This is a genomic window from Agrobacterium sp. O3.4, from assembly GCF_041414895.1.
Lineage (GTDB): Bacteria > Pseudomonadota > Alphaproteobacteria > Rhizobiales > Rhizobiaceae > Agrobacterium > Agrobacterium cucumeris.
The window spans coordinates 115343-346028 of sequence record NZ_JALPZP010000003.1 but is presented as its reverse complement, the minus strand read 5'-3'; the positions used below and the strand labels follow the sequence as shown (position 1 = coordinate 346028).

Sequence of the window (230686 nt, the reverse complement as noted above, 5' to 3'; positions counted from 1 at the left end):
GCCGGAAAACCTTATCTATGTGCGCCTGCGGCCGGGCGATCGTTTTTTTCCCGACCAGGTCAATAACGAACATTCCAGTCGCAGCGGCAAAAGACCGCCAAAATCGGCCATTGAACTGGCGACGGAATCGATCGAGCAACTTGCCAAATTCGTGCGCTCACTGCGCGAAGGCGAGAACGGTTTCGCCTCGCGGCTGGTGCCGGAAGAGCAACAATCCTATGGGGGGGAATATGACCATCTCGCCCGGGTTTCGGAATGGTCCACGGCGGAACCGGGAGACGGCGATGACGATTGATCCTGTCGATCACGGCCCCGCCGCCGATACACCCGAAAGCTGGATCGACTGGACCAGCGCCCGGCAGCGGCTTGCCTCCGATCCGGCAAGTTCCGCATGGGTGTCGGCCAATGCCGGCTCCGGCAAGACACATGTGTTGACGCAGCGCGTCATCCGTCTGCTTCTGGCCGGATGCCGCCCGTCGGCGATCCTGTGCCTCACCTATACCAAGGCTGCCGCGTCTGAAATGTCGAGCCGTGTCTTCGACCGGCTGGCGGAATGGGCAACTTTGCCGGATTCCGATCTCAGGGATCGCATCACAGTCATTGAAGGCAAAGTGCCAGATCGCATAAAGCTTGCCGAAGCGCGGCGGCTGTTCGCCAAGGCACTGGAAACGCCGGGCGGGCTGAAAATTCAGACCATCCACGCATTCTGCGAGGCCCTGCTGCATCAGTTTCCGCTGGAAGCCAATGTCGCCGGCCATTTCTCGGTTCTCGATGACCGCGCAGCCACTACCCTGCTGGCCGAGGCCCGCCGCTCTCTTCTGACGGCGGTTTCGACAGGAGGCGACACGGAACTGGCGCAGTCGCTTGCCTATGTGCTTGATCTCGCCGACGAAAGCGGACTGGAATCGCTGCTTTCCGCCATTATCGCCAATCGCAGCGCCCTTCGCGCCTTTCTGCTCGAGGCAAAACAATCCGGCGGCATCGATACCCGTTTGCGGCAGGCTATGCAGATCGATCATGAGGAAACCGAGGAAACGGCGGCGGCGGCCTTCTGGCCCCTGCCCGGTCTTTCCGGCCTTGCGCTCGACACCTATCTGACGCTTGCCGATGAGGTGGGCGGATCGCGCGTCATCGATGTCGCTTATGCGCTAAGGGAAGCGAAACGGCAGACGGACCCGGTGCGGCGGATGGAGTTCATCGAAGCAGCACTGCTGACGGCCAAGGGCGAGAAGAAATCGGATGCCTATGTCATCAACAAGGGCATGCAGAAATCCGCCCCCGATCTTGTGGACGCGCTAACACTGGCGCGGGATCATGTCGTTGCCTGCCGCAACCGATATCGTCTGGTGCGGATGCTGGCGGCGACGAAATGCGCGCTTGTTCTGGCCGAGAGGCTGATCGGTGATTTCGAGGATCTGAAAAAGCAGCGTAGCCAGCTCGATTTCGAAGATCTGATCGAACGCGCCGCCAATCTCCTCAACCGCGATACCGCGGGTGCCTGGGTGCATTACAAGCTGGATCAGGGCATCGACCATATTCTCGTCGACGAGGCGCAGGACACAAGCCCCGTACAATGGTCGATCATCCAGTCGCTGGCGGCGGATTTCTTCACCGGCGAAAGCGCCCGCATGGGGCGGCGCACGCTGTTTGCCGTGGGTGATGAAAAACAGTCGATCTACTCCTTTCAGGGCGCGCGGCCGGAACGGTTCTCGCAGGAGCGCGATGAGACCAAAAGGCGCGTCGATCAGGTGGAGCAGGCTTTTCACCGCATCCGCCTGCCGCTCTCTTTCCGTTCGACGGAGGACGTGCTGGCCGCTGTCGATCAGGTCTTCTCGATCCCACAAAATGCCAGCGGCCTCAGTGCCGATAACGAGCCCGTCGAACACCGCTCCAACCGCGCAGGACACCCTGGCACCGTGGAAGTGTGGGACATGGTGGCGCCGGAAACTGCCGATGACCAAGAAGACTGGACGGCGCCTTTCGATGCCTTGAGGGAAAGCGCACCCGCTACCATCGTCGCCCGCCGTATCGCTGCGCGGATCGCCGACATGATCGGAAGCGAAACTATTATTGAGAAGGGCGTGGAACGCGCCGTCGAAGCAGGCGACATTCTGGTGCTGGTGAGAAAACGCCATGCCTTCGTTAATGCGCTGACGCGGGAGTTGAAACGACGTAAAAACATTCCTGTCGCTGGCGCCGACCGTCTTCGCCTGACCGACCACATTGCCGTGCAGGATCTTCTGGCGCTTGGCCGTTTCGTGGTGCTGCCGGAGGATGATCTTTCGCTTGCCGCACTGTTAAAGAGCCCGCTCTTTAACCTGACCGAAGATGATGTCTTCGAGATCACCGCGACGCGATCCGAGACGGAGAGCGTATGGCAGCGGCTGCAGGTGCTTTCGCGGGAAGAGAACAGCCACCTTTCCGTCGTTACCGGAAAACTGCAAAGCTTCATCACGCTTTCAAGAACGGCCACCGTACATGATTTCTTCGCGGCGGTTCTGACACTGCATGATGGGCGCAAAAAATTCCTCGGGCGGCTTGGCAACGAGGCAAGCGACGTACTGGACGAGTTCCTGTCGTTTGCGCTGGACCATGAAAGAACCGGCCTGCCCGGCCTGCAAGCTTTCCTGTCCGTTCTGGAGACCGATTCGCCTGAAGTGAAGCGTGAGCAGGACAAGGACCGTGGCGAAGTGCGGATCATGACCGTGCATGCCTCCAAGGGGCTGGAAGCACCAGTCGTTTTTGTCGTCGATGGCGGTTCGAAAGCCTTCAACCACAGCCATGTGCCGAAGCTGCGCTTCATCGAAGCGGAAGGGGACGCCGTCCCGGTCTGGCTGCCCGGCAGCGGCTTTTCCAATCATCTCATTCGCTTGGATGAGGAACGCCTGAAGACGGCCGCCGAAGACGAATATCGCCGGCTGCTGTATGTGGCGATGACCCGTGCCGCCGATCATCTGGTTATCTGTGGTTATCGCGGCCAAAAAGAAAATCCCGAATGCTGGCACGCCATCGTCAAGGCAGCGCTTGCGGATAATCAGGATCACTGCCAGCCGCAGCAGTTCGCAGCCGATGGCGAAGAATGGCAGGGGCTTGTCTGGCGCAAGTCCGAAGCTCGCTCGACACCTGCGCCGCAGAGGGTGCCAGAACCGCAGCAAGATGAAGACTACGCCCTTCCGGCGGGACTTCTTGCCCCCTTGCCGGCCCTGCCTTCGCTACCGAGACCGCTCAGCCCTTCCGGTGCGGGCACCATCATCGATGACGGCGCGGACGATCTGGCCGTGCGTTCACCGCTATTTGGCGAAAAAGCCGATGCCTCCTCTCTGGCGTTGCAACGCGGCCGACTGGTGCATCGCATGCTGCAGGCCCTGCCGGATTTCGCCGAGAGCGAACGGGAAGCGGCGGCCCGGCGTTATGCGGAACGGGCGGCGCGTTTCTGGCCTCCTGCCGAGCGCGAATATTTGATACAGGCGGTTTTGCGGGTTCTGTCCGAACCGGCGGTGCAACCGGCCTTTTCCGCCAACAGCCGCGCGGAAATATCCATCATGGGCACGATGACGATTGGCCGGCAGCAATATGCCGTGTCCGGCCGTATCGACCGGCTGGCGGTGGATGGCGACCGCGTCATTCTGGTGGATTACAAAACGAACCGTGTTCCTCCACGTGAAGCCCGTGAGATCCCCTACTCCCACGTGGCCCAGCTTGCCATCTATCGGGAAATTCTGGCGTCGCTTTATCCCGGCAAGGAATTTGTCTGCGCGCTGATCTATACGGAAAATGCCAGTTTTGTGACGGTTGGCGATGATGCGATGAGAGAGGCTCTTGCCGCAATAAAGACAAAGTGAGATACCGGGGCATTGAAATTCCGACGCGCCCGCATCACATCGATAGCGGAAAAGTTTAGCTGAAAGGAGAGCCAGATATGGCTACCGTAAAAGTCGACGCCGCCAACTTCCAGTCCGAAGTCCTCGAATCCTCCGAACCCGTTGTGGTGGACTTCTGGGCCGAATGGTGTGGCCCGTGCAAGATGATCGCGCCGAGCCTTGAAGAAATCGCGTCTGAGCTTGCCGGCAAGGTCAAGGTCGCGAAACTCAACATCGACGAAAACCCGGAACTGGCCGCCAAGTTCGGCGTTCGCTCGATCCCGACGCTCGCCATGTTCAAGGGCGGCGAAGTGGCCGATATCAAGGTAGGTGCTGCACCCAAGACAGCGCTTTCCGCCTGGATTTCCGGCGCCGCATAAGCCATTTTATGGAATGAAAAAAGCCCGGCATCACTGCCGGGCTTTTTTATTGGGGGACCGTGCCGTTCAATGCAAGGGCATTTCCGGCAAGATAAAGCGATCCGCCGATCAGGATGCGCGGCGGTGGTCCTTCCGGATCGAGGCGGCGGGACAGTTCGTCCAGCGCCTCGGTAAGCGATGAGGTCGGTGCCGCGACCAGACCGGCATCAAAGGCCGCATGGGCGAGCACGACAGGATCAATCGCCGCATCCGTGCCACCGATCGGTACGGTGAAGACATATTCGGCAATATCGGCGAAAGCCTTGAAATAGCCCACGGGATCCTTGGTATTGATCATGCCGGCGATGATGAACAGCGGCCGGGGCGTCTTTTCCTCAAACCCGGCCATCGCCTCGGCAATCACTTCGCCAGCGCCGGGGTTGTGACCACCATCGACCCAGATTTCCGCATCCTTCGGAGCCATCTCGGCAATCTTGCCGGTCTGAATGCGTTGCAGACGACCGGGCCATTCTACGGAGGTCATGGCCTTTTCGATCATCCGTTCCGTCACTTCGAAACCGGCGGCCTTAACGGCGCGGATCGCGGCGGCGGCATTAGCAAGCTGGTGGCGGCCGGGAAGCCGCGGCAGCGGCGCATCGGTCAGGCCATATTCATCCTGATAGACCATGCGGCCGAATTCTTCATGGGCGGAAAAATCCTGACCATAGACCGATGCCGGGCAACCCAGGCGTTCGGCCGTGGCAACAAGAGTTTCCAGAGCCGCATCATATTCCTGATGGCCGATGATAACGGGGGAACCGGGCTTCATGATGCCCGCCTTTTCGGCGGCGATCAGCTCCACACGGTCGCCGAGATAGGCCTGGTGGTCCAGCGAGATCGGCATGATGACCGACACGGCAGGATTGTTGATTACATTGGTCGCATCAAAGCGCCCGCCGAGACCAACCTCGACAACGGCGGCATCGGCAGGCTGTTCCGCAAAGAGCACGAACATCGCGGCGGTCAGGATTTCGAAAACCGTTATCATCTGGCCGCCATTGGCAGCTTCAATACGGCGAAGCGCATCCGCAAAGACCTCGTCCTCGACATACCGGCCCTTATCGCCGGGAACGCCGATGCGATAGCGTTCATGCCAGTTTACGAGATGCGGAGAGGTATGGACGTGGACGGAAAGGCCTGCGGCCTCCAGCAAAGCACGACAAAAGGCGGTGACCGAACCCTTGCCGTTGGTGCCCGCCACATGAATAACGGGCGGCATCCTCTTCTGGGGATTGCCGAGTTTTTCGAGAAGACGGGAAATTCTGTCGAGTGAAAGATCAAAACCCTTGGGGTGGAGCTGCATCAGCTCTTCAATGATCTTCTCTGCCTCACTAATCGCGGGCTTCGTCATGTCTTCTGTTCGCCTTTCAGGCGTTTTGCTTGCCATTTGTCCGCCGCACCAAAGATGAAATCATGCAACGTATAGCATCATCCCGAAGGCCGTTCAGGCCTTCGGGCGACATATTTTTTTGCTCAGGCCGAAGCGGCCAGCGGTACGACAGCGTTTGCGTTGTCAGCAGGCGCCTTGGTCATGATCTTAAGCAGATTGGCCAGCGTATCCGGGATTTCGCGACGGTCGATCACCATGTCCACCATGCCGTGTTCCAGAAGATACTCGGATGTCTGGAAACCTTCCGGCAACTTTTCACGAATGGTCTGCTCGATCACACGCTTGCCGGCAAAGCAGATTTCCGCACCCGGCTCGGCGATATGAACATCGCCCAGCATAGCGTAGGAAGCGGTCACGCCACCGGTCGTCGGGTTCGTCAGAACCACGATATAGGGCATGCCGGCTTCTTTCAGCATGTTCACTGCAACGGTCGTGCGCGGCAGCTGCATCAGCGAAAGAATGCCTTCCTGCATGCGGGCACCGCCGGAGGCCGGGAACATGACGAGCGGGCAACGCTCGGAAATGGCGCGCTCGAATGCCTTGACGATGGCTTCGCCGGCGGCAATGCCCAAGGAGCCGCCCATGAACTGGAATTCATGCACGACGGCAACGATCTTCAGGCCTCTCAGGAGGCCGACGCCAGCAAGGATCGTGTCTTCCTGCTCGGTCTTCGTGCGGCTGTCACGCAGGCGATCGGTGTATTTCTTGGAATCGCGGAACTTCAATGGGTCCTGCGCCACCTTTGGCTGCGGCAGAGCCTCATAGACACCGCCATCGAAAAGATCGACGAGACGCGCCTTTGCCGGCATCTTCATGTGATAGCCCGAGGCCGGGATAACCCACTTGTTATCCTCGAGATCCTTATGGAAGACCATCTCACCCGTTTCCGGGCATTTGATCCACAGGTTCTCCGGAACCTCCGGACGGCGGCCAAGCATGGAATTGATCCGGGGCCGAACGTAATTGGTGATCCAGTTCAATCAATTACTCCTTGACTGAGCCGCGCTTATTCCGCAACGGCAAGGCGCGACGCACGCACGCCCGTTGAAAGTCCCTTTACCAGCGTCGTAACGGCTGGCACGGTATCTGCGGTCGCCTTCCCGTCCTTGGTCAGGCTGCCGGCAATCTGGTTGACGATGGCCGAACCGACCACCACACCATCCGCCACGGCGCCGATTGCTTTCGCATGATCGGCCGTCTTGACACCAAAACCGACACAGACCGGCAGTTCCGTATGCGCCTTGATACGACCGACCGCGCCTGAGATCAACGAGGGATCGGGCAGCGCGGAACCGGTAATACCGTTCATCGAGACATAATAAACGAAACCTGAGGTATTTTTAAGAACGGCAGGCAGACGCTTGCCATCCGTCGTCGGGGTCGCGAGGCGGATGAAATTCACACCCCGCTCAAGAGCCGGAACGCAAAGCTCATCATCCATTTCCGGCGGCAGATCGACCACGATCAGACCGTCGACGCCAGCTGCCAGCGCATCTTCCAGAAACTTGTCGACACCGTAAATATAGATCGGGTTATAATATCCCATCATCACGATCGGCGTTGCATCGTCACCTTTGCGGAACTCACGTGCGAGATCGAGCGTGGTTTTCAGCGTCTGGCCACCCTTCAGCGCCCGCTGTCCGGCCAGCTGGATAGCCGGGCCGTCCGCCATCGGATCAGAAAACGGCATGCCGAGTTCGATGATATCGGCACCTGCTTCCGGCAGCGCCTTCATGATGCCGAGCGAGGTTTCGAAATCCGGGTCGCCACCCATGAAATAGGTGATCAGGGCCGGGCGATTTTCAACGCGCAGATCGGCGAAGCGCTTGTCCATACGTGCAGTCATGATCTTATACATCCATTCCAAGGAACTTGCTGACGGTGTGGACATCCTTGTCGCCGCGACCGGAAAGGTTCATCAGGATGATCTCATCCTTGTCCATCTTCGGTGCGCGCTTGATGACCTCGGCCAATGCGTGGCTCGGCTCCAGTGCCGGAATGATGCCTTCGAGGCGGGTCAGCATCTGGAAGGCGTCCAGCGCTTCATGGTCCATGATCGGCACATATTCGACGCGGCCGATATCGTTCAACCAGGAATGTTCAGGGCCGATGCCGGGATAATCCAGACCGGCGGAAATGGAGTGGCCTTCCTTGATCTGGCCGTCCTCATCCTGCAGCAGATAGGTGCGGTTGCCGTGCAGAACACCCGGCGAACCGGCGGTGATCGATGCACAGTGCTCGTCGCCTGAAAGACCCTTGCCACCGGCTTCAACGCCGACGATGCGGACGTTCTCGTCATCGAGGAACGGGTGGAAAATACCGATAGCATTCGAGCCGCCGCCGACAGCCGCCACGACAAGATCCGGCAGGCGGCCTTCCGCCTCCTGCATCTGCACCTTGGCTTCCTCGCCGATGACGGCCTGGAAATCACGGACCATTTCCGGATAGGGGTGCGGGCCGGCAGCAGTGCCGATCAGATAATAGGTATCATCGACATTGGTGACCCAGTCGCGCAGCGCCTCGTTCATGGCGTCCTTCAGGGTGCCGTGGCCAGCCGTTACCGGCTTCACTTCAGCACCGAGAAGCTTCATGCGGAAAACATTCGGGGCCTGACGGGCAACATCGGTCGCGCCCATATAAACCACGCAAGGCAGGCCGAAGCGGGCGGCGACGGTGGCCGAGGCAACCCCGTGCTGGCCGGCACCGGTTTCGGCGATGATGCGGGTCTTGCCCATGCGCTTGGCAAGCAGGATCTGGCCGAGGCAATTGTTGATCTTGTGCGAGCCGGTGTGGTTCAGCTCTTCGCGCTTGAAATAAATCTTCGCGCCGCCGAGTTCCGCCGTCAGGCGCTCCGCGAAATAAAGCGGGCTCGGACGACCGGTGTAATGAGCGCCGAGATATTTCAGCTGCGCCTGAAATTCGGGATCGTTCTTGGCCTTGTCCCACTCCGCCTGCAAATCCAGAATAAGCGGCATCAGCGTTTCGGCAACGAAGCGGCCTCCGTAAATGCCAAAACGGCCGTCCTCATCGGGACCAGCGCGGAAAGAATTGGGTGTTGGCGCGTCGTTCACTTCAAGCTCCCTTTGGGCCTTTCGACCAATCATTCACCACATCGAAAAATGCATCGATCATGGCCAGATCCTTGACGCCCGGTGCGCTTTCGACGCCGGACGATAAATCTAATCCGCTTGCCCTGGTTTCCGCCAGGGCTTCCGCGACATTGTCCTTGTTCAGCCCCCCGGAAAGCATGTAATCAATACTTCCGTCAAGAGAGCGCAGGATGGTCCAGTCGAAGGAAACACCATTACCGCCCGGCAGGTCGGAACCGGCGGGCGCCTTGGCATCCAGCAGGAAACGGTCGGCTATACCGATATAAGGGTCGATTTTGGCAAGATCAGCGGCATCACGAATGGAAATGGCCTTCATGACAGGCAGGCCATACAACGCCTTGATGTTCAGCAGTCGCTCCGGGCTTTCGCTACCGTGCAATTGCAGGATATCCGGTTTTACGAGATCGACGATCTCATCGAGATAATCATTATCAGCATTGACGGTGACGGCGACAACCTTGGCGGCGCCACGGACATCATCCGCGAGCCTGCCTGCGATATCGGGCTCGATGTTGCGCGGGCTTTTTTCAAAGAAGATAAAACCGACATGGGACGCGCCGCGCCTGACGGCGCGCTCCAGCGCTTCCGGTGTCTTCAATCCGCAAATCTTGATATCCGGTTTCATACCCGCGACCTGACATGAAATGCGACGAGAGTCGAGCCAAATCGCATTCGTCTATGGAATGTTTCACGTGAATCCAGATGGCGATCCGCACCTCAAGTTTCAATCGAAATCGATGGCGTGCAGTTTAGAGCCGTGGCGCTTCAGCCAGCCCTTGGCTTCTTCTGTGTGCGGGCAAAGCTTTTCACATAGAGCCCAGAATTTCGGGCCGTGGTTCATTTCCCTGAGATGAGCGACCTCGTGGGCGGCGAGATAATCGATGACCTTTTCCGGGGCCATGACGATGCGCCAGGAGAAACTCAGATTTCCATCATGAGAGCACGAGCCCCAGCGACTGCGGGTATCCTTCATGCTGATCGACCGCACCGGCCGGCCCGCCGCGGTCGCATGGACCGCAACCAGCCTTTCCAGATCAGCCTTCGCTTCTTTTTTCAGGAAAGTTGCGATCCGCCGTCTCAGATGTTCCGGCGCACCGCTGACTTTCAGAATGGCCGCGCCGTCTGCGTCTTCAGCAACATGGGTCAGGCCGCGCAGGCTACCGGTGTGCTCTATGCGATGGGGTATGCCGCGAATATCGATGGCCGCGCCGGGATGCAGACCGTCATCGGGGCTGAATTTCAGAAGCTTGCCTTCCAGCCAGCCTTGATGCCTTTCGAGAAAATCATCAACCTGGCCGTGGTGGAGTCCCATCGGGATCGTCAGCTTCAGCGCCCGGCCACCGGGTTCAATACGCAGGGTAATGCGGGTGGCACGTGGGTTTTCCCTTACCGTGATCGGCACCTGTCTGCCCGCCACGGCGACAGTGCGCTGGCTGGGTGCGGTCTTTTTGGCTGCCGGCGATTTCACGGATTTTCCGAAGAGCGAAAACATGCGCTGTTCATAGCCGATTCGCCGCCGGTTTGGCCATGCAAATGCGCGGCACCGCCTGCGGTCTCACCCCTATGCGGTCTGGTGTTTGCGGATGAAATCCATCATGCGCGGCACAATTTCCTTGCGGAACCGCGAACCGTTGAACACGCCGTAGTGGCCGACATCGGGTTGCATATAGTGCGCGCGTTTTTCATCGGGGATGTTCCGGCAAAGATCATGGGCGGCCTTTGTCTGGCCGACGCCGGAGATATCGTCATTCTCACCTTCCACGGTGAACAATGCGACATTGCGAATGGCGGCGGGATCAACCACCCTGCCCCGGTGCTGCATATTTCCCTTGGGAAGCGCATGGTCAATGAAGACGGTTTCCACCGTCTGCAGATAAAACTCCGCCGTCAAATCCATGACTGCCAGATATTCATCGTAAAATTCGCGATGTTTTTCGGCGGAATCGCCGTCATTCTTGACGAGGTTGAGGTAAAAATCCTTGTGCGCCGTCATGTGCTTGTCGAGGTTCATGGACATGAAACCGGACAGTTGCAGGAAGCCGGGATAGACATTTCTGCCAAAGGCAGGCTGCGGCCACGGCACCTGCATGACGACGTTGTCGCGGAACCATTCAATCGGCTTGGCTTTGGCGAGACCATTGACGGCGGTGGGATTGATGCGCGTATCGATTGGCCCGCCCATCAACGTCATGGATGCCGGCGCAAAACGATCTCCATCCGCTTCCATCAGGGAAACGGCGGCCAGCACCGGCACGGATGGCTGACAGACGGCGACTACATGCGCGCCCGGGCCGATCTGTTGCAACATCTCAATGACATAGCTGATGTAATCGTCGAGATCGAAAGTCCCCTCACTCACCGGCACGGTGCGGGCATCGGTCCAATCGGTGATGTAGATATCCGCTGAAGGTAACAGGGCCTCTACTGTTCCGCGCAGCAGGGTGGCGTAGTGACCGGACATCGGCGCCACCAGCAGAACCTTCGGATCGAACTGACGGGCCGCATCAAGTTCCCTACTGAAATGAACGAGATTACAGAACGGACGCGACCATACAATCTCTTCGGCGACGGTGACGCTATGGCCATCAACGATCGTGCTGCCAAGACCAAATTCGGGCTTGACGTAACGTCGGGTCAGTCGCTCGAACACCTCGAAACCGGCATCGAGGCTACGGCCGAAGGCAGTGCTGGAAAGCGGGTTCAGCGGATTGTTGCAAGCCTGGCGCATCATGTCGGCACCGGCGCGCAGCGGCATCATGGCCGCATGATTCATTTCATAAAGATGGTAGAACACTGATGACGCCTCCCTCGCGGATCAAGCTCTTTTTTTGACCATAGCAGCTTTTCGCATGTGCACAAAATCGAAGGCGCCGGCAGTTTCCCGCCGACGCCTCAATTTCAGTTGAATGTCCGGCGGCAATCAGATGTCGGCGACAAACGTCTGCTTCTGGGAACCGAGGGCCTCGATGCCGAGTTCCACGACATCGCCAGCCTTCAGATAACGCGGCGGCTTTTGACCCATGCCGACGCCCGGAGGCGTGCCGGTGGAAATGACATCGCCGGGATGCAGCGACATGAACTGGCTGAGATAGGAAACCACATGGGCCACACCATAAACCATGGTCTTGCTGGAGCCGTCCTGCATGGTCTGGCCATTCACCTTCAGCCACATGCCGAGGTTCTGCGGATCCGTAACTTCGTCCTTCGTCACCAGCCATGGGCCGATCGGGCCGAAGGTGTCGCAGGACTTGCCCTTGGTCCACTGCCCGGCACGCTCCGTCTGGAAGGCGCGCTCGGAAACATCGTGGGAAACGCAATAACCAGCGACATAATCGAGGGCATCAGCTTCAGAGACATATTTCGCGGTCTTGCCGATGACGACACCAAGCTCGACTTCCCAGTCGGTCTTTTCGGAGCCGCGCGGAATGGTAACGTCATCGTTCGGGCCGACGATGGCCGAGGTCGCCTTCATGAAAATGACAGGCTCCGGCGGTACGGTCGCACCTGTTTCGGCGGCATGGTCGGAGAAATTAAGGCCGATGCAGATGAACTTTCCGGTTCCCGCAACGCAGGCGCCGATACGCTCTTCGTTCAGAACCGGCAGCGTGGCATGATCAATGGCAGCAATCTTCTTGAGGCCTTCGGGAGAGATGGCGTCGCCGCCGATATCCTTCACGTGGGCGGACAGATCGCGGACTTTTCCTTCCGCGTCGAGAATGGCAGGCTTTTCCTGGCCGGGTTGGCCAACGCGCATCAATTTCATGGAACTCTCTCCCGGTTGTCAGACAAGATGATGCATATATGAACGATGCATTCATCCTTGTCACCCCTTGACTGCGGCAAGTTTCGAAAAATACCTTTTCCTTCCCGTCAACCAAAAGGACATGGCCCGTGACGAACAGCAATTCCCGGCAATCCGAATATCCCGTCGATCCCCTCTTCCTCGACCGCTGGTCTCCGCGCGCCTTTGATGGCAGCGCCATATCGCAGGAACATCTGCTGACCATTCTGGATGCGGCTCACTGGGCGCCCTCGGCATCCAACCTGCAGCCATGGCGATTTGTCTATGCCCACAAGGACAGCGAAGACTGGCCGCTCTTCGTGGAGCTGCTGATGGAAGGAAACCAGCGCTGGGCAAAAAATGCCTCACTGCTGCTGTTCGTGGTTTCCCGGGGCTACAATATCTCCCGCGAAGGCGACAAAAAACCTTCCGCGACCCATTCTTTCGACGCTGGCGCTGCCTGGTTTTCACTCGCGATGCAGGCGCATCTGCTCGGTTATCATGCCCATGGCATGGGCGGCATCCTGAAGGACAGGATCGTTGAAACGCTGGGTATTCCTGAAGGCTACAAGGTGGAAGCCGGGATCGCCATCGGTAAGCTGACCGACAGTTCCGTCCTTCCGGACGATCTGGCGGAAAGGGAAGTGCCGAGCAAGCGCCTGCTGCTTGCGGACGTGGCTTTCGAAGGGCGCTTCACCGGCAAGGCCGATTGATATCGGGCAATTCTGAGAAGAAAAGGCCCGGCGATTATTGATCGCCGGGCCTTTTGTTAAAGTTTCGTTTCACGTGAATCGCTACGCGAGACGCTGCACAGGATTAAATGTCGAGATTGGCGACGCTGAGCGCATTTTCCTGGATGAAGTCGCGGCGCGGTTCCACCTCGTCACCCATCAGGCGGGCAAACAGGCCGTCGGCGTCGGTCGCATCGTTGACCTTAACCTGCAGCAGCGAGCGGACATTGGCGTCGAGCGTCGTTTCCCACAGCTGCTCGGCGTTCATTTCGCCGAGACCCTTATAACGCTGCATGGAAAGACCCTTGCGACCGGCGGCGAAAATCGCATCCAGAAGGGCGCGAGGTCCTGCCAGTTCCAGTGTGCCGTCCTTGCGTTGCAGGACCGGCGGCGTGGCGTAGATTTCCCGGGTGCGGGCCGTGAGTTGATCGATATGGCGGGCATCGGCCGAACCGAGCAGACCCATATCCAGCGTCGAGACCTCCTTGACGCCGCGTACCATGCGCTCGAAGCGCAGACCGCCATCCTCCAGCACCGTGCCAGACCAGCCGCGCTCGGTTTCTTCCGCAATCATGTCCAGACGTCGGGCCACTTCGGCAACGGTTTCCTGAGCACGGGCCGCATCGGCCGAAAGCTCCGGGTTAAGCGCACCGGCAATGGCAGCCTGTTCAACGATTGAACGGCTGTAGCGGGAATGCAGACCATCGATCAGCGAACGCATGCGCAGCGCATCGAGAATGACTTCGCGAAGATCGGCGCCGACTCGAACCTCACCGGTGCCGAGGGTCAGCGATGCTTCCTCAAGACCCATGGAAATGAGATATTCTTCCAGCGCCTTCTCATCCTTGAGGTACTGCACCGATTTGCCGCGTGTCACCTTATAAAGCGGTGGCTGGGCAATATAGAGATGGCCGCGCTCGATCAGTTCCGGCATCTGGCGGAAGAAGAAGGTCAACAGCAGGGTACGGATATGGGCGCCGTCGACGTCAGCATCCGTCATGATGATGATCTTGTGGTAACGCAGCTTGTCGGCGTTAAATTCGTCCTTGCCGATCGACGTGCCGAGCGCGGTGATCAGCGTCCCGATTTCCTGGCTGGACAACATCTTGTCGAAACGGGCGCGCTCGACGTTGAGGATCTTACCGCGAAGCGGCAGGATGGCCTGCGTTTCACGCGAGCGGCCCTGCTTGGCGGAACCGCCGGCGGAGTCGCCCTCGACGAGGAAGAGTTCGGATTTGGCCGGATCGCGCTCGGAGCAGTCGGCAAGCTTGCCGGGCAGAGAAGCAATATCGAGCGCGCCCTTGCGACGCGTCAATTCGCGCGCCTTGCGGGCGGCTTCACGGGCGACGGCCGCTTCCACCACCTTGCCGACGAGGATCTTCGCTTCCGACGGGTGCTCTTCCAGCCAGGTGGAGAGCGCTTCGTTGACGAGGCTTTCCACGACCGGGCGCACTTCCGACGAAACGAGCTTGTCCTTCGTCTGCGAGGAGAACTTGGGGTCAGGAACCTTGACCGAGAGAATGGCCGTCAGGCCTTCGCGGCAGTCCTCGCCCTGCAGGCTCACCTTTTCTCTTTTCATGATGCCTGACGTATCGGCATAGGAGGTGACCTGACGGGTGAGCGCCGCGCGGAAACCGGCCATATGGGTGCCGCCATCGCGCTGGGGAATGTTGTTGGTGAAGCAGAGCACATTCTCGTGGTAGCTGTCGTTCCACCACAGCGCGACCTCGACGGTAATACCGTCCTTCTCGCCATGAATGGCAACAGGCTTGTCCACCAGCGGTTTTTTGGCGCGGTCCAGATAACGGACGAAGGCCTCAAGCCCGCCGTCATACAGCAATTCCTGCTGCTTGACGTCCGAATGGCGCTTGTCGGTAAGCAGGATGCGGACACCGGAGTTCAGGAACGCCAGTTCGCGCAAGCGGTGTTCCAGCGTGCCGTAATCATAATCCGTCATGGTGAAGGTTTCAGGGCTTGCCAGGAAGGTAACTTCCGTGCCGGAGCGGCCTTCATATTCGCCAATCACCGAAAGCGGTGCATCGGCAACACCGTGGGTGAAGCCGATTTCGTGCAGCTTGCCGTTACGGCGGATTCTGAGCTTCAGCCAGACGGACAGCGCATTGACCACCGAGACGCCCACGCCATGCAGACCACCCGACACCTTGTAGGAATTCTGGTCGAACTTTCCGCCCGCATGCAGCTGGGTCATGATGACTTCGGCAGCGGAAACACCTTCAGAAGGGTGGATATCGGTTGGAATGCCGCGGCCGTTATCCGTCACCGTCACCGATCCATCGGCGTTCAGCGTCACCGTCACCAGATCGGCATGACCGGCGAGCGCCTCGTCGATGGCGTTGTCGACCACTTCGTAGACCATGTGGTGCAGGCCCGAACCGTCGTCGGTATCGCCGATATACATGCCGGGCCGCTTGCGCACGGCATCAAGACCCTTGAGGACCTTGATCGAATCGGCTCCGTATTCCGTGTTCACGCCGACTTCGCTTGACGATGTTTCGGTCATAAGTACTCTTTCCAAAGTTTCCTGGCCAGGTTTTCCAGTGAGAAGGCCTGAAGCCAGCGAATCACTCAAATCCGACATGCGACTATAGAAATTCTACACCCAATCCCAAAGGCCGCATGCTTCAGGATGCTGCATAAAGCAGGGGATAGAGGGGGTTTCAATCGCAAGAACGGCTTTTTTGCAGCACCGCTGACAGTTCCTCTATCACACTCGGCGACAGCTTGCGAATATCCCGCGCCAGGCGATTGGCGAAAGCCGTATATTGCGGCGCGAGGCCTACCGTATCTATCACCACCTTGGGGTCGGACGAGCCGGCCAGAAAGAACAATTCCTCAGCCTCGTCCCAGATGATGTTGAAATATCCGGCGATACGCTGGAGCAGATCAAAGCTCGGCTTGCCGCGTTTGCCATGCTCAAGCGCCGAGAGATAGGCGGGCGACACACCGATTGCCGCCGCCATCTGCTTCTGCGTCACGCCCTTGCGTTCGCGAAGCTGCCGCACGGCCTCGGCAAACGGCGTCATGATTTTTCGCCCCGCCGGCGCGCCAGCCGCACATAGAGGGCGCCGTCGCCGCCATGATTGGCGGATGCGTCCTCGTAGGACGAAATCAGGTGGCGATACTCCGGTTTGGAAAACCACATGGGCACCGCTCTTTTCAGCGCGCCGTCGCTACCGATCGAGCGTCCCTTGCCCGTGATCACGAGCACGTGCCTCAGACCCCGTTCATGCGCACGCAATAAAAAATCCAAGAGCACCGCATGGGCTTCGCTCTGAAACATGCCGTGCAGATCAATACGCCCTTCCAGCGGCAACCGGCCACGGGTTAGTTTGCGTTTGACCGGTTTTTCCATCGGCTGATGAATTTTCGGCTTTTTGTCCAAGGTTGCCGGCGGTACGTCAACCGGTTCCGCAAGCATGCGCGGAAAAGGGCTGCTGCCGGTTTGCGGGATAATGGCCTCCGTCGGGGCCTCTTCTATGTCGTCGAAAGCCAGCAAATCCTCCAGCCTGCCGGAGATAGGCCGCGCGGTTCTTGCGACCTTGCCCCACAGAATGCGTTCTTCCTTGCCAAGCTTTCGACTGCCTTTCATCGCCGATACCTTTCCGCAGCAACGCGCGGCAGCAGTATATAAAAATCGGCCTCATTACGCACCGTGCCGGCAAGCTCTCCTGCCTCGAAACCGGAGCCGGTGAAAATATCGCCCCGCGCCGGGCCGACGATAGCCGAGCCCGTATCGAGCGCCAGCATCAGCCGGGCGAAGGGTTTTCCATTATCCAGATGGGTCAGGGTTGGCGCATGGATAAAAAAGGGAAAACCGAAAGTATGGATAAGCCTGTCCACGGCCAGCGCCCGCCCGGCAACCAGCGGCACCTTGGCGGCGGCAATCGGTCCCACGTCCTGATCCACGACATCTGCCTCGCGGAAAAAAATGAAGGAGCGGTTATGCCACAGCACCTCATCTACCTCATCCGGGTGGTCGGCAAGCCACTTGCGGATCGTCTGCATCGAGATCGTTTTCGGGTCCAGTTCGCCGCGATCCAGAAGCAGCCGTCCGATCGGTGAAAACGGATGCCCGGCCTTGGCCGCATAAGTGATGCGTTTTACCGTACCATCCGGAAACACCAGACGGGCCGCACCCTGAACGTGGACGAAAAACAGGTCGACTTTCGATTTCGCCCAGGCGATCTCAAGACCCCTACCCTCCAGATATCCCTCATCGATCACCCGGCGATCGGGAAAATAGGAAATGCCGTCCTCTTCCGCTTTTGCAAAAGCATAGGACGGATCGAAACCGGCGGGACGATTGTCGTCGTTTATATCCACCAGCTCAGGCGGTCTTCGATAGATTGGGTGGCACCATACATCATCACGAACGGATGATACTTCCAGCTCGGGTTCATAGAAGGCGGTTACAAAACCGCTTTTTCCTCCAGATGGAGAAATTTTAAAGGGTACACAATTCGTCTCGAAGAAGTGGCGGGCCTGTTCCGGACTAGCTCCGTCCTTCTCATCGGCCATTTCCAGAAGAGAAACCAGCTCAGCAGCGGTCAGCCCCAGCGCACCGCTCCTGTAAGGTTTCGCATTCCGGAGATGCGACAGAACCGTCCGCATCACCGGAAAAAGCTTGCCGGGATCGTCTTCCTGCCAGCCGGGCAGGTTCTGGAAAGCAACTTCCTCGATCGAAAAGGGCGCGGTCATTGCTCGGATTCGGTGGCGATCAGCTTCCAGTTCGGATCGCGCGAGCGCATGTCACGCGAGAAGGTCCAGATATCGTCCACTTCCGCAACCGCATCCGGGTCACCATCCACTAGCTTGCCGTCCTTGTCATAGGTTGCCGAAATCAGCTGGCTGACGATCCTCAGCGTGATCTGCACCTCGGAATCGCGAATGCCGGCCTGGGTGATATCGGCTTTCTCGATACCCACGAAAATGGATTTCACGACTTCGCCGCGGCTTTCGCGTTCGGAGATCGCCGCCTCGAAGCCTTCGAAGACCTCTTTCGACAAGAGATTCTTGAGGGTATTCCGGTCGCCATCAGCAAAACCCATGACGATCATCTCATAGGCCATGCGAGCACCGTTCAGGAATTCCTTGGGCCGGAACGTCGGGTCCTTGGTCATCACTTCGCGCAGGGACGCATTCAAGGAAGAATCCACGGGTGCCAGAGCATCCGCCTCGGCAAAGGGATTTTCATCCTCGGCCTCACCGCGTTTCGGCAGGGTCACGACCTTGTTATCGTCCGTTACAGGGCCTTTGGCGACATCACGCGGGCTATAAGGATCGAATGGCGGTTTCTCATTGCCCGTCCGGCGGCCGAGAACGCTGCGCAACTGAAGGAATATCAGCACCGCCGCAACGAGAAAAAACAATGTGATAAAGTCGCTAAAGCCCATCTTTTACCAAAACCGCCATTTAAATTCGAAAACCACACCATCATATAGTCTGCATCTTATCATCATTCAAATGTGCAGATTCAATCATTGGTGTCCCAGGGTGTCCTCAGGAACCGGCAATCTGCCAGAGATGCACACGCAAGGCTAGAAGATGCGTTTTTCCTTTCTCCCCATTGTCATCCTGATGATGCCCATTCTCGAAATTGCCGGCTTCATCATTGTCGGCAAAGCCATAGGCCTCTGGCTGACCCTGGCACTCGTTCTCTTCACGTCGTTTCTCGGATTTCTCATCCTGCGCCTCGGCGGCATCGGCATGGTGAGAAATCTCCAGGATGCGGGACGCAACGGCGCCCAGCCGGCGGACGAGCTGGTCAATGGCGCCATGCGGGTCGTTGCCGGGATCCTGCTTATCATCCCTGGTTTCATCACTGACATCCTCGGCCTTCTGCTTCTGTCGACCACGGTGCGGCGTTTTTTCTGGAAGGCTTTTGGACCGCGTGTCGTCGTGGCGGGTTCGTTCCGCCAATCGGGCCGGCAATCAGGTCATCAGGCCGGTCCACAGCCGGGAGACTATTCCGGGTTCCGTAATGGTTCGGAACATGCGGGCAATTCGAAAGTGGTTGATCTGGACGAGGAGGAGTTTCACCGTGAAGAGCAGAAGGGCTCTCCATGGTCGCACAAGCCGGATGATCGCGATCTGCCCAAGCCCTGATCCCCGCTTAGAACCGATGTAAGGCCCCGATCACGAAGGGTTGTAAGGCTCCGGTCGAAATGATAGACCGCCATCCACGAATTCACGCCGCGAGGAAACGTAATGACCGCTGAAAATGGTGCACAGGGCGCAGTTAGTCCTTCCCTCAACATTCTTACCCAGTACATCAAGGATCTTTCCTTTGAAAATCCGGGCGCACCTCGTTCGCTTCAGGCTCGTGACAATGCGCCGGCGATCAACATCAACGTCAATGTCAACGCAAACCCGATCTCCGGTTCGGATTTCGATGTTGTTTTGTCGCTGAATGCGGAAGCCAAGGATGGTGACAAGGTCCTGTTCGCGGCCGAGCTGGTTTATGGCGGCGTGTTCCGCATTGCCGGTTTCCCGCAGGAGCACATGCTGCCGGTGCTGTTCATTGAATGCCCCCGCCTGCTGTTCCCCTTCGCCCGTCAGATCATTGCGGACGTTACCCGCAACGGTGGTTTCCCGCCGCTGATGATCGACCCGATCGATTTCGCTCAGATGTTCGCCCAGCGCGTTGCCGAAGAGCAGGCCAGAGCCAAGGTTCAGGCCGTACCGAACTGAAGCCTTCAACAGTCTTCAAAAAAACAAACCCGGGTTCTTCGCCCGGGTTTTTCTTTGCCTTCATTTTTCTTTTTCGGCATTCGCTGTTTTTTGGGTCTGAGCAGATCTTCAATTCTGATAACGGTTCCAGATCGCCTTGTCGCCCATGCCGAGAACGAGCTTGCCATGGGCTGCAACCGTCTCCGTATCCAGCCGCGACGCCAATGCCCTCGGCCTCTGTAGCGGCTCGAGTGGCACATCGTCCTCAATGATGACTGCTTCCTGCTTGGCGGCGGAACCGAAACCGAGGGCCGTCTGACGCCCGCCGATCATTTCGATATAAACTTCTGCAAGCAATTCGGAGTCGAGAAGCGCGCCGTGCTTTGTGCGATGGGAATTGTCGATACCGTAACGCCGGCAAAGCGCATCCAGGGAATTCGGTCCCATCGGGTTCTTGCGACGGGCGAGCGAAAGCGTGTCCGTCACCAGATCGGCTGCAACTGGCTCAATGCCGAGACGGGCAAATTCCGCATTGATGAAACCCATATCGAATGTCGCATTATGCGCCACCCAGCGGGCACCCTCGAAAAAATCGCGGATCTGATCGACGACTTCGGCGAATTTCGGCTTGTCTTTCAAGAAGTCATCGGTGATGCCGTGAACCGCAAGCGCGTCCGGATGAACCTTGCGGTCTTCCGGGCTGATATAAAGATGCAGCGTCCGGCCGGTCGGAAAATGGTTGATCAGCTCAATGCCGCCGATTTCAATCACACGATCCAGTTTCGATTCAAGGCCCGTGGTTTCCGTATCGAAAATGATCTCACGCATTATTCTCTCCGTGACCCGTCTTGGCCAATCTCTGCAATATTCCTCTTACCTGATCCCGTGCCGCTTCGACACCATTTCCGCTATCGATGACGAAATCGGCGCGCTGGCGTTTTTCGGCGTCTGGCATCTGCCGGGCCAAGATCATTTCAAATTTCTCTTGCGTCATGCCGGGCCGGGATAAAACACGCTGCCGTTGAATGTCCGGCGCGCAGCTCACCACCACTACCTTATCGACACGCTTCTCCGCCCCGGTTTCAAACAGCAGTGGAATATCGAGAAGGGCGAACTGGCGACCAACTTCCCTCGCCTCCGCCAGAAAAGCTTCCTGGCTTTCACGGACCAGCGGGTGGACAATCGCCTCGAGCCTACTGAAATTAGCCGGATTCCCGCGCAGAACTTCAGCGAGTTTCTGCCGATCCACAGCGCCGGAAATGCTGGTACCGGGAAAGGCCGCTTCAATCAGCGGAACCGCTTGTCCACGATAAAGCGCGTGTACGACCTCGTCCGAATCCAGAACCGGAACGCCTTCTTCGGCAAACAGCTTCGCCGTCGTCGTTTTCCCCATTCCTATCGAGCCGGTGAGACCGATGACGATCATCAATGTTTCTCCATGTCCGCAATGATCAGGGAGCGGAGAGTTTCATCGACTTGCGGCATTTCACCGAACCATCGCTGGAAGCCGGGTTTTGCCTGGTGAAGCAGCATGCCGAGCCCATCCACCGTTGTTATGCCCTGCGCTTCCGCCATCTTCAGAATTGGTGTTTTCAACGGTACATAGACGATATCAGTCGCGACAGCGTTGGTGGCGAGTGGCGAAAAATCGAATTCAGGCGCTTCGGTGCCGTCCATGCCGAGCGATGTGGTATTCACGAAAAGCCCGGCACCCCGCATGACTTCATGAAGTGCCGCCTGCGGGTGCGAAAAAACCCGGGGGCCAAAACGGTCGGCCAGTTCCCGCGCGCGCTCAACTGTGCGATTCAGGACGTGGATTTCGGCAATGCCCCGATTGCGCAGGGACTGAATGACCGCCCGGCTCGCACCGCCGGCTCCCAAAACCACCGCACGGTCGGTCTTGTCCCAGCCGGGATGGCGCTCATCGAGATTGGCGACGAAACCATAACCATCCGTATTGGTGGCGTGGAGCTTACCTTCTTCCACCCAGATGGTGTTGGCGGCACCCAGTTCTTCTGCCAGAGCATCGGGGCTGTCGGCTAAGTTATAAGCGGCTTCCTTGTGCGGAATGGTGACGTTGCCTCCAACCGCCGTACCCGGTTTGGCTTCCTTAAGTGTGGCAATGAAATTCGGAAAATCGTCCGGAGAAACTTCCACAGCCCTATAGGACCCGGCAATGCCGAATTTCTTTAGCCAGTAGGAATGGATGATCGGTGAGCGCGAATGCTTGATCGGGTAACCCGCGACGAAGGCGTTTATGGTTAATGTTTCACGTGAATCAGCCATCGATGACATCCATGTCGCGCAGTTTCGATAAAAGTGGCAAAAGCGGTAGGCCAAGAATCGTGAAATAATCCCCCTCGATGGAGGTGAATAGCTGGATTCCCTCCCCTTCGAGCTGGTAGGCGCCGACGCTGGTCAGGGCTCTGTGACCCACCCGCTGCAAATGACGGGAGACAAATTCGGCGGTCAAAATCCGCACGGCAAGTTCCGCGCTGGAGACCGTCTGCCATATCACCTCACCGCCATGAACGAGAACGGCGGCACTGTTCAGCCGGTGAACCTTACCTGATAATGACAGCAGATGGGCTTCGGCCTCCGCCATGGTTTTCGGCTTATGATAGACACGGGTCCCGAGCGCCATGGTCTGGTCACATCCAAGAACCAGCGTCGCCGGGTGCAGCCTGCCGACTGCAAGGGCCTTTGCCTTTGCCAGTTCCAGCGCGACCTCTTCCGGGTTCGCGCCGTCTCGTTCCAGCTGCTCATCGAGCGCACGCTCATCAATATCCGCGGGTATTGCAGAAAATGTCAGCCCCGCATTGCGCATCAGCATTTGGCGGGATGCACTGGACGAGGCGAGGATCAACTCTTGTTTCATCGACTGTCTGCTCCGAATGGTGAGATTCGGATTATCGTGTCCTTTGGCGAAGGGCAAGGATGGCAGCGGCCGTTTCCTCAATGGAACGGCGTGTGACATCGATCAGCGGCCAGTTGTTGCGGGCGCAGAGCGCACGGGCATATTTCAGCTCTTCCATGATGGTGGCGCGATCCGTGTAGCGGCCACTGTCAAATCCGCCCGTCACACCGAGTTCGCGGTTCTCGCGCACCTGCGATATGCGGTCTGACGTCGCGACAAGACCAACGATCAGCGGACGGGTGGCTGCATAGAGGCTATCGGGCAGGGGTACATTGGGAACGACCGGAATATTCGCGGTCTTTATTCCCCGGTTGGCGAGATAGATGCTGGTTGGGGTTTTTGACGTGCGGCTGATGCCGATGATGATGATATCGGCCTCGTCATAGGTTTCAGGCATTTGCCCGTCATCATGATCCATGGCGAAATTGAGCGCTTCGATCCGCGCAAAATAATCGGCATTCAACGCATGCTGCGCCCCCACCCGTCGTCGCGATGGCGCACCGAGATAAGTCTGGAAAATGCCGATGATCGGTTCAAGGACATTAACGCAGGGGACGCCGATCGCATGGCAGCGCAGATCCAGAAACTCGGCCAGCTGCTGGTCGACGATGGTATAAAGAACAATGCCCGGTTCCTTGTCGATAAGATCCACGACCTGGCCGAGCTGTTTCTGGTTCCTGATCATTGGATAAACATGTTCCACCGGCATTGAGGCATGGAACTGGGCCGAGACGGCGCGACCCGCCGACATGAGAGTCTCTCCCGTTGAGTCCGAAATCAGGTGCAGATGGAAGAAACTTTTTTTGTTCTCCACGCTGTTTTTCTCCCGCTGTTGATAAACCGGGACAAACTTCAAAATTGTCCTGAGGGCCGAGCCGCGACGTGAATAAGGTGGTGTTTTTCCACAATCCGCAAGTGGCTGCAATCCTGCCCGGCGTGCCTGTGAATTACTGGAAGAATGTAAAACTGTTCAAACTTTTCCCCAGATTATCCACAGATGGGATGATTTCAGTTGGAAATCTAAAGTACTGAAATTATTTTGAAAATATCTGTTTTCCCAATTAGCTTGTGATGCTGCGCCGAGCAATATCCGTTGGTGCTCATCAAACCCTGCGGCTGCGGCATTTCGACTGGAATGATTTTAATCCTTGCTACCCACAGACTCTAAGAAATAGAAAATCTTTTAAATCTCTTTGATTTTATTTTTTAGAAGTTGGGTGCCATGAGCGAACGCAAGGTAATGATGGTGTTGAACGGGCAGACGGTCACACCGCCACCCATATGGCTGATGCGTCAGGCGGGACGCTATCTTCCGGAGTACAGGGAAACGCGAAAGAGCGCGGGAAGTTTCCTTGATCTCTGTTATAATCCCGAGCTGGCAACTGAAGTGACCCTTCAGCCCATTCGCCGGTTCGGGCTTGATGCCGCCATTCTCTTTTCCGATATTCTGGTGATACCGGATGCGCTTCATCGCAATGTATCCTTCAGCGAAGGAAAGGGTCCGGCCATGGATCCGATCGATGTACGCGGCATCGAGAAGCTGGATTCGACGGATGTGATGGCGCATCTTGCGCCCGTTTTCGAAACCGTTTCGCGTCTGCGCAAGACGTTGCCGGATGAAACGACGCTTCTTGGCTTCTGCGGCGCGCCCTGGACAGTTGCGACCTATATGATCGCCGGCCATGGGACACCGGATCAGGCGCCAGCGCGGCTGTTCGGGTATCAGGAACCCGCAGCCATGGAAAAGCTGCTGGCTTTTCTTGCCGATGTTTCCGCCGATTATCTGGTGGCGCAGATCGATGCCGGTGCTGATGCGGTGCAGATTTTCGATTCCTGGGCCGGCGTGCTCGGTGAAAAGGAATTCGAGGAATATGCGGTAAAGCCGGTTGCCCGTATTATCGCATTGGTGCGTGCTCGCCGGCCCTCAGCAAAGATCATCGCTTTCGCCAAGGGTGCCGGTTATCTTCTCAAGGATTATCGCCGTAAAACGGGCGCAGATGCCATCGGGCTCGACTGGTCTGTGCCGTTGACCTTCGCCCGGGACTTGCAGAAGGAAGGCCCTGTGCAGGGCAATCTGGACCCGATGCTGATGGTGGCGGGCGGCAGGGCGTTGCAGGATGGCATCGATGCGGTGCTGCAGGCGCTCGGACAGGGCCCACTGATTTTCAATCTCGGCCATGGCATCACGCCGCAGGCCGACCCGGAAAACGTTGCAAGACTGGTGCAGCGGGTGCGTGCTGGCGGAGCCGCGGTATGAGCGAGGAGAAACAGACCTCCGCCCGCTCCGGAAACAGGGCAGCCCTGCGGGCTGGTATCGCACTCGGTGTCTTTGCGGTTTTTGTTGCGCTGTTGTTTTACGCCGATCCAGCCGATCTCTATCTCTGGCTCAAGGCGCTGCATATCATCGCGGTCATTTCCTGGATGGCGGCGATTTTTTATCTGCCGCGGCTCTTCATCTATCACACCGACGCGCCCGCCGGTTCGCAGCAATCCGAAACCTTCAAGGTGATGGAGCAGCGCTTGATCAAGGTGATCATGAACCCGGCGATGATGATAAGCTGGATATTGGGGCTTTATCTGGGATGGTCGGTTTATGGTTTTTCCGGCGGCTGGTTACACGCGAAAATCGGGCTGGTCGTGCTTCTAACAGCCACTCACGTTTATTTCACCCGCAGCGCCAGACGTTTCGCGAGGGATGAAAACACCCGACCTGCCCGTCACTGGCGGTTGATGAACGAGGTTCCAACCGTGCTGATGATCCTCATTGTCATACTTGTGGTTGTGAAACCGTTTGGTTAAAGGGCTTTCACGATAAATTTCGCGGAATTCGTGCTTTCCTCTTGCAGCGGCCGTATTCAGTCGCTATTTTCAGGCCACTCATCTTCGTGGCATGTGAATTACTCAGTCATCTGCGGCATTTCCCACAGCATCTGATTCGCGAACACGCCCTCCCCCGACATTACATTATTAGACGGTCTTCCCTTCATGGCTGAAATGAAGCTTCAGGAACTTAAGAGCAAATCGCCTACCGACTTGCTGACTTTTGCCGAATCCCTGGAAGTTGAAAATGCGAGCACCATGCGCAAGCAGGAGCTTATGTTCGCAATCCTCAAGGTTCTCGCGAGCCAGGACATCGAAATCATCGGCGAAGGTGTCGTTGAAGTCCTGCAGGATGGTTTCGGGTTCCTGCGATCCGCAAACGCAAACTACTTGCCCGGTCCGGACGATATTTATATTTCCCCCTCGCAAATCCGCCGTTTCTCTTTGAAGACCGGTGACACTGTTGAGGGACCGATCCGTGGCCCCAAGGAAGGCGAGCGTTATTTCGCGCTTCTGAAGGTGAACACGATCAATTTCGATGATCCGGAAAAGATCCGTCACAAGGTTCACTTCGACAATCTGACGCCGCTCTACCCGAATGAGCGCTTCAAGATGGAACTGGATGTCCCGACATCGAAGGATCTGTCGTCGCGCGTGATCGATCTCGTCGCACCGCTCGGCAAGGGCCAGCGTGGTTTGATCGTTGCACCGCCGCGTACCGGTAAAACGGTTCTGCTGCAGAACATCGCACACTCCATCACGGCGAACCATCCAGAATGTTATCTGATCGTTCTCCTTATCGATGAACGCCCGGAAGAAGTCACTGACATGCAGCGCTCGGTCAAGGGCGAGGTTGTTTCCTCCACATTCGACGAACCGGCTGTCCGTCACGTCCAGGTCGCTGAAATGGTCATCGAAAAGGCGAAGCGTCTTGTCGAACATGGCCGTGACGTTGTGATCCTGCTCGACTCCATTACCCGTCTCGGCCGCGCCTATAACACTGTTGTTCCCTCTTCCGGCAAGGTTCTGACCGGCGGTGTGGACGCCAACGCCCTGCAGCGCCCAAAGCGCTTCTTCGGCGCTGCGCGTAACATCGAAGAAGGCGGTTCGCTGACGATCATCGCAACGGCGCTCATCGATACGGGCAGCCGTATGGATGAAGTGATCTTCGAAGAGTTCAAGGGTACCGGCAACTCGGAAATCGTGCTTGACCGCAAGGTTGCCGACAAGCGTATCTTCCCGGCTCTGGATATTCTCAAGTCCGGTACCCGTAAGGAAGACCTGCTGGTGCCGCGTCAGGACCTGCAGAAGATTTTTGTTCTGCGTCGTATTCTTGCGCCGATGGGAACGATGGATGCCATCGAGTTCCTGATCGACAAGCTGAAGCAGACAAAGAACAATTCCGATTTCTTCGAATCCATGAATACCTGATCCGGAGTTTAGCCGGATTCATCTGAAAACCTTGAAGCCGCGTCCGTTTGTTCGGATGCGGCTTGACTGTTTTAAACCGAGGTGAGTGATGCCAGCTTCCGCCGATACGATCTATGCGCTTTCAAGCGGTGCTCTGCCGGCGGGCGTTGCCGTGATCAGGATCAGTGGTCCCCAAGCATTTCTGGCTCTAACGACGCTGACAGGTCGAGAAACCCCATTACCAAGGCGGGCCGTTCTGAGTTCGATTCGGGATCGAAACGATGAAATTATCGATCAGGCACTGATCCTCGTTTTTCCTGCGCCGAGTTCCTTCACGGGTGAAAACTGTGTCGAAATACACAGCCATGGTAGCCGCGCGGTGCTCGCTTCAATTTTTGCCGAACTGGACAATCTGGAGGGGTTTCGCCCTGCTGATGCCGGTGAATTTTCCCGCCGTGCTTTTGAAAACGGCAAGATGGACCTTCTCGAAGTCGAAGGCCTAGCCGACCTGCTGCAGGCGGAAACCGAGATGCAGCGGCGCCTGGCAGTTGAACAGAGCACGGGTAAACTCTCTGCGCTTTATGATGGCTGGGCAGGTCGCTTAACGCGTGCCCGCGCGTTGATCGAAGCGGAACTGGACTTCGCCGATGAAGACGATGTACCGGATTCGGTCGCAACTCAGGTGTGGGAGGCGATGTTGCAGTTGCGGGGGGAGATTGCCGATCATCTTCGCCAGGGTAATGGTGGCGAAATCATCCGTGATGGGTTTAAGATCGCATTGGTGGGTGAGCCGAATGCCGGTAAATCCACTCTGCTTAATGCTTTGAGCGGCCGTGATGTTGCGATCGTTACCGATATAGCGGGCACAACGCGGGACGTCCTGAGTGTCGATATCAATCTGGATGGTTATCTTGTCCGGATATTCGACACCGCAGGTATTAGGGAGACCGAGGATGTCGTGGAACGGGAGGGCGTGCGGCGAGCGAAATTAACAGCCGAGAATGCGGATCTCATTTTACTGCTTCAGGATAACGATTCGCCTCCGAAACAATCTTTCATTTCGTTTGGTAATGCTCGTCACCTCTATCTGCGCACGAAGTCGGCTCTCTCTACAGATTCCGCAGAAAATGCCTTTGACCTTTCTATCTCTGCTAAAGAGGGGCATGGGCTGGATGAACTGCGAGCGGTCATCACCCAGGAGATCAGGAACCGGGTTGGTACCGGTCAAACGTTGGTTCCAGCTCGTGCCCGTCACAAAAAACGGCTTGAAGAGACGCTGAACTATGTTAGTGATGCGCTGGAATCCGAAGCCATGGACCTTGCGATAAGGTCAGAATATTTAAGGCTTGCGGCGACATCGCTTGGGCGCATTACCGGCCGTGTTGATGTGGAAGATTTGCTCGGCGTAATCTTCTCGGAATTCTGCATAGGAAAATGATTCACGTGAAACATTGGCTACCGCGGTGGCTATGTGGATGATTTAGGACAAGGCGCAGGCATATGCACCAATCATTTGATGTCATAATTATCGGCGGTGGCCATGCCGGCAGCGAAGCCGCCGCCGCGGCCGCGCGACATGGTGCAAAAACCGCCCTCATCACCCATAAGCGCGAGACTATCGGCGTGATGTCCTGTAACCCCGCGATTGGCGGTCTTGGCAAGGGGCATCTGGTTCGTGAGATTGATGCGCTTGACGGCTTGATGGGCAGGGTCGCTGATGCTGCCGGCATCCAGTTCCGTATGCTTAATCGTAAAAAGGGTCCGGCCGTTCGCGGGCCGCGGACGCAGGCTGACAGGCGACTTTACCGCGAGGCGATGCAGCGTGAAATCGACGCGATTGAAAATCTGACGATTATCGAGGGCGATGCCTTCGATATCGAGATGGCGGATGGGCGTGTCTCCGCGGTTATTATGGCGAATGGTAGCCGGATTCCGTGTGGTGCGGCTGTTTTGACCAGCGGCACTTTTCTGCGTGGCCTGATTCATATTGGTTCCGAAAAGATTCCTGCCGGTCGTGTCGGCGAAAAGCCATCCGTGGGTCTCTCCGAGACACTTTCTCGTCTTGGCTTGGTCATGGGGCGGTTGAAAACCGGCACGCCTGCCCGGCTCGATGGTCGCACCATTCACTGGGATGCCGTCGATCGACAGGGGGCGGATGAAGATCCGGTGCCTTTTTCCTTCATGACGGATCGGATTCTCAACCCGCAGATTGAGTGTGGCGTAACCCGCACGACGCCGGCCGGTCATAGGATTATCCAGGACAATATTCATCTTTCAGCGATGTATTCCGGGCAGATTGAGGGCGTTGGCCCACGCTATTGCCCGTCCATCGAAGATAAGATCACCCGTTTTGGGGAGCGGGACGGCCATCAGATATTTCTGGAACCGGAAGGTCTGGACGACCATACTATTTATCCGAATGGTATCTCGACCTCCCTTCCCGCTTCCGTGCAGGAACAGTTTATTCGTACGATACCAGGGCTTGAACAGGTCACTATTCTCCAGCCCGGTTACGCCATCGAATATGATTATGTCGATCCGCGGGAGCTCAAGCCCTCGCTTGAATGCCGTAAAATTCCGGGCCTATTCCTGGCGGGGCAGATCAATGGCACCACTGGTTATGAAGAAGCCGGCGCTCAGGGTCTTGTTGCGGGACTGAACGCTTCTCTTTATGCGAGCAATACCGATCCGCTCTATTTCAGCCGAACGGAATCCTATATCGGCGTCATGATCGATGATCTGACCTCGAAGGGCGTAAGCGAACCCTACCGGATGTTTACATCGAGGGCCGAATATCGGCTTTCCCTGCGTGTGGATAATGCCGATTTGCGGCTAACGCCAGTTGGCCAAAGAACCGGGATTATCGGTTCCAAGCGCGAACAGCGCTTTGAGGCATTTATTGCTGATCTGGAATCGGGTCGCGAGCTGATGAAGGCAGCTAGCATCAGCCCTTCCCAGGCGGCGAAACAGGGATTGAAGCTCAATCAGGATGGTCAGCGCCGTTCCGTTTATGAATTGCTCGCTTATCCTGATATAACACTGGATGTTCTTACGCAGCATTGGCCGGAGCTGCAGTCGCTTCGTGGCAAGGTTGCGGAAACTCTGGAAATTGAAGCAAGTTATGCGGTTTATATGCAGCGGCAGAGTGCGGATATTGTTGATATCAAAAGGGATGAAGACAGAAAAATCCCGGATGATTTCGATTTCCAAAGCCTTTCAGGTCTTTCCAATGAACTGAAACAAAAGTTGGAAAAGGCCCGTCCCGAGAACATTGCGCAGGCTGCACGTGTTGACGGTATGACGCCGGCTGCTATATCGCTGTTGCTTGCCCTACTGCGAAAAAGTTCTGCTGGGCAAGGCGAAAAATTACGCATGCACCAATAGCGAGTCGGATTATGAAGATAAACGGCCAGAGTGTTTCACGTGAAACACATGAGAGGCTCGAACACTTTGTCGAGCTTTTTAAGAAGTGGAATAAAACCACCAACCTGGTCGCGCCCTCCACTCTCACAGAGCTTTGGAGTAGGCATGTGGCCGACAGCGCCCAAATATTCCAGCTGTCTCCCAAGGCACAAAGATGGGCTGACTTAGGCAGCGGCGGCGGTTTCCCGGGCGTTATAACCGCTATTTTTCTCGCGGAACTCGGCGATGGTTGGGTAGATCTGGTTGAAAGCAATAATAAAAAGGCTGCATTTTTGCGGATCGCCCTAAAGGAAACCGGCGCAAGAGGCAGCGTTCATCCGATAAGGATCGAAAAAGCGCCTGAAATTGTCAAAACCTGCGATGCCGTTTCCGCTCGAGCACTGGCCGAGCTTGATCTGCTTTTCGACTATATTCATCCCTGGGCGCAGAATAATCCCGATCTCAAGGCCTATTTTAATAAAGGCCGGGATTATGATTCCGAAGTGCAGAAAGCGCATGGTCGCTGGCAGTTTGATCTGGTAAAACATCAGAGTGCCATTGAGGCAGATTCTGTTGTTCTTGAAATCAGCAACCTCACTTTGAGACGCTGACAAGCTGGCCAGGTGCGGCATGACTTTTGAAAAAAACCGGATTATCGCAGTCGCAAACCAGAAAGGTGGCGTTGGAAAAACAACGACCGCCATTAATCTGGCAACGGCGCTGGCTGCTATTGGTGAGCGCGTACTGATCGTTGATCTGGATCCGCAGGGAAATGCCAGCACGGGGCTGGGGATTGACCGAAAGGAGCGTAAGCTTTCTTCTTATGATCTTCTGGTGGGCGATCACACCATCGGCGAAGTCGCCGTTCCGACGGCAGTTCCAAATCTCGATATTGTGCCGTCGACCATGGATTTGCTCGGTTTCGAGATGCAGGTTGCCAATGTTTCCAACCGGGTCTTTCTGTTGCGCGCGGCCATGGAAACGCAAGAGGCAAGAGATTATTCCTATATTCTTGTCGATTGCCCGCCTTCTTTCAATCTTCTGACCATGAACGCCATGACGGCCGCCCACTCTGTGCTGGTGCCGCTGCAGTGTGAGTTTTTTGCTCTGGAAGGTCTTAGCCAGTTGCTGGATACTGTCAGCCAGATCCGCAGCTCGGTTAATCCGCAGCTTGATATACAGGGTATTGTTCTGACGATGTTTGATGCGCGGAACAATCTTGCGCAACAGGTTGTTACGGATGTGCGTACTCATTTGGGAGAAAAGGTTTACCACACGCTTATTCCGCGTAATGTTCGCGTGTCAGAAGCGCCGTCCTATGGTAAACCGGCAATTCTTTATGATCTGAAATGCGCCGGTAGCCAGGCTTATTTGCAGTTGGCATCGGAAGTGATCCAGAGAGAGCGGCTGCGCAAAGCCGCCTGACGTCCGCCGGAATGTATGGAGTAATATCTTATGAGTGATGATCTTTCCAAGCGTCGACTCGGACGCGGTCTTGCTGCATTGATCGGCGAAATGGATCAGCCAATGCCGGTGGGCGAGCCGCAGCGCACCGTCAATGCTGACCGCACCATTCCGATTGAATTCATCGCTCGCAGCCAGAGAAACCCAAGACGTCATTTCGATGAGAATGAATTGCAGGATTTAGCCGCATCCATTCGCCAGCATGGAATTGTGCAGCCTGTGGTCGTACGGACGGTTGCAGCCAACCGTTACGAGATTATTGCCGGTGAAAGACGCTGGCGTGCGGCGCAGCTGGCTGGTTTTACCGATGTGCCTGTCATCGTTCGAGATGTGGACGACCGCACGGCACTGGAGCTGGCCATTGTTGAGAACGTTCAACGTTCAGACCTGAACCCGCTTGAAGAGGCGATGGGTTATGAACAGCTGATTGCCGAACACGGCTATACCCAGAATGATCTCGGCGAGATTATTGGCAAGAGCCGTAGCCATGTTGCAAACAGCCTTCGGCTTCTGAAACTTCCCGATCCGGTACGGGACATGCTTGCAGACGGTTCCTTATCCGCAGGTCACGCGCGGGCGCTTGTTTCCACGTCTGATCCGGCAAATCTGGCGCGGACGATCGTCTCCAAGGGATTGTCGGTGCGTGATGCTGAGCGTCTGGCACAGAACGATATCAAGTCACAGGGTGACGTGACAGAAAAGCGGCCGACGGCTGAGAAGGATTCTGATACGGTTGCGTTGGAGCGCAGCCTGTCGGACGCCCTGGGGCTTGATGTGAAGATCAGCCACAAGGGTGGTTCGGGGCAAATCCGCATTGGATATCGGACGCTTGAACAGCTGGAAGCGATCTGCCGGCTTCTGGAACAAAAATAGTCAACTATCTGTTTTTGTTGATAAATACCCGCTTAAGGCGGGTATTTTCGTTTTGGCGCGGCTCAAAAGTCGATTGCACGGCCTTTTATCTCATAGTCGCCGAAACGAACGGGTTCGGCACCGCCGCGGCCGCCCGTTTCCGGCGGCAATTGAAGGTCTGCCTGTTGCCGGCGTCTCTCTTCGGCTTCTTTCAGGGCACGCTCAGCTGCCGGAGATAGCCGTCTCGGCGTTTCCGCGCCGTTGTCATTATCCGCATCTTGCATGAGAAATCCTCCCTATGACGGGATATTGAAATATGTTTGGCGTTTACCAGATTATATAATCAGGTGGGGTTTAGAAACCCCACAATGGTTTCCGATGAACGACAAGGAGATTTTAACGGATGAACATGATGCGCACGGCAATGCTTCTGGCCTTCATGACGGCATTGTTCATGGGTGTCGGTTTTCTGATCGGCGGCAAGGGCGGCATGATGATTGCCCTTCTCATTGCTGCGGGTATGAACCTCTTCTCCTATTGGAATTCGGATAAAATGGTCCTCTCCGCCTATCGCGCGCGGGAGATTGACGAGGCCAATGCACCCGAATTTTTCCACATGATCCGCGATCTCTCGCACAATGCCGACCTGCCGATGCCGAAGGTCTATATTTACGACAGCGCCCAGCCCAACGCCTTTGCGACAGGACGGAACCCGCAGAATGCCGCAGTGGCGGCCTCCACGGGTCTGCTGGAGCGTCTTACCCCGGAAGAAGTGGCCGGCGTTATGGCGCATGAGTTGGCGCATGTGCAGAACCGCGACACGTTGACCATGACGATCACGGCCACGCTGGCGGGTGCTATCTCCATGCTCGGTAATTTCGCTTTCTTCTTTGGCGGCAACCGCGAAAATAACAATAATCCGTTCGGCTTTATCGGTGTGCTGGTTGCGATGATCGTTGCGCCGCTCGCCGCGATGCTGGTGCAGATGGCAATCAGCCGTACGCGGGAATATTCCGCCGACCGCCGCGGTGCGGAAATCTGTGGGAACCCGCTGTGGCTTGCCTCGGCGTTGCAGAAAATCTCCGGTATGGCGCAGCAAATTCACAATGACGATGCTGAGCGCAACCCGGCAACAGCGCACATGTTCATCATCAATCCCCTTTCCGGTGAGCGCATGGACAATCTCTTCTCCACGCATCCGAATACGGAAAACCGCGTGGCAGCGCTGCATGCCATGGCACAGGAGTTTTCCCCGCGAGCATCGACGCCGTCGCCATCGGGTGGTAGACCTCTGCGCAAATCAGGCTCCGTTCCCAATACGGGACGAAGCAACGAAAACGAGCGCAAGGGACCGTGGTCTTGACATCCGATATTCAGAATAAGCCGGCCCGGTCCAAAAAAACGAGATCTGGACAAGCGAGACCGGGACAAGGCAGGGGCCGCGAAGACGGCCCTTCGTCGTTCGAGGATAAGCCAGGCCTTGCTGCGCGCATCGCCGCGACCCGAATTCTCGCTGCCGTTCTGGAAAAGAAGACCTCGCTTGATGGCATGCTGGATAGCGAAAATGGCAATCCCGTCTATCGGGCGCTTTCCATTGCGGACAGGGCGCTGGTGAGAGCCATCGTCAACAGTGCGCTTCGCCACCTTCCCCGCCTTGAGACGGCATTGTCGATGCTGCTTGACGGGCCGCTGCCACAGGGTGCGCGATCGCTGCACCATGTACTTGTCGTCGGCGCGGCGCAGATGCTTTATCTCGATGTCCCCGATCATTCCGCCGTCGATCTGGCGGTGGAGCAGGCCCATCGCGACCCCCGCAACAAGCGTTTCGTGAAGCTGGTCAATGCGGTTCTCAGGCGGCTTGGCCGGGAGAAAACGGAAATCGAGCAGGCCATTGCCGACGTGCCGGTGTTGCCGGACTGGTTCTATGCGCGGCTTGTTTCCGCTTATGGCGATGACGTGGCGCAACGGATTTCCGAAGCACAGCTGACGCCGTCCTCCATTGATCTTACAGTCAAGACCGATCCGACCCTGTGGGCGGAAAAGCTGGGCGGCACCGTTTTGCCGAATGGCAGCGTGCGCCTTGGAGATTTCGAAGGCCAGATTCCCTCGCTTGAAGGTTTTACCGAGGGCGCCTGGTGGGTGCAGGATCTTGCCGCCAGCATGCCGGTGCGGCTGCTGGGCGATATCTCCGGCAAACGTGTTGCCGATCTTTGTGCCGCCCCTGGCGGTAAAACGGCCCAGCTGGCGCTGGCGGGCGCTAAAGTGACGGCGCTGGATCAGTCCGGCAATCGTTTGCGACGGCTCAGGGAAAATCTCGACCGGCTTGGCCTCCATGCCGAAACGGTGGAGGTGAACATGTTGAAGTACCAGCCGGAGCAACTGTTTGACGCTGTTCTGCTCGATGCGCCCTGTTCATCAACCGGCACGCTGCGCAAACATCCCGATGTCTGCTGGACCAAGGATGAAACGGACATTGCCAAACTTGCGGCTCTTCAGGGCCAGATGTTGCGGCATGCACTGACATTGGTGGGTTCTGGCGGTATCGTTGTATTCTCCAACTGCTCGCTTGATCCTTCGGAAGGCGAAGAGATGATTGCGCAGGTTCTGGCGGAAAATCCAGATGTGGAGCGTATTCCCGTTCGCAAGGAAGACTGGCCGGGAATGGAATCGGCTGTCAGCTCAGAGGGTGATCTGCGAACGACGCCGGATATGTTCGGCGGTGTCGACGGGTTTTTTAGCAGTGTCTTGCTTAAGAAGTAGAAAAAAGCGAAGCTTTCGCGAATCATTGATATTTATCGATAATGTTCCGGTCATCGCGGTTCACTGATAAAAACAAAACATGTGAAGCGGGAAACACAGCTTGTTAGGGTCCTTTGCAGGCAGCATGAATGCGGCCGGTCTTCTTTCACGGATGGCGTATCGTCATCTGTGTGTCGGCCTCACACCTTTGCGTCTGCATGTCTCGCGGTTTGCCAACCGTGTTCCAGATGGTCTGGTAGCGGCACCGACGGATTTGCGGGCTATCGATCCTTATTTTGCCGAGGAATTGCTTCGCGGGCGAATTGCGCTTGCCGGTCGCGTCGTGGAAACCGGCGGCCTTTCGCCCTTTCAGGTGGATTATCCCTCGCTTGTTTTTGAGGAGCGGCTACACGCCTTCGGGTGGTTGCGGCATATCCGCTCCGACAGGTCGAGTGAGGCTTGCAAGCGGGCGCGTCGCATTGTTGCCGAATGGATTGCCCTGAACGGCAGGCGTGTTACCGGGACAGGCTGGTCTCCGGAGATCGCGGCCCAGCGGCTGATCGCCTGGCTGTCCCATTCGCCCGTCGTTTTATTCGAGGCCGATGCCGGCTTTTATCGCCGTTTCCTCAAAAGTCTCGCCTTTCATGTGCGTTATCTGGACAGGATCGTCAAACATGCGCCGGATGGCGAGACACGGCTGCGGATCAGGATTGCGCTTGCCATGGCCTCCATCGCCATGCCTACACGCCTTTCTCGCATCACCCGGCATGGAATGAAGCTGGCTCAGGAGATGGAGCGCCAGATCTTGCCCGATGGTGGGCACGTGTCCCGTAACCCACGGGCCATGCTGGATCTGCTGCTCGATCTTCTGCCGCTTCGGCAAAGTTATATCAATCTGGGTCACGATCTGCCCTCCGGGCTGGTGCCGGCGATAGACCGGATGTTTCCGGCCATCCGGTTTTTCCGGCACCAGGGCGGTGATCTGGCGCTGTTCAACGGCGCGACGGCGACACTTGCCAATGAGCTTGTCTCCGTGCTGCGTTATGACGAAACCGCCGGTCGGCCTTCGAAAATGTTGCCGGATGTCAATTACCATCGGCTTGCGACAGATGAGACCGTCATCATCGTCGACACGGGGTATCCCGGTTCGGCGGAGCTTTCCCGTAGTGCCCATTCGGGTTGCCTGTCTTTTGAAATGTCCTGCGGCAAGAACCGGTTCATCGTCAATTCGGGCTTTCCGAAAAACGCAGCTCCGGAATATCAGCGAGCCAGCCGGTCAACTGCCGCCCATTCCACCGTCACGCTTGCAGACACGTCGTCTTGCAGGCTGTCGCGCTCGAGATTGCTTGGCCCGATCATGATTTCCGGCGTCAGCCAGGTGGATAGCGAGCGTGGAACTGATGGAAACGGCAACGACGTCCTGCGGGCGTCGCATGATGGCTATCTGCAGAACTTTGGCTGCTATCATGAGCGGGAAATCGAGTTAAATGCGGCCGGCACGAAAATCAAAGGCCGTGACCTGCTCAGAGCCGACGAGAATACGACGAAGACACAGTCACAGCTGATCTCAGCGGTTTCGCGTTTCCATATCCATCCTCATATTCAGTTGCACCAGCGGGATGAGGAGTCGGTTTATCTGGAAGCGGCGGATGGAACCACCTGGCTGTTTTCGGCGCCTGGGCTGGAGGTTTTCGTGACGGAAGATGTGTTCATGGCTGATGCGTCCGGCATGCGGCCTTCGCAACAGATCGAGTTGCCCTTCAATCTCGCCAATACGCGGGAAATCCGCTGGATCATCGAACGCAAGGCCTGAGCCGTATCTCGTCCCGCAATCGGGGCGATTTAGCACGAAAACTGCCGATAGATTTCACCCTCCGTCATCCGTGCTGTTTATTAATCCGGTAAGCTGTGTTAACGCGGCGGCAATTGCTGGATCAATTCCATTTCAGCCTGTCCTCCCCGTTAAACGGAGTATGCCCGATGGCCGTCGTGTCCAAAAAAATCCCCGCTCCCGATAAAGTCAAAATTCGCACGGCGCTTCTTTCCGTGTCCGACAAGACTGACATTATCGAGCTGGCGACAGTCCTCTCCAAGCTTGGCGTCCGGCTGCTTTCGACTGGTGGAACGGCGAAGGCCATTGCCGATGCGGGACTGGCGGTGACGGATGTTTCTGAGGTGACCAATTTTCCCGAGATCATGGACGGTCGCGTCAAGACTCTTCACCCGAATGTGCATGGCGGGCTTCTGGCGATCCGGGATGATGCCGAACATGTCGAGGCGATGAAGGCGCATGGCATTGAGCCGATCGATCTCTCGGTGATCAATCTTTATCCCTTCGAGGAAGTTCGGGCCAAGGGCGGCGATTATCCGACGACGGTGGAAAACATCGATATTGGCGGCCCGGCGATGATCCGCGCTTCCGCCAAGAACCATGCTTATGTCACCGTCGTTACCGATCCGTCCGACTATCCCGCGCTTGTCGAAGCCCTGCAGGCGGATGATGGCCAGACTTCCTATGCGCTGCGCCAGCGCTTTGCCGCCAAGGCCTATGCCCGCACGGCCGCCTATGACGCAGTGATTTCCAACTGGTTTGCTGAAGCGCTTTCGATTGAGACGCCGGATTACCGTGCCATCGGCGGAACGCTGAAGGAAAAGATGCGTTATGGCGAAAACCCGCATCAGAGCGCCGGTTTTTACCTGACCGGCGAAAAGCGTCCCGGCGTCGCAACCGCAACGCTGCTTCAGGGCAAGCAGCTTTCCTACAATAATATCAACGATACGGATGCGGCTTACGAGCTGGTAGCGGAATTCCTGCCTGCAAATGCGCCGGCAGTCGCCATCATCAAGCATGCCAACCCCTGTGGCGTTGCGACCGGTCCGACGCTTGCCGAAGCTTACAGGCGGGCACTGGCCTGCGATTCCGTCTCTGCCTTTGGTGGCGTCATTGCCTTGAACCAAACGCTGGATGCAGAAACGGCGGAAGAGATCGTCAAGCTCTTCACCGAGGTCATCATCGCACCTGATGTCACCGAAGAAGCCAAGTCCATCATCGCCCGCAAGCCAAACCTGCGCCTGCTGACTGCTGGCGGTCTGCCGGACCCACGCGCAGCCGGCATCACCGCAAAGACCGTTTCCGGCGGCCTGCTGGTGCAAAGCCGTGACAATGGCATGGTCGAAGATCTCGACCTCAAGGTTGTCACCAAGCGTGCGCCGACGGCGCAGGAGCTTGAAGACATGAAGTTTGCCTTCAAGATCGCCAAGCATGTGAAATCAAACGCGGTGATCTATGCTAAGGATGGGCAGACCGCAGGCATCGGCGCAGGCCAGATGAGCCGGGTGGATTCCGCCCGTATCGCCGCCCAGAAGGCGGAAGATGCGGCCAAGGCGCTTGGCCTTACTGAGCCGCTGACGCGCGGGTCTGCGGTTGCTTCGGAAGCCTTTTACCCCTTCGCCGATGGTTTGCTTGCTGCGATTGCCGCTGGCGCCACAGCGGTCATCCAGCCGGGCGGCTCCATGCGCGACCAGGAAGTGATCGACGCTGCAAATGAGCATAATGTGACGATGGTGTTCACCGGCATGCGCCACTTCCGCCATTAAGTTACGGATCTATAGTCAGCAAAAGTTGAGGCCCGGAAATCGCTTTCCGGGCCTTTTGTTTCACGTGGGACAGTTTCGATTTTTCGTTCAGGTCACCGCGCCGACCTGCCACGGCACGAATTCGTTGTCGCCGTAGTCGTAAATTTCGCTGACGGTTTTGTCGCCGGAAGCCACGGCTAGAATATGCTCGAAAATTCGTTTGCCGGATTCTTCGATGGTTTCCGCGCCGGTAACGATCTCACCGCAGTTGATATCCATGTCTTCCTTCATGTGTTCATACATTTCGGAATTGGTGGCAATCTTGATGCAGGGCGATGGCTTGAAACCCGAGACCGAGCCTCGGCCGGTGGTGAAACAGATGACGTTGCAGCCGCCGGCGACCTGGCCGGTGACGGCAACGGGATCGTAGCCGGGCGTATCCATGAAAACGAAACCCTGCTCCGTGACGGTTTCGGCGAATTCATAGACCGCCTTCAGCGGCATCGAGCCGCCTTTGGCGACTGCACCCAGTGATTTCTCCAGAATGGTGGTCAAGCCACCGAGCTTGTTGCCATGGGAGGGGTTGTTGTTTAGCTCGTCGCCATTGCGGGCGGTATAATCCCGCCACCAGTCGATACGCTGCAACAGCTTTTCGGCAACCGCCGGGGTGATGGCACGTTTTGTCAGCAGGTGCTCGGCGCCGTAAATCTCAGGTGTTTCAGAAAGAACAGTCGTGCCGCCATTGCGGACGATGAGGTCAGATGCATAACCCAGGGCCGGGTTGGCGGAGATGCCGGAATAACCATCCGAACCGCCGCATTCCAGCGCCACTTTCAGCTTTGAAAGCGGTTGTTCGGAGCGGCGGGCTGCATTGACCATCGGCAGCATGGCCTTGATCTCGGCAATTGCCGCATCGATTGTCTTGCGCGTGCCGCCGTGCTGCTGGATCGTCATGGTGCGCAGCCGCTCGCCCTCTTCCATCTTGTAATGTTCGAGGATGGGGGCGATCTGGTTTGTTTCGCAGCCGAGGCCGATCAGCAGAATGCCGCCGAAATTGGGATGGCGGGCATAACCCTGAATGGTGCGGATCAGAAGGCGATAACCTTCCGATTTGGTATTCAGCGCGCAGCCGCCGCCATGCGTCAGCGCGACGACACCATCGACATTGTCGAAACCGTCAAGTCCGCCCTGCTTGTTGAAGTAGTCGGCGATATAACGCGACACCGTGGCGGAACAGTTCACCGATGCGATGACGCCGATATAGTTGCGTGTGCCCACGCCGCCGAGACCGCGATCATAACCCATGAAGGTGCGACGCTCGGTTTCCGGCACCATGCCCTTTTCTTCGATATCGACACTGAACTGATGTGCGTGTTCGGAAGGCACCATTGCGAGATTGTGCAGATGCACGTGCCGGCCCGGTTCGATATCCTGCGTGGCGATACCGATCACCTGCCCATATTTCAGCACCTCGTCCCCGGATTTAATGTATTTCAGGGCCACTTTATGCCCTCGTCCGATTAGCTCGCGAGCCGTCAGATCGCCCCTGCCCGTCGCACCACCGGCCGGAATGGACCGGCGCGCCACCGCAACATTGTCGTTGGCGTTCAGCAAAATGGTTGCCTCGGAATTCTCACTCACGGGTTTTCCTCCTCCCGGTATATTGCCTGCTATGTTTTTAACTCAGCTTTCGACCCAGCGCCGTTTGGAGCCTTCCAGATGGGTATGAATGGCGGCCTGCGCCAATAGCGGATCTTTGAGCTCCAGAGCTGCCAGAATGGCTTCGTGCTCCTGAAGCGCATGGGTCCAGGTATCCCGATCCTCGAATTTGACCCGCAACTGGGCTGAAATGGGGCTGTGTCGTTCGTCGAAAAGGCTTGCAACCAGCCGTGTGAGGACGCTGTTACCGGATTGTTCGGCAATGGTGACGTGAAACAGCCGATCCTGATCCAGGGGTTTGCGTCCCGCCTCGATTTCCTTCTGCATGGTATTCAGGATCTGGCGAAGGTTTGCGATCGTCTCGTCGGTCATGCGGCTTGCCGCCAGCACGATGGTTGCGCCTTCCAGCGCAGCGCGTGCTTGCATCAACTCAGAGGGGCTGTCGCCCAGCGATTTGGTGTGATGGGTTGTCTGGAGAGCCTCCGTCGAGACATAGACACCGGAACCCATGCGAATTTCGACAGTGTTGTCGATTTCAAGCGCAATCAGCGCTTCTCGCAACGAAGGTCTCGATACGCCGAGTTTCTGCGCCAGTTCCCGTTCGGCCGGAAGTCGTGTTCCAGGCAAAAATTCACCGAGATCGATGAGTTCACGGATCTGGTCCGCTATCTGCTGATAGAGCCGGCGTGGTTCCGCTATTTTGGCCTGACCATTCATGTGTTTTTCGATGAGCCCTGTCTTCAATCTCTATTTGGCCTTACCGTAACGCCAAGCGTATCAATACGCAAGAAATTACTTAAATATAAGAATTTACATCATTAAATCTGTTTTCTATAGGTTGATATTCCATTTCCATTAAAACCCCGTTTCAAATTTTGGCCTAATTGGCTTGACCATTCTAAAAAACCGGCCTAACCATTTGGCCTGTTCAAGGCACCCCGGGGAGTGGGGAGCACGGGTGGGAGGTTTCCAGATGTCGCAGGGCGCATCGACAATTCAGGGCGATTTTTCGCCTGAGGAGACGGGCGCGGAGCGTTCGGCCCTCCTGCGTCTTGAAAACATCAGCAAGGAATTTCCGGGCGTAAAGGCGCTGTCGAATGTGCATTTCGATCTGCGCAGCGGCGAAGTGCACGCTGTGTGCGGCGAGAATGGCGCTGGAAAATCGACACTGATGAAAATCATCAGCGGCGTCTACCAGCCGAGCGACGGCACGATCCTGCACAAGGGCGTGAAGGTGCAATACGCATCGCCGCTGGAGTCCGAAGCGGCGGGCATTGCCATCATTCATCAGGAACTCAATCTCGTTCCGCACCTCTCCGTCGCCGAAAACATCTATCTCGCCCGCGAGCCGCGGCGTGGTTTTCTCGTGGATCGTAAAAAGCTGCGCCTTGATGCGAAACGCTGTCTCGACAGGCTGGGAGTCGATATTGACCCTGACCAGATCGTGCGTGGCCTCTCGGTCGCCCAATGTCAGATGGTGGAGATAGCCAAGGCGCTTTCTCTTGATGCTGAAGTGCTCATCATGGACGAGCCGACCTCCTCGCTGACCGAGCAGGAAACACGGCTGCTGTTCAAGGTCATTCGTGATCTCAAGGCATCCGGTGTCGGCATCGTCTATATTTCTCATCGTCTCGATGAAATGGCCGAGATCGTTGATCGCGTGACGGTCCTGCGCGACGGTCGTTATATCTCTACCGACGATTTTGCGTCGATCACCGTCGACGATATCGTCACGCGCATGGTCGGGCGCTCGCTGGAAGACAAGTTTCCGGAGCGCACATCGAAGCCGACGGAAGACATTATTTTCTCTGCCGAGGGACTGACGCGCGCGGGCGTGTTTCAGGATGTCTCTTTCTCGCTGCGGCGTGGCGAAATTCTCGGCTTTGCCGGGCTGATGGGGGCCGGACGCACCGAGGTGGCGCGTGCAATCTTCGGAGCCGATGCCCTCGATAGCGGAAAAATCATCTTTGAGAGCCGCGAGCTTTCCATCCGCTCACCGCAGGACGCCATCAGGGAAGGTATTGCCTATCTGTCGGAAGACAGAAAGAGCGATGGTCTGGCCATCAAGATGTCCGTTGCCGCAAATACCACTCTTGCCAATATCGGCGAAGTTTCCAACCGTTTCGGGCTGATTGATTTCAAGAAACACGACGATGTCGCCAGACGTTACGTCGATCTCCTGAATATTCGCACACCTTCCATCCAGCAGACGGTGCGGCTGCTATCAGGTGGCAATCAGCAGAAAATCATCATCGGCAAATGGCTGTTCCGGCAGTCGCGTGTGCTGTTCTTCGATGAGCCGACGCGCGGCATCGATGTCGGCGCGAAATTCGCGATCTACAAGATCATGGACGAACTGGCTGCGAAGGGCATCGGCGTTGTTCTCATCAGTTCGGAGCTGCCGGAAATTCTCGGGCTGACGGATCGCATCGCCGTTTTCCATCAGGGCCGGATCACGGGCGTGCTTGAGACCGCCAAGACCAATCAGGAAGAAATCATGCGGTATGCGTCCGGTTACGGCCGGGCCGCGCAGTGAGGAACGACATGGCCAATATTGCAGAACCCAAGAAGAGCTTCGCTTTCAGCGACCGCCAGAAGGACATCATCCAGAAATTTGCGGCGCTTGGCAGCCTCGTTGCGCTTGTCGCGGTTTTTTCCGCAACCAGCAGCGCTTTCTTCACCGTCAATAATGGCATGACGATCGCATTGCAGGTTACGTCCATCGCGCTGCTCGGTATCGGTGCAACCTGCGTCATCATCACCGGCGGTATCGATCTTTCCGTCGGTTCGGTGCTTGCGCTTGCCGGCGTCGTTGCCGCACTTGCGGTGAAAGAACTTGGCATGCCGGTGCCGGTCGGCATGTTTCTCGGTATCCTGACGGGGTCTCTCTGCGGCTTCATCAACGGCCTGCTTGTGACGCGCTTCAAGCTGCCGCCTTTCATCGCCACACTCGGCATGATGCTGATTGCCCGCGGCGTAGCTTTGCAGATCACCGGTGCTCGCGCCGTGTCCGGTCTCGGCGAATCCTTCGGCGAACTCGGCAATGGCGCGCTTTTCCGCATCGTCAATATCGGTGATGACGGCTTTCCGAATGTGGTGTTTCCGGGTATCCCCTACCCCGTCATCCTGATGGTGGTGATTGCGCTTGCGGTTTCCTTCATGCTCAACCGCTCGATCCTCGGCCGTCATATCTATGCCGTCGGTTCCAACGCGGATGCGGCGCGGCTGTCTGGCGTGAATGTCGCCCGCGTTACCAACTTTACCTACATCCTGTCCGGAACGCTTGCGGGGTTGACGGGCTGCGTGCTGATGTCACGCCTCGTCACGGCCCAGCCGAATGAAGGCGTGATGTATGAGCTGGATGCGATTGCCAGCGCCGTCATTGGCGGCACGTCCCTGATCGGCGGTGTGGGCACCATTTCCGGTACGGCCATCGGCGCCTTCGTCATCGGCATCCTGCGCAACGGTCTCAATATGAACGGCGTCTCCGCCTTCACACAACAGATCATCATCGGCCTCGTCATTCTGGTCACCGTCTGGATCGACCAGTTGCGCAACCGCCGCTGATCAAGGGCCTGCGGACCCTTTCCGCAAAAAAGATCGGCAAGGGGAGGCCCGGTATGCCGACATCACGGAGGAAGAAATGAACAAACTTGCGACCGCCCTTCTGACATCCGCAATCGCGCTGTGGAGCGTTTCCACCGTGCAGGCCGGCGAAATCGCCGTCATCGTCAAGACCGTCAATTCCACTTTCTGGCAGAACGTCCAGAAGGGCGCCGATGCGGCGATGAAGAACTCTGCCGGCAACACCATGACCTTCCAGGGTCCGGCTGCCGAATCTGCGATCGCCGACCAGGTCAACATGGTTGAAAACGCCATCAACCGTAAGGTCGCGGGCATTGTTCTTGCCCCTTCCGATCCGGATGCGCTGGTTCCGGCCGTCAAGAAGGCCTGGGAAGCCCGTATTCCCGTCGTTCTGATCGACTCGCAGCTGGCCAGCGGCTCGGAGCAGTATTACCAGTCGTTCCTCGCAACCGACAACAAGAAAGCCGGCGAACTGGCAGCGCAGGCGCTGATCGACAAGGTGGGCAAGGAAGGCAAGATCGCCGTCATGTCTTACGTCGCCGGTGCCGGTTCGGAAATCGGCCGCGTTGGCGGTTTCACGGATTACATCCAGATGAATTCCAACCTGAAGATCGTCGGTCCTTTCTATTCGCAGTCGCAGATGGCGACCGCGCTGAACCAGACCACTGACGTTCTGGCCGCCAATTCCGATCTGAAGGGTATCTTCGGCGCCAATGAGCCGACGGCAATCGGTGTTGGTCGTGCGCTCGCCCAGACCGGCAAGGCCGGCAAGGTGGTTGGCATCGGCTTCGACGGCAATCAGGACCTTCAGGGCTTCGTCAAGGATGGCACGCTGGCCGGCATCGTTGTTCAGGGTTCCTACCAGATGGGTGAGAAGGGCGTGGAAACCATCACCAAGCTCATCAACAAGGAAAAGGTTGAGAAGTTCGTCGACACGGGCGTCGTTGTTGTCACCAAGGACAATGTCGACAAGCCGGAAGCCAAGAACGTTCTTTATTGATGCATGACGGCGCGCCGCTCTACGGCGGCGCGCCTTTTCAAATAAAACCCGGAAAGTCCCTGCGATGAAAGTCTCCGATACACGCAAATTGCCGCGCCGCGCCGTTGACGTCACGGTCATGGGCCTCGGCTGCGCCCAGATGGGCAATCTCTACCGCGTCACGCCCTATGAGGAGTCCAAAGGTGCGTTCGACACGGCATGGGAAAGTGGAATGCGTTATTTCGATACCGCGCCCTTTTACGGTTATACGCGGTCAGAGCGTCGTCTCGGCACCATGGTAACGGAGCATGAGCGGAACGATTATACGCTCAGCACCAAGGTCGGCCGGGTGATGGTTCCGGATGAAACCGTCGGCGCGGAAGAGGACGCCTATATTGCGCCCCTGCCGTTCCGCCCGACCTATGATTATTCCTATGACGGTATCCTGCGTTCCTTCGAAGCCAGCCAGCAGCGGCTCGGTGTTCTGAAGCCCGATATTCTTTATGTGCATGATATCGGCTCCTTCACCCACGGCGAAAAGCACCAGCATTACTGGGAGCAGCTGACCACTGGTGGCGGCTTCCGGGCGCTTGGCAAACTGCGTGAGGAGGGCTCGACCGGTGCTGTCGGCCTCGGCGTCAACGAATGGCAGATCGTCAGCGATGCCATGGATGTCTTCGATATCGACGTTGCCATGCTTGCCGGCCGTTATACGCTCCTGGAACAGCAGAGCCTTGCCTTCATGAACCGCTGCGCTGAAGGCGGCGTCGGCATCGTTGTCGCCGGTGCCTTTAATTCGGGCATTCTGGCTGGTAACCGCAAGTTCAACTACGCCGATGCGCCTGCCGATATCCTCACGCGCGTTGATGCGCTGCAGGGCGTGTGCGAGGAGCTGGGCGTGTCGTTGCAGGCGGCCGCGCTGCAATTTCCGCTCGCCCATCCGGCTTCGGTCACGGTCGTGTCAGGCGCGCGCAACGCGCAGCAGCTTGCTTCCAATATTGAATGGTTCGAACAGCCTATCCCGGATGAGTTCTGGTCCGAGCTGCACAGGCGCGGCCTGATTGCCGAAGGTTCGCCCGTGCCCGGCGGAAAGGCCTGAAGGCCATGCTCATCGACGCCCACCAGCATTTCTGGCTGATGAAGGACCGTGCCGGGCAATGGCCGCCGCCGTCACTTGCCGCCATCTACCGGGATTTTCTTCCGGCCGATCTCTCGCCTTTGCTGGCTGCGGCCGGGGTTTCGGGCACGGTGCTGGTGCAGACAATGGAGACTGCCGCCGATACGGATTTCATGCTGGAGCTGGCGGAAAAGACCGATTTCATCAAGGGCGTGGTCGGCTGGGTGGACATGAAGTCCCCCGATGCGGCGACGGAAATTGCCCGCCGGGCAAAACATCCAGCCTTCAGGGGCGTGCGCCCCATGCTGCAGGGCATTGAGGATGTGGCCTGGATCGACGATCCGGCGCTGGAAGCTGCGGTGGACGCGCTGGTGAAACACGGGCTGGTATTCGATGCGCTGGTTCTGCCGGCCAATCTGCCGCATCTCCTGTCATTTGCCCGCCGCCATCCGCAATTGCATGTTGTCATCGATCATGGCGCAAAGCCGTTGATCGCCACCGGCCTTTACAGCGGCTGGCGGAGCGACATGGTGGCATTGGCGGCTCTTGCCAACGTCCATTGCAAGCTGTCCGGTCTGCTTACCGAGCGTGGCGAGCAGCGGCCGGAAGCGGTGCGGCCTTATGCCGAAACCATTCTGGAACTCTTCGGCGCAAACCGCGTGATCTTCGGCAGCGACTGGCCGGTGTTGCGACTGGCCGGTGATTACCAGGCCTGGCTGGATTTCTGCCGCGATATCGTGCCGGCAGAGGACCATGCGGCAGTTTTTGGCGGCAACGCCATCCGTTTTTATTCCCTTTCTGACAGGTGATGCATGCTGGCGATTTTCTGTGACACTCCCGGTCAACTTACCGCCAAGGATCTGCCGAAGCCTCGTCGTGGTGAAGGTGAAGTGCTGGTGCGCATTCGCCGCATCGGCGTCTGTGGTACGGATCTGCATATCTTTACCGGCAACCAGCCTTATCTTTCCTACCCGCGCATCATGGGCCACGAGCTTTCCGGCACGGTGGAAGAAGCGCCTGATGGCAGTCCTCTTTCGGTTGGCGACGTCGTCACCGTCATTCCCTATATCTCCTGCGGAAAATGCAGTGCCTGCCTGAAAGGCAAGAGCAATTGCTGCAGGAACATTGGCGTGCTCGGCGTTCATCGCGATGGCGGCATGGTCGAATATCTGAGTGTGCCGCAGCAATTCGTGCTGAAGGCGGAGGGGTTGAGCCTCGATCAGGCAGCCATGACCGAATTTCTGGCGATCGGCGCGCATGCCGTGCGCCGTGGCGCGGTCGAGAAAGGGCAGAAGGTCTTGATCGTCGGCGCCGGCCCGATCGGCATGGCGGTTGCGGTTTTTGCGGTTCTCGATGGTGGCGAGGTGACCATGATCGACGGGCGCACCGACCGGCTGGATTTCTGCAAGCAGCATCTCGGCGTCGCCCATACGGTAACGCTCGGTGAGGGTGATAAGGACCGCCTTTCCGATATTACCGGCGGTGATTTCTTCGATGCGGTTTTTGATGCGACGGGCAATCCGAAAGCCATGGAGCGGGGGTTTTCCTTCGTCGGGCATGGCGGCTCCTTTGTGCTGGTATCCATCGTCGCCAGCGATATCAGCTTCAATGATCCGGAGTTTCACAAGCGCGAGACGACGCTGCTTGGCAGCCGCAATGCAACGCCTGAGGATTTCGAGCGGGTGTTGCAGGCGCTGCGAGAAGGCAAGGTGCCGGAAGCACTGATTACCCACCGTATGACGCTTGCCGATGTGCCTTCCAAATTCGCCGGTCTGACCGATCCGAAAGCCGGAGTCATCAAGGGCATGGTGGAGGTGGCATGACAGCTGACACCCCCATTCTGCAATTTGGCACCAGCCGCTTTCTTCTGGCGCATGCGGATCTGTTCGTTTCGCAGGCGCTGGATAAAGGCGAGGCTCTTGGACATATTACTATTGTCCAGACGACCGGCAATGCGGAAAGCCTGAAGCGTGTTGCCGCACTGAATAGCGGTGCCCCCTACCCTGTGCGCATTCGCGGTATCCGCGATGGGCAGGAAGTGGACGAGGAAATTCCTGGCAAGGCTGTCGCACGCGCGCTGACCGCCGCAACCGACTGGGCCGAAGTGCGGCGTCTCGCCTGCGTGGCCGAGGTCATTTTGTCCAATACGGGTGATCGTGGTTATGAGCTGGATTCCGCTGACGGGCCTGGCCTTGCGGCCGATTTCACGGTGGTGCCGAAAAGCTTTCCTGCCAAGCTCTGCATGTTGCTGTTGGAGCGTTTTCAGCGCAATCCGGAAGCGCCTTTGTCGATCTTCCCCTGCGAGCTTGTGCCGCGCAATGGCGAAAGTCTGCAGCAAGTCATTCGCCAGGTTGCAGACGAGTGGCAGCTGCCGGCGGGGTTTGCCTTTTATCTCAACGAGAAATGCCGTTTCGCCAATAGTCTGGTCGATCGCATCGTCTCCGAGCCGATCGATCCTGTTGGTGCGGTGGCGGAACCCTATGCGCTTTGGGCAATCGAGAGGCAGGAAGGGCTCGTTCTGCCATGCACGCACCCTGCGATCGTGCTGACGGATGATCTCGACCATTACGAAAAGCTGAAGCTCTTTCTGCTCAATCTCGGGCACTCCTATCTGGCCGAGCGCTGGATGCAGGATGCCCGCGCGAAGGATGAGACCGTTCGTCAGGCGATGGGCGACGACGCTCTCGTTACGGATCTGGAAACACTGTGGCGGGATGAGGTTCTGCCGGTCTTTGCTGCCGAAGGCATGGGAGATGAGGCTGAGGTCTATATCGGCGTGCTGCGCGAACGTCTGCGCAATCCTTTTCTCGCGCATCGGCTGGCCGATATCGCCGGTAACCACGATGAAAAGAAGCGTCGTCGATTCATCCCGATCATCGCTGCTGCAGAACGGCTGGGATTGAACCTGCCGCAACACCGGCTGCGCGCAGCACTCGCCACCATAAAGCAATAACGGAGTTTTTCATGCAGCGGATGGGCATGGTCATAGGCGTCAAACCTGAGATGATCGCGGAATATAAAAGGCTGCACGCTGCCGTCTGGCCGGAAGTTCTGGCGCTCATCAGCGACAGCAACATTCGCAACTATACGATCTTCCTGCGCGAACCGGAAAATCTGCTGTTCGGTTATTGGGAATATCACGGCACGGATTTCAGTGCCGATATGGCGAAGATAGCCGCAAGCCCCAAGAACCAGGAATGGTGGTCTTTTACCATTCCCTGCCAGCAACCGCTCGAAAGCCGCAAGCAAGACGAGTGGTGGGCGATGATGGAAGAAACCTTTCACCACGATTGAACGATTTCCTTTGACACTGACCGCGAGTAACCGGCCATGACCAAAATTACAGATCTGCGTGTTTTCGACCTGCGTTTTCCGACCTCCCAGAGCCTTGACGGTTCGGATGCGATGAACCCCGACCCGGATTATTCGGCGGCTTATGTCATTCTCGATACCGATGAGCCGGGCCTTAAGGGCCACGGGCTGACCTTCACCATCGGTCGCGGCAATGACATTTGCTGCATGGCCATCGAAGCGATGCGGCATCTGGTGGTCGGCACCGATCTCGCCACCGTCACCGAGAACCCCGGCAAATATTGGCGGCATCTGACGAGCGACAGCCAGCTGCGCTGGATCGGCCCGGACAAGGGGGCGATGCATCTCGCCACCGGTGCCGTCGTCAATGCGGTCTGGGACCTGCTGGCGAAGAAGGCGGGCAAGCCGGTGTGGCAGCTTGTTGCCGATATGAGCGCGGAAGAAATCGCCGATATCGTCGATTATCGTTATCTGACCGATGTGTTGACCCGCGACGATGCGCTTGCGATCCTCAAAAAGGCCGAGAGTGGCAAGAAGGAGCGTATTGAGACGCTGAAGAACGAGGGTTATGCCTGCTACACGACGTCAGCCGGCTGGCTCGGTTATGACGACGCCAAGCTGCGCCGTCTTTGCCAGGAAGCCATCGATGCCGGTTTCAACCATGTGAAGATGAAGGTTGGCCGTGATCTGGAGGATGATATTCGCCGTCTCACCATCGCCCGTGAGGTGATTGGCCCCGACCGTTACCTGATGATCGATGCCAATCAGGTGTGGGAAGTCGATCAGGCAATCGAGTGGGTGAATAAGCTCGCCTTTTCCAAGCCCTTCTTCATTGAAGAACCGACCAGCCCGGATGATGTCGCCGGCCATCGCAAGATTCGCGCAGCCATCGGTTCCGTGAAGGTGGCGACGGGCGAAATGTGCCAGAACCGCATCATGTTCAAGCAGTTCATCGCTGAAGGCGCGATCGATGTGGTGCAGATCGACAGTTGCCGTATGGGTGGCCTCAACGAAGTGCTGGCGGTGCTGCTGATTGCCGCCAAATATAATCTGCCGGTCTGGCCGCATGCCGGTGGCGTCGGCCTTTGTGAATATGTGCAGCACCTGTCGATGATTGACTATCTGGTGGTTTCAGGCACCAAGGAAGGCCGCGTCATCGAATATGTGGATCACCTGCACGAGCATTTCATCGAGCCTTGCGATATCAGAAACGCCGCTTACATGCCGCCGAAACTGCCGGGCTTCTCCATCGAAATGAAGCCGGAGTCGATTGAAACCTACACTTTCGAGGCATGATTGAAAGAGAGCAGCGCCGCTTCCAGGCGCTGCCACTCGGCTTCGCTGCCGGGGAGGCCGAAACGAATATCGCTCGGCCTTTCATCGAAGACGCGGACCAGAATGCCGCGCTTGCCAAGATGGTCGAACAGTGCTGTGGCGCGCTTGTCCCGGACCAGCGTGAAGAGAGACGTGCCGCCGGCGATTTCCAGCCCCGCTTTTTTCAGCAGGTCATTCATGCGTAGGGCTTCTTTCGCGAGCTGGAGGCGCATGGATGATTGCCATTCCTCGTCTGCCAAAGCTTCGGTCGCAATATGCAGTGCCGGGCCGGAAACTGCCCAGGGTCCGAGCCTCGCATCCAGTGCGGCGGTGGTATCAGGATGCGCAATCGCGAAACCGAGCCGCACGCCCGCCATGCCATAAAATTTGCCGAAAGATCGAAGCACAACCAGCGCATCGTGATCCGCAGCATTTGCGAGACTTTCCGCCCCTCCTGCTTCGACAAAGGCTTCGTCCACAACGAGCAGGCCGCCTTTACCGCGCATCGAATCGGCGAAAGACAGCAAAGCATCTCGATCCGTGACGCGGCCATCGGGATTGTTGGGATTGACCACCACCGCGTAATCGTGAGCCGACAGGTCGCCAAGATTTTCAACTTCCGTCACAATCAGTCCGGCCATGCGCGCGGTGCGGGCGTGTTCCGCATAAGCGGGAGAAAGCACGGCCCCGCTTTTTGCCCCACGGGAAAGCGCGATTTGAGCCAGCAACGGCATCAGCATCTGGGTGCCAGGTGAAAGCGTGATATGCGAGGCGGACGGCGCGCCAAAATGGGCTGCTGCCAGTTGCTTCAACTCCTCGGCGGCACCAGGTTCCGGCAGGCGGGCAAATGCGCTGGCGGGAACGGGCGAATGCGGATAGGAGTGCGGATTGATCCCGGTCGAAAGGTCGATCCAAGGTTCAGGCGCTTCAGGGAACATCAGCCGCGCCTTGCCGAGATTGCCGCCGTGACGGATCGCTCCTTGAGCCTTTTCTGGTACTGTCTCGCCCATGTTCTTTGCTCTCGCTTTCCTGTCACTCGTGATCGAACGCCTGACCGGTTATCCGGACTGGCTGTTCAACCGTATCGGCCACCCCGTCACGTGGGTCGGTTCGCTTATCGCGCTGCTGGACAAAAAATGGAACCGGGAGAGCGCGTCATTTTCGCAGCGTAAAGCGGCGGGCGTGGCGGCACTGGCTGTTTTTGCCGGTCTCACCGTCATTCTTGCATGGTTTGTGCAATCGTTTCTGCTTCTCCTGCCCTTCGGCCTGTTGGCTGTTGCAATCCTCGGCGCTTCTCTTCCGGCTCAGAAAAGTCTGGAGCAGCATGTGGAAGCTGTCGCCACCGCTCTGGAGCGCGAAGGGGTGGAAGGTGGCCGCAAGGCGGTATCGATGATCGTTGGTCGTGATCCGCAAAAGCTGGACGAGGCGGCTATCTGTCGGGCGGCGATTGAAAGTCTGGCCGAGAATTTTTCCGATGGCATCGTCGCCCCCGCCCTGTGGCTCGGCGCACTGGGCCTGCCGGGCGGTGCGGCTTACAAGGCGATCAATACGGCTGACAGCATGATCGGCCATCGTTCGCCACGCCATGAAGCCTTTGGTTGGGCCTCGGCCCGGCTGGACGATCTGGTCAATCTGCCCGCCTCAAGATTAAGCGGCGGCCTTTTCGTCATTGCCGCGTTTTTCGTGAAAGGCGCTTCTCCGCGAGGGGCAATCGCCGCAATCCGTCGCGATGCGCGACACCACCGTTCTCCCAATGCCGGCTGGCCGGAGGCGGCGCTGGCCGGTGCTCTTGGCTTTGCGCTGGCTGGCCCGCGCTCCTATGGCGGGCAGATGATCGAGGCGCGTTTCATGGGCGAAGGCGGAAGAGCGACGCTGGTTGCCGGCGATATTCGCACGGCGCTTCGGTTGGCGAGGATCGCCGACGGGTTGCTGATCGGCCTGTTCGGGCTTCTGGCAATCCTCATCGCGCTATAGCAAGCAGCCTGTCGAGATCGAGATGCTGCTCCATATGCGCGGCAAGACGGTCGAGGACGGCCTCCACCTGCGCATCATAATTCAGTTCCGAACGCTGCCCGCCAAGCCGCCTCAGCCAGGCGCTGCGCTGGTGGTTATCTGCGAAAAGACCGTGAATATAGGTGCCGAAGACGCGGCCGTCAGGCGAAATGGCGCCATCGGCATGTCCTTCGATCATCGAAAACCGCTGGCGATCCGTAGTACTCGTCGTTTCGCCAACATGCATTTCATAGCCGGATAAATCAATTCCGTCGAAACTCCTGCCACGCACGGAAACCAGCCGCTTGTAGCCGGTCAAAACCGTATCGACATCCAGCAGGCCAAGCCCTGATACCGTTCCCGGCGGTCCTTCTATGCCGTCAGGATCGGCAACGGTTTTGCCGAGCATCTGGTATCCGCCGCAGAGGCCGAGAACATAGCCACCGCGCCGGGCATGGGCCTTGATATCGATATCGAGGCCCGCGTTTTTCAGCACTGCGAGATCGGCGATGGTGGATTTCGAACCACAAAGCAGCACCAGCCGGCAGTCGGGGGGAATTGTCTCGCCCGGCCGTATGCGGATCAGTTCCACATCCGGTTCCATGTCGAGGGGATCGAGATCGTCGAAATTGGAGATATGCGGCAGGATTGGCACCGCGATGCGGATTTTTGCGCCCGGTTTCTGCTGGCCAGGGCCGGAAAGACCGAGCGCATCCTCTGCTGGCAATTTCGCGGCATCGGAAAAATGCGGCAGAAGCCCGATGGAGGCCCAGCCGGTTTTTTCCGCGATCATCCGCATGCCGTCGGAAAACAATGTGGGATCGCCGCGAAAGCGGTTGACGATGAAGCCCGCTATCATTGCCGCGTCATCGCTTTCGAGTACGGCTTTGGTACCGACGAGGCTGGCGATGACGCCGCCACGGTCGATATCACCGATCAGGATGACGGGAGCGTCGGCTGCGCGGGCGAAACCCATATTGGCGATATCATTGGCGCGCAGGTTGATTTCAGACGCGCTGCCCGCCCCCTCCACCAGCACCAGATCGGCCTGTTGTTTCAGGTGCTCAAAGCTTTCCAGCACACGCGGCATCAGCCCGGCCTTCATGTGCTGATAATCCGCAGCTTTGGCATTGCCGAAGATCTTGCCCTGCACCACCACCTGTGCGCCGGTCTCGCTCTGGGGTTTCAGGAGTACCGGGTTCATGTGAACGGAGAGTGGTACACCCGCCGCCCGCGCCTGCAGCGCCTGGGCACGGCCGATCTCGCCGCCATCGGCGGTTACCGCCGCGTTGTTAGACATGTTCTGCGGTTTGAACGGCATCACCGACAGGCCGCGCCGGGTGAATGCCCGGGCAAGGCCGGCCACCATCAGCGATTTGCCGACGTCCGAGCCGGTTCCCTGAAACATCAGCACCCGTGCGGTCATGTCAGAATTCTATCCCGGCCTGCGCCTTCACGCCCGCCTTGAAGTGGTGTTTCACCAGGGTCATATCCGTCACCATGTCGGCAGCGTCGATCAGCGGTTGCTTGGCATTGCGGCCGGTGACGATGACATGCAGATCGGGCCTGCGACTGGACAGGGTTTCAACGACCTCTTCCAGCGGCAGGTAGTCGTAACGTAGCGCGATGTTCAGTTCGTCGAGGATCAGGAGGCCGATGGTTTCGTCGGCCATCAGGACCTTGGCTTCTTCCCAGGCCTTTGTGGCTGCGGCAACATCGCGTTTCAGATCCTGCGTGTCCCACGTGAAACCCTCGCCCATGGTGCGCCAGACAACCTTGTCGCCGAAAAGCGTCAGAGCCTGTTGTTCGCCCGTCGACCATGCGCCCTTGATGAACTGCACGACGCCGACCCGCCGCCCGGTGCCGAGCATGCGCAAAGCAAGGCCGAAGGCCGCCGTGGACTTGCCTTTGCCCGGGCCGGTATTGATCATCAGCAGACCTTTTTCGATGGTCTTTGCCGCAACTTCGGCATCCTGAACCGTCTTGCGGTTGACCATTTTCTGCCGGTGGCGTTCGGCTTCGTTATCGCTGATGTCGCGCGTCATCGCGTTTTCCTTCTCATCCTGCGGTGCGGGACCGATGCCCCTGCCATTCGGAGCGGCGACTATACCCAATTTGCCGCACCCGGCAATGCGTGAGGGGCAGGCCACGGCATTGACCCTCCCCCTCGTTCAGCCTAATGGTAGCGGACTGACGGTCTTTTCCCGGCAACGGGAAAAGCTAAGAGGGAACACGGTTCCACCCGGACAATGGGTCATTCCGTGGCTGCCCCCGCAACTGTAAGCGGTAAGCCTGCACCGTAAAGCCACTGGACCCTTGAAGATGGGTTCGGGAAGGCGGTGTCCGGGTGTTTTGAAGCCGCAAGCCAGGAGACCTGCCGTTTCAGAAAAACGTCTGTCGGGCGGGGTGCTCCGGTCAGTCGGTCAGATCGAATATTGGGTTTGCGCATCTGCGCATGCCGTTTTCGATGTCAGCACCCCGACGATTTTTTTAAAGGCGCGGGAAGCGAAACGGTTTGGATATTTCAGCGACATCTTCATGTGCAGGCGGAGACACGCAGGCTGACACGGCCTCCGGTGTGGTGGTCTTCGTTTGCCGAAGCTGTCGCGATGAAGCCGATCCCAATGCCGAACCACGCGCCGGTTTGCGTCTCGCCGAAGCCGTCATCGCGAAGGCGGAAGCATCCGGTGTCGTTGTTCGCTCCGTCAGTTGCCTTGCCAATTGCAAGCGCAGCCTCAGCGCCGTGCTTCGTGGCGCCGACGGCTGGTCCTATGTGTTTGGCGGGCTGACGCCCAATGACGCGGAAGACCTGCTGACAGGCGCGCATATGCTGGCCGCCTCCGCAGACGGCCTGATGCCCTGGCGCGGCCGCCCCGAACCATTGAAGCGCGGCATGGTGGCGCGCATTCCCCCATTCAATTTTACCGAGGAGAGATCATGAGCACCCTTCTGGACCGCGTTCCCTGCACCATCGTCACCGGCTTTCTGGGGGCCGGAAAAACCACGCTGCTGCGCGGCCTTCTCGAAAAGCTGGATGGCAAGCGGCTTGCCATCATCGTCAATGAATTCGGCGATATCGGCATCGATGGCGAAATTCTCAAGGGCTGCGGCATTGAAAGCTGCCCGGAAGAAAACATCGTTGAACTGGCCAATGGCTGCATCTGCTGCACGGTGGCGGATGATTTCCAGCCCGCTATCGAACAAATCCTCAGCCGCCAGCCGAAGGTGGAGCATATCCTCATCGAAACGTCCGGCCTCGCACTGCCGAAGCCGCTGGTGCAGGCCTTCCAGTGGCCGGCGATCAAGAGCCGCGTGACAGTGGATGCCGTGGTGGCCGTGGTGGATGGCGCAGCCCTTGCCGAGGGACAGGTTGCCCACGACATGGAAGCACTTGCCGCCCAGCGGGCCAATGACGAGGCGCTCGATCACGATGATCCGGTAGAGGAAGTTTTCGAGGATCAGGTCGCCTGCGCCGATCTCATCGTGCTGACCAAGGCTGATCTTCTCGATGATGCCGGTCTCGAGAAGGCGAAGGCTCATGTGCTCGAACATCTGCCGAGGGCGGCGAAGATTGTCGTCGCGTCGAATGGCGCCATTGATCCCGCCGTGCTGATCGGCCTTGGCCTTGCGGTGGAAGAGGATATCGAAAACCGCCGTACCCATCACGATGGCGCGTTCGACCATGAACACGACGATTTCGACAGCTTCGTCATCGACCTGCCGGCCGTGAGTGACCCGGAGGCGCTGGCAGCCCGCATCGCCGAGACGGCGGCTGCGGAAAATGTCCTGCGCATCAAGGGTTTCATCGAAGTTTCCGCAAAGCCGATGCGCCTGCAGGTGCAGGCTGTCGGCAGCCGCGTCAATCACTATTATGATCGCCCATGGGCGGCGGGTGAAGAACGCCGCAGCCGGCTCGTTATCATTGGTGAAAAGGGCATCAACCGCGAAAAGATCGAGCAGATGCTGGCAGCCTGACCGCTACGGACTTTTACTGGGAATGCCTTAGATGCATATTCTCGCCACCACATCCTCGTCCCTGGACGATCTGATCGAGCCGGTTGATCTCAACCAGCCCCGTTCGGATGTGGTGATGCTGTCTTTTTCGGCAAGCGATCTTGCCGGGCTGGAAAGGGCGTGGCGGCAGGCTGGAGATGCGCTCCCGTCGCTCTCCGCCGCCAACCTCTCCGAGCTTCGGCACCCCATGTCGGTCGATCTGTGGATCGAAAAGACGGCGGAGCATGCCCGTGTTATCCTTATCCGGATTCTCGGTGGAGCTGATCGATGGCGCTACGGCGTCGATCAGCTTACCATGATGGCCCGACGGCGCGGCATCAAGCTTCTGCTATTACCGGGCGAGTGCAGCGACAGGGACGAAAAGCTCGAAGCGGCCTCGACCGTGGACAGGCAGATACTGGCCTCTGCCCTTTCCTTTTTCCGTGAAGGGGGAAGGGCGAATATGGGCAGCCTTGCAACTGGTCTTGCGGCTCTGGCAAAGGATGGCGTGTGGCCGGATATTGAGGCCGAGCCTCTGCCGAAGGCCGGATTTTACCGGCCCGGACAGGGTGTCGTCAGTCAAGCGGAAGCCATTGCCGGTTTTCCAGCCGATGCAGCCATACTGCCCATTCTCTTTTACCGCTCGATGTTGCTGGCGGCTGATGCAGCACCTGTGGATGCGCTCTTCCATGCGCTTTCCGGGCGCGGTTTTGTGCCATTGCCGATTTTCGTCAGCGGTCTGAAGGACGGGGAGGCGATCCGTTTTCTCGAAAGCGTGTTGCCTGACCTGCAGCCTGCCGCCATCATTGCTGCCACCGCTTTTGCCAGCCAGACGGATGAGGACGGACGGACGCTGTTCGACCGCCTCGGTGTCCCTGTTTTTCAGGTGGTGATGGCGACCACCCGGCGTGATGGCTGGGCGGAAAATGCGCGTGGCCTCAACCCCTCTGATCTTGCTATGCATGTGGTTCTGCCGGAACTGGATGGCCGGATTCTCGCCGGTGCGATTTCGTTCAAGCAGGCGCGGGCGGATGGCGGTGCCAGCCTCCTGAATGTGCCGGAAGCGAATCGTATTGAACAGGTGTCGAACCGCATCGGGGCGTTTCTGCGATTGAAACAGGCTCCGCCGCAGGATCGCCGTATCGTCATTCTGATGCCGGATTATCCGGGTGCGGCACCGGGGCGCACGGGTTATGCCGTCGGTCTGGATGTGCCGCAAAGCGTGCTTGAAATGCTGCGCGATCTTGCCGATGCGGGATATGCGGTGTCGGATATTCCAGACACGGCGCGGGCGCTACTCGACTGCGTTGAACAGCAGGAAGCGACGGTCGTTCTTTCCGACTATCGCGATTTCCTGACCGCATTGCCGGCCGCTGCCGCAACTGCCCTGAATGCAACATGGGGAACTGCGGAAAGTGACGATGTGCTTGTTGATGGCGCATTCCGCTTTCGCGTTGCCCGCTTTGGCAATGTGTTCGTGGCGCTTGCGCCGGATCGGGGTCGCAATGAGGATCGGCGGGTGGATTACCACGATCCTGCCCTGCCGCCGCGTCACGCGCTTGTCGCCTTCGGCACATGGATGCAGCGGGTAGCGGCTGCACACGCCATCGTGCATGTCGGCGCGCATGGCACGCTGGAATGGCTGCCGGGCAAGACGGTGGCGCTTTCGCGCGATTGCTTTCCGGAAATCGTCACCGGTCCGCTGCCGGTGGTCTATCCCTTTATCGTCTCCAATCCCGGCGAGGCGGCGGTGGCAAAACGGCGGATTGCGGCCGTAACCATCGGCCATGTTCCGCCGGTGCTGGTCAATGCCGGGCTCTCGCCGGAACAATCGGCGCTGGAACAACTGGTTGACGAATATGCGCAGGCTGATGGGCTGGATCGCCGCCGCCGCGATCGGCTGGCGAAACTGATCGTTGAAAAGGCGCTGGAAACCGGGCTTGCGGCAGAAGCAGGCGTGGGTGTGAAGGACGATGCCGATGCGGCTTTGTCGCGCATCGACGCCTTTCTCTGCGACCTCAAGGATTTCGCCATCAAGGATGGCCAGCATATTTTCGGCCGGCACCCGGAAGGCGAGGCCGATCCGTTGAGGCTTGAAAGCGCGAAGGCGGAAAAAGCCGCACTGCTTGCCGCGCTCGACGGTTGTCACATTCCCCCCGGCCCTTCCGGCGCACCCGCGCGCGGAAGGCTCGACGTGCTGCCCACCGGCCGTAATCTTTATGCCGCCGATCCGCGCACCATGCCTACGCCCACGGCCTTCGAGCTCGGCCGCATGGCGGGTGAGGAGGTGCTGCGCCATCATCTGCAAAGCCATGGCGACTGGCCGAAACATCTGGTTTTTGATCTCTGGGGCAGCGCGAGTCTCCGCAATGGCGGTGAGGATGTGGCGCAGGCGCTGCATCTGATGGGTGCAAGGCCGATCCATGACCCGGCGACCGGCCGCGTTACCGGCATCGAGGTTCTGCCGCCGGCGAGCTTCGGGCGACCGCGGGTCGATGTCACCTTTCGCATCTCCGGCCTGTTTCGCGACATGTTCCCGGCACTGATCGCGCTGCTTGATGCGGCTGCCAAGGCCGTGGCGCGGCGGGATGAAGCGCCGGGCGACAATCCGCTGGCGGAAGAGGCGGCCGCGCTCGGGCATATTCCGGCGCGCATCTTCGGCTCCGCGCCTGGCACCTATGGCGCAGGTATCGAAGAAAAACTCGCTAGCGGAAAATGGGACGAACGCGAGGAGCTGGGGCAGGCCTATCTCGATGCGGCAAGCCATGCTTTCGGCGGTGCTGACGGGCTGGAGATTTTTGAAGATGCCGGTTTTGTGGAGCTGGTGCGTCGGGCCGATCTCCTTGTCCATACCGGCGACGACCCCGGCCGTGATCTTCTGGATGGTTCTTCCGATGTGGCCTTCATCGGCGGCTTTTCTGCTGCGAAGGCAGCATTGGGTGGGGTAGCCGATATTGTGGCGCTGGATACGACCGATCCGGCCCGCCCGCGTGCAAGGTCGATGACGCAGGCGCTGACGCGGGTAGTGCGCGCACGCGCCGTCAATCCGCGCTTCATTGCCGGCCAGATGCGGCATGGCCCACGCGGAGCGGCGGAATTTGCCGAAACGGTGGATAGGCTCGTTGGCTTTGCCGAAACCACCCATGTGGTTTCCTCCTCGCTGATCGAGGCGCTTTATGATGCCTATTTCGGCAACGAGGAGGTGCGCGATTTCATCCTGCGGGAAAATCCGAAGGCAGCACAGGTGATGGCCGAACGTTTCCTGTCCGCTCGCCGTCGCGGCCTGTGGCACAGCCGGCGAAATGCGGTGGATGCAGAGCTTGAAATGCTGATCATGCCCCGTTCCGAAAGGGTGGGCGCATGATGGCTGCTGCTGCCGATCCCGTTCAGCCATTCGGTCGCCGCGGTCTTTGCCCGGCGCTCTCAGCACCCATGCGGACCGGCGATGGTTTTCTGTCGCGAGTAGCTTTCGAGGCGGATATATCGCCCCGTGCGATGGTGGTGCTTTGCGATCTCGCCGAGCGGCATGGCAATGGGCTGCTCGACATCACCGCACGCGGCAGTCTCCAGTTCCGTGGCCTGACGCCGGAAAGCGCATGCGCCTTGGAAAAGGATGTTCTGGCGCTTGGCCTGCCGCTGCGCGAAGGACTGGCGGTCGAGACTTCGCCTCTTGCCGGCCGGGACGATGCGGAAATCGCCGATGGGTGTTTTCTTGCCGACCAGATTCGGAAAGAGGCCGACCGGCTCGCTCTTCATGAAAAGCTCGCCGCCAAGCTTTCCATCGTCATCGATGGCGGCGGATATCTCTCCATGGGGGAATTACTCGCAGATATTCGCCTGAAAGCAATCCGGCTGGGCAGCCAGACTTTCTGGCAATTGCTTGTTGGCGGGCCGGAGAGCAAGGCGCTGAATGCGGGATTGGTCGAGACGGACTCGGCGGCGGATGTGGTTCTGTCGCTTCTCCTTTATCTCGCCGGCAAGGGGCCGCTCGCCCGTGGCCGCGATCTGGACGCTTCGATCATCAAATCGGTTTGTGGTGATCGGCTGCTGGATCGGGTGATAAAGAGCGGGGCCGTCCGGGCACCTTCTTTGCCGCTGGGATTGATGGCGGTGGGCATGGGTCTTTTTGCCGCCGGTGCCGCGCCTGCCTTCGGACAGGTTCGAGGCTCTGGTTTATCGCGCCTCTGCCAGGAGGCAGATATGCTCGGCATCAAGGCCTTGCGGCCATCACCAAACCACAGCATGCTATTTTTCGGATCGAAATCCGCCTGCGATGCGTTGCTTGAGGCTGCAGGGGCATGTGGTTTCGTTACCGAGCCCGGCGATGCGCGATCTTCCATCGCCGTCTGTCCCGGCGCGCCGGGCTGTGCATCGGCCTTTCTTCCCACCCATGAGCTGGCCGCTTTTGCTTCCCGGGAATGCGCTTCATTGCTCGACGGTTCTTTCACGCTGCATATTTCCGGCTGTGGCAAAGGTTGTGCGCACCCTGCCCCGTCGCTTCTGGCCTTTTGCGGCACGGCCGATGGTCTTGCCTTTTCCTTTTCCGGCCGCGCCGGCGACCTGCCTGACGGGATTTTACCTTTCGCACAGCAGAGGACGGCGCTTTCGCGGCTTGCCCGTCTTTACGAAAAAGAACATAAGCCCGGTGAAAACGCCGCCACCCTGCTCGCCCGTCTTGGCGGGCAAGTGATTGGTGCGGCGCTTCGACAGGATGACCGATGACCGACTATGACTATATTCGCGATGGCAATGCGATCTACGAGCGCTCCTTCGCCATTATCCGTGAAGAAGCGGATTTATCCGCCTTTACCGAAGAGCAGGCGGATATCGCCATTCGCATGATCCACGCTTGCGGGCAGGTGGAAGCGGCCAGCCATTTCCGTTTCTCGGCTGACTTCGTTGCCGCTGCGCGGGGTGCGTTACTGGCCGGAAAGCCCATCCTCTGCGACGCGCAAATGGTTGCCCATGGTGTGACCCACGCCCGGCTTCCGGCTGACAATGCCGTCATCTGCACGTTGCGTGATCCACGCACACCGGAGCTTGCGAAAAAGATCGGCAATACGCGTTCTGCCGCCGCACTCGATCTCTGGGCGGATCATCTGGAGGGCGCTCTGGTGGCCATCGGCAACGCGCCGACGGCGCTGTTTTATCTTCTCGAGATGCTGGAAAAGGGTGCGCCGCGTCCTGCCGCCATCATTGGCATGCCCGTTGGCTTCGTCGGCGCGGCGGAATCGAAGGATGCGCTGGAGGCAAGTGCGCTCGGCATTCCCTATGCCATCGTCAAGGGGCGCATGGGCGGTTCGGCCATGACGGCCGCTGCCATCAATGCGGTTGCGAGGGCAGGCCTGTGAGTGCGGCTCTTTTTGAACATGCCAAAGGTAAACTGGTCGGTGTCGGCACCGGGCCGGGCGATCCGGAGCTTCTGACGCTGAAAGCGGTGCGCGCCATTGAAAATGCCGATGTGCTTGCCTTCTTCTGCAAGAAGGGTGGCAGCGGCAATGGTCGTGGCATTGTCGAAGCCTTCATCCGCCCCGGCACGCTGGAAATGCCGCTGGTCTATCCGGTGACCGTCGAAAGCGACAAGAACGGCGAGGATTATCGCGGCGCGATTGCCGCATTCTTTGATCAGTCGGCGAAAGACATCGCCGCCCATCTCGAGGCCGGGCGCAATGTGGCCGTGCTTTCGGAAGGCGATCCGCTGTTTTACGGCTCCTACATGCACCTTCATCTGCGGCTTTCGCCGTCCTATTATACAGAGGTGGTTGCGGGTATCACTGCCATGTCCGGCTGCTGGTCCATGGCCGGGCTGCCGCTGGTGCAGGGCGACGACATATTGAGCGTGCTTCCCGGAACGCTGGCGGAAGATATTCTCGCGGAACGTCTTTCCGGCACGGATGGAGCCGTGATCATGAAAGTCGGGCGCAACCTGCCGAAAATCCGCCGGGCGCTGGAAAAGGCCGGCAAGCTCAGCGAGGCGCTTTATGTGGAACGCGGCACCATGGCAAACAGCCATGCGGTGCCGCTTATCGAGCGTGACGCATCGCCGGCCCCCTATTTTTCGCTGGTTCTGGTTCCCGGCTGGAAAACCAGACCCTCGACAGGTGAAAAGCCATGACCGGAAGGCTCGTCGTCGTCGGCCTCGGGCCCGGCAGTGCAGCGCAGGTAACGCCGGAAGCGCTAGCTGCCGTCGAGGTTTCGGAAGATTTCTTCGGTTATATCCCTTATCTTGACCGCCTGTCGCTTGGTCCTCACCAGCGCCGCCATGCCTCCGACAATCGTGAAGAAATTTCCCGTGCCGAACAGGCGCTGCGGCTTGCGGCCGAAGGCGGCAAGGTCTGCGTGGTTTCCGGTGGCGATCCCGGCGTTTTCGCCATGGCAGCGGCCATTTGCGAGGCGATTGAAAATGGCCCGGCCGAATGGCGTGACATCGATTTTTCTGTCGTACCGGGTGTGACCGCCATGCTGGCGGTTGCCGCAAAGGCTGGCGCGCCGCTAGGCCATGATTTCTGCGCCATTTCGCTGTCGGATAATCTCAAGCCCTGGGGCATCATTGAAAAGCGGCTGATCGCGGCGGCGGAAGCCGGTTTCGTGATGGCTTTTTACAACCCGGTCAGCAAGGCTCGGCCGCACCAGCTCGGCACTGCTTTTGATCTTTTGCGTGCCCATCTGCCCGGCTCGGTGCCGGTGATTTTCGGTCGCGCCGCAGGCCGGGCGGATGAGCGCATTCGGGTCGTGCCCCTGTCGGAAGCATCGAGCGATATGGCTGATATGGCCACCTGCATCGTCGTCGGTTCGGTGGAAACCCGTCTGATCAAGCGTTCCGGCAAGGAACCGATCGTTTATTCGCCGCGGTTTTCGAAAAGGGAGAGCTGATGGCAGATGGCGGTGAGTGCAGACGCTATGTCCGGCACCGTCGCGCCCTTCAGGGGCGCGTTGCCGAGAGGTTGCGGCCGCTCGATCATGATGACCGGCAGGCCAAGCCGTCTCGCCGCTTCGATCTTGCCGTAACTGGCGCTGCCACCGGAATTCTTGGAAACCACCGTCTCGATGCGGTTGTCCTCCAGCATGCGGATTTCGTCATCCAGTGCAAAGGGGCCGCGCGCGGTGATGTAGCGCGCATCCCGTACGTTCAGCGGTGGCTCCACGGGGTCGACGCTGCGGATGAGATAATTGTGCCGGGGTGCGGCTTCGAAGGGAAGAAGCTCCTGCCGGCCGAGAGCCAGAAATACACGCCTGCTTTCATCTCCGAGCACGTTAACGGCCTGTTCGACGGTTTCGACGCTCTGCCACCTGTCACCCGGCTGCTGCTGCCAGGCGGGGCGCGAAAGCGCGACGAGAGGAATGTCGGCCAGCCTTGCCGCTTCGACCGCGTTGACGGAAATTCTCGCCGCATAGGGATGGGTGGCATCAACCAGAATATCGAAGCCCTCGGAGCGGATGAAATCCGCCAGCCCCGCCGCGCCGCCAAAACCGCCGCTGCGCATCGGTACCGGTTGTTCGACCGGCGAGAGCGTGCGGCCCGCCATGGACAGCAGAATTCGGTAGCCGGAGTCCTCTGCCAGCCTGCCGGCCAGAATGCGGGCATCCGCCGTACCGCCAAGGATGAGTATGGAGCGTGTCATGACGTCTGAATATTCCGGAACGGCCAGCTCTTCTACTGAAAAGAGCGCTGCCGCAGAAAAGAAAAAAGAGCCGTGGCTTTCCATCGTCGGCATAGGCGAAGACGGACTTGATGGGCTCGGCAAAAATGCACTTCTGGCGATCGAAGCGGCGGAGGTGGTTTTTGGTGGCAAACGCCATCTGGAATTGGCGGCTGCGGCCATTCAGGGCGAGGCGCGCCCGTGGCCGGTGCCGTTCGATGTGGAGATGAGCGGTGTTCTCGCATTGCGTGGCCGCCGGGTGTGCGTGCTCGCCTCCGGCGATCCGTTCTACTACGGTGTCGGTGTTACGCTTCTGCGGCGGATTCCATCGGAGGAGACAGTCTGCCATCCCTCGCCTTCCGCCTTTTCTCTGGCTGCGGCACGGCTTGGCTGGGCCCTGCAATCGGCCGAATGCGTTTCGCTGCACGGGCGCTCCATCGATCTTTTGCGGCCGCATCTGCAGCCCGGCGCGCGGATCATCGCGCTGACCTCGGATGAGTGTGACCCCGCTTTGATTGCGGGGTTACTGGCCGAGTCCGGTTTTGGTCGGTCGCAATTCATTCTGCTCGAGGCATTGGGCGGAACGCGTGAAAGGCGGCGGCAAGCCCGGGCGGCTGATTTTTCCTTTGATGATATCGACCCGCTGAATGTGGTGGCGATTGATGTCGTGGCGGATGAGGATGCGCGTGTCCTGCCGTTCACGCGAGGGCTCGATGACAGCCTGTTCGAACATGACGGGCAGATCACCAAACGTGAAATCCGGGCGGTGACGCTCTCCTCGCTGGCGCCCCGGCGTGGAGAATTGCTGTGGGACATTGGCGCGGGCTCCGGCTCGATCGGCATCGAATGGATGCTGTCGCATCCTTCGCTGCGCGCCATCGCCATAGAGCAACATCCGGAAAGGGCGGAACGAATCGCCCGCAATGCTGATGCTTTTGGTGTTCCGGGGTTGGAGGTCATGATCGGTGTGGCCCCGGCAGCTTTTGAAGGCTTGCCCACGCCGGATGCTATTTTTGTTGGTGGTGGCGGCAGTGAAGCAGGTGTGTTCGAGGCTGCCATGGGGGCGCTGAAACCCGGCGGTCGGCTGGTCGCCAATGCGGTGACGCTGGAAATGGAAGCAGTCTTGCTGGATGCGAATGCGCGGTTTGGTGGTTCGATGATCCGGCTGGAGGTTTCTCGCGTAACGGCTGTCGGTTCCATGTCCGGCTGGCGTCCGGCCATGCCGGTGACGCAATGGAGCTGGGTCAAGCCATGGTGACCGTGGCTGGTATAGGCTGCCGCAAGGGTATTCCTTCGGACGTGATCATCACGGCCATACGCGTCGCCGAGCGGACCTCTGGCGTGAAGGCGGATTCTTTGGCGACTGCTCCGCTCAAGGCCGGGGAAGCTGGCCTCGCGGAAGCGGCGAAAGCCCTATCGCTGTCGCTTGAAATCGTAACGCAGGAACGGCTCGAGGCAGTTGCCGCCGAGACGATGACATTTTCACAGGCCAGCCTCGATCACGCCGGAACGCCCAGCGTCAGCGAAGCCTCGGCGCTTGCCGCAGCTGGAGCAGGTGCACGGCTGGTTGCGCCCCGCCTCATCGTCGGTGATGTAACTGTGGCTATCGCAACGACGGGCAACGCGCCACGTGGTAACGACTGCGCCATTGAATACGGAGAAGAAGAATGACGGTTCATTTCATCGGCGCCGGTCCGGGTGCTGCAGATCTCATCACGGTGCGTGGGCGCGATCTGATCGCTGCCTGCCCTGTGTGTCTTTATGCCGGTTCGCTGGTTCCGAAGGCCTTGATCGATTATTGCCCTCCGGGCGCGCGCATCGTCGATACGGCTGCACTTTCGCTTGATGAAATCGAGGCGGAATTTGTTGCCGCGGCAGAGGCAGGCAAGGATGTGGCGCGGCTGCATTCCGGTGATCTTTCCGTCTGGAGCGCCATGGGTGAGCAGATCCGTCGGTTGGAACGGCTGGGACTCGATTATACCGTCACGCCCGGCGTGCCCTCCTTCGCTGCCGCCGCCGCCACCCTGCAGCGGGAGCTGACGGTGCCGGAAGTGGCGCAGAGCCTTGTGCTGACCCGCATTTCCGGCCGTGCATCGAAGATGCCTGACGGTGAGACGCTGAAGGCTTTCGGCGCAACGGGCACGACACTTGCCATCCACCTCGCCATCCATGCCATCGGCAAGGTGGTGGAGGAGCTGACGCCGCTTTACGGGTCCGATTGCCCCGTTGCCATCGTGGTGCGCGCCTCCTGGCCGGATGAGCGGGTCATTCGCGGCACGCTGTTCGATATTGAGGGCAGGCTTGCAGCCGAGCCGGTGGAGCGCACGGCGCTGATCTTTGTCGGGCGCGGGCTTGCCTCGACGGATTTTCGCGAGAGTGCACTTTATAGTACCGACTATGTCCGCCGGTTCCGTTCTCCGAAAGGAGATGCGGCGGGCTGATGCGACGGTGTGGAGGCGGTGCGCCCCTTGAGCGCGCCCTGACGATCGAAAACCACAATATCGAGCGCGATGGCGGGCGTGTTCAGCGCCGCCGCCGCGGTTACCCAGGCTTTTTCCGCAACGGTCGCCCCGAGGTCTATCCCCGCGCCTTCGGCCAGTTGAAAGGCGTGCGCGACCATATTGGCCTGACGGATGGCAATGGCGAGTTTGTCATCCCCTCCCGCCTCCGTGGCCAAAGCCGCCAGTGCTTCAAGGTCGGCAAGGCCTTTCTTGGAATGCACGTCGAGCATGCCCTGGGCGAGCTTGGTCATCTTGGCAACGCCGCCGGCAATCGTCACCCGCTCGACCGGGTGGCTGCGCAGATATTTCAGCATGCCGCCGATAAAATCGCCCATGTCGATCAGCGCCGTTTCAGGCAGGCCATACAGCGCCTGCCCGGCCTTTTCGGAGGTGTTGCCGGTCGCGCCGAGCACGTGGGTGCAGCCGGTTGCCCGCGCCACATCGATGCCGCGCCAGATGGAGTGGATCCAGGCCGAGCAGGAAAAGGGAATGACGACGCCGGTGGTGCCGAGAATGGAAATGCCGCCGAGAATGCCGAGCCTGCCATTCAGGGTCTTTTCCGCCAGTCTTTCGCCGTCGCGAACGGAAATTTCGACTTCGAAATCGGCATCCGTTCCCGCCACTTCGCGAATGGCCGTCTCGATCATCTTGCGCGGTATCGGGTTGATGGCGGGTTCTCCCGGCGGCAGCGGCAGGCCCGGCCGGGTAACGGTGCCGACGCCCTTGCCGGCCTTGAAGGTGATGCCGCTTCCGGGTTCTCCCCGTCTGACCGTGCTTTCAATCAGGGCGCCATGGGTGACGTCGGGATCGTCTCCGGCATCCTTGACGACGCCGGCCCGGGCGAAGTTTTCACCTTTTTCCTCTGTCGCGAGGGAAAATGCCGGCCGTGCGCCGCTTGGAAGTTCGACCTCGACAGGGTAAGGAAATTCGCCGGTCAGAAGGGCGGCGCAGGCCGCCTTCGTGGCGGCTGCCGCGCAGGTGCCCGTGGTCCAGCCGCGGCGAAGGGTCTTTCCATCCGTTTCCATATGAATTCCTATAGCCGGGACGGCTTTTTCCGTCATCGTTAAAAAGCAGCCAAAAAGAATGTCGATACCGCAGATTTTAAACAGCATTGCCGCAAAAGGTCCGGTCTTTGAGGCCGGTCACGTCTGGCTCGCGGGCGCAGGGCCTGGCGACGTGCGGTATCTGACGCTGGAAGTGGCGCTGGCGCTTTCGCAAGCCGATGTCATCGTGCGTGATGCGCTGGTCAGCGATGATGTCGTCGCTCTTGGACCTCAGGCCGAAATCGTTTTCGCCGGCAAGCGCGGCGGAAAGCCCTCGGCGACGCAGGACGACATTACCGCGTCGCTGATCGATTTCGCCGCCCGAGGCAAAAAGGTGCTGCGGCTGAAGGGTGGCGATCCCTTCATCTTTGGACGCGGTGGCGAAGAGGCGGAGGCGCTTGTCCGCGCCGGTATTCCATTCCGCATATTGCCGGGCATGACCTCTTCGCTTGCGGCTCTTGCTTCTGCGCGTATTCCGGCCACCATGCGCGGCATCAGCCGCGCCGTGACCCTTGCCACCGGCCATGCGGCGGGCACTGAAGAAGATCTTGACTGGCTGGCGCTGGCGAAAACACAGGAACCCATCGTCGTTTACATGGGGCTGAAGAATATCGGCTCGATTGCTGCACTTCTGATGCAGGGCGGCCGTTCAGGCGCTACGCCGGTTGCGGTCATCATGTCGGCGACGACTGAGCAGGAGCGAATTTTCATCGGCAAGCTGGAAAGCATAGCTGACGATGCAAAGCGGGAAAACTTCGAAGCCCCGGCTCTTATCGTCATCGGAGAGATCGTTTCGATGCGGGAACGGCTTGGAGTTTCAGGATCATGACGGCGCGGGCGATCATCATCGGTGCACCCCGTTCGGGGTCGGGCAAGACCAGCGTCACCATCGGTCTTCTCAGGGCATTTGCCCGGCGGGGCATTAAGGTGCGGGGCATCAAGACGGGACCGGATTATATTGACCCCGGTTTCCACACCTTCGCCACCGGCACGCCCGGTCTCAATCTGGATAGCTGGGCCATGCAGCCGGATTTGCTGCGGCATCTGTTTTCACAGCAGACCGAGGATGCGGAACTCGTTCTGATCGAAAGCGCCATGGGCCTGTTCGACGGTATTCCGGTGGCGGAAAACCGCACCGGTTCGGCGGCGGATCTGGCGCGGCTGTTCGGCATTCCCGTGCTGCTGGTATTGGATGTGTCGGGCCAGTCGCAAACGGCTGCCGCTGTCGCCCATGGTTTTGCCCATTACGACCCTGACGTCACCATGGCGGCAGTTGTGCTGAACCGGGCCGGCAGTGAAAGACACCGGACACTCTGCACAGAAGCCATCGAAAAAATTGGCCTGCCCGTTGCCGGCTGTGTCCTGCGCGATCCTTCGCTTATCCTGCCTGAGCGGCATCTGGGGCTGGTGCAGGCCAGCGAACACCCGGAAATCGATGCGCATATAGAACGGCTGGCGGATGCGATGGAAAAATCCATCGATCTCGACGCCTTGCTTTCACTTGCCGCGCCGGTGAATGTGCCTTCCGGTTCGGTGGACGCAGCGATTGTGCCGCCCGGCCAGCGTATCGCACTGGCTGAGGATGCGGCTTTCACCTTCCTTTATCCGCATCTCAGGAAGCATTGGCATGCGGCCGGGGCCGAGATCGTGCCGTTTTCGCCACTGGCTGATGAGGCGCCTGACGAGAGCTGCGATGTCTGCTGGCTTCCGGGCGGATATCCCGAACTTTTTGCCGGAAAACTTGCCGATGCGGCCGGTTTCAAGGCAGGTATTGCCCGTTTTGCCGCGACAAGGCCTGTTCATGGCGAGTGCGGCGGTTACATGGTGCTCGGCGAGGCGCTGGAAGATGCCGAGGGGGTGACCAATGCCATGACCGGGCTTCTGTCACATGCGACCAGCTTTGCGACGCGCAAGATGAATCTCGGTTATCGCCAGGCAACGATTGCGGCAAGTGGGCCGCTCGGCGTGGCGGGGGATGTTCTGCGCGGCCATGAGTTTCATTATGCGCGGGTTACCGATCCCGGCCGTGACGAGCCTTTTGCCCAGATCGCCGACGGGCAGGGCCGTCCGCTCGGGCCATCGGGTGGCAGAAGAGGTCTCGTTTCGGGCACTTTCTTCCATGCCATCGCGAGAGGTGGTTGAGCGATCTGCGTCATCGCCTTTCCATGGGATGTGCGGCAAAGTGGAGCAAGCTGCGAAAGTTTGTAGGCTCTGACCACGGGAAAGTGCTATAGATCGCCTTAGGGAACATGGAAAAGTGGAAATAGCGCCTGCGATCCATGTTCCGTGAAGTCTGGTCGGATTAAAAGCTGTTTCATATTTTCCGGCCCGAACCTGCTATCGCGCATTTTGTCCCGAGCGTGCCTACCGATGATAAAGCCCCGATTTTTTCTCTCTGCCGCTCTTGCTGCATCCATTCTGCTGGCTCCCTTCGGTGGGGGGATTAACAGCATGTTCGCTCACGGCGGCGAAGATTATGCGACGCTGGAAAAGCTGGGCGCAGCGCTGTTCGACGATCCCAATCTTTCGATGAACCGGACCATGGCCTGTTCCACCTGCCATATGCAGGCGGCCGGGTTTTCCGATGCACGGGAGAGCGAGAAGGTCGGTCGGGATGTCTCTTTGGGTGACGACGGTATTTCGCTCGGCGACCGCAATGCCCCGACGGCGACCTATGCGAGGTTCACGCCGCCTTTCGGCAAGAATGCGGCGGGTGAGTATGTCGGCGGGCAATTCTGGGATGGCCGGGCCTCGCTGCTGGAAGACCAGGCGGGCGGTCCGCCGCTCAATCCGCTTGAAATGGGCATGCCGGACAAAGCCTCTGTCGTAAAGCGGCTGAGGGAAAATCCTGACTATGTCGCAGCCTTCGGCACGCAATTCGGCAATGATGTCTTCCAGAGCGATGAAACCGCCTATGCCGCGATGACCAAGGCGTTGGCGAGTTTCGAGCGCTCGGACGAATTCTCGACTTTCGATTCCAAATATGACCGCTTCCTGCGCGGCGAGGAAAAGCTGACGGATCAGGAAGAGTTGGGCCGGGTTCTGATTTCCTCGACGCAATTCACCAATTGCAATACCTGCCATGAAATCCGCGGTGCCAAGGGGCTGGAAGACGGCCTGTTCACCAACCACAAATATTTCAATATCGGCGTTCCCGCCAATATGGCGGTCAGGGCCGTGAATGGCTCGAAACCAGATGCGATCGATCTGGGTTTGGCGCAAAATCCTGAAGTGGCCGGCGATCCGGCACAACGCGGCAAGTTCAAGGTGCCGACCCTGCGCAATGTCGCCGTCACCGGTCCTTATATGCACAATGGTGTGTTCAGGGATTTGCGCACGGTGGTGCTGTTTTACGTGAAATATAAAAGCAAGAAGCCCAGCCGTCAGATCAATCCGGAAACCGGCAAGACCTGGGATGCGCCTGAGGTGCCTGAGAATATCGCCATGACGGAACTGACATCCGCGCCGGCGCTGGACGACAAGCGGGTGGATGCCATCGTGGCTTTTCTGAAGACGTTGACCGACCGGCGCTACGAGCATCTTCTGCCCAAGGAGGATGGGCAGATGGCGGTGCCGCCTGCCCAACCGGTTCCTGTCAGCGTTACGCCGAAAGCGCCTTGAATTCAGCGAGAACCGCGTCACCCATTTCACTGGTGCCGACCTGACGGCAGCCATCGGCCATGATGTCGGCGGTGCGGATGCCCTTGTCCAGCACGTTGGCGATTGCCGCTTCGAGCTTCGTCGCCTCGTCAACCATGTTGAACGAGTAGCGCAGGCACATGGCGAAGGAGGCGATCATGGCGATGGGGTTGGCGATGCTCTTGCCGGCGATGTCAGGGGCAGAACCGTGCACCGGCTCATACATGGCCTTGCGTTTGCCGGTCTTGGCATCAGGTGCGCCAAGCGAGGCGGAAGGCAGCATGCCGAGCGAGCCGGTGAGCATGGCGGCAACGTCGGAGAGCATGTCTCCGAAGAGGTTGTCTGTAACGATCACGTCGAACTGCTTGGGTTTGCGCACCAGCTGCATGCCGCCGGCATCGGCCAGCATATGCTCCAGCTGAACGTCCTTGTATTTGGCGGCGTGGGTTTCGGTGACGACCTGGTTCCACAAGACGCCTGATTTCATGACGTTGCGCTTTTCCATCGAGCAGACGCGGTTGTCGCGGGTGCGGGCCAGTTCGAAAGCGACGCTGGCGATGCGCTCGATCTCGAAAGTGTCGTAGATCTGCGTGTCGATACCGCGCTTCTGGCCGTTGCCGAGATCGATGATCTGCTTCGGTTCGCCGAAATAAACGCCGCCGGTCAGTTCGCGAACAATGAGGATATCCAAGCCTTCGACCAGTTCCGGCTTCAGCGAGGAGGCGGCGGCAAGTGCCGGGTAGCAGATGGCAGGGCGCAGATTGGCGAAAAGTTCGAGGTCCTTGCGCAGGCGAAGCAGACCCGCTTCCGGGCGATGCTCGTAGGGAACGCCATCCCACTTCGGGCCACCGACGGCGCCGAACAGGATCGCATCGGCGGCAAGCGCCTTTTCCATGTCCGCATCGGAAATCGCCACGCCATGGGCGTCGTAAGCGGAACCGCCGACGAGGCCTTCTGAAACGGTGAAGCCCGCATTTTGCGCGCTGTTCATATAATCGATCAGCTTGCGGACCTCAGTCATGGCTTCGGGGCCGATACCGTCACCGGGCAGCAGGAAAAGCGAACGGACTGTCATGGGAACCCTCCTTGGGCGGCGCGCCGGAAAACATCATGAAGGGTTTTCGGTGGCGGCGAACACGGCGTCAAACTTGTTCCGTCCTATGCATGCCAAGTCGTACAGCAGCTGGACGGGATCGAGGGCTTCTTATCTCCGCCTCAAGGGCTTTTCAAGCAAAGCAAAAGCCGATCCGGTACGGTTTGGTACGGGATCGGCTTTTTTGAAGAGCGGAAATGCGGTCAGGCCCAAGGGCGGACCGAGGCGTTCGCCTTTTCGAAAGTGTCGATGGCGCCGGAATGCTCCATGGTCAGGCCGATGTCATCGAGGCCGTTCAGCATGCAGTGGCGCTTGAATTCATCGATCTCGAAAGTGATGGTGCCGCCATCGGGACCACTGATTTCCTGGCATTCCAGATCGATGGACAGAACGGCATTCGATCCGCGCGAGGCGTCATCAAGCAGCTTTTCGAGGTTCTCGGGGCTAACTACAACCGGCAGGATGCCGTTCTTGAAACAGTTATTGTAAAAGATATCGGCAAAGCTTGTGGAGATCACACAGCGGATGCCGAAATCGAGAAGCGCCCATGGCGCATGCTCGCGCGAGGAGCCGCAGCCGAAATTGTCGCCGGCGACAAGAATCTGGGCGTTCTGGTAAGCGGGCTTGTTCAGCACGAAATCCGGGTTGGGCGAGCCATCCTCAAGGTAACGCGACTCGGCGAAGAGGCCCTTGCCAAGACCGGTGCGTTTGATGGTCTTCAGATAGTCTTTCGGAATGATCATATCGGTGTCGATATTGACCACCGGCATGGGCGCGGCGACGCCCGTCAGCTTGGTGAATTTTTCCATCTGTCGCTTCCCGTGTTTCCCTTGAACAGATCCGGCACGGGCAATGCCTGCCGGATGTTCTCTTTCGGGAAATACTGCAAAACTCAGCGCTTTAGAAGCGCAAACCCGCGTTCTTCGGTACGCCTGACGTAGCGTCCTCGCATTTTGACCCGATTAAACGATCTCAGAGATCGATAATCGTGCCTTTGCCATCGTTCCAGACGCGCATGTCGCGCTGGTGGCGAGGCTTGACCGGAATGGGAGCCGGCTTAAGGCGCGCGGAAAGCATACGGGCAGCGCTGAGAACGGCGAGCACGCCGATGAAAGCGACCGTGAGCGATGCCGTGAAAAGAGCAGCCATGGCCAGAATTGCGATGCCGGAGGCGGCGATGAAAAATGAACGGATGCCTTGCATGATTCAACCTTTCTTTCCAGACGAATGTGGGCCTTCTTCTTCCGGCTTGCAAGAGGATTCAGTGGATTGTCAGCTTGCAGATGTCACAAAAGCTTGACACAAGTGCGGCATGGTCAATTTTTCTGAAAATATTCTTGTGAGACCGCGTCGCTCGTTGCTGTCGGTTCCGGCCATCAATGTCAGGGCACTCGAAAAAATCCGCGATCTCGATTGCGACGGCGTGATCCTCGATCTTGAGGATTCCGTCGCGCCCGACATGAAGGGCAAGGCGCGGGAAAATCTCCAAAAGCTGTTTTCAGACGCACCCTTTGCCGGGCGCGAGGCGATTATCCGCATCAATCCGCTCTCCACTCCGGACGGGAAGGCGGATTTGGAGTTCGTTCTTTCCTGCCGGCCGGATGCGGTTCTTCTGCCGAAGGTGGAGCAGCCCGCTAATATTCATGAAGTGGCCGACCTTCTGGCGGAGGCGGATGCGCCGCAGGCCATGAAGATCTGGGCGATGATCGAAACGCCGCTCGGTGTCCTCAACGCTGCGTCGATTGCCGATGCCGCTCACACGCCGGATGCGCGGCTTGCCGCTTTCGTCATCGGTCTTAACGATCTGCGCAAGGAAACCCGTGTTCCGGCCTTGCCCGGTCGCTCCTATCTTGTGCCATGGATGATGCAGGTGGTGCTTGCCGCCCGGGCTTATGGCCTCGATATCATTGACAGCGTCTCCAATGATTTCCGCGATGTCGCGGCTTTTCAGGTTGAATGCGAACAGGGGCGAGCGATGGGCTTTGACGGCAAGATGCTGATCCATCCCGCCCAGATCGAACCCGCCAACCGGCAATTCGGCCCGGATGAGGCGACGATTGCGGAAGCTCGCGAGATTATTGCCGCTTTCGCAAAACCGGAATCTATGGAATTGAACGTCATCAACATGAACGGGCGGATGATCGAACGGCTGCATGTGGTTGAGGCTGAAAGGCTGGTCACCATGGCCGATATCATCGCCCAAAGAAAGGCAGAAAAGACGTGAAGGTCTATCGTTTCATAACCGGCCCCGATGACTCAAAATTCTGTCACCGGGTCACGGAAGCGTTGAACAAGGGATGGGAACTTGCGGGTTCGCCGAGCTATGCCTTCAACGCCGCAAGCGGTGTCATGCATTGCGGCCAGGCCGTGACCAAGGTGGTCGAGGGCAAGGAATATCATCCGGACATGAAGCTCGGCGAGCAATAAGACGCGCCGCGGCGGGCTATCGCTCCGCAGCGGCCTCATCGGCGCTTTCTTCTATCCGCTCCATGTCATCATCCGACAGGCCGAAATGATGGCCGATTTCATGGATGAGGACATGGGTGATGATATCGCCCAGCGTTTCCTCGTTCTCGGCCCAGTAGTCGAGAATGGGGCGGCGGTAGAGCGTGATGCGGTTCACCATCTCGCCCGTTTCCATGGTGAAACGTTCGGAGATGCCGCGACCCTCGAATAGTCCGAGGAGATCAAAGGGCGTTTCGAGCGCCATGTCCTCGAATACTTCATCGGTCGGGAAATCCGCGATCTCGATGATGAGATCCTTCGTTAAGGCGCGGAATTCTTCTGGCAGGTGGCCATATGCCTCGATCGCAAGCGACTCGAAGGCGGAAATTGTCGGCGCATGGCGGTCCCGCCAATCGTCGGTCTGGTCTATGCGGGCCATTTCTGCTCCTTGTTGGTAGGCCCATATAAACACTTGCTGCGCAAATTTCGAGACCTGACTGCTTCACCCGCCGAAAAAGCATGAAATTCTTGGCGTTACAGTTACTTTTCAAGCCGTCGTCATCTTGACATAAACCAGCGTCTCGCGTAATCGGCACCCAAATTGATGGCGTAGTGCGCCTTCTGTTTATTCCGTCCTCAAAGGCGGCTTCACCGGCAGACATTCAAAGGGACCTCTTGTCCCGACGGGTTTCTACCAAATTCCGACTGATAAAAAGACGGCGAGCTTGCTTTGGCGGGCAGAGCCGGAACGAACATGAAAGGATAAAAAATGTTCGCAGTCATCAAGACCGGCGGTAAGCAGTACCGCGTAGCGGCCGACGCCGTGCTGACCATCGAAAAGCTGGAAGCAGAGGCAGGCGCAACTGTAGAATTCACCGAAGTTCTCGTTGTTGGCGAAGGCGCCGACGCCAAGTTCGGTGCTCCCTTCGTCAAGGGTGCCATCGTCAAGGCTGAAGTTGTCGAGCACAATCGCGGCAAGAAGGTTATCGCCTTCAAGAAGCGTCGTCGTCAGAACTCCAAGCGTTCGCGCGGCCATCGTCAGCATCACACTGTCGTCCGCATCACGGACATCGTTGCTGCCTGATCGGCGCGACACGGGAAACAAGGTTTAAAGGAGAACTCCAATGGCACACAAAAAAGCTGGCGGTTCCTCGCGTAACGGTCGCGATTCTGAATCCAAGCGCCTTGGCGTAAAGAAGTTCGGCGGCGAAGCCGTCATTCCAGGCAACATTATTCTGCGCCAGCGTGGCACGCAGTGGCATCCGGGCGCCAACGTCGGCATCGGCAAGGACCACACGATTTTTGCGCTGACCGCTGGCAATGTAAACTTCCGCACGAAGGCCAATGGCCGCGTGTTCGTATCCGTGGCTCCGAAAGCGGAAGCCGCAGAATAAGCCGGTAAGCGTCATATGCAGCCGGTGTCCCATCGACCCGGCTGAGACGTATCAGGTTCAGTCAAGAAAACAGGGGAGATGGGGCACCACCCAACTCCCCTTTTTCTTTAACCTCATGGAGGGACTGAACCATGCAAGCTGAATTGTTAAGGGTCGACCAATCACGGTCACCCGAGGAACGGCCGAGGCCCGATCGGTCGAGGAGCGATTGCCCCGTTTTACTGTCGCAGAGGCTGGTTTTACGCAAGCCTCACGAAGAAGACATCGACGCCCTTGCCCATCTTGCCAACAATGCCAATATCGCGACCATGGTGTCGCGTATGCCGCACCCTTACACGGCCAAAGACGCCGCGGATTTTGTGCGACGCTCCAAAGCTGGCGAGATTGGCAAGTGCGTCTATGCGATTACCCGCATGGACAATGGCGAGTTTCTGGGCTGCTGCGCGCTCGAACCCCAGGAAGACGAAAAGACTCTGGAGATCGGTTACTGGCTAGGCGAACCCTACTGGAACCGCGGCTATATGACGGAAGCGGCGCATGCGCTGATCGACATGGCCTTCCGCACGCGTGAAATCGACCAGATCGATGCCCGTTGCCGGGTCACCAACATCGCGTCGCGCCGCGTCATCCAGAAGTGCGGTTTCCAGTTCCAGGGGTCCGGCATGGTCGGTTCGCTGGCGCTTGGCGGCATGGTGCCGGTCGAATGGTACAGGCTGGACCGCAAGACCTGGGTTTCGCTGAAGAGCTGGGGGGACATGGGATGAGTGCGCTCGAACTGACCCGTCGCCGGGCTGCCACCACCGCGGCGCCGCCCGGCCCCTGCCCCGTCATCGAGACGCAGCGACTGGTGTTGCGGCCGCAGCGACTTTCCGATGCCGGCAGCATTGCGGAATCACTTGGCGATTTCGCCGTGACGAAGATGCTGGCCCGCGTTCCCGCGCCCTACCACAAGCAGGATGCGCTGGAATGGTTGGTGCTGCGTACCTCCGGCACGCTGCCCGACTGGGATTTCGCCATCACCAGCGGTGACGATACCCTGATTGGCATCGTCTCGGTGGAGTTGCGGCATGGCGAGTGGCATCTCGGCTACTGGCTGAACCGCTTCTACTGGGGCAAGGGTTACATGACCGAGGCGGTTGCCGCCGTGGTCGAGCGGTTTTTCCGCCGCATGCCCGGGGTGATCCTTCATTCCGGCGTGTTTGCGGATAACCCCGCTTCGCTGCGTGTGCAGGAAAAACTCGGCTTCCGGGTGACCGGCTGCCATCAGATCTACGCCACGGCGCGGGCCGCGATGGTGGCGCATATCGATACGATGATCACGGCAGAGGATTTCATCCGGCCGCACCACTGACAATCAAAACAAGGCCGGTTTACCCCAAACCGGCCTTGTCTCACGCAGGGGCTTGCCGCACGATAGTCTTTGACCTCGTGACGAAGCGCTTGTATTCGAAACGACGATATTTTTGTTTGACGCAATGCCATGATTGTTGCGTCCGCAAACCGATAGAACGGCAGTCCGATGAAATTTCTCGATGAAGCAAAAGTCTATATCAAGTCCGGTGATGGTGGTGCTGGCGCCGTTTCCTTCCGGCGTGAAAAATTCATCGAATTCGGCGGCCCTGATGGCGGTGACGGCGGACGCGGCGGTGACGTGTGGGTTGAGGTGGTCAATGGTCTCAACACGCTGATCGATTTCCGTTTCCAGCAGCATTTCAAGGCCTCGATCGGACAGCACGGCATGGGCAAGACCCGCACCGGCGCCAAGGGTTCGGACGTGGTGCTGAAAGTGCCTGTCGGCACCCAGATTTTCGAAGAAGACAACGAAACGCTGATCATGGACCTCACCAAGGAAGGTCAGCGTTTTCGTCTTGCCGCCGGCGGCAATGGCGGTTTCGGCAATGCCTACTTCAAGTCGTCTACCAATCAGGCGCCTACCCATGCCAATCCGGGTCTGGCCGGCGAAGAAAAGACAATCTGGCTGCGGCTTAAGCTGATTGCCGATGCCGGCCTCGTCGGTCTGCCAAACGCGGGTAAATCCACATTTCTTGCGACGGTGACGCGCGCGCGTCCGAAGATCGCCAATTATCCCTTCACCACCCTTCATCCGAATCTTGGCGTGGCGACCATCGATGGTCGTGAATTCGTACTGGCCGATATTCCGGGCCTGATTGAAGGTGCGCATGAGGGCGTTGGCATCGGCGACCGGTTCCTCGGCCACGTGGAGCGTACCCGAGTGCTTCTGCACCTCGTCTCCGCACAGGAAGAAAAAGTCGGCAAGGCCTATAAAACCGTCAAGGCCGAGCTGGATGCCTATGGTGGTGGGTTGACCGACAAGCCCGAAATCGTGGCGCTGTCACAGATCGACGTGCTTGATGAGAAAGAACTGAAGAAAAAGGCCAAGGAACTGGAAAAGGCCTGCGGTCGTCCGCCGCTTCTTCTGTCGGCTGCCGCGCATATCGGCATGACGGAAGCGTTGCGCGCCCTGCGCGATATCATCGTTTCGGCAAGCAATGGCGGCGATACCGCCCTTCCAGACCGGTCGATGCCGCATGAGAGCGAGGTCGAGGAAGAGGACGATCGCCTATGAGCCTGACGCGCAAGCCGCTGGCGAGCCACCACCGGATCGTCATCAAGATCGGGTCGGCGCTTCTGGTGGACCGTAAAACCGGCCTCAAGAAAGACTGGCTGGATGCCATCTGCGAGGACATTGCTGCGCTCAAGAAAAACGGCGCGGATGTTCAGGTCGTGTCTTCAGGCGCCATCGCGCTTGGCCGCACCGTTCTCGGCTTGCCCTCCGGTGCGTTGAAGCTGGAAGAGAGCCAGGCAGCGGCGGCTGTCGGCCAGATCGCACTGGCGCGGGCATGGTCGGAAAGCCTGTCGCGGCATGAGATCGTCGCGGGTCAGATTCTGCTGACGCTCTCCGATACCGAAGAACGCCGCCGTTATCTCAATGCGCGCGCCACCATCAACCAGTTGCTGAAGATCGGCGCCATTCCGATCATCAATGAAAATGATACCGTGGCGACCACCGAAATCCGTTATGGCGACAATGACCGTCTGGCCGCACGTGTGGCGACCATGACGGGTGCGGATCTGCTGGTGCTGCTGTCGGACATTGACGGGCTTTATACCGCTCCGCCGCATCTCGATCCGGATGCGCAATTTCTCGAGACGATTGCAGACATCACCCCCGAAATCGAGTCCATGGCGGGTGGTGCGGCTTCCGAGCTTTCGCGCGGCGGCATGCGCACCAAGATCGATGCGGGCAAGATCGCGACCGCTGCCGGGTGCGGAATGATCATCGCCTCCGGCAAGACGCTTAACCCGCTGAAGGCGATCGAAAACGGCGCTCGTTCCTCATGGTTTGCGCCATCGGGCACGCCGGTGACGGCGCGCAAGACCTGGATTGCCGGACAATTGCAGCCGGCCGGCGAAATCCATGTGGATGCCGGCGCGGAAAAAGCCCTTTATGCCGGCAAGAGCCTGCTTCCCGCAGGCGTAAGGGTGGTGAAGGGCAATTTCGGTCGCGGCGATGCAATCGCCATTATCGGTGTCGAAGGCCGGGAGGTTGCGCGCGGTCTTGCGGGCTACGATGCGGAAGAGGCGCGTCTCATCATTGGCCACAAGTCCAACGAGATCGAGGCGATCCTCGGTTATGTCGGCCGTGCGGCGATGATCCATCGCGACGATCTTGTGATGACCGGCGCTGCCGTCAAAGTGAAACATGCAAAAAAGGATGAGGTCCATGCCTGAACAGGCCGTGAAGCAGAGCCATGATATTGACGCGTTGATGATGACCATCGGCGCTCAGGCAAAAGCTGCTTCGCGACCGTTGTCCATCGCAGGGACGGATCAGAAGAACCGCGCGCTTCTTGCCATGGCATCCGCCATAGAGGCGTCGAGGGATGTGATCCTTGCCGCCAACAAGAAAGATCTGGCCGCTGCGGACACTGCCGGGCTTGCCGCTTCCTTTATCGACAGGCTTACCCTCAACGAGGCGCGGATCGCCGGCATTGCCGAAGGCATTCGCTCGGTTGCTGCGCTGGCCGATCCGGTCGGCGAGGTCATCGCCGCCTGGGATCGCCCTAATGGGCTGAAGATCGAGCGCGTGCGCACGCCGCTCGGCGTCATCGGTGTTATCTACGAAAGCCGCCCCAATGTGACGGCGGATGCCGGCGCGCTCTGCCTCAAGGCCGGTAATGCCGTCATCCTGCGCGGCGGATCGGATTCACAACATTCATCGCGTGCTATCCATGCCTGCCTCGTGGAAGGTTTGAAGATTGCCGGTCTGCCCGAACATTCCATCCAGCTAGTGCCGGTGACGGACCGCGCCGCCGTCGGCGCGCTTTTGGGTGGATTGAGCGGCACGGTCGATGTGATTGTGCCGCGCGGTGGCAAAAGCCTGGTTGCCAGGGTGCAATCGGAAGCGCGGGTGCCGGTTTTTGCGCATCTGGAAGGCATTTGCCATATCTATGTCGATGCCTCGGCCGATCTCGCTATGGCAAAGCGTATCGTCGTCAACGCCAAGATGCGCCGTACCGGCATTTGTGGTGCGGCCGAAACCCTGCTGGTGGATGCCGCCGCTGTTTCCACGCATCTGGCGCCGCTCGTCAATGACTTGATCGCAGCCGGTTGTGAAGTGCGCGGTTCGCAGGCGGTCCGTCATGTGGTTGAGGGTCTGAAGGCCGCAACGGAAGAGGACTGGCGCACCGAATATCTCGATGCGATCATTTCGGTCGCCGTGGTGGACGGTATTTCGGGTGCGATCGATCATATCGGCACCTATTCCTCCAACCATACCGAGGCGGTGATCGCTGAGGACCCTCACGTGGTCGAACGTTTCTTCAATGAACTCGATTCGGCCATTCTGCTGCATAATGCCTCAACGCAATTTGCCGATGGCGGCGAATTCGGCATGGGTGCGGAAATCGGCATCGCCACCGGCAAGATGCATGCGCGCGGCCCTGTCGGCGTCGAGCAGCTCACTTCGTTCAAATACCGTGTGCATGGCACCGGCCAGACACGGACCTGATATTTGCCGACTGAGAAGCGCCTGGACCGACGTTATCTCACCATGCCGCATGCGGAGCGCGGCATGGTTGTCGGGCTGTTCGGCGGCTCTTTTAATCCGCCGCATGCTGGCCATGCGCTGGTGGCCGAGATCGCACTGCGCCGGCTCGGTCTCGACCAGCTCTGGTGGATGGTCACGCCGGGTAATCCGCTGAAAAGCCGCTCCGAACTGGCGTCCCTTGAAGACCGTATAGCTGCCTGCGAAAAACTCGTGAGCGATCCGCGTATCAAGGTGACGGCATTCGAAAAATCGCTGGGCATCAGCTATACGGCCAATACACTTGCCAAGGTGAAGGCGAGAAATCCGCATGTTCGCTTCATCTGGATCATGGGCGCCGACAATCTGAAAAGCTTTCATCGCTGGCAGAAGTGGCGCACGATTGCCGAGACTTTTCCTATTGCCGTGATCGACCGACCCGGCTCCACCCTGTCTTACCTTTCCTCCACCATGGCGCAGGCCTTCAGCCAGGCGCGGATAGACGAGGATGATGCGGGGGTTTTATGGAAAAAGCGGGCGCCCGCCTGGGTCTTCATCCATGGTCCTCGTTCGACGCTCAGTTCCACGGCGCTGCGCAATAATCACAAATGATGTATGCGGCGGTCGTTGAAGGCTCCATATCTTGAAAAGTTAATGCTTTGATGCCACCTTTATAAAGTGACGCAGAGAATCGCGTCGCCCAGTATCTGTTTTGTCATTCTTGGAAAGGGAAAACCTCTGACAACAGTACACAGCAAGGGAAAAGCATTTGTTGCTATCCCGAAGGGCCAGGACAGTGGCGACGATGCCGCCGATCATGCCCTCGAAACCGTCCTCGCGAGCCTCGAGGACTCCAAGGCTGAAGATATCGTATCTCTCAACATTGCCGGAAAATCGGCGCTTGCTGACTACATGGTTGTAGTTTCCGGGCGATCGAACAGGCACGTTTCGGCGATTTGCGAGCATCTTCTCAAGGATATGAAGGATGAGGGGTTCGGCAACGCCCGCGTCGAAGGTCTGGAGATCGGAGACTGGGTGCTGATTGATGCCGGCGATGTCATCGTTCATGTGTTCCGTCCGGAAATCCGCGCCTTCTACAACATTGAAAAAATGTGGGCGACGCCGGAAATGTCGGAAGAAACACTGCATTGATGCGGTGAGCCTTTGATCGAGTGCATCGTGTCTGCCGAAGGTCATCTCTGCCTTCGGCACGATGTCTCTGGCCGGAAATCGAACCGGCCGCATAGGAATCCGCATTCTATGCTGTTAAGAGCGTGACCCTGTTTGTCACGACAGTCACAGGTTTGCGATGCGGATTTCGATTTTTGCGGTGGGACGGCTTAAAACCGGCCCTGAAAAGGATCTTGCGACCCGTTATATCGAACGCCTCGCGAAGACCGGCCCGGCAATCGGGCTGGAGTTTTCGCGGGTGATTGAGGTCGCGGAAAGTCGGGCGTCGAATGCGGAGACGCGCAAGCGTGAAGAAGCGGCGATGCTTGAAAAACACCTGGCCGACGGTGCAGTGCTTGTGCTGCTCGACGAACGCGGCAAGGCGCTGGATAGTCCTGCATTTGCCACGTTTTTTGGCGACCTGCGCGATAGCGGCAAGCGGGACCTTATCATTGCCATTGGCGGGGCTGACGGTCTCGATCCCGCGCTTTACGACAGGGCGGCGGCCGTTCTCAATCTCGGCAAGCTCACATGGCCACACCAGATCGTTCGTATTCTGATCGCCGAACAGCTTTACCGCGCCGTCACAATCCTTTCCGGTCACCCGTATCATCGGGTTTGAGCGGGTTTAGGGTATAAAACTCGTCTCAATTTCAACATGAAGCTCCGCGACACGAAAAGGCGCAGATGGCTTTGCCGTTGCCCTCTTTCAGGCCCCTTGGAAGATCGCAGCAAAATCTCTAGTATCAGCGCCTCTGCTTCGGCATCAAAGAAAGATCAAATGGACAAAAGGTCTCAACGAAAACAGCGCGCTGCCCTTGCGGGCGCGGTTATTGCTGCTTTCGTCATGGTGGCCGGTCCAGTCTATTCGCGGGACGATGCGGGCGCGGCTCCGGCCGAGAATGGCGATTCATCGCCGGACGAGTTGCAGACACTGGAGAAGCGCCGTGACCAGAACCGCCAGGATCTGGAGGAACTGGTCGACAGCATCGGCCTTTCGGAGGACAAGACCCGCAATCTTGAGGAAAGCATCGCTTCCCTCAATCAGGACAGCGCCCGTATCCGGGAAGAGTTGATCGCATCTGCGGCGCGGCGCAAGGCACTGGAAACCAAGATCAGTGACGGTGAGGATCGCCTCGCCAAGCTTTCCGTTCGCGAAGACGGTGTGAAAGCGTCGTTACGTGAAAGGCGCGGCGTGCTGGCGGAAGTTCTGGCCGCATTGCAGCGCATGGGCAGAAACCCGCCGCCTGCCCTTCTCGTTTCGCCGGAGGATGCACTTGCTTCCGTGCGTAGTGCTATTCTTCTCGGTGCCGTCGTTCCGGGCATTCGTGGTGAAACCGACAAGCTGGTGTCCGCTCTCAAAGAATTGACTGATCTCAGGCAGGCAATCGCTCGCGAAAAGGACGATCTTACGGGTATGATGACGGCAAGTCTGGAAGAGGAAAAACGCCTCGACCTGCTGATTGCCGAAAATGACCGCAAGAACACCCAGACGGCGGCAGAGCTTGAGGCGGAACGCAAACGATCCGAGGAACTGGCAAGCAAAGCGACCAGTCTTGAAGGTCTGGTCAGTTCGCTTGAAGGCGAGATTACGTCAGTACGGGAAGCCATGGAAAAAGCGCGGGCTGAAGAGCAGCGCGTGGCACGTCTTTCGGAAGCCGAACGTGAAAAGGAGCGCGCTGCGGCTGCGGCTGGAATGCCTGATAAAAACCGCATTGCGCCCGCATATCCCTTCGCGAGTTTAAAGGGAAAACTGGAGGTTCCGGTCGCGGGCGAGGTGCTCAGGCGCTTTGGTGATGCTGACGGTACTGGCCATTTTTCCAAGGGAATTGTCGTTGCGAGCGGACCCGAAGCCATCGTGACGGCGCCTGCAGACGGCTTTGTGGTGTTTGCCGGAGATTTTCGCAGTTACGGCCGGATGATCATCCTCAACACGGGTGATGGATATCATGTGGTGATGACGGGCATGGACAATGTGAGGACACGGCAGGGAATGTTCGTGTTCTCCGGAGAGCCCATCGCCTCCATGGGTGCAAAAAGAGTAGCGAGTGCAGCAGCATTGGCGCTGGAAACCGACAGGCCAACGCTTTACATTGAGTTCAGGAAAGATGGTGTGCCGGTTGATTCCCAACCTTGGTGGACCGCAAAAAATACCGGAAGGGCGCACAATGATTCGTAAGGTTTCGCTTCTCCTTATCGGTGGGCTTATGGGCGCCACGGCGATGAGCGTGATTTATTCGGCGAGCATGCCGGCACAGGCGGCCGGGCCTTCGACCTACAAGGAGTTGTCGATATTCGGCGACGTGTTCGAGCGCGTGCGCGCACAATATGTGACGCCGCCGGATGACGAGAAGCTGGTGGAAAATGCCATTAACGGCATGCTCAGCTCGCTCGATCCGCATTCCAGCTTCATGAATGCCAAGGATGCCACCGACATGCGCACCCAGACCAAGGGTGAGTTCGGCGGTCTCGGCATCGAAGTGACCATGGAAAACGAACTGGTCAAGGTCATCTCGCCGATGGATGATACGCCGGCTTCCCGCGCGGGTATCCTTGCTGGCGACTTCATTTCGGAAATTGACGGTACGCCGGTTCGCGGCCTCAAGCTGGAGCAGGCTGTTGAAAAGATGCGTGGTGCGGTCAAGACGCCGATCAAGCTGACAGTCATCCGTCAGGGCGCTGACAAGCCGCTTGAGATTACCGTTGTGCGTGACATCATTGCCGTTCGTGCGGTCAAGTCCCGCGTTGAGGGTGACAATGTCGGTTATCTGCGTGTCATCTCCTTTACCGAGAAGACCTATGACGATCTCGAAAAGGCGATCAAGAAGATCAAGGCGGATGTGCCGGCCGACAAGCTGAAGGGTTACGTGCTTGACCTGCGCCTCAACCCGGGCGGTCTGCTTGATCAGGCGATCAATGTCTCCGACGCTTTCCTTGAGCGTGGCGAAGTCGTTTCGACTCGCGGCCGCAATCCGGATGAGACCCGCCGCTTCAATGCGACGGCAGGCGATCTGACCGACGGCAAGCCGGTGATCGTGCTCGTCAACGGCGGTTCGGCTTCGGCCTCTGAAATCGTTGCCGGCGCCTTGCAGGATCTGCGTCGTGCTACCGTTGTCGGTACGCGCTCCTTCGGTAAGGGTTCGGTCCAGACGATCATTCCGCTCGGCGAAGCCGGTGCGCTGCGTCTGACCACGGCGCTTTATTATACGCCGTCGGGCAAATCCATCCAGGGCACGGGCATTGAACCCGACATCAAGGTGGAGCAGCCGTTGCCGCCGGAATTGCAGGGCAAGGTGACCACCGAAGGTGAATCCGGTCTTTCCGGTCACATCAAGGGCCAGAGCGAAACGGATGAAGGTTCGGGCTCTTCCGCCTATGTTCCGCCGGAAGCCAAGGACGATATCCAGCTCAACTATGCGCTGGATCTGTTGCGCGGCAGCAAGACTGATCCGTCTTTCCCGCCGAACCCGGACAAGGCTGTGGTCAACAAGCAGTAAGATAGATGCGCCGGCCAGCCGGCGCATTTTTTCGATTGCTTAGAGCGGGTCGCGATTTCCAGATGCGCTGCCTTTGCTTTAAGTCCCTGTTTTTTCGCATGTCATCCTCGCAAACTGCCGCATAGTTTTCTGCGTGACATGCTTTGACCGTTTGGACGGATCGTTCATTGCCTTCGGACCTGCGAAAACCGCTTCTGGGTCGTCAGAAAAAAAGCGTCGGTATCAACCGGCGCTTTTCCGTCATTATGGTTTTGTCCGTGCTTGCGGTTTTCTCAATCGGCGGGCTCTCCGTCTATACCGCGCTCTCGCCAGGCAACCTGCAGAAGACAGGCCCCGGGCCGGATGTTCAGCCACAGCCGCCCCACAGCGCGCCTGAAACGGCGGTTGCCGATGGCGCCGGTTCTGCTGAGACGGCCGGCCTGAAACCGGAAAGCGGCCGCTCTGGCGCCAATATCAACAGGGAAACCATGCCGGACGGCAATGTCGTATCGGTCTATTCTCCGAGACCCCGCGATGGCAATGGGCCGGTGCTGATGAGTGGCCAGACCTATGGTCAGGACCCGCGCATGGCCACTCGTCCCAATGAAGAGCTGCTGGAAGAGTCCGCCTTCGGACCGCTGCCGGTCGTTGGCGCCGATGGCCTGCGGCCGATGGAGCAATATGCACGGCCCTGGTCGGGCGCCCGTGGCACTCGGGTGGCAATCGTGGTCGGCGGTCTCGGCCTCAGCCAGACGGGTTCGCAAAAGGCGATCCGGGATCTGCCGCCGGAGGTGACGCTTGGTTTTGCCGCAAGCGGCAACAGCCTGCAGCGCTGGATGCAGGAAGGGCGTCGAGAGGGCCATGAAATCCTTCTGCAGATACCGCTGGAGCCTTTCGGTTATCCCGGCACCAATCCAGGACCGGACACGCTGCTGGCCGGCGATCCTGCGAAGGTCAACATCGACCGCCTGCATCGCTCCATGGCGAAAATCACCAATTATACCGGCATCATGAACTATCTTGGCGGGCGTTTCCTCGCGGAACAGGCGGCGCTGGAGCCGGTGATGCGCGATATCGGCAAGCGCGGGCTGCTGTTTCTGGATGATGCTTCATCGGCACAGTCGTTGAGCGGCGGGATTGCCAAGGCGATCTCCGCCCCGCAGGGTTTTGCCGATGTTCTGCTCGATGGCGAAGTGACTGAAAGCGCCATCCTGCGCAAGCTGGATGAGCTTGAGCGAATTGCACGCCGCAACGGCCAGGCGATCGGTGTCGCTTCGGCTTTCGACGAAAGCATTGCCGCCATCTCCAAATGGTCGCGGGAAGCGGGCGGGCGGGGTATCGAGATCGTTGGCGTTTCTGCGCTTGTTTCGCAGCCGGCGGGGCAGTAAACCTTCTGCGCGGCCATTTCATGCGCTTTTGTGGCGCTCAGCAATGCGGGTTTCCCATGACAATCAAAGCAGAAGATTTGCCTTACCGCCCCTGCGCGGGAATAATGGTTCTCAACGCCGAAGGCCTTGTCTGGGCCGGCCGGCGCATCAGTGAAGGCAATTCCGAATATGACGGCTCACCGCAATTGTGGCAGATGCCGCAGGGCGGCATCGATGATGGCGAGCGGCCTTTGGCGGCCGCCATTCGCGAACTTTATGAAGAGACCGGAATGAAGACGGTGACTCTGCTTGCGGAAGCGAGTAACTGGATCAACTACGATCTGCCGCCCGAACTGATCGGTATCGGTTTAAGAGGCAAATATCGTGGGCAGGCGCAGCGCTGGTTCGCTTTCCGTTTCGAAGGCGATGAAAGTGAAATCCAGATTGACCCGCCGCCGACGGGCCACACGGCTGAATTTGATGCCTGGGGCTGGAAGCCGATGGAGAGCCTTCCGGAATTGATCGTGCCGTTCAAGCGCGCGGTCTACGAGCAGGTGGTGGCAGAGTTCCGGCACCTCTCCGGCAAATAAATAAAAAGGCGGCCATGGGCCGCCTTTTCCTTGTCCAGTGTCGAAAGCTTATTCCGCCTCGTTGGCGGAATCTGCGTTGAGCTGACCATATTTTTCCACGCCGATCTTGCCGAGCAGATCGAGCTGGGTTTCGAGGAAGTCGATATGGCCTTCTTCGTCGATCAGCAGGGCTTCGAACAGCTTCATGGAGACGTAGTCTCCGGCCTCGGAACAGATGTCACGCGACTTCTTGTAGGAGGTGCGTGCGTCGTATTCGCCCGCCAGGTCGGCTTCCAGCACTTCCTTGACGTTCTGGCCGATGCGCAGCGGGGCCAGCGTCTGAAGGTTGGGATGGCCTTCAAGGAAGATGATACGATCGATGATCTTGTCGGCGTGCTGCATCTCTTCGATGGATTCAGCGCGCTCCTTCTTCGCGAGCTTCGTGTAGCCCCAGTCGTTCAGCAGCCGGTAATGAAGCCAATACTGGTTCACTGCACCGAGTTCGAGAAAAAGGGCCTCGTTAAGCCGCTCGATGACTTTTTTGTCGCCTTTCAATGTCCGCTCTCCTGTTCTCTTCATGGAATCGCTTCAGGCGGGACATAAAATCAAAAACATCGGCCTCAGTCGAGTGGCGACGGGCGTGATATTCTTCGGTGGTCTTGATGATCAGATCGACAACGGTCGGGAAACAGCCGCAACAGCGGCCACGTTTTTCCATGGCGTGATACACTTTGGCGGGAACGATCAACTGCCAACAGTCCTCGTCGAGGAGTTCGTTGATGACGTCCCGGATATCGTGATCGGTGATGTAATTGCAGCTGCAAACCAGCATGATGGACTGCCTGTATGACGCAACACGTTGTTTTCGTTCTTAAACCAAAACAGGACACCAAATGTCAAGAAAAACCTCCTTTTGAATCGGAGTGGAATTTCTAGAGTCATTCTAAACTATACAAAAACTGTCGTATTTTCATTGGTTTAGCGAATGGCACTTTCCAGTCTTTCGTGCTCAAGTTTTTGTGCGCGGCAAAATTACGGAAGTAATTATCACGAAAAGTTTACTGACTTGGCTGTCGCCGAAGTGAAGGGTGGCCGATCTCAGGCGAAATATTGCCCGCCATTGGCCGTCATGGTGGAGCCAGTGATGAAGCCGGCCTCGTCGGAAACCAGAAACAGGACGCAGCGGGCGATTTCTTCCGGTTCGCCCAGCCGCCCGACCGGAATTTGCGGGACGATCCGTTCGGCAAGCACTTTTTCCGGTATCGCTCTCACCATCTCGGTACCGATATAGCCGGGGCAGATGGCGTTGACGGTGATGTTGCGGCTGGCGCCTTCCTGGGCGAGCGCCTTGGTGAAGCCGATATCGCCCGCCTTGGAAGCGGAATAGTTGGCTTGCCCCGCCTGACCCTTCTGACCGTTGATCGAGGAAATATTGACGATGCGGCCGAAACCGCGATCGCGCATACCCGGCCAGACGGGGTGCGTCATGTTGAAGACGCCGGTGAGGTTGGTGTCGATCACCTCGCGCCATTGTTGCGGCGACATCTTGTGAAACATCGCATCGCGGGTGATGCCGGCGTTGTTGACGAGAACCTCGACGGGACCGAAGGTCTCTTCCACCTTTGCAATGCCGTCTACGCAGGCGTCATAGTCGCGAACGTCCCATTGAAAAGCAGGGATGCCGGTTTCTTTCTGAAAGGCTTCAGCCCTGTCGGTCGTGAAAGCGTAATTGACGGCGACCCGGTAGCCGGCCGCCTGCAAGGCGCGGGCAATCGCGGCACCTATGCCGCTTGTCCCGCCGGAAATCAACGCAACCCGGCTCATATCGGCCTCCATGTCCTGAACTGCTTTTGCCGTGCTCAACGGCCACAGAAATACGGCCAATGGGAGGCCGCTTCTACCCTATTGTTCGCCGAACAGGAATTGATTTTTGGAAAGCCGTACAGCCGTTTCAGAGCGCCTCAATGCACATGGCAACACCCATGCCACCACCGATGCAGAGTGTCGCAAGGCCCTTGGACACGTTGCGGCGGCGCATCTCGTAAATGAGTGTGTTGAGGACACGTGCACCGGAAGCACCGATTGGATGGCCGATGGCGATTGCACCACCATTGACGTTGACGATATCAGGATCAAGGCCCAACTCGCGCACGACCGCACAGGATTGGGCGGCAAAGGCTTCGTTGGCTTCGACAAGGCCGATATCATTGATCGACCAGCCGGCCTTGGCCAGCGCCTTGCGGGAGGCGGGAATGGGCCCCGTGCCCATGATCTGCGGATCAACGCCCGCCGTTGCCCAGGAGGCGATGCGCGCCAGCGGCTTGATGCCGCGTTTTGCCGCTTCCTGTTCCGACATCAAAAGTGTTGCGGCTGCGCCATCATTCAGGCCGGAGGCATTGCCTGCTGTCACCGTGCCTTCCTTGTCGAAGGCGGGGCGAAGCTTCGCCATGGTTTCCAGCGAAGCGCCGGCGCGGATATGTTCGTCCGCATCGATGATGATATCAGCCTTGCGGCCTTTGACCGTGAAGGCGACGATTTCATCGGCGAAACGGCCGGCATTCTGTGCGGCTTCAGCCTTGTTTTGCGATGCGACAGCAAATTGATCCTGTTCATCGCGGGAAAGTTGCCATTGGCGGGCGATGTTCTCGGCAGTGATGCCCATGTGATAGCCATAGAAGGCATCGGTCAGGCCGTCCTTCAGCATGGTGTCGATCATCTTGAAATCACCCATTTTCACGCCGCCGCGCAAATGCGCGCAATGGGGCGCCATGGACATGGATTCCTGACCGCCGGCAATGATGATGGCCGCGTCGCCGGTAACGATCTGCTGCATGCCGAGGGCGACGGCACGCAGGCCGGAGCCGCAGAGCTGGTTGAGACCGAAGGCGGTCGCCTCCTGCGGAATGCCGGCCTTCATGGCCGCCTGCCGCGCCGGGTTCTGCCCTTCGCCTGCCGTCAGCACCTGACCAAGAATGACCTCATCGACTTCGTTTGCCGCAACACCCGCGCGTTCCAGCACGGCGTTGATGACGGTTGCTCCCAGCTCATGGGCGGGTGTGTTGGCGAAGTGGCCATTGAAGGAACCGACGGCGGTGCGCGCGGCGCTGGCAATCACGATTGAAGGCAGGGTCATCTCTATTCTCCTCACATGCGGGCGGAGACTGGCAAAGCTTTCAATACAAGTCAAATGCCGAAAGTTGCTTTAAAAGATGTTGCTAAATCACCCGGGAATCTTGCGAAAAATTGCTGCGCAAAAAACAAACTGTTGCGATGCACAAAACATTTGTCAGAGGGCTCGTTTTGCGCATACACTTTGCGCCGGGAAGAGCACCAAGACCAAAAAAAAGAAAATACCATCATCGCGAGGAGGCGGGCATGGCGAAACACGACGGCGAAACAATCATTAAAAAATACGCCAACCGGCGGCTCTATAATACCGGCACGAGCACCTATGTGACGCTCGATGATCTCGCGCAGATGGTCAAGCGCGGTGAGGACTTCAAGGTTCAGGACGCCAAGTCGTCCGAAGACATCACCCATGCGGTTCTGACGCAGATCATCGTCGAACAGGAGGCCAAAACCGGCAATACGTTGCTGCCGACGGCGTTTCTGCGGCAGTTGATCTCCTATTATGGCGACCAGATGCAGATGGTCGTGCCGACATTTCTCGAACATTCGATGAAGACATTCTCGGACCAGCAGAGCCAGATGCAGGAGCATATGGCCAAGGCGTTCGGCGACGGCTCGCTTGCCCGCAATTTTCAGGCGCCGCTGCAAATGATGGAAGAGCAGATCCGCCGCAATACGGAACTGTTCCGGCAGGCGATGCAGGGTTTTACGCCTTTCGCAATGCCGCAGGCGCCGAAGGAAACCCGCAAGCCGAACGCGTCCGAAATCGACGAGCTGAAGGCGCAGCTGCGCGCATTGCAGCAAAAACTCGATCAGCTCTGATCCTGTTCTGTGCGGGCCGATGCCGGGTTTGATCAACCGCATCGGCTGCTGCGTCGAAGTTTCAGCCTGCCGTTCTTTCCGGCACGCGCAGCAACAGCAGAAATCCAGCTCCCAGGAACAAGATAAGCGTGGCCATGCCGATATGGGCGGAACCGCTTATGTAGGTTGCTATGGAAAATGACAGCGTCGCCATGAAACTCGTGGCGCGTCCGGAAAGCGCATAGATGCCGAAATAACGGCCCGCTTCTGCAACAGTGATATTGCGGGCGAGATAAGAGCGGGACGATGCCTGGACGGGGCCGAAGGCAAGGCCGATCAAAACGCCATAGAGCAGATAGGCTTTTTCCGCGCCTGTCGCGAAGATGCCGCCATCGTCCGCCGTCGATAATTGTATCCAGCCAAACAGGGTCGAGCCCTTTTCCGTGGAGACGATGCCGAGCGTGGCGAGTAGCAGCAACACCAGGCTGATGAGGATGGTGATGCGCGATCCGAGTTTGTGATCGACCCGCCCGGCGGCAAAACAGCCCGCGATGGCGACGACGTTGAGGAGGATGCCGAAGAGGCCGATTTCCATCGTCGCCCAGCCAAACATGCCGGCGGCAAATGCTCCGCCCAGTATGAGAACACCATTGACGCCATCCTGATAAAGCATGCGCGCGATCAGGAACCGCAAAAGCACGGGGCGGTAGCGCAGCTCGCGGAGCGTGATCTTCAGTTCCCCCAGCCCCGAACGGATTGCTGCCTTGAAAGGCAGGCCTTTTTCGGCGTCCGGGGTCAACAGAAACATCGGCAGAATGAAGATGAGGTACCAGAGCGCGGCGAGCGGGCCGGTTATTCTGGCGTCCTCACCGGTTGCCGGGTCGAGACCGAAAAGCGGCTTGATGCCGGCGATGGTCAGCCCGGTCTGTGGGCTTGCGGCCAGAAGCGTCACCACCGCAATCAGCACCACCATGCCGCCGAGATAACCCAGTCCCCAGGCGAGATTGGAAATGCGGCCGACATTTTGCGGGTTGGTCAGTCGCGGCATCATGGAATCGTTGAAGACAATCGAAAATTCCGCCGCGATGGAGGCAAGGATCATGCAGATGATCGGCAGGATAAGCGTTGAGCCCGGCGCTGCAAACCAGAGGAAAAACAGGCTGACGATCTTGATGACGGCAAAAAAGGCGATCCACGGTTTGCGCGCGCCGGATTGATCAGCGATGGAGCCGAGGATGGGTGAGAAGAGGGCGATGATGATCGAGGAGACCGTCGCCATATTGCTCCATGTCGCCTGCGCGGCAATCGGATCATCGGTAAGACGGGCGACAAAATAAGGCCCGAAAACGAACGTGGTGACGACGGTGAAAAACGGCTGCGCCGCCCAGTCGAACATGACCCAGCCCCAGATGCCGCGTTTGGCAACCACTGTTTCCGCGTTTTGGGAGGGGACAGTCATTCATCGTCCTATCGGATAATCGGGAGGATAGAGTGCGGGATGCCGGTCATCCGCTTGGTTTTTCGCCATCCGGGTCGATAACCGGATGGCGTTTTTAAGAGTGCCGATCAGCGTGCCTGAACGATATCGCCAAGCAACCCGGCCGCCACTGTCAGGCGGGCAAGGTTGGTATCGCCGCTTTCACTGAGCGCGCCCAGCTCGGAGACGATGCGGTTCACCCGCACGCGGTCGGCGGCATACCAGGCCTGAACCGGATCTTTCTCCTTTGCATATTCCGTCAGCGCAGAGATGACGATCCGGCGTCGGGAGGAGGAGATCTGGTCCTGGCTGCGCAGAAGAGCCAGGCTCTCGTAATGATCGGCCGGTGCGATGCGCTGGCTGGCATCCAGCAGGCGTGCCACACGGAAGGTCGACGAAACGGTGGCATAGCTTTCGGCGGCGCGGGCAAGCGTCGTGCCCGCACTTTCGGCGATACGCATGATCTCGGGCACATAGACCAGCAGGGAAAGCGTATCCAGCTCTTCCAGAAGGGCGGCCGGAACGCCGTCGATTTCCGTGACGCCAAGCTCGCGACGATATTTCGCCGCTGCCGGCGACAGCGTCTTGATGGCGGTTTTCAGTCGCTCGATCTCGGTCGCCATGTCGCCTGTTGCAGCGCCGGCGCTTCGGGTCTGCAGGTATAGCCTGCTTGCATCGGAGAAGATGCGGGCGATGGTGGCATAAAGCCCGTTCTGGACTTGCCCACCGATCTTGCCATCAAGCGCGTCGACCTCACTCCACAGACGTTTGAGGCCGAAACCATCTTCGACAATGACGGCCGCCTTGACGACGTCAGCTGCGAGAAGACCGCTTGCATCGCCAAGTTTCTGCACGAAGCCCGGTCCACCGCGGTTGACCACGGCGTTGGCGAGCGCGGTTGCAACGATCTCGCGGTGCAGGCGATGCGCCTTGATATCGTCGGCATAGTTCTTCTGCATCTTGGCCGGGAAATAGTCGACGAGCAGATGCTGGAGATAAGGCTCATCCGGCAGCGGGCTCGCCACCAGTGCGTCGAACAGCGTCAGCTTGGCATAAGACAGAAGCACACCGATTTCCGGTCGGGTCAGCGGCTTGCCAGAGGCATATCTTTCGCTGAACTCGGCATTATCAGGCAGGGTTTCCACCTTGCGGTTCAGCTGTCCGGTTGCCTCCAGCGCACTCATCAGGCGGCCAAGCTCTTCGCGGTTTGCGAGCCCCAGCCGTTCCGTCAGCGAGATCGCCAGCGATTGCAGGTAGTTATTGCGCAGCACCAGCTGCGCCACTTCCGGCGTCATGGAGGCGAGAAGCTGATTGCGCTTCGGCATCGTCAGGCGACCGGTATTGACGGCGGAGGCGAGGGCGATCTTGATGTTGACCTCGACGTCGGAGGAGTTCACCCCGGCCGAGTTGTCGATGGCATCGGAGTTGCAACGTCCGCCCGAAAGCGCATAGGCAATGCGGCCCTTCTGGGTGATGCCCAGATTGGCGCCTTCGCCGATGACCTTGGCGCGCAGTTCGGTGGCGTTGACACGGATCGGGTCGTTCGCCCTGTCACCCACCTCGGCATTGGTTTCCACCGCCGCCTTGATATAGGTGCCGATGCCGCCGAACCAGAGGAGATCGGTCGGCGCCTTCAGAATGGCGGTCATGATCTCGAAGGGCGTGGCGACGGATTTGTCGATGCCGATGGCAGCCACGGCTTCCGGCGTCAGCGTCACGGATTTTTCGGAACGCGAGATGATCATCGCACCGGCGGATAGGGCCGAGCGGTCATAATCCTGCCAGCTGGAGCGCGGCAGTTCGAAAAGCCGCTTGCGCTCTGCAAAGGACCTGTCGGTATCGGGGTCCGGATCGATGAAGATGTCGCGGTGATCGAAGGCGGCGATGAGCCTGATCTTTTCCGACAGCAGCATGCCATTGCCGAAGACGTCACCGGACATGTCACCCACACCGGCCACGGTGAACGGCGTGGTCTGGATGTCGGTGTCCATTTCACGGAAATGGCGCTTTACCGTTTCCCATGCGCCGCGTGCGGTGATGCCCATTTTCTTGTGGTCATAACCGGCGGAACCGCCCGATGCGAAGGCATCGTCCAGCCAGAAGCCGGCGTCGTGGGCAAGGCCGTTTGCCGTATCGGAGAATGTCGCCGTCCCCTTGTCTGCAGCAACGACGAAATAGGGGTCATCACCGTCCAGCCGCAGCGTATCGGCAGGCGGTATGATGGCGTCATCGACGATATTGTCGGTGATGGAGAGCAGGGTGCGAATATAGGTCTTGTAGGCCTCGCGGCCGGCATTAAAGACTTCATCGCGGGAGCCGCCGGCGGGAAGGTTCTTCGGGAAGAAACCGCCCTTGGCGCCAACCGGCACGATCACCGCATTCTTGACCTGCTGCGCCTTCACGAGGCCGAGCACTTCGGTGCGGTAATCCTGGCCGCGATCCGACCAGCGCAGACCGCCGCGTGCAACCTTGCCGAAGCGCAGATGCACGCCTTCGACCTCTGTTCCGTAGACGAAGATTTCGCGGAAAGGCCGTGGGTCGGGCAGGCCGTCCAGGTGCTTGGGATCGAACTTGAACGCCAGGAGGTCTCTTGGCGTACCGTCGACATTTTTCTGGAAGTAGTTGGTGCGCAGCGTCGCATCGATGGCGTTGACGTAACGTCTCAGCGTGCGGTCTTCATCGAGATTGGGAACGCTGCTCAGTGCCGCTTCGATCGCTTTGTGTATTTCAGAGAGTTTTTTCAGCCGCTTCTTTTCGTCGACAGACGGGTCGAAGCCAGCCTTGAACAGCGCGAAAATATTGCGGGAAATGGCCGGATATTTGAAGAGCGTTTCGGAGATATGCTCCTGCGAATAAACAATGCCGGTCTGACGGAGATAGCGTGCATAGGCGCGCAAAACGGAGACTTCGCGCACGGACAGGCCGCAGGCGAGGATCAGCCGATTGAAGTTGTCATTATCAACCTTGGCCGAAAAGGCAGCAAGGAAGGCCTCCTCGAGTTTCGGCCCGTAATGCGGCAGGTCGAGTGTCGTGCCCGCCGCGACGGATAACTCCATGTCGTGCAGCACGATGTCGCGCTTTCCGTCATCTGAAACGACCCCGATATCGAAGGTACGTTCGCTGATGACGTTGAAGCCCAGATTTTCCAGCAGCGGCACGCGGCGCGAAAGCGGTAGGTGGCCGTCGCGGTGGAAAATCTTCAGCGACAGCGTGTCGGAGGACTGGCCATCCTGCTGGTAGAATTCAATGCGGACCGGCTCGCCATTGGCAGCTGCCAGAATATCAGGCATGTCGCCGATCGCTTCTTCAGGCGTGAAGGCTTCCTGATAGGCCTGATCGACCGCCAGCACCGGTGCACCCGGTTCGGACAGGGTGACGAGGTGGTCTATCCAGCGTGCTGCAATATCGCTGACGGCGTCTTCCAGCCTGTCCTGAGCGATGCGCGGCGTCTTGCCTTCCGTGCGGCCGACGATGAAGTGAACGCGGGCAACGGCGCCTTCCGGGAAGGCGGGATAATAGGCGGAAATATGCCCGTCATAGACCTTGCTCAGATAATCGCCGATCTTCTCGCGGACATAAGAATTGTACTCCTCACGCGGCACGAAGATGATCGCTGAAACAAACCGGTCGAACCGGTCGATACGGGCAAGCACGCGTACACGCGGCCGGTCGCTCAGTTCCATGATCTGCTCGATGAAGCGGATCAGAAGATCCGTCTCGATCTGGAAGAGATCGTCACGGGGATAGGCTTCCAGCGTGTTCTGCAGGATGCGGCCGGAGTGGCTGTTCGGATCGAAGCCGAAATGCCGCTCGACATCCGCGACCTTGGCGCGCAGCAGCGGAATCTGCTTGACCGAACGTGTATAGGCAGTCGCGGTGAAAAGGCCAACGATGCGCAATTCGCCGATGACGTTGCCGTCCTCGTCAAAGCGCTTGATGCCGATGTAATCCATATAGGCACGACGGTGCACGATCGATTTTACGTTGGCCTTGGTGACGATGAGGAAATCCGGGCCATCAAGGAAGGCAAGGATCTCAGGCGTCGTCGTCACGGCATTTTTGCCGAGGCGTAGCACGCGTACATCCGGATCGCTGAGGCTGCCCAGGCCGACGCCGTCACCGCGTTCGATCTTGGCGTGCTTCCCCTTGCCGGAATAGGTGTAATCCCGCATGCCGAGGAAGGTGAAATTGTCATTACGAAGCCAGTTGAGGAATTCGACTGCTTCCGTACGCTCGGTCTTGCGCCGTGAAGAGCCGCGCTTGGACAATTCGTCCAGCGCCTCGTCAAGCTTCGCCAGCATCGGCCGCCAGTCACGATAGGCGGATTGCACCTGTGTGAGAACAAAGCGCAGCCGTTCTTCCAGCGTTGCGGCGGCCTGCTGTGTCAGCGGCGCAATATGCAACTGTATGAGGCTGATATTGTCAGCGGGATCATCCTCGGGTTCCGCGAGGCGATAACCCCCCTGCGCCTCGTCATCGCGCACGAGTATGGGATGCACTGCGAGGTAAAGGCCGCGATAAGTGCTGGTGACCTCGCCCATGACAGAATCATAAAGGAAAGGCATGTTGCGGCCGATAATGGTCAGGACCGTTACCGGAATCTCGCGCGGCGAAACACCTTCTACCTGAGCAATGCTGATGTGGGGCGTCTCTCCGGACCAATGCGACAGCGCCTGGAAACTGTGAGCCGCGCTCGCCGCCAGCATCTCGGCGGAATAATATTCTATATCGTCGGCACTTGCCCTTCCATAAAGAATACCTGGATCAAGAAATTGGACATTTTCGGCAACTGCCTGCTGGCGCGCTTTTTCGATCTGTTTTTCGCGTTTTGGATTATTTCTGTAGCCCATTTGACGTGGATTCCTCCAAAAATCACACTTTAATGTAAAAAAGCATCGTCAATTTACGGATTTTGCCTTTTCAGTCGAATCGGATATTGGCGTGGAATTACGAAGAGTTTAAGAGGCTTTCGTATTTCTTTGGTCGGTAAGTGAAATTTTTTTGCTTCTTTTGCCATGAGGGTCTGTCGCGAAGCATTTGACAGTATTTTAGCGGCTAATTTTTAGGCGGTTATTGAGCCGCCATGTGATGTTGCGGCCACGGTCGAAGCAAATTATTGATTTGCGCCTATTTTTGTGGTACACCAACGACACTGATCCACAGCGTGGCATTTGTGTGCCCAAAAACACCACGAAAGCAACACCTCTTTTGCACGCGGTTTCCGTGACATATCGAGCGTTTACGTTATCGAACCCCGCAAGACGGGAAGGTGTTTTTTTGCGCGCACGGCTGGACCAGTGCGGAGTCACCTGACGGTTCCCCCGTCTCATCAGGGCCTGACCGACCCAACCCCGGCATTGCCGGGTATGTAACAGGGAGTTTTTAGAACGAATGACGACCCAGCAGAAGAAATCTCCAGCACATCACGGTTTCAAGACCGGTGAAGCGATTGTGTATCCCGCTCATGGTGTCGGTACCATTTCTGCAATCGAGGAACAAGAAGTTGCCGGCATGAAGCTTGAGCTTTTTGTCATCGATTTCGAAAAAGACAAGATGCGTCTTAAAGTTCCCGTCGCCAAAGCTGTCAGCATCGGCATGCGTAAGCTTTCCGAAGGCGATTTTGTCGAGCGGGCGCTGAAAGTGGTGCAGGGCAAGGCACGCGTGAAGCGTACCATGTGGTCGCGCCGCGCCCAGGAATATGATGCGAAAATCAATTCCGGCGATCTTATCGCAATCGCGGAAGTGGTGCGCGATCTTTACCGTGCCGAAAATCAGCCGGAGCAGTCCTATTCCGAGCGTCAGCTTTATGAAGCTGCTCTCGATCGCATGGCGCGCGAAATTGCCGCCGTCAACAAGATGTCCGAAACCGAGGCTGTTCGCCTGGTGGAAGTCAACCTTGCCAAAGGCCCCAAGCGTGGCAAGGCTGTTGAAGAGGACGATTCTCAGGACGAAGCCGCTTAATACAGGCTTCTCCTTTCTAAAAAAACCCGCCGGAATGGCGGGTTTTTTGTTGTCCGATTGCAGGATGCATCTCAAAGGATGCGAATTTTCGTCCCCTTGCGCATATGCGGCAGAATACGCCGCATGTCTCTGGCGTGCAGGGCGACGCAGCCAGCAGTCGGCTCATATCCCGGGCGGATCAAATGCATGAAGATCGCCGAGCCTCGGTTGCGGCTTCTCGAGGTGATGTTCCAGTCAAGCACCAAGCAAACGTCGTAGAGACCGTCCTTGCGCATCATTTCCTCATGGCTTGGCGCAAAGGGCGCTTTGACCAGCCTGTTGTAATTGGCGTTACGGGGTTCGTCGCACCACAGCATGGACCCGCGCGTCCGCTGCATCGGCAATGTTGTGGTGATGCCGGTATTACGGTCGCCGCGATAAAATCCGTGCAGCAGGCGGGTGAGGGAAATGGGTGATTTGCCGTCTCCCTCGCGTTTCATCGCGGTGCGGCCGTTGCGCCCGATTGCGGCGGGAAAGGTGAGGTGTCCGAGCTGGACAATGGCACGGCTGATTTTTGACGGAGCCGGCCGAACCACGAGCGTTGATGCGCGTTTACGTTGTCTTGGCGAGGGTTTGCTCATGTTTTTCACGAGATTTTGCTTTGCAGGTTATTTAACGTGAAGTCATAGCACTTCGTTATATCATGGCAATGGGTTGACCTTTTACCGGCAAACCGCTGAATTGGCTGATAATTAGAGCGCCGCGCGTCATTATCGATGCATAGCGAACGCTCTAACTCTTTTAAACTAGGCATCGTGCTTCCCTAAAATCGAGCCCGATTTTTTGAGCCGAGGCGCTAAAGTAAGAAAGGCTGAGAATCCGAATGACGGCTCGCACTATCCTTCTGGTGGACGATGACGACGATCTTCGGGAGACGCTGACCGAGCAATTGTCTCCCTACGAGGAATTCTCACTACTGAGCGGTGCAAATGCCGCGCAGGCGATGCAGACCGCCAAGACCGCCCAGGTTGATCTCCTCATCATGGATGTCGGCCTTCCGGACATGGACGGCCGAGAGGCCGTGAAGCTGTTGCGCAAGGGCGGCTTCAAAGCGCCGATCATCATGCTGACCGGCCATGACACCGATTCCGACACGATTCTCGGGCTTGAAGCAGGCGCCAATGATTACGTGACGAAGCCGTTCCGCTTTGCCGTGCTTCTGGCGCGCATTCGGGCGCAGCTGCGTCAATATGAACAGAGCGAGGATGCGGTTTTCACCGTTGGTCCCTATCAGTTCAAGCCCAGCCAGAAGCTCTTGACGACCGAAGACGGCAAGAAAATCCGGTTGACGGAAAAGGAAGCGGCGATCATCCGTTATCTCTACCGTGCTGGCAGCGCCGTTGTTACCCGCGACGTCCTGCTGGAAGAGGTCTGGGGTTATAATTCCGGTGTGACGACGCATACGCTCGAAACGCATGTGTATCGTCTGCGTCAGAAGATCGAACGCGACCCTTCCAACGCTGAAATTCTGGTCACCGAGAACGGCGGATACAAGATCGTACCCTGAGCAGTGCGCTCTCTACGTCCCCCATATGTCGCAGTTTAAGGTTCACGCCGCGCGTCCGAAAAGGCACGCGGCGTTCTAACACCTTGTATTTTGAAGGCTGATATTGGAAAACCGCTATAGTGATGCAGGCGGTTTTCCGGAGTAACGAACGACATGGCCTTGACGGACGATATCATGCTGCTGGGGCAAGTGCCGTTGTTTGCGGGGTTCAGCGACGATCAGTTGCGGCTCATAGCCTTCGGTGCGGAACGCCGCAGGGTATCGGCGGGCCAGACGCTGTTCCGGGAGCATTCACCGGCGGAATGCGCCTTTGCGGTGACATCAGGCCATTTCGAGCTTTTTACGGCGGGGCGGGACGGTAAACCCGAACTGCAGGCAACACCGGGCAAAGGAGCGCTTCTGTCCGAACTTGCCCTTTTTACCCTCTGTGAACGGAAGTTCACTGCCGTTGCGGCGGAGGATTCCGAAGTCATCCGGATAACGCGTATCCTGTTTCACCGGCTGGTGGAGGAGTTTCCGGAGGTTGCCGATATCGTGTCGGCACGCATCCGTGACAATATCGCCGCGCTCGCGGCGGGTGCGGCCCGTTTACAGAACCGCTTCGTTTGAGGCCGCCTGGAAAACTCTGCTTCAGAACCGGAAATGGGCCGTAACCGGAACGTGGTCCGATGGCCGGTTCCAGCCGCGCGCCTCCTGCAATATGTCGATTTTTTCGAGCGAGGCGCCGAGATCCTGCGACGACCAGATATGGTCGAGACGCCGGCCACGATTGGCCGCTTCCCAATCCTTGGCGCGGTAGCTCCACCACGTATAGATCTTTTCCGTCTCCGGCACGTTCAGGCGCATCAGATCAAGCCAGTTGCCCTGCTTCATGATATCGAGCATGCCGTCGGTTTCGACAGGCGTGTGGCTGACGATCTTCAGCAGTTGTTTGTGTGACCAGACGTCATTTTCAAACGGTGCGATGTTGAGATCGCCGACAAGGATGGAGGAAGTGCCAGGCACGCCATCGGCGCGCAGTGCCTTCATTTCCTCGATGAAATCGAGCTTGTGGCCGAACTTCGGATTGATCGACCGATCTGGCTCGTCGCCACCGGCCGGAACGTAGAAATTGTGCAGCCGCACCCGGCGCGATCCGACCTGAAAAATCGCCGAGATGTGCCGCGCATCGCCAATACCGCAATAGTCCTGCCGGTGATCTTCGGTCAGCGGAATTTTCGAGGCAATCGCCACACCGTGATAGCCCTTCTGGCCGTGGATGATGACGTGCTCATAACCCAGTGCCTTCAGCGGTTTCATCGGAAACTCGCCATTCGGGCATTTCGTTTCCTGCAGGCAAAGAATGTCGGGTTTGTAACGCACCAGAAACTGCTCAACGATCGGCATTCTCAGCCGGACAGAGTTGATGTTCCAAGTGGTTATCGAAAACGACATACTGTGCTCCGCGTTTGCTGCCCCGAACTCCGTTGTTTCGAGACATGTTTCCGGGGCGCAGGCTTATAACATCGCGATGAAAACGGGAATGTATTTTAGCGGCAAAATGAAAAAGGCGACCCGAAGGCCGCCTTCGAACCGTTTTTCAAAAATAGAGCGTGCTCAGCCGCGCTTGCGTACTTCCTCATAGTTGATGTTGAAGACGCGCTCATCGAGGTTCACACCCGTCTGCACGTTGAAGATCATGACGGTGGTGTCCTTGTTCTGCGCATCGGTCGTCGTCCATTGCCTGAGATCGAAGGTTTTCGGGTCGAACATCAGGGTGATGGTCGAATCGCCGAAGATGCTCTTGTCGCCCAAAACGATGGTGGTCAGGTCCGATTCTTCCTTCACGTCCCGGACCTTCTGGTTGCCGAGATCGATCTTGTCGGACAGAAGCAGGCTGAGAGGGGTCTTGGACAGCGGATAGAGATCCCATGTCTTCAGCTTCATGTTGCCGATGACGACATTCTTGCCATCGGCGATGACCCGCATGGGTGAGGGGTCTTCATAATTGAAGCGAAGCTTGCCGGGCCGTTCGATGTAAAATTTGCCGCCGGTCTGTTCGCCGCGCGGGCCAAACTGCACAAATTCGCCCATCATGGTTTTGACCGACGAGAAGTGATTGGCGATTTTCTGCGCGGTTGCGCCATTGCCGGCTGCCTGGGCAAAGGCGTCAAGCGGCGACAGGCCCGCCATGACCGCGGCCATGGAAAATGCCGTCAGCACGCCACGCCGCGTCATCCCGTTTTCAGGTGCGCTTGCGGTGGCCGTTTCGCCGGTGGTGAGGTCGTTCATTCTGTTCTCCTTCATCGCAGCGATTGTCCGCATAAAAGGCGGCGGCTTCATGACGTTGGAAGCGTGTAATAACGCTTCTTGGCGCCGCTTGGTTGCGCGAGGCGTCGGGCCTTTGCCTTGTGCATGTCGTTATCCCGAAACCGCTATGCCCTTTCGGGGGGCATGCCATTACCGCTCGATGATATCCGCTTCCGTGGGTACGAGGATTTCGCGTTTTCCGGCATGATTGGCGGGGCCGATGATGCCCTCCTGCTCCATGCGCTCGATCAGCGAGGCGGCGCGGTTATAGCCGATGCCGAGACGTCGCTGCACATAGGAGGTGGAGGCTTTTCCGTCCCTCAGCACGACGGCGACAGCCTGGTCATAGGGGTCTTCGGAATCGGAGAAGTTGCCAGTGCCGGCCGGGCCGCTGCCAGCGCCATCCTCGTCGTCTTCCTCGGTGATCGCCTCCAGATATTCCGGCGAGCCTTGTGTCTTCAGATAGGCGACGATTTCCTCCACCTCGTTGTCGGAAACGAAGGGGCCGTGCACGCGCTGGATGCGCCCGCCGCCCGCCATGTAGAGCATGTCGCCCATGCCGAGCAGCTGTTCGGCACCCTGCTCTCCAAGAATGGTGCGGCTATCGATCTTCGAGGTCACCTGGAAGGAGATACGGGTGGGGAAGTTGGCCTTGATGGTGCCGGTGATGACATCGACGGACGGACGCTGGGTGGCCATGATGACATGGATGCCGGCGGCGCGCGCCATCTGCGCCAGGCGCTGCACCGCGCCTTCGATGTCTTTGCCCGCTACCATCATCAGGTCGGCCATTTCGTCGATGATGACGACGATATAGGGCAGGGGCTTCAGATCGAACTCTTCCGTCTCGTACATCGCTTCGCCGGTCTGGCGATCGAAGCCGGTCTGCACGGTGCGGGTGAGGATTTCGCCCTTGTCGAGTGCCTGCTGCACGCGGCTGTTAAAACCGTCGATATTGCGCACGCCGATCTTCGACATCTTCTTGTAGCGTTCCTCCATCTCGCGCACCGTCCATTTCAGGGCCACGACGGCCTTTTTGGGATCCGTGACAACGGGGGAAAGCAGATGCGGAATGCCGTCATAGATGGAGAGTTCGAGCATTTTTGGGTCGATCATGATCAGGCGGCACTGTTCTGGAGACATGCGGTAAAGCAGCGACAGGATCATGGTGTTGATGGCGACCGACTTGCCCGAACCGGTGGTGCCGGCGACGAGAAGATGCGGCATCTTGGCGAGATCGGCGATGACGGGCTCGCCACCGATCGTCTTGCCGAGCGCCATTGCGAGCTTGGCCTTGCTGTTTTCGAAATCGCGGCTGCCAATCAGTTCGCGCAGGAACACGGTTTCGCGCGTCTGGTTCGGCAGTTCGATGCCGATGGCGTTGCGGCCGGGCACAACCGCGACACGGGCGGCAATCGCGCTCATGGAGCGGGCAATGTCATCTGCAAGGCCGATGACACGCGAGGATTTGATGCCGGGTGCCGGCTCCAGTTCATAGAGCGTGACGACAGGGCCGGGGCGGACATGGATGATTTCGCCCTTGACGCCGAAATCCTCAAGGACCCCTTCCAGCAGGCGGGCATTCTGCTCAAGTACTTCTTCGCTCAGCATATTGTCGCGCACGACGTTCTTCGGTTCCGCCAGAAGATGAACGGTGGGCAACTGGAAGCCGTCTGCGGCGATAAACGAGGACTGCGCTTCCCTTGCCACGCGTTCGCTGGGTTTGGGCCGTGCCGAGGCAGCGGTTATTCTGGGCTGCCCGCGTCCCGGTGCCTGTCTGGGCGTGAATTTCTGATCGGCCTCGTCGGTACTGTCGTCGCCCGAGAGGATGCCGCTCGGCAGACGGCGTCCATCCGCATCGAAAGACGCTTCGTCATCCATGTCGCCATCGTGATCGAGCGCGATGGAGGGAGGCGACATCTGCCGGCGTGATGCGGCACGTTCCTCGAAAGATGGTTCGGAGCGCTGGTCAAGGCGGTTGATTGCGGTCTTCAGGCGTGAGGGTTCGTTCAGCGTGCCGAATTCATATTCGTTGAAATCGTAGGGATGTTCGAATTCATCGTGCAGGGACTTCGACTTCAGGCCGAACAGGCGGCGTAAGCGTGCCTGCGTGGTGTACCAGTAATGTGTGAGCGCGCCGAAGGCGAGAATGTTGGCGAAGAAGCCTTCACCGTCGTCTTCGTCATCCTCTTCAATCTCACGCGCGGCGCGAGCCTTGCTCGCAACCGGCGCCGGTTCTTCCCGCTCGAGTTCATCTTCCAGGCCGCCGACAACGCCTGCGGCAAACAGCATCAGCCAGGCGGCGGGCGCTGCGAATATGACGCCCAGCACGGTGGCAATGGTGCCGGTTGGGTAAGCGCCGATGAAAAGGGCGGGAAAGCGGAGAATCATGTCGCCGATGACGCCGCCGATGCCGTTTGGCAGCGGCCAGGTGACGGGGGCGGGAAAACAGCCAAGCGAGGCGGCGCAGACGATGGTGCCTGCGACCCAGGCGACGAGGCGGGCGGGTAGCCGGCTGAATTTGCGGCCGGCGATCAGGGTGATTGCCCAGGCGATGACCGGAAGAAGGGAAATGATTGCGGAAAGCCCGAGGAACTGCATGACGATATCGGCGAAGATGGCGCCGCCGTAACCCAGGAGATTGGTGGGCTGGTTCCCCGTGGCATAGGACAGGCTTGGATCGGCGACATTCCATGTGGCGAGAGCGGCAATGCCCAGCGCGATCGTCGCAAGCAGGGCAAAACCGGCCAGAGCCATGATCTGACGCACGAAAAACGCCGTCAGCACGAAGCGCGTGTGGCGACCATCGAATGTCGGAGATTGCATTCTGCCCATGTCCCTGAACCCGTCGTTTTTGTGGTTTCGGCAAGATCCGGCAGTTGACCTGATCCCGGATTGACAGGGAAAACTAACTGCTTGCTGGTTAATGCCGTGTTAACCATGCGGATTTTTGCCGTCTTCGGCGGATTTGCGGCAAAGAAAAAGGCCCGTCGAAACGGGCCTTTCTTTTGGGAAAGGGGATGGAGAACCCCTTTTCCAGATATCAGGAGTGGTAAGCGGCTTCGCCGTGGGTTGCGAGGTCGAGACCTTCGCGTTCTGCTTCCACCGGAACTCTGAGGCCGACGATCACGTCAACGATCTTGTAGAGGATCGCCGAGACGATGGCGCACCAGACGATGGTGATGGCGACGGCGACGAACTGCGTCCAGACCTGCGAGGCAATGGAGAAGTCCGCCTTGCCGGTGCCGCCGAGCAGCGGCGAGGTAAAGATGCCGGTGCCGAGGGCGCCGATGATGCCGCCGATGCCGTGCACGCCGAAGACGTCGGCCGTGTCGTCATAACCGAACTTGTTCTTCACCACGGAGACGAAGAAGTAGCAGATCGGCGAGACGATGAGGCCGAGAACGATGGCACCCATCGGGCCGACAGAGCCGGCAGCAGGCGTGACGGCGACGAGGCCGGCGATCATGCCCGAAGCGGCGCCCAGCATGGAGGCCTTGCCGCGGGTGAAGCTTTCAACCAGCGACCAGGAAACGATGGCGGCAGCCGTTGCGAGGAAGGTGTTCATGGTTGCGAGAACCGCACCGCCGGATGCTTCGAGGTTGGAGCCGGCGTTGAAGCCGAACCAGCCGAACCACAGCATGGCTGCGCCGACCAGCGTCAGGGTCATGGAGTGGGGTGCCATCATGTCCTTGCCGAAGCCGGTGCGCTTGCCGACCATGATCGCGCCGATCAGACCTGCAATACCGGCATTGATGTGAACGACCGTGCCACCGGCGAAGTCGAGAGCGCCCATGCCGAAGATCAGGCCATTTGCGTCCCAGACCATGTGTGCAATCGGGAAGTAGACGAAGGTGGCCCACAGGATGGTGAAGAGGATGACGGCGGAGAACTTGACGCGTTCAGCAAACGCACCAACGATCAGCGCCGGTGTGATGGCCGCAAAGGTCATCTGGAAGGCGATGAAGGTATATTCGTAGATCACCACGCCTTCAGAGAAGGTTGCCGAGGTGCTGTCAAGCGAAACGCCCGACAGGAACAGCTTGCCGAAGCCGCCGAAATAGGGACCGGTGCTGCCGCCGAAGGCGAAGGAGTAACCGTAGATCACCCAGACGAGCATCATGACTGCGGCAACGACCGTGCACTGCATGAGAACGGAGAGCATGTTCTTGGTGCGGACAAGGCCGCCGTAAAACAGCGCCAGACCGGGAATGATCATGAACAGCACGAGGATCGTCGCGACATACATGAAGGCTGTGTCGGCTTTTTCCGGAATGGGTGCCGCTGCTGCTGCCGGCGCGGCATCCTGGGCAAAGGCGATGGCCGGGGCCATCAGGGCTGCCATACCGGCGCCCAGCTTGCCGAGTGTTGAAAACTTGTTGAATTGCATAGCGAGAAAACTCCCCTGTCAGCCGTGCTTCAAAGCGCTTCTGTGTTGGTTTCGCCGGTACGGATGCGCACGGCCTGTTCGATAGAGTAGACGAAGATCTTGCCGTCACCGATCTGCCCGGTCTTTGCCGCGGATGCGATCGCCTCGACAGCCTTGTCGACGACGTCGGATGCGACGGCGATCTCGATCTTCAGCTTGGGAAGGAAGCTCACCGCATATTCCGTGCCGCGATAAATCTCGGTATGCCCCTTCTGGCGTCCGTAACCCTTCACTTCGGTCACGGTCAGGCCCTGGATGCCGACGCCGGTGAGCGCTTCGCGCACCTCATCCAGCTTGAACGGCTTGATAATGGCCATCACAATTTTCATCTGGTTTCCCATCCTTTGTTTGTCCTCGGCACGGAGCCGACTCTCCTTGCCGCTGGCAGATCAGTAACAGCGACTGCGGACATACATTCAAAGGGCGTGCCAGTTTTGGATGGGGCATCTAACTTATTGAAATATAAAATTTATATGACATGCGTCTGAAAAACGGGCACGAAGACGCGCAATTTTCGTCTATTAAATGTGCGGTTTTTGAAAAAAGCACATTATTTAATCAGTTGCCCTTTTGCGGATCAGACCTTCCTGTGCCACGGATGCGACCAGTTCACCCTGTCTGGTGAAAATATTGCCACGGGTCAGGCCGCGGGCGCCTGAGGCGCTGGGGCTGTCCTGCGTATAGAGCAGCCAGTCGTCCAGCCGGCAGGGACGATGGAACCACATGGCATGATCGAGGCTCGCCACCTGAATGGATGGGTCGAAGATCGTCGTGCCATGGGCATAAAGCGAGGTGTCTAGCAGGGTCATGTCCGAGAGATAGGCGAGAATGGCCGATTGCAGGTGCGGATTGTCAGGCACGTCGCCAACGGCGCGGACCCAGATGTCCTGCTGCGGTTCCAGTTTTTCCTTCGAGATATAATGGGTCAGTGAAACCGGTCGTATCTCGATCGGCCGCTTGTTGCTCCAGTAGTTCCGGATCGAAGCCGGCGCCTTGGCCAGAAAGGCTGCCTGCATCTGCTCTTCACTCATCAGTTTTTCGGGCGGCGTCACATCAGGCATTTTTATCTGATGGGTAAAACCGTCCTCGAAGATCTGAAACGACGCCGACATGGAAAAAATCGCCTTGCCATGCTGGATGGCGACCACGCGGCGGGTGCAGAAGCTTGCGCCGTCGCGGATACGCTCCACCTGGTAGACGATAGGCACCAGCGGATCGCCGGGGCGCATGAAATAGGAGTGCAGCGAATGCACCTGGCGGTTATCATCCACCGTTCTTTGTGCCGCAATCAGGGCCTGAGCGATGACCTGGCCGCCGAAAACCCGCTGCCAGCCGATTTGCGGGCTTTCGCCGCGAAACAGGTTCTCTTCCAGCTTCTCGAGATCGAGCGTGGCGATGAGATTGACCATCGGGTCTGACGTTTGCGAGGGATGCGACATTTTTTCGACCTGCTCCGGCTGTAGGAAGATGTCACATGGTCTATAGTGCGGCTATGATGCGTGCACAAGATTTGAGGAGAAGCGCGATGCTGGACGTGGTGGTGGCAGGCGGCGGATATGTCGGCCTTTCGGTTGCTGTCGCAATCAAGCAGGCGGCCGGGCACCTCAATGTGCAGGTGATTGAGGCTGCTCCTGATGATGTGTGGAAGAAAGATGTGCGCGCCTCCGCCATTATTGCGGCGGCCACGCGCATGCTCGACGTCTTCGGCATATGGAGCGAAATCGAGCCTGAAGCGCAGCCCATCAACAGGATGATCGTCACCGATTCGAAGACTGCCGATCCGGTTCGCCCGGTGTTTCTGACCTTCGATGGAGCGGTGGAAGAGGGCAGGCCGTTTGCCCATATGGTTCCGAATGTTGCGATGGTCGGGGCGCTGAGGGGCCTGTGCGACCGCCTCGGCATCGAAATCCGCCACGGGCTCAGCGTTTCCGGCTTTACCGCGGGTGCGCAATCGACGGCAATCAGCCTTTCCGACGGCTCATCTGTCGACGCACGATTGTTGATTGCCTGCGACGGGGTTCGCTCAGCGCTGAGAGATATGGCCGGCATCAAGACCGTGCAATGGGATTATGACCAGGCCGGTATCGTCACCACTGTCGAACATGAGCGGCCACATGAGGGCTGCGCGGAAGAGCATTTCCTGCCGTCAGGACCTTTCGCCATCCTGCCGCTCAAGGGAAACCGGTCGTCGCTTGTCTGGACCGAACGCAAGGCTGATGCCGACAGGCTGGTGGCCTCCGATGATCTGGTGTTTGAGGAGGAACTCGAGCGCCGGTTCGGCCATAAGCTCGGATCTATCCGCCCCGTCGGGCCCCGCCGGGCCTTTCCCCTCGGCCTGACGCTGGCGCGCTCCTTCGTTGCCCCTCGTTTTGCGCTTGCCGGCGATGCGGCGCATGGCATTCACCCGATCTCGGGGCAGGGTCTCAATCTCGGCTTCAAGGACGTCGCGGCTCTCGCCGAAACCGTGGTTGAGGCCGATCGTCTTGGTCTCGATATAGGCTCTCTCAATGTTCTGGAGCGTTATCAGTCCTGGCGGCGTTTCGATACGCTGCGAATGGGCGTGACGACGGATGTGCTTAACCGGCTTTTCTCCAATGATGTCGGTCCCATCCGCATCATGCGCGATTTCGGTCTTGGCGTGGTCGATCGTTTGCCGGGTCTGAAATCCTATTTCATCGGTCAGGCAGCCGGCACGACGGATGCAAATGCGCCGCGCCTGCTTAGCGGCCAGACGCTCTGATCCAGCACCTTTCGCAGGTTCCAGATCGGCTTTTCCGCGATTGCCGCTTGACAGTCGATTCCGGTATTTTCTGTCTGAAGGTTTTGCCATAAAGCTGAATCCGGCCAAGGACTTATCCGGATTCATAATCTTGTATGGGCCGTGCTTTCACCAACCAGATGTTGCGGAGAACAAAAGCTGAATCACCGTGAGTCAGCGATTCGTATTCGATTCGTTCGCAGACTGTTCTTTGCCACGCCTGATTCCGTTTTCGCCGGATTCTTTTTTCTTGATTAACCGGCTGAATCTGCATGGAAAATTGCGGGAATGAGGCATCTTGCATCAGTTTGCAATCAAGGCCTATTGCCTTTGCCGACGGGCGTTGCCATGTGTGGTGCGCGTGTCCACGTCCATGATGGCGCAGGGCACGGCAAGCAGATGAAGTCGATTCGCGGATAGTACGTTGAATTTTCGCCCCATGATCCTGAGCGGCCGCGGTGTCACGGCCGTTCTCGGCCCCACCAATACCGGCAAGACCCACTACGCGATCGAGCGGATGGTCGCGCATGGCAGCGGTGTCATTGGCCTGCCGCTGCGTCTTCTGGCGCGCGAGGTTTATACCCGCCTGGTGGAGAAGGTGGGTGCGCCGAACGTGGCGCTGATTACCGGCGAAGAAAAAATATCTCCTCCCAAAGCCAAATATTCCGTCTGCACCGTGGAAGCCATGCCGCGCGAGACGACCGCCGCCTTTGTCGCGATCGACGAAGTTCAGCTCGCCGGCGATCTGGAGCGCGGCCATATCTTCACCGACCGCGTGCTGCATCTGCGCGGGCGGGAGGAAACACTGCTTCTGGGTGCCGGCACGATGCGCCCGATCCTTGAAAAGCTGCTGCCGGGAATTACGGTGGTCGAGCGGCCACGCCTGTCGCAGCTCTTTTATGCAGGGCAGAAAAAGATTACCCGCCTGCCGCAACGCACGGCAATCGTCGCGTTTTCGGCAGAAGAAGTTTATGCCATCGCCGAGCTGGTGCGCCGCCAGCGCGGCGGCGCGGCCGTGGTGATGGGCGCTCTCTCACCGCGTACGCGTAACGCCCAGGTCGGGCTCTACCAGTCCGGCGATGTTGAATATCTGGTGGCGACCGACGCCATCGGCATGGGTCTCAACCTCGATGTCGATCATGTCGCCTTTGCGCAGGACCGTAAATTCGACGGTTATCAGTTCCGCAATCTCAATCCCGGCGAAATCGGCCAGATCGCCGGCCGCGCCGGCCGCCATCTCCGCGATGGCACCTTCGGCGTAACGGGGCGCGTCGATCCGTTCGACGACGAGCTGGTGGAGCGGATCGAAACCCATCAATTCGATGCGGTGAAAGTGCTGCAATGGCGGACGAAAAATTTCGATTTTTCCTCCATCGCCAATCTGCGCCTGAGCCTTGATGCCGCTCCGACAATCCAGGGACTTTCCCGAGCCTTACCCGCCATCGACCAGCAGGCGCTGGAATATCTGTCGCGTTACCCCGAAATCATCGACGTGACGACGAGCGATGCGCGGGTGGAAAAACTCTGGGAGGCCTGCGCGCTTCCCGACTATCGCCGTATCGCGCCAGCCCAGCATGCCGACCTGATCTCGACGCTTTATTTCGACCTCGTGAAACGTGGTGCGGTGAACGAAGATTTCATGGCTGAGCAGGTGCGCCGCGCCGACCGCACGGATGGAGAGATCGATACATTGTCTGCGAGGATTGCGCAGATCAGAACATGGACTTATGTATCGAACCGCCCAGGATGGCTTGCCGATCCGACACACTGGCAAGAAAAGACGCGGGAAATCGAGGATCGATTGTCCGATGCGCTACATGAAAGGTTGACGAAACGCTTTGTTGATCGCAGGACATCTGTGCTCATGAGGCGCCTGAGAGAGAATGCGATGCTTGAAGCTGAAATCAGTGTAAATGGTGATGTCTTCGTAGAAGGACATCACGTCGGCCAATTGGCCGGATTCCGGTTCACGCCGGTGTCGGGAATGGAAGGGCCGGATCAGAAGGCCGTGCAAGGTGCGGCCCAGAAGGCGCTCGCTCTCGAATACGAGGCGCGTGCAGCGCGTCTGCATGCCAGTGGAAACGGCGATCTCGCTTTGAGCTCCGATGGTCTGGTTCGCTGGTTGGGCGAACCGGTGGCCCGCCTTTCGGCAGGTGATAACATCATGAAGCCGCGGGTGATCCTGCTGGCCGACGAACAGTTGAGCGGCAATGCCCGTGACCATGCGCTGGCGCGCGTCGAACGTTTCGTCAATCATCAGATTGCGACCGTGCTGAAGCCACTGGATGACATTTCGCGCGCCGAAGACCTTCAGGGTCTGGCGAAGGGTCTGGCGTTCCAGCTGGTCGAAAATCTTGGCGTTCTGTTCCGCCGTGACGTCACCGAAGACGTGAAGTCGCTGGATCAGGATGCACGTGCCTCCATGCGCCGCTACGGCGTGCGTTTCGGTGCCTATCACGTCTTCCTGCCTGCACTGCTGAAGCCGGCTCCGGCCGAGCTTGTCACGCTGCTCTGGGCGCTGAAGAATGACGGCCTCGGCAAGCCGGGTTATGGCGATCTCATTCCGGTTCTGGCCGCCGGCCGCACCTCGGTGGTGACCGATCCCGCTTTCGAGCGGATGTTCTACAAGCTTGCCGGTTTCCGTTTCCTTGGAAAGCGCGCCGTTCGTATCGACATTCTCGAGCGCCTGGCCGATCTCATCCGTCCGCTGTTGCAGTGGAAGCCCGGCCAGCAGCCGCGTCCGGAAGGCGCTTATGACGGCCGCCGTTTCACGACGACGACCGCGATGCTTTCCATTCTCGGCGCAACGCTTGACGACATGGAAGAGATCCTCAAGGGTCTTGGTTACCGCGCCGATCAGGTGACGGCGGAAGAGGCGCAGGCCTTCCTCGCCAATCAGGCCGGGGCTGCTGCTCCGGCCATTGCCGATCAGGTGACGGCAGACGAGGAAAGCGCTGAAACCGAGCAGGACGAGCCGGCTTCCGAAGAGCAGGCATCCGAGACGGTGGCTGTTGCGGAAGTCGAAGCCGCTGAAGAAGCGCCGGTTGCGGAAGCTGTCAGCGAGGAGGCTGCTGCTGGCGAAGCCGTACCCGCTGAAAGCGCTGAGGCAACCGAGCCGAAGCCCGTTCTTCTGTGGCGTCCTGGTGGCCGCAATGAAAACCAGCGCGGCGACAACCGTCGTCCCGGCAATCGCGGTCATGGTCGTGAACAGGGAGCGCGCGAGCAGGGTGAGCGTCGTGGCGAAGGCCGTCGTGACAATCGTGACGGTGCAAATCGTGACGGGGCAAATCGCGAAGCTACCAATCGCGGCGGTGAGGGCGAGCGCAAGCGTGATGGCGGACGCCCTGATCGCGGCAATCGCAATGATCGTCAGGATCGTGGCGAGCGCAAGGACAGGCCTGATCGTAACGACCGCGGCGGAAAGCCGCAGGGTCAGCAGCGGTTCGAAGCCAAGCCACCCCGCAAGGAGAAGCCGATCGATCCGGATTCGCCTTTCGCAAAGCTCGCTGCTCTCAAGGAGCAGCTGAAGAAGTAAGCCCATGGGGAGCAACGAACAGCCACTGGAGAGCGCGCGTCAGCGTCTGGACAAGTGGCTGTTCTTTGCCCGCATGGCCAAATCCCGTTCGCTTGCCCAGGGCTACGTCCAGTCGGGTCACGTCAAAGTCAACGGTGTCACTATTCGCCAACCCAGCCATACGGTAAAGGCGGGTGACAGGCTCGATATCGGTTTCGAGCGCATGGACAGGGTGCTGGTCGTAAAGTCCGGAGGGGCACGGCGCGGACCCTACGAAGAAGCAAAACTTCTCTATGACGATCTGACGCCGCCCCGCGACCCATCCGACCGGTTTAGTCCGCTGGAGCAGGCGATGCGTGAACCGGGCAGCGGTCGTCCGACAAAAAAAGAGCGCCGGGCGCTCGACAGGTTTCTGTCTGATAGTGACGGAAGCAAAGATTAGAATAAACCTCCCGGCCGGACCCGTTTTTCAGAATTGTTTATCCTTGCTATCTGAAGTCAAAGGCATTACGTCCTTTGCGAAATTGCCCTGTCTGAATTCCGGGCGTCGGCTTGTGTTCCGAAGCCCAAAGACCCGGTCTGCATATTCTGGAGTTCATCATGACATATGTCGTGACCGACAATTGCATCCGCTGCAAATACACCGATTGCGTTGAAGTCTGCCCCGTGGACTGCTTTTACGAGGGTGAAAATTTTCTCGCCATCAATCCTGACGAATGTATCGATTGCGGTGTGTGCGAACCGGAATGTCCCGCCGAGGCGATCAAGCCCGATACAGAGCCGGGTCTCGACAAATGGCTGACGCTCAATGCCGAATATGCGGCGATCTGGCCGAACATCACCATCAAGCGTGACCCGATGCCGGAAGCCAAGGAAATGGACGGCGTAGCAGGTAAGCTGGAGCTTTATTTCTCCGCCGAACCTGGACAGGGCGACTGATTTTTCAACGATACGGCGTCTTCTGCGCCGTTATTTTTAAAGCCCTCGCAGCCCAGGCGCGAGGGCTTTTTGCTGCAGTTCAGCGGGTCATCCGCCGCGGCCCGATTGCAGGGTGGTCGACAGCAGCGTCAAAAGAGCCACGCTGTCTTCCAGGCTTTGCCGCTGGCGGCTTTGCAGTATGGCGGCCTGCAGACGGTTCATTTCGCGGGCGATCGCCGCTGGCTGCCATGTCCGCAACGCCCTTTCGATGATCGGCTTTCGGCGAAAATGGATGTGGCGTCCTAGTGTCTGCATCACCTGCCCGGCCTGCTGCTTTTTCTCGTCCATCTCCGCCCGCATCTGGTCGAGCAGCTGGAATTGCTTGAGGCACCCCTGAAGCACGAGGAAGATCGGCGTCTTAGATGCAACGATCTTCTGGGTGGCGTGGAAAAAGGCGTTTCTGTCGCCTTTCAGGATGGCATCAACGGCATCGTCAGCGGAAACCGTGCTGGCGTCGCCGATGATCGCCAGCACATCTTCTTCTTCAATCACTTCTGCGCCACGGCAATAAAGCGCCAGCTTGCGGATTTCGTTGCGCGACGCGATGCGGTCGCCGCCGAGGGATTCGATCAGCCTTTGCCGTGCGGCGGGCGCGATGCGCAGATTGTCGCTGGAAAGCTCCTGATCGATCAATGCGTTCAACGATCGCGCATCGTCCGCATAACAGGGGATCGCGGCGATTGAGCGTGCGGGTTCCGCGATCTTGCGCAGCCCCGTGCCCTTCTTGATATCGCCAGCCTCTATGATCAGGAAGCTCGCCTCAGGCGGTGTCTCGGCCAGAAACTGGAGCGCGTCCACCAGTGCTTTTTCGGCCGCCGCACCCTTTACCCAAACGAGTTTCTCACCACCGAAAAGGCCGATGGCGTTCACCTCATCGAGAAGGCGACCGGGATCGCCCTGCAGATCGGATGCGGTCAACTTCAGTGACGCGAAGGCGTCATCGGGATCGATGCCGGTCTTTTTGGCGATGAGGCTTGCCCGCTCCGACACAAGGCCGCGATCCGGACCATAGAGCACGAAAACGCGAAAGCGCTCCGCCGGATTTTCGGCGAAGCGCTCAAACTCATGCGATTTTATCTCCGCCACGGCCGCGCTTCTCAGCGGCCGAGGGTGGCGGCGATATCGGTGCGGATGATTTCAGCCAGTTCCCGGGCCGCACGGTTTTCGGCGTCGCGGGTTGCCCTGATCTTGGCGAATTCCTGCTGCGGCAGGTCCACCTGTGCCGTCACGCTGCGGCGTGCGGAGCGCAGGATCTGGCCGTCGGAAATACGCGTCAGGACATATTGACCGCTCATCACCACGCGGCCGGGATAAGGGCCGTCATAGTTGTTGTTGGTGCGGGTCGTCAGGTCGTAATTCTCGACCTCCGTGGAGGTGGCGCTCGAGCTTACGGAAATCTTGACATTATACTGCGCCGTGGCCGGTTCACCCGCACCGCCGGCCATCAGGAAGATCAGCTGGTTGCGGACTTCCTGTCCAACCCTGCCACCAACCTCGGAGACACTGACGGCTGCCAGCCTCTCCTTGGTTCCGGAGGCCTCGCCATAAAGCGGGCGCACCTGGCAGCCCGCCAGAAGACCAGCCATCATCACGACGGAAATTGCTGCCGCGACGCGGCTCCATCTCGAAAAAACGTCAGACAACAATGTTCACAATCCTCTGCGGAACCACGATGACTTTCTTGGGCTCGCCACCGGCAAGAATAGATTTGACGGCATCCAGAGCAAGGGCAGCCGCACGGACCGCATCTTGATCCGCATCGCGCGCGATTGTCAATTCACCGCGCTTCTTGCCGTTGACCTGCACCGGCATGACCACGTCGTTTTCCTCGACCAGCGAGGCAACGAAGACCGGCCATGGCGTCTGGGCCACGAGACCCTCATTGCCCAGCGCCGACCAGCATTCTTCCGCCAGATGCGGTGTCATGGGGGCGATGATACGAATGAGGATTTCAACGGCGTCACGCGCCGCTGCCTTGGCGTCTTCAGACTTGCCGCCTGCTGCGACGTCCGCGAGCGGTCCAGCCAGGGCATTGACGAGCTCGTAGATGCGGGCGATCGCCTTGTTGAAGGCGAGCTTGTCCAGATCATCCTGAACGGCCTTCAGCGTCTTGTGGGCGGCCTTGGAGGCTGCCAACCCTTCGCCCTCGGTCGCCGGCTTCGGCTTGACGTTCTTCAGCTCCCCGGCAACTTCACCGATGATGCGCCAGACGCGCTGGACGAAGCGGTTTGCACCCTCCACCCCGGCTTCGGACCAGATGACGTCGCGATCCGGCGGAGAGTCCGACAGAACGAAGAAGCGTGCGGTATCCGCCCCATAGGATGCGATGATATCGTCCGGGTCGACCACGTTCTTCTTGGACTTCGACATCTTCTCGATGGAGCCGATCTTTACTTCCGCACCGGAAGACAGAAGGAATGCCCGGCGTGCGCCGTCCGCCTCTTCGATGCGCAGGTCCGCGGGGGCTATCCATTCGCGGCTCATGCCTTCGCCGTGGCTATAGGTCTCGTGAACCACCATGCCCTGCGTGAACAGGCCCTTGAAGGGCTCCTTGACGCCGACATGGCCGGTCTCGCGCATGGCGCGGGTGAAGAAGCGCGAATAGAGCAGGTGCAGGATGGCATGCTCGATGCCGCCAATATATTGATCAACCGGCAGCCAGTGATTGGCAACTTTCGGGTCGGTCGGCTGGTCTTCCCACGGCGCTGTAAAGCGGGTGTAATACCAGCTGGAATCGACGAAGGTGTCCATCGTGTCGGTTTCGCGCCGCGCATCATGGCCGCATTGCGGGCAGGAAACATGACGCCATGTGGGGTGGCGATCCAGAGGGTTGCCGGGCACGTCGAAAGTGACATCGTCGGGCAGCTTGACCGGCAGGTCCTTTTTCGGAACCGGAACCACGCCGCAGACTTCGCAGTGAATGACCGGGATCGGGCAACCCCAGTAACGCTGGCGGGAAATGCCCCAGTCGCGCAGGCGGAAATTGACCTTGCGTTCGGCCTGCGGTGCATTCCCCAGCATCTCGGCGGACAGCTTCTGCACGACGGCTTCGAAGGCGTCGGCCGTCTTCATGCCGTTCAGGAAGCCGGAATTGATCATCACGCCATCATCGGTGAAGGCGGTGTCTTCAACAGTAAAGCTTGCGGCGTCGGGACCTTCGGGTGCGACGACGGCCACGACCGGCAGGCCGTATTTGCGGGCGAAGTCCAGATCGCGCTGGTCACCCGAAGGGCAGCCGAAGATTGCGCCGGTGCCGTAATCCATCAAGACGAAATTGGCGACATAGACGGGCAGTTCCCAGCTGGGATCCAGCGGGTGGACGACCTTGACGCCGGTATCGATGCCCTTCTTTTCAGCGGTTTCAAGTGCTGCCAGAGAGGTACCATGGCGGCGGCATTTGTCGCAGAACGCGGCAATATCAGGGTTGTTCGCCGACAGTTCCTTTGCCAGCGGATGGTCGGCGGCGATCGCCAGGAAGGAGGCGCCGAACAGGGTGTCGGGACGCGTTGTATAAACGGTGATGTCGGAAAAACCTTCCGGCGCCGTCTCAGTGACGGTCTGCCAGCGCAGCGACAGGCCTTCGGAACGGCCGATCCAGTTCTTCTGCATCAGGCGCACTTTTTCCGGCCACTGGTCCAGTTCATCCAGTTCGTCCAGCAGGTCCTGGCTGAAATCGGTGATGCGGAAGAACCATTGCGTTAGTTCGCGCTGTTCGACCAGTGCGCCGGAGCGCCAGCCGCGGCCGTCGATCACCTGCTCATTGGCCAGAACCGTGTGGTCGACCGGGTCCCAGTTGACCTTGGACTGCTTGCGGTAAACCAGGCCCTTTTCCATGAAATCGACAAACAGCGCCTGCTGACGATGGTAATATTCCACATCGCAGGTTGCGAATTCACGGGTCCAGTCCAGTGACAGTCCCATGGATTTCAGCTGGCCGCGCATGGTGGCGATGTTCTGGTAGGTCCAGTCCTTGGGGTGGACCTTGTTCTGCATGGCTGCGTTTTCCGCAGGCATGCCGAAGGCATCCCAGCCCATCGGGTGCAGAACGTTGAAGCCACGCGCGCGCTTGTAACGCGCAACCACATCACCCATCGCGTAGTTGCGGACATGGCCCATATGGATGCGTCCCGAGGGATAGGGAAACATCTCCAGAACGTAATATTTCTCGCGCGGATCGCTGTTATCGGTGACGAAAACCTTGTCTTCGTTCCATTTTTGCTGCCAGCGCGGCTCGGCGTCGCGAGGATTGTAACGTTCGATGGCCATTGTCTAAAATTCCGGGTATCGAGGGGAAAAATTTGCGCTGACCTTCACCATGAAACGACCGGGGCGTCAAGTTTGGCGGGGCATTCGGGCGTTCAATCTTGGTCAGCGTGCCTCAAATGGTGCTAAAGGTGCTTGGCATCAAGGTAATCGGCGTCTAGTTAGCGGTTCGAACGGTTTAAAAAAGGTCTTGTGATGGAAATCGAAGCACGTCTTGAAGATGTCAGGCAGCGCATTGCGGATGTTGCGGAAAAATCCGGTCGCAAGGCGACGGATGTTGCCCTGGTTGCTGTCTCGAAGACATTCGACGCAGAAGCGATCCAGCCCATCATCGATGCCGGCCAGCGCGCGTTTGGCGAAAACCGCGTGCAGGAAGCACAGGGCAAGTGGCCTGCCCTCAAGGAGAAGACATCCGATATCGAGCTGCATCTGATCGGACCGCTGCAATCCAACAAGGCGGCGGATGCGGTGGCGCTGTTTGACGTCGTGCAGAGTATCGACCGGGAAAAGATCGCCCGCGCGCTTGCCGAAGAATGTGCCAGACAGGACCGCAGCCTGCGATTTTATGTGCAGGTCAACACCGGCCTCGAGCCGCAGAAGGCCGGCATCGACCCGCGTGAAACCGTTGCCTTCGTAGCTTTTTGCCGCGACGAGTTGAAATTGCCGGTCGAGGGATTGATGTGCATTCCGCCGGCAGAAGAAAATCCCGGGCCGCATTTTGCGCTTCTGGCCAAGCTTGCCGGGCAATGCGGCCTTGAGAAGCTTTCCATGGGCATGTCCGGCGATTTTGAAACCGCCGTCGAGTTCGGCGCCACCAGCGTTCGGGTGGGCTCGGCGATCTTCGGCAGCCGGTAAAATCCTTAAAAACAAAAACCCGGCACTGCGGCCGGGTTTCAAATGTCGGAAAGACTTCGATCAGTATTGATCGTCCTCGTCTTCGTCCTTCGGTGCAGACTTCAGCGAGGAGAGCTTCTTGAACACGGCGTCGGCGTCGATCTGCTCTTCTTCCTCACGCTGGAAGTTGTAATCCAGACCTTCCGTTGCCGTTGCCGGCTGCAGTGTGTTGCCAAGCTCTTCGGCTGTTGGCAGCGGACGACCGCGCGAAGCGCGTTCGACTTCAAGATCAAGATCGATCTGGCTGCAAAGGCCGAGCGTTACCGGATCCATCGGCGTCAGGTTGGCCGAGTTCCAATGGGTGCGGTCGCGAATCTGCTCAATGGTGGATTTGGTGGTGCCGACGAGGCGCGAAATCTGCGCGTCCTTCAGTTCCGGATGGTTACGAACCAGCCAGAGAATGGCGTTCGGACGGTCCTGGCGCTTGGAAACCGGCGTATAACGCGGACCACGGCGCTTGGATTCCGGCACGCGCACCTTCGGCTCGGAAAGCTTGAGCTTGTGGTTGGGGTTGCCTTCGGCGCGGGCAATCTCGTCGCGGGAAAGCTGTCCCGTCGCGATTGGATCGAGACCCTTGATGCCCTGTGCGGCTTCACCGTCGGCAATCGCCTTGACTTCCAGCGGATGCAATTTGCAGAACGTGGCTATCTGGTCGAACGACAGCGCGGTGTTGTCAACCAGCCATACAGCAGTTGCCTTTGGCATGAGCAATTGTTGAGCCATAGATACAGTCCTTCTGTCCGTCCGCGCCGGTGTCGCGGGCGTGGTATCAACCACTGAATTTCCGGGATATGACGGCTCTATAGCGGCATTGCATCAGAATTGCAATTCTTTGTGAAACAAATGACCTTTGTCTAATTGCCGTGTGCATTTGAACTGCTATGAATTCAACACATGCCTGAGGTGGGAGTCTCAAGGCGCGCTCATAACAGGACATACTTGGTTTCAGGAGGAGTTTATGTCTGCCAAAATCTACCCGGTGCTCAAATCGGCGAAAGCCCGCACGCTCATCGACAATGAGCGGTACCAGAAATGGTATCAGGAGAGCGTCGAGGATCCGGAAAAATTCTGGGACAAGCACGGCCGGCGGATCGACTGGTTCAAGCCCTATACCAAGGTCAAGAATACCTCCTTCAAGGGACGTGTACCGATCAAGTGGTTCGAGGATGGCCTGACGAACGTCTCCTACAACTGTATCGACAGGCATCTGAAGACGCATGGCGAGCGCACGGCGATCATCTGGGAAGGCGACAATCCCTATATCGACAAGAAGATCACCTATAACCAGCTCTATGATTATGTCTGCCGTCTGGCCAATGTGCTGAAGAAGCACGGCGTCAAGAAGGGTGACCGCGTCACCATCTACATGCCGATGATCCCCGAGGCGGCCTATGCCATGCTCGCCTGCGCCCGCATCGGTGCCGTGCATTCCGTCGTTTTTGGCGGCTTCTCGCCGGAAGCGCTGGCCGGCCGTATCGTCGATTGCGAATCAACCTTCGTCATCACCTGCGATGAAGGCGTGCGCGGCGGCAAGCCGATCCCGCTCAAGGAAAACACCGACAAGGCGATCGATATTGCCGCCAAGCAATATGTCATCGTCAACAAGGTTCTTGTCGTGCGCCGCACCGGCGGCAAGACCGGATGGGCGCCGGGCCGCGATATCTGGTACCATCAGGAAATCGCCACGGTGAAACCGGATTGCCCGCCGGCGAAGATGCGGGCGGAGGATCCGCTGTTCATCCTCTACACATCGGGTTCCACCGGCAAGCCGAAGGGCGTTCTGCACACGACGGGTGGTTACCTCGTCTATACGTCGATGACGCATGAATATGTGTTCGACTACAAGGATGGCGAGGTCTTCTGGTGTACGGCCGATGTCGGCTGGGTTACCGGCCATTCCTACATCGTCTACGGGCCGCTTGCGAATTGTGCGACGACGCTGATGTTCGAAGGCGTTCCCAACTTCCCGGATCAGGGTCGTTTCTGGGAAGTCATCGACAAACACAAGGTCAATATCTTCTATACCGCACCAACGGCGCTCCGGTCGCTGATGGGGGCGGGCGACCAGTTCGTCACGCGTTCGTCGCGCGACAGCCTGCGGCTGCTTGGAACGGTCGGCGAGCCGATCAATCCGGAAGCATGGGAGTGGTATTACCATGTGGTCGGCGAGGACAAGAGCCCGATCGTCGACACCTGGTGGCAGACGGAAACGGGTGGGATTCTGATATCGCCGTTGCCGGGGGCGACCGATCTGAAACCGGGTTCGGCGACGCGGCCATTCTTCGGCGTGCAGCCGCAGCTTGTCGATGCTGAAGGCAATGTGCTGGAAGGGCCGGCCGACGGCAATCTCTGCATCACCGACAGCTGGCCAGGCCAGTCGCGGTCGGTTTATGGCGATCACCAGCGCTTTGTCGATACGTACTTCTCGACCTACAAGGGCAAGTATTTCACCGGCGATGGCTGCCGGCGTGACGAGGACGGTTATTACTGGATCACCGGTCGTGTCGATGACGTGCTGAATGTCTCCGGCCACCGCCTCGGTACCGCCGAAGTCGAATCCGCGCTGGTGTCGCATCATCTCGTTTCGGAAGCGGCCGTGGTCGGTTATCCGCATCCCATCAAGGGACAGGGCATTTATTGCTACGTCACGCTGATGGCGGGGCAGAATGGCGATTATGCGCTGCGCGAAGAGCTGGTGAAGCATGTGCGCAACGAGATAGGGCCGGTTGCAACGCCGGACAAGATCCAGTTCGCGCCGGGCCTGCCCAAGACCCGCTCCGGCAAGATCATGCGCCGTATTCTGCGCAAGATCGCCGAGGACGATTTTGGTGCGCTGGGGGATACATCGACGCTTGCCGATCCGGCGGTGGTGGAAGACCTCATCGCCAACCGCCAGAACCGCACGGCGTCCTGATTTTCTGGAAAGGCTGCTTCGGCGGCCTTTTTCTTTTTGCAAACGAAAACACCCGGAAGCGAACTTCCGGGTGTTTCTTATTCAATACAGACAGGCTTACTGGCCGCGGATTTTCTTCAGGTCGGCCAGAACGGCGTCAACAACGTCCGCACCGATTTCAGCCTTGTGCTTTTCGTAAACGACCATCGACTTCTCGCGGATACGCGCCTGCTCTTCCGGAGACAGCGAGTTGACCTCGAGACCGGCAGCCTTGATCTTTTCCAGCGACTTCTGGTTCAGTTCGCGGATGACCTTGCGCTCTTCGTCGCGGCCGATAACTGCGCATTCACGCAGGGCCGTCTGTTCTTCGGGCGTGTAGCTGTCGAAGATCGGCTTGGAGAAGAGGAAGAGGAACGGCGTGTAAGCGTGGTTCGTCTCGGTGATGTACTTCTGCACCTCGTAGAACTTGGAGGTGTCGATCGTCACATAGGGGTTTTCCTGCGCGTCGATCGCGTTGGTTTCAAGCGCCGAGAAGACTTCGCCGAAAGCCATCGGCGTCGCGTTGGCGCCGAGGTTCTGGAAGGTGTCGAGGAAGATGTTGTTCTGCATCACGCGGACCTTGAGGCCCGAGAAATCTTCCCACTTGTTCACGGCATGCTTGGAGTTCGACAGGTTGCGGAAGCCGTTTTCCCAGTAGGCCAGGTTTACGAGGCCCTGTTCTTCCAGCTTCTTGTTCATCATGTCGCCGAAAGCGCCGTCCATGACCGCGTCAGCTTCCTTGTCGTTCGCAAAGAGGAACGGCAGGTCGAAGACGCCGAGCGACGGGATGAGACCGACGAGCGGCGACGAGGACGTCACGACGGCTTCCTGAACGCCGGAGCGCAGGGCTTGTGTTGCCTGAAGGTCACCGCCGAGAGCGCCGCCCCAGAATGCCGTCAGCTTCAGCTTGCCGCCCGACTTGTCGTCGAGGCAGGCCTGCATTGCCTTGATGCCGTTGCCGACCGGGTGATCCTGGTTGATGCCGTTCGAAACACGGATGTTACGGCTGTTGAATTCGGCCATTGCCGGAGCAGCGGCGCCTACGGCGAAAGCGATGGCCGTGGTGGTCAGAAGAAGCTTTCTCATAATATCCTCCCTTGGATTGTGTTCGAGAAATTAACGAAGGTACTGCAACGGAACCATGACGATGTCGGGGAAAATCACCAGCAGCGCCAGGACGATGGTTTCGGCAACGAGGAACGGCCAGACGCCGATCGTGACCTTGCCGAGCGGGATGCGGCCGACGCCGCTGACGACGTTGAGAACCACGCCGACCGGAGGGGTAATCAGGCCGATGGCGTTGTTGATGATGAAGAGAACACCGAAATAGACCGGGTCGATGCCCGCCTGCTTGATGATGGGCATCAGAACAGGCGTGAGGATCAGGATGGTCGGCGTCAGGTCGAGCGCGGTGCCGACGATGAAGACTAGTACCATGATGACGACCATCAGCAGCATCGGACGATCGATCAGCGGCTCGATATAGCTTGCGACTTCGTTCGGAATGTTCGCTGCCGTGATGAGCCATGCGGAGACGAGCGCTGCGCAGACGAGGAACATGATGATCGAGGTGCTCTTGGCGGCGCGCAGAAGCACGTGGAAGAGATCCGCCGGCTTCAGTTCGCGGTAGATCACCATGCCGACGAAAAGCGCGTAAGCGGCGGCCACGACGGCGGCTTCCGTCGGCGTCATGATGCCGGCCTTGATGCCGCCCAGAATGATGACGGGCATGCCCAGCGCCCAGCCAGCACGCGCGGTGGCGACGAGACGTTCCTTGGCGGTGGTTTTCGGCAGCGGCTTGATGTTGTCCTTGCGCACCACGATCAGCCAGGCGACGATCAGCGAAATGCCCATCAGAATGCCGGGAACGATACCTGCAAGGAACAGCTGGGTGATCGAGACGTTGGCGGCGACACCGAAAACGATGAAGGCCATGGACGGCGGAATGACCGGGGCGATGATGCCGCCTGCGGCGATGAGGCCACCGGAGCGCGGAATATTGTATCCGGCCTTCGCCATCATCGGGATGAGGATTGCGGCAAGAGCTGCGGTATCAGCTGCTGCCGAACCGGAGATGCTGGCCATGATGATGGCTGCGACGATGGCAACGATGCCGAGGCCGCCCCTGATATGGCCGACGCAGGCAATGGCGAAATCAATGATGCGGCGCGACAGGCCGCCGGAATTCATCAGTTCGCCAGCCAGAATGAAGAAGGGAATGGCGAGCAGCGTGAAGGTGTCGGCGCCCGAAATCATGTTCTGGGCGATGATCGCGGTGTTGAACATGCCCATGTACCACATGAGCACGACGCCGCAGAACATCAGCGAGAAAGCGACGGGAACGCCAATCGCCATGGCTCCCAGAAGAGAGCCGATAAAAACGAGAAGGGTCATGGTATCAGCGCTCCGAAAGCTGTTCGATCGTCAGGTTCTCGCCCGCAAACTGGGCGATTTCGTCTTCTGTGACGCGGCCCGTCAAAAGACGGTACAGGCGTTCCAGTGCGATGATGAACATCAGGCCGCCGGTGAACATGCCGATGCCATAGACCCAGATCATCGACAGCTTGGTAACCGGTGCGTGCATGCTGGCATTGATGCCGGACTGCTTCCAGGTTCCCCAGAAGAAGATGGCGGAACAGGCCAGAATGATGATGTTCGACGCGATCATGCAGACGATGCGGGCACGGCGGGAGAGGAACATCACGAGCGTTTCGATGCCCATGTGGCTGTTCTCACGAAATGTCAGCACCGCGCCGATGAAGGTCAGCCAGACGAAGAAATAACGCGACATTTCTTCCGAGACGTTGATGCCGGAATTCATCGTGTAACGCATGACGACGTTGACGAAGACCATGATCGACATGCCGGCGAGCAGCAGGACGAGAATGATTTCGAGAATCCGGTAAAAGAGATTGATGGTCTTTGGCATTTTCCCCTCCCGAAGAAACATCTGGAGCATTTTCGGCGAAGGATCGCCGTCAATGCGCCACCTATTGGTTTTCGCTAAATTGCTTAGAGCAACCCGCGTTTCGCCAGGTTGCGCATCAGGGCCACGGTGCCGAATGTCCATTCAGGGCATTCATCAGTCGTCGTGACCCAGTTGATCAACTTGCCGAGCTTGGGCGTGGAGATTTCGACACGGTCGCCCTTGGCATGGGTGAAGCCGAGACCCGGGCCATGGCGGTCTTTGACCGGCGCGAACATCGTGCCAAGGAAAAAGACGGCGCCATCTGGATATTGATGGTTGCGATTCAAGAGCTGGGACGCGAGGTTTTCCGGCGTGCGGCTGATTGCCTGCATCGCGCTGACGCCCGTCATGGTGAAACCGTCTTCGCCTTCGACCAGAAGCGAGATCTGCGACTGCTTCACGTCTTCAATTGTGAAGTTGCCGTCGAACAGGCGGATGAAAGGCCCGATCGCGCAGGAAGCGTTGTTGTCCTTCGCCTTGCTGAGGAGCAGGGCGGAGCGGCCTTCGAAATCGCGCAGGTTGACGTCGTTGCCGAGGGTTGCGCCGACAATGCGGCCGTCGGAGGCGATGGCGAGCACCACTTCCGGCTCCGGGTTGTTCCATTGCGATTTCGGGTGAACGCCGATCAGTGCGCCGCAGCCGACCGAAGCCATGGCCTGCGCCTTGGAGAATATTTCCGCATCCGGGCCGATACCCACTTCCAGATATTGCGACCAGAGGCCCATTTCCTGAAGCAGTTTCTTGACTTCCGCGGCCTTTTCGGAGCCGGCCTCAAGTCCCCGCAGATTGTCGCCGAGAACCGGCGCCAGCCGTCCGCGGATTTCCTGTGCGCGAAGCGGGTCGCCCTTGGCCTGCTCTTCGATCACGCGTTCCAGCATGCTATCGGCGAAGGTGACGCCGGCGGCCTTGACGGCCTGAATGTCGTTGGGCGCAAGAAGTTCGCCGGCGGAGCCGTCCAGAAAGGCTTCGAACGCGCCGAGCGCCACGAACGTACCGGTGTCGGCAAGCCGCTCCACCAGATCCGTCTTTTCCAGAAGTTCCGACATGGTAGGGGAGATGGAGGTGAGGTCATAAAGCACGCCGCCCTTGAGCAGGACGGGGCAGGGGCCGCCTTCGCTTTTCGACCAGACGCGGCCGACGAGCAAAGCGTTTTCATAATCCTCAGGCAAAATTGCGGTAGCGTCGATGGACCTTGCGCCGGTCATATATGTCCTCCCCTTTCAGCCTTCCGACAGGCCGCCTCCTGCGGTCTTATTGTCTGGATGTCTGACAACCTAATCTTATTCTTCTTAGTATGACTTTTCCAACGAGTCTAGCGGTCTCGCCGACAAAATTATCGTCTTTTGTTGCTGGATATCCGCAAAGCCTGGAAACCTGTCCTATAGCTTTACGGTTCACGCATTTATTCTTCTCTTCAGAAGATATCCAGTTCGAGATTGACCCGGCTTGCAGCGCCGATCAGGTGCTTGCGCATCGCGTTTTTGGCGGCGGTCGCATCGGCCTTCTCGACGGCTTCATAGATTGCCACATGTTCGGCGATGGTCACCTCGAGAATCTCACCAAAAACCGCGCGGGAGAAAGCGATGTTGATGGCCGAGCTGATGCGTTCCGCGATGAAACCGAGGAACATCAGGAAATATTCGTTCTGAGTTGCCTCCGCCAGAATGCGGTGAAAATCGAGATCGGCGGCAACACCTTCCGTCGACCAGTCGTCAGCGGTCTTCATCTTTTCCAGCGCCGCGGCCAGCCGCGCCAGCTGCTGCGGGCTGCGGTGCAATGCTGCGAGCCCCGCCGCCTCGATTTCGAGCGGCATGCGAAGCTGGAAGAGATCGCGGAAGTTCTCCGGGTCGTTGAGACGGGAGCGCTCAATGCGGATGGACAGCCTCTGCCGGGGATCGGTGACGAATGCACCCACGCCCTGGCGGGTTTCGACGAAACCTTCATTGCGCAACTGCGCGATCGCTTCGCGAATGACCGAGCGGCTGACGCCGAAGGTTTTCGCCAGAACATGTTCCGTTGGCAGCCTGTCTCCCGGCCCGAGTTTCGAATCATTGATCTCGCGTGCGATCTCTGCGGCAATCCGGCCGGGCAGATGGTCGTTGCGATGTATCTGATTGAACTCCAGCGTCATGATTGCTCCCGTTCCGCAGAAACGACTGATTCATTTTACCCGCTGCAGGCGACTTCCTCCTTCACCGTCAGCGGGTTTTAAAGGGCGGTGTATTCACCCGCCCTTGCCATTCTTCGATTAGCTATCCGGTTGCAGGCTTATCTGGCAACCGGGATTCATCCGTAAATCGGGGTCGAAGGCATTTTTCAAACCCATGATCATCCGGCGCTGCACATCCGATAGCCGGCTTTCGAAATCGGAGCGTTTCAGGCGGCCGATGCCGTGTTCGGCGCTGATGCTGCCGACGTAACGGTCGAGGACCTCGTTAACGAGTGTCTTGGACTTGTAGATGAACGCCTCACGCTCCTCCGGTGTCGCACCATTGGGCGGCAGGACGTTGAGATGGACGTTGCCGTCGCCGACATGGCCATAGGAAACAGCAAGGCATTCCGGCAGTTTTTCCGCAAGTTCGGCTTCCGCCTCGGCCACGAAAGCCGAAAGTTTCGAAAGCGGCACCGAAATGTCGGTACGCATATGGCTGCCGCGCAGCGCCTGACCCTCGTTCATGCCCTCACGGAAAAGCCACAGCGACTGCGCCTGCGCCCGCGAGGAGGCGATGACGCCGTCCAGTACCAGACCGTCTTCCATGACGCCCTCAAGGAAGCGGCCCATCAGATCGGCGGTATCCACCAGACCGGAGCCGGAAATTTCCATCAGCACATAGGCCGGGTAATCGCCGGTGATCGGCATCTTGAGGTCGGGGATTGCCTCGATCGCCAGCGTGAAGGCCACCGGCGGCATGAATTCGAAGGCGGACATCAGGTCGCAGCATTCGCGGCGGGCGCGACGGTAAAGCTTGATGGCATCGTCAAGCGAATTGAGGCCGAGCAGCGCCGTCTCGACATGTTCAGGATTGGGGTAAAGCTTGACGGCAACGGCGGTGATGATGCCGAGCGTTCCTTCCGCACCGATGAAAAGCTGCTTCAGGTCAATGCCGCGATTGTCCTTGCGCAGCGTCGACAGGCCGTTCCAGATGGTGCCATCCGGCAGGACGACTTCGAGACCCAGAACCAGCTCGCGGGTCATGCCGTAACGCAGGACATTGATGCCGCCGGCATTGGTGGAGACGTTGCCGCCGATGCGGCAGCTGCCCTGCGCGCCGAGCGATAGCGGGAAGAACATGCCCTTGTCCTCAACCGCATCCTTGAATTCCGAGAGAATGCAGCCGGCTTCCACGATGGCCGAAAAATCGTCGCTGTCTATGGCGCGGATTGCGTTCAGACGCTCAAGGCTCAGCACGACCTGATGTTTCGGGGCATCGGGAATGCCGCCAAGCACCAGCCCTGTGTTGCCGCCCTGGGGGATGATGGCGAGGCCGAGTTCGGCGCAGGCGCGCACCGTGTCGGACACTTCCTGTGTAGAACGAGGGCGGATGACAGCCACGGCCGAACTGGTGACATCCCCGTGCCAGTCGCGGCAATAGCGCAGCATGTCTTCCTGCGATGTCAGCAGCAGGGCTTCGCCAAGCCTGTTCTTCAGCGAGAACCGCAATTCCTCGATATCGTGTTCACTCACGATCGTCATTCCACCCTCTCCGTCCAATCCGCCCTAAAATATGAAGGCAAGGGTTTGTGGCCTTGCTTTTGCCGGCGCCCCTGCTTTTGTTAGTTTGTGAAAAAATACTATTTTCAATCGGATCATATAAGGTTATCAGACAACCTTACAAGCTAATTTATCGGTCCATCGGCCGATGATGTTTTTTCGGTCTCGGGAGAATGACCGGGACACAGAGGAGGAAGACATGCATATTGCAATCATCGGCGCCGCAGGCATGGTTGGCCGCAAGCTGACGCAGCGTCTCGTGAAAGATGGATCGCTGGGTGGCAAGCCGATCGAGAAATTCACGCTTGTCGACGTGTTCCAGCCCGAAGCGCCCGCCGGTTTTTCCGGTGCGGTCGATGCGCGCGCAGCTGATCTCTCCGCTCCGGGTGAAGCTGAAAAGCTGGTAGATGCCCGTCCGGATGCCATCTTCCATCTCGCCGCCATCGTGTCCGGCGAAGCCGAACTCGATTTTGACAAGGGCTACCGTATCAATCTCGACGGCACGCGTTATCTCTTCGATGCCATCCGCATTGCCAACGGCAAGGATGGTTACAAGCCGCGCGTTGTCTTCACTTCGTCGATTGCCGTGTTTGGTGCGCCGCTTCCCTATCCGATCCCGGATGAATTCCACACCACTCCGCTGACAAGCTATGGCACACAGAAAGCGATCTGCGAGCTGCTGCTGTCCGATTACAGCCGACGCGGGTTCTTCGACGGTATCGGCATCCGCCTGCCCACCATTTGCATCCGCCCCGGCAAGCCGAATGCGGCCGCCTCCGGCTTCTTCTCCAATATCCTGCGTGAGCCGCTGGTCGGCCAGGAAGCGGTTCTGCCGGTGCCGGAAAGCATTCGCCACTGGCACGCCTCGCCGCGTTCCGCCGTCGGTTTCCTTCTTCATGGTGCGACGATCGACGTCGAAAAGGTCGGTCCGCGCCGCAACCTGTCGATGCCCGGCCTCAGCGCCACTGTTGGCGAACAGATTGAGGCGCTGCGCAAGGTGGCTGGTGAAAAGGCCGTCGCCCTGATCCGCCGCGAGCCGAACGAGATGATCATGCGCATGTGCGAGGGTTGGGCACCAGGCTTTGAGGCCAAGCGCGCCCGCGAGCTGGGCTTCACGGCTGAAAGCTCTTTCGAAGAGATCATTCAGGTGCATATCGAAGACGAACTGGGAGGTTCATTGAAATGAGTGTCGGTCGGGAGGAGAAAAAGCGGTCCGTTGCCTTTATCGGCACGGGCCTGATGGGTGGGCCGATGGCCCGGCGTCTGCTGGGTGCGGGCTTTTCGGTTTCGGTCTGGAATCGCAGTGTTGATAAGGCGCAGGCTCTCGTTGTCGATGGTGCGGTTGTTGCGGCATCGCCCGCTGAGGCCGCCAAAGGCGCCGACATCGTCATCACCATGTTGAGCGATGGCAAGGCCGTGGGTGAGGTGCTGTTCGAGAATGGGGTTGCCGAAGCGCTCGAAAAGGGTGCTATCGTAATCGACAGCAGCTCGATTGCGCCGCCGATCGCCCGCGAGCACTCCTCGCGGCTTGAGGCACTTGGCATTCATCACGTCGATGCGCCGGTTTCCGGTGGTGTTCCGGGTGCGACGGCCGGCACGCTTGCCATCATGGCTGGCGGTGACGAGGCTCTGGTCGCCGGTCTTGCGGATGTCTTTGCGCCGATGGGCCGGCTGACCTATGTCGGTCCCTCAGGTGCTGGTCAGCTCTGCAAACTCGCCAACCAGCAGATCGTCGCCATCACCATCGGCGCTGTTGCCGAGGCGATGATGCTGGTGGAAGCGGGTGGCGCATCCCGGGAAGGTTTCCGCAATGCCATCCGCGGTGGTTTTGCCGAAAGCCGGATTCTGGAGCTGCATGGCGAACGCATGGTGAAGCGTAATTTCGTGCCGGGCGGCCCATCCAAGTTCCAGCTCAAGGATCTGAACGGCGTGCTGGCAATGGCGAAGGATATGTCGCTCACATTGCCGCTGACCCAGCAGGTGACGCGGGAATTCGACGACTTCGTCGGTGATGGCGGAGCCGATATCGACCATAGCGGCATCCTGCTTTACCTCGAAAAACTCAACAACCGGGAACAGGGCTGAGGCGATCTGATGAGCGACGACAAGGCACCCATGCGCCGCCTGCGATCCCAGGACTGGTTCGACAATCCTGACCATCTCGACATGACGGCGCTCTATCTGGAGCGCTTCATGAATTACGGTGTGACGCCGGAAGAGCTGCGTTCCGGAAAACCGGTCATCGGCATTGCCCAGAGCGGCAGCGATCTGACGCCCTGCAACCGCGTCCACGTGGAGCTGGTCAAACGGGTGCGCGACGGTATCCGTGATGCGGGCGGTATTCCCATCGAGTTTCCGACCCATCCGATGTTTGAAAATTGCAAGCGCCCTACGGCGGCGCTTGACCGCAATCTTGCCTATCTCAGCCTTGTGGAAGTGCTTTACGGTTATCCGCTCGATGGCGTCGTTCTGACGACGGGCTGCGACAAGACCACGCCTTCGGCGCTGATGGCGGCAAGCACGGTGGATATCCCGGCCATTGTGCTTTCCGGTGGGCCGATGCTCGACGGTTATCATGACGGTGATCTGGTTGGTTCCGGCACCGTCATCTGGCGTATGCGCCGCAAATATGGTGCAGGTGAAATCACCCGCGAGGAATTCCTGCAGGCAGCGCTGGAATCAGCCCCGTCGGTCGGCCATTGCAACACCATGGGCACGGCGTCCACCATGAACGCCATGGCGGAAGCGCTCGGCATGTCGCTCACCGGCTGCGGTGCTATCCCGGCCGCTTATCGCGAGCGCGGCCAGATGGCCTATCGCACTGGTCGCCGCGCGGTGGAACTGGTTGTCGAGAATATCAAGCCCTCCGATATCATGACGCGTCAGGCGTTTTTGAACGCGATCCGCGTCAACTCGGCAATTGGCGGCTCGACCAATGCCCAGCCGCATCTGGCGGCGATGGCGAAACATGCGGGCGTCGAGCTGCGCGAGGAGGACTGGCAAGTCCACGGCTACGACATTCCGCTCATTGCCAATGTTCAGCCGGCCGGCAAATGGCTGGGTGAGAAATATCACCGCGCCGGCGGCACGCCTGCCATCATGTGGGAGCTTCTGCAGGCCGGCAAGCTTGACGGAAACTGTCCGACGGTTACCGGCAAGACCATGGCGGAAAATCTGGAAGGTCGGGAATCGACCGACCGCGACGTGATCCTGCCCTATGACAAGCCGCTGAAAGAACGTGCCGGTTTCCTCGTTCTCAAAGGCAATCTCTTCGATTTCGCCATCATGAAGACAAGCGTGATCTCGGCGGAATTTCGGCAGCGCTATCTGAGCGAGCCGGGCCGCGAGGGGATTTTCGAGGGAAAATGTGTGGTTTTCGATGGTTCGGAAGACTATCACGCCCGTATCAACGATCCGTCCCTTGGTATCGACGAGCGCACCATCCTCGTCATTCGCGGAGCCGGTCCGCTCGGCTGGCCGGGGTCGGCTGAGGTCGTCAACATGCAGCCGCCGGACGCGCTGTTGAAAAAAGGCATCACCAGCCTGCCGACAATCGGCGACGGCCGGCAATCGGGAACGGCGGATAGCCCGTCGATCCTCAATGCCTCGCCGGAAAGTGCAGCCGGTGGCGGGCTGGCCTGGCTTCGCACCGGCGACGTGATCCGCATCGACTTTAATGAAGGTGCATGCAACGCGCTGGTGCCGGACGCAGAGCTTGAAGCGCGCAAGGCTGACGGCATCCCGGCGGTGCCGGCGGATGCGACGCCCTGGCAGCGCATCTACCGTCAATCGGTGACGCAGCTTTCGGATGGCGCTGTTCTGGATGGGGCTGCGGATTTCCGAAGGATTGCCGAGAAGATGCCCCGGCACAATCACTGATTGGCACTGATAAGAGATGATGAAAATCCCCGGCCACGACCGGGGATTTTTCTTTTCCGGGCGGTTTCACAATTGATTGCGACCTCCTAATGTACCTGCAAATCCGCATCACAGGAGCAGGGCATGACAGATATTTCCAAGATTGAGGCGGCGCGTCAGCGTATCGGCAGCCAGGCGGTGCGGACACCGCTGTTGTCATCACCGTTTCTGGATGAGATTGCCGGGCGAAAGCTCTTCGTGAAGGCGGAATGCCTGCAAAGGACGGGTTCCTTCAAGTTTCGCGGCGGCTGGTCAGCCGTCTCCGGCCTGCCTGCCGAGGTGCGTGCCAAAGGCGTGCTCGCTTTTTCTTCGGGTAACCATGCGCAGGGTGTAGCGCTTGCCGCCCGCCTGCATGGTGTTCCCGCCGTCATCATCATGCCCTCCGACGCGCCGAAGATCAAAATCGACAATACCCGCGCCTATGGTGCGGAGGTGGTGCTTTATGACCGGGCTAACGAGGATCGAGACGCCATCGGCGACCGGCTGTCGCGCGACCGTGGGCTGACGCTGATCAGGCCTTACGACGAACCCCTGGTCATTGCCGGGCAGGGGACGGTGGGGCTCGAGATTGCCGAACAGGGCGCGGAACTGGGGATCGGTGCGGCCGAGGTTCTGGTGCCCTGCGGTGGCGGAGGTCTCACCTCGGGTATCTCGCTCGCGCTTGCCGCGAAAGCACCGAACTACAAGGTCAGGACTTCAGAACCGGAGCGGTTCGACGACGTGGCGCGCTCCCTTGCCGCGGGTAAGATAGAGCGCAACGCCACGACCTCGGGTTCGATCTGCGACGCGATCGTCACGCCGCAACCCGGTAACATCACCTTCCCGATCATGGCCGGGCTTTGCGGAAAAGGCATTGCCGTGACGGATGAGGAAGCGCTGCGGGCCGCGGTCCTCGCCTTCAACCGGCTGAAGGTCGTTGTTGAACCCGGCGGTGCGGTGGCTCTTGCCGCGGCGCTTTTCCATGGTGGTGAACTGGAGAGTGAAACGGTGATTGCGGTTGCGTCCGGCGGCAATGTCGATCCCGGGATCATGGCGGACGCGCTGTCGCGTTTTGGTTGAGTCGGCTCGCTGAGATTAATCCCTGAGCCGTTCCGCAATGTCTGCGGCAATCGCCAGTGAGGCGGTCAGGCCGGGGCTTTCTATGCCAAAAAGATTGACGAGGCCGGAAAGTTCGTGGGTTTCCGGCCCGTCGATGCGAAAATCCATGGCGGTCTCGTCGGGTCCGGAAATCTTTGGCCGGATGCCGGAATAGGCGGGTACCAAGGCATTCTCCGGAAGGCCCGGCCAATAACGCCGTATGGCATCGCCGAAACCCTCCATGCGGCGGGGATTGACGGCGTAATCGATGGTTTCGACCCATTCCACGTCAGGGCCGAACCGAGCCTGACCGGCGAGATCGAGCGTGAGGTGCACGCCGAGGCCGTGGGTATGCGGTGCGGGATAGATGAGCCGTGAAAACGGCGACTTGCCTGCCAGCGAAAAATAGCTGCCCTTGGCAAAACGCGCCTGAGGGATCGCTTGTGCCGGCAGGCCCTCGATCTTTTTTGCCACCATCGGCGCGACGAGGCCGGCGGAATTGATGAGCAGGCGGCATGTCAGGCTCATCGGCTCTTTGCCGCCGACGTGAACCCGGAACCCCCCGCTGATTGCCTGCGCCCTTTCGAAAGGTGCGTTGAAGGCAAGGGCGGCGCCATGGTCTTCCGCTTCACCGAGCAACGCCAGCATATAGCCGTGGCTGTCGATGATGCCGGTTGAAGGTGAAAGCAGGGCTGCCCTGCAGGCGAGAGCGGGCTCAAGCGAAAGCGCCTGCCTTTCATCGATCAGCTCCAGGTCTTCGCAGCCGTTGGCCTCACCCTTGTCCTTGAGCCCGGCCAGCAGGGCGGTTTCAGCTTCATTCGCCGCCGCGATGAGTTTGCCGCAGCGGCGATGCGAAACACCGTGGCTCTGGCAGAAGGCATAGAGCCGCGCCTTGCCCTCCACGCAGAGCCGGGCCTTGAGGCTTCCGGCCGGATAATACAGCCCGGCGTGAATGACCTCGCTGTTGCGGGAAGAGGTCGCGGAGCCGAATTCCCTTTCGCTCTCGAGGATGATGACAGAGAGGCCGCGCATCGACAGTTCACGGGCCGTCGCCAGCCCGATTACTCCTGCCCCGATGGTGATGGCGTCGATATCCATCATGTCTCCCTGTCCGCAGATAGTCGATTTGAACGAACGCCGCCGCGCCGCGTTAATATTCCGCGATGGGTAGATTGATGCTTGTTGGGAGGCAAGTGGCGACCCCTATTTTTCCCAATTGGCGCTTCTTATGGAATTTTATCTCTACTGGAACGGTAGGGGATGAAGCTATTCTTTGGGTGAGATTAACCACTGCCCGTTTGACGGGCCAGACAGGGAAGGGAGTGCACAATGTCTTATTCCAAGGCAGGAAAAGTGAAAGACTTTGTCGCGCAGCCCCAGTCGCCGCGCAGCTGGAGAGATTCGGTTCATGCGGCTCTTGTCGGCGTCTGCGTGGCGTTTGTCGCCGCCGTCATATTCGGTCTCGTTCCCTGATCCTCCCGGCTTTTCCATCAGGGCACTTGAGAACAAAAGGCCGGTCGCTCCTCCGACCGGCCTTTTTCATGCGCATTCACACCTTTAGATAATCCTCGGCCAGATCGACCCAGAAGGCGGTTCCGATCGGCAGGATGTCGTCGTTGAAGTCGAATTTCGGGTGGTGCAGCGGCGGGTCGTTGTCGGTGCGCGCCGTGCCGAGGAAGAAATAGCAGCCGGGCCGTTTTTCCAGCATATAAGCAAAATCTTCAGCGCCCATCGACGGACGCTGCATCTCGGCCACCTTTTCAGCGCCGGCAAAACGGCGGGCGAGATCGGCGACATAGTCCGTCTCCGCCTTGTGGTTGATGGTTGCGTTATAACCGCGCTCGTAATCGATGGTGACGCTCATGCCGTAGCTTGCGGCCTGGCCTTCGGCTATCGCCCGAATGCGCCTTTCCAGCTCGTCGCGCACGCCCGCATCGAAGGAGCGGATGGTGAGCAGCATCTCCGCCGTTTCGGGGATGACGTTGCTGGCGACACCAGCATGGAACGCACCCACGGTAACGACGGCCGACAGTTGCGGATGGATATTGCGGGACACCACGGTCTGTAGCGCCATGATGATGCTTGCACCGGCAACGATGGGGTCTGCCGCATCCTGCGGTTCGGCGCCGTGGCCGCCATAACCGTTGACGGTGATCTTGCATTCATCGACGGCGGCAAGGATCGGTCCGTCGCGCAGCACGAATTGCCCAAAAGGCACGCCCGGATCGTTATGCAGGGCAAAAACCGCATCGCAGGGGAAGCGGTCAAACAGGCCGTCCTCGATCATGATGCGGGCGCCGCCGAAATTCTCTTCCGCCGGCTGGAAGATAAGATGCAGCGTTCCATCGAAATTCCGGCGTTCAGCAATGATCTTTGCTGCACCCAGGAGCATGGCGGTGTGGCCGTCATGGCCGCAGGCATGCATCACACCCTGATTGGCGCTGGCATATTCCGCCCCGGTCTCCTCGTGGATCGGCAGGGCATCAATATCGGCGCGAATGCCGAGCGTGCGTGCGCTGTCGCCATTGCGAAGCGTTGCGACGATGCCGGTGCCGGCAAGCCCCCGCGTTACCTCATAGCCCATTTCCACCAGCTTTTCGGCAATGAAATCCGACGTCTTGAATTCGGAAAGGCCGATTTCGGGATGGCGGTGCAGGTGGTGGCGGATCGCCACCACATCCGGCATGTGATTGGCAAGAGAGGTGACGGTGGCGGTCTGTCTGGTCATTTTCGAAGTCCCGGTTTACGCCGCTTTTTTCCGGCGCCTTTTAGCAAGGACATAGCAGCATATGCCTCTGCGCGTAAGAGGCGTTCCGGTGCCCGAAATGCCCTGAAATTCAGCGCTTGCATCGTGTCGCGACAGGTGGCATGGAACTATTGACGTCCTGGGGCATTAGCTCCTTTCGGATGTGGCGCGGGCCTTCTTGGCTTCGTGTTGCCTTTCAGGTTGTCAACGGGGGACTATCGGGCGTTGCGCGAACAATTTTCGCCGTTGGGGAGTGTGCGAAATCCGGTTGGAACGGCTTTGCCGGGCCGTGGGACAAGATTTTCCTGTCGCCGGAAATCCCCTGTTCGCACTGATCTTCCGCCTTGCAGATTTTTCGGAAAAATCATGCCACTCGATGTGGCGCCTACGGATATCCTCCATCGGATGATACGATCCGCCCGACGCCCGGCCCGGTTCACCGAAGGTTCAGGATAAGTCATAAATATAGCGTGGCCCGATTTTCGTGCGTGCTCCCGCCACGGACGAAATGCCGGTCAAGTCGAACAAGTATCCCTTAAGTTCAGAATACGAGCCCGATGTCATTTCATATCACCCCGACCGCCGCCGCCCGTGATTCCGAGACGAAGCAGATTGATCACAATGATTCGATCCGCGCGTCCTATATGACGATCGAGGAATTGCACGATGCGGGTGCCGCGCTTTCCCGCGATGGTGCCGATAGTCTTCCCGGCTTCATGGAATTCGATTTCTTCGAGCGTCACCGCGAGAACGAGAAGGAAATCCTCAGGGTCTACCGCACGACGGCTGTCGATGCGGAAAATGGCGCGACGATCACGCCAGCGGCGGAATGGCTGCTCGACAATCACTACGTCATCGAAGAAGCTATCCAGGAAGTGCGCCGCGATTTTCCGCGCAAATTCTATCGCCAGCTGCCGACGATGACGGTGGGTGGGGTTACGATCCCGCGGGTCATGGCGCTCGGCTGGCTTTATGTCGCCCATACTCACAGCACGGTTTCGCGCGAAAACATGACGGCGCTGGTGGATGGCTACCAGACCTCGAAGACGCTGCAGATCGGCGAATTGTGGGCGCTGCCTTCCATCATCCGTTTTGTCCTGATCGAAAATCTGCGCCGTATCTCCATTCGTGTCGAGCGCTCGCGCCGTATGCGCCAGAAGGCGAACGAGGTCGTTGACGAGATCATCCGCCTGAATGATGCCGAAGCTTCGGCCGCGCTTCTGAAACAGGTCGATTCGCTGGTTGACGATCCGACTTTCGCAACACAGTTCCTCTATCGTCTCCGCAATGGCTCGCAGACCTCCGGTTTGGCGGTTGCTTGGCTTGAAGAGCGGCTGCATGCCGCCGGCACTGACGCCGAAAACGTCATGATGTCGGAACATAATCGTCTGGCCTCTGGCAATGTGACGATGGGCAATATCGTCAAGAGCCTGCGCGAAATCGACGATACCGAATGGTCGGTGTGGTTCGAGGAAGTCAGCCATATCGACAAGGTTCTGCGTGAGGAGACCGATTACGAAGTTCTCGATTTCGGTTCCCGCAACACCTATCGCAACACGATCGAGCTTCTGGCTCGCCGTTCTCCCAAGACCGAAGTTGAGGTTGCGCGCGCCGCCGTCGAAATGGCACGCTCCGATATGCCTGCCGGTGCGGATGAAAATCATCGCGTCAATGTCGGCTCCGTGCTTGTCGGCCAGCGCCGGTTCGAGCTTGAAAAGGCTTTGGGGTACCGGCCGCTGGTGTCGCAGCATATCGTCCGCTCGATGCGCAAGTTCAACTGGCTGGCAATCGCCGCGCCGGTGCTTCTGATCACCGCGATTGCCATGCTGGCGGTCGGCTGGTTCCTCGCGGAAGCGGGCATGCCCTGGTACGTCGTCACCGCCTTCCTGCTGATGTTCGCATTGCCGGCCTCGGAAGGGGCGACGGGTCTCTTCAACACGCTCGTCACCTTCTTCGTGAAGCCGTTCCGGCTGGTCGGATACGAGTTCAAGAACGGCATTCCACAGGATGCCCGCACGCTGGTTGCCGTGCCCTGCATGCTGACCAGCCGCGACAGCGTTGACGAAATGATGCGCAATATCGAGGTGCATTATCTCGCCAATCCGCATGGCGAGATTTATTTCTCGCTCGTCAGCGACTGGCGCGATGCGCAATATGAGCAATCCGATGAGGATCTTGAGATCCTCGATTATGCCAAGCGCGAGCTTGCGGCGCTGAACAGCCGTTATGCCTTTGACGGCAAGACACGTTTTTACCTGCTGCATCGCCGCCGTATCTATAATCCGGCCGAAGGCTGCTGGATGGGCTGGGAGCGCAAGCGCGGCAAGCTGCATGAGCTGAACATGCTGCTGCGCGGCGACAAGGATACGACATTCCTCGGCGGTGCAAACATCGTGCCGGCCGATGTCAAATACGTCATGACGCTGGATGCCGATACGCGCCTGATGCGCGATGCGGTGACCAAGCTCGTTGGCAAGATGCATCACCCGATCAACCGTCCGGTGATCGATCCTGTTTCCGGCCGTGTTGTCGAAGGTTACGGGCTGCTGCAGCCGCGCGTTACGCCCTCGCTGACGACAGGCAAGGATGCTTCCGTCTTCCAGCGCGTCTTTTCGATCAATCGCGGTATCGATCCTTACGTCTTCACCGTTTCCGACGTCTATCAGGACCTGACCTCGGAAGGCACCTTCACCGGCAAGGGCCTCTACGATGTGGATGCCTTCGAGGCGGCGCTGAAGGGCCGTATCGAAGAGAATTCCATCCTCAGCCACGATCTGCTCGAGGGCTCCTTTGCGCGCTGTGCGCTGGTGACCGATGTGGAACTGGTCGAGGATTTCCCGACCCGATACGAGGTGGAAGTGTCGCGCCAGCATCGCTGGGCGCGTGGCGACTGGCAGCTGCTTCCCTTCATCCTTGACCGTGCCCGTGGCGTGACCGCCATCGGCCGCTGGAAGATGGTCGACAACCTGCGCCGCTCGCTCACACCGATCGCGTGGTTCTTCGCCTCGATTCTCGGCTGGTATTTCATGGATCCGCTCGGCGCGCTGATCTGGCAGATCCTGCTGATCTTCTCGCTCTTCGTTGCGCCGACGCTTTCGCTGCTCTCCGGCCTTGTGCCGCGTTCCACCGATATCGTGCCGCAGGCGCATTTCCACACCATCTGGTCGGAAATCCGCGCCACCAATGCGCAGGTTGCGCTGCGTATCGTCTTCATTGCCGATGCCGCCTGCATGATGACGGATGCGATTGTCCGTTCGCTTTACCGTCTGCTCGTCAGCCACAAGCTGATGCTGGAATGGCGCACGGCCGCCAGCATGCAGTCGAGCGCCCAGGGCAGCATCATCGATTATTACCGCCAGATGTGGCATGCGCCTGTCGTGGCGATGCTCGGCCTGCTGTTTGCGGCGCTGCCGGGCGACAATGCCTTCCTCATCGGTATTCCCTTCACGCTGCTCTGGGTTCTGTCTCCCGCCGTTGCCTGGTATGTCAGCCAGTCGGCTGAAACCGAAGACCGGCTGTTCGTTTCGGAACACGTGTCCTTCGAGCTTCGCAAGATTGCGCGCCGCACCTGGCGTTATTACGAGGCCTTTGTGACGCCGCAGGAAAACCACCTGCCGCCGGACAATTTCCAGGAAACGCCGGAGCCGATCGTCGCCTCGCGTACTTCGCCCACCAATATCGGCGTCTATCTGCTGTCCATCATTTCGGCACGCCAGTTCGGCTGGATCAGCTTTGCCGATACGCTGGAGCGGATCGAGAATACGATCCAGACCGTCGAGAAGATGGAGAAACATCGCGGCCATCTCTACAACTGGTATCACACTGACACCTTGCAGACGCTTGGACCTCGTTATGTTTCGGCCGTGGACAGCGGCAATCTCGCCGGTCACCTGATTGCGGTTTCGTCCGCCTGCCGCGATTGGGCGGAAGCCCCTTCCGCCCATCTTCAGGGCAATCTCGACGGTATCGGCGACGTTGCCGGTATCCTGCGCGAAACGCTGAAGGCGCTGCCCGACAACCGCAAGAACCTGCGCCCGCTGCATCGCCGTCTTGAAGAGCGTATCATCGGCTTCTCGAACGCGCTTGCCTCCGTCAAGCGCGAGCATGAATTTGCGTCGATCCGCGTCATCAATCTGGCAGTGCTCGCACGCGACATCCAGAAACTTGCTACCAATGTCGACCACGAGGTGAAGTCGGCGCAGAGCGCGGAAGTGACGCGCTGGGCGCAATTGCTGGTGGAATGCTGCGAGTCGCATATTTCCGACAGCGCCATCGATCTCACCAATATGGAGCCGCTGCGCCAGCGCCTTGCCTCGCTACGCGACCGCAGCCGCAACCTTGCCTTCTCGATGGACTTCACGTTCCTCTACCGCAAGGATCGCCGTCTTCTGTCGATTGGCTATCGCGTCGAAAGCAAGGAGCTGGATGAGGCCTGCTACGACCTTCTGGCTTCCGAATGCCGTCTGACCAGCCTGTTTGCCATTGCCAAGGGCGATCTGCCGACCGAACACTGGTATCGTCTCGGCCGTCAGGTCGTGCCGATCGGTGCGCAGGGTGCCTTGGTCTCCTGGTCGGGTTCGATGTTCGAATATCTGATGCCGCCGCTTGTCATGCAGGAGCGTCAGGGTGGCATTCTCAACCAGACCAACAATCTGATCGTCAAGGAACAGATGAATCATGGCCGTCGTCTCGGCACGCCATGGGGCATTTCCGAAGCGGCTTTCAACGCCCGCGACCACAACATGAATTACCAGTACACCAACTTCGGTGTGCCGACCCTTGGCCTCAAGCGTGGCCTTGGCCAGAATGCGGTGATCGCGCCCTACGCGTCGATCCTCGCCAGCCAGTATGATCCTGATGGCGCGCTTGAGAACCTCGACAAGCTGCGCAAGCTTGGGGCGCTTGGCCAGTACGGCTTCCACGATGCGGTGGATTTCACGCCGACACGGGTGCCTGACGGCAAGGTCTGCGCGGTGGTCTATAACTATTATGCCCACCACCATGGCATGTCGATTGCGGCTGTCGCCAACGTCGCCTTTGATGGCGTGCTGCGCGAACTGTTTCACTCCGATCCGGTGATCGAGGCGGCTGAGCTGCTGCTGCAGGAAAAGGCACCGCGCGAAGTTCCGGTCATGAGCGCCAAATACGAGCCGGAAACACCCGGCAAGGAACAGGCAGACCTGTTGCGTGCAGAAGTGCGCTCCATCGCCGATCCGGCGGTGCGCGACCGCGAAGTGGTGTTCCTCTCGAACGGCCATTATTCGACGATGCTCACCTCCACGGGTGCAGGTTATTCGAAGTGGAACGGCCAGGCGATTTCCCGCTGGAAGGCGGATCCGACAGAAGATCGCTGGGGCACCTTCATCTTCCTGCGCGACACCACCAATGGACAATGGTGGAGTGCGACGGCCGAGCCGCGCGTCATCGAAGGCGAAAAGACCAAAACGATCTTCACCGACGACAAGGCTGAATTCCACAAGACAACAGGTGATCTGCAGAGCGTTGTCGAGTGCATCGTCGCGACTGAGCACGACGCCGAAGGCCGCCGTATCACGCTGCTGAATGTCGGTTCCGAGGATCGCTATATTGAAGTGACCTCCTATATGGAGCCGGTCATCGCGTCTGAAGATGATGACAATGCCCATCCGCTTTTCTCGCGCATGTTCGTGCAGACGGAAATCGGCCGGCGTGGCGATGTCATCCGTGCCTGGCGCAACCGTCGCAGCCCGAACGAGCCGGGTACCGTGATCGCGCATCTGGCCGCCGACAATGCCGGCCCGTCACGCCCGACGGAATTCGAGACGGATCGCGCCAAGTTCATTGGTCGCGGTCGGTCGCTGCGCGAAGCTGCTGCTTTTGATACCGGAGCGACGCTTTCCAGCACGGATGGTTTCACACTCGATCCTATACTGTCGCTGCGCCGCACGGTGCGCGTGCCGGCGGGCAAGAAGGTGAGCGTGATCTTCTGGACGATTGCCGCGCCGAGCCGCGAGGAAGTCGATAAGGCAATCGACCGTTATCGTCATCCGGACGCCTTCGCGCATGAACTCGTACATGCCTGGACGCGCACGCAGGTGCAGATGCGCCATGTGGGCGTTACCTCGCAGCAGGCGGCCGCCTTCCAGCATCTCGGCCGTTATCTGACCTATCCGGACATGCATCTGCGTGCGGATTCGGAAACGCTGAAAACGGGTCTCGCCTCGCAGCGCGCCTTGTGGCCGCTTGCCATTTCGGGTGATTTCCCAATCTTCAGCCTGCGCATCAACGACGACATGGACATGGATATCGCCCGTGAGGCGCTGAGCGCCCATGAATATCTGCGTTCGCGTGGCGTGATCTTTGATCTCGTTATCGTTAATGAGCGGGCCGCGTCCTATGCGCAGGACATGCAGCATGCGCTGGACCACATTTCCGAGGCGCAGCGCCGCATCAATCCTGCGGATGGCGGTCGCCCACACGTCTTCTCCGTGCGTCGCGACCTGATGGATGAAGAGACCTGGAGCGCGCTTCTCGCCGCCTCCCGCGTTGTTCTTCACGTGCGCAACGGCAAGATTGTCGACCAGATCAACCGTGCTGTATCGCTGTTTGCCGCCCATCGCGGTCCAGATGGTACGAGTGACGCGGCGCAGGCCCGTTTGCCTGTGCCGACCTTCCCAATCGCGGAGCCGGTCGAGGATGCGGGCGATCTCGATTTCTGGAACGGTTTTGGCGGCTTCGCCAAGGGCGGCCAGGAATATGTCGTGCGCCTCAATGGTGGGCAGTCGACGCCGCATCCGTGGATCAACGTTGTTTCGAACGAGAGTTTCGGTTTCCACATTTCGGCCGAAGGTGCCGGTTTCAGCTGGAGCCGCAATTCGCGCGACTACCAGCTGACGCCATGGAGCAACGATCCGGTCATCAACCGGCCGGGTGAGGCTTTCTATGTCGCCGATGTGGAGACAGGAAAGCTCTATACGCCGTGTGCCGCGCTGTCGCGTGATCCCGAAGCCATGTTTGAAACCCGTCATGGCCTCGGATATTCCGTGCTGACCGGTGTAGCGGATACGCTCGAAGTCGAGCTGACACAGACCGTTGATCGCGAAAAACCGGTCAAGTTCTCGCAGGTCATCGTTCGCAACAAGGGCACCAAAAGCCGCCGCCTGAAGGTCTATGCCTATGTGGAATGGGTGCTCGGCAATAACGGCCAGAAGTCCGCGCCGTTCATTCTGAGCAGGCACGATGCTGCCAGCAACGCGATCTTTGCGTCGAACCCCTACAGCATCGACTATAGCGCCCGCACGTCCTTCCTGACGCTTGACACCGAGGCGAGCGGGTTTACCACCAGCCGCCGGGAATTCATCGGCCGCTTCGGTTCGGCACAGGCGCCGCAGGGCATCGTATCCGGTGCCGCACTCAGCGGCAGTACCGAGGTTGATGGTGACCCCTGCGCCGCGCTGATGCAGGAAATCCACCTGAAGCCCGGCGAAGAACGGCACATGACCTTCATTCTCGGCGATGCCGACAATGCGGAGGAGGCCGAAGCGCTGGTGAAAGATGCACGCCAGGCCGACTTCCAGTCGGTGCTGGAAGAGAGCAAGGCTTTCTGGACCGGCTTTACCGGTCAGCTGCAGGTTTCCACGCCCGATGCCGGCTTCAACCATATGGTCAATAACTGGCTGCCCTATCAGGCGCTGGCCTGCCGAATTCTGGCACGCACGGCCTTTTACCAGTCGAGCGGCGCCTTCGGCTTCCGCGACCAGTTGCAGGATACGCTGGCCTTCCTGCTCTATCAGCCTGATCTCGCCCGCAAGCAGATTGTGCGCGCGGCTGGCCGCCAGTTCCCGGAAGGCGACGTACAGCACTGGTGGCTGCCGCTGACGGGCGCCGGTGTCCGCACGACCATCTCGGACGACGTCGTCTGGCTTGCTTATGCGATCAACCAGTATGTCTCGGCCACGGGCGATGCCGCCATCCTCGATGAGAGCATTCCCTTCCTGAAAGGCCCGGCATTGATGCCCGGCCAGCATGATGCTTTCTTCCAGCCGGAGACGAGCGAGCGGTCCGTCACGCTTTACGAACATGCCGCGCTTGCGCTTGATCTCGCCATTCACCGCACCGGTGAAAACGGTCTGCCGCTGATCCTCGGCGGTGACTGGAACGACGGCATGAACCGCGTCGGCGTCGGCGGCAAGGGCACCAGCGTCTGGCTCGGTTGGTTCCTCTCAGGGGCTTTGCGCGATTTCATCGAGATCGCCGAAAAGCGTGGTGATACCGACCGTGTTGGCAAGTGGGCGGCGCATCGTGAAAAGTTGCGTAATGTTCTCGAAACCGCCGGATGGGACGGCAGCTATTATCGTCGTGGTTACTTCGATGATGGCACGCCGCTCGGTTCCGCCGAAAGCGAGGAATGCCGGATCGATTCCCTCGGCCAGAGCTGGAGCGTTCTCTCCGGTGAGGGCGAGGAAGGTCGGTCGCGGCAGGCAATGAATGCGGTCATGGAGCATCTGGTTGATGAACAGACCGGCATCATCCGGCTGTTCACACCGCCCTTCTCGCGTGCGCCGCATGATCCGGGTTACATCAAGGGATATCCGCCGGGTGTGCGCGAAAACGGCGGACAATATACCCATGCGGCGACCTGGGTTGTTCTGGCGCTTGCCAAACAGGGCCGAGCCCAGGAGGCGTGGAACTGCTTCAAGCTGCTCAACCCGGTCAATCATGCACTCGATGCGGCCTCATCGGAAACCTATCGGGTCGAGCCCTATGTGGTGACTGCGGATGTTTACGGTGAGGGCGCTTATGCGGGCCGTGGCGGCTGGAGCTGGTACACGGGTTCGGCCGGCTGGCTCTACCGTGCAGCGATCGAAGGCATTCTCGGCATCACCCGCACCAACGGCAAACTTCATATATCGCCGTCGCTGCCGGATGACTGGAGCGGTTTCTCGATCAAGATCACGTTGGATGGCAAGGCGAGAAACATCACCGTCAGCCGTAAGGCTGATACGGCGGAGGTTTCAGTGTCCGTTGATGGCAAGGATCTGGCGGCGGGCGACCGAGTGATACCGTTCGACTGAGGCAACCAGCTCTGTTTTGCTTAAGATCAGGCTCCTGCGGTGACGCAGGGGCCTGAATTTTTATGGCCACCTTTGCATCCGGTTTAGCACGTGGTTTCATGGCCGTAAGCTATATTGCTTTCACACTTGCCGCCTGAAAGTCAGCGGCGCCGAGAGGTGTTCATCTAAGAAATCCTCATTGGATCGACGGAATTGTCAGGCTCGGGTGACGTTCACGTCTTTCGGGCAGAGGCAATGCTTGCAGGCATTTTATTTGCGAATGGCAGCAAGCTTTCATGGATGGCCGGTTTCAGCACCCGTAGTGATTTGAAGTGCTCTTCGCGCGTGTTGCGATAATTTCGTTAGGTCGAAAGGGAAGCTATTTTGCAGTTCAACATCTCGTTCACACAAACCGTGCTGCTGGCATTCTTCGTGATCCTGTCCTTGGCATTGTCGTGTTGGCTGGCGCGCTACCCTTCGAAAACAAGCGTCAGAGTGACGCTCGGTGTGTTTCTCGGCGTTTTCTTAATCAATGCCACGGCGGGCCTCGTTGCCTTTCTGGGAAATGCCCTTCCATTCGGACAGATTTTTGGGTGGCAAGTTCTTTGGTTGACATTCTCCAATAGGCCACCTGTGGGCAAAGCGGACAAAGAAAAAGGGCGGACAAAATGTTGTCCGCCCTTTCCCTATTCCGTTCGTCAGAGCGTCAGGACGCTATGGCCTTTGGCCGGGGCTGGCCTTCATCTTCCGTCAGCAGGCCGCTGGTGCGTAGCAGCGAGGTGAAGCGTCCGCCGCGCTGGCTCAACTCATCGAAAGTACCCTTTTCGATGACCCGGCCCTGATCAAGGAACAGCACGAGATCGGCGTCGCGAACCGTGGAAAGGCGGTGGGCGATGATGAAGGTCGTGCGGTTCTTTCTCAGCGCATCCACGGCCGCCTTCACGCGGGCTTCCGTTTCGACGTCGAGCGCGCTGGTCGCCTCGTCGAGAACCAGAATGGGCGCGTTCTTCAGGATGGCGCGGGCGATGGCGATGCGCTGGCGTTCACCGCCGGACAGGCGGTTGCCGCGCTCGCCCACCTGCGTCAGATAGCCGGTAATACGGCTGTCGATGAAATCCGTCGCCGCTGCCGCTGCCGCTGCTTCCACCACTTCGGCATCGGTTGCCGATTCGCGGCCGAGGCGAATGTTTTCGCGGATGGAGCGGTTGAGCAGGCCGGCATCCTGGAACACGGTGGCGATGGAGTTACGGAGCGAGTTCTTCGTCACAGTCGAAATATCGGTTCCGTCGATCAGGATCTGGCCGGAATCCGGATCATAGACGCGCTGCAACAGGTTGATGAGCGTGGTCTTGCCGGCGCCGGTTGGTCCGACAATGGCGATGGTTTCACCGGCCTTGGCCGTAAACGAGACGTCATGAACGCCCTGCTTGGTGTTGGCAAAACCGAAATTGATGTTGCGGAATTCCACGGTGCCGGAGACGTTCGACAATTCGCGGGCGTCGCCCGGTTCTTCCCGTTCCTTGACGGAATCCTCCAGCACGAAGAAATCTTCAAGCTTGGCGCGGGCTTCGAAAATCTGCGTCACGAACTGGCGCATCTGGTCCAGCCTGCCGATCAGGAGATTGGCAAAACCGATGAAGGCGATAACGTCGCCGACGCGCAGTTCGCCGTTCTTCACCAGCACGGTACCGATGACGAGAATGATCATCATCGAAACGGTGGAGGCCGTGCGATTGAGCGCGCTGGCGAAAGCCCACCAGTCGAGAACGGGATATTGGGCGCTCAGCAGTTTTTCGGTGAAGGATTTCAGCGCCTTCGTTTCAGCTTCGATGCGGTTGTAGCTGTGCAGCACCGACACGTTGCTGATGGAATCGCTGACATGGGCAAAAACGCTGTGATAATGCTCTTCGACCGAAGCCTGCCCGTCCTTGGTGCGTCCCATCACCCACTTGCCGATGAACCAGTAAACGATGCCGAGGCCGATCAGCACGAAGCTGAGGCGCAAGTCCATGGCCATGGCTGTCGGGATGAGCAGCACCAGCGCCACGAAGGTGGCCAGATGCGTGCGCATGAATTCCAGCCATAGGCCGAACAGCGTCTCGCTGGCGCGCAGCAGGGTGTGCAGGGCGTTGGACGTGCCGCGCAGATGGTGCCAGGAGAGCGGCATCGAAATGATGCGACCGAATGCTTCCGTCAGCAATGTCGCACGCCGGCCATGCGCCAGCCGGTCAGCCTCACGGGCGACCGCGACGTAAGCGACGGTGTTGAAGACGCCGAAGCCCGCCCACAGAATGAGGATGGGCGTAACATTGGTGCCGGAAGAAATGGCGTCGATGATACGGCCGAACAGCACCGGTTCGGCAATGGTGATCGCTGCAAGAATGACGTTGGCGATGACGACAACCGTCACCCGCCATTTATGAACGGTCAGATAGCGCAGAGCGCGTGTGTAAACCTGAAACAAGGTCAAATTTTCAATCCAGTCCGAGCGTCTTTTTCGTGCGGTTAATTGTTCGGCCTCAACGCCATGCTACTTTAGCAATGTTGCATGAGACGGCGAAATTTGTGTAATTATCGCTCTTTCTGTCTGAATGGCGGCTTAACAAATTGACCGCGCGTGCGAACCGAAAAAAACCGAACCCGATGTTTCCAGGGACGCCGTCACAAGATTTCGCATCTTCGTTTCAAGGATTGCTAACGACGATATGTTCAATCTGAAATGACCGGCGCCCGAGTAACATGACGTCATCGCGGGACCATGTCCTTCGTGTCATCCCTTTCAAATCAAGCTCCGGACCCTGTGTCTTTATGCACGATATTCTTCATTTCATCTCTGCGTGTTACCAGGCGGGAAACGCTGATCGCGTTCGCGCCGATTTTGCCACGCTCATACGCGAATATGGTTTCGAATATTTCCTCGTCAGCAGGCGTCTGACCGGTGAGATCGCCTCTACCGGCCAGATTCTCGCACAACATCTGCCCGACGGCTGGCTCGAGGTCTACCGGGCCAAAAAATACAATCTTGTCGATCCCGTTCGCAAGGTGATCGGCATGGTGCACAAGCCGTTTCAATGGAAAGAAGCGCTGGAAGGATTGCCGCGTGCGATGCACCGAAAAAGGGCGAGCGTCTTTTTTCACGATGCTGGCCGTTATGGTCTGCAGGGTGGTTATGCCTTTCCCGTGCATGGCCGCGCGGGGTTTATCGGCGCGGTCTTCATTGGCGGCCAGGACCGGCAATTGCCGTCGTTGCAGGTTGAACTGCTTGATGCGGCGACACGCGCGGTGTTCTGGCGCCTGCTTGACCTTTCCGGTCAGGCCCATGGTCTCAACAATGCCCCGGATGTTTCCGCTCTGGAGTTGACGAGGCGTGAAATGGAAGTGCTGACGCTGATGGCAGATGGCATGACTTCGACGGAGATTGGACGCCAGCTATCCATCTCCAACCATACTGTCGATTGGTACATCAACGGAATCCAGCGCCGTTTCAGCGCCAAGAACCGACAGCATACCGTAGCACTTGCTTTTCGCCATGGTTTGCTGAGCTAGCGCAAACAGGACAGTTCTCGCCGGAATTGCCCTTTCCAAGACCGGGTTTTGCTGCTTAATTCCGCAGTGCAGCAGAAATTTTGTTTTGGCGTGTGGGGAGACCGTCTTGAAGATATCGAAAATACTTGTTGCCAACCGATCCGAAATAGCGATCCGCGTTTTCCGGGCAGCCAACGAGCTTGGGATAAAAACCGTTGCGATTTGGGCGGAAGAAGACAAGCTGTCTTTGCACCGCTTCAAGGCGGACGAGTCCTATCAGGTCGGCAGGGGTCCGCATCTCGCCAAGGATATGGGGCCGATCGAGAGTTATCTGTCGATCGAGGAGGTCATCCGCGTGGCCAAGCTCTCCGGAGCGGATGCTATACATCCCGGTTATGGCCTTCTGTCCGAAAGTCCTGAATTCGTGGAGGCCTGCAACGAGGCCGGCATTACCTTCATCGGACCGACGGCGGATACGATGCGCCAGCTTGGTAACAAGGTCGCCGCCCGCAATCTGGCGATTTCCGTTGATGTCCCCGTGGTTCCCGCCACCGACCCGCTGCCGGACGATATTGCGGAAGTGGAGCGCATGGCTGAGGCAATCGGCTATCCGGTCATGCTCAAGGCCTCCTGGGGCGGCGGCGGTCGCGGTATGCGCGCCATTCGCAAAAAGGAAGATCTGGCCCGTGAGGTAACGGAAGCCAAGCGCGAGGCGAAAGCCGCTTTCGGCAAGGACGAGGTCTATCTCGAAAAGCTCGTGGAGCGTGCGCGCCACGTGGAAAGCCAGGTGCTTGGCGATACCCACGGTAATGTCGTGCATCTGTTCGAGCGTGATTGTTCGATCCAGCGGCGCAATCAAAAGGTCGTGGAGCGTGCACCTGCACCATATTTGTCTGAAGCCCAGCGCCAGGAACTGGCGGCCTATTCGCTGAAGATCGCGGCTGCGACCAATTACATCGGTGCCGGCACGGTCGAATATCTGATGGATGCCGATACCGGTAAATTTTACTTCATCGAGGTCAATCCGCGTATTCAGGTGGAGCATACCGTCACCGAAGTCGTGACCGGTATCGATATCGTCAAGGCGCAGATCCATATTCTCGAAGGGGCTGCGATCGGTACGGCGGAATCCGGCGTTCCGCGTCAGGAAGATATCCGCCTCAATGGCCATGCGCTGCAGTGCCGCATCACGACGGAAGACCCGGAACACAACTTCATTCCGGATTACGGCCGTATCACCGCCTACCGCTCGGCTTCGGGCTTCGGTATTCGTCTGGATGGCGGCACGTCCTATACGGGCGCTGTCATCACCCGTTATTACGATCCGCTGCTGGTGAAGGTCACCGCGTGGGCGCCGCAGCCGGATGAAGCAATCAGCCGCATGGACCGTGCGCTGCGGGAATTCCGTATCCGCGGCGTTGCGACCAACCTCACCTTCCTTGAAGCCATCATCGGCCACGACAGTTTCCGCAACAATACCTACACGACACGCTTCATCGATTCGACGCCGGAGCTGTTTGCGCAGGTCAAGCGTCAGGACCGCGCCACCAAGCTTTTGACCTATCTTGCCGACGTGACCGTCAATGGTCACCCGGAAACCAAGGGACGCGCCAGACCGTCCGACAAGGCGGCAAAGCCCATCGTGCCTTACATCGATGCGCCGACGCCTGATGGTACCAAGCAACTACTGGACAAGCTCGGTCCAAAGGGCTTTGCGGACTGGATGCGCAACGAAAAGCGCGTGCTGGTCACCGATACGACCATGCGTGACGGACACCAGTCGCTTCTGGCCACCCGCGTTCGCACACATGATATCGCCCGCGTTGCCAGCGTTTACGGCAAGGCGCTGCCGCAGCTTCTGTCGCTGGAATGCTGGGGTGGTGCGACATTTGACGTCTCCATGCGCTTCCTGACCGAAGACCCTTGGGAGCGTCTGGCGCTCATCCGCGAAGGCGCACCGAACCTGCTGCTTCAGATGCTTCTGCGTGGCGCAAACGGCGTCGGGTACAAGAATTACCCCGATAATGTCGTTAAATATTTCGTCCGTCAGGCCGCAAAGGGTGGCGTCGATCTTTTCCGTGTCTTCGACTGCCTGAACTGGGTGGAGAATATGCGGGTCTCGATGGATGCGATTGCCGAGGAGAACAAGCTCTGCGAGGCGACCATCTGCTATACCGGCGATCTGTTGAATTCGGCGCGTCCGAAGTACGATCTCAAATATTATACCGGCCTTGCCGCCGAGCTTGAAAAGGCAGGCGCTCATATCATCGCCGTCAAGGACATGGCGGGCCTGTTAAAGCCGGCTGCCGCCAAGGTTCTGTTCAAGGCGCTGCGCGAGGCGACCGGTCTGCCGATCCACTTCCACACCCATGATACGTCGGGCATTTCCGCCGCGACCGTTCTTGCGGCAGTGGATGCCGGCGTCGACGCCGTCGATGCTGCAATGGATGCTTTCTCCGGCAATACGTCGCAGCCATGCCTTGGCTCGATCGTGGAGGCGCTGGCGGGGTCGGAGCGTGATACGGGTCTCGATACCGAATGGATCCGCCGCATTTCCTTCTATTGGGAGGCCGTGCGCAACCAGTATGCGGCATTCGAAAGCGATCTGAAGGGGCCGGCCTCGGAAGTCTATCTGCATGAGATGCCGGGTGGCCAGTTCACCAACCTCAAGGAACAGGCCCGTTCGCTGGGTCTCGATAGCCGCTGGCACGAGGTGGCGCAGGCTTACGCCGACGCCAACAGGATGTTCGGCGATATCGTCAAGGTGACACCGTCTTCCAAGGTTGTTGGTGACATGGCACTGATGATGGTCAGCCAGGATCTGACGGTTGCCGATGTCGAAAACCCTGATCGCGAAGTGTCCTTCCCGGATTCAGTGGTTTCGATGTTGAAGGGCGATCTCGGACAGTCGCCGGGCGGCTGGCCGGAAGCCCTGCAGAAAAAGGCGCTGAAGGGCGAAGCACCCTATACGGTTCGTCCGGGTTCGCTGCTGGCGGATGCCGATCTCGATGAAGAGCGCAAGGTCATAGAAACCAAGCTGGAGCGCAAGGTCGACGACTTCGAGTTTGCGTCCTATCTGATGTATCCGAAGGTGTTCACCGACTTCGCGCTCACCGCCGAGACCTATGGCCCGGTTTCCGTGCTGCCCACCCATGCATATTTCTACGGCATGGAGGATGGCGACGAACTGTTTGCCGATATCGAACGCGGCAAGACGCTGGTCATCGTCAACCAGGCTTCGTCCGGTACGGATGAAAAGGGTATGGTGACGGTGTTCTTCGAGATCAACGGTCAGCCACGCCGCATCAAGGTTCCGGATCGCGCCCACGGCGCCTCCGGTGCCGCCGTGCGCCGCAAGGCCGAACTTGGCAATGCGGCGCATATCGGCGCGCCGATGCCGGGCGTGATCAGCCGCGTCTTCGTCAATCAGGGTCAGGAGATCAAGGCTGGCGACGTGCTTTTGTCCATCGAGGCCATGAAGATGGAAACCGCGCTTCACGCCGAGCGTGACGGCAAGGTCGCCGAGGTTCTCGTCAAGCCTGGCGACCAGATCGACGCGAAGGATCTGTTGATCTCCTACGCCGAATAAAGGCGTATTACATCGGCAATAAGAGTGCAGACGCCCGCCTTTCGGCGGGCGTTTTTTATTGCGCTGCTGCAAAAACTCGAATATGCCTGTTCATGCACGTTTATTCCTGTTTATGCATGAGTCTCGATGAGCGATCATTTTGTCAGTGAGCGGCAGGCGCTCATCCTAGCGCAGTTGCGGCAGAGCGGCCGCGTGCTTGCGCAGGATCTTGCCCAGAATTTCGGTGTTTCCGAAGACACCGTGCGCCGCGACCTGCGCGAGATGGCGGCGCGCGGGGAATGCCTGCGGGTTTATGGCGGAGCGCTGCTTTCTGATAGCATGACGGTGCCGTTGAAGACGCGCATTACTGAGGATGCCGATCGCAAGGCCCTGCTGGCGCGTGCCGTCATTCCGTTTCTCGAGCCGGGCATGGTCGTCTTCATCGATGCCGGCTCCACGAACCTCGCTGTCGCAAGGGCCATTCCCGCCGGTCTCAAGTTGACGGTAGTGACCAATACACCCACCATAGCCGCCGAACTGACGGGGCGGGCCGATATCGATCTTGTGCTGATCGGCGGCAAGGTCGATCCGGCCGTCGGCGCCGCAATCGATGCTATGGCGCTCAGGCAGCTCGAACTGATGCGGCCTGATCTCTGTATTCTCGGTGTTTGCGGTGTCGCGGCGGAGACGGGTCTGTCTGCGGATGTTTTCGAGGATGCGGTGTTCAAGCGGCTTGCCTGCAGCGCCAGCCAGCGGATCGTCGCTGCAATAACGACGGAAAAGCTCGGCCATAAGGCGGCTTTTCATGTGCATGATTTTTCCCCACCGCTTTGCCTCGTGCTGGAACAGGATGCCGACCGCGCATTGGTAGAGGCACTGTCGGCAAAAGGTGTAGACGTTCATTGCGGCGACGAAGACGCCGTTCAATTTTCCCACGGTCAAGTCTGAAGGATATTACCGATGAATGGCCCCACGACATTTTCGCCGACGGCTGCGCGCTCGTCCTATCTGACGCGGCACAGGCTGGGTGTTTCCCTGCTGTTCTTGATGAACGGTTTCATGATGGGCTCATGGGCACCCAAGATTCCGGAATTTGCGGCGCGGCTGTCGCTCAGCGAAAGCGCGCTTGGCCTGATCATTCTGGTCTTCGGCATTGGCTCGCTGGTTTTCATGCCGATAGCCGGTTCCCAGATCGCCCGTTTCGGTTCGCGCACGGTCAGCCTGGTCACTGCGGCGATCTTCCTGCCGACACTGCTTTTCATCTCCTGGGCTGGCACGATCTGGGCGGGTGTGATTGCGGTCTTCCTGTTTGGCGGCCTCACGGGGGCGATGGATGTCGCCATGAACGCCAATGCCGTGGCGGTGGAGCGGGACATGCGCCGCGCGATCATGTCGTCCTGCCATGCCTTCTGGAGCCTTGGCGGCCTGATCGGCGCCGGTCTTGGCGGTTATCTCATCACGGCAATCGGTGTGCAGGGCCATGCCATTGCGTTGACGGTTATCGCGCTTGTATTGCTGGTCATTGCCTGGCCGCGGGTGCTCGCGGATCGTCCGCATGCCGAGGCCGAACGTCCGAAAGGTGGCTTGCCGCTGACGCCGCTGCCGTGGATCATCGGCCTGATGGCGCTGTTTTCGATGGTGCCGGAAGGCGCGATCCTCGATTGGGGTGCGCTTTATCTGCGCAATGAACTGGGGGCTTCCGTCTCGCAGTCCGGTTTTGCCTTTGCGGCCTTCTCCATGACCATGGCGGCCATGCGTTTTGCCGGCGATCTGGTGCGTGACCGGTTCGGTGCGGTCAACACCCTGCGGTTCTGCTCGGTCATGTCGATCACCGGTCTCTTGATTGCCGGCCTTGCGGGGAGCTCCACTTTCGTGATTATCGGCTTTGCCATTGCCGGCATCGGCATTTCCAACATGGTGCCCATCGCCTTTTCCGCGGCGGGCAACATGCCGGGGCTGGCACCGGGAATCGGGCTCTCGGTCGTCACCACCATGGGTTATTCCGGCATTCTGGTGGCGCCGTCAGCCATCGGTTTCATTGCCGAACATACGGGTCTCGCCAGTGTCTTCCTTGCATTGCCGTTGCTGCATGTGGTGGTTTTGCTGCTTTCGCGGCTTGCCCGGCATGCGGATGGAGCAGGCAAAGAATAGGCGTCTCGAATTTTGCCATGATTGCGGTAAAGTAGAAGCTCTTATGCGTTGGGTGTTGACAAGCCGGCCCCCTTGTTTCACCTCAATTGACAGACCTTGCCGCAAGCTCCAGAGACCGCCATGACGTCACATGCCGATTACGATCCAAAGCCCCGCCGCGCATCCGTCGCTGTCGACGTGGGCGGCGTCATCGTTGGCGGCGGTGCGCCCGTCGTCGTGCAGTCGATGACCAATACCGATACCGCTGACATCGACGCCACCGTGCAACAGGTGGCCGCGCTTTTCCAGGCCGGTTCGGAAATGGTGCGTATTACCGTTGACCGCGACGAGAGCGCTGCAGCCGTGCCGAAAATCCGCGAGCGGCTGCTGCGTCTCGGCATGGATGTGCCGCTGATCGGCGATTTCCATTATATCGGCCACAAGCTTCTGGCCGATCATCCGGCCTGTGCCGAAGCGCTGGCGAAATACCGCATCAATCCCGGCAATGTCGGCTTCAAGGACAAGAAGGACAAGCAGTTCGGCGAAATCGTCGAAATGGCGATCCGTTATGACAAGCCCGTGCGCATCGGCGTGAACTGGGGGTCGCTCGATCAGGAATTGCTGACCACGCTGATGGATCGTAACAAGGAAGAGGGGTTTCCGCTCTCCGCCCGTCAGGTCACGCGTGAGGCCATCGTCCAGTCGGCGCTGATTTCCGCCGAGCTTGCCGAAGAGATCGGCCTGCCGCGCAACCGCATCATCCTTTCGGCCAAGGTCAGCCAGGTGCAGGACCTGATTGCCGTTTATTCGATGTTGTCGGAGCGCTCCAACCACGCCCTGCATCTGGGCCTGACGGAAGCCGGCATGGGTTCCAAGGGCATCGTCGCCTCGTCTGCCGCCATGGGTTACGTTCTGCAGCACGGCATCGGTGACACGATCCGCGTCTCCCTGACGCCGGAGCCGAATGGCGACCGCACCCGTGAGGTGCAGGTGGCGCAGGAATTGCTGCAGGTCATGGGTTTCAGGCAATTCATTCCGGTGGTTGCGGCATGTCCCGGCTGCGGGCGCACCACGTCCACCGTCTTTCAGGAGCTGGCGCAGAATATCCAGAACGATATTCGCAAGAACATGCCGGTCTGGCGTGAAAAATATCCCGGTGTCGAGGCATTGAACGTCGCCGTCATGGGCTGCATCGTCAATGGCCCCGGTGAAAGCAAACATGCCGATATCGGCATTTCCCTGCCCGGAACCGGCGAAAGCCCGGCAGCGCCGGTCTTCATCGACGGGGAAAAGGCGCTCACTTTGCGTGGTCCCAACATTGCCGGTGATTTCGAAGCGCTTGTGGCCGATTACATCGAAAAGCGTTTTGGCCGGAAAGACGCGGCGGAGTAAAGAGTACCGTGAAAAAGCCGGAATTCCACTGTCGTACCTCCTGAACCTCTCGGAGCATCAAAACACATGATCAAAAAAATCGCGATCGTCGCCCTTTGCGGGACCTATCTTTCCGCCTGCACCACCACCGATCCCTATACGGGTGAACAGAAGATGTCGAACACCGCGGGTGGTGCCGGCATCGGCGCCGTGGTCGGCGCGCTCGGCGGTCTGGCTGTCGGCGGTTCGCCGACCGGTCGTCGTAATGCCGCGCTTATCGGTGCGGGCATCGGTGCGCTCGCCGGTGGCGCCATCGGCAATTATATGGATGGTCAGGAAGCCGAGCTTCGCGCCCAGCTTCAGGGTACGGGCGTTTCGGTTTCCCGCCGTGGCGACAGCATCGTCCTCAACATGCCGTCGAACATCACCTTTGCGACGGATCAGGATCAGGTCATTCCGCCGTTTTATCAGACGCTCGATTCCGTCGGCATCGTGCTGAACAAATTCAACCGCACGCTGATCGACATCAATGGTCACACCGATTCCACCGGCAGCCCCGGTTACAATCAGGGCCTTTCGGAACGTCGCGCCGCATCGGTTGCCAATTACCTCGGCGCGCGCGGCGTCGATCAGCGCCGCATTTCGACGCTTGGTTTCGGTGCTTCGCAGCCGATCGCATCGAATGCAACGCCTGACGGTCGCGCTCAGAACCGTCGCGTTGAAGTGCTGATTTCGCCTCTCAAGGGCTGATTGGGTATAGGAGCTGAGCGGGGAAACCGGCTCAGCTTTTCCGTTCGGCAATGAACCTTGCGGCCGCGATGAGAATTGCAGCCTTTTCGCCATAAGGGGCCAAGAGGTTACTGGCTTCCGTTACCTGTTCCTGCAGCTTGGCGCGCGCCCAGTCTTCACCGCGCAAGGCGACCAATGTTCCCTTGCCGCGTGCGGCATCCTTGCCGGTTGCCTTGCCCATGGTGGCGGCATCGGCAGTGAGATCGAGAAGATCATCGGCGAGCTGGAAGGCGAGGCCGATTTTTTCGCCGAAGAGGCGTAGCCTTTGCCGTTCGGAAACATCACTTCCGGAAATGATCGCGCCGGCCTCGCAGGCGAAACGCAGCAAAGCGCCGGTTTTCATAGCCTGCAATGTAATGATGCCGGCCTCGTCCGGCGCCTTTTTTTCTGCAGCAAGATCAAACGCCTGTCCACCGGCCATGCCGCCGATGCCGGCTGCGCGGGCAAGTGAAAGCACGAGTGCGGCCTTACGCTCGGCCGCAAGCGGGTTTTCATCCGAGGCGATAATATCGAAGGCGAGCGTCAGCAGGCTGTCACCGGCGAGAATGGCGGTCGCCTCATCGAATTTGCGGTGCACCGTCGGCTGGCCGCGGCGCAGGTCGTCGTCGTCCATGGCCGGCAGATCGTCATGCACAAGCGAATAACAATGCAGGCATTCCAGTGCTGCGCCGACATAATGGGCAGCTTCGGCATCTCCGCCCAGAAGGGCGGCGCTTTCGATAACGAGAAAGGGCCGCAGGCGTTTGCCGCCGTTCAGCACACCATGGCGCATGGCGTCGAGCAGGTTTTGCGGACGCGTGATCTCGTCTGCGCGTGCTTCACCGGAAAGCAGGCGGCCAAGCAGGGCTTCGGTTTTTGCCGCGTTTTCGCGCAGCCTCGTTTCGAAATTCGTCATCTGAGCGTCCATGCCGCGCTCTTTGACATGCCGCGCGGGGCCAGGCAACCTTTTCGTGATTCCCGGGCGTAACTGTTTGACCAGACTCGCCTTGAAGACGGCAATGGACTATGAAAGGCTTCGATTGGCGCGGGGCTGGGACGGATATTGAGCAGTACGCCTGAAAGCGACGCAGATTACGCCGTGCTGGCGGAAGACCGGAGCAGTCCGAAGGTGGATTTTCGCACGTTGGCAAAGCGCATTATCATGACCTTGCTGGCTTTGCTGATCCTGCCCTATCTGCTGATTCCCGTCTATGCGCTGCCGTTCATGCGGCCCGTTTCGACGCTGATGCTTGCCGATCTGGTAACACTGCAGGGCTATGACCGGCGCTGGGTTCCGCTCGAGGATATTTCGCCCCGTCTTGTGCAATCCGTGATGATGTCCGAAGACGGGCAATTCTGTTTCCATGGTGGCGTGGACTGGAACCAGATGCAATCCGTGGTCAGCAATGCACTCGATGGCGCCTCCACCCGCGGCGCCAGCACCATTCCAATGCAGACAGCCAAGAACCTGTTTTTATGGAACGGCCGCTCGTTTCTGCGCAAGGGACTGGAACTGCCGCTGGCGATCGCGGCCGATTTTGTCTGGTCCAAAAAGCGGATGATGGAGATTTATCTCAACGTCGCCGAATGGGGACCAGGTATTTATGGCATCGAGGCTGCCGCGCAGCATCATTTCAAGGTGCCGGCGGCAAAGCTCAGTTCCCGTCAGGCGGCGCTGCTCGCCGTTTCCCTGCCCAATCCCATTGACCGGGTCGCCAGCAAGCCCGGGCGTGGTCTGCAAAGGCTGGCTGGTGTTATCGAGCGGCGCGCCCGGGCCTCGGGCGCTTATGTCGGCTGCGTACTGGACTGATCCAGCCCGCCCGCTCAGCCCTTCGTGAAAATATAATCTGTTTCCTGACGCAGGGTTTCGCCCGGCCGCAGGATCGCGTGCGGAAAATCAGGGTGATTGACGGCATCAGGCCAGATCTGCGTTTCGAGGCAAAAACCGGCAAAGGGACCATAGTGGCGGCCATCGAGGCCGGGAACCGGAACGTTCAGCTTGAAGGCCGAATAGAACTGCACACCGGGTTCGGTGGTGTGAACCTCAAGGGCGATATCCGAGGCCGGCGAATAGGCGCGGGCAATCTTGCGCTTTGCGCGGCGCTCGGGCGAGAGGCAGAAATTGTGATCGTAGAGGACCTGCTCACCATCCTCCTTGCGCCGCATCGGTGTCGGTTGGCGCAGGTCGAAGACGGTGCCTTCAACAGAGCGGATTTCGCCGGTTGGTATCTGTTTGTCGTTGGTCGGCAGGAAAAAATCAGCGGCGATGCTGATCTCATGCCCAAGTGCGGTATCCGCACCGTCGAGGTTGAAATAGGAGTGCTGGCAGACATTGGCGATGGTCGGCTTGTCGGTCACCGTTTCGTAGACCACCGAAAGCACGCCGCCGTCGAGGATCGTATAGGTGGCGGTGACCGTGCAGTTGCCGGGATAACCGGCGCGACCGTCGGGATCGATGATCTGCAGAACGGCATGGTTTTCGCCATGCTCCATCAGCATCCAGTTGCGTTTGCCCATACCGTCGCTGCCGCCATGCAGATGGGTTACGCCCTTTTCGTTCAGCTCCAGCTGGTATTCTTGCCCGTCGATCGAGAATTTACCGTCGCCGATGCGGTTGGCATTACGGCCGGGGGTGGCGCCGAAATAGGAGGAATATTTATAGTCCTCGAATTTATCGAAGCCGAGAACGAGCGGCGGCTGATGACCATCGAGGCGCAGATCCTGAATGACCGCGCCCCAGGTGATGACTTTGGCCGTCAGTCCGCCCTTCGAGATGGTGACACGCTCGACCTTTTCACCGGTCGCCGTGAAACCGAAATTCTCGCGTGCTGCCCCGTCGCTCATTGCATCATTCTCCCGATTGCCACGAATTGCCGGGCGGACGTTGCGTCATTTCCCGGCAATTCGCAATCGGCAATTTACGCGGCGAGTTTGCCGATGGATTCGAGATCGTAGGGCGTCGTCTGATATATCTCGTTGATCCAGTTGCCGAAAAACAGATGGGCGTGGCTGCGCCAACGGTTCAGCGGGGCAAGCTCCGGGTCATTGTGCGGAAAATAATCATGCGGTAGCTTGATGGGCACTCCGGCATTTGCGTCGCGGAAATATTCATCCGAAAGCGAGGTTGAATCATATTCGACATGATTGAACATATAGAGCCTGTTGCCGGCCTTCTCATGCACCAGACACACGCCCATTTCCTCTGACTCCATCAGGATTTCAAGTTCGGGGTGTTTTTCGATATCGGCGCGGCGTACCTCCGTCCAGCGTGAGACCGGAACCTGGAAATCGTCCGAAAAGCCGCTCAGATAGATCGATGATGGGCAGAGATTGCGGTGGCGATAAACACCGAACGCCTTTTCCTTCAGCTCGTATTTCGGCACGCCGTGGAAATGGTAGATGGCCGCCATCGCGCCCCAGCAGACATTCAGCGTCGAATGGACGTTGGTTTGTGTCCAGTCGAAAATCTTCTGCATCTCGGCCCAGTAGGTCACATCTTCGTAGTCCAGCATCTCGATGGGCGCGCCGGTGATGATGAAACCGTCAAACTTACGGTGGCGCACTTCCTCCCACGTTTCATAGAAGGACAGAAGATGTTCTTCCGGCGTGTTCTTGGCGCGATGGCCGCCGATACGGATCAGCGAAAACTCCACCTGCAACGGCGAGGCGCCGACGAGGCGGGCCATCTGCACTTCCGTCTTGATCTTGTTCGGCATGAGGTTGAGAAGCCCGATCTGGAGCGGGCGGATATCCTGCCGGATGGCCGCCGTTTCGGTCATGACCCGCACGCCCTCATGAACGAGGGTCTCAAAGGCGGGAAGCGTATCGGGAATCTTGATCGGCATGTCGAACTCTCTTTTCGGGTGACGTAAAGAACGTTGCGAAAACAAAAAAACCGGCAGCGAAATCGCAGCCGGTCCCAGGAAATTGCCCTTTTCCTCGACCCTTTAGCGACTTCTTTAAAGTGGCTGCAAGCCGGTCGGCAAATCACCACTGAAGCGTTTCATAATCCCGAAGCCGGCGAAAATCAATATAGGCTGATTTCATCGGGTTTCGGCTTTCCCTTTTTGGCTGAGGTGCGATAAGGCAGGGCATGGATAAAGAGCGCTTCACCATTCTGCTTGGCGGCGATGTCACGGTTACCGACCGCCTGAAGCTGGCGGTTGCCGATAGCCGCGTGATCGCGGCCGATGGCGGCATGCGCCATGCCGGACCACTCGGCCTTACCCCGGAGCTTTGGGTGGGGGATTTCGATTCCGCCAGTAACGATCTGCTGGGCGCCTGGCCAGATGTCGAGCGGCAGCCTTACCCGGCCGCAAAGGCCGTGACCGATGGCGAGATCGCGGTCTCGGAAGCACTCTCCCGTGGGGCGCGTTCGCTGCTGCTGGTGGGGGCGCTTGGAGGCGAGAGAAGCGACCACGCGCTACAACATCTTCTTTATGCGGTGGCGCTTGCCGAACGGGGTCTCGACGTGACACTGACGTCAGGCGACGAGGAGGCGCAGCCACTTCTTCCCGGTTCGCTTGATGTCGATCTGCCGGCCGGTTCGCTGTTTTCCGTGGCCGGATTTACCGCCCTTCAAGGGCTGGATATCGGCAATGTGCGTTATCCGCTTGACGATTTCGCGCTTGCTTTCGGCTCTTCCCGCACTATTTCCAATGTCGCGAATGGCGGCCCTGTGCATTTCTCGCTGAAAAGCGGCAAAGCCATAGTCCTCGCCCGCCCCTATGATCTGACCGGAGCCTGACGCCTTGGCACCCCCAATTTTGAAACTCGACGATATCAAGCTGACTTTCGGCGTGACTCCGCTGCTCGACGGCGCCAATTTCCAGGTGGAGCCGGGCGACCGCATCTGCCTTGTCGGGCGCAACGGCTCGGGTAAATCGACCCTGATGAAGATCGCTGCCGGGCTGGTCGAGGCGCAGTCGGGCGAGGTTTTCCGCCATCCTTCCGCTACCATCCGTTATCTGGAGCAGGCACCGGATTTTGCCGGTTACGATACCGTTCAGGCCTATGCCGAAGCGGGGCTTGGGCCGGGTGATGACCCTTATCGGGTGACGTACCTGCTCGAACATCTCGGCCTGACGGGACAGGAAAATCCGGCAAGCCTTTCCGGTGGCGAAGCGCGGCGTGTGGCGCTTGCCCGCGTCATGGCGCCGGAGCCTGATATTCTGATGCTGGACGAGCCGACCAACCATCTGGACCTGCCCACCATTGAATGGCTTGAAAGCGAATTGCAGCAGACGCGCAGCGCGCTGGTGCTGATTTCGCACGACCGGCGTTTTCTCGAAAAAGTCTCGACCTCGACCGTGTGGCTCGATCGCGGCCAGTCGCGCCGCCTCAATCGCGGCTTTGCCCATTTCGAGGAATGGCGTGACAAGGTGCTGGAAGAGGAAGAGCTGGAGCAGCACAAGCTTGGCAAGGCGATCGAGCGTGAAGAACACTGGATGCGGTACGGCGTGACCGCGCGGCGCAAGCGCAACATGCGCCGCGTCGGTGAACTTCAGGCCATGCGCGCCGAATATCGCGGCCACAAGGGACCGCAGGGCTCCGTGCAGGCCACGGCTTCGGACGTGCGGGAATCCGGCAAGCTGGTCATCGAGGCCGAGGCCATCACCAAGGCTTACGATGAGCGCGTGATCGTCGCGCCGTTTTCGCTCAGGGTGCATCGTGGCGATTGTATCGGTTTCGTCGGGCCGAATGGTGCCGGCAAAACCACACTTTTGAAAATGCTGACCGGCCAGCTTGAGCCCGATAGCGGAACGGTGAAGCTCGGCACCAATCTGGAAATCGCAACGCTTGACCAGAAGCGTGAGGATCTCAATCCCAACGATACGCTGGCGCATTACCTGACTGATGGGCGCGGCGACAATCTGCTGGTCAATGGCGAAGTGAAGCACGTTACGGGTTACATGAAGGATTTCCTGTTCCAGCCGGAACAGGCCCGCACGCCGATCCGCAACCTCTCTGGCGGCGAGCGTGCCCGGCTTATTCTGGCGCGCATTCTGGCGCGGCCGACCAACCTCCTGATCCTCGACGAGCCGACCAACGATCTCGATATCGAAACGCTCGATCTGTTGCAGGAAATCGTTGCGGGTTTTTCCGGCACCGTCATCCTCGTCAGCCACGACCGTGATTTTCTTGACCGTACCGTCACCTCCACCATTGCACCCGCCAATCCGGATCAGCCGGATGGACGCTGGATCGAATATGCCGGCGGTTATTCGGATATGATGGCGCAGCGCAAGGGCGCGGCGGAGGAAAAACGCAAGGCGGAGAAACAGGAAAAGGCGAAGGCCGCACCTTCGACTTCCGCTTCGCAGGAGCCTGCAAAGGCCAAGGGAAAGCTTTCTTTCAAGCAGAAATTCGCACTCGAAAATCTGCCGAAGGAGATGGAAAAAGCGCAGAGCGAAATCGCAAAACGTGAGCAGCGCATGGCTGATCCCGCGCTATTCACCAAGGATCCTGCCACATTCAATACGCTGGCGCAGGAAATGACCAAGCTGCGTGAAAAGCTCGAGACCATGGAAGAAGAATGGCTGGAGCTGGAGATGCTGCGCGAGGAACTGGAAGGCTGAAGGCGATCGTCTTTTGCCGATTGAGTTGTATCCGCCTTTGACAGGGAGGCGGAATTGCCGTTTCCTGTGCGGGTTCGGAGGAGTTCAGAAAATGCGCATGATCTTCGTCAATCTGCCCGTCAAGAATATCGAGACATCCAGAAACTTCTTCACGGCGCTGGGTTTCAGCTTCAATCCAGAATATTCTGACGATCGAACGCTCTGCATGATCGTGGAGGAGAACATCTTCGTGATGCTGCTCCAGGAAGAGCGTTTTCGCGATTTCATCAATGGCGATATTGCCGATGCGAAGAGTAGCACCGAAGTGCTGACCTGCCTGTCCGCCGGAAGCCGCGAGGAAATCGACCGGATGATTGCAACCGCGCTTGCCTCCGGTGGCAGTGGCTGGAAACCCGTTCAGGATCACGGCTTCATGTATGCCGGCAGTTTTCAGGATCCTGATGGTCACGTCTGGGAACTGGTGCATATGACGGCGCAGGGCTGACGACAGCCATCTTGCCAATCGCAGACGGCGGGACTACACCATCATCTTGATCTAACGGGGTGTCTTTTGTGCTTGCGTGCAAAAGGCTGAGAGGCTTGCCAACCCGAAGAACCTGATCCGGTTCATACCGGCGGAGGGATTAGACGGCTTCAAGGCAGGCGGCTATTTCCCTTTTTGTTTTGAGGAGATACCCGTGCGCCGTCGTCTTTTCCTGAATTCCATCGTTGCCGCCTCGCTGTTTCTGCCCGGCCTTGCCGTCGCACAGGACAAGCAGGAACTCACCGTCTACACCTATGAGAGCTTCGTGTCCGAATGGGGACCCGGTCCCAAGGTCAAGGAAGCCTTCGAGAAGGTTTGTGGTTGCACGGTCAATTTTATCGGCGTGGCGGATGGTGTGGCGCTGCTCAACCGCCTGAAACTGGAAGGTGCGGGATCCAGGGCGGATGTCGTCGTTGGTCTCGACACCAACCTCATCGCGGAAGCGAAACAGACCGGCCTTTTCGATGTCAGCGGCATCGATACATCGGCGGCCAAGGTGCCGGGTGGTTATGAGGACGATGTCTTCGTCCCCTATGATTATGGGCACTTCGCGGTCATCTATGACACGCAGACGGTAAAAAATCCGCCGATGAGCCTGAAAGAACTGGTGGACGGCGATCCTTCGCAGAAGATCGCCATTCAGGATCCGCGTACCTCCACGCCGGGGCTTGGGCTACTTCTGTGGGTGAAATCGGTATATGGCGACAAGGCTCCCGAGGCCTGGGCGAAGCTCAGGAAACGCATCCTGACTGTCACGCCGGGCTGGTCGGAATCCTACGGTCTCTTCACCAAGGGTGAGGTGCCGATGGTGCTTTCCTACACCACTTCGCCTGCCTATCACATGGTCGCCGAAAAGACGGATCGCTATCAGGCTGCCTCCTTCTCGGAGGGACATTACATCCAGATCGAAGTGGCCGGCCTTCTCAAAAACGCACCGCACAAGCAATTGGCAAAGCAGTTTCTTGCTTTCACGCTCACATCAGGTTTTCAGGATGCCATTCCCGAAAACAACTGGATGATGCCGGTTGCGGCGACATCGAAGCCTTTGCCCGAGGCGTTTTCCAAACTCGTCGTGCCTGCCAAGACCTTTCTGATGGATCCGGAAGAGGTGGCGAAGAACCGCAAGGCCTGGATCGACGAATGGCTTGTGGCCATGAGCATGAATTGAGGAAAAGGCACGCCCACCCATGATGCTGCGTCGCGATTACCGGCGATCCATTGTTTTCGGAACGGCGGCCTTTGCCGCCGTTTTCCTGTTCATGGCGCTCGCTGTTGCGGCCCTCCTGTCTTTTGATGCCGGCGCATCGGCTGCGGGCATCATGGATACCTATACGCTGCGTATCCTGCGCTTCACGCTTTATCAGGCAATGCTTTCCACCTTCCTGTCCATCGTTCTCGGCCTGCCGGTGGCGCTGGCGCTCGCCCGACGGCGGGATTTTTGGGGAAGGATATGGATTATCAGGCTGATGGCGGTGCCGATGGGGCTGCCGGTCATTGTCGGCGCATTCGGCATTATCGCCATCTGGGGCAGGCAGGGTGTCTTGAATACGGTTCTCGTTTTTGCCGGCGCGGAGCAACCCTTCAGCATTTACGGCCTTTCCGGGATTCTTATCGCCCACGTGTTCTTCAATCTGCCGCTCTGCGTGCGGCTAATGCTGGCCGGGCTGGAGCGCATTCCGGGTGAATATTGGCGCATGGCGGCAAGCCTGGGCATGGGGCCGGTTTCAACTTTCCGCTTCATCGAATGGCCGGCGATTTCGCGGCTTGTTCCCGGTATTGCCGGACTTGTCTTCATGCTGTGCGCCACCAGCTTCACGCTGGTGCTGCTGCTTGGTGGTGGCCCGGCAGCCACGACACTGGAGGTGGCGATCTATCAGGCGCTGCGGTTCGATTTCGATCCGCAGCGGGCGATCGCGCTCTCAGTTTTACAGATTGTCCTTACCGCAATCCTGCTTGGCCTTCTTGCCTTTCTGCCATCGCCGGAAGCGGAAATCGCCTCGCTTGGGCGGCCCCTTCGCCGCTTCGATGGCAAAGGGGTTGGTGCACGTCTCTGGGACGGGGCGGCGATCATTCTTGCGGTTCTGCTGATCGGACTGCCGCTTGTGGCCGTAGCCGTCTCAGGCTTGAGTGCCGACCTGCCGCGCCTTCTGTCGGCACCGATTTTTTTGCGAGCGGCTGCCACCAGCCTTGCCATTGCCGCGCTCTCCGCAACTCTCGTCGTGCTCTGCTGTTTTGCGATCATCGGTGCGCGTCAGGCCGTTGGTTCACGGCGGCGGGCGGTTCGGCCGTTGCGCTTTCTGTCCGCCACGCTCGGCGCGGGGTCTTCGCTTGTACTGCTGGTGCCGCCTGTCGTGCTCGGAAGCGGATGGTTTCTGTTGTTGCGACCCTTTGGTGATGTCAGCTTTTATGCGCCGGTTCTCGTGGCGATCATCAATATGCTGATGGCGCTGCCGCTTGCCATGCGGGTGCTGGATCCGGCCTTTAACAGCCATTTTTTGCGCACCGGCCGGCTTTCCGCCAGCCTCGGGCTTCAGGGGCTGACGCGGCTGCGATTTGCCGATCTGCCGGTCCTGTGGCGGCCCCTGGCGATGGCGTTTTCCTTTGCCATGGCCCTGTCCCTCGGCGATCTCGGGGCGGTTGCCCTGTTCGGGTCGGAAAGTTTCGTCACCTTGCCATGGCTCGTTTATAGCAATATGGGCAGCTACCGCACCAATGACGCTGCCGGATACGCGTTTATCCTCGGTGTCGTCTGCCTGTTGCTTGCCGCAGGCGGCGTTTCACGCCAGTCACAATCACCAGGGGCGCAATCAGCAAGGGCAAACATATGACCGGTGATGATTTCGCAGTTCGACTGGACAGGGTCAGGCTGCTGCTTGGAACGCAGGATTTCGATCTGGATTGCACCTTTCCACAAGGCCAGGTGACCGCCGTTGTCGGCGCATCGGGTTCGGGCAAGTCGACGCTTCTCAATCTGGTCGCCGGTTTCGAAGCGCCTGATTTCGGTCGTGTGCTGATCGGTGGGCGGGACATGACGGCGCTCGATCCTTCCGAAAGGCCTGTTTCATCGATCTTTCAGGACAATAATCTTTTCGCCCATCTCGATATTTTCACCAATGTCGCGCTCGGCGTCAGTCCGGGGCTGAAATTGCAGGCACAAGACCGGAGTAACATCGAGATGGCGCTGGCGCGCGTTGGTCTTGCGGGTTTTGACAGGCGCCTGCCCGGCACGCTTTCCGGCGGCGAAAGACAAAGGGCGGCTCTGGCGCGTGCGCTGGTAAGGAAAAAACCGGTCATGCTGCTGGATGAGCCCTTTGCCGCGCTCGATCCGGGACTGCGCGCGGGCATGACCTCGCTGCTTCTCGACTTGCATGCCGAAACAAAAAATACGGTGATTATTGTCTCACACCATCCGGACGACATAAAAAAGCTGGCGCAGCGGGTGGTTTTTCTTGATCGCGGCCGCGTTGTCTACACCGGCCCGACCGCAGATTTCTTTGCCACACAAAATGTGAAGGCGGTGGACAGTTTCCTGAACGGCTGATCGCCTTATTTTCGACGCGTGCCACTGGCAATCGCTTTAGATGACTTCAATGGCGCTAATTTGCACTTGCCAGTTTCAAGTTGTTGCCCGAGAAAAGACGGGAATTATTGCGTTCTTCAGGAATATTCCGGACTTGATGGATCGTTTTTACCGTATCGGCATTCATGGCTCGTTGGGGCGAATCTGTTATTCTGGTCTGCAATTAACGGATGATCAGGAACGTTAGGGGCAGGCATAGAGAATGAGAAATAGCATGACTGCACAGTGGAGGTTCTTCTCCCGTTCAGGCCTTCGCCGTTCGGGCAGGATGGCTGCTGCCTGGTCCGTGCTGACGGCGTCTGCCGTATTCCTGTCGTCGTGCCAGTCCCTTTTCAGCCCGGCCTACCAATCCACATTGCGCCCGTCGGATAATCCGCAGACCGTGGAAGAGGTGCAGAAGAACGATCCCCGTGCGCAGATGGGTGCACGCGAACATCCGCGCATCGTGGCGAGTTATGGCGGCGAATATCGTGACGCCAAAACGGAGCGGCTTGTTGCCCGCATTGCCGGCGCGCTGACGGCGGTGTCGGAAAATCCGCAGCAGTCCTATCGCATCACCATCTTGAACTCGCCGGCCATCAACGCCTTCGCGCTGCCGGGCGGCTATCTTTACGTGACGCGCGGGCTTCTCGCGCTCGCCAATGACGCCTCGGAAGTGGCCGCCGTGCTTTCGCATGAGATGGGCCATGTCACCGCCAATCACGGCATCGAGCGCCAGCGGCGGGAAGAGGCGGAGGTGATTGCCAGCCGCGTCGTCGCCGAGGTTCTGTCGAGCGATCTGGCCGGCAAGCAGGCGCTGGCGCGCGGCAAGCTTCGGCTTGCTGCTTTCTCGCGCCAGCAGGAATTGCAAGCGGATGTCATCGGTGTGCGCATGTTGGGCGAGGCCGGTTACGACCCATTCGCCTCGCCGCGTTTTCTGGATTCCATGGCGGCCTATGCACGGTTTTCCTCGGCTGATCCCGAAAACGACCAGAGCCTCGACTTCCTTTCCAGCCACCCCAACACGCCGCAGCGCATCGAGCTTGCGCGCCGCCATGCCCGTGCCTTCGGCCAGGAAGGTCAGGTTGGGGATCGTGGACGTGACTGGTTCCTGGATGGCATAGACGGTCTGCTTTATGGCGACAGCCCGCAGGAAGGGTATGTCCGGGGTCAGACGTTCCTGCACGGAACGCTTGGCATCCGTTTTGACGTGCCGGAAGGTTTCGTCATCGACAACAAGGTGGAAGCCGTTCTGGCCACAGGACCCGGCGATATGGCGATCCGTTTCGACGGCGTGGCCGATCCGAAACAGACCACCCTTGCCAATTACCTGACCAGCGGCTGGGTTGCCGGTCTCTTGCCGGAAACCGTCAAGGAAACGCAGATCAATGGTCTGGAGGCGGCGACAGCCCGGGCAAGTGCGGATAAATGGGATTTCGACGTGACCGTCATCCGTGTCGGCCAGCAGATATTCCGGTTCCTGACGGCGGTGCCGAAGGGCAATGCGCAGCTTGATTCCATCGCCAACGTGCTGCGCACGAGCTTCCGCAAGATGACCCCGCAGGAAATCGCATTGCTGAAGCCGTTGCGCGTGCGCGTGGTGACCGTGAAGCCCGGCGAAACCGTGGCGACGATCGCTGCGCGAATGATGGGAACCGAGCGCAAGCTTGACATGTTCCGCATGATCAATGCGATGAGCGCCACTGCCACGCTTCAACCCGGCCAGCGCGTGAAGATCATTTCGGAATAAGATCTCAGCTCGCCGTTACCTCATACAGGTAGGCGTGAACGAGTAAGGTCATTTCCCGCCTGATCCTGGGTGACTGCAATTCCCCGCGCCTGGCGGCGTTGTGAATGATGCCGTCAATGGCGTCGGACACGATCAGAGCGGCAGTCCGGCTGTCCATCGCTGATCCGGCTGGCAGGTGGGCCGTTATCGCTGCCGAGTAAAGACCGAGATATTCCTTTTCAAAAGCGCTGTTGGGATCATTCATTTCCGCGTGGCTGGGTGCGTCATCCAGCAGGACTTTATGAAGTCCGGGATGGAGGCTGTGCACAGCAATCATGCCGGCCACCAGTTCTTCTACGAATTGGAGGAGCGATTGCCTTTGCTCAGTGACGCTCTTCATGACCGCGAGGCAATCTTCAAGGTGGCGATGGCGCACCGCTTCGACAATCGAAACCTTGTCCGGGAAATATTGATATAGCGAGCCGATGCTGACACCGGCGGTTTCCGCCACCCTGTTTGTGGTGAAACCCGCCCAGCCATGATCGCTTAAAATGCGAGCAGCCGCGTGGACGACGGCATCGACGGTGGCTTTCGAGCGCTCCTGGCGCGGCTCTTTGCGCATCGCGGTCTTTCGTTTTGCAATGCGAGTAGACAAGGCACCCTCCATGGCGAAAATATAAACATAGTGCTCACATTTTCAGGATGTAAAGGATATTGTCATGATGGACCTGCTCAGGAGTTTGCTCGGCTATCACGCATGGGCGAACAGGGATTTGTTCGAGAAGCTGCAACAACTCGATCCCGAGCAAAATGCCTCCCAGCAGCACACGGAAATTCGGTTGATCAATCACTATTATGTTGTCGCGAGAATTTTTGCGGGTCACCTCACCGGAACGGCGCATGGCTTTGTCTCTGACAATACCGAGGCAACGCCGGAATTGAATGATCTTGCAAGGGATGTCGCAGCTCTGGATGGCTGGTATCTCGACTATATCGAGAAAACATCGCCCGCATCGCTTGGCGAATTTGTCGCCTTCACCTTCACTGATGGTGACAAAGGTTACATGTCCCGTGCCGAAATGATCTCACACGTGGTCCTGCATGCCGGCATTCACCGAGGCGAGGTTGCGCGCATCCTGACCCAACTCTCAATTACGCCGCCCTGGGATACATTTGCCGTGTTCGTGCACGGTACGCAGCCACAACGGCGTTTGCAGGGCGCGCAATAAAAAGCCACCCGCCCCGGTTTGGAGCGGGTGGCTTTTCTGATGGCTGGCTTCAGGCTCTTATTGCCATTCGCGCACGTCGACAAAGTGGCCGGCAATTGCCGCTGCCGCGGCCATGGCCGGGGAAACGAGATGGGTGCGGCTCTTGTAACCCTGACGGCCCTCGAAATTGCGGTTCGAGGTGGAGGCGCAGCGTTCGCCGGGTTTCAGGCGGTCGTCATTCATGGCAAGGCACATGGAGCAGCCCGGTTCGCGCCATTCGAAACCGGCGTCGAGGAAAATCTTGTCCAGGCCTTCCTGTTCCGCCTGTTCCTTGACCAGACCCGAGCCGGGCACGATCATGGCCGAGACGGTGGGGGCTACCTTGCGGCCATCGACGATTTTCGCCGCTGCACGCAAATCCTCAATGCGGCCATTGGTGCAGGAACCGATAAAGACGCGGTCAACGGCGATATCGGTAATGCGGGTGCCGGGTTGCAGGCCCATATATTCCAGCGCGCGCCACTTGGAGGTGCGCTTGTTCTCTTCCTCGATATCATCAGGATTGGGAACGACGCCTTCGACCGAAGTTACGTCTTCTGGTGATGAGCCCCAGGAGACGATGGGCGGCAGATTGGCTGCGTCCAGCACCACGACCTTGTCATAATGGGCGCCTTCGTCGGATTTCAGCGTCTTCCAATAGGCGATGGCCTGTTCCAGCGTTTCGCCCTTCGGCGCGCGCGGCTTGCCCTTGATGTATTCGAAAGTGGTTTCGTCAGGTGCGACCAGGCCGGCGCGGGCACCGCCCTCGATGGTCATGTTGCAGACCGTCATGCGGCCTTCCATGGAGAGCGACCGGATCGCCTCGCCGGCAAATTCGATCACATGGCCGGTGCCGCCGGCCGTGCCGATCTCACCGATGATCGCGAGGATGATATCCTTGGCGGTCACGCCCTCCGGAACCTTGCCATCAACACGCACCAGCATGTTCTTGGCCTTTTTCTGGATCAGTGTCTGGGTGGCCAGAACATGTTCCACTTCCGATGTGCCGATACCATGCGCCAGCGCGCCAAAAGCGCCGTGAGTGGAGGTGTGGCTATCGCCGCAGACGATCGTCATGCCCGGCAGGGTGAAACCCTGTTCGGGGCCGACGATATGGACGATGCCCTGACGTTTGTCGCGCTCGGAATAATATTCGACACCGAAATCCTTGGCGTTCTGCGCAAGCGCTTCCACCTGAATGCGGCTTTCCTCGTTCTTGATGCCTTCCAGCCGGTCGGCGGTGGTGGGAACGTTATGGTCGACCACCGCAAGCGTGCGCGCCGGCGAATGCACGGGGCGGCCAGCGATGCGCAGACCTTCGAAGGCCTGCGGGCTCGTCACCTCATGGACCAGGTGACGGTCGATATAGAGAAGACAGGTTCCGTCCGGGTCACGGTTGACGACGTGGTCGTGCCAGATTTTATCATACAAAGTGCGGGGTGCGCTCATGGCTCTATGCCTTGTCATGGAAAAGGATAATCAGGGTTCAGTAAGGCGATGGACAGCAGGTGCTGTCAGGCGAGCCTAAGTCGGCTGGTGAGCGCCCCGGAAACGCGCGCAAAGAACCGTGCCGGCAGACGCTTGTGGTCCTGCAGCACATAAACATTCTGAGCGAGACATCCGAATTTAGATCCCATGGCAACTTTAATAGCAGATCGGCAGTTTTACGGCAATATGAATGCTCACTGGCCGTCAGGGGGCCGTTCGGTATCCTTCATATGCGCTGCGTCTACAGTAAATGCCGGTCTCATAACGTGTTCCAGTGGTTATGATGCGGTGCAACTTGCGTATTTTGCGCTGCACATATAGATGGGTTCCCTTATCATTTGCATTCGACGAGAAATCGAAGGGAGGAAAGCATATGGTATCCGAAAAAGCCCTCATCTCGAAGATCACCTGGCGGCTGATGCCGTTTCTTGGCCTTCTCTACCTCATCGCCTATATCGACCGCCAGAATGTCAGCTATGCCAAGCTGCAGATGGTCGATGCGCTGAGCCTCAGCGAATATGCCTATGGCCTTGGTGCCTCGCTGTTCTTCATCGGTTATTTCATCTTCGAAGTGCCGAGCAATCTGTTCCTCAACCGTTTCGGCGCCAGTAAATGGTTCGCCCGCATTCTGGTTTCCTGGGGTGCGGTCACCATCGCGCTTGCCTATACGCAGAACGCCACGATGTTCTACATTCTGCGCTTCCTGCTGGGGCTCTGCGAAGCTGGTTTCTTCCCCGGCGTGCTGTTCCTGATGACGCTGTGGTTCCCGCGTGATTATCGCGGTCGAATGATCGGCCTGTTCATGATTTTCAGCGCGCTTGCCAATGCGATCGGCGCGCCGCTTGGCGGCATGCTGCTCGATCTGGATGGTTTCCTCGGTTATGCCGGTTGGGAATGGGTGTTCCTGGCAACCGGTATTCCTGCCGTCATCGCCGGTATCGCCACCTTCTTTTATCTGGATGATACGCCGGAAAAGGCGAAGTTCCTGACGCAGGATGAAAAGGACTGGCTGAAGAACCGGCTGGCTGAAGAAAACAAGGGCATGGAAGAACATGCGGAGGATGGCTTCAAGGCGCTCATCAATCCGCGCGTGCTGTTCATGGCGCTTTGCTATGTTGGTTTTCCGCTGGCCGCCTATGGTCTCAGCTACTGGCTGCCGACGATCGTGAAGAGCTTCGGCGTTTCCAACACCGCCAATGGTTTCATCAACATCATCCCGTGGGTGATCGTGGCTATTGCCCTCTTCGTTGTGCCTAACGCTGCCGACAAGGCGAAGAACAAGACGCCCTACATTGTCGGCCCGGCTTTTGTCGGCGCGTTCTGCCTGCTGATGTCGGCGCTGCTCAGCGATCCGGTCCTGCAGTTCAGCTTCCTCTGCATCGCCGCTGCGGGCATCTTCGCCGGCCAGCCGGTGTTCTGGAGCCTGCCCGGCCGCTTCCTCAAGGGAGCTGGTGCCGCCGCAGGCATTGCCGCCATCAACTCGGTGGGCAATCTCGGTGGGTTCGTGGCTCAGAATGTGGTGCCGTGGATCAAGGATCAGACCGGCAGCACGATTGCGCCGATGTTCTTCCTTGCCTTCTGCCTGGCGCTTGCGGGTGTGCTGGTCATCATCGCCGCGCGTAAAATGGGTGATCAGGCCAGGGCGGCCTGATTTCCTTTGATCAATACGACAGCCGGCTCTACCGGCGTGGGTTTACGTAGGGAGTTTTTGGATCAGGTGGTTTTACTCAGAGTACAGCCCGTTTGCACCTAAATTGCCGCATGGAATTTATATCACCGCCTTTGCGCGTTACAGCTGTAACTGTTGGATGCACTTATTCGAAGTGTTTTGAATAACAAGAAATCGTGGCTCGGACGTGTGCCGAGCCACCATCATCATTCAAAATATTGCCAGCGCTTCGGATAACTATGCTGAGAACCAGTCATTGTTTTCAAGCCGAACGCCGGAAAGAATAATCGACTCGTCTCCGCGCTCAAGCGTAATGTTGACGATAAGAGTGTTGACACCGTAACTTGTCACCGCCCAGTCATCGATAGTTGTGCCGACGAGTTTCAGCTTGTCCACGGATGCGTCGAAGCCAAAGATGGTATCGGTAGCGAGCCAAGTCCCTATGTCGCCCTTATTAAAAACAAAGGTATCTGCGCCACTGCTTGCCGTCATACGATCCATGCCTTTACCTCCAATTATCATCGACGAAGCGAGATTCACACTACTTAGATCTATTTCGTCGTTACCGGCGCCTGCATCGATCTTGACGGAGGTGAAGCGACCATTCGTAACACCGACTCCACCATTCGCAACGTAGGTACCAGCAACAATACCACCCGGGCTTGCGGCGGAAGCATCGTTGAACGCAGCGCCCCTTTTCACATTGATCGTGTCGTTGCCTGCGCCCGTATCGATATTAAAGGCATTCACCCAAGTGTTTTCATTCGAAAGGAGAGAGACGGCGACAGTGTCGTTACCAGCACCTGTCAAGATGTTGCCGCGCTTGGTGTTAAGAACTTCGAGGTTGGAAGAGCCAGTACCGCCGAGCTGAACGTCCACATGTACAAAATCCTTGAGTTTAAGGTTCTCAGGCCTCTCGGACTTTATGAGAGCATTCTTTACGGAATTCCATTCGGAGGTCACGTCGAAGGTGAAGCCATTTGCGTTTGCATCGTATCCAACATCGACCTTGCTGCCGGTTCCAGCAACGGAGATTGTACCTAAGGGGCCAGTTTCAAGCGAGACGCCGTTCTTTTCCTGAGTGGTTGATACCGTAAGCAGTTGGTAGACTTCCTGATCGATCAACTTGGTAAGCGACGATACCGAAGCCGCGCCACCGTTACCGAAATTTACTGTTAATACCATTTCAGTATCCTTTTTGAGTTTTATAAAATTTGGAATTTATTTTTTATAAATTTACATTTATATTGTATTTTTTTACTAGTTCTATTGGTGTAACTCATTTTATACGATGTAAATTTGAGTAAGTATTCATTTGTTTTTGTAAATTGCAAATATATTTTGATATCAACAAATTTTAGTAATTTATTAATAAAATTAATAATAAATATTCTATATATAACAAAAAATTATTTATTGATGATCATGATACGTCGTCGATTGTCTTGCTAACCAACTTCAGTGCTACCTGCGTCATTCTCAAAGGCAAAGCTAAAGTTGGTAGCCCAAGCTAGTTCCCATGCCATACTCATTGAAGGACGAAGGTATCGGCTCCTCCTTCTACGATAATCAATCCATGCTCTTTCAGGGGATCACCATCGAAGAAGCGAAATTTGCGCCGTGCAGATCAATGTCATCGTTGCTTGTGCTTGATTGCTCCTGACGGATGGGACGCTGCCGCCGATAACGCCTGTAAGCGCTCGGTTGTGATCCAGTTTACTTAAATACAAGCAACAAAAAAGGCGGCCCGAAGACCGCCTTTCCCGTAAATCCATTGAAATGGAAATCTTATTCCGCTGTGGCTTCTGCAGCCTTTGCTGCTTCTTCCGCTGCCTTGGCTTCTGCGGCTTCGGCTGCTGCCTTTTCGGCGGCGAGAGCCTGTGCTGCTGCTACCTTTTCGGCTTCCAGACGTGCCTTTTCTTCGGCAGCTGCCTGACGCTCGGATTCGTTCAGCTTGCGAGCGCGCGTACCGGTGTTTTCAACGATACGGGCAGCCTTGCCGCGACGATCGCGCAGGTAGTAGAGCTTCGCGCGGCGAACCTTACCGCGGCGAACGATTTCAACGCCTTCGACCAGCGGGGAGTAGATCGGGAATACGCGCTCGACGCCTTCGCCGTAGGAGATCTTGCGAACGGTGAAGCTTTCGGAAAGGCCACCGCCAGAACGGGCGATGCAAACGCCTTCGTAAGCCTGAACGCGGGTACGGTTACCTTCCGTTACGCGAACGTTGACGCGCAGCGTATCGCCCGGCGAAAAGTCCGGCAGGGTGCGCTTTGCTTCGATCTTGGCAGCCTGTTCGGCTTCCAGCTGCTGAATGATATTGGTCATATTAACCTCTGATTTCTTCTGAAACAGCCAGAGCGCTCAACGGTCGTCTGTCGGTCAATGCCTTCAGACCATGCCTTGCGGCAGGAGCGGGTTCGCCATTCTTTGCTTGCGGTTAAAGGGGCAAACCCCAATTCCAAGCGCGCACATATACTAGCATGCGCCGTTTGTCATCCCTTTCATGACAATATTTTATCAATTATGCGTCGCGTTGCAGCAGTTGCGAAGGGGCGTCTTGCCGGATATGGCATGAGAACCTTGGGAGGGGCCATGTCAGTTTTCATCGTTCTCATGCTGTTTGCGACCGGCTTTCTGTCTGGTGTCGTAAATGCGATCGCCGGTGGCGGCACTTTCCTGACCTTCGGGGCGATGACACTTGCCGGCCTGCCGCCCATCGTTGCCAATGCAACGTCGGCAATCGTGCAATTTCCGGGCTACATTACCTCCGTGATCGCCTATGCGCCGGAAATTCGTGCGCACTGGCGTGAGGCGATCCTGCTGTCGGCCGTGTCCGTCGTTGGCGGGCTGGCCGGGTCGCTGCTGCTGTTATCGCTCGACAACCCCTCCTTCCGCCAGCTGGTGCCATGGCTGCTTCTGGCGGCCACCGCCGTTTTCGCTGCCGGCCCGTGGCTGCGACCCAAGACGAGTGCGGAACGCTCGCCCGGAAATCTGCCTAGCCTCGCCTTTCAGGGGCTTGCATCGATTTATGGTGGTTTCTTCGGTGCCGGCATGGGCATCATGATGCTCGCCATCCTCGGAATAACCTCTGGCGGCAGCTATCATCACCTGAACGCGCTGAAGAACCTGCTGTCGGTGGTGATCGCCGTCATTGCAATCACGATTTTCGTCAGCGGCGGCGTCGTGTCCTGGTGGGCGGCACTCATCATGTTTCCGGCGGCGGCACTTGGCGGCTATGTGGGCGTGCACACCGCAAGGCGGGTGCCGCAATGGATCATCCGCTGGCTGGTAATTGCAGTCGGGCTGATTTTGACGGCCTATTATTTCGTCTCGGCCTGAGCTTTTTCGAGAAGGTCTGGCCGTCTTTCCCTGGTCAGCGCCAGCGCCTGTTCGTGCCGCCACTTGTCGATGACGGCGTGATTGCCTGATGTGAGGACGGCGGGAATGTCGCGGCCTTCCCAGACTTGCGGGCGGGTATAATGCGGATGTTCCAGTAGCCCGCCCTCGAAGCTTTCATGCACGCCGGAGAGATCGTTGCCCATGACACCAGGAAGTATGCGGACGATGGCGTCCAGCAGCGTCAGCGCCGCCGGTTCGCCGCCGGAGAGAATGTAATCGCCGATCGACACCTCCTCCAGCCCACGCGCGTCGATTACCCGCTGGTCGACGCCTTCGAAACGGCCGCAGACGATGATCGCACCCTCACCCGCCGCCAGTTCGCGCACGCGGTTCTGCGACAGCGGCTTGCCACGCGGGCTCATCAGCAGGCGCGGCCGTGTGTCGCCATCCGAAACATGGTCGATGGCTGCGGCCAGAATATCGGGTTTCAGCACCATGCCGGCACCGCCGCCTGCCGGCGTGTCATCGACGCTTCTGTGCCTGTCGATGGCAAATTCGCGGATTTGCACGGCCTCGAGCGACCATTGTTCGCGCTCCAGCGCCTTGCCGGCCAGCGAATAACCCAGATGCCCCGGAAACATTTCCGGGTAGAGCGTCAGCACGGTAGCCTTAAAGGTCATGGCTTTATTTCTTGCCGAAAGGCGGTACGCCGGTTTCGTCCTTGTCGTCGGGATTGTCGATCAGGCCGGCGGCCATCGGATCTATGAGAATGCGCCCGGCTTCGAGATCGATCTCGAGTACGGCCGACTCGGAAAAGGGGATGAGGGCAGGCCGGCGGCCGGCGCCTTTCAGTTCGAGCAGATCACCCGCGCCGAAATCGTAAACGGCGCTGACGGCGCCATAACTTTTGCCTTCCGCATCAACGGCTTCCAGCCCTTCGAGATCGGCATAATAAAATTCATCGTCATCAAGCTCGTCGTCCGGCAGATTGTCGCGGTCGATGAACAGTTCCAGCCCGTTCAGGCTTTCCGCCGCATTGCGGTCGTTGATGCCCCTGAAGCGGACGACGACGACATTCTTGCCCTCGCGCACTTCCAGAATTTCAAAGAGGCGGCCATCGGCGGTGACAAGATTACCGTAATCGCCGAGCGCCATCGGGTCGGCCGTATAGGTGCTGACGCGGACTTCGCCGCGCAGGCCCTGCGCGCCGCCGATCTTTGCCATGAGTACCGGGTTTTCCAGCTTTGCCATCGGGCCGTCCGTCTTCTGGTGTTGGTTGCGTCAGCTTTAAGGTTTGTTGACGCCAAAATAAACAAAAAACGGGCGGCATGGAAAACCACGCCACCCGTTTTTCAAAAGTTACCGTGCAGATTATTCTGCAGCAGAGGCTTCTGCAGCAGCAGCGGCTGCATCTTCAGCCTTCTGCTTCTTTTCAGCAACGCGCTCCAGGGCGCGCTTGCCCGGCTTTGCCTTTTCCGGGTTGCTGCGAGCGGCGCGCTCGGCAAGACCGGCTTCGGCGAGGAAGCGAAGAACGCGGTCGGTCGGCTGTGCGCCCTTGGCGATCCATTCCTTGATGAGATCAGCCTTCAGCTCAACGCGCTGCGGGTTATCCTTGCCGAGCATCGGGTTCCAGGAACCGACCTTCTCGAGGAAACGGCCGTCGCGGGGCGAACGGGCGTCTGCAACGACGATCTGGTAATACGGGCGCTTCTTGGAACCACCGCGTGCGAGACGAATTTTAAGTGCCATGTGATATACTCCTTAGGATGGCTTGTCCGCCGTTCAGGCGGTCTTTTCGTTACCGCCATGTTCGGCGGCGATTGCTTCATGATGCCGGATGACTTCCTTGATGATGAAGTTCAAGAACTTCTCGGCGAAATCCGGGTCCAGATTGGCGTCCTTGGCCAGATGGCGAAGGCGTTCGATCTGGTATTCCTCGCGCGCCGGGTCTGCCGGCGGCAAATTGTACTTTGCCTTCAGCACGCCCACCGCCTTGGTACAGCGGAAACGTTCGGCAAGAATGTGAACCAGTGCGGCGTCGATATTGTCGATCGACTGGCGATATTCAGAAAGCTGGGCTTTCACGTCTGTAGTGTTCACTGGCGTCCCCCTCACTTCTTTTTCGGGAAGCCGGGCAGGCCCGGCATGCCGCCAAGACCCGGCAGCTTTGCGCCACCAAGACCTGGCAATCCACCTGGCATGCCACCAAGACCCGGCATTGCACCCGGCTTGCCGAGACCGGCGGCTTCAGCCTGCTTCTGAAGCGCTTCGAGCTGCTTCGGATCGATATTCGACAGATCGGGCATACCGCCGCCCATCATGCCACCGAGCCCCATCTTGCCGGCAAGGCCGCCCATCATCTGCTTCATGATGCCGCCTTTGCCCTTGCCGCCCATGGCCTTCATCATGTCGGCCATGCCGCGATGCATTTTCAGGAGCTTGTTGATTTCGGCGGCATCCGTGCCGGAACCGGCGGCGATGCGCTTCTTGCGGCTGTGTTTCAGAATATCCGGATTGGCGCGTTCCGCTCTGGTCATCGAGGAGATGATGGCGATCTGGCGGTCGAACATCTTGTCGTTCATGCCGGCCGAAGCCATCTTGTCCTTCATGCCGGCCATGCCGGGCATCAGCCCCATGATGCCGCCCATGCCGCCCATCTTCTTCATCTGGCCAAGCTGGTCGGCGAGATCGTTGAGGTCGAACTTGCCCTTGGCCATCTTCTCGGCCATGGCGCGGGCTTTTTCCGCATCGATGTTTTCGGCGGCCTTTTCAACCAGCGAGACGATGTCGCCCATGCCGAGAATACGGTCGGCGATACGGCGCGGATGGAACTCGTCGAGTTCATTCATGCGCTCGCCGATACCGATCAGCTTGATCGGCTTGCCGGTGACGGCGCGCATGGAGAGGGCCGCACCGCCACGACCGTCACCATCCATACGGGTGAGTACGAGGCCGGTGATGCCGACGCGCTCATCGAAATTGCGCGCCAGATTGACGGCGTCCTGACCGGTCAGCGAATCCGCCACCAGCAGGATTTCATGCGGGTTGGACTTCTTCTTGATGTCGGCCATTTCCAGCATCAAGGGTTCGTCGATATGGGTGCGGCCAGCGGTATCGAGGATCACGACGTCATGGCCGCCGAGCTTGGCGGCCTGCACGGCGCGCGCGGCGATATCAGTCGGCGACTGGCCGGCGATGATCGGCAGCGTGTCGACGCCGGTCTGGACGCCCAGCTGGCGAAGCTGTTCCTGTGCGGCCGGACGACGCGTGTCGAGAGATGCCATCAGCACCTTCTTCTTCTCGCGGTCGGTCAGGCGCTTGGCAATCTTGCCCGTGGTGGTGGTTTTACCAGAACCCTGCAGACCGACCATCATGATGACGACGGGCGCGGCCGCATGCAGGTCGATCGAGACGCCTTCTGTGCCGAGCATTTCGACAAGTTCGTCATGCACGATCTTGACGACCATCTGGCCGGGCTTGATGGATTTCAGGACGGCGGCACCAACCGCCTTTTCACGCACCCTGTCGGTGAAGGAGCGCACGACTTCCAGCGCCACGTCCGCTTCCAGCAGCGCACGGCGAACCTCGCGCAGGGCGGCGGCAACATCGGCTTCCGTCAGCGCGCCACGGCCGGTCAGTCCATTTAGAATGGAACCAAGGCGGTCCTGGAGGTTTTCAAACATCGTTTCTTCCTTCTTCGTTCCGGGGTTTCCGAAACGTCGGTGCTTTCGCTGGCAAAAACAAGACGCAAAGCCAAAAAGCACCCGAGGGCGCATCGCGCTGTCGGGTGTTGACCTCCGGGATCTCTTTATACCTCTGCGGGTCCCGGTCGGCGGCTTGGAGTCGTGAAACTGCCAGCTGATTGGCGGGGATAAACAGGAAAGTGCTGGAAAAGTCAAGGCGGTGCCGGTTTTCAGCGATCGGGCCTTGCATTTCATCTTTGTGTGATCGGCTGCAAACCGAGATTGGTGCGGCTTGAACGGCACCATTCCGTTCCCTATACCTTTAGCATGAACCGTCGAAACTTCTTTCGTTTTTCAACCCTTGGATTGCTCGCTGTGGCGGGCGGTGCGCTGTTTGCCCGCCGTTCGAATGCCAGCGCCTATTATAGTGGCCCGATCTCCGATCATTTCGACGGGATACGCTTCTTTAATCCCGGCGGCTCGCCGCCTGGCAATTTCATGGGCCTGTTGAAATGGCGTTTCAACGGTGAGCGCGCCACATGGCCGGAAAACTATCCGAGCCCTTTTCCCTTTGCGACGCCCGAAAGCCGGGTCGAGGGCAAGGACATTCGTGTCACCTTCGTCGGCCATGCCTCCTTTCTGATCCAGACGGCAGGTCTGAATATTCTCGTCGATCCTGTGTGGTCGCAACGTACCAGCCCATTCAGTTTCGCCGGTCCCAAACGGGTCAATCCGCCCGGCATCCGTTTCGAGGATCTGCCGCCCATCGATCTGGTGCTGCTGACGCATAATCATTACGACCATCTGGATATGGAAACGCTGAAGCGGTTGCATGTGGCGCACAAGCCGCTCTTCATCACGCCGCTCGGCAATGATGCCATCATCCGCACCGGCGTGGAGGCGGCGCGTATCAAGGTGGGCGACTGGGGCGATGTGCTGGAGGTCGGCTCGTCGGTTAAAATTCATTTCGAACCGTGCCACCATTGGTCTGCCCGCGGCCTCAACGACCGCAGCATGGCATTGTGGGCCGCCTTCGTCATCGAGGGGCCGGGTGGTAAAATCTACCACATCGGCGATACCGGCTTTCACGAAGGCCTCAATTATCACGCTGCGCGCAAGAAGCATGGCGAATTTCGCCTCGCCAACCTGCCTTTCGGTGCTTATGAGCCGCGCTGGTTCATGAAAGGCCAACACCAGAACCCAGCGGAAGCCGTTGAGGGCATGAAGCTTTGTGGCGCCGCGCATGTCTGCGGCCATCATTGGGGTACGGTGCAGCTCACCGATGAGGCTGTCGATGCGCCACTTGCGGCGCTGAAAACGGCGCTTGTGGAGCAGGGTGTGGAGGAAAGCCGTTTTCGGCCCATGCGCCCCGGTGAGGTTTTCGACGTACCCTCCGCCTGAGCGCTGCCCGGTTTGCGCCGCAACAGTCTGGTAATTTGCCGGTCTTTCCGCCATATAGGGCGAAAGCGCGGGACAAATCCCGTATGCAATCCAATTTCAGATGGTTTTCAGGTTCAAGGCGATGGCGGATACGGTCGAATTTGCGAAGATGAACGGGCTTGGCAACAAGATCCTCGTTATCGACATGCGCGGCCGCAAGGATATGGTCACGCCTGCGGCAGCCATTGCGCTCAATGCCGATCCCGCGACCCAGTTCGACCAGATCATGGCCATTCACGATCCGCGTGTCAGTGGCACGGATGCCTTTATCGACATTCTCAATTGCGATGGCACGAAGGCGCAGGCCTGCGGCAACGGCACGCGCTGCGTGGTGCAGGCACTGTCTTCCGAAACCGGCAAGACCAGCTTCACGTTCCAGACGGTGGCCGGCATTTTGAATGCCGTCGAGCATGAAGACGGCATGATATCAGTCGATATGGGTCTGCCGCGTTTCCGCTGGAGCGATATTCCGCTGTCGGAAGAGTTCCATGATACGAGCCGCATCGAATTGCAGATCGGGCCGATCGATGCGCCGATCCTGCACTCGCCTGCCGTCATGTCGATGGGCAACCCGCATGCAATTTTCTGGGTGGACCGCGATCCGATGGATTTCGATCTTGAGCGGTTCGGGCCGCTGCTCGAAAACCATCCAATATTTCCGGAAAAGGCCAATATCACACTCGCACAGGTGATGTCCGACAGTGCACTGCGCACCCGCACCTGGGAGCGTGGCGCCGGGTTGACGCTTGCCTGCGGTTCCGCCGCATGCGCTGCCGCCGTTTCCGCCGCCCGCACCGGCCGCACGGCTAAGAGGGTCACCATCGATGTGGCCTCCAGCCCCATCCGCGTGCCGCTGACCATTGACTGGCGTGAGGACAACCACGTCATCATGACCGGCCCGGCTGAATGGGAATGGTCGGGTTCCGTCGATCCTGTCACGGGTGTCTGGTCACGGGATGCGGTGGCCGAGCAGGGGGCCGTATGAGCGGCGTCGAGGTCATAACCTTCGGCTGCCGTCTCAACACCTATGAATCGGAAGTGATGCGGGCGGAGGCCGAGAAGGCTGGGCTGAACAATGCCGTGCTGGTCAATACCTGCGCGGTGACGGGGGAGGCGGTGCGTCAGGCGCGCCAGGCCATCCGCCGGGCACGGCGCGACAATCCGCATGCGCGCATCATCGTTACCGGTTGCGCTGCGCAGACGGAAAAACAGACCTTTGCCGAAATGCCCGAGGTGGATGCGGTGCTGGGCAATGAGGAAAAGCTGAAAAGCACTTCCTATCGTGCGCTGCCCGATTTTGGCGTCTCGGCGGAAGAAAAGCTGCGCGTCAACGACATCATGAGCATCAAGGCGACCGCGCCGCAGATGGTCAAGCACATTGACGGGCATGTGCGCGCCTTCATTCAGGTGCAGAATGGCTGCGATCATCGCTGCACCTTCTGCATCATTCCCTATGGGCGCGGTAATTCCCGCTCCGTGCCTATGGGTGCAGTGGTGGATCAGGCGCGCAGACTGACGGAAAGCGGTTATTGCGAGATCGTGCTGACCGGAGTGGATGCGACCAGCTATGGGGCTGATCTGCCGGGCGAACCCTCCCTCGGTTACCTCGCCAAGACTTTGCTGAAGCAGGTGCCGGATATTCTGCGCCTGCGCCTTTCCTCCATCGACAGTATCGAGGCCGACCATCATCTGATGGATCTGATTGCCGATGAGCCGCGTTTCATGCCGCATCTGCACCTGTCCCTCCAGCATGGCGATGACATGATCCTGAAACGCATGAAACGCCGCCATTCACGGGCCGATGCCATCCGCTTCTGTCGTGACGTGCGGTCGCTCCGGCCGGATATCGCCTTCGGCGCGGATATGATTGCCGGTTTCCCGACCGAGACGGAAGAGATGTTCGAAAACGCCGCCACGCTTGCGGAAGAATGCGGCATTTCCAGCCTGCATGTCTTTCCCTACAGCCCGCGTGCCGGCACGCCGGCGGCCCGCATGCCGCAGCTCGACAGGGCGCTGGTGAAGGACCGGGCGGCAAGGCTCCGCGAACGCGGTGAAGCGCTTAAGGTGGCGCAGTTGCAGGATATGGTCGGTTCGGTGCAAACGATCCTGGTGGAAAACACCGGTTTTGCCCATACCGATAATTTCACGCTGGTGGCGGCGCCTGATCTTGCCCCGCGCACTCTTGCGCAGGTTGCGATTACCGGCCACAACGGCAAACATCTGAACATGAAGCTTCTGGCGGCGAACGCTGCCTGAGGCGGCTCAAGAGAAAAGACACGGGAACGACCATGGCCCTCGGCTTCATCAAAAAAGTCTTTTCGTTCGGCAAGGACAAGGCCGAAACGAATGAGCGGCCGCAAGAGGATGCTGCGCTTGAACGCGGCAATGAAAATGCCTCTTTTGAAGCGGCGCTGAGCGAGGCCGAAGCGCACACACCTGTCGACGAGGACCCGGTTTCCGAACTGGAGATGGAAACGGCTGGCGGGCCTGTTCCGGACGAGGCGGCGTATGCCACGCCTTCGGAAGAAGAAGATGAAGAGGACGCACCGCTTCTGCCCGGGGCCGAGCTTTCAGGCGATATGGGGCTGGTGCCGTTGTCGTTATTGCAGGCGGAAGCCGCCGCCGAGGAGCAGGCAGAGCCTTTGCCGGAAGCTGTCGATGCCGTGCTCGATGCTGACGCGATGGATGCGCTGCTGGATGAGGCGGAGTCGGTAGATGCCGTCGAACCCCCTGTCGTGCCGCAGGCTTTGCCGAAGGGCTTTTCATCGGCAAGCGAGCGCCAGGAGCCGGTTGTCGCCGCGCCTGAGCCGAAGCTCAGCTGGTTTCAGCGCCTGCGGGCCGGGCTTGCCCGCACCTCGTCACAGCTGACCACACAGATTTCGGCGCTTTTTACCAAGCGCAAGCTGGACGAAGATACGCTCGACGAGCTGGAAGACCTTCTCATCCAGTCGGATCTGGGTGTCGAGACCGCCATGCGCATCACCGGCGCTTTGTCTTCCGAACGTTATGGCAAGGATGTGAGCGGTGAGGACGTGGCGCGTATCATGGCCGGTGAGATCACCAAGGTCCTGAAGCCGGTCGCCAAACCTCTGGAACTCGATCTTTCGCATAAGCCGCATGTCATTCTCGTCGTCGGCGTCAACGGCACCGGCAAGACGACGACCATCGGCAAGCTTGCCGCCAAACTCTCAGGCTCGGGCCTTAAAGTGATGCTCGCAGCTGGCGACACGTTCCGCGCAGCGGCGATAGAGCAGCTGAAGATCTGGGCGGATCGCACCGGCTCGCAATTTATCGGCACGAAGCTCGGGGCAGATGCCTCGGGTCTGGCTTACGATGCCTATGAGCAGGCGCGGGCGGAAAAGAGCGATGTGCTCATCATCGATACGGCCGGCCGTCTGCAGAACAAGACGGAACTGATGGCGGAACTGGAAAAGATCGTGCGTGTGCTCGGCAAGCTCGATCCGGATGCGCCGCACACCGTGCTACAGACACTGGATGCGACGACCGGCCAGAACGCCCTGAACCAGGTGGAGATATTCCGCAATGTCGCGGGTGTTTCGGGCCTGATTATGACAAAATTGGATGGCACGGCGCGGGGCGGTATCCTCGTCGCCATCGCTGCCAAACACAAGCTGCCGGTCTATTTCATCGGCGTGGGTGAAGGTGTTGATGATCTGGAGCCCTTCGAGGCGGAAGATTTCGCCAAGGCCATTGCGGGAGTTTGAGTATGGATATTGAAAGCAATTCCAAGGAAAGCGAAAAGATGGTGGCGGAAATCAGCCCGCTGCTGAAATTCGTGCTCGAACTTGGGCCGCTCATGGTGTTTTTCTTCGCCAATTCCCGCGGCGAATGGCTGGCCTCGACTTTTCCGGTTTTGACGGAGTTCGGCGGACCGATCTTCATCGCCACCGGCCTGTTCATGATCGCTACCGCCGCCGCTTTGACCGTGTCGTGGATTTTGACGCGTAAACTGCCGATCATGCCGCTAATATCAGGCATCGTGGTTTTCGTGTTTGGCGCGCTGACGCTGTGGCTGCAGAACGATACCTTCATCAAGATGAAGCCGACCATCGTCAACACGCTGTTCGGTGTCATCCTGCTGGGCGGTCTGTTCTTCGGGCAGTCGCTGCTGGGTTACGTCTTCAATTCGGCTTTCAAGCTGACGGATGAGGGCTGGCGCAAGCTGACGCTGCGCTGGGGCGTGTTTTTCCTGTTTCTGGCGGTTTTGAACGAGGTTGTCTGGCGTATGTTCACCACCGACACCTGGGTTGCCTTCAAGGTGTGGGGCACGATGCCGATCACCATCATCTTCACCATGGCGCAAATGCCGCTCGTCATGCGCCATTCTGTCGAACCTCTCGGCAAGGACGAAAAATGACAATTGCGGAGATGTCGGCGTCCCGTTCGCGTTCGCTTAGATGGTTCGGCGTGGCCGCCGGGCTGCTTCTGCTGCAGATCGTCATTCTCTACGCCATGGGCCGTATTCCCATCTGCGAATGCGGTTATGTGAAGCTGTTCGAGCCGGGTGTGAACACGCCGGGCAATTCGCAGCATCTGGCCGACTGGTATACGCCCTCGCATATCATCCATGGCTTTCTGTTTTATTGGTTCGCCTGGCTGCTGTTCCGCAACAAACCGTTTTCCATGCGGCTTTCTTTCGCGGTCCTGATCGAGGCGGCGTGGGAGCTTGTCGAAAACTCGCCCATCATCATCGATCGTTATCGCACGGCGACCATGGCGCTGGGTTATGCCGGCGACAGCATTCTGAACTCGGCCATGGACACGGTTTTCATGGCGCTGGGTTTTCTTTTTGCCGCCCGCGTGCCGGTGTGGCTGACGATAATAATCGCCATCTTCTTCGAAATCTTCACGGGGTGGCTGATCCGCGATAATCTGACGCTGAACGTGGTCATGCTGGTCTGGCCGCTCGATGCGATCAAGGAATGGCAGAACGCGCTCCCGCAAATGTGAACGAGCCTGCTGGCGATATGTGCAAGTTTTCTTAATGGCAGTGCGCTAGTCTGCGCTGCTTAAAGGCTTGTCTCTCGGTCCGGCATAACACATTGCAAGATAATTTCGCCTATCTTCTCCCCTTCATCATGCTGACATTCGGCGTCGTGTTCCTGTTTCTGCAAAGGATCGGTCACGCTTCGGCGCGCTATTGGGGTATCGGTTATCTTGCAGCGGCTTTTGGTTTTGCCGCTCCTCTGGTGCTCGGTGGCCTGCCCTTCGAATTGCAGGCGATTATCTCGAACCTGCTGTTCTTCTCCGCCTTTTTTCTCTACGGCCATGCGCTGCTTACCCATTTCGGGCGGCCGCTTCATACGATGGCACGGCTGTCGCTCGTGCTTGCCGCCGTTATATTGGTTTCATTTCATGTTTTCATCACGCCCGATCTGAAACGCGAACTCGTCATCGGCGATCTCGTTTGCGCCCTGCTGCTTGCTTTTCCGGTCTGGCTTGTGCGGAAGCGGCCGGTGACCCTTGCGGATCGGCTGATGGTGGCGATTGCGTTACTGGTTGTGCTGGAAACGCTGGTGCGTATCGGCATGCTGCTGGTGATGACGCCGAACGGCTTGATGATCGAGCTCAGCGAATTTTTCGAGTCGGATTATGCCTTCTACATGCAGCTTGCTGCGAGCATATTCGGCTTCCTGCTCGCGCTTTCCGTGCTCGCAAGCCAGATTTCCGTCACCGTCGACCGGCACCTGGATGCCGCTGAACACGACCCGTTGACGGATGTGCTGAACCGGCGCGGATTTGACCGGCGTGTTCCCGATTTTCGCAACGACACGCCTGAAGGTGCGGTCATTGCCTGCGATATAGACCATTTCAAGCGCATCAACGATGTTTACGGCCATGCTGCCGGAGATATCGTGCTTATCGGTCTTTCCGATCTTCTCAGGCGGAACGCACCTGAAAGCGCGCTGGTGGCGCGTTTCGGCGGCGAGGAATTCGTGGTTTTCCTGCCCGGCCACACTGCCGCCGCTGCCGGTCAGCTTGCCAATGGCATGCGCTCGAACCTCTCATCCCTCGATTGGCGTAACCGGGGTGTGGCTACCCAGATCACCGCAAGCTTCGGCGTCTCGGCCGTCGCAAGGGGAGATCATTCCATTCATGACGCCATCAAGCGGGCCGACGACAGCCTTTATGCGGCAAAGCGCGGCGGTCGCGATCAGGTCGTGCTGGAAGGTATCCGCATGCCGGCTGAAGGCCCGTCGCTCAGGGTTATTTCGAAAAGTTGAGCTTTCCTGCTCGGGAGCTATTTGCCGGCTGCGGCCGTGATGGCCGGCAGCAGGTCGCGCTCGACGCTGCGGGCATCGAAGGGACCAACCTTTTTATAAAGGATCGTGCCGTCGGCGCTGACAAGGTAACTTTCAGGGATACCGTAGACACCCCAGTCGATCGCGGCTTTGCCGTTCGGATCGACGCCTATCGCGGCAAAGGGATTGCCAAGTTCGCCAAGGAAGCGGAGCGCATTGTCCTGCTTATCCTTGTAATTGATACCGACGACGGTGATGCGGCTGTCTTTTGCCAGTTCCTGCAATAGCGGATGCTCCTGCCGGCAGGGAATGCACCAGGAGGCAAAGACGTTGACCAGCGTCAGCTTGCCCTTGATGGCGGCATCGGTGAGCGGCGGCAGGTTCGAGCCCTCCAGCGGTGGCAGCGACAGGGACGGTGCCTTGGTGCCGATGAGTGCGGAAGGAATGGCGCTGATATCCAGCCCGTTCACGTCCTGATCATAAAGCATCTTGCCCGCAACGAGGGCAAAACCACCGAAGAGCAGCAGAGGCAGCAGCGCCAGCCCATAACGTGCGCGACCCGTCGTCTTGGTTTTGGTATCCTGATCCTGGCTGGCCTGCGTCATTGCGCGTCACCTGCGGAACCGGCTCTTGCCCTGCGGCGCACGCCGGATGCCTCCAGCTGCTTCAGTTCCCGTTTGCGCGCCTGACCGTCCAAAACGACCCAGGCGATGAGACAGAGAACGACAAGCCCCGTCGCTGCGTAAGACATGCCGATATAAAAAGCGTGTGTCATCGCCTCAGCCCTCTCGGTTCGCCATGCGGGCGGCAAGCCGCCGCTGTGCGGCCACGCGCCGACGCCAGATTTCGTTGCGCATGGCGGCGATGTGCAGCGTGAAGAACAGCAGTGTGAAGCCGATCGCCATGGTCAGAAGCGGCCAGAGAAATTCCGCGTCGATGGCGGAACCACCCATGCGGATGACGCTTGCCGGCTGGTGCAGCGTGTTCCACCATTCGACCGAAAACTTGATGATCGGAATATTTACGAAACCGACGAGGATCAGCACGGCGCTGACGCGGGCGGCTCTGGAGGGATCGTCCATGGCGCGGTTGAGTGCGATGAGGCCGAGATACATCAGGAAAAGCACGAATACGGAGGTCAGTCGCGCATCCCACACCCACCAGGTTCCCCACATGGGTTTGCCCCAGAGCGAGCCGGTAATGAGGGCAATCAGCGTGAATGCGGCGCCGATGGGGGCGGCGGCCTTGTGGCTGACATCCGCCAGCGGGTGACGCCAGACGAGCGTGCCGATGGCTGAAACCGCCATGACCGAATAACACATCATCGCAAGCCAGGCGGATGGCACGTGCACATACATGATGCGCACGGTGTAACCCTGCTGGTAATCGCCTTCGGTGGTGAAGGAGAGATAAAGACCAGCGGCCAGCACCAGCGCCGTGAGTGTAGCGAGCCAGGGCAGAATACGTGCCGCCAGCGCCAGAAACCGCGTGGGGTTGGCGAGATCACTGAATTTGGTGATGGTGAAGGTCTGCTCGTTCATGTCGTTTGTGTAACCCGAGAATGGCCGTCCCGCAATTGATCCCTGTCAATCAGGGATCGGCAATCAAGGCATCATCAATCCATAACATTGCGCAGTGCCAAAGCGGCAAAGAAAGGGCCGGTCACGGCTGAAAATAACGTGATCGCGCAGAGAATGAGGAGCGGCGGCATGAATGGTGCTGGATCCTGCACCGCCGCATAAGAAGCGCTGACGCCGAAAATCAGCACCGGAATGGCAAGCGGCAGAACGAGGATGGAGACCAGAAGCCCGCCGCGGGGCAGGGCGACCGCGACGGCGGCCCCTACCGCACCGATGAAGGTGATGGCCGGTGAGCCGACAAGAAGTGTGAGCATCACAGCGCCGATAGCAACCTCGTCCATGTTCATGAACAGACCGAGCAGTGGCGAGGCCAACACCAGCGGCAGGCCGGTTCCAACCCAATGCGCCAGGCATTTGATCAGGACCGTGAGCACCAGCGGGTTTTCCTGCATGAGAATGAGGTCCAGCGACCCGTCATCCCGCTCCGCCTGAAACAGCCGGTCCAGACCGAGAAGGGCGGACAGAAGAGCGCCGATCCAGACGATGGCGGGACCGATGCGGGCGAGAAGATTGAGATCGGGACCGACACCGAAGGGGATGACGGCAACCACAGTCATGAAGAACAGCACGCCGATCAAGGCGCCGCCGCCGGCACGGATGGAGAGTTTGATGTCGCGGAGGAGGAGGGCGGTCATCGGGTAGGCCTCTGCGGGTGTGGTTTACCCCCCTCTGCCCTGCCGGGCATCTCCCCTTCAAGGGGGGAGATCGGCAAGATGCCCTTCCACCACTCCATTCTCGAGCGTTGAGATTGTCGAGGCCTAGCCACAGGCCGATCTCCCCCCTTGAAGGGGAGATGCCCGGTAGGGCAGAGGGGGCTGAAACCACAAGCTCCGCCGTTCATGCCCAAGCCTCCACACCCGCAAATCCCGTCATCTGCAACTCCCGCGCATTCTCCAGTCCCAACGGCTGATGGGTCGCCGCCAGGACAATGCCGCCTTTCTCAAGGTGGTTTTTCACGAGACCGGTAAACATGCCGTCCGCAGCCTTATCAAGTGCCGCCGTTGGCTCATCGAGAATCCACACCGGTCGCCATGCGATCAGAAGTTTCGCCATGGCAAAACGCCGTTGTTGGCCGGCGGAGAGATAACCGAAGGGCAGATGAGTGATGCCGGCAAGACCGACAATCTCAGCCGCCTCATCGATAGCGATGCCCGCACCACCTGAAAAATCACCGAGAAAGTCTTTCCAGAAACTCAGATTTTCTGAAACGGTCAGTTCCATTTTCATGGCGTTGCGATGGCCGAGATAATGGCAGGCTTCGGAGGGGCGCATGCCCTCTTCTATTCCTTTGCCGGCTATCTTTATCCACCCCTGTTCGGGGCGTAGCAGGCCGGCCACGGTGCGCAGGAGAGTGGATTTTCCCGAGCCGTTTCGGCCGGTCAGCACCAGTGCCTCACCGTCACTTAACTTGAAGGAAATATTCATGAATATGAAATCTTCGCCGCGTCGCACGCCAAGATTTTCCGCCGTCAAATCCATGCTGCGGTTCCGTTTCAGATTTCGTCGTCTCGATAAAAAAATCGATTAGCTTCGTTGAATGGTCTGGCACGTTTCTCCGAAATTATCTATATGAGTGTCAACCACGCCAGCGGCCGGCGTGAACATCATCTTGCGCCGGACCTGAATGTTACGAGGAGTAACTTTCACGTGCGGACAGCGGAAATGGCCGTACCCGCATCCTGATGTGCTTGCGAGCACAGGGGTCCGCACGCGCGTGTTGGCTATCAGATTATGCGGGGTTTTAAACCGTGGCCAAATCTCTCGACAGTTTCCAATGTCGTTCCGTCCTTACCGTTGACGGTAAGGACTATGTTTATTTCAGCCTTCCCAAGGCTGAGGCAAACGGTCTCAAGGGCGTTGCCAAACTGCCTTATTCCATGAAGGTTCTTCTGGAGAATCTGCTTCGTTTCGAGGACGGCCAGTCCGTCACCAGGGAGCATATTCTGGCCGTTGCCGAATGGCTTAATAATAAGGGCCTGACCGAAACGGAAATCGCCTATCGTCCCGCCCGCGTTCTCATGCAGGACTTTACAGGCGTTCCCGCCGTGGTTGATCTTGCCGCCATGCGCGATGCCATGGTGTCGCTCGGTGGCGACCCGGAGAAAATCAATCCGCTGGTTCCCGTCGATCTCGTCATCGACCACTCGGTCATCGTCGACGAATTCGGCACGCCGAATGCCTTCGCCCGCAACGTCGAACTTGAATATGAGCGCAATGGCGAGCGTTATCGCTTCCTGAAATGGGGCCAGCAGGCGTTCAAGAATTTCCGCGTGGTTCCGCCCGGCACCGGCATCTGTCACCAGGTCAATCTTGAATATCTTGGCCAGACCGTCTGGACGAAGGAAGAGGATGGCGAGACGATTGCTTATCCGGATACCTGCGTCGGCACCGACAGCCACACAACCATGATCAATGGTCTCGGCGTTCTCGGCTGGGGCGTTGGTGGTATCGAGGCTGAAGCCGCCATGCTCGGCCAGCCGGTTTCCATGCTGCTGCCCGAGGTCATCGGCTTCAAGCTGACCGGCAAGGTGAAGGAAGGCGTGACCGCGACCGACCTCGTGCTGACCGTCGTGCAGATGCTGCGCAAGAAGGGCGTCGTCTCCAAGTTCGTTGAATTCTTCGGCCCCGGCCTCGATTCGATGACGCTCGCCGACCGCGCGACAATCGGCAATATGGGTCCGGAATATGGTGCGACCTGTGGCTTCTTCCCGGTCGATGGCGAAACCATCAATTACCTGACCATGTCCGGCCGTGCCAAGGACCGCATCGCGCTTGTCGAAGCCTATTCCAAGGCGCAGGACATGTGGCGCACCGGCGATGGTTCCGACCTCGTCTTCACCGACACGCTTGAACTCGATCTCGGCGATGTCGTGCCCTCCATGGCCGGCCCGAAGCGTCCGGAAGGCCGCCTGCCGCTCGAAACCATTGCGCCGAATTTCGCAACGGCTCTCGAAAACGACTATAAAAAGCCCGGCCAGCTTTCGAACCGTTATGTGGTTGAAGGCGAGGACTTCGATCTCGGCCATGGCGATGTGGCGATTGCCGCCATCACCTCCTGCACCAACACCTCCAACCCCTCGGTTCTTATCGCTGCCGGGCTTCTCGCCCGCAATGCGGTGGCCAAGGGGCTGAAGTCCAAGCCATGGGTCAAGACCTCGCTTGCACCAGGATCTCAGGTCGTTGCCGAATATCTTGAAAAGGCTGGCCTGCAGAAGGACCTCGACGCGATCGGCTTCAACCTCGTCGGTTTTGGCTGCACCACCTGCATCGGCAATTCGGGCCCGCTGCCACCTGCGATCTCCAAGACGATCAACGACAAGGGCCTGATCACCGCGGGTGTTCTGTCGGGCAACCGTAACTTCGAAGGTCGTATTTCCCCTGACGTTCAGGCGAACTACCTCGCTTCGCCGCCGCTCGTCGTGGCCTATGCCCTTGCCGGCACGGTCCAGAAGGACCTGACCAAGGAGCCGATTGGTGACGATCAGGACGGTAACCCTGTCTATCTCAAGGATATCTGGCCGACGTCCAAGGAAATCCAGGAATTCATCCTGAAATACGTCACCCGCGAACTCTATGAAACGAAATACGCCGACGTGTTCAAGGGTGATGCGAACTGGCAGGCCGTTCAGGTGCCGCCGGGCCAGACCTATGCCTGGGACGACAAGTCGACCTATGTCCAGAACCCGCCTTATTTCGTCGGCATGGGCAAGAAGGGCACGGGTTTGAAGAACATCAAGGGCGCGCGCGTCCTCGGCCTCTTCGGCGACAAGATCACCACCGACCATATTTCCCCGGCCGGTTCGATCAAGGCCGCTTCGCCGGCCGGTGCTTATCTGACGGAAAACGGCGTCGCCGTTGCCGATTTCAACCAGTACGGCACGCGTCGTGGCAACCATGAAGTGATGATGCGCGGCACTTTTGCCAATATCCGTATCCGCAACCACATGCTTGGCCCGAACGGCAAGGAAGGTGGATACACCATCCACTATCCGTCCAAGGAAGAGCTGTCGATCTATGACGCTGCCATGAAATACAAGGCGGAGGGCATTCCGCTCGTCATCTTCGCCGGTGTCGAATATGGTAACGGCTCTTCCCGCGACTGGGCGGCAAAGGGCACCAATCTGCTCGGCGTCAAGGCCGTGATCGCGCAGTCCTTCGAGCGCATTCACCGCTCGAACCTCGTCGGCATGGGCGTTGTTCCCTTTGTCTTCGAGGAAGGCACGACCTGGGCAAGCCTCGATCTCAAGGGTGACGAAGTCATCGAGATCGACGGTCTCGAAGGCGAGATCAAGCCGCGTGAAAAGAAGATCGCCAAGATCACCTACAGCGACGGTTCGGTGAAGGAAGTTCCGCTTCTGTGCCGCATCGATACGCTGGACGAAGTGATTTACATGAACAATGGTGGCATTCTGCAGACCGTTCTTCGCGATCTGGCTGGCTGATAAAGCTTAGACGAACAAGAGACGCCGGAAAAAACTCCGGCGTCTCTTCCATTTCTTGATCTGTTTTTTTGTGATTGCCGCTCACCCCTTCGTGACTTTCTATTGAAGGGCAATAGACGTTATTTTCCGGTTTGCATCCGGGCAGGATTGATCGCATCAATTCGTCTGGATATCCTGCCGGACAAAGGTTTTCGTAATGCCATTGAAATTCCCCCTGTCGATATGTCTTCTCGGCACGTTCCTCGTCACCTCCGCGCAGGCGCAGGAGGCCGTGAAGGGCGTTGTCGAATTGTTCACATCGCAGGGCTGCGCCTCCTGCCCGCCGGCGGATGAAGCGCTGCGCAAGATGATCCAGAAGGGCGACGTCGTCGGTCTTTCCTACCATGTCGACTACTGGAATTACCTTGGCTGGACCGATTCTCTGGCATCCAAGGAAAATACCGAACGCCAATATGGTTACATGCGGGCGCTCGGCCGTAACGGTGTTTATACGCCACAGGCCATTCTTAACGGCCGTGACCATGTCAAGGGCGCGGATGTGCGCGGTATCTATGACAGGCTCGATGCCTTCAAGCGCGAAGGCCAGGGGCTGAACGTGCCGGTCTCGTCAAAATTTGCCGGCGATGAGGTGGAGATTGATATTGGTGCCGGTAATGGCAAGGCCGATGTCGTGGTTGCCTATTTCACCCGTGAACAGACGGTGGATGTGCAGAAAGGTGAGAACCAGGGGAAAAAAATGTCCTACTGGCACAGTGTCTATGACGTACAGACGGTCGGCATGTGGGATGGTTCGCCGATGACGGTGAAGCTTCCGGCGAGCGTCGTGGCAAAGGTGAAAAAGGGCGGCTGCGCCGTGCTCCTGCAGACGGCCAATGCCAGCGGTGATCCCGCGGCAATCGTCGGCGCAAGTATCCTGCTTGGAAATGAAACCCCCTGATCGCCTGTTGGGCGATTGAAGATCCGGTCCGGGCATTGGGGGCTGGGGGTAAAGGGTCAATGCACCGGACCGGGTCATCTTGGTGCCTAGGCATCAATTGACAATAGGACTATTCCACCCAATTCGGGCCATGGTTTGACCGAAATACGGCAGGCCATGCGAAAATGGCTGCCTAAATGGTTACCATTTTTTACCCCTGCTTTTGTTGCAGGCAGTGTCTTTGGCGTCGTTGGGCGGCAATTTTTCAGGGTTACCTTCTTCCGGTTCTATAGCCGGCTGAAAGATGTTGAGGCCCATCCAGCGACTTCTGCGCCGGTGCACAAGCGTCTCGCAAGGCTTGCAATTTCGCTTTCACAGGCTCACATTGATGAGACGGCTTGGGTGGAATCGGAGGTATTGGATGACCGATCAACCGGATGTGCAGCAGGTGCAGACCGCTTCACGCGATAATTCCACCGTTGTCGATCTCCGCGAATACAGAAAAGACAAGGACCCTTTGCCGGTCACCTTTCATCGGCGTGAGCTGGATGCGATTCTGCGCATCTATGGCCGCATGGTGGGAGAGGGGGAATGGCGCGATTATGCCATTGACCACCTGAAGGAGAAGGCGGTGTTTTCCGTCTTTAAACGCTCAGGCGAAATGCCGCTCTACCGGATTGAGAAGAACCCCAAGCTGGCGGCGAAGCAGGGCGCTTATTGTGTGGTCAATACCGATGGCCGCATTCTCAAGCGTGGCCATGAGCTGCCGCAGGTTCTGAGGGTTTTCGACAAGGTTCTGAAACTGATCGAATGAGCTTCTGGAAGAGATAGCCCGCTTGGTGGATGCGACCGGTGGAAGAGCGATTATCAGTTACGAAAGCTGAAAAATAAAAAGGCGGCCGAAGGGCCGCCTTTCGTCTGTCGTCTGTTGAACTCTCAACCTTAGTCGTCGCGGTTACCCATGAACTGCAGCAGGAAGGTGAAGAGGTTGATGAAGTCGAGGTAGAGCGTCAGCGCGCCCATGATAGCCTTGCGGCCAGCAACGGCAACGTCATCACCATCAAAGTACATTTCCTTGATCTTCTGCGTGTCGTAGGCGGTCAGGCCTGCGAAGATCAGCACGCCGATCGCGGAGATCGCGAACTGCAGCGCGGAGGATGCAAGGAAGATGTTGACGATGGACGCGATGATCAGGCCGAACAGACCCATGATCAGGAACGAACCGAGGCCCGAAAGGTTCTTTTTCGTCGTGTAACCGTAAAGCGAGAGCGCGCCGAACGAAGCAGCGGTCACGAAGAACGTCTGAACGATGCTCTGGCCGGTGAAGACGATGAAGATCGACGACAGCGACACGCCCATCAGCGCGGCATAGACCCAGAAGGTCGTCTGCGCGGCGGAAACGCTCATGTTCTGAATACGGAAGCTAAGGAAGAAAACCAGTGCCAGCGGTGCGAGCATGATGACCCAGCGCAGCGGAGATGCATAAAGCAGCTGCTGGAAGGCAGGGTTGGACGCAGCGAATGAGTAGGTTGCGAAAGCCGCAACGCCGGTGATGACCAGAGCCAGCGCCATCAGGTTGTAAACCTTCAGCATATAGGCGCGGAGACCTTCATCGATCATCGCACCAGTCTGTGCACGGGTCTGCGCCATGCGGTTCTGGTAGTTATTGAAGTCAGCCATTGTTTCCTCTTTTGAGCTCCGTAATTGCTACGGTGTCGGGATACCTCCCGGGCGCCGCTGCGGAGCTTCAGCAAGCCTGTCCAAGAATATGATGGCAGAACGTGTCCGATACAAGGCCTTTTGCAGTCGAAAAGACACCATATGCGCGAAAAGCGCTCACGTTTTGGCGATCATTACAAAGAATTAATCGCTAAAGTTAAGCGGGGCACAACCGATGATCATTCTCCTGCCTGCCGCAGAACCGGCGCCGCCTTCTGGCCGAGAATGCGCCAGGTGCCAATGAGGCCGATGCCAACCGTCATGACGAGGGCGACAATGAGGGTCCCTATCGCCACATCCGGCAGGAAACTGGAGGGCAACTTCATGATGCGGGCGATCACGAACCATGCGGAGACTCCACCGGCGAAAAGCGCGAAGACGGCGGTGGCGAGACCGAGCATCATATATTCGTAGGAGAACGCGCGGATCAGCAGGTTTCGCGTGCCGCCCAGCGTTTTCAGGATCACCGCATCGTGGGTACGGGCACGGTTTCCGGCGGCAAGTGCGCCGGCGAGAACCAGAACAGAGGCGATGAGTGCGACGGCTGCTGCAGCGCGGATGGCGGTGGCGAGCTGGCCGACCAGCCGGTTGACGACATCGAGAGCGTCCTTCACGCGCACGCTTGTGATCGTCGGGTAGGTATTGGTAACGGAACGCAATATCCGGCCTTCGTCGTTTGCGGAAGCGGAAGGATCGGCAAGTGTCGCCAGCCAGGCGTGCGGTGCGCCGCGGAATGTATTCGGTGAAAAGACCATGACGAAATTGATCGACAGGGATTCCCATTCGACATTACGCAGATTGGCGATCTTTGCCGTGATACTGCGGCCGAGGACGTTGACGGTTACCGTGTCGCCGATCTTGAGGCCGAGTTCCTGAGCCTCTTTTGCCGCGAAGGACACCAGCGGTTCACCGCTATAGTCCGGCCCCCACCATGCACCTTCCGTGAGCTTTGCGTTTTCCGGCATGTTTTCGGAATAGGTTATGCCGCGATCACCACGCAGCAACCAGCGACCGGATGGCGGCACTTCCATCTTCGTCACATCTTCGCCGTTGAGCGCCAGAATGCGGCCGCGCAGCATCGGCACCTCGGTCAGCGTGCCTTGTGGTGCTTCCCGTTTCAGCAGATCACGGAAGCCTTGCACCTCGCTGCCCTGAATATCCACGAAAAAGAAATTCGGTGCGCGTTCCGGCAGGCTGTCGGTCAGTTCGCGGCGCAGATTGCCGTCGATCAGCGTCAGGGTCACGAGCAGGGTCAGGCCAAGGCCAAGTGAAAGAACGACCGAAGGCGTGAGCGCTCCCGGCCGGTGAATATTACCGATCGCCAGACGAAGGGCGGCGGAATGAACGCGCGGGCTGCGTTTGGCGATGGCCTTGACGCCGGATGCCACCAGCCGCAGCACCACGAAGGCAAAAGCGATGGCGGCGAGGAAAACCGAGGCAATGAAACGGTCTTCCGCCGAGAAGACGGCAAGGGCGGCCAGCGCTGCGAGCAACAGGCCCGTGGCGGCCAGATAGGGCCAGGACGGCCAGCTGCCTTCCTCGAAACCCTGTTCGCGGAAAAGTGCCGTTGCCGGAACTTCACGCGCCTGGCCGAGCGGCACGATAGCGAAAGCAAACGTCGTCAGGAGGCCAAACAAAGCGGCCAGACCAAGCGCACCGGGATAGAAGGCAAGTTCTTCCGGCACGGGCAGCACACCTTCCAGAAACCGCATGGCAATCAAAGGTGCGATGGCGCCAACAACAAGACCGATGACGATACCGACGGCGGCAATGAAGGCGATCTGGAAGAGATAGGTCATGGTGACCACGGAGGCCGGCGCGCCCAGGCATTTCAGCGAGGCGATCGTGGTGCGTTTGGAATCGAGGAAGGCGCGAACAGCGTTGGCGACACCAACGCCACCGACGATGAGGGCGGTGAGACCCACCAATGTCAGGAACTGCGAGAAGCGGTTGACGTTTTCGGTGAGTGACGGCGCTGCGCGATCACTGGTGCGAATGGACCAGCCGGCATTGGGAAAGGCCTTGTTAGCCGCATCGGTCATCGTTGCCCGCGCTGCAGGATCGTTCAGCTTGATCTTGTAGGCATGCTCGACGAGGCTGCCGGTCTGAACGAGACCGGAGGCGAAGAGGGCGTCGCGGCTGATCATCAGCCTCGGCGCGAAACCGAAACCGTCGGAGAGCGCATCCGGCTCATCGACCACCGTGCTGGTCAGTTTCAGCTTTACGTTACCAAGCAGGACTTCGTCACCGATCTTGATGCCGAGCCGTTCCAGCAGCAGCGGTGCGGCAATCGCGCCATAGGTATCGCCATTGCCGGCCAGAAGTTCATCCAGCGGCCGGTTGGGATCAGCCACGAAGGTTCCATAGAGCGGATAGGTGCCGTCGATGGCCTTCACTTCCGTCAGCGTCTGTTCGGAACCATCGGCAAGGCGGGCCATGGAGCGAAGCCCGGTGGAAACAGCAACCGTGCCAAGGCCATCCAGATAGGCCCGTTCCTCCTGTGTTGCCTCCCTGTTGCGCAGTTCGAAACGCACGTCGCCGGCGAGAATCGACTGGCCTTCGGTGGCAATGGCGCTGGTGACCGCACGTGACACGGAATTAACGGCGGCGATGGCGCCGGTTCCCAGCGCGATACAGGCGAGGAAAATGTAAAAGCCGCTCAACCCGCCGCGAATTTCGCGCCGTGCGAGTCTTGCGGCATTTCTGATATTGGCGAAAGACGGAAGAAGGGATCCGATCATGCCGATACCGCCCGCGCCATCTGGGGGCGGGCGCTGTCGCCCTCAATCTCACCGGAGCGCACCTTGATCTGTCGCGAGCAGCGGGCGGCGAGCGACGGATCATGGGTAACGAGGACCATGGTCATGCCGCGTTCGGCCTGTTTGGCAAAAAGAAGATCGGCGATCTGCTTGCCGGTATCTGTATCGAGATTGCCAGTTGGTTCATCGGCGATCAGCACGGCCGGTGAGGGGGCAAGCGCGCGGGCGATGGCCACACGCTGTTGCTCGCCGCCTGAGAGCTGGCCGGGATAGTGGTTGAGGCGTTCACCGAGACCGACGGCGACGAGTTCGCGTTTGGCGATTTCGAAGGGATTGGGGGTATTGGCCAGTTCCAGCGGAACGGCGACGTTTTCCAACGCCGTCATATTGGCGATGAGGTGGAAGGACTGGAAAACGATGCCGATATTCTTGCCGCGAAAATCCGCCAGCGCATCTTCGCCGAGTCTGTGCAGTTGTGTATCCGCAATGACGATTTCACCGCTGTCCAGCCGCTCAAGACCGGCAAGCACCATCAGCAGCGTTGATTTCCCCGAGCCGGAAGGGCCGACGATGCCGACCGCTTCACCTTCACCGATCGAAAGATCGATGGCCTTGAGAACGTGGACGGAGGCGGCGGCGTTGCCGAGCGTGAGGTCGGCGTTCTTCAGCTCTATGATGCTTTTCGTCACAATTCTCGTTCCTATATAGGGTGATGAAAATGGTCTGGCGGTGTCGATGCGGTCGGTATTTCAGACAAAGGGAACCAAGTTAGGCCAAGTTAGGAAAGCCGTGATGAGATTTAAAGCTGCCCTGTTTCACTTCATTGTCATTTTCGCAGCCGCCTTTTCTGCCTCTGCGGCCTCGGCCCAGGAACGGACATTGCAACTGGTCGGCCTCGGTGACAGCCTCATGGCCGGGTATCAGCTGCCGCCCGCCGACAGCTATACCGCACAGCTTGAAGCTGCATTAAAGGCGAAGGGCATCAATGCCGTCGTCGCCAATGCCGGCGTGTCCGGTGATACCTCCTCTGGCGGTTTGTCGCGGGCGGAATGGTCCGTGCCAGATGGTACGGACGGGGTCATTCTGGAACTTGGCGCCAATGATGCACTGCGTGGTATTGGCCCGGAACAGACAGAAAAGAACCTCGATGCCATCATTTCCGGTTTTCAGAAACGCAATATAGCGGTGCTGCTGGTCGGTATTATGGCGCCGCCGAACATGGGTGACGACTACGCAACGCGTTTCAATCCGATCTTTCCAAAGCTTGCGGAAAAATACAACCTGCCGCTTTATCCCTTCTTTCTGGAAGGTGTGGTGACGGATGATGCGCTGAAGCTGGATGACAAGATGCACCCCAATACGAAAGGTGTGGCAATGATGGTGGAGAAATCTTTGCCGGCTGTTGAAAGCTTCATCAAGACAATCGGTGCGCAAAAAAAATAAGCACTTGCGCCCGTCTGCATTGCGTGATTCGCTATGCTTGTTCTGCCAAGAGATTCGGGGAGCTCGCCATGCCGAGACTGTTTACCGCCCTCGAAATTCCGCGCAATGCGGCTATGAGCCTCTCATTGTTGCGCGGTGGTCTGCCGGGAGCCCGGTGGATCGATGTGGAGAATTATCACATAACCCTGCGTTTTATCGGTGATATCGACGGGCGAACCGCCGATGAGGTTGTCGACAGGCTGGATCGGATCGAAAGACCGGAGTTCCAGCTCAACCTCACCGGCATGGGTTCCTTCGGTTCCAAGAAACCGCATTCCATCTGGGCCGGGGTTTCTCCCTCGCCGGAAATGCATGCGCTTCAGGCGGAAATCGAGCGGATCTGCCAAAGGATCGGTCTCCCACCCGATCCGCGCAAGTTCATGCCGCATGTCACACTGGCGCGGTTGCGCTCCTGTCGCGTGGACGATGTGGTGCAGTATCTTTCCGGACGCGGCAACTTCCGCACCTCGCCCTTCACGGTCGGCCGTTTCGTGCTGATGTCGTCGAAGGAATCGGTGGGCGGCGGACCCTATGTCGTGGAAGAGGCGTTTCCGCTTCACGAAGCGCGGTCCAGCTCCATCTTTTCGAGCAACGAGCTGCATCCCGCCAAAAGCATGTTGTAGACGGTCAGAAATCCGTCTTCACCACCGAAATAGGGATCCGGGACGCTCTCGTGGCGTCCCGAAGCATAGTCCAGAAACAGGTGGATTTTGTGCCTGCGGTTTTCCGGCGCCTTTTGAAGCAGTTTCGCCAGATTGCTCGTATCCATGGCAAGAATGAGATCGAATTTTTCGAAATCGGCCTGACTGACCTGTCGCGCGCGCTGCCCTGAAATATCGATGCCATGCTTGCGGGCTATCGCTATGGATCTGCGATCCGGGGCATTGCCGGCATGCCAGCCGCCGGTGCCGGCGGATTCGATCGTGAGTTGGCGGGATACACCGTCTCTATCGGCTAGGTTTGCCAAAACGCCTTCGGCAAGTGGTGAGCGGCAGATATTGCCCATGCAGACAAAAAGAACAGCTATATGTTTCATGGAATATGCGTCGATCCGGTCGTTGAGGCGTTAATGGGTATCAAGCGGAGGCAAGATTGATGAAATATCCCAGAGTTGAACCGGAAGCCATCCGGCAGGCATTGTCCAAGCTCGAAGGCTGGGCCCTGCGAGAGGACGGGGCGGCGATCGTCCGGTCCTTCAAGTTTTCCAGTTTTGCGGAGGCCTTCGGTTTCATGGCTGAATCGGCTCTTGCGGCGGAAAGGCTCAATCATCACCCGGAATGGTCCAATGTCTACTCACGCGTGAAAGTCTGCCTCACAACCCATGATTCACAGGGTGTAACCGAGCGGGATTTTCTTCTGGCCGAGGCCATGCAGAAGGCAGCGGCAGGCCGGGGGAATTGAACGGCGGACGTTAACTCCCATATAATAGCCGTGACCGGAGGACCGTCGATCATGGATGATGTGAAAATCGGTGAAATTCTTCTGCCGGGTGAAACCGACAGGCAGCAGGAGCGCGAAAATGTCGTGCGCGCCAAATTCTGGCCCAAGCTGAAGCGGGTGATGACCAAGGTGCCGTTCGCGCGTGACGCGGCGGCGGCCTATTATTGCGCGATTGATCGCGACACGCCGTTGCGCGCCAAGGGCATTATTCTCGCTGCGCTCGCCTATTTCATCATGCCCATCGATGCCGTGCCGGATATGCTGGCGGTTGTCGGTTTTACCGATGATATCGCGGTCATCACCGCCGCGCTCGCCATGATCCGCGCCCATATCAAGATGGAGCATTACGATGCGGCGGATGCCATGCTGAAGAGACAGCAGGAAGCCGGGTAACGCCTCTGTGATGTGCCCGCTCGGTGCAGCCTGGCGGGCGACAAATTCTTGCCTGAATTTGTGTGTCATACACATGAAGGAAGGTCGTTCCGCGCCCTTCCTCCAGGGTGAGGGGAGTCGCCAATCTGTAACACCGCAAGACGTTTTAGGCATTTTATGCGTGTTGTTGACGGTTTGGTAACCGCTTCCCGACCACAATGAGAAAAGACGATCCGCACCTGAACGTGGCCGATCCAGAAAATGGAGCCCGCCGCTGCTTCGGGCTAATGGAAGACAATAACCCGGCAGGAAATTCTATGTTTGTAAGAAGTGTAGCAACCGCAGCGGCCATTTTGCTGACCAGCGTCGGCGTAGCATCTGCACAGTCGCCCACGCGCATCCAGCAGTTCAATGCTTGGGGTGCCTATTCGTACAAATCGGGCAACAGCACCGTCTGCTACGTTCTTTCCATTCCGACCGCCAAGGAACCGGCAAGCGTCGATCACGGCGATATCTTCTTCATCGTGTCGCAGCGTCCCGGCCAGAACATTTCCTATGAGCCGCAGGCCATGGTGGGTTATCCGCTGAAGCAGGGTTCCAAGGTCAATGTGACGATCGACAACAAGAACTTCGTCATGTTCACCAAGGACAAGGCTGCCTGGGTTGAAAACGCTGCCGAAGAGCCCGCTCTCGTGGCCGCCATGAAGGGCGGCAAGTCGATGACGGTCAAGGCGGTTTCCGGCCGTGGCACCGCGACGTCCTATTCCTATTCGCTTTCGGGCATTTCGGCTGCTCTCAAGCAGATCGAGAGCTGCAAGTAATCCTGACGCTTTACCGCGTTTGATAATGGCCGGTCATCGACCGGCCATTTGCGTTTTTGCTTGTTTGATGCTAAACGCGCGGCAACATTGACAGGCGGATGCGCGAAAAGTGCTCCGCCTTTGATTTTCTCGACATGCAGACGATTTTCCGCCTATCCGAAAGGCCGGTCGTGCGATGCATGGAATGATGGGATAGCGTGATGTCCGTAATGCAAGCCCCTGCCGGCCTGGCAGTCAAAACCCCGCTGATCGCCAATAGCGATCTCATGTCCGGCAAGCCGTCGCTGATCGGCCTGACGCGTGAGGAAATGGGCGAGGCGCTGGCCGAGATCGGCGTGCCGCAGAAGCAGGTGAAGATGCGCGTCAGCCAGTTGTGGAACTGGCTTTATGTGCGCGGCGTCTCGGATTTCGACAACATGACCAATGTCGCCAAGGAGCTTCGCGAGAAGCTGAAGGCGACCTTCACCATCTCCCGTCCGGAAATCGTCGAGGAGCAGATCTCCAATGACGGCACCCGCAAATGGCTGATGCGCTTTCCGCCGCGCGGTGCCGGCCGCCCCGTCGAGATTGAAACGGTCTATATTCCGGAGGAAGGGCGCGGCACGTTGTGCATATCGAGCCAGGTCGGCTGTTCGTTGACCTGTTCCTTCTGTCACACCGGCACGCAGCGCCTGGTGCGCAACCTGACGGCCGAGGAAATTCTTGCCCAGCTGCTGCTGGCGCGTGACCGGCTCGGCGATTTTCCGGATGGTTCGACTCCGGTTGGCGCTTATGTGCCGAGCGAAGGCCGCAAGGTGTCCAACATCGTGATGATGGGCATGGGCGAGCCGCTCTATAATTTCGAGCACGTGAAGACTGCGCTTCTGATCGCCACCGATGGTGACGGCCTGTCGCTCTCCAAGCGCCGCGTAACGCTCTCCACTTCAGGCGTCGTGCCGGAAATCTTCCGCACCGGTGACGAGATTGGCGTGATGCTGGCGATTTCGCTGCATGCGGTGCGTGACGATCTGCGTGACATGCTGGTGCCGATCAACAAGAAATATCCGCTGAAGGAACTGATCGAGGCCTGCCGCAACTATCCGGGTCTTTCCAATGCCCGCCGCATCACCTTCGAATATGTGATGCTGAAGGATGTGAACGACAGCCTGGAAGACGCCAAGATGCTGGTGCAGTTGCTGAAGGGCGTTCCGGCCAAGATCAACCTCATTCCGTTCAATCCGTGGCCGGGCACGAACTACCAGTGCTCCGAATGGGCGCAGATCGAAAAATTCGCCGATTTCATCAATCAGGCGGGTTATGCCTCGCCGATCCGCACGCCGCGCGGCCGCGATATTCTCGCCGCCTGCGGCCAGTTGAAGTCGGAATCGGAACGCATGCGCAAGACCGAAAGGCTGGCTTTCGAGGCGATGATGATCGCCAATCACGGTGCGGATGACTGAATCAGCCGCATTTGCGCCATAAAGCTGGTTTTCCGGCGGTTCTCCGATTGATTTCGGTCTGTCTTGTTCCTAGAAAGACGAAAACAGGGAACCAACAGGAGGATATCCATGCGCGCATTCATTCTGGCTCTCGCTGCTGCGAGCGCCATCGTTCTGCCGGCCAAGGCTGAAAACGTCACCGTTGCCGTCACCGCCATCGTCGAACATCCGGCACTTGACGCTGCCCGTGATGGCGTCAAGGCGGCCCTTGCCGAAGCCGGTTACAAGGAAGGCGAGAACCTCAAGTTCCTTTACGAGTCCGCGCAGGGCAATCCCGGCACCGCAGCGCAGATCGCCCGCCAGTTCGTCGGCGACGCGCCCAACGTCATCGTGCCGATTTCCACGCCGTCGGCTCAGGCCGTCGTTGCGGCCACGCGCGACATTCCGGTTGTCTTCACGGCCGTCTCCGATCCGGTTGGCGCACAGCTCATCAAGAGCATGGAAAAGCCCGGCGGCAATGTGACCGGCCTATCCGACATGCTGCCGGTTGGCGAGCATCTGGCGCTCATCAAGGAAATTTCGCCGAACGCCAAGTCCATCGGCTTCATCTACAACTCCGCCGAAGCCAATTCCGCCTCGACGCTCGCCCTGCTGAAGGCCGAGGCCGAAAAGGCCGGCCTGAAGGTTGTCGAATCCGTCGCCACCAAGTCGGCGGAAGTCCAGGGCGCAACCCGTGCTCTGGTCGGCAAGGCCGACGTGATCTACGTTCCGACCGACAACACGATCGTTTCCGCTTTCGAGGCGGCAGCCGGTGTTGCGAGCGAAGCGAAGATTCCGCTTTACGCCGCTGATACGGATTCCGTTGCGCGTGGTGCGGTTGCGGCCCTCGGCTTCAACTATTTCGACGTTGGCAAACAGACCGGCGCCGTTGTTGTCCGCATCCTCAAGGGTGAAAAGCCCGGTGAGATTCCGGCAACCGTGGCTGTCGGCACCGATCTCGTCATCAACAAGAAGGTTGCCGAAAAAGTTGGCGTCACCTTCCCCGAAAGCGTGACGAAGCGCGCCACCAAGGTCATCGACTGAACCGAAACCAGACTGAATTACGGGCGGCGGTATTTCGCCGCCCGTTTTACGTGGCACGAGACGGTGCCCGTATCCGCCTGATGGCGGCAATAACAAGGACATTACCGTGAGCCAAATCGCCTTCTGGGGTGCCGTGGAGCTGGGACTGGTCTTCGCTTTCGTGGCGATCGGCGTCTATCTCGCTTTCCGGGTGCTTGATTTTCCTGACCTGACCGTGGACGGTTCGTTTCCGCTCGGCGCTGCTGTTGCTGCCGTGCTGATCATCGCCGGTCTGAATGCCTGGGTCGCGACGGCGGTTGCGATGGTTGCCGGTGCCGCTGCGGGCATGGTCACCGCAACGCTCAACGTGCGCTTTAAAATCCTCAACCTGCTTGCTTCGATCCTGACGATGATCGCGCTGTTTTCCGTCAATCTGCGGGTGATGGGAAAGCCGAATGTGGCGCTGCTCAATCAGGATACGATGATATCGCCGTTTTACGGCTTGGGCCTGTCGGAATATCTGGTGCGGCCGCTTTTCGTCGGCGCACTGGTGCTGATCGCGGTCATCCTCGTCTGGCGTTTCCTTGAAAGCGATGCGGGCCTTGCCATGCGGGCGACAGGGGCCAATGCGCGGATGGCCCGGGCGCAGGGCGTGAAGACCGGCAACCAGATCTATCTCGGCATGGCGCTTTCGAATGCGCTGGTCGCCCTTGGTGGCGCATTGTTCGCGCAGACCAATGGCTTTGCCGATGTGACCTCCGGTGTCGGCACCATCGTCGTCGGACTTGCCGCCGTCATCATCGGCGAAACGCTGTTCGGTGCGCGCGGCATTCTGATAGCGCTCATCGGCTGTGTTTTCGGCTCGATTGCCTATCGTCTCGCCATCCAGCTTGCCTTGTCGAGCGATGTGCTGGGTCTCAAGGCATCCGATCTCAATTTCGTAACGGCGGTATTGGTGGCCATTGCATTGATCCTGCCCCGACTGCGCCGTGGGGGAGCAACATCGTGATTTCCCTTTCCGACATCCAGGTCGTCTTCGGACGTGGCACGCCGCTGCAAAAGCAGGCGCTGGCCAAGATCGATCTCACCATCGAAGATGGTTCCTTTGTCACCGTCATCGGTTCCAATGGCGCCGGCAAATCCACGCTTCTCGGTGTCTTGGCCGGCGACGTACTGCCGACGGCGGGCAAAGTGGTGATTGGTGGTGCCGACGTTACCCGCAAGCCGACCGCCAGCCGGGCCGGTCGGGTGGCACGCGTGTTTCAGGATCCACTCGCGGGCAGCTGCGGCGCACTCACCATCGAAGAAAATCTGGCGCTGGCGGCGTCGCGCGGAGAGCGCCGCGGGTTGTTGTCGGCGCTTGGACGGGGCAGGCGGGATTTCTTTAGAGAACGTATCGCCTCGCTCAATCTCGGTCTCGAAAACCGACTGAAGGATCGCATGGACCTGTTGTCCGGCGGACAACGACAGGCAGTGTCGCTTGTCATGGCGACGCTTTCCGGCTCGGATGTGCTGTTGCTTGACGAACATACGGCAGCGCTCGATCCCGGCATGGCGGAATTCGTGATGGAATTGACCCGCAAGGTGGTATCGGAGCGCAAGCTGACGACGCTGATGGTCACCCATTCCATGCGCCAGGCCCTGGATTATGGCACCCGCACGATCATGCTGCATGCCGGTGAAATCGTTCTCGATGTGTCCGGCGATAGCCGCAAGGACCTTGAAGTCGAAGATCTGATCGACATGTTCCGCAAGATACGCGGCCAGAAGCTGGATGACGACGAGCTTTTGATCGGCTGATCATTCTTAAAGGCGCCTTCCGGCGCCTTTTTATTTGCGCTCAGCGCGTCTGGGTGAAGAAAATCTTGACGGCGAAAAGCGAAAAGACACCGGCGATCGTGTAATCCAGTCCGCGCAGAACCTTCCGGTTGCGTTGCAGCCAGGCGGACAGGACATCGGCGGCGACAACGATGCCGATACCGATCGGCAGCGCCACGATGATGGACCAGATGCCGAGGAAGATCAGCTTGCCGGTGACGTGTGGGTCGGAGGCGCTGACGAATTGCGGCAGGAAGGTCATGAAGAAGATGATGACCTTGGGGTTCAGCAGATTGACCCATATGCCGTTCAGCAAGGCCGATCTGAGTGAGGATTGCGGCTTTTCTCCATTGGTCTTCACCATCACGAAATCCGAGCCTTTACGGATCGCCTGAATGGCGAGCCAGACCAGATAGGCGGCCCCGCCGGTTTTCAGGATCAGGAAGGCTGTCGGGGAGGCGACGATGAGGGCGGCGACACCGAAGGCGACCAGCATCGTGTGCACGGTGATGCCGATATTGGTTCCGACCAGCGTCATGAAACCCGCTGCCCGGCCTTCGCGCAGCGAGCGGCTGATCCAGAGCGTCATGTCTGGCCCGGGCGTCACCGCCAGAAGCAGAATGGCAATGGTGAAGGCGACAAGTGTTGGCAAGCTTGGAACGAAATCCATCGCGGCACCCATGAAAGCGGCAAATGATGCCGTTGCTTAACGCGATTTCGGGTTTCTGCCAATGTTTTTGAGCCGCGGCGCCCAATGTGACTGTGGGGAGCCGCCACACCGTTCAAAGTGCGGCGGCTGATTATTCAGTTCTTGAGGAAGCTGGTGAAGGCTGCGGAATATTCCGTGTGCCAGCGCGACAGCGGTGGGCGGTTCTGGACGATATCCTGGGCCGCCCAGAGAATGCGCTTCTCATCTGTCGGGCGGTCTACTTCGCCGTCCGGGCAGAGAATGTAGAAATCGCCCCGGCTGACGCTCTCGATCATGAAATCGACGGTCTGCTCGCCGGTCCATGCGCCCTGCGGCTTTTCCGTCCTGCCATTGGCGGTCAGGCCGGTGAAGACGAAACCGGGAATTAGCAGATGGGCAGAAACCGCGCCTTCAGGAATATTGCGCAATTCGTGCTGAAGCGCTTCCGTGAAGGTTTTGACGCCTGACTTGGAGACGTTGTAGGCGGGATCGCCGGGCGGCGTGGTGATGCCCTGTTTAGATCCGGTATTGATGATGAGTGCCGCCTCGCCATGGGCAACCATGCCCTGGCCGAAGACGCGGCTGCCGTTCACAACGCCCATCAGATTGACATTGATGACTTTTTCCCAATTGGCCTGTGGTCCGAAAATGGCGCTGCCGGGCTGGATGCCGGCATTGTTCATGAGGACGTGGACGCGTCCGAAACGCTGGATCACGGCGCGTTCCAGCGCCTCCAGTTCATCGAGTTTCGATACGTCGGTCGGGATGGCGACGATCTGCGCTTCGCCGTCCCTGGCGACGGTCAGAATATCCGCATGCGCTGCGGCGAGCTTTTCACCGTCGAGATCGACGAGCACGACACTCATGCCGAAACTCGCAAATTTACGGGCGGCGGCAAGTCCGATGCCGGATGCCGCACCTGTTATGACAGCGACGTTATCTTCCTTGAATGCAGGGTGGATGGTCGTCATAGGTTTCTCCTTCGCGTCGTTTCTGCTGTTTCCAGCGGTTTGCAACGTTGCCTGAACCTGAGCGGCTTCATTCACGGTCTTCAAGTCGATCGCGCCGCTTCATGATAAAGCGCGAATTTTCTAAATGCATGTGACAATCGCTTCGTTCCCGTCGGCGCGGCCGGTCATCACCCGTCGCCAGACGCCTCCATCAATTGTTTTGTCGCTTATCTCACGGAAAAGCGCTTCACACATTTCGGGTTGCACTGTAAAAGTGCCGAAATCCCAAGGAAATGGCGGTACGCGGATGCCGTCATCATGCAGATGGACATCATTATGGCACTTCCGAAAGACGTTAAGAAAGTCGTTCTCGCCTATTCCGGCGGTCTCGACACCTCGATCATCCTGAAATGGCTTCAGACGGAACTCGGCGCTGAAGTCGTGACCTTCACTGCCGATCTCGGCCAGGGCGAAGAGCTTGAGCCGGCGCGCAAGAAGGCCGAGATGCTGGGCATCAAGGAAATCTTCATCGAGGACGTCCGCGAAGAATTCGTTCGTGACTTCGTGTTCCCGATGTTCCGCGCCAACGCCGTTTATGAAGGCGTCTACCTGCTCGGCACCTCGATTGCCCGTCCGCTGATTTCCAAGCACCTGATCGAGATCGCCAGGAAGACCGGCGCCGACGCCATTGCCCATGGCGCCACCGGCAAGGGCAACGACCAGGTCCGCTTCGAGCTTTCGGCCTATGCTCTGAACCCTGACATCAAGATCATCGCGCCCTGGCGTGACTGGGCGTTCAAGAGCCGTACCGACCTTCTGGAATTCGCCGAACAGAACCAGATCCCGGTCGCCAAGGACAAGAAGGGCGAAGCACCTTTCTCGGTTGATGCCAACCTGCTGCACTCCTCTTCCGAGGGCAAGGTCCTGGAAGACCCGGCACGGGAAGCGCCGGAATATGTTCACATGCGCACCATTTCCCCGGAAGCGGCCCCGGACAAGGCAACCGTCATCAAGGTCGGCTTCCGCAAGGGCGACGCCTGCTCCATCAATGGTGTTGAAATGTCGCCCGCGACGCTTCTCGCCACGCTCAACAATTATGGTCGGGAAAACGGCATCGGCCGTCTTGATCTGGTCGAGAACCGTTTCGTCGGCATGAAGTCGCGCGGCGTTTATGAAACGCCCGGCGGCACGATCCTGCTTGCCGCACATCGCGCCATCGAATCCATCACGCTCGACCGGGGTGCAGCGCATCTCAAGGACGATCTGATGCCGCGTTACGCTGAACTCATCTATTACGGCTTCTGGTTCTCGCCGGAGCGTGAAATGCTTCAGGCCCTGATCGACAAGAGCCAGGAGCATGTGGAAGGCGAAGTGACGCTGAAGCTCTACAAGGGCAATGTTATGGTAACCGGCCGCGAGAGCGAAAAGTCGCTCTATTCCGACGCGCTGGTGACCTTCGAGGACGACCACGGCGCTTACGACCAGAAGGATGCCGCTGGTTTCATCAAGCTCAATGCGCTGCGTCTTCGCACGCTCGCCAAGCGTAATCTCAGCAAGTAATCTTGCTGACGTGATAATAAAGGAACCCGCTGGCGGTGACGCCGGCGGGTTTTTTCATGACTGTCTTTTGGAGACGATGTGAAAGCCGATGTAGCTGGCAATTGCCGTGAATTCCATTATCGGGATGATAATGCCAAAGCCGGTCAGCGGGGAGCCGATGAGTGAGGCCGCAGCACCGCCCGCAAATCCCGACCCCATCTGAATGAAGCCCATCATCGCCGAGGCCGAACCGGCAATATGCGGGAAGGGGGCAAGGGCCGCCGTCACCATCGAGGGGGTCAGCAACGCAATGCCAATTGTCGCGACCGCCACGGGCCCCATGATCGAGAGGAAGGATGGCGGTATCAGGAAGACCGACAGCAAAATAAGGAGGCCGCCCGTTCCCGAAAAACAGAGGCCGAGGATGACGGAGCGGCGGTCACCCAGTCGCGGCGCGATATAACGCAGGGCGATGGAGCCAAAGAAATAAGCGCCGGTCTGCATCAGCATGCCGACGCCGAAGGCGGTAGGGGTCATGCCGACTTCATTGATAAGTATGAAGGTCAGCATCGTGGCCTGCGCATAAAGAGCGCCGATGGAACCGCCGAGCACGAGTGCGGCAAATAGAAAACGTGGCTGGGTCAGCAATGTGCCATAGGCAGACAGGAGACGGCGGGGGCGGATCAGGTTTTTGTCTGGCACTGTCGTTTCGCGTAGAAACACCACGACCGCAAAGATGGCGATGGCCCCGAGACCGGCCATGAGGAAAAACACCGACTGCCAGCCGAAGGCTGTAAGCGATAACCCGCCAATCGTCGGTCCCATTGCCGGGCCGACAGCCAGCATGATGCCGATGAGATTCATGATGCTGGAAGCATCAGCGCCGGTGAACTGGTCGCGTACCACGGCGCGCGCCACTGTCATTCCGACAGAGGCGCCGATGCCCTGTACCAGTCGTGCGAAGAGCAGGACTTCAATTGTCGGGGCAAAAACCGCAAGCAGCCCGCCGCCGAGAAAGATTGAAAGAAAGACCAGACTGGCCTTCCGCCGTCCAAAAGCGTCGGATGCCGGTCCGGCGATCAACTGGGCGACGGCGAAACCGGCAAAATAAAGCGACAGGCTGAGTTTGACGGCGGGTTCGGTGGTGGCAAAAACCCGTGTCAGTTCCGGCATGGCGGGTGTGTAGATCGCCATGGAAATGGGCGCCAGCGCCGTCAGTAACGCACCGAGTATTGCCGTGCGCTTTCTGGACATGATCGTTTCTGGCGACATTGCGATCAGCCGTTCTGGCTCGGCTGTTCCGGCTGCAGATTGTTGCGAAGTGTCTGCAGGAAGCTGCGGAAGAGCGCCACTTCTTCCTCGTTCAGGCCCTGGGTGGCGTGACGGACCAGCTGGTCGATTTCCTGCCGCACGGCTTCAAGCATGTCGGCGGAGGTTTTCGTCAACACGATGCGCTTGGAACGTCTGTCCTGCGGGTCCTGCTGGCGCTCGATGAGGTCAAGAGATTGCAGCTTGTCGAGATAGGCGCAGATCGTCATGGGCTCAATGCCGAGGCGGGCGGCGATGTCAGATTGTTTGCTGCCATCAACCACGGCAACCGTCAGCAATGCTCTCGCCTCGCCGGGGGTCAGGCCAAGGCCAGCCTCGGAAATGCGGCGCTCAAATGCACTGTTCAGCAGGCGTGCGCCGCTGTTCAGCAAAAATGCCAATGAATCTTTTTCGCGTTTCGTGCCCATGTTTCGCCTTTTGGTAAGTCAGCCTTACTAAATTCCGGGCGATAATCAATGGTACACAAATCATATTGTCGAAAATCGAGTAAAGTATGTGTCTGTTCGGTTGCTATATGCTCGGCAAGATAGTCGAAGATCGTTACACCAAAGCAAAGAAAGACAGGATGTCCTGCATTTTTTGCGCCTCATCCGTCGTGCCGATGGAGCTGGCGATTTCGGCCCGGTCGGAAAAATACGACAGGAAGTCGAAATCCGTATCATCGGTCACGTTGGATATGTCGATTACCTCGCCATTGGCGTTCAGTGTCTGCACCGGCAGTTCAGAGGAAAGCTCAAGCCAGGTATCGTGGCCGATTTTCCCCGCATCATAATATTCCTGAGCGATTTCGCGCAATTCGCGCGGGCTGAGGCGGGTGAAATCGATGCGCTTCACCGTCTCCTCGAAGCCAGCACCTGCATCGGATTTGGCCGTCTTGCCGAAATCGGTATTACCCACGGATCTGGCATTTCTGGAATTGTCCCTGAAAAGGAAATTATTAGAGGACCTTAAAGAATAAATCTCCATTATACATATCTCCATCATGGGATATTATTTCAATAAACCAGATCATGTCGCTGCGGCTCCGGTCAATACTTCGCCGTGGAGACATTGGCGTATTCCACACCAAATTCCCGATATTGAATTGGCGGTGGAGGCGTGCCCATATGGGTTTAAACCGGAATTGTACAAGGAAGATGAAATGCCATCCAAGACCGCGCTTTATCCCGCACTCGTTACCTGGAACGGTCACAACGGTCTGCCGAAATTCGATGCGGTCAAGGATGAGGATTTCGCTCCGGCCTTCGAAGCTGCCCTTCTCTCGCACGAACAGGAAATCGATGCGATTGCCGGCAATGCGCAGGCGCCAAGCTTTGAAAACACCGTGACCGCGCTCGAAATTGCAGGCGACGAGCTTTCGCGCATTTCAGCCCTGTTCTGGAACAAGGCGGGGGCGCATACCAATAGCGCCATTCAGGCACTGGAGCGGGAAATCACACCGAAAATGTCGCGGCACTATTCGAAGATCGGCATGAATGAGGCCCTGTTCACGCGTATCGACACATTGTGGGAAAAGCGCGAGTCGCTTGGGCTGACGGGTGAGGAAAAACGCGTTCTCGAGCGCCACTGGAAAGGTTTCGTGCGCTCCGGCGCCAAGTTGCACAAGGACCGGCAGGAACGGCTGGCGGCAATCAACGAGGAGCTTGCCGGTCTTGGCGCCAGCTTTGGGCAGAATGTGCTGGCGGATGAAAAGAGCTGGAAGCTGCTGCTTTCCACGGAAGAGGAACTTGCCGGCATTCCCGGTTTTCTGCGCGATGCGATTGCGGGCGCTGCCCGCGAGCATGGCGAAGACGGGAAATTCGCCGTTACTCTTTCCCGCTCGATCATTGAGCCCTTTCTGACTTTTTCCGAGCGCCGAGATTTGCGCGAACAGGCCTTCAAGGCCTGGGTGGCGCGGGGTGAAAACGGCGGCGAGACCGACAATCGCGATATTGTCCGCCGCACACTCGAACTGCGTGAGGAAAAGGCAAAGCTTCTCGGTTACGCGAATTTCGCCGCTTATAAGCTCGATGATACAATGGCAAAAACGCCCGATGCCGTGAATGGCCTTCTCGGTCAGGTCTGGGAAAAGGCGGTTCTTCGCGCCGGTGAGGAAGAAGCCGAGCTTGCCGTCATCATTGCCGAGGAAGGCAGGAACCACGAAGTTTTGCCATGGGACTGGCGGCATTATGCCGAAAAGCTGCGGACGCGGAAATTCAGCTTCTCCGAGACTGAGTTGAAACCCTATCTGCAACTGGAAAAGATCATCGAGGCCTGCTTCGATGTGGCCAATCGTCTTTTTTCCATTCGGGTCACGGAAGTGAAAGGCATCGCCGCCTATCATCCGGATGTGCGGATTTTCGAAATCCGCGACGAGCAGGGTGATCTGAAGGCCATGTTCCTCGGCGATTATTTCGCCCGTCCTTCCAAGCGTTCCGGCGCGTGGATGAGTTCGTTCCAGTCACAGCACAAGCTGCCCTTGAAGAGCGGCACCGTCGGCGAAATACCGATCATCTATAATGTCTGCAATTTCGCGAAACCGGCCGAAGGAAAACCGGCACTGCTGTCGCTTGATGATGCGCGCACGCTGTTTCACGAATTTGGCCACGCGCTGCATGGCATGTTGTCTGATGTCACTTACCCTTCCGTGTCTGGAACGGGTGTCTCACGCGATTTCGTGGAATTGCCGTCGCAGCTTTACGAACATTGGCTGACGGTGCCGGAAATTCTGGAAAAATACGCGCTGCATTATGAAACCGGTGCGCCGATGCCAAAGGCGCTGCTGGACAAGGTTCTGGCCGCGCAGACCTTCAATGCCGGTTTCAGCACGGTGGAATTCACGTCTTCGGCCATCGTAGACATGGCTTTCCACACCCGCGACAACGTCGGTGATCCAATGGCCGTGCAGGGTGAGGTGCTTTCCTCGCTCAACATGCCGAAATCCATCGTCATGCGGCATGCGACGCCGCATTTCCAGCATGTGTTCTCGGGCGATGGTTATTCCGCCGGTTATTATTCCTACATGTGGTCGGAAGTGCTGGATGCCGATGCGTTTTCCGCTTTTGAGGAAACCGGCAATCCCTTTGATGGTCAGATGGCGCGCCGGCTGAAGGAGAATATCTATTCCGTCGGCGGTTCGGTGGATCCGGAGGAGGCCTATCTTGCCTTTCGCGGCAAGATGCCGAGCCCGGATGCGATGCTTTTGAAGCGCGGCCTTGTATAAGAGACTGTCATAATTCTCAGCTAGAACCTGAGCGCAGGGGGCTTATGACACAGGCCCCCCTTTCGCATTTGCAAAAAAAAGGTTATGAGCGCGCCAAACTAAATTGGCGTTTCTCATCAATATAGCGCCCAACCTCAGAGATTTTGAACAATGGCACTTCGCAACATCGCGATCATCGCGCACGTTGACCATGGAAAAACGACGCTCGTGGACGAGCTTCTGAAGCAGTCCGGCTCGTTCCGCGACAACCAGCGCGTCGCCGAGCGTGTGATGGACAGCAACGATCTCGAAAAGGAACGTGGCATCACCATTCTCGCCAAGGCGACCTCGGTGGAGTGGAAGGGTGTTCGCATCAACATCGTCGACACCCCCGGCCACGCCGACTTCGGCGGCGAAGTCGAGCGTATCCTGTCGATGGTGGATGGCGCGATCGTTCTGGTCGACAGCTCCGAAGGCCCGATGCCGCAGACCAAGTTCGTGGTCAGCAAGGCGCTGAAGGTTGGTCTTCGCCCGATTGTCGCGATCAACAAGATCGACCGTCCGGATGGCCGCCACGAAGAAGTCATCAACGAAGTGTTCGACCTTTTCGCGAACCTCGACGCCACCGACGAGCAGCTCGATTTCCCGATCCTTTACGGTTCCGGTCGTGATGGCTGGATGAACGTCAACCCGGAAGGCCCGAAGGATCAGGGTCTCGCACCGCTGCTCGATCTGGTTCTCGAGCACGTTCCGGAGCCCAAGGTCGAAGAAGGTCCGTTCCGTCTTATCGGCACGATCCTTGAAGCCAACCCCTTCCTTGGCCGTATCATCACCGGCCGCATCGCCTCCGGTTCGATCAAGCCGAACCAGGCCGTGAAGGTTCTGGGCCAGGATGGCAAGACGATCGAAACCGGCCGTATTTCCAAGATTCTCGCATTCCGTGGTATCGAGCGCACCGCGATCGATGAGGCTCATGCGGGCGACATCGTTGCGATCGCCGGCCTTTCCAAGGGCACTGTCGCCGACACCTTCTGTGATCCCTCCGTCACCGAGGCGATGACCGCGCAGCCGATCGACCCGCCGACCGTTACCATGTCCTTCATCGTTAACGACAGTCCGCTTGCCGGTACCGAAGGTGACAAGGTTACCAGCCGCGTCATCCGCGACCGTCTGTTCAAGGAAGCCGAAGGCAACGTTGCGCTGAAGATCGAAGAAGCCGAAGGCAAGGATTCGTTCTTCGTGTCCGGCCGTGGCGAATTGCAGCTGGCCGTGCTGATCGAAACCATGCGTCGTGAAGGCTTCGAACTTGCCGTTTCGCGTCCGCGCGTCGTGATGCACAAGGATGAGAACGGTACCCTGCTGGAGCCGATCGAAGAAGTCGTGATCGACGTTGACGAAGAGCATTCCGGCGTCGTCGTTCAGAAGATGTCCGAGCGCAAGGCTGAAATGGCCGAGCTGCGTCCTTCCGGCGGCAATCGCGTTCGTCTGAAGTTCTACGCCCCGACCCGTGGCTTGATCGGCTACCAGTCGGAACTGCTGACCGACACGCGCGGCACGGCAATCATGAACCGCCTGTTCCACGATTATCAGCCCTTCAAGGGCCAGATCGCCGGTCGCGTCAACGGCGTTCTGCTGTCGAATGGTTCGGGCGAAGCCGTCGCTTACGCAATGTTCAACCTTGAAGATCGCGGCCCGATGATCATCGAGCCGGGTGAAAAGGTCTATGCGGGCATGATCATCGGCATTCACACCCGCGATAACGATCTCGAAGTGAACGTGCTGAAGGGCAAGCAGCTGACCAACATCCGCGCTGCCGGCAAGGATGAAGCCGTCAAGCTGACGCCGCCGATCCGCATGACGCTTGATCGCGCTCTTTCCTGGATCCAGGAAGACGAGCTGATGGAAGTGACGCCGAAGTCCATCCGTCTGCGCAAGATGTTCCTCGACGCCAACGATCGCAAGCGTTTCGAAAAGGCCAAGCTCGCTGTCTGATTGCGGTTTGTTATTACGAATTTGAAAAAACCCGGCTTCAAGCCGGGTTTTTTTTATGCGTTCGTTTTTATGTGTGCATGAGTCGAAAGGTGCTTGTGTCAAAGGTTAAGGATGCGTTAATTTTTGCTGGTCGTCCACATGAATAGGCTGTGGGTAAGCTTGCCGGTGTTAACCTTTATGGCTGGCAAGTTTCCGTGGCCGGGGCCAGAATCGCGTTATGAAAACGTTATCCATCGATGTTCGCCGTGCCGAGCCGCATGATGCGCGCGCTATCTCCGAAGCGCACCGTCTGTCGTGGCAACAGGCCTATGCGGGGCTTATCCCGCATCGACCGTTGACGCAGATGCTGGAGCGCCGCGGTGAAATCTGGTGGAAGAAGGCGACCAGAGGCTCTGCCACAATGCTGGTGGTGGAAGTGGCCGGTGTGGTCGCCGGATATGCGACGCTGGGCCTCAGCCGCGCGCGCGGCTTGCCGCATGACGGCGAGATTTACGAACTTTATCTGCGGCCGGAATATCAGGGCATCGGGCTCGGCTCGCTGCTGTTTACGGAGGCCCGCAGGCTGCTGACATCGCTCGGCTGCAATGGCATCGTCGTCTGGTGCCTCGAAGACAGCGACGTCGCCAATCGGTTCTTCCGCTCGCATGGCGGCCGGGACATTGCCGAAGGCATGGAAGATTTCGGCGGCAAGTCGTTACGCAAGGTTGGTTTCGTCTGGAACTGACAAAAGCTGCGGATGGATTACCTGCCGGCGCGGTCTTTTCGCGTCGCCATGCGTAATCGCGATAACCTCAAATACGGCATTCTGCCTTATCCGCTCAAAGCCATGTTGCAATGCGGCGACTTTCCCAGTATCGAAAACCAAATCCAACCCGATGAATTGAGGGAAGCGAATGCGTATCGATGCAATTTCCATAGGCAAGAACCCGCCGGATGACGTGAATGTTATCGTTGAGGTGCCGGTCGGTGGCCATCCGATCAAGTACGAGATGGACAAGGACGCCGGTGCGCTGATCGTCGATCGCTTCCTTTACACGCCGATGACCTATCCGGGTAACTATGGCTTCGTGCCGCACACGCTGTCCGACGATGGCGACCCGATCGACGTTCTCATCTGCAACACCCGTCCGCTGGTTCCCGGCTGTGTTATCAACGTCCGCCCCATCGGCGTGATGATCATGGAAGATGACGGTGGCAAGGACGAGAAAATCCTCGCTGTTCCGGCTCCGAAGCTGACGCGCCGTTACGACAAGGTTCATAACTACACCGACCTGCCGGAAATCACGCTGAAGCAGATCGAGCACTTCTTCGAACACTACAAGGATCTGGAGCCCGGCAAGTGGGTGAAGATGGGCGGTTGGCAGGATGTCGACGTCGCCAAGAAGCTGATCGTCGAAGCCATCGAGCGCTACAAGGCGCAGGGCTGATAGGCTTTAGTCGGCCAGCTTGTTAAAGCGTTCTTCGAAATCCTCCGGGTCGGTGTCGATCCGGAGGATTTTTTTGCGCGCTGTTTCGCCTGAAATGAAGGTGATGGAAGACTTGGGCAGTCTGAGTTTTTTCGCCAGCAAAACAATCAGTGCCTTGTTCGCTTTGCCGCCTTCCGGCACGGCGCTGACGCGGGCTTTCAGATAGGCACGTCCGTCCGTATCCTGCTCCACGCCGTCAATTGCATCCCTCCCGCCGCTCGGCGTCAGGCGAACGGACAGGCGGACATGATCACCGTGTTTCTGCCAGAAGCCGCTCAAACGGTCATCGGATAAAGCGTGTTCCACATGAAGGAGCGGATGAAGAAGATGATCAGCAGCAGGATGATCGGCGAAATGTCGATGCCGCCGAGATTGGGCAGAATGCGGCGGATGGGGCGCAGGGCCGGTTCCGTGACATTGACCAGGAAGCTGCCGATGGCATTCACAAACTGGTTGCGGGAATTGATGACGTTGAAGGCATACAGCCAGGAAAAAATGGCACTGGCAATCAGCACCCACGTGTAGAGGTTCAAAGCCAGATCGATGGTCTGAAACAGGGCAAGCATCAATATCTCCGTATCTTGGTTGCAAGACATTTAGACATTCGCCGGTGAACCGGCAAGTGTTGCGCCAATAGGGCTGGCGATTCTTGTGATATCGCTCTATTGCAAACGTCTCATATTCTCTCGAGAGCACCCAGCCGATGTCCCTGCCTTCTGCCGAAAACCGTTTCGGTGCATTCCGGCATAGTTCCTATCGTCGCTTCTTCAGCGCCCGCTTTTTTTCAGCCTTCGCCATCCAGATTGTCAGTGTCTCAGTCGGCTGGCAGATGTATGAGGTGACCGGCAATGCCTTTTATCTTGGTCTGATCGGGCTTTTTCAGTTTCTGCCATCGCTGCTTCTGATCCTCGTTACCGGAACAGTCGCCGATAGGCACAATCGCCGGCGCATCATGGCCATTTGCCTGGTGATTGCGGCTGGCTGCGCTGCGGCGCTGCTTGGCCTGACGCTGACGCACAGTTTTTCTCCCTGGCCGGTCTTCGCCATTCTCGTGGTGTTTGGCATAGAGCGGGCATTCATGGGGCCAGCAGTTCAATCACTGGCGCCCAATCTTGTCCCTGTCGAGGATTTACCGAACGCCATTGCGTGGAATTCTTCTTCCTGGCAGATGGCATCCATTCTTGGCCCGGTTGCGGGTGGCCTGCTTTATGGTCTCGGCGCTTCCGTTGCCTATATCGTGGCATTCGTGCTCTTCATCGTGTCGGCAATGTTGGCGGTGACAATCCGTAAGCCGGAACAGCGCGGTCCCGCGAAAGCCATCAGCCTCGAAACGATGCTGGCCGGGTTCAAATTCATTTCGCAGGAAAAGATCGTCCTCGGTGCCATTTCGCTCGACCTCTTCGCGGTCTTGCTGGGCGGCGCCGTCGCGCTGATGCCGATTTTCGCCAAGGAAGTTCTGACGCTCGGGCCATGGGGTCTCGGGCTTTTACGCGCCGCCCCGGGCATTGGTGCAATTACCGTTGCCGTCATTCTGGCCTTCAGGCCCATCCGCCATCATGCCGGCCTGCTGATGTTTATCGGTGTTGGCCTCTTCGGCATTTCCACTGTCGTATTCGGTCTTTCCGAAACCGCGTGGGTGTCGATTGCCGCACTGGTGGTCATGGGCGCATCGGACATGGTGTCGGTCTATGTGCGGGAAACTCTGATCGCGCTCTGGACGCCGGATGAGGTGCGCGGGCGCGTGAATGCGGTGAACATGGTGTTTGTGGGTGCATCGAACGAGCTGGGTGAATTCCGGGCCGGCACCATGGCGCATGTTGTTGGAGCGGTGCCTGCCGTCGTCATCGGCGGAGCCGGTACGCTTGCTGTGGCGGTCATCTGGGCGCTCGGTTTCTCCAAGCTGCGCAAGATCGACAATCTGGACGCGCCGCGCTGACGGCGACGGGCTTCAGCGCTGCGCCTTGCCCTCAAAAACCAGATCGAGGAAATTGCTGAGCCACGAGCGGAGTGGTGTGTCGAACAACATGCGGCCTTCGAGGTGCTGGCTGCCGACCTGCGCATTCGGCATGCCGAAACGTTGCGCGCCGCGCACCACCCAGCTGTGCATCATGGCGCGGGTGAGTTCGGCATGAAACTGTAGCCCCCAGGCATTTTTACCATATCGATAAGCCTGATTGGGATAGGTTTCGCCCGATGCCAGAAGTTCGGCTCCGCGCGGCAGCTCGAACCCTTCCTTGTGGAAATGATAAACCATCTTCGGCCAATGCGGCATCAAAAGCCGTCCGTGTTCGGTGGCGTGAAGCGGATACCAGCCGATTTCCACCTTGCCTTCCCTGTCGGCCTCAACCTTGCCGCCCAGATGTTTGGACAACATCTGTGCACCAAGACAGATGCCGAGAAACGGCTTGTTTTCCTTCAGCGGCACCTTCAGCCAGTCAATTTCGGCTTTGACGTAATCATGGGGGTCATTGGCGCTCATCGGGCCGCCAAAGATGATGGCCCCGGCATGTTTTTCCAGCGTTTGCGGCAGGTCGTCGCCGAGAGCGGGTCGCCTTATATCCAGCCGATAGCCTTTTTCCACCAGCATCTGGCCAACGCGGCCGGGGGTGGAACGTTCCTGATGCAGGACAATGAGCAGCGAAGGTTGTTTTCCCTGTTGCCTGGAAGGGTCAAACAGCATCGTCTTGGTTTTCGCTTTCTTCAGCCGGCCCGGACCGCGTGGCGGCCTGCTGACGTTGCAGAACCCTGTCGCGAACGGACACACCGAGCAGATCGGCGACTCGCCAGATCACATGGTCTTCCATTTCGCTTCGTTCGCCGTCAGCGTAAACAATATCCCATAATATGCCAATAAGCTCCACGCGCTGATCTTCGTCGAGATGGCGGCGGATGTCGGTGGTGAAGCGGTAATAATCGACTGCCTCCTTGCCGGCCTCCTGACCGGCGGCGAGAAGAACGTCCAGCTTGCCGGCATCGAGATGGTAATAATCCTGCAGGATTTCACGCAGGCGGTCACGCTCGCTTTTCGAGACAGTGCCATCCGCTTCCATCACCTGAAAACAGAGGGCGGCGACTGCCACCCTCAAATCATCGGGGCTGAAATCATCCGCATGCGGACCGACGAGGTTCTGAATAAACGACTGAATCCGGTTGAGCATCGATATCCTGTTGGTCAGAAGAGTTTGAGCCTGGTCTTGGGTTCGGCTTCTGCGCCGGGTTTCTTGACGCCGGGGTCATCCGGCGCGCCGCCGAAGAAGGGTACTGCTTCCACCTTCTCATCCGCTGCATTGGTTTCAACCGGCGCTCCGATGGTGGCGGGCTTATTCTCCTTCGGAACCGATACGGCCGGCACCACCTCTATCGGTGCGGCGGGAGCGGATTTCGGCTCGGCATGAGGCTCGGGAGCAGCTTCGACGACGATTGTTTTCGCAACCAGTTCCGGTTCCGCCCTTGCTGGCGCTGCGGCAATCGCATTTTCGATTGTCAGATCTTCGACAGGACCCTCGAGCTGGCCAAACGGTGCTTTCCATTCGAAGGCGTCGAGACGGCCCGTTACTGGCGAAATCGGCAGCCATTTTTCCGAAACGACGCTATCCGCCACCCAGGCAGGGTCACGCGGCGCGCGCAGCGCCTGCGCCATCCAGTAGCGCACCCGGCCCTGATCGCCGGTTTCGGCCTCTTCGATATCGGCCATCAGCAGGAAGATGCTTTCGCGCGGCTCGATCCGGGCTGCGGCCTCTGCCTTGGCCCGCGCCTTGGCAAATTCCTTGGCGTCGAGTGCTGCCTGCGCCACGGCGAACAGGGATTCGATATTGTTGGGCTTCAGGCTTTCGAGCCGCTCGGCACGTTTCAGCCGGTCAATGGCGGTATCACCGCTGCGGGCGCGGACATAAAGTTCGGCGATCTGCGGGTGCGGATCGGTTTTCCACACGGGCTCCAGAACCGTGGCGGCCTTGCGCAGATTGTCTTCGCGCAGATAGGATTTTGCTGCGATCAGCGCTGCCGGGACGAGGCTCTTTGCGAGCTTGAGGGCGTGTTTTGCATCCTCGCGGGCACCTATCGGATCGCTTTCCAGCTTTTCGCCGGCCTTGGCGGTGAGAAGCACGGCTTTCAGCCGCTCCGCCTCACCGCGTTCGATGACGCTGGCTGCCTTCTGCTGATCGAGCAGACGGATCGCGTCATCCCACTGTCCGTTGCGACAACGATTTTCCAGCGTCGCCTGTGCTGCCCAGGGCAGGTAGGGGGCTTTTTCCGCCGCGTCCTCGGCATATTGCTGGGCGGCCTCATATGCACCCTGACGGCGCGCCTCAATATAAAGGCCGCGAAGGCCAAGCTCGCGGGTTTCGGGATCGCGGGCCATGGCTTCGAACTTGCGGCGCGCCTCGTCATATTTGCCTTCGATGAGATCGGCCTGCGCATCGAGCAGGTGGATCAGCGGCTCCTGATCGGCGTTGAGCAATCCTTGTGTGCGAGCCGTCATCTTGCGGGCGAGAATGGCGTTTCCGGCACCAGCGGCAATGAGGCCGGTGGAGAGCGCCTGATAACCGCGGTCACGCTTGCGGGCACGGAAATAACGGCGGGCGGCATTCGGCGAGGTCCAGACGGCGTTGACGACCCACCAGACCAGCATGACGGCCGCAACGAGCGCAGCGATGATCGAGGCGGCGACGATCAGGCTCATTTCGATCAGCTGGCCCTGCCAGACGATGGAAAGCACGCCCGGCCGGTCTGCCAGCCAGGAAAAGCCGAAACCGAGCGCCAGAACGATAAGGGCGAAAGTCAAAATTCTGGTCATGCCCTTACCCCTGCCTGCCGGTGCTGGTGATGGCCCGGTTCAACGTGCCGCCCACCAGATTTTCGACCTCGATGCGTGCATCCAGAGATTTTTTATAATCGGCAGATGCCGTCCTGGCCGCCTCGGGAAGCCCGTTCCATTCAAGTGCTGCGCCCTGCAGATCACCGTTGCGCAGCTTGTTTTCCATGCGCGCGATCATGGCGTCGGGTGTTTCACCCTCGATATTTCCGACCGGGCGCACCTTTACCAGCGAAAAGGCGCTTTCCGTCAGGCGTTCCATGATGCCCTGATTGGGGTCGGGCTGGTTGATGGCTGACAGCATCGCATTGGCGACGTCAGGGAATTTCTGCATCAGCTCCGAACGCGACGGCACGCCGGTTGCGGCAAAGGATTGCAGCGATGAAATGGCCGGATCATCAGGCGTGACCTTGGAGAGCGTGTCGAGTTCCGTGAGGAACGGACCACCGCGATCGATCGCGGCCTTCAGCGCGGCCGAGGCGATGGCGCGGGCGACTTCGATATCGTCGCGCGGTTCGTTGATCTTGGTTTCCGCGTCAGTAAGGCGGCGCGTCAGATCTGCTGTTGCCGAGGCCTGTGCGGATCGTTCCGACTGCAGCGCGGTTTCCAGCGCGGCAATTTTTTCCGCAAGCCCATCCACCTGCGGGGCCTCACCCTTCGCGCCTTCGAGCGCTGCAATGCGCTGCTCCAGTGCCGAAGTGTCCGCTGCCGGGGCATTGGCGAGTTGCTGCCGCAGGCCGGTGATATCAGTTTTCAGTGCGGCAATCTCATCGCTTCCGGCTCTTCCGGAATTGGAGGAGGGCAGGATGCCCGCATATTGCATGCTGCCGGCGGCGGCGAGTGCTATGAGGCCGCCGACGATACCCGCCGCAATAAGGCCGGAGGTTGCCGCCTGTTTGCGCTCCGCCTGCTGTGGGGTGGAGGGCTTGGCCGGTCCCGAAGACGAGGTTGTGGTCGGGGGTTTGGCAGCAGAGGCGTTGCCGGATGTGCTGGTGGAGGCTGTAGCGCCAAAGGCCGGTTTCGAAGCCGCAGCCGCGGTTGCGGCGGCGCTCGTTCCGGCTGTATCCGTCGTCGGTTTTACGTCGGCTTTGGGCGGAACAGCAGCCTGCGAGACCGGCTCTTTCTGCTTGTCCCCGGAGCTCTCAGCCTTCGGTTCGGCAGCTGCGGAGCCCGCTTTGCCAACATTGGGCTCAGGCTCGATGGCGGTTTTCTTCGGCTGGTCCCAGATGGGTGCGGGATTGCCCGTTGCGGCTGTTTCAGGCTTCGTTTCCGGAGCACCCGGTTCTACCGGCGATGCCGGCGTTTTGTCATCGGGCTTTTCGTCCATCCTGGCAGCGTCCCCTTCGGCGGAAATTGCTTTCACGTCTTTTGCGTCCAGGTCGATCGTGACCGGTTCGGCTTTGGACTTGGAGTGGCGTGGCGGCTTTCCCGATACCATGACAACCTCATTTCTGCCTGCAGTACTCTAAACCTAGTCAGTGACGGCGGCAAAGGAAAGGGGCGAACGCCAATTAGGTTCCAGAGTACTGGCACAGAAGTTCGAACATCGCCGCCTCGCTCGGCTCTTCGGCGGCAATGGCCTTTGAGCGGAAAATTTCCGGAACCAGAGAAAGCACATTGCGGCTGATGCAGATGAACTGGACCGCCGCCAGCGCACCCACATATTTTTCCGCCGACGCATGGCTGAAAAAAGCCCGTGCCGCTTCGGACGAATAGAGCAGGACTACATCGACAGTGGCGTGGAGAAGGGCCGTTTCAAGCATGTTTTCGGAGATGTCCGAGGGCAGCATCTCGTAACAATCGACCGTTCTGAAGGGAATGCCTGCTACGGCAAGACCTTCCTCGAAGACGGAGCCACGTGGTCTGCCAGCGAGATAGAGCAGGGGTTGCCCTTCGGAAAAAAGAGCGCGGTGCTCCGTCACCAGTGCAGTCAGACCGAGCGCATCTCCTGACGCGGTGAATATCTGCCCGAAGCCAGCTTTTTCCGCCGCTTGCGCTGTCGCTCCGCCGACGGCAAAAAGCGGTTTCGACAGATGCGGGGCCAGTCGCTCTCCGAATGTGTCCAGCGCCCGCACCGCCTCTGCGCTGGTTACCGCGATGGCCGCCAGCGGGCAGGAGAGCGCCGAGATGGCGCGTTCACCATGATGAACGGGATGAAACAGCGGAACAAGTACCGGCTCGTGGCCGAGCGCTTCAAGCTTTGCGGCCGTCCTTTCGCCCGAACGCTGCGGCCGGGTGACGACGATCCGCACCGGCTCAGCTCCAGCCTTCGAAGAAATTGCTGCCCGCCTTGGCGCGCACCTCTTCGCCGGCCTGTCGGCCGAGTTTTGCCGCATCGCTGCGGTTACCGGAGATTTCAATGCTGTGGCTCGTCTGGCCATCGGGCGTAAGGATCAGGCCGGAAAAATGCAAATCTTCGCCGTCGCAGGTCGCATAACCGGCGATCGGCGTACGACAGGAGCCGTCAAGTGCGGCCAGAAAGGCGCGCTCACAGGTCACGGCGTCAAAGGTCGGCCTGTCATTTATGGGGGCAAGCAGCTCGTCCATGCGGGTGTCGCCGATGCGGCTTTCCACACAGATCGCGCCTTGCGCCGGAGCAGGGGGAAATTCCTTTGGGTCGAGAATTTCCGTCGGCACGTTCTCCTTGCCGAGCCGCTTCAGGCCGGCAAAGGCAAGGAGCGTGGCATCCGCATGGCCTTCTTCGAGCTTGCGCAGGCGGGTATCGACCAGACCGCGAAAAACGATGACGCTCAGATCCGGCCGCAGGCGGCGGATCAGCGCCTGACGGCGCAGAGAGGCGGAGCCGACAACGGCGCCCTGCGGCAACTCCAGAAGCCTCGGCGCGGTGCGACCAATAAAGGCGTCACGCATGTCTTCACGCGGCAGGAAGGCGGAAAGATAGAGGCCCTCAGGCAAAATAGTCGGCATGTCCTTGGAGGAATGCACGGCAATATCGAGTTCGCCGGACAGAAGCTGATTTTCCAGTTCCTCCGTGAACAGGCCCTTGCCACCGATCTCCGACAAAGCGCGGTCGGTTATCCGATCACCCTTGGTGGATAGCACGACGATTTCGAACATGTCTTCCGGCAGGCCATGCGCCGACATCAGCCGGCTGCGGGTCTCATAAGCCTGTGCGAGCGCCAGAGGGCTGCCGCGCGTGCCGATTCGGAAAGGTTTTGTTTGCATCCGCGTCTATCCATTGTTACCGGAGTTGTCTTAGACCAACTCAGCGCATGATCGCAATGAACGAACAGATTTGATGACCCCCTTTCTTCGTATACTCGGCATAGAGACAAGCTGTGACGAAACCGCTGCATCCATTGTGGTTCGGCATGCGGACGGGCGTGGCGAGATCGTCTCCGACGTCGTTTTGTCGCAGCTTGAGGAACACAGCGCCTATGGCGGCGTGGTGCCGGAAATTGCCGCGCGCGCCCATGTCGAGGCATTGGACACGCTGGTGGAAGAAGCGCTGGAGCAGGCGGGTGTGACGCTTGCCGATATCGACGCCATTGCTGCCACATCCGGCCCCGGCCTTATTGGCGGCCTGCTGGTAGGGCTGATGACGGGCAAGGCGATTGCGATGGCTGCGGATAAGCCGCTCTACGCCATCAACCATCTCGAGGGCCATGCGCTGACGGCGCGGCTGACCGATGGCCTGTCTTTCCCCTATCTGATGCTGCTGGTTTCAGGTGGGCATACCCAACTGGTGCTGGTGCGTGGCGTCGGCGATTATGAGCGCTGGGGCACCACCATCGATGACGCGCTTGGTGAAGCCTTCGACAAGACGGCGAAACTTTTAGGCCTGCCCTATCCCGGTGGCCCGGCTGTCGAGAGGGCGGCGGCGAAGGGTGACCCGAACCGGTTTCCGCTGCCGCGCCCTATGGTCGGCGAAACACGGCTCGATTTTTCCTTTTCCGGCCTGAAGACGGCGGTGCGGCAGGCGGCGACCGCCATCGCGCCGCTTTCGGAGCAGGATATTGCCGATATCTGCGCCTCCTTCCAGAAGGCGGTGTCGCGCACCCTCAAGGATCGCATCGGCCGTGGCCTTGCCCGTTTCAGCCAGGAGTTTCCGCAGCTGGAAACCAAACCGGCGCTGGTCGTGGCCGGCGGCGTTGCGGCCAATCAGGAAATCCGCCAGACACTGCAGGCGCTTTGCGATACGCATGGCTTCCGTTTCGTTGCGCCGCCACACCGGCTTTGCACCGACAATGCGGCAATGATCGCCTGGGCGGGACTGGAGCGCATGGCGGATGGCAGGCAAGCCGATCCGCTGGAGATACCGCCGCGCTCGCGCTGGCCACTTGATGGCAATGCGGAGACGTTGATCGGTTTCGGCAAAAGGGGAGCCAAGGCCTGATGCAGCGGGAAAAAATCGTCGTCATCGGCGCTGGCGCCTTCGGAACCGCGCTTGCCGTCGTCATTGCGCTGGAAAACCGGCATGACGTCACCTTGCTCGGCCGTGATGCATCGCTGATGGCCGATCTGAAGGCTGATCGTGTTCACGAGGCGGCTCTGCCGGGTGTCGAGCTGCCGGACGCGCTTGAATTTTCGGTCGAGCCGGATGTGCTGGCTGGCGCCAATATCGTGCTCTTCGCCATGCCCTCGCAGGCTCATGCGGATGCGGCGCGTCATTATGGTCCTTATCTGGCTAACGACTCTATCATCGTCACCTGCGCCAAGGGTATCGACCGCAGCTCCGGTCGCCTGCTAACGGAACTTCTGGAAGCGGAACTGCCGCATCATCCCATTGCGGTCCTTTCCGGTCCGGGATTTGCGGCAGATATCGCGCGCGGTCTGCCCACCGCCATGGCGATTGCGGCGGAAGACGCAGCGGTTGCCGAACGGCTGGCGACCACGATTTCCGGCAGGACCTTCCGGCTTTATGCCTCCACCGACCGTATTGGCGTGCAGCTCGGCGGGGCGCTGAAGAATGTTCTCGCCATTGCCGCCGGTATCGTCGAAGGCGCGGGTCTTGGCGACTCCGCCCGGGCGGCGTTGATTTCGCGCGGCCTTGCCGAGATGTCGCGTCTCATCGT

At 58.7% G+C, this 230686-nt stretch carries 207 protein-coding genes and 3 riboswitches (2 of these 210 cut by a window edge); of the genes, 117 read left to right on the top strand and 90 right to left on the bottom strand.

All coding sequences use genetic code 11. The features are described from left to right. The 3 genes from addB to trxA all read left to right on the top strand — a co-directional run. Positions 1–295: the end of a double-strand break repair protein AddB gene (gene addB / locus M0412_RS18805; protein ID WP_142842113.1), read on the top strand. 2891 nt of this gene lie to the left of the window's left edge; 295 of the gene's 3186 nt are visible here — the last part of the coding sequence; its start codon lies off the left edge, out of view; the stop codon is at positions 293–295. Then, positions 285–3842, top strand: a complete 3558-nt coding sequence (gene addA, locus M0412_RS18800) for a double-strand break repair helicase AddA (protein WP_142842114.1) — start codon at positions 285–287, stop codon at positions 3840–3842. The genes addB and addA overlap by 11 nt, the downstream gene beginning before the upstream one ends. 77 nt (positions 3843–3919) lie before the next feature. After that, complete coding sequence (gene trxA / locus M0412_RS18795; protein WP_142842115.1) at positions 3920–4240, top strand: thioredoxin; 321 nt, start codon at positions 3920–3922, stop codon at positions 4238–4240. A gap of 46 nt (positions 4241–4286) precedes the next feature. On the opposite strand, the gene M0412_RS18790 is transcribed toward trxA, so the two are convergent. The 8 genes from M0412_RS18790 to M0412_RS18755 form a co-directional block, all read right to left on the bottom strand. Then, positions 4287–5666: a folylpolyglutamate synthase/dihydrofolate synthase family protein gene (locus M0412_RS18790; RefSeq protein ID WP_193559533.1), complete on the bottom strand. Its 1380-nt coding sequence runs from the start codon at positions 5664–5666 to the stop codon at positions 4287–4289. Positions 5667–5752: 86 nt separating this feature from the next. Then, positions 5753–6649 carry an acetyl-CoA carboxylase, carboxyltransferase subunit beta gene (accD, locus tag M0412_RS18785; protein WP_142842117.1) on the bottom strand — a complete coding sequence of 299 codons (897 nt, stop codon included), beginning with the start codon at positions 6647–6649 and terminating at the stop codon, positions 5753–5755. Positions 6650–6675: 26 nt separating this feature from the next. Further along, complete coding sequence (trpA, locus tag M0412_RS18780) at positions 6676–7515, bottom strand: tryptophan synthase subunit alpha (RefSeq protein ID WP_269700764.1); 840 nt, start codon at positions 7513–7515, stop codon at positions 6676–6678. 4 nt (positions 7516–7519) lie between these two features. Beyond that, on the bottom strand, positions 7520–8740 hold the full coding sequence (gene trpB, locus M0412_RS18775) for a tryptophan synthase subunit beta (RefSeq protein WP_269700766.1): 1221 nt from the start codon (positions 8738–8740) through the stop codon (positions 7520–7522). A gap of 1 nt (position 8741) precedes the next feature. Then, on the bottom strand, positions 8742–9404 hold the full coding sequence (locus M0412_RS18770) for a phosphoribosylanthranilate isomerase (RefSeq protein ID WP_142842120.1): 663 nt from the start codon (positions 9402–9404) through the stop codon (positions 8742–8744). Positions 9405–9503: 99 nt separating this feature from the next. Continuing rightward, the gene (locus tag M0412_RS18765) at positions 9504–10271 is read right to left on the bottom strand and encodes a M48 family metallopeptidase (RefSeq protein ID WP_269700768.1); all 768 of its coding nucleotides are present in this window, start codon (positions 10269–10271) and stop codon (positions 9504–9506) included. A gap of 69 nt (positions 10272–10340) precedes the next feature. Next, on the bottom strand, positions 10341–11573 hold the full coding sequence (locus M0412_RS18760) for a polyhydroxyalkanoate depolymerase (RefSeq protein WP_269700770.1): 1233 nt from the start codon (positions 11571–11573) through the stop codon (positions 10341–10343). A gap of 126 nt (positions 11574–11699) precedes the next feature. Beyond that, positions 11700–12542 (bottom strand): fumarylacetoacetate hydrolase family protein, encoded by an 843-nt coding sequence (locus tag M0412_RS18755; RefSeq protein ID WP_269700772.1) that lies wholly within the window; start codon positions 12540–12542, stop codon positions 11700–11702. 128 nt (positions 12543–12670) lie between these two features. Between M0412_RS18755 and M0412_RS18750 the strand changes: the two genes are divergently transcribed. After that, entirely contained in the window at positions 12671–13273 is a 603-nt protein-coding gene (locus M0412_RS18750) for a nitroreductase family protein (protein ID WP_269700774.1), read from the top strand. 103 nt (positions 13274–13376) lie between these two features. On the opposite strand, the gene gyrB is transcribed toward M0412_RS18750, so the two are convergent. The 5 genes from gyrB to M0412_RS18725 all read right to left on the bottom strand — a co-directional run bounded on the left by gyrB (position 13377) and on the right by M0412_RS18725 (position 18705). Further along, positions 13377–15812 (bottom strand): DNA topoisomerase (ATP-hydrolyzing) subunit B, encoded by a 2436-nt coding sequence (gyrB, locus tag M0412_RS18745; RefSeq protein ID WP_269700777.1) that lies wholly within the window; start codon positions 15810–15812, stop codon positions 13377–13379. A gap of 157 nt (positions 15813–15969) precedes the next feature. Then, a complete protein-coding gene (locus M0412_RS18740) occupies positions 15970–16335 on the bottom strand; it encodes a helix-turn-helix domain-containing protein (protein WP_046799712.1) in 366 nt (121 codons plus the stop codon). After that, the gene (locus M0412_RS18735; RefSeq protein ID WP_269700780.1) at positions 16332–16901 is read right to left on the bottom strand and encodes a Smr/MutS family protein; all 570 of its coding nucleotides are present in this window, start codon (positions 16899–16901) and stop codon (positions 16332–16334) included. Before M0412_RS18735 ends, M0412_RS18740 begins: the two co-directional genes overlap by 4 nt. Further along, positions 16898–18010 carry a murein transglycosylase A gene (locus M0412_RS18730; RefSeq protein WP_269700782.1) on the bottom strand — a complete coding sequence of 371 codons (1113 nt, stop codon included), beginning with the start codon at positions 18008–18010 and terminating at the stop codon, positions 16898–16900. Before M0412_RS18730 ends, M0412_RS18735 begins: the two co-directional genes overlap by 4 nt. Continuing rightward, entirely contained in the window at positions 18007–18705 is a 699-nt protein-coding gene (locus tag M0412_RS18725) for a Tim44/TimA family putative adaptor protein (RefSeq protein WP_269700784.1), read from the bottom strand. Before M0412_RS18725 ends, M0412_RS18730 begins: the two co-directional genes overlap by 4 nt. A gap of 151 nt (positions 18706–18856) precedes the next feature. Here M0412_RS18725 and M0412_RS18720 point away from each other — a divergent pair, with 151 nt between their 5' ends. Together M0412_RS18720 and secB are read left to right on the top strand one after the other, a co-directional pair. Continuing rightward, positions 18857–19417 carry an FxsA family protein gene (locus M0412_RS18720; RefSeq protein ID WP_269700786.1) on the top strand — a complete coding sequence of 187 codons (561 nt, stop codon included), beginning with the start codon at positions 18857–18859 and terminating at the stop codon, positions 19415–19417. A 102-nt stretch (positions 19418–19519) separates the two neighbouring features. Further along, a complete protein-coding gene (secB, locus tag M0412_RS18715; protein ID WP_046799707.1) occupies positions 19520–20002 on the top strand; it encodes a protein-export chaperone SecB in 483 nt (160 codons plus the stop codon). 108 nt (positions 20003–20110) lie between these two features. Here secB and dnaQ read toward each other — a convergent pair whose 3' ends face one another. Genes dnaQ through M0412_RS18690 form a run of 5 tightly spaced genes read right to left on the bottom strand, consistent with a single transcriptional unit; the run spans position 20111 to position 23712 of the window. Next, positions 20111–20809 (bottom strand): DNA polymerase III subunit epsilon, encoded by a 699-nt coding sequence (gene dnaQ, locus M0412_RS18710; protein ID WP_142842130.1) that lies wholly within the window; start codon positions 20807–20809, stop codon positions 20111–20113. Then, on the bottom strand, positions 20802–21407 hold the full coding sequence (coaE, locus tag M0412_RS18705; RefSeq protein WP_269700789.1) for a dephospho-CoA kinase: 606 nt from the start codon (positions 21405–21407) through the stop codon (positions 20802–20804). Before coaE ends, dnaQ begins: the two co-directional genes overlap by 8 nt. Next, positions 21407–22267: a shikimate dehydrogenase gene (locus M0412_RS18700; protein ID WP_269700791.1), complete on the bottom strand. Its 861-nt coding sequence runs from the start codon at positions 22265–22267 to the stop codon at positions 21407–21409. The genes coaE and M0412_RS18700 overlap by 1 nt, the downstream gene beginning before the upstream one ends. Then, positions 22260–22859, bottom strand: a complete 600-nt coding sequence (locus tag M0412_RS18695; RefSeq protein ID WP_269700793.1) for a Maf-like protein — start codon at positions 22857–22859, stop codon at positions 22260–22262. The genes M0412_RS18700 and M0412_RS18695 overlap by 8 nt, the downstream gene beginning before the upstream one ends. A 31-nt stretch (positions 22860–22890) precedes the next feature. Beyond that, entirely contained in the window at positions 22891–23712 is an 822-nt protein-coding gene (locus tag M0412_RS18690) for a pyruvate, water dikinase regulatory protein (RefSeq protein ID WP_269700795.1), read from the bottom strand. Positions 23713–24120: 408 nt separating this feature from the next. Between M0412_RS18690 and hemE the strand changes: the two genes are divergently transcribed. From hemE to M0412_RS18650, 8 genes are all read left to right on the top strand, one after another. Beyond that, a complete protein-coding gene (gene hemE / locus M0412_RS18685; RefSeq protein WP_269700797.1) occupies positions 24121–25155 on the top strand; it encodes a uroporphyrinogen decarboxylase in 1035 nt (344 codons plus the stop codon). Beyond that, positions 25152–25697: a protoporphyrinogen oxidase HemJ gene (gene hemJ / locus M0412_RS18680; protein WP_269700799.1), complete on the top strand. Its 546-nt coding sequence runs from the start codon at positions 25152–25154 to the stop codon at positions 25695–25697. The genes hemE and hemJ overlap by 4 nt, the downstream gene beginning before the upstream one ends. Positions 25698–25883: 186 nt before the next feature. Then, positions 25884–27149, top strand: a complete 1266-nt coding sequence (gene rho, locus M0412_RS18675; protein WP_004444236.1) for a transcription termination factor Rho — start codon at positions 25884–25886, stop codon at positions 27147–27149. An 88-nt stretch (positions 27150–27237) separates the two neighbouring features. After that, positions 27238–28566, top strand: coding sequence for a tRNA uridine-5-carboxymethylaminomethyl(34) synthesis GTPase MnmE (gene mnmE, locus M0412_RS18670; RefSeq protein WP_269700813.1), 1329 nt, complete (start codon positions 27238–27240; stop codon positions 28564–28566). Between the two features lie 62 nt (positions 28567–28628). Further along, positions 28629–30512, top strand: coding sequence for a tRNA uridine-5-carboxymethylaminomethyl(34) synthesis enzyme MnmG (gene mnmG / locus M0412_RS18665; protein WP_269700815.1), 1884 nt, complete (start codon positions 28629–28631; stop codon positions 30510–30512). An 11-nt stretch (positions 30513–30523) separates the two neighbouring features. Further along, on the top strand, positions 30524–31141 hold the full coding sequence (gene rsmG, locus M0412_RS18660; protein WP_269700818.1) for a 16S rRNA (guanine(527)-N(7))-methyltransferase RsmG: 618 nt from the start codon (positions 30524–30526) through the stop codon (positions 31139–31141). A gap of 19 nt (positions 31142–31160) precedes the next feature. Then, a complete protein-coding gene (locus M0412_RS18655; RefSeq protein WP_269700820.1) occupies positions 31161–31955 on the top strand; it encodes a ParA family protein in 795 nt (264 codons plus the stop codon). A 30-nt stretch (positions 31956–31985) separates the two neighbouring features. Next, positions 31986–32867 (top strand): ParB/RepB/Spo0J family partition protein, encoded by an 882-nt coding sequence (locus tag M0412_RS18650; RefSeq protein WP_142842140.1) that lies wholly within the window; start codon positions 31986–31988, stop codon positions 32865–32867. Positions 32868–32929: 62 nt separating this feature from the next. Here M0412_RS18650 and M0412_RS18645 read toward each other — a convergent pair whose 3' ends face one another. Next, entirely contained in the window at positions 32930–33130 is a 201-nt protein-coding gene (locus M0412_RS18645) for a DUF1674 domain-containing protein (RefSeq protein WP_142842141.1), read from the bottom strand. A gap of 119 nt (positions 33131–33249) precedes the next feature. On the opposite strand from M0412_RS18645, the gene htpX reads away from it, so the two are divergent. The 4 genes from htpX to purH all read left to right on the top strand — a co-directional run bounded on the left by htpX (position 33250) and on the right by purH (position 39182). Continuing rightward, the gene (htpX, locus tag M0412_RS18640; RefSeq protein ID WP_142842142.1) at positions 33250–34209 is read left to right on the top strand and encodes a zinc metalloprotease HtpX; all 960 of its coding nucleotides are present in this window, start codon (positions 33250–33252) and stop codon (positions 34207–34209) included. Further along, on the top strand, positions 34206–35606 hold the full coding sequence (locus M0412_RS18635) for an RsmB/NOP family class I SAM-dependent RNA methyltransferase (protein ID WP_269700824.1): 1401 nt from the start codon (positions 34206–34208) through the stop codon (positions 35604–35606). Before htpX ends, M0412_RS18635 begins: the two co-directional genes overlap by 4 nt. Positions 35607–35730: 124 nt before the next feature. Further along, positions 35731–37398: a heparinase II/III family protein gene (locus M0412_RS18630; protein ID WP_269701358.1), complete on the top strand. Its 1668-nt coding sequence runs from the start codon at positions 35731–35733 to the stop codon at positions 37396–37398. 167 nt (positions 37399–37565) lie between these two features. Then, complete coding sequence (gene purH, locus M0412_RS18625; RefSeq protein ID WP_269700826.1) at positions 37566–39182, top strand: bifunctional phosphoribosylaminoimidazolecarboxamide formyltransferase/IMP cyclohydrolase; 1617 nt, start codon at positions 37566–37568, stop codon at positions 39180–39182. Positions 39183–39269: 87 nt separating this feature from the next. On the opposite strand, the gene M0412_RS18620 is transcribed toward purH, so the two are convergent. Beyond that, positions 39270–40802: a UxaA family hydrolase gene (locus M0412_RS18620; protein ID WP_269700828.1), complete on the bottom strand. Its 1533-nt coding sequence runs from the start codon at positions 40800–40802 to the stop codon at positions 39270–39272. A 42-nt stretch (positions 40803–40844) separates the two neighbouring features. Further along, entirely contained in the window at positions 40845–41537 is a 693-nt protein-coding gene (locus M0412_RS18615; protein WP_269700830.1) for a FadR/GntR family transcriptional regulator, read from the bottom strand. A 256-nt stretch (positions 41538–41793) separates the two neighbouring features. Between M0412_RS18615 and M0412_RS18610 the strand changes: the two genes are divergently transcribed. The 9 genes from M0412_RS18610 (at position 41794) to M0412_RS18570 (ending at position 51109) form a co-directional block, all read left to right on the top strand. After that, the gene (locus M0412_RS18610; RefSeq protein WP_269700831.1) at positions 41794–43356 is read left to right on the top strand and encodes a sugar ABC transporter ATP-binding protein; all 1563 of its coding nucleotides are present in this window, start codon (positions 41794–41796) and stop codon (positions 43354–43356) included. An 8-nt stretch (positions 43357–43364) separates the two neighbouring features. After that, on the top strand, positions 43365–44387 hold the full coding sequence (locus M0412_RS18605; protein ID WP_142842148.1) for an ABC transporter permease: 1023 nt from the start codon (positions 43365–43367) through the stop codon (positions 44385–44387). 76 nt (positions 44388–44463) lie between these two features. After that, a complete protein-coding gene (locus tag M0412_RS18600) occupies positions 44464–45405 on the top strand; it encodes an ABC transporter substrate-binding protein (RefSeq protein ID WP_046799686.1) in 942 nt (313 codons plus the stop codon). A gap of 64 nt (positions 45406–45469) precedes the next feature. Further along, on the top strand, positions 45470–46483 hold the full coding sequence (locus tag M0412_RS18595) for an aldo/keto reductase (protein WP_142842149.1): 1014 nt from the start codon (positions 45470–45472) through the stop codon (positions 46481–46483). Positions 46484–46488: 5 nt separating this feature from the next. Continuing rightward, on the top strand, positions 46489–47310 hold the full coding sequence (locus tag M0412_RS18590) for an amidohydrolase (protein WP_269700835.1): 822 nt from the start codon (positions 46489–46491) through the stop codon (positions 47308–47310). 3 nt (positions 47311–47313) lie between these two features. Next, complete coding sequence (locus M0412_RS18585; protein WP_269700838.1) at positions 47314–48324, top strand: zinc-binding alcohol dehydrogenase family protein; 1011 nt, start codon at positions 47314–47316, stop codon at positions 48322–48324. Continuing rightward, positions 48321–49454 (top strand): mannitol dehydrogenase family protein, encoded by a 1134-nt coding sequence (locus tag M0412_RS18580; protein ID WP_269700840.1) that lies wholly within the window; start codon positions 48321–48323, stop codon positions 49452–49454. Before M0412_RS18585 ends, M0412_RS18580 begins: the two co-directional genes overlap by 4 nt. Before the next feature lie 11 nt (positions 49455–49465). After that, on the top strand, positions 49466–49795 hold the full coding sequence (locus M0412_RS18575) for an L-rhamnose mutarotase (protein WP_142842153.1): 330 nt from the start codon (positions 49466–49468) through the stop codon (positions 49793–49795). Between the two features lie 36 nt (positions 49796–49831). Beyond that, positions 49832–51109, top strand: coding sequence for an L-fuconate dehydratase (locus tag M0412_RS18570; protein ID WP_269700842.1), 1278 nt, complete (start codon positions 49832–49834; stop codon positions 51107–51109). On the opposite strand, the gene cobD is transcribed toward M0412_RS18570, so the two are convergent. Next, on the bottom strand, positions 51091–52137 hold the full coding sequence (gene cobD, locus M0412_RS18565; protein ID WP_269700845.1) for a threonine-phosphate decarboxylase CobD: 1047 nt from the start codon (positions 52135–52137) through the stop codon (positions 51091–51093). The two genes, M0412_RS18570 and cobD, sit on opposite strands and share 19 nt — an antisense overlap. On the opposite strand from cobD, the gene cbiB reads away from it, so the two are divergent. Further along, positions 52136–53101 (top strand): adenosylcobinamide-phosphate synthase CbiB, encoded by a 966-nt coding sequence (gene cbiB, locus M0412_RS18560; RefSeq protein WP_269700847.1) that lies wholly within the window; start codon positions 52136–52138, stop codon positions 53099–53101. The two genes, cobD and cbiB, sit on opposite strands and share 2 nt — an antisense overlap. Here the strand turns inward: cbiB and M0412_RS18555 are convergent. Together M0412_RS18555 and cobO are read right to left on the bottom strand one after the other, a co-directional pair. Beyond that, positions 53088–54545, bottom strand: coding sequence for a cobyric acid synthase (locus M0412_RS18555; protein ID WP_269700849.1), 1458 nt, complete (start codon positions 54543–54545; stop codon positions 53088–53090). The genes cbiB and M0412_RS18555 overlap by 14 nt on opposite strands. A gap of 1 nt (position 54546) precedes the next feature. Beyond that, complete coding sequence (gene cobO, locus M0412_RS18550; protein WP_269701360.1) at positions 54547–55164, bottom strand: cob(I)yrinic acid a,c-diamide adenosyltransferase; 618 nt, start codon at positions 55162–55164, stop codon at positions 54547–54549. 132 nt (positions 55165–55296) lie between these two features. Further along, positions 55297–55516: riboswitch (cobalamin riboswitch) on the top strand. A 118-nt stretch (positions 55517–55634) separates the two neighbouring features. Here cobO and M0412_RS18545 point away from each other — a divergent pair. Genes M0412_RS18545 through M0412_RS18515 form a run of 7 tightly spaced genes read left to right on the top strand, consistent with a single transcriptional unit; the run spans position 55635 to position 63985 of the window. Further along, positions 55635–56060, top strand: coding sequence for a DUF1636 family protein (locus M0412_RS18545; protein WP_269700852.1), 426 nt, complete (start codon positions 55635–55637; stop codon positions 56058–56060). Further along, on the top strand, positions 56057–57094 hold the full coding sequence (gene cobW, locus M0412_RS18540; protein ID WP_065114404.1) for a cobalamin biosynthesis protein CobW: 1038 nt from the start codon (positions 56057–56059) through the stop codon (positions 57092–57094). The genes M0412_RS18545 and cobW overlap by 4 nt, the downstream gene beginning before the upstream one ends. A 31-nt stretch (positions 57095–57125) precedes the next feature. After that, the gene (gene cobN / locus M0412_RS18535) at positions 57126–60476 is read left to right on the top strand and encodes a cobaltochelatase subunit CobN (RefSeq protein ID WP_269700856.1); all 3351 of its coding nucleotides are present in this window, start codon (positions 57126–57128) and stop codon (positions 60474–60476) included. Then, positions 60476–61834 carry a precorrin-3B synthase gene (gene cobG / locus M0412_RS18530; protein WP_269701362.1) on the top strand — a complete coding sequence of 453 codons (1359 nt, stop codon included), beginning with the start codon at positions 60476–60478 and terminating at the stop codon, positions 61832–61834. Before cobN ends, cobG begins: the two co-directional genes overlap by 1 nt. Further along, entirely contained in the window at positions 61831–62463 is a 633-nt protein-coding gene (locus tag M0412_RS18525; protein ID WP_142858329.1) for a precorrin-8X methylmutase, read from the top strand. Before cobG ends, M0412_RS18525 begins: the two co-directional genes overlap by 4 nt. Further along, complete coding sequence (locus tag M0412_RS18520; protein WP_269700859.1) at positions 62460–63227, top strand: precorrin-2 C(20)-methyltransferase; 768 nt, start codon at positions 62460–62462, stop codon at positions 63225–63227. Before M0412_RS18525 ends, M0412_RS18520 begins: the two co-directional genes overlap by 4 nt. After that, positions 63224–63985 carry a precorrin-3B C(17)-methyltransferase gene (locus tag M0412_RS18515; protein ID WP_269700861.1) on the top strand — a complete coding sequence of 254 codons (762 nt, stop codon included), beginning with the start codon at positions 63224–63226 and terminating at the stop codon, positions 63983–63985. The genes M0412_RS18520 and M0412_RS18515 overlap by 4 nt, the downstream gene beginning before the upstream one ends. Here M0412_RS18515 and M0412_RS18510 read toward each other — a convergent pair. Next, positions 63952–64734 (bottom strand): cobalt-precorrin-6A reductase, encoded by a 783-nt coding sequence (locus M0412_RS18510; RefSeq protein ID WP_269700863.1) that lies wholly within the window; start codon positions 64732–64734, stop codon positions 63952–63954. The two genes, M0412_RS18515 and M0412_RS18510, sit on opposite strands and share 34 nt — an antisense overlap. Between M0412_RS18510 and cbiE the strand changes: the two genes are divergently transcribed. Genes cbiE through cobM form a run of 3 tightly spaced genes read left to right on the top strand, consistent with a single transcriptional unit; the run spans position 64733 to position 67193 of the window. Next, on the top strand, positions 64733–66010 hold the full coding sequence (gene cbiE / locus M0412_RS18505; RefSeq protein WP_269700865.1) for a precorrin-6y C5,15-methyltransferase (decarboxylating) subunit CbiE: 1278 nt from the start codon (positions 64733–64735) through the stop codon (positions 66008–66010). The two genes, M0412_RS18510 and cbiE, sit on opposite strands and share 2 nt — an antisense overlap. After that, positions 66004–66423 (top strand): cobalamin biosynthesis protein, encoded by a 420-nt coding sequence (locus tag M0412_RS18500; RefSeq protein WP_269701364.1) that lies wholly within the window; start codon positions 66004–66006, stop codon positions 66421–66423. Before cbiE ends, M0412_RS18500 begins: the two co-directional genes overlap by 7 nt. Further along, the gene (gene cobM / locus M0412_RS18495) at positions 66420–67193 is read left to right on the top strand and encodes a precorrin-4 C(11)-methyltransferase (RefSeq protein ID WP_269700867.1); all 774 of its coding nucleotides are present in this window, start codon (positions 66420–66422) and stop codon (positions 67191–67193) included. The genes M0412_RS18500 and cobM overlap by 4 nt, the downstream gene beginning before the upstream one ends. On the opposite strand, the gene M0412_RS18490 is transcribed toward cobM, so the two are convergent. Next, positions 67148–68278, bottom strand: a complete 1131-nt coding sequence (locus tag M0412_RS18490; RefSeq protein WP_269700869.1) for a cobalt-precorrin-5B (C(1))-methyltransferase — start codon at positions 68276–68278, stop codon at positions 67148–67150. The genes cobM and M0412_RS18490 overlap by 46 nt on opposite strands. A gap of 58 nt (positions 68279–68336) precedes the next feature. Here M0412_RS18490 and cobA point away from each other — a divergent pair, with 58 nt between their 5' ends. The 3 genes from cobA (at position 68337) to M0412_RS18475 (ending at position 71917) form a co-directional block, all read left to right on the top strand. Beyond that, entirely contained in the window at positions 68337–69125 is a 789-nt protein-coding gene (gene cobA, locus M0412_RS18485; RefSeq protein ID WP_269700871.1) for a uroporphyrinogen-III C-methyltransferase, read from the top strand. Then, positions 69122–70438: a cobyrinate a,c-diamide synthase gene (locus tag M0412_RS18480; RefSeq protein WP_269700873.1), complete on the top strand. Its 1317-nt coding sequence runs from the start codon at positions 69122–69124 to the stop codon at positions 70436–70438. The genes cobA and M0412_RS18480 overlap by 4 nt, the downstream gene beginning before the upstream one ends. 228 nt (positions 70439–70666) lie before the next feature. Continuing rightward, the gene (locus M0412_RS18475; protein ID WP_309568471.1) at positions 70667–71917 is read left to right on the top strand and encodes a cytochrome-c peroxidase; all 1251 of its coding nucleotides are present in this window, start codon (positions 70667–70669) and stop codon (positions 71915–71917) included. Here the strand turns inward: M0412_RS18475 and leuB are convergent. The 3 genes from leuB to M0412_RS18460 all read right to left on the bottom strand — a co-directional run bounded on the left by leuB (position 71898) and on the right by M0412_RS18460 (position 74231). Beyond that, positions 71898–73010 (bottom strand): 3-isopropylmalate dehydrogenase, encoded by a 1113-nt coding sequence (gene leuB / locus M0412_RS18470; RefSeq protein ID WP_269700876.1) that lies wholly within the window; start codon positions 73008–73010, stop codon positions 71898–71900. The genes M0412_RS18475 and leuB overlap by 20 nt on opposite strands. 221 nt (positions 73011–73231) lie before the next feature. Continuing rightward, positions 73232–73837, bottom strand: a complete 606-nt coding sequence (leuD, locus tag M0412_RS18465; RefSeq protein ID WP_269700878.1) for a 3-isopropylmalate dehydratase small subunit — start codon at positions 73835–73837, stop codon at positions 73232–73234. 163 nt (positions 73838–74000) lie between these two features. Continuing rightward, positions 74001–74231, bottom strand: a complete 231-nt coding sequence (locus tag M0412_RS18460) for a hypothetical protein (RefSeq protein ID WP_046799661.1) — start codon at positions 74229–74231, stop codon at positions 74001–74003. Between the two features lie 109 nt (positions 74232–74340). Between M0412_RS18460 and M0412_RS18455 the strand changes: the two genes are divergently transcribed. Together M0412_RS18455 and M0412_RS18450 are read left to right on the top strand one after the other, a co-directional pair. Beyond that, positions 74341–75252, top strand: coding sequence for a CoA ester lyase (locus M0412_RS18455; RefSeq protein ID WP_269700881.1), 912 nt, complete (start codon positions 74341–74343; stop codon positions 75250–75252). Further along, positions 75249–75455, top strand: coding sequence for a DUF1737 domain-containing protein (locus M0412_RS18450; protein WP_003492695.1), 207 nt, complete (start codon positions 75249–75251; stop codon positions 75453–75455). Before M0412_RS18455 ends, M0412_RS18450 begins: the two co-directional genes overlap by 4 nt. 16 nt (positions 75456–75471) lie before the next feature. On the opposite strand, the gene M0412_RS18445 is transcribed toward M0412_RS18450, so the two are convergent. Next, positions 75472–75912 carry a metallopeptidase family protein gene (locus M0412_RS18445; RefSeq protein ID WP_046799659.1) on the bottom strand — a complete coding sequence of 147 codons (441 nt, stop codon included), beginning with the start codon at positions 75910–75912 and terminating at the stop codon, positions 75472–75474. A 330-nt stretch (positions 75913–76242) separates the two neighbouring features. On the opposite strand from M0412_RS18445, the gene rplU reads away from it, so the two are divergent. From rplU to M0412_RS18375, 14 genes are all read left to right on the top strand, one after another. Beyond that, positions 76243–76557 (top strand): 50S ribosomal protein L21, encoded by a 315-nt coding sequence (rplU, locus tag M0412_RS18440; RefSeq protein ID WP_003492690.1) that lies wholly within the window; start codon positions 76243–76245, stop codon positions 76555–76557. A gap of 40 nt (positions 76558–76597) precedes the next feature. Beyond that, entirely contained in the window at positions 76598–76867 is a 270-nt protein-coding gene (gene rpmA / locus M0412_RS18435) for a 50S ribosomal protein L27 (RefSeq protein ID WP_003492686.1), read from the top strand. 131 nt (positions 76868–76998) lie between these two features. Beyond that, on the top strand, positions 76999–77631 hold the full coding sequence (locus tag M0412_RS18430) for a GNAT family N-acetyltransferase (RefSeq protein ID WP_003505256.1): 633 nt from the start codon (positions 76999–77001) through the stop codon (positions 77629–77631). Further along, on the top strand, positions 77628–78218 hold the full coding sequence (locus M0412_RS18425) for a GNAT family N-acetyltransferase (RefSeq protein WP_269700937.1): 591 nt from the start codon (positions 77628–77630) through the stop codon (positions 78216–78218). Before M0412_RS18430 ends, M0412_RS18425 begins: the two co-directional genes overlap by 4 nt. A gap of 168 nt (positions 78219–78386) precedes the next feature. Next, positions 78387–79454, top strand: coding sequence for a GTPase ObgE (gene obgE, locus M0412_RS18420; protein ID WP_006310970.1), 1068 nt, complete (start codon positions 78387–78389; stop codon positions 79452–79454). After that, positions 79451–80620, top strand: coding sequence for a glutamate 5-kinase (proB, locus tag M0412_RS18415; protein WP_269700942.1), 1170 nt, complete (start codon positions 79451–79453; stop codon positions 80618–80620). The genes obgE and proB overlap by 4 nt, the downstream gene beginning before the upstream one ends. Continuing rightward, on the top strand, positions 80613–81899 hold the full coding sequence (locus tag M0412_RS18410) for a glutamate-5-semialdehyde dehydrogenase (protein WP_269700944.1): 1287 nt from the start codon (positions 80613–80615) through the stop codon (positions 81897–81899). Before proB ends, M0412_RS18410 begins: the two co-directional genes overlap by 8 nt. Before the next feature lie 3 nt (positions 81900–81902). After that, positions 81903–82526 (top strand): nicotinate-nucleotide adenylyltransferase, encoded by a 624-nt coding sequence (locus M0412_RS18405; RefSeq protein WP_269700946.1) that lies wholly within the window; start codon positions 81903–81905, stop codon positions 82524–82526. Positions 82527–82592: 66 nt separating this feature from the next. Beyond that, the gene (gene rsfS / locus M0412_RS18400) at positions 82593–83066 is read left to right on the top strand and encodes a ribosome silencing factor (protein WP_237681429.1); all 474 of its coding nucleotides are present in this window, start codon (positions 82593–82595) and stop codon (positions 83064–83066) included. 157 nt (positions 83067–83223) lie between these two features. Next, on the top strand, positions 83224–83706 hold the full coding sequence (rlmH, locus tag M0412_RS18395; RefSeq protein WP_142842174.1) for a 23S rRNA (pseudouridine(1915)-N(3))-methyltransferase RlmH: 483 nt from the start codon (positions 83224–83226) through the stop codon (positions 83704–83706). A gap of 159 nt (positions 83707–83865) precedes the next feature. Continuing rightward, positions 83866–85263 (top strand): murein hydrolase activator EnvC, encoded by a 1398-nt coding sequence (locus tag M0412_RS18390; RefSeq protein ID WP_269700949.1) that lies wholly within the window; start codon positions 83866–83868, stop codon positions 85261–85263. Further along, complete coding sequence (locus M0412_RS18385) at positions 85253–86581, top strand: S41 family peptidase (RefSeq protein ID WP_142842176.1); 1329 nt, start codon at positions 85253–85255, stop codon at positions 86579–86581. The genes M0412_RS18390 and M0412_RS18385 overlap by 11 nt, the downstream gene beginning before the upstream one ends. Positions 86582–86748: 167 nt before the next feature. Further along, positions 86749–87948: a divergent polysaccharide deacetylase family protein gene (locus M0412_RS18380; protein WP_269700951.1), complete on the top strand. Its 1200-nt coding sequence runs from the start codon at positions 86749–86751 to the stop codon at positions 87946–87948. Between the two features lie 56 nt (positions 87949–88004). Next, positions 88005–88517: an RNA pyrophosphohydrolase gene (locus M0412_RS18375; RefSeq protein ID WP_269700954.1), complete on the top strand. Its 513-nt coding sequence runs from the start codon at positions 88005–88007 to the stop codon at positions 88515–88517. 48 nt (positions 88518–88565) lie between these two features. Here M0412_RS18375 and bfr read toward each other — a convergent pair whose 3' ends face one another. The 4 genes from bfr to M0412_RS18355 all read right to left on the bottom strand — a co-directional run bounded on the left by bfr (position 88566) and on the right by M0412_RS18355 (position 91629). Then, positions 88566–89051: a bacterioferritin gene (bfr, locus tag M0412_RS18370; RefSeq protein ID WP_046799648.1), complete on the bottom strand. Its 486-nt coding sequence runs from the start codon at positions 89049–89051 to the stop codon at positions 88566–88568. Continuing rightward, a complete protein-coding gene (locus tag M0412_RS18365) occupies positions 89017–89328 on the bottom strand; it encodes a bacterioferritin-associated ferredoxin (protein ID WP_080600126.1) in 312 nt (103 codons plus the stop codon). Before M0412_RS18365 ends, bfr begins: the two co-directional genes overlap by 35 nt. Positions 89329–89594: 266 nt before the next feature. Further along, positions 89595–90320, bottom strand: coding sequence for an acetoacetyl-CoA reductase (gene phbB, locus M0412_RS18360; protein WP_269700960.1), 726 nt, complete (start codon positions 90318–90320; stop codon positions 89595–89597). 127 nt (positions 90321–90447) lie between these two features. After that, positions 90448–91629, bottom strand: coding sequence for an acetyl-CoA C-acetyltransferase (locus M0412_RS18355; RefSeq protein ID WP_269700962.1), 1182 nt, complete (start codon positions 91627–91629; stop codon positions 90448–90450). A 242-nt stretch (positions 91630–91871) separates the two neighbouring features. On the opposite strand from M0412_RS18355, the gene phaR reads away from it, so the two are divergent. Further along, a complete protein-coding gene (gene phaR, locus M0412_RS18350) occupies positions 91872–92447 on the top strand; it encodes a polyhydroxyalkanoate synthesis repressor PhaR (protein ID WP_003520279.1) in 576 nt (191 codons plus the stop codon). Positions 92448–92508: 61 nt separating this feature from the next. Here phaR and M0412_RS18345 read toward each other — a convergent pair whose 3' ends face one another. Together M0412_RS18345 and M0412_RS18340 are read right to left on the bottom strand one after the other, a co-directional pair. Beyond that, on the bottom strand, positions 92509–93885 hold the full coding sequence (locus M0412_RS18345; RefSeq protein WP_142842181.1) for an MFS transporter: 1377 nt from the start codon (positions 93883–93885) through the stop codon (positions 92509–92511). A 107-nt stretch (positions 93886–93992) separates the two neighbouring features. After that, entirely contained in the window at positions 93993–98753 is a 4761-nt protein-coding gene (locus M0412_RS18340) for an NAD-glutamate dehydrogenase (RefSeq protein ID WP_142842182.1), read from the bottom strand. A 541-nt stretch (positions 98754–99294) separates the two neighbouring features. Between M0412_RS18340 and M0412_RS18335 the strand changes: the two genes are divergently transcribed. Next, entirely contained in the window at positions 99295–99864 is a 570-nt protein-coding gene (locus tag M0412_RS18335) for a CarD family transcriptional regulator (RefSeq protein ID WP_004444078.1), read from the top strand. A 71-nt stretch (positions 99865–99935) separates the two neighbouring features. On the opposite strand, the gene M0412_RS18330 is transcribed toward M0412_RS18335, so the two are convergent. Further along, a complete protein-coding gene (locus tag M0412_RS18330; protein ID WP_193559534.1) occupies positions 99936–100484 on the bottom strand; it encodes a L,D-transpeptidase in 549 nt (182 codons plus the stop codon). A gap of 242 nt (positions 100485–100726) precedes the next feature. Between M0412_RS18330 and M0412_RS18325 the strand changes: the two genes are divergently transcribed. Both M0412_RS18325 and M0412_RS18320 read left to right on the top strand, forming a co-directional pair. After that, positions 100727–101410: a response regulator transcription factor gene (locus M0412_RS18325; RefSeq protein WP_003492637.1), complete on the top strand. Its 684-nt coding sequence runs from the start codon at positions 100727–100729 to the stop codon at positions 101408–101410. Between the two features lie 153 nt (positions 101411–101563). Beyond that, positions 101564–102019 (top strand): cyclic nucleotide-binding domain-containing protein, encoded by a 456-nt coding sequence (locus M0412_RS18320; RefSeq protein ID WP_046799641.1) that lies wholly within the window; start codon positions 101564–101566, stop codon positions 102017–102019. A 21-nt stretch (positions 102020–102040) separates the two neighbouring features. On the opposite strand, the gene M0412_RS18315 is transcribed toward M0412_RS18320, so the two are convergent. From M0412_RS18315 to tesB, 6 genes are all read right to left on the bottom strand, one after another. Beyond that, on the bottom strand, positions 102041–102844 hold the full coding sequence (locus tag M0412_RS18315; protein WP_052818693.1) for an exodeoxyribonuclease III: 804 nt from the start codon (positions 102842–102844) through the stop codon (positions 102041–102043). Positions 102845–103006: 162 nt separating this feature from the next. Then, entirely contained in the window at positions 103007–103732 is a 726-nt protein-coding gene (locus M0412_RS18310; protein ID WP_161991382.1) for an outer membrane lipoprotein carrier protein LolA, read from the bottom strand. Positions 103733–103849: 117 nt separating this feature from the next. Then, a complete protein-coding gene (locus tag M0412_RS18305; protein ID WP_161991383.1) occupies positions 103850–106525 on the bottom strand; it encodes a DNA translocase FtsK in 2676 nt (891 codons plus the stop codon). Positions 106526–106742: 217 nt separating this feature from the next. Beyond that, positions 106743–108089 (bottom strand): ammonium transporter, encoded by a 1347-nt coding sequence (locus tag M0412_RS18300; protein ID WP_142842185.1) that lies wholly within the window; start codon positions 108087–108089, stop codon positions 106743–106745. A gap of 29 nt (positions 108090–108118) precedes the next feature. After that, a complete protein-coding gene (locus M0412_RS18295) occupies positions 108119–108469 on the bottom strand; it encodes a P-II family nitrogen regulator (RefSeq protein ID WP_019565993.1) in 351 nt (116 codons plus the stop codon). A 213-nt stretch (positions 108470–108682) separates the two neighbouring features. After that, on the bottom strand, positions 108683–109567 hold the full coding sequence (gene tesB, locus M0412_RS18290; RefSeq protein WP_269700985.1) for an acyl-CoA thioesterase II: 885 nt from the start codon (positions 109565–109567) through the stop codon (positions 108683–108685). Between the two features lie 56 nt (positions 109568–109623). On the opposite strand from tesB, the gene M0412_RS18285 reads away from it, so the two are divergent. The 4 genes from M0412_RS18285 (at position 109624) to fdxA (ending at position 115339) form a co-directional block, all read left to right on the top strand. Next, the gene (locus M0412_RS18285; protein ID WP_142842379.1) at positions 109624–110868 is read left to right on the top strand and encodes a ubiquinone biosynthesis hydroxylase; all 1245 of its coding nucleotides are present in this window, start codon (positions 109624–109626) and stop codon (positions 110866–110868) included. 457 nt (positions 110869–111325) lie between these two features. Next, positions 111326–114421 carry a helicase-related protein gene (locus M0412_RS18280; RefSeq protein WP_142842187.1) on the top strand — a complete coding sequence of 1032 codons (3096 nt, stop codon included), beginning with the start codon at positions 111326–111328 and terminating at the stop codon, positions 114419–114421. A gap of 4 nt (positions 114422–114425) precedes the next feature. Beyond that, entirely contained in the window at positions 114426–114842 is a 417-nt protein-coding gene (locus tag M0412_RS18275; protein ID WP_142842188.1) for an RNA-binding S4 domain-containing protein, read from the top strand. A 158-nt stretch (positions 114843–115000) separates the two neighbouring features. After that, entirely contained in the window at positions 115001–115339 is a 339-nt protein-coding gene (fdxA, locus tag M0412_RS18270) for a ferredoxin FdxA (RefSeq protein ID WP_142842189.1), read from the top strand. Positions 115340–115426: 87 nt separating this feature from the next. Here fdxA and holA read toward each other — a convergent pair whose 3' ends face one another. The 3 genes from holA to leuS are packed head-to-tail and all read right to left on the bottom strand — an operon-like array spanning position 115427 to position 119644. Further along, positions 115427–116464, bottom strand: coding sequence for a DNA polymerase III subunit delta (gene holA, locus M0412_RS18265; protein WP_269700988.1), 1038 nt, complete (start codon positions 116462–116464; stop codon positions 115427–115429). Positions 116465–116475: 11 nt separating this feature from the next. Further along, positions 116476–117021: an LPS assembly lipoprotein LptE gene (gene lptE, locus M0412_RS18260; protein WP_052818700.1), complete on the bottom strand. Its 546-nt coding sequence runs from the start codon at positions 117019–117021 to the stop codon at positions 116476–116478. Then, positions 117014–119644: a leucine--tRNA ligase gene (gene leuS, locus M0412_RS18255; RefSeq protein ID WP_269700991.1), complete on the bottom strand. Its 2631-nt coding sequence runs from the start codon at positions 119642–119644 to the stop codon at positions 117014–117016. The genes lptE and leuS overlap by 8 nt, the downstream gene beginning before the upstream one ends. Before the next feature lie 192 nt (positions 119645–119836). Here leuS and M0412_RS18250 point away from each other — a divergent pair, with 192 nt between their 5' ends. Beyond that, the gene (locus M0412_RS18250) at positions 119837–120496 is read left to right on the top strand and encodes a YggS family pyridoxal phosphate-dependent enzyme (RefSeq protein WP_269700993.1); all 660 of its coding nucleotides are present in this window, start codon (positions 119837–119839) and stop codon (positions 120494–120496) included. A 60-nt stretch (positions 120497–120556) separates the two neighbouring features. On the opposite strand, the gene M0412_RS18245 is transcribed toward M0412_RS18250, so the two are convergent. Continuing rightward, the gene (locus M0412_RS18245; RefSeq protein ID WP_046799628.1) at positions 120557–121258 is read right to left on the bottom strand and encodes a DUF1013 domain-containing protein; all 702 of its coding nucleotides are present in this window, start codon (positions 121256–121258) and stop codon (positions 120557–120559) included. A gap of 235 nt (positions 121259–121493) precedes the next feature. Between M0412_RS18245 and acs the strand changes: the two genes are divergently transcribed. After that, positions 121494–123449, top strand: coding sequence for an acetate--CoA ligase (gene acs, locus M0412_RS18240; RefSeq protein WP_269700996.1), 1956 nt, complete (start codon positions 121494–121496; stop codon positions 123447–123449). Between the two features lie 96 nt (positions 123450–123545). Here acs and M0412_RS18235 read toward each other — a convergent pair whose 3' ends face one another. The 6 genes from M0412_RS18235 to M0412_RS18210 all read right to left on the bottom strand — a co-directional run bounded on the left by M0412_RS18235 (position 123546) and on the right by M0412_RS18210 (position 130129). Continuing rightward, positions 123546–124553, bottom strand: a complete 1008-nt coding sequence (locus tag M0412_RS18235; RefSeq protein WP_269700999.1) for a TRAP transporter substrate-binding protein — start codon at positions 124551–124553, stop codon at positions 123546–123548. 30 nt (positions 124554–124583) lie between these two features. Further along, positions 124584–125861, bottom strand: a complete 1278-nt coding sequence (locus tag M0412_RS18230; protein ID WP_269347228.1) for a TRAP transporter large permease — start codon at positions 125859–125861, stop codon at positions 124584–124586. A gap of 4 nt (positions 125862–125865) precedes the next feature. Further along, on the bottom strand, positions 125866–126396 hold the full coding sequence (locus M0412_RS18225) for a TRAP transporter small permease (protein ID WP_269701002.1): 531 nt from the start codon (positions 126394–126396) through the stop codon (positions 125866–125868). 83 nt (positions 126397–126479) lie between these two features. Continuing rightward, entirely contained in the window at positions 126480–127640 is a 1161-nt protein-coding gene (locus M0412_RS18220; protein WP_269701004.1) for a fumarylacetoacetate hydrolase family protein, read from the bottom strand. 209 nt (positions 127641–127849) lie between these two features. Beyond that, complete coding sequence (locus tag M0412_RS18215) at positions 127850–128566, bottom strand: FadR/GntR family transcriptional regulator (protein ID WP_142842197.1); 717 nt, start codon at positions 128564–128566, stop codon at positions 127850–127852. 117 nt (positions 128567–128683) lie between these two features. Continuing rightward, complete coding sequence (locus tag M0412_RS18210; RefSeq protein ID WP_269701006.1) at positions 128684–130129, bottom strand: FAD-binding oxidoreductase; 1446 nt, start codon at positions 130127–130129, stop codon at positions 128684–128686. A 217-nt stretch (positions 130130–130346) separates the two neighbouring features. Between M0412_RS18210 and denD the strand changes: the two genes are divergently transcribed. The 4 genes from denD to M0412_RS18190 all read left to right on the top strand — a co-directional run bounded on the left by denD (position 130347) and on the right by M0412_RS18190 (position 135124). Further along, positions 130347–131333, top strand: coding sequence for a D-erythronate dehydrogenase (denD, locus tag M0412_RS18205; RefSeq protein WP_269701008.1), 987 nt, complete (start codon positions 130347–130349; stop codon positions 131331–131333). Then, positions 131330–132232 (top strand): NAD(P)-dependent oxidoreductase, encoded by a 903-nt coding sequence (locus M0412_RS18200; RefSeq protein WP_269701010.1) that lies wholly within the window; start codon positions 131330–131332, stop codon positions 132230–132232. The genes denD and M0412_RS18200 overlap by 4 nt, the downstream gene beginning before the upstream one ends. Positions 132233–132241: 9 nt before the next feature. Continuing rightward, positions 132242–134026 carry an IlvD/Edd family dehydratase gene (locus M0412_RS18195; protein WP_269701012.1) on the top strand — a complete coding sequence of 595 codons (1785 nt, stop codon included), beginning with the start codon at positions 132242–132244 and terminating at the stop codon, positions 134024–134026. A gap of 123 nt (positions 134027–134149) precedes the next feature. Continuing rightward, positions 134150–135124: a threonine/serine dehydratase gene (locus tag M0412_RS18190; RefSeq protein WP_269701013.1), complete on the top strand. Its 975-nt coding sequence runs from the start codon at positions 134150–134152 to the stop codon at positions 135122–135124. Between the two features lie 15 nt (positions 135125–135139). On the opposite strand, the gene M0412_RS18185 is transcribed toward M0412_RS18190, so the two are convergent. Then, positions 135140–136243, bottom strand: coding sequence for an NAD(P)/FAD-dependent oxidoreductase (locus M0412_RS18185; RefSeq protein ID WP_269701015.1), 1104 nt, complete (start codon positions 136241–136243; stop codon positions 135140–135142). A gap of 228 nt (positions 136244–136471) precedes the next feature. On the opposite strand from M0412_RS18185, the gene M0412_RS18180 reads away from it, so the two are divergent. Beyond that, the gene (locus M0412_RS18180) at positions 136472–136615 is read left to right on the top strand and encodes a hypothetical protein (RefSeq protein ID WP_142842205.1); all 144 of its coding nucleotides are present in this window, start codon (positions 136472–136474) and stop codon (positions 136613–136615) included. 76 nt (positions 136616–136691) lie between these two features. Here M0412_RS18180 and M0412_RS18175 read toward each other — a convergent pair whose 3' ends face one another. After that, entirely contained in the window at positions 136692–137870 is a 1179-nt protein-coding gene (locus M0412_RS18175; RefSeq protein ID WP_269701019.1) for a M20 aminoacylase family protein, read from the bottom strand. A 575-nt stretch (positions 137871–138445) separates the two neighbouring features. Here M0412_RS18175 and M0412_RS18170 point away from each other — a divergent pair. Further along, positions 138446–146941 carry a GH36-type glycosyl hydrolase domain-containing protein gene (locus tag M0412_RS18170; protein WP_269701020.1) on the top strand — a complete coding sequence of 2832 codons (8496 nt, stop codon included), beginning with the start codon at positions 138446–138448 and terminating at the stop codon, positions 146939–146941. Positions 146942–147626: 685 nt separating this feature from the next. Here M0412_RS18170 and M0412_RS18165 read toward each other — a convergent pair. Further along, positions 147627–149390, bottom strand: a complete 1764-nt coding sequence (locus M0412_RS18165; protein WP_142842208.1) for a glucan ABC transporter ATP-binding protein/ permease — start codon at positions 149388–149390, stop codon at positions 147627–147629. A 338-nt stretch (positions 149391–149728) separates the two neighbouring features. On the opposite strand from M0412_RS18165, the gene M0412_RS18160 reads away from it, so the two are divergent. The 6 genes from M0412_RS18160 (at position 149729) to M0412_RS18135 (ending at position 158264) form a co-directional block, all read left to right on the top strand. After that, positions 149729–150466 (top strand): LuxR family transcriptional regulator, encoded by a 738-nt coding sequence (locus M0412_RS18160; protein WP_142842209.1) that lies wholly within the window; start codon positions 149729–149731, stop codon positions 150464–150466. Between the two features lie 106 nt (positions 150467–150572). Continuing rightward, entirely contained in the window at positions 150573–154034 is a 3462-nt protein-coding gene (gene pyc / locus M0412_RS18155; RefSeq protein ID WP_269701022.1) for a pyruvate carboxylase, read from the top strand. Between the two features lie 126 nt (positions 154035–154160). After that, positions 154161–154961 carry a DeoR/GlpR family DNA-binding transcription regulator gene (locus M0412_RS18150; protein WP_269701024.1) on the top strand — a complete coding sequence of 267 codons (801 nt, stop codon included), beginning with the start codon at positions 154161–154163 and terminating at the stop codon, positions 154959–154961. A gap of 12 nt (positions 154962–154973) precedes the next feature. Continuing rightward, the gene (locus tag M0412_RS18145) at positions 154974–156164 is read left to right on the top strand and encodes an MFS transporter (protein ID WP_269701027.1); all 1191 of its coding nucleotides are present in this window, start codon (positions 154974–154976) and stop codon (positions 156162–156164) included. Positions 156165–156284: 120 nt separating this feature from the next. After that, on the top strand, positions 156285–157535 hold the full coding sequence (gene ispG, locus M0412_RS18140; RefSeq protein WP_142842216.1) for a flavodoxin-dependent (E)-4-hydroxy-3-methylbut-2-enyl-diphosphate synthase: 1251 nt from the start codon (positions 156285–156287) through the stop codon (positions 157533–157535). A gap of 66 nt (positions 157536–157601) precedes the next feature. Continuing rightward, complete coding sequence (locus tag M0412_RS18135; protein WP_065114337.1) at positions 157602–158264, top strand: OmpA family protein; 663 nt, start codon at positions 157602–157604, stop codon at positions 158262–158264. Positions 158265–158295: 31 nt separating this feature from the next. Here the strand turns inward: M0412_RS18135 and M0412_RS18130 are convergent, their stop codons facing one another. Then, complete coding sequence (locus M0412_RS18130; protein ID WP_269701031.1) at positions 158296–159210, bottom strand: polyprenyl synthetase family protein; 915 nt, start codon at positions 159208–159210, stop codon at positions 158296–158298. A 234-nt stretch (positions 159211–159444) separates the two neighbouring features. Here M0412_RS18130 and mtgA point away from each other — a divergent pair, with 234 nt between their 5' ends. Beyond that, the gene (mtgA, locus tag M0412_RS18125) at positions 159445–160092 is read left to right on the top strand and encodes a monofunctional biosynthetic peptidoglycan transglycosylase (RefSeq protein ID WP_237681433.1); all 648 of its coding nucleotides are present in this window, start codon (positions 159445–159447) and stop codon (positions 160090–160092) included. Positions 160093–160106: 14 nt separating this feature from the next. On the opposite strand, the gene M0412_RS18120 is transcribed toward mtgA, so the two are convergent. Beyond that, a complete protein-coding gene (locus M0412_RS18120; RefSeq protein WP_142842222.1) occupies positions 160107–161126 on the bottom strand; it encodes an aldose epimerase family protein in 1020 nt (339 codons plus the stop codon). A gap of 74 nt (positions 161127–161200) precedes the next feature. Next, positions 161201–162127 carry a homoserine O-succinyltransferase gene (metA, locus tag M0412_RS18115; protein ID WP_142842224.1) on the bottom strand — a complete coding sequence of 309 codons (927 nt, stop codon included), beginning with the start codon at positions 162125–162127 and terminating at the stop codon, positions 161201–161203. A gap of 82 nt (positions 162128–162209) precedes the next feature. Continuing rightward, positions 162210–162286: riboswitch (SAM riboswitch) on the bottom strand. A gap of 89 nt (positions 162287–162375) precedes the next feature. Here metA and M0412_RS18110 point away from each other — a divergent pair. The 7 genes from M0412_RS18110 (at position 162376) to M0412_RS18080 (ending at position 170692) form a co-directional block, all read left to right on the top strand. After that, the gene (locus M0412_RS18110; protein ID WP_269701035.1) at positions 162376–163029 is read left to right on the top strand and encodes a thiamine diphosphokinase; all 654 of its coding nucleotides are present in this window, start codon (positions 162376–162378) and stop codon (positions 163027–163029) included. 4 nt (positions 163030–163033) lie between these two features. Next, complete coding sequence (locus M0412_RS18105; protein ID WP_269701037.1) at positions 163034–164860, top strand: ABC-F family ATP-binding cassette domain-containing protein; 1827 nt, start codon at positions 163034–163036, stop codon at positions 164858–164860. Positions 164861–164951: 91 nt separating this feature from the next. Then, positions 164952–165344, top strand: coding sequence for a VOC family protein (locus M0412_RS18100; RefSeq protein WP_137085453.1), 393 nt, complete (start codon positions 164952–164954; stop codon positions 165342–165344). Positions 165345–165389: 45 nt separating this feature from the next. Beyond that, positions 165390–165500: riboswitch (TPP riboswitch) on the top strand. Positions 165501–165537: 37 nt separating this feature from the next. Next, positions 165538–166551: a thiamine ABC transporter substrate binding subunit gene (gene thiB, locus M0412_RS18095; RefSeq protein WP_269701039.1), complete on the top strand. Its 1014-nt coding sequence runs from the start codon at positions 165538–165540 to the stop codon at positions 166549–166551. Positions 166552–166570: 19 nt separating this feature from the next. Continuing rightward, the gene (gene thiP / locus M0412_RS18090; RefSeq protein WP_269701040.1) at positions 166571–168211 is read left to right on the top strand and encodes a thiamine/thiamine pyrophosphate ABC transporter permease ThiP; all 1641 of its coding nucleotides are present in this window, start codon (positions 166571–166573) and stop codon (positions 168209–168211) included. Continuing rightward, the gene (locus M0412_RS18085; protein ID WP_269701042.1) at positions 168208–168924 is read left to right on the top strand and encodes an ATP-binding cassette domain-containing protein; all 717 of its coding nucleotides are present in this window, start codon (positions 168208–168210) and stop codon (positions 168922–168924) included. The genes thiP and M0412_RS18085 overlap by 4 nt, the downstream gene beginning before the upstream one ends. 253 nt (positions 168925–169177) lie before the next feature. Beyond that, positions 169178–170692 (top strand): M48 family metalloprotease, encoded by a 1515-nt coding sequence (locus M0412_RS18080; protein ID WP_371338326.1) that lies wholly within the window; start codon positions 169178–169180, stop codon positions 170690–170692. A gap of 4 nt (positions 170693–170696) precedes the next feature. Here the strand turns inward: M0412_RS18080 and M0412_RS18075 are convergent, their stop codons facing one another. Next, on the bottom strand, positions 170697–171293 hold the full coding sequence (locus M0412_RS18075) for a TetR/AcrR family transcriptional regulator (protein ID WP_269701371.1): 597 nt from the start codon (positions 171291–171293) through the stop codon (positions 170697–170699). Positions 171294–171390: 97 nt separating this feature from the next. Between M0412_RS18075 and M0412_RS18070 the strand changes: the two genes are divergently transcribed. Continuing rightward, complete coding sequence (locus M0412_RS18070; protein ID WP_269701044.1) at positions 171391–171900, top strand: DinB family protein; 510 nt, start codon at positions 171391–171393, stop codon at positions 171898–171900. 57 nt (positions 171901–171957) lie between these two features. Here the strand turns inward: M0412_RS18070 and leuC are convergent, their stop codons facing one another. Beyond that, positions 171958–173367 carry a 3-isopropylmalate dehydratase large subunit gene (leuC, locus tag M0412_RS18065; RefSeq protein WP_269701046.1) on the bottom strand — a complete coding sequence of 470 codons (1410 nt, stop codon included), beginning with the start codon at positions 173365–173367 and terminating at the stop codon, positions 171958–171960. A gap of 412 nt (positions 173368–173779) precedes the next feature. Between leuC and M0412_RS18060 the strand changes: the two genes are divergently transcribed. After that, entirely contained in the window at positions 173780–175057 is a 1278-nt protein-coding gene (locus M0412_RS18060; RefSeq protein WP_142842243.1) for an MFS transporter, read from the top strand. Between the two features lie 255 nt (positions 175058–175312). Here M0412_RS18060 and M0412_RS18055 read toward each other — a convergent pair whose 3' ends face one another. Beyond that, complete coding sequence (locus M0412_RS18055) at positions 175313–176260, bottom strand: rhizobiocin (protein WP_142842244.1); 948 nt, start codon at positions 176258–176260, stop codon at positions 175313–175315. A 603-nt stretch (positions 176261–176863) separates the two neighbouring features. Beyond that, positions 176864–177403 carry a 50S ribosomal protein L19 gene (gene rplS, locus M0412_RS18050; RefSeq protein ID WP_046799594.1) on the bottom strand — a complete coding sequence of 180 codons (540 nt, stop codon included), beginning with the start codon at positions 177401–177403 and terminating at the stop codon, positions 176864–176866. A 267-nt stretch (positions 177404–177670) separates the two neighbouring features. Here rplS and M0412_RS18045 point away from each other — a divergent pair, with 267 nt between their 5' ends. Next, complete coding sequence (locus M0412_RS18045; protein ID WP_142842245.1) at positions 177671–178417, top strand: sulfite exporter TauE/SafE family protein; 747 nt, start codon at positions 177671–177673, stop codon at positions 178415–178417. Here M0412_RS18045 and trmD read toward each other — a convergent pair. From trmD to ffh, 5 genes are all read right to left on the bottom strand, one after another. Continuing rightward, positions 178399–179097, bottom strand: a complete 699-nt coding sequence (gene trmD / locus M0412_RS18040; RefSeq protein ID WP_269701055.1) for a tRNA (guanosine(37)-N1)-methyltransferase TrmD — start codon at positions 179095–179097, stop codon at positions 178399–178401. The genes M0412_RS18045 and trmD overlap by 19 nt on opposite strands. A gap of 4 nt (positions 179098–179101) precedes the next feature. Further along, positions 179102–179668, bottom strand: coding sequence for a ribosome maturation factor RimM (gene rimM, locus M0412_RS18035; protein ID WP_142842247.1), 567 nt, complete (start codon positions 179666–179668; stop codon positions 179102–179104). Between the two features lie 120 nt (positions 179669–179788). Next, a complete protein-coding gene (gene rpsP / locus M0412_RS18030) occupies positions 179789–180166 on the bottom strand; it encodes a 30S ribosomal protein S16 (RefSeq protein WP_035221728.1) in 378 nt (125 codons plus the stop codon). A gap of 33 nt (positions 180167–180199) precedes the next feature. Continuing rightward, complete coding sequence (locus tag M0412_RS18025) at positions 180200–180517, bottom strand: chorismate mutase (RefSeq protein ID WP_142842248.1); 318 nt, start codon at positions 180515–180517, stop codon at positions 180200–180202. Between the two features lie 11 nt (positions 180518–180528). Beyond that, on the bottom strand, positions 180529–182100 hold the full coding sequence (gene ffh / locus M0412_RS18020) for a signal recognition particle protein (RefSeq protein ID WP_269701062.1): 1572 nt from the start codon (positions 182098–182100) through the stop codon (positions 180529–180531). A gap of 282 nt (positions 182101–182382) precedes the next feature. Between ffh and M0412_RS18015 the strand changes: the two genes are divergently transcribed. The 7 genes from M0412_RS18015 (at position 182383) to M0412_RS17985 (ending at position 189785) form a co-directional block, all read left to right on the top strand. After that, positions 182383–183501: an MBL fold metallo-hydrolase gene (locus tag M0412_RS18015; protein ID WP_371338325.1), complete on the top strand. Its 1119-nt coding sequence runs from the start codon at positions 182383–182385 to the stop codon at positions 183499–183501. 121 nt (positions 183502–183622) lie between these two features. Further along, entirely contained in the window at positions 183623–184525 is a 903-nt protein-coding gene (dapF, locus tag M0412_RS18010; protein WP_269701064.1) for a diaminopimelate epimerase, read from the top strand. After that, positions 184522–185796, top strand: a complete 1275-nt coding sequence (gene mtaB / locus M0412_RS18005; protein WP_269701066.1) for a tRNA (N(6)-L-threonylcarbamoyladenosine(37)-C(2))-methylthiotransferase MtaB — start codon at positions 184522–184524, stop codon at positions 185794–185796. Before dapF ends, mtaB begins: the two co-directional genes overlap by 4 nt. A gap of 32 nt (positions 185797–185828) precedes the next feature. Next, positions 185829–187265 (top strand): signal recognition particle-docking protein FtsY, encoded by a 1437-nt coding sequence (gene ftsY / locus M0412_RS18000; protein ID WP_269701068.1) that lies wholly within the window; start codon positions 185829–185831, stop codon positions 187263–187265. A gap of 2 nt (positions 187266–187267) precedes the next feature. Further along, complete coding sequence (locus M0412_RS17995; RefSeq protein WP_046799584.1) at positions 187268–187918, top strand: septation protein A; 651 nt, start codon at positions 187268–187270, stop codon at positions 187916–187918. After that, positions 187915–188511 carry a DUF2585 domain-containing protein gene (locus tag M0412_RS17990; protein ID WP_269701071.1) on the top strand — a complete coding sequence of 199 codons (597 nt, stop codon included), beginning with the start codon at positions 187915–187917 and terminating at the stop codon, positions 188509–188511. The genes M0412_RS17995 and M0412_RS17990 overlap by 4 nt, the downstream gene beginning before the upstream one ends. A 92-nt stretch (positions 188512–188603) precedes the next feature. Next, complete coding sequence (locus M0412_RS17985) at positions 188604–189785, top strand: diguanylate cyclase (protein ID WP_269701073.1); 1182 nt, start codon at positions 188604–188606, stop codon at positions 189783–189785. Between the two features lie 17 nt (positions 189786–189802). Here the strand turns inward: M0412_RS17985 and M0412_RS17980 are convergent, their stop codons facing one another. The 5 genes from M0412_RS17980 to ccmA all read right to left on the bottom strand — a co-directional run bounded on the left by M0412_RS17980 (position 189803) and on the right by ccmA (position 192922). Then, on the bottom strand, positions 189803–190408 hold the full coding sequence (locus M0412_RS17980; RefSeq protein ID WP_269701075.1) for a DsbE family thiol:disulfide interchange protein: 606 nt from the start codon (positions 190406–190408) through the stop codon (positions 189803–189805). Further along, the gene (ccmD, locus tag M0412_RS17975; RefSeq protein WP_269701077.1) at positions 190405–190578 is read right to left on the bottom strand and encodes a heme exporter protein CcmD; all 174 of its coding nucleotides are present in this window, start codon (positions 190576–190578) and stop codon (positions 190405–190407) included. Before ccmD ends, M0412_RS17980 begins: the two co-directional genes overlap by 4 nt. A gap of 4 nt (positions 190579–190582) precedes the next feature. Continuing rightward, entirely contained in the window at positions 190583–191344 is a 762-nt protein-coding gene (locus M0412_RS17970; RefSeq protein WP_269701079.1) for a heme ABC transporter permease, read from the bottom strand. A gap of 74 nt (positions 191345–191418) precedes the next feature. Beyond that, entirely contained in the window at positions 191419–192078 is a 660-nt protein-coding gene (gene ccmB, locus M0412_RS17965; RefSeq protein WP_269701081.1) for a heme exporter protein CcmB, read from the bottom strand. 202 nt (positions 192079–192280) lie between these two features. Continuing rightward, positions 192281–192922, bottom strand: a complete 642-nt coding sequence (gene ccmA, locus M0412_RS17960) for a heme ABC exporter ATP-binding protein CcmA (protein WP_269701083.1) — start codon at positions 192920–192922, stop codon at positions 192281–192283. Between the two features lie 269 nt (positions 192923–193191). On the opposite strand from ccmA, the gene acnA reads away from it, so the two are divergent. The 3 genes from acnA to M0412_RS17945 all read left to right on the top strand — a co-directional run bounded on the left by acnA (position 193192) and on the right by M0412_RS17945 (position 197615). After that, positions 193192–195885 carry an aconitate hydratase AcnA gene (gene acnA / locus M0412_RS17955; RefSeq protein ID WP_269701084.1) on the top strand — a complete coding sequence of 898 codons (2694 nt, stop codon included), beginning with the start codon at positions 193192–193194 and terminating at the stop codon, positions 195883–195885. A 196-nt stretch (positions 195886–196081) separates the two neighbouring features. After that, positions 196082–196822, top strand: a complete 741-nt coding sequence (locus tag M0412_RS17950; protein WP_046799575.1) for a thioredoxin family protein — start codon at positions 196082–196084, stop codon at positions 196820–196822. Positions 196823–197222: 400 nt separating this feature from the next. Then, a complete protein-coding gene (locus M0412_RS17945) occupies positions 197223–197615 on the top strand; it encodes a DUF2794 domain-containing protein (protein WP_142842262.1) in 393 nt (130 codons plus the stop codon). A 128-nt stretch (positions 197616–197743) separates the two neighbouring features. Here the strand turns inward: M0412_RS17945 and M0412_RS17940 are convergent, their stop codons facing one another. The 3 genes from M0412_RS17940 to M0412_RS17930 form a co-directional block, all read right to left on the bottom strand. Next, positions 197744–198481: a Bax inhibitor-1/YccA family protein gene (locus M0412_RS17940; RefSeq protein ID WP_046799573.1), complete on the bottom strand. Its 738-nt coding sequence runs from the start codon at positions 198479–198481 to the stop codon at positions 197744–197746. 218 nt (positions 198482–198699) lie between these two features. After that, on the bottom strand, positions 198700–201261 hold the full coding sequence (locus M0412_RS17935; protein WP_142842263.1) for an ABC transporter permease: 2562 nt from the start codon (positions 201259–201261) through the stop codon (positions 198700–198702). Then, on the bottom strand, positions 201258–201968 hold the full coding sequence (locus M0412_RS17930) for an ABC transporter ATP-binding protein (RefSeq protein ID WP_142842264.1): 711 nt from the start codon (positions 201966–201968) through the stop codon (positions 201258–201260). Before M0412_RS17930 ends, M0412_RS17935 begins: the two co-directional genes overlap by 4 nt. Before the next feature lie 103 nt (positions 201969–202071). Here M0412_RS17930 and M0412_RS17925 point away from each other — a divergent pair, with 103 nt between their 5' ends. After that, a complete protein-coding gene (locus M0412_RS17925; RefSeq protein ID WP_269701090.1) occupies positions 202072–202722 on the top strand; it encodes an arylesterase in 651 nt (216 codons plus the stop codon). Between the two features lie 68 nt (positions 202723–202790). After that, positions 202791–203384 carry an RNA 2',3'-cyclic phosphodiesterase gene (gene thpR / locus M0412_RS17920; protein ID WP_142842266.1) on the top strand — a complete coding sequence of 198 codons (594 nt, stop codon included), beginning with the start codon at positions 202791–202793 and terminating at the stop codon, positions 203382–203384. On the opposite strand, the gene M0412_RS17915 is transcribed toward thpR, so the two are convergent. After that, on the bottom strand, positions 203318–203797 hold the full coding sequence (locus tag M0412_RS17915; protein WP_142842267.1) for a low molecular weight protein-tyrosine-phosphatase: 480 nt from the start codon (positions 203795–203797) through the stop codon (positions 203318–203320). The genes thpR and M0412_RS17915 overlap by 67 nt on opposite strands. 59 nt (positions 203798–203856) lie before the next feature. Between M0412_RS17915 and M0412_RS17910 the strand changes: the two genes are divergently transcribed. The 7 genes from M0412_RS17910 (at position 203857) to M0412_RS17880 (ending at position 209674) form a co-directional block, all read left to right on the top strand. Further along, entirely contained in the window at positions 203857–204162 is a 306-nt protein-coding gene (locus M0412_RS17910) for a 4a-hydroxytetrahydrobiopterin dehydratase (protein WP_046799568.1), read from the top strand. Between the two features lie 51 nt (positions 204163–204213). Then, positions 204214–204594 (top strand): YkvA family protein, encoded by a 381-nt coding sequence (locus M0412_RS17905; protein WP_142842268.1) that lies wholly within the window; start codon positions 204214–204216, stop codon positions 204592–204594. Between the two features lie 296 nt (positions 204595–204890). Further along, the gene (locus tag M0412_RS17900; RefSeq protein WP_003523183.1) at positions 204891–205394 is read left to right on the top strand and encodes an invasion associated locus B family protein; all 504 of its coding nucleotides are present in this window, start codon (positions 204891–204893) and stop codon (positions 205392–205394) included. Between the two features lie 266 nt (positions 205395–205660). Next, on the top strand, positions 205661–206833 hold the full coding sequence (rlmN, locus tag M0412_RS17895; protein WP_269701375.1) for a 23S rRNA (adenine(2503)-C(2))-methyltransferase RlmN: 1173 nt from the start codon (positions 205661–205663) through the stop codon (positions 206831–206833). Between the two features lie 108 nt (positions 206834–206941). Further along, complete coding sequence (locus tag M0412_RS17890; RefSeq protein ID WP_142842269.1) at positions 206942–207895, top strand: ABC transporter substrate-binding protein; 954 nt, start codon at positions 206942–206944, stop codon at positions 207893–207895. A 106-nt stretch (positions 207896–208001) separates the two neighbouring features. Beyond that, positions 208002–208883, top strand: a complete 882-nt coding sequence (locus M0412_RS17885; RefSeq protein ID WP_080827112.1) for an ABC transporter permease — start codon at positions 208002–208004, stop codon at positions 208881–208883. Further along, positions 208880–209674, top strand: coding sequence for an ABC transporter ATP-binding protein (locus M0412_RS17880; protein ID WP_142842270.1), 795 nt, complete (start codon positions 208880–208882; stop codon positions 209672–209674). Before M0412_RS17885 ends, M0412_RS17880 begins: the two co-directional genes overlap by 4 nt. Positions 209675–209714: 40 nt before the next feature. Here M0412_RS17880 and M0412_RS17875 read toward each other — a convergent pair whose 3' ends face one another. Then, entirely contained in the window at positions 209715–210362 is a 648-nt protein-coding gene (locus M0412_RS17875; RefSeq protein ID WP_149900494.1) for a LysE family translocator, read from the bottom strand. A 134-nt stretch (positions 210363–210496) separates the two neighbouring features. Then, positions 210497–211351, bottom strand: a complete 855-nt coding sequence (locus M0412_RS17870; RefSeq protein WP_269701113.1) for an SDR family NAD(P)-dependent oxidoreductase — start codon at positions 211349–211351, stop codon at positions 210497–210499. A 315-nt stretch (positions 211352–211666) separates the two neighbouring features. Here M0412_RS17870 and M0412_RS17865 point away from each other — a divergent pair, with 315 nt between their 5' ends. Next, positions 211667–212890 carry an argininosuccinate synthase gene (locus M0412_RS17865; protein WP_142842273.1) on the top strand — a complete coding sequence of 408 codons (1224 nt, stop codon included), beginning with the start codon at positions 211667–211669 and terminating at the stop codon, positions 212888–212890. A gap of 54 nt (positions 212891–212944) precedes the next feature. Here the strand turns inward: M0412_RS17865 and M0412_RS17860 are convergent, their stop codons facing one another. From M0412_RS17860 to M0412_RS17850, 3 genes are all read right to left on the bottom strand, one after another. After that, a complete protein-coding gene (locus M0412_RS17860) occupies positions 212945–214141 on the bottom strand; it encodes a multidrug effflux MFS transporter (RefSeq protein WP_269701115.1) in 1197 nt (398 codons plus the stop codon). Between the two features lie 5 nt (positions 214142–214146). Then, positions 214147–214605, bottom strand: coding sequence for a MarR family winged helix-turn-helix transcriptional regulator (locus tag M0412_RS17855; RefSeq protein ID WP_142842275.1), 459 nt, complete (start codon positions 214603–214605; stop codon positions 214147–214149). Between the two features lie 133 nt (positions 214606–214738). Further along, on the bottom strand, positions 214739–215095 hold the full coding sequence (locus M0412_RS17850; protein WP_269701118.1) for a hypothetical protein: 357 nt from the start codon (positions 215093–215095) through the stop codon (positions 214739–214741). A gap of 244 nt (positions 215096–215339) precedes the next feature. Here M0412_RS17850 and M0412_RS17845 point away from each other — a divergent pair, with 244 nt between their 5' ends. The 4 genes from M0412_RS17845 (at position 215340) to ppa (ending at position 220798) form a co-directional block, all read left to right on the top strand. Then, complete coding sequence (locus M0412_RS17845; protein ID WP_269701120.1) at positions 215340–217400, top strand: M3 family metallopeptidase; 2061 nt, start codon at positions 215340–215342, stop codon at positions 217398–217400. A gap of 150 nt (positions 217401–217550) precedes the next feature. Continuing rightward, positions 217551–219371 carry a translational GTPase TypA gene (gene typA / locus M0412_RS17840; RefSeq protein WP_046799559.1) on the top strand — a complete coding sequence of 607 codons (1821 nt, stop codon included), beginning with the start codon at positions 217551–217553 and terminating at the stop codon, positions 219369–219371. 217 nt (positions 219372–219588) lie between these two features. After that, positions 219589–220095, top strand: a complete 507-nt coding sequence (locus M0412_RS17835) for a GNAT family N-acetyltransferase (protein WP_006310825.1) — start codon at positions 219589–219591, stop codon at positions 220093–220095. A gap of 169 nt (positions 220096–220264) precedes the next feature. After that, on the top strand, positions 220265–220798 hold the full coding sequence (ppa, locus tag M0412_RS17830) for an inorganic diphosphatase (protein WP_003492422.1): 534 nt from the start codon (positions 220265–220267) through the stop codon (positions 220796–220798). Positions 220799–220804: 6 nt separating this feature from the next. On the opposite strand, the gene M0412_RS17825 is transcribed toward ppa, so the two are convergent. Then, on the bottom strand, positions 220805–221116 hold the full coding sequence (locus tag M0412_RS17825; protein WP_161991388.1) for a DUF167 domain-containing protein: 312 nt from the start codon (positions 221114–221116) through the stop codon (positions 220805–220807). After that, a complete protein-coding gene (locus tag M0412_RS17820; protein WP_003492418.1) occupies positions 221113–221403 on the bottom strand; it encodes a YggT family protein in 291 nt (96 codons plus the stop codon). The genes M0412_RS17825 and M0412_RS17820 overlap by 4 nt, the downstream gene beginning before the upstream one ends. Positions 221404–221540: 137 nt before the next feature. On the opposite strand from M0412_RS17820, the gene M0412_RS17815 reads away from it, so the two are divergent. Further along, positions 221541–222773, top strand: a complete 1233-nt coding sequence (locus M0412_RS17815) for an MFS transporter (protein ID WP_142842280.1) — start codon at positions 221541–221543, stop codon at positions 222771–222773. A 12-nt stretch (positions 222774–222785) separates the two neighbouring features. Here M0412_RS17815 and M0412_RS17810 read toward each other — a convergent pair whose 3' ends face one another. From M0412_RS17810 to hemC, 6 genes are all read right to left on the bottom strand, one after another. Beyond that, positions 222786–223517, bottom strand: coding sequence for a glutamine amidotransferase (locus M0412_RS17810; RefSeq protein ID WP_142842281.1), 732 nt, complete (start codon positions 223515–223517; stop codon positions 222786–222788). Next, the gene (locus M0412_RS17805; RefSeq protein WP_269701146.1) at positions 223507–223995 is read right to left on the bottom strand and encodes a TerB family tellurite resistance protein; all 489 of its coding nucleotides are present in this window, start codon (positions 223993–223995) and stop codon (positions 223507–223509) included. Before M0412_RS17805 ends, M0412_RS17810 begins: the two co-directional genes overlap by 11 nt. Before the next feature lie 14 nt (positions 223996–224009). Next, positions 224010–225632 (bottom strand): heme biosynthesis protein HemY, encoded by a 1623-nt coding sequence (locus M0412_RS17800; RefSeq protein ID WP_269701149.1) that lies wholly within the window; start codon positions 225630–225632, stop codon positions 224010–224012. 4 nt (positions 225633–225636) lie between these two features. Continuing rightward, the gene (locus M0412_RS17795) at positions 225637–227088 is read right to left on the bottom strand and encodes a COG4223 family protein (protein ID WP_269701151.1); all 1452 of its coding nucleotides are present in this window, start codon (positions 227086–227088) and stop codon (positions 225637–225639) included. A 73-nt stretch (positions 227089–227161) separates the two neighbouring features. Further along, the gene (locus M0412_RS17790) at positions 227162–227902 is read right to left on the bottom strand and encodes a uroporphyrinogen-III synthase (protein WP_269701153.1); all 741 of its coding nucleotides are present in this window, start codon (positions 227900–227902) and stop codon (positions 227162–227164) included. Between the two features lie 4 nt (positions 227903–227906). Next, on the bottom strand, positions 227907–228836 hold the full coding sequence (gene hemC / locus M0412_RS17785; RefSeq protein ID WP_269701155.1) for a hydroxymethylbilane synthase: 930 nt from the start codon (positions 228834–228836) through the stop codon (positions 227907–227909). A gap of 73 nt (positions 228837–228909) precedes the next feature. On the opposite strand from hemC, the gene tsaD reads away from it, so the two are divergent. Together tsaD and M0412_RS17775 are read left to right on the top strand one after the other, a co-directional pair. After that, a complete protein-coding gene (gene tsaD, locus M0412_RS17780; RefSeq protein ID WP_269701158.1) occupies positions 228910–230007 on the top strand; it encodes a tRNA (adenosine(37)-N6)-threonylcarbamoyltransferase complex transferase subunit TsaD in 1098 nt (365 codons plus the stop codon). Beyond that, on the top strand, positions 230007–230686 hold the 5' portion of the coding sequence (locus M0412_RS17775; RefSeq protein ID WP_142842288.1) for an NAD(P)H-dependent glycerol-3-phosphate dehydrogenase. It continues 304 nt past the right edge of the window; the window shows 680 of its 984 coding nt (coding positions 1–680); the start codon lies at positions 230007–230009; its stop codon lies beyond the right edge, outside the window. The genes tsaD and M0412_RS17775 overlap by 1 nt, the downstream gene beginning before the upstream one ends.

Coding starts and splice junctions, on each gene's coding strand:
- rho (WP_004444236.1), top strand. CDS start 25,884: ATGGCTGAAATGAAGCTTCAGGAACTTAAGAGCAAATCGCCTACCGAC.
- hemC (WP_269701155.1), bottom strand. CDS start 228,836: ATGCAAACAAAACCTTTCCGAATCGGCACGCGCGGCAGCCCTCTGGCG.
- M0412_RS18315 (WP_052818693.1), bottom strand. CDS start 102,844: ATGTCGTTTTCGATAACCACTTGGAACATCAACTCTGTCCGGCTGAGA.
- M0412_RS18160 (WP_142842209.1), top strand. CDS start 149,729: ATGCACGATATTCTTCATTTCATCTCTGCGTGTTACCAGGCGGGAAAC.
- M0412_RS18075 (WP_269701371.1), bottom strand. CDS start 171,293: ATGCGCAAAGAGCCGCGCCAGGAGCGCTCGAAAGCCACCGTCGATGCC.
- M0412_RS17970 (WP_269701079.1), bottom strand. CDS start 191,344: ATGAACGAGCAGACCTTCACCATCACCAAATTCAGTGATCTCGCCAAC.
- M0412_RS18355 (WP_269700962.1), bottom strand. CDS start 91,629: ATGACCCTGCCTTCAATCGTGATTGCCAGCGCCGCGCGCACCGCCGTC.
- thiP (WP_269701040.1), top strand. CDS start 166,571: ATGATGCTGCGTCGCGATTACCGGCGATCCATTGTTTTCGGAACGGCG.
- mnmE (WP_269700813.1), top strand. CDS start 27,238: ATGCCAGCTTCCGCCGATACGATCTATGCGCTTTCAAGCGGTGCTCTG.
- M0412_RS18570 (WP_269700842.1), top strand. CDS start 49,832: ATGACCAAAATTACAGATCTGCGTGTTTTCGACCTGCGTTTTCCGACC.
- M0412_RS18655 (WP_269700820.1), top strand. CDS start 31,161: ATGACTTTTGAAAAAAACCGGATTATCGCAGTCGCAAACCAGAAAGGT.
- ppa (WP_003492422.1), top strand. CDS start 220,265: ATGCGTATCGATGCAATTTCCATAGGCAAGAACCCGCCGGATGACGTG.
- M0412_RS18650 (WP_142842140.1), top strand. CDS start 31,986: ATGAGTGATGATCTTTCCAAGCGTCGACTCGGACGCGGTCTTGCTGCA.
- M0412_RS18220 (WP_269701004.1), bottom strand. CDS start 127,640: ATGACCGGCGCAAGGTCCATCGACGCTACCGCAATTTTGCCTGAGGAT.
- ftsY (WP_269701068.1), top strand. CDS start 185,829: ATGGCCCTCGGCTTCATCAAAAAAGTCTTTTCGTTCGGCAAGGACAAG.
- cobD (WP_269700845.1), bottom strand. CDS start 52,137: ATGGGCGAGACAGTACCAGAAAAGGCTCAAGGAGCGATCCGTCACGGC.
- cobM (WP_269700867.1), top strand. CDS start 66,420: ATGACGGTTCATTTCATCGGCGCCGGTCCGGGTGCTGCAGATCTCATC.
- M0412_RS18170 (WP_269701020.1), top strand. CDS start 138,446: ATGTCATTTCATATCACCCCGACCGCCGCCGCCCGTGATTCCGAGACG.
- M0412_RS18615 (WP_269700830.1), bottom strand. CDS start 41,537: ATGAATGGTCAGGCCAAAATAGCGGAACCACGCCGGCTCTATCAGCAG.
- M0412_RS18060 (WP_142842243.1), top strand. CDS start 173,780: ATGGTATCCGAAAAAGCCCTCATCTCGAAGATCACCTGGCGGCTGATG.
- M0412_RS18630 (WP_269701358.1), top strand. CDS start 35,731: ATGAATGCGGCCGGTCTTCTTTCACGGATGGCGTATCGTCATCTGTGT.
- M0412_RS17945 (WP_142842262.1), top strand. CDS start 197,223: ATGACCGATCAACCGGATGTGCAGCAGGTGCAGACCGCTTCACGCGAT.
- M0412_RS17795 (WP_269701151.1), bottom strand. CDS start 227,088: ATGGTATCGGGAAAGCCGCCACGCCACTCCAAGTCCAAAGCCGAACCG.
- secB (WP_046799707.1), top strand. CDS start 19,520: ATGACCGCTGAAAATGGTGCACAGGGCGCAGTTAGTCCTTCCCTCAAC.
- leuS (WP_269700991.1), bottom strand. CDS start 119,644: ATGGCCATCGAACGTTACAATCCTCGCGACGCCGAGCCGCGCTGGCAG.
- M0412_RS18740 (WP_046799712.1), bottom strand. CDS start 16,335: ATGACGCCGTTTGCCGAGGCCGTGCGGCAGCTTCGCGAACGCAAGGGC.
- M0412_RS18070 (WP_269701044.1), top strand. CDS start 171,391: ATGATGGACCTGCTCAGGAGTTTGCTCGGCTATCACGCATGGGCGAAC.
- trpA (WP_269700764.1), bottom strand. CDS start 7,515: ATGACTGCACGTATGGACAAGCGCTTCGCCGATCTGCGCGTTGAAAAT.
- M0412_RS18150 (WP_269701024.1), top strand. CDS start 154,161: ATGAGCGATCATTTTGTCAGTGAGCGGCAGGCGCTCATCCTAGCGCAG.
- rlmH (WP_142842174.1), top strand. CDS start 83,224: ATGCGGATTTCGATTTTTGCGGTGGGACGGCTTAAAACCGGCCCTGAA.
- cbiE (WP_269700865.1), top strand. CDS start 64,733: ATGACGTCTGAATATTCCGGAACGGCCAGCTCTTCTACTGAAAAGAGC.
- trmD (WP_269701055.1), bottom strand. CDS start 179,097: ATGACCTTTAAGGCTACCGTGCTGACGCTCTACCCGGAAATGTTTCCG.
- M0412_RS18645 (WP_142842141.1), bottom strand. CDS start 33,130: ATGCAAGATGCGGATAATGACAACGGCGCGGAAACGCCGAGACGGCTA.
- cobN (WP_269700856.1), top strand. CDS start 57,126: ATGCATATTCTCGCCACCACATCCTCGTCCCTGGACGATCTGATCGAG.
- rpsP (WP_035221728.1), bottom strand. CDS start 180,166: ATGGCACTTAAAATTCGTCTCGCACGCGGTGGTTCCAAGAAGCGCCCG.
- M0412_RS18460 (WP_046799661.1), bottom strand. CDS start 74,231: ATGCAAGGCATCCGTTCATTTTTCATCGCCGCCTCCGGCATCGCAATT.
- M0412_RS18585 (WP_269700838.1), top strand. CDS start 47,314: ATGCTGGCGATTTTCTGTGACACTCCCGGTCAACTTACCGCCAAGGAT.
- M0412_RS18590 (WP_269700835.1), top strand. CDS start 46,489: ATGCTCATCGACGCCCACCAGCATTTCTGGCTGATGAAGGACCGTGCC.
- rsmG (WP_269700818.1), top strand. CDS start 30,524: ATGAAGATAAACGGCCAGAGTGTTTCACGTGAAACACATGAGAGGCTC.
- dnaQ (WP_142842130.1), bottom strand. CDS start 20,809: ATGCGTGAGATCATTTTCGATACGGAAACCACGGGCCTTGAATCGAAA.
- M0412_RS18365 (WP_080600126.1), bottom strand. CDS start 89,328: ATGCTGGTTTGCAGCTGCAATTACATCACCGATCACGATATCCGGGAC.
- rimM (WP_142842247.1), bottom strand. CDS start 179,668: ATGGCAAAGCTGGAAAACCCGGTACTCATGGCAAAGATCGGCGGCGCG.
- M0412_RS18275 (WP_142842188.1), top strand. CDS start 114,426: ATGGGGAGCAACGAACAGCCACTGGAGAGCGCGCGTCAGCGTCTGGAC.
- M0412_RS18135 (WP_065114337.1), top strand. CDS start 157,602: ATGATCAAAAAAATCGCGATCGTCGCCCTTTGCGGGACCTATCTTTCC.
- M0412_RS18180 (WP_142842205.1), top strand. CDS start 136,472: ATGTCTTATTCCAAGGCAGGAAAAGTGAAAGACTTTGTCGCGCAGCCC.
- tesB (WP_269700985.1), bottom strand. CDS start 109,567: ATGTCGCATCCCTCGCAAACGTCAGACCCGATGGTCAATCTCATCGCC.
- M0412_RS18210 (WP_269701006.1), bottom strand. CDS start 130,129: ATGACGATCGTGAGTGAACACGATATCGAGGAATTGCGGTTCTCGCTG.
- M0412_RS18145 (WP_269701027.1), top strand. CDS start 154,974: ATGAATGGCCCCACGACATTTTCGCCGACGGCTGCGCGCTCGTCCTAT.
- M0412_RS18330 (WP_193559534.1), bottom strand. CDS start 100,484: ATGAGCAAACCCTCGCCAAGACAACGTAAACGCGCATCAACGCTCGTG.
- ccmB (WP_269701081.1), bottom strand. CDS start 192,078: ATGACCGCCCTCCTCCTCCGCGACATCAAACTCTCCATCCGTGCCGGC.
- fdxA (WP_142842189.1), top strand. CDS start 115,001: ATGACATATGTCGTGACCGACAATTGCATCCGCTGCAAATACACCGAT.
- M0412_RS18600 (WP_046799686.1), top strand. CDS start 44,464: ATGAACAAACTTGCGACCGCCCTTCTGACATCCGCAATCGCGCTGTGG.
- M0412_RS18695 (WP_269700793.1), bottom strand. CDS start 22,859: ATGAAACAAGAGTTGATCCTCGCCTCGTCCAGTGCATCCCGCCAAATG.
- M0412_RS18770 (WP_142842120.1), bottom strand. CDS start 9,404: ATGAAACCGGATATCAAGATTTGCGGATTGAAGACACCGGAAGCGCTG.
- M0412_RS18230 (WP_269347228.1), bottom strand. CDS start 125,861: ATGACCCTTCTCGTTTTTATCGGCTCTCTTCTGGGAGCCATGGCGATT.
- M0412_RS18310 (WP_161991382.1), bottom strand. CDS start 103,732: ATGAAGCCGCCGCCTTTTATGCGGACAATCGCTGCGATGAAGGAGAAC.
- M0412_RS18320 (WP_046799641.1), top strand. CDS start 101,564: ATGGCCTTGACGGACGATATCATGCTGCTGGGGCAAGTGCCGTTGTTT.
- M0412_RS18735 (WP_269700780.1), bottom strand. CDS start 16,901: ATGAAAGGCAGTCGAAAGCTTGGCAAGGAAGAACGCATTCTGTGGGGC.
- M0412_RS18755 (WP_269700772.1), bottom strand. CDS start 12,542: ATGAAATTGATGCGCGTTGGCCAACCCGGCCAGGAAAAGCCTGCCATT.
- denD (WP_269701008.1), top strand. CDS start 130,347: ATGCATATTGCAATCATCGGCGCCGCAGGCATGGTTGGCCGCAAGCTG.
- M0412_RS18610 (WP_269700831.1), top strand. CDS start 41,794: ATGTCGCAGGGCGCATCGACAATTCAGGGCGATTTTTCGCCTGAGGAG.
- cobA (WP_269700871.1), top strand. CDS start 68,337: ATGTCGATACCGCAGATTTTAAACAGCATTGCCGCAAAAGGTCCGGTC.
- rplU (WP_003492690.1), top strand. CDS start 76,243: ATGTTCGCAGTCATCAAGACCGGCGGTAAGCAGTACCGCGTAGCGGCC.
- M0412_RS18325 (WP_003492637.1), top strand. CDS start 100,727: ATGACGGCTCGCACTATCCTTCTGGTGGACGATGACGACGATCTTCGG.
- M0412_RS18595 (WP_142842149.1), top strand. CDS start 45,470: ATGAAAGTCTCCGATACACGCAAATTGCCGCGCCGCGCCGTTGACGTC.
- M0412_RS18510 (WP_269700863.1), bottom strand. CDS start 64,734: ATGACACGCTCCATACTCATCCTTGGCGGTACGGCGGATGCCCGCATT.
- M0412_RS18100 (WP_137085453.1), top strand. CDS start 164,952: ATGCGCATGATCTTCGTCAATCTGCCCGTCAAGAATATCGAGACATCC.
- M0412_RS17935 (WP_142842263.1), bottom strand. CDS start 201,261: ATGATCGGATCCCTTCTTCCGTCTTTCGCCAATATCAGAAATGCCGCA.
- M0412_RS18055 (WP_142842244.1), bottom strand. CDS start 176,260: ATGGTATTAACAGTAAATTTCGGTAACGGTGGCGCGGCTTCGGTATCG.
- M0412_RS18430 (WP_003505256.1), top strand. CDS start 76,999: ATGCAAGCTGAATTGTTAAGGGTCGACCAATCACGGTCACCCGAGGAA.
- M0412_RS18225 (WP_269701002.1), bottom strand. CDS start 126,396: ATGCCAAAGACCATCAATCTCTTTTACCGGATTCTCGAAATCATTCTC.
- M0412_RS17800 (WP_269701149.1), bottom strand. CDS start 225,632: ATGACCAGAATTTTGACTTTCGCCCTTATCGTTCTGGCGCTCGGTTTC.
- proB (WP_269700942.1), top strand. CDS start 79,451: ATGAGCCTGACGCGCAAGCCGCTGGCGAGCCACCACCGGATCGTCATC.
- cbiB (WP_269700847.1), top strand. CDS start 52,136: ATGTTCTTTGCTCTCGCTTTCCTGTCACTCGTGATCGAACGCCTGACC.
- ccmD (WP_269701077.1), bottom strand. CDS start 190,578: ATGACACACGCTTTTTATATCGGCATGTCTTACGCAGCGACGGGGCTT.
- M0412_RS18575 (WP_142842153.1), top strand. CDS start 49,466: ATGCAGCGGATGGGCATGGTCATAGGCGTCAAACCTGAGATGATCGCG.
- M0412_RS18110 (WP_269701035.1), top strand. CDS start 162,376: ATGGATAAAGAGCGCTTCACCATTCTGCTTGGCGGCGATGTCACGGTT.
- M0412_RS18480 (WP_269700873.1), top strand. CDS start 69,122: ATGACGGCGCGGGCGATCATCATCGGTGCACCCCGTTCGGGGTCGGGC.
- acs (WP_269700996.1), top strand. CDS start 121,494: ATGTCTGCCAAAATCTACCCGGTGCTCAAATCGGCGAAAGCCCGCACG.
- leuD (WP_269700878.1), bottom strand. CDS start 73,837: ATGGAAAAATTCACCAAGCTGACGGGCGTCGCCGCGCCCATGCCGGTG.
- M0412_RS17995 (WP_046799584.1), top strand. CDS start 187,268: ATGGATATTGAAAGCAATTCCAAGGAAAGCGAAAAGATGGTGGCGGAA.
- M0412_RS18345 (WP_142842181.1), bottom strand. CDS start 93,885: ATGACTGTCCCCTCCCAAAACGCGGAAACAGTGGTTGCCAAACGCGGC.
- M0412_RS17915 (WP_142842267.1), bottom strand. CDS start 203,797: ATGAAACATATAGCTGTTCTTTTTGTCTGCATGGGCAATATCTGCCGC.
- metA (WP_142842224.1), bottom strand. CDS start 162,127: ATGCCGATCAAGATTCCCGATACGCTTCCCGCCTTTGAGACCCTCGTT.
- mtaB (WP_269701066.1), top strand. CDS start 184,522: ATGAGCGGCGTCGAGGTCATAACCTTCGGCTGCCGTCTCAACACCTAT.
- M0412_RS18285 (WP_142842379.1), top strand. CDS start 109,624: ATGCGTGCACAAGATTTGAGGAGAAGCGCGATGCTGGACGTGGTGGTG.
- M0412_RS17870 (WP_269701113.1), bottom strand. CDS start 211,351: ATGACGACCATCCACCCTGCATTCAAGGAAGATAACGTCGCTGTCATA.
- M0412_RS18515 (WP_269700861.1), top strand. CDS start 63,224: ATGACCGGAAGGCTCGTCGTCGTCGGCCTCGGGCCCGGCAGTGCAGCG.
- cobO (WP_269701360.1), bottom strand. CDS start 55,164: ATGACGCGCGACATCAGCGATAACGAAGCCGAACGCCACCGGCAGAAA.
- hemE (WP_269700797.1), top strand. CDS start 24,121: ATGAGCGAACGCAAGGTAATGATGGTGTTGAACGGGCAGACGGTCACA.
- M0412_RS17810 (WP_142842281.1), bottom strand. CDS start 223,517: ATGCTGTTTGACCCTTCCAGGCAACAGGGAAAACAACCTTCGCTGCTC.
- M0412_RS18300 (WP_142842185.1), bottom strand. CDS start 108,089: ATGCAATTCAACAAGTTTTCAACACTCGGCAAGCTGGGCGCCGGTATG.
- M0412_RS18580 (WP_269700840.1), top strand. CDS start 48,321: ATGACAGCTGACACCCCCATTCTGCAATTTGGCACCAGCCGCTTTCTT.
- leuB (WP_269700876.1), bottom strand. CDS start 73,010: ATGACAGTCCGTTCGCTTTTCCTGCTGCCCGGTGACGGTATCGGCCCC.
- M0412_RS17865 (WP_142842273.1), top strand. CDS start 211,667: ATGGCACTTCCGAAAGACGTTAAGAAAGTCGTTCTCGCCTATTCCGGC.
- mnmG (WP_269700815.1), top strand. CDS start 28,629: ATGCACCAATCATTTGATGTCATAATTATCGGCGGTGGCCATGCCGGC.
- dapF (WP_269701064.1), top strand. CDS start 183,623: ATGGCGGATACGGTCGAATTTGCGAAGATGAACGGGCTTGGCAACAAG.
- M0412_RS18725 (WP_269700784.1), bottom strand. CDS start 18,705: ATGGGCTTTAGCGACTTTATCACATTGTTTTTTCTCGTTGCGGCGGTG.
- M0412_RS18425 (WP_269700937.1), top strand. CDS start 77,628: ATGAGTGCGCTCGAACTGACCCGTCGCCGGGCTGCCACCACCGCGGCG.
- M0412_RS18175 (WP_269701019.1), bottom strand. CDS start 137,870: ATGACCAGACAGACCGCCACCGTCACCTCTCTTGCCAATCACATGCCG.
- tsaD (WP_269701158.1), top strand. CDS start 228,910: ATGACCCCCTTTCTTCGTATACTCGGCATAGAGACAAGCTGTGACGAA.
- coaE (WP_269700789.1), bottom strand. CDS start 21,407: ATGATCGTCATCGGTCTCACCGGCTCGATAGGAATGGGGAAAACGACG.
- M0412_RS18490 (WP_269700869.1), bottom strand. CDS start 68,278: ATGGAAACGGATGGAAAGACCCTTCGCCGCGGCTGGACCACGGGCACC.
- typA (WP_046799559.1), top strand. CDS start 217,551: ATGGCACTTCGCAACATCGCGATCATCGCGCACGTTGACCATGGAAAA.
- M0412_RS18500 (WP_269701364.1), top strand. CDS start 66,004: ATGGTGACCGTGGCTGGTATAGGCTGCCGCAAGGGTATTCCTTCGGAC.
- thpR (WP_142842266.1), top strand. CDS start 202,791: ATGCCGAGACTGTTTACCGCCCTCGAAATTCCGCGCAATGCGGCTATG.
- M0412_RS17805 (WP_269701146.1), bottom strand. CDS start 223,995: ATGCTCAACCGGATTCAGTCGTTTATTCAGAACCTCGTCGGTCCGCAT.
- M0412_RS18235 (WP_269700999.1), bottom strand. CDS start 124,553: ATGAGAAAGCTTCTTCTGACCACCACGGCCATCGCTTTCGCCGTAGGC.
- M0412_RS18195 (WP_269701012.1), top strand. CDS start 132,242: ATGAGCGACGACAAGGCACCCATGCGCCGCCTGCGATCCCAGGACTGG.
- M0412_RS18085 (WP_269701042.1), top strand. CDS start 168,208: ATGACCGGTGATGATTTCGCAGTTCGACTGGACAGGGTCAGGCTGCTG.
- mtgA (WP_237681433.1), top strand. CDS start 159,445: ATGACCTTGCTGGCTTTGCTGATCCTGCCCTATCTGCTGATTCCCGTC.
- M0412_RS18295 (WP_019565993.1), bottom strand. CDS start 108,469: ATGGGAAACCAGATGAAAATTGTGATGGCCATTATCAAGCCGTTCAAG.
- M0412_RS17910 (WP_046799568.1), top strand. CDS start 203,857: ATGAAATATCCCAGAGTTGAACCGGAAGCCATCCGGCAGGCATTGTCC.
- M0412_RS18790 (WP_193559533.1), bottom strand. CDS start 5,666: ATGGCAAGCAAAACGCCTGAAAGGCGAACAGAAGACATGACGAAGCCC.
- M0412_RS18410 (WP_269700944.1), top strand. CDS start 80,613: ATGCCTGAACAGGCCGTGAAGCAGAGCCATGATATTGACGCGTTGATG.
- M0412_RS18555 (WP_269700849.1), bottom strand. CDS start 54,545: ATGACCGCACGGGTGCTGATGTTTCAGGGAACCGGCTCGGACGTCGGC.
- M0412_RS18605 (WP_142842148.1), top strand. CDS start 43,365: ATGGCCAATATTGCAGAACCCAAGAAGAGCTTCGCTTTCAGCGACCGC.
- rlmN (WP_269701375.1), top strand. CDS start 205,661: ATGTCCGGCAAGCCGTCGCTGATCGGCCTGACGCGTGAGGAAATGGGC.
- M0412_RS17900 (WP_003523183.1), top strand. CDS start 204,891: ATGTTTGTAAGAAGTGTAGCAACCGCAGCGGCCATTTTGCTGACCAGC.
- gyrB (WP_269700777.1), bottom strand. CDS start 15,812: ATGACCGAAACATCGTCAAGCGAAGTCGGCGTGAACACGGAATACGGA.
- M0412_RS18245 (WP_046799628.1), bottom strand. CDS start 121,258: ATGGCTCAACAATTGCTCATGCCAAAGGCAACTGCTGTATGGCTGGTT.
- leuC (WP_269701046.1), bottom strand. CDS start 173,367: ATGAGCGCACCCCGCACTTTGTATGATAAAATCTGGCACGACCACGTC.
- M0412_RS17950 (WP_046799575.1), top strand. CDS start 196,082: ATGCCATTGAAATTCCCCCTGTCGATATGTCTTCTCGGCACGTTCCTC.
- M0412_RS18130 (WP_269701031.1), bottom strand. CDS start 159,210: ATGGACGCTCAGATGACGAATTTCGAAACGAGGCTGCGCGAAAACGCG.
- phbB (WP_269700960.1), bottom strand. CDS start 90,320: ATGAGCCGGGTTGCGTTGATTTCCGGCGGGACAAGCGGCATAGGTGCC.
- rpmA (WP_003492686.1), top strand. CDS start 76,598: ATGGCACACAAAAAAGCTGGCGGTTCCTCGCGTAACGGTCGCGATTCT.
- M0412_RS17905 (WP_142842268.1), top strand. CDS start 204,214: ATGGATGATGTGAAAATCGGTGAAATTCTTCTGCCGGGTGAAACCGAC.
- htpX (WP_142842142.1), top strand. CDS start 33,250: ATGAACATGATGCGCACGGCAATGCTTCTGGCCTTCATGACGGCATTG.
- M0412_RS18045 (WP_142842245.1), top strand. CDS start 177,671: ATGTCAGTTTTCATCGTTCTCATGCTGTTTGCGACCGGCTTTCTGTCT.
- M0412_RS17860 (WP_269701115.1), bottom strand. CDS start 214,141: ATGTCGCCAGAAACGATCATGTCCAGAAAGCGCACGGCAATACTCGGT.
- ccmA (WP_269701083.1), bottom strand. CDS start 192,922: ATGGATTTGACGGCGGAAAATCTTGGCGTGCGACGCGGCGAAGATTTC.
- M0412_RS17990 (WP_269701071.1), top strand. CDS start 187,915: ATGACAATTGCGGAGATGTCGGCGTCCCGTTCGCGTTCGCTTAGATGG.
- M0412_RS18385 (WP_142842176.1), top strand. CDS start 85,253: ATGATTCGTAAGGTTTCGCTTCTCCTTATCGGTGGGCTTATGGGCGCC.
- ffh (WP_269701062.1), bottom strand. CDS start 182,100: ATGTTTGAAAACCTCCAGGACCGCCTTGGTTCCATTCTAAATGGACTG.
- M0412_RS18080 (WP_371338326.1), top strand. CDS start 169,178: ATGACTGCACAGTGGAGGTTCTTCTCCCGTTCAGGCCTTCGCCGTTCG.
- M0412_RS18390 (WP_269700949.1), top strand. CDS start 83,866: ATGGACAAAAGGTCTCAACGAAAACAGCGCGCTGCCCTTGCGGGCGCG.
- M0412_RS17815 (WP_142842280.1), top strand. CDS start 221,541: ATGTCCCTGCCTTCTGCCGAAAACCGTTTCGGTGCATTCCGGCATAGT.
- M0412_RS18280 (WP_142842187.1), top strand. CDS start 111,326: ATGATCCTGAGCGGCCGCGGTGTCACGGCCGTTCTCGGCCCCACCAAT.
- M0412_RS18445 (WP_046799659.1), bottom strand. CDS start 75,912: ATGGCCCGCATAGACCAGACCGACGATTGGCGGGACCGCCATGCGCCG.
- addA (WP_142842114.1), top strand. CDS start 285: ATGACGATTGATCCTGTCGATCACGGCCCCGCCGCCGATACACCCGAA.
- M0412_RS18375 (WP_269700954.1), top strand. CDS start 88,005: ATGACAATCAAAGCAGAAGATTTGCCTTACCGCCCCTGCGCGGGAATA.
- cobW (WP_065114404.1), top strand. CDS start 56,057: ATGAGCACCCTTCTGGACCGCGTTCCCTGCACCATCGTCACCGGCTTT.
- M0412_RS17845 (WP_269701120.1), top strand. CDS start 215,340: ATGCCATCCAAGACCGCGCTTTATCCCGCACTCGTTACCTGGAACGGT.
- M0412_RS17820 (WP_003492418.1), bottom strand. CDS start 221,403: ATGCTTGCCCTGTTTCAGACCATCGATCTGGCTTTGAACCTCTACACG.
- cobG (WP_269701362.1), top strand. CDS start 60,476: ATGGCTGCTGCTGCCGATCCCGTTCAGCCATTCGGTCGCCGCGGTCTT.
- M0412_RS17835 (WP_006310825.1), top strand. CDS start 219,589: ATGAAAACGTTATCCATCGATGTTCGCCGTGCCGAGCCGCATGATGCG.
- M0412_RS18700 (WP_269700791.1), bottom strand. CDS start 22,267: ATGGCTGATTCACGTGAAACATTAACCATAAACGCCTTCGTCGCGGGT.
- M0412_RS17890 (WP_142842269.1), top strand. CDS start 206,942: ATGCGCGCATTCATTCTGGCTCTCGCTGCTGCGAGCGCCATCGTTCTG.
- hemJ (WP_269700799.1), top strand. CDS start 25,152: ATGAGCGAGGAGAAACAGACCTCCGCCCGCTCCGGAAACAGGGCAGCC.
- M0412_RS17940 (WP_046799573.1), bottom strand. CDS start 198,481: ATGGCTGACTTCAATAACTACCAGAACCGCATGGCGCAGACCCGTGCA.
- M0412_RS18190 (WP_269701013.1), top strand. CDS start 134,150: ATGACAGATATTTCCAAGATTGAGGCGGCGCGTCAGCGTATCGGCAGC.
- M0412_RS18340 (WP_142842182.1), bottom strand. CDS start 98,753: ATGGGCTACAGAAATAATCCAAAACGCGAAAAACAGATCGAAAAAGCG.
- obgE (WP_006310970.1), top strand. CDS start 78,387: ATGAAATTTCTCGATGAAGCAAAAGTCTATATCAAGTCCGGTGATGGT.
- M0412_RS18525 (WP_142858329.1), top strand. CDS start 61,831: ATGACCGACTATGACTATATTCGCGATGGCAATGCGATCTACGAGCGC.
- purH (WP_269700826.1), top strand. CDS start 37,566: ATGGCCGTCGTGTCCAAAAAAATCCCCGCTCCCGATAAAGTCAAAATT.
- M0412_RS18120 (WP_142842222.1), bottom strand. CDS start 161,126: ATGAGCGACGGGGCAGCACGCGAGAATTTCGGTTTCACGGCGACCGGT.
- M0412_RS18215 (WP_142842197.1), bottom strand. CDS start 128,566: ATGACGCTGGAGTTCAATCAGATACATCGCAACGACCATCTGCCCGGC.
- M0412_RS17875 (WP_149900494.1), bottom strand. CDS start 210,362: ATGGATTTCGTTCCAAGCTTGCCAACACTTGTCGCCTTCACCATTGCC.
- M0412_RS17855 (WP_142842275.1), bottom strand. CDS start 214,605: ATGGGCACGAAACGCGAAAAAGATTCATTGGCATTTTTGCTGAACAGC.
- M0412_RS17925 (WP_269701090.1), top strand. CDS start 202,072: ATGAGATTTAAAGCTGCCCTGTTTCACTTCATTGTCATTTTCGCAGCC.
- M0412_RS18455 (WP_269700881.1), top strand. CDS start 74,341: ATGGTCAATTTTTCTGAAAATATTCTTGTGAGACCGCGTCGCTCGTTG.
- M0412_RS18720 (WP_269700786.1), top strand. CDS start 18,857: ATGCGTTTTTCCTTTCTCCCCATTGTCATCCTGATGATGCCCATTCTC.
- ispG (WP_142842216.1), top strand. CDS start 156,285: ATGACGTCACATGCCGATTACGATCCAAAGCCCCGCCGCGCATCCGTC.
- M0412_RS18200 (WP_269701010.1), top strand. CDS start 131,330: ATGAGTGTCGGTCGGGAGGAGAAAAAGCGGTCCGTTGCCTTTATCGGC.
- M0412_RS18305 (WP_161991383.1), bottom strand. CDS start 106,525: ATGCAATCTCCGACATTCGATGGTCGCCACACGCGCTTCGTGCTGACG.
- M0412_RS18335 (WP_004444078.1), top strand. CDS start 99,295: ATGACGACCCAGCAGAAGAAATCTCCAGCACATCACGGTTTCAAGACC.
- rplS (WP_046799594.1), bottom strand. CDS start 177,403: ATGACCAATATCATTCAGCAGCTGGAAGCCGAACAGGCTGCCAAGATC.
- M0412_RS17980 (WP_269701075.1), bottom strand. CDS start 190,408: ATGACGCAGGCCAGCCAGGATCAGGATACCAAAACCAAGACGACGGGT.
- M0412_RS18765 (WP_269700768.1), bottom strand. CDS start 10,271: ATGTTTTCGCTCTTCGGAAAATCCGTGAAATCGCCGGCAGCCAAAAAG.
- M0412_RS18730 (WP_269700782.1), bottom strand. CDS start 18,010: ATGACCGCGCCCTTTTCGATCGAGGAAGTTGCTTTCCAGAACCTGCCC.
- phaR (WP_003520279.1), top strand. CDS start 91,872: ATGGCGAAACACGACGGCGAAACAATCATTAAAAAATACGCCAACCGG.
- M0412_RS18185 (WP_269701015.1), bottom strand. CDS start 136,243: ATGATGGATATCGACGCCATCACCATCGGGGCAGGAGTAATCGGGCTG.
- M0412_RS18250 (WP_269700993.1), top strand. CDS start 119,837: ATGGAAATCGAAGCACGTCTTGAAGATGTCAGGCAGCGCATTGCGGAT.
- M0412_RS18475 (WP_309568471.1), top strand. CDS start 70,667: ATGATAAAGCCCCGATTTTTTCTCTCTGCCGCTCTTGCTGCATCCATT.
- trxA (WP_142842115.1), top strand. CDS start 3,920: ATGGCTACCGTAAAAGTCGACGCCGCCAACTTCCAGTCCGAAGTCCTC.